Source organism: Streptomyces uncialis (assembly GCF_036250755.1).
Classification (GTDB): Bacteria; Actinomycetota; Actinomycetes; order Streptomycetales; family Streptomycetaceae; genus Streptomyces; species Streptomyces uncialis.
Window position 1 is genome coordinate 5,678,835 of sequence record NZ_CP109583.1, and the last position, 186,166, is coordinate 5,865,000.

Below are 186,166 nucleotides of genomic sequence, written 5' to 3' on the forward strand. Positions count from 1 at the left end.
CGCACTCGCACTCACCACGATCACTGGATGCGGCATGGACGACTCCGGAAAGACCGACGCCCCCGTCCCCTCCGCGGGGACCAGCGGCGTCGAGGACGCCACCCGCGACACCCGGAAGGTCTCCAGCGATCTGCTGGACCTCATCGGGGTGAAGGGCAAGGTCACCGAGCCGGGGCCCCGGGTCGGTGAGTGCGGGGACGGCCAGGACCGGGAGACCCACTTCCAGATGCGGCACCCCTGGAGCCTCACCCCCGCGTCGGGCAAGCAGCTCGACGGGGTCATGGAGCGGCTGCGGGAGCGGCTGCCCGAGCAGGGCTGGAAGATCGTCCAGTACGAGCGGGACACCAGCCGCAACAAGAACCTGAATCTGACCGCCGACCACGACGAGCGGAAGTTCAGTGTGAACGTGGTCCATCTGGCGAGGAACGAGCCGCCCGCGCTCTCCGTCACCGTGGTCTCCGGCTGCTACCGGGTGCCCGAGGGGGAGAATGTCGACCGGTTCTGACCGGAGCGGGCTTCCGGACGGCTCAGGGGCTGGTCAGGGGCCGTCCGTGCGGGTCCGGCGGTGACCCGGTGCGTCCTCGTGCGTAGCCGTCTGTGACCTGGGGTACCCTCTACGGCTCGATTGGCCAGGGCGAGGGCCCGTGTGGCAGACTATCCGGGTTGCTCGGTTGAGTATCGATGCTGCGCGCCTCCCGCCGGGAGGACCGGAAGCGAGTCCCACAGTACTCGTCGCCTTTATCTGCCTTTTCGGGCAGCGCTGGGGCGGACGTACGGGAATCTTTCGGGAAGTGTCAGTGAGGTGCCGGCCAGGCGCCCGGTGGGTGGTTTTCATCCCCGGCCCGCGGTCCGTGACCGCGTGTCTCTCGCAGGGACTCCCTTTTCCAGGGAGATTCATGTTGGTGAGACCGCGACACACCCGACCGCGTGGGTCGGAGAAGAGGACCGCTTCACAGCCCCCCGGGTTCCAGAGCGTTCACTAGAGACAGGACTACCAAGTAGCCATGGCGGGACAGAAGATCCGCATCCGGCTCAAGGCCTACGACCACGAGGTCATCGATTCCTCGGCGAAGAAGATCGTCGAGACGGTGACGCGTACTGGTGCGTCGGTCGCGGGCCCGGTGCCGCTGCCCACTGAGAAGAACGTGTACTGCGTCATCAAGTCGCCGCACAAGTACAAGGATTCTCGCGAGCACTTCGAGATGCGCACGCACAAGCGCCTGATCGACATCCTCGACCCGACGCCCAAGACCGTTGACTCTCTGATGCGACTCGACCTCCCGGCCGGTGTCGACATCGAGATCAAGCTCTGAGGGGTCGGTGTAACGAGATGACCAAGCAGATCAAGGGCATCCTGGGCGAGAAGCTCGGCATGACCCAGGTCTGGGACGAGAACAACCGTGTCGTCCCCGTGACCGTGGTCAAGGCCGGACCCTGCGTTGTCACCCAGGTCCGTAAGAATGACATCGACGGCTACGAGTCGGTCCAGATCGCCTTCGGCGAGATCGACCCGCGCAAGGTGAACAAGCCCCTCAAGGGCCACTTCTCCAAGGCCGACGTCACCCCTCGCCGCCACCTCGTCGAGATCCGTACCGCTGACGCCAGTGAGTACACCCTCGGCCAGGAAGTGACCGCCGAGACCTTCGAGGCCGGCATCAAGGTCGACGTGACCGGCAAGAGCAAGGGCAAGGGCTTCGCCGGTGTCATGAAGCGTCACAACTTCAAGGGCCTCGGCGCCGGACACGGCACCCAGCGCAAGCACCGCTCGCCCGGTTCCATCGGTGGCTGCGCCACCCCCGGCCGGGTCTTCAAGGGCCTGCGCATGGCCGGTCGCATGGGCAACGAGCGGGTCACCACCCAGAACCTGACCGTCCACGCCGTTGACGCGGAGAAGGGTCTGCTGCTCATCAAGGGCGCGGTCCCCGGTCCGAACGGCGGCCTCGTCCTGGTCCGCACAGCGGCCAAGGGGGCCTGAGGTAACGATGAGCACCATTGACATCCTTTCGCCCGCAGGCGACAAGGCCGGGTCCGTCGAACTCCCCGCGGAGATCTTCGACGCCAAGGTCAGCATTCCGCTGATCCACCAGGTCGTTGTCGCCCAGCTGGCCGCTGCCCGCCAGGGCACGCACAAGACCAAGCGACGCGGAGAGGTCCGCGGCGGTGGCCGCAAGCCCTACCGCCAGAAGGGCACCGGCCGCGCCCGTCAGGGCTCGACCCGCGCTCCGCAGTTCGTCGGCGGTGGCGTCGTCCACGGCCCGCAGCCGCGTGACTACTCCCAGCGGACCCCGAAGAAGATGAAGGCCGCCGCCCTGCGCGGTGCCCTCACCGACCGGGCCCGCAACAGCCGTATCCACGTCGTCACCGGCGTGCTTGAGGGCGACAACCCCTCCACGAAGGCCGCGAGGACCCTCTTCGGCAAGATCAGCGAGCGCAAGAACCTGCTCCTGATCGTCGAGCGGGCCGACGAGGCCGCGTGGCTGTCCGCCCGCAACCTGCCCCAGGTGCACATCCTGGAGCCGGGCCAGCTGAACACGTACGACGTGATCCGCTCCGAGGACGTGGTCTTCACGCAGGCCGCCTTCGAGTCCTTCGTGTCTGGCCCCACCACGGCCGATGAGACCGAAGGGAGCGACGCCTGATGGCCACGCGTCACCCGAGCATTGCCTCCAAGGCGGCCAAGGCCGCCAAGGCCGCGCGCCTCGCCAAGGCGAAGCGCCACGCCACGGAGGGCAAGAACACCGTCGAGACCCCGCTGAGCAAGTCCTTCACGGATCCCCGTGACGTGCTCCTCAAGCCGGTCGTCTCGGAGAAGAGCTACGCGCTTCTCGACGAGAACAAGTACACGTTCGTCGTGGACCCGCGTGCCAACAAGACCCAGATCAAGCAGGCCGTCCAGGCGGTCTTCGAGGTCAAGGTCACCGGGGTCAACACGATCAACCGCCAGGGCAAGCGCAAGCGCACCCGCACCGGTTTCGGCAAGCGCGCCGACACCAAGCGCGCCATCGTGACCCTCGCCGAGGGCGACCGTATCGACATCTTCGGCCAGGCCTCCTAACGGAGCGCCTTGGTCCGATATCGGACGAGGACTGAGAAATGGGTATCCGCAAGTACAAGCCGACGACTCCGGGCCGTCGTGGGTCCAGCGTCGCCGACTTCGTCGAGGTCACGCGGTCCACGCCGGAGAAGTCGCTGGTCCGCCCGCTGCACAGCAAGGGCGGCCGTAACAACGCCGGTCGTGTGACCGTTCGCCACCAGGGTGGCGGACACAAGCGCGCCTACCGAGTGATCGACTTCCGTCGGCACGACAAGGACGGCGTGCCGGCGAAGGTCGCGCACATCGAATACGACCCCAACCGCACCGCGCGCATCGCGCTGCTGCACTACGCGGACGGCGAGAAGCGTTACATCCTCGCCCCCCGCAACCTGTCGCAGGGCGACCGCGTCGAGAACGGTCCCGGGGCCGACATCAAGCCGGGCAACAACCTTGCCCTGCGTAACATCCCCGTCGGTACCACGATCCACGCGATCGAGCTCCGTCCGGGCGGCGGCGCCAAGTTCGCCCGCTCCGCCGGTGCCTCCGTGCAGCTGCTGGCGAAGGAGGGCGCGATGGCCCACCTTCGTATGCCTTCCGGTGAGATCCGCCTGGTCGACGTGCGCTGCCGCGCCACCGTCGGCGAGGTCGGCAACGCCGAGCAGTCCAACATCAACTGGGGCAAGGCCGGCCGTAAGCGCTGGCTGGGCGTCCGCCCGACCGTTCGCGGTGTGGCGATGAACCCGGTGGACCACCCGCACGGTGGTGGTGAGGGCAAGACCTCCGGTGGTCGCCACCCGGTCTCCCCGTGGGGTCAGAAGGAAGGCCGTACTCGTTCGCCCAAGAAGGCGTCGAACAAGTACATCGTCCGCCGCCGCAAGACGAACAAGAAGCGCTAGGAGCGGGTTTTCAGATGCCGCGCAGTCTCAAGAAGGGGCCCTTCGTCGACGACCACCTGATCAAGAAGGTGGACGTACAGAACGAAGCCGGCACCAAGAACGTCATCAAGACCTGGTCCCGTCGCTCGATGATCGTCCCGGCCATGCTCGGCCACACGATCGCGGTGCACAACGGCAAGACCCACATCCCGGTGTTCGTCACCGAGTCCATGGTCGGCCACAAGCTCGGCGAGTTCTCGCCGACGCGCACCTTCCGGGGTCACGTGAAGGACGACCGGAAGTCGAAGCGCCGCTAAGCGCGGGGTGCAACGACCTATGACGAACGTGTCAGACACTGAAGGGACAACCATGGAAGCCAGGGCCCAGGCGCGGTACATCCGCGTCACGCCCATGAAGGCCCGCCGCGTGGTGGACCTCATCCGTGGCATGGATGCCACGGAGGCTCAGGCGGTCCTGCGTTTCGCCCCGCAGGCCGCGAGCGTGCCGGTCGGCAAGGTGCTGGACAGCGCCATTGCCAACGCCGCGCACAACTACGACCACACGGACGCCACTTCGCTCGTCGTGAGCGAGGCGTACGTCGATGAGGGCCCGACCCTGAAGCGGTTCCGGCCGCGTGCCCAGGGCCGCGCCTACCGGATCCGTAAGCGGACCAGCCACATCACCGTGGTCGTCAGCAGCAAGGAAGGAACCCGGTAATGGGCCAGAAGGTTAACCCGCATGGGTTCCGGCTCGGTATCACCACGGACTTCAAGTCCCGCTGGTACGCCGACAAGCTGTACAAGGACTACGTCAAGGAAGACGTCGCCATCCGTCGGATGATGACGTCCGGCATGGAGCGCGCCGGTATCTCCAAGGTGGAGATCGAGCGCACCCGTGACCGTGTCCGCGTGGACATCCACACCGCGCGTCCGGGCATCGTGATCGGCCGCCGTGGCGCCGAGGCCGACCGCATCCGCGGTGACCTCGAGAAGCTCACGGGCAAGCAGGTCCAGCTCAACATCCTTGAGGTCAAGAACCCGGAGACGGACGCTCAGCTGGTGGCCCAGGCCGTCGCCGAGCAGCTGTCCTCCCGTGTCTCCTTCCGCCGCGCCATGCGTAAGAGCATGCAGTCGGCGATGAAGGCGGGCGCCAAGGGCATCAAGATCCAGTGCGGTGGCCGTCTCGGCGGCGCCGAGATGTCCCGCTCGGAGTTCTACCGCGAGGGCCGTGTGCCCCTGCACACGCTCCGTGCGAACGTCGACTACGGCTTCTTCGAGGCCAAGACGACCTTCGGCCGTATCGGTGTGAAGGTCTGGATCTACAAGGGCGACGTCAAGAACATCGCCGAGGTCCGCGCCGAGAACGCCGCCGCCCGTGCCGGCAACCGCCCGGCCCGTGGTGGCGCCGACCGCCCGGCCGGCCGTGGTGGCCGCGGTGGCGAGCGGGGCGGCCGTGGCCGTCGGCCGCAGCAGCAGTCCGGTGGGGCTGCCGAGGCTCCCAAGGCCGAGGCTCCCGCCGAGACCGCCGCTCCGGCCGCTGAGAGCACCGGAACGGAGGGCTGACCCATGCTGATCCCCCGTAGGGTCAAGCACCGCAAGCAGCACCACCCCAAGCGGCGTGGTCAGGCCAAGGGCGGCACCACGGTCGCGTTCGGTGAGTACGGCATCCAGGCCCTGACGCCTGCGTACGTCACGAACCGGCAGATCGAGGCCGCTCGTATCGCGATGACCCGTCACATCAAGCGTGGCGGCAAGGTCTGGATCAACATCTACCCGGACCGTCCGCTGACGAAGAAGCCCGCCGAGACCCGCATGGGTTCCGGTAAGGGTTCCCCCGAGTGGTGGGTCGCGAACGTTCACCCCGGTCGGGTGATGTTCGAGCTGTCCTACCCGAACGAGAAGATTGCGCGTGAGGCGCTTACCCGCGCTGCTCACAAGCTTCCGATGAAGTGCCGCATTGTCCGGCGCGAGGCAGGTGAAGCGTGATGTCGGTCGGTACCAAGGCGTCCGAGCTGCGCGAGCTGGGCAACGAGGAGCTCCTCAACAAGCTCCGCGAGGCCAAGGAAGAGCTGTTCAACCTCCGCTTCCAGGCGGCGACGGGCCAGCTGGAGAACCACGGTCGGCTCAAGGCCGTCCGCAAGGACATCGCCCGGATCTACACCCTCATGCGTGAGCGTGAGCTCGGCATCGAGACGGTGGAGAACGCCTGATGAGCGAGAAGAACGTGACTGAAGAGAACGCCGCACGCGGCTTCCGCAAGACCCGCGAGGGCCTTGTCGTCAGCGACAAGATGGACAAGACCGTCGTCGTCGCTGTCGAGGACCGCGTCAAGCACGCGCTGTACGGCAAGGTCATCCGCCGTACCAACAAGCTCAAGGCGCACGACGAGCAGAACGCCGCGGGCGTCGGCGACCGTGTCCTCCTCATGGAGACCCGGCCGCTGTCCGCCACGAAGCGCTGGCGCATCGTCGAAATTCTTGAGAAGGCCAAGTAATCGCTTGAAGGGGTAACCCTTCGAGTCCAGTTCCGCCAGGCTCGGCGAGCTCCGTGAATCGACTTACGGAGCTCGCCGGGAACCGGCAGACAAACAGGAGATAGACGTGATCCAGCAGGAGTCGCGACTGCGCGTCGCCGACAACACGGGGGCGAAGGAGATCCTTTGCATCCGTGTTCTCGGTGGCTCCGGTCGCCGCTACGCGGGCATCGGTGACGTCATCGTCGCCACCGTCAAGGACGCGATCCCCGGTGGCAACGTGAAGAAGGGTGACGTCGTCAAGGCCGTCATCGTTCGCACCGTCAAGGAGCGCCGCCGTCCCGACGGCTCGTACATCCGCTTCGACGAGAACGCCGCCGTCATTCTGAAGAACGACGGCGACCCTCGCGGCACCCGTATCTTCGGCCCGGTCGGCCGTGAGCTGCGCGAGAAGAAGTTCATGAAGATCATCTCCCTCGCGCCGGAGGTGCTGTAAGTATGAAGATCAAGAAGGGCGACCTGGTTCAGGTCATCACCGGTAAGGACAAGGGCAAGCAGGGCAAGGTCATCGCGGCCTTCCCCCGTGAGGACCGTGTTCTCGTCGAGGGTGTCAACCGGGTCAAGAAGCACACCAAGGCCGGTCCCACGGCCCGCGGTTCGCAGGCCGGTGGCATCGTGACCACCGAGGCCCCTGTCCACGTGAGCAATGTTCAGCTCGTGGTGGAGAAGGATGGCCAGAAGGTCGTCACCCGCGTCGGTTACCGCTTCGACGACGAGGGCAACAAGATCCGCGTTGCCAAGCGGACGGGTGAGGACATCTGATGACGACCACCACCATTCCGCGGCTCAAGACGAAGTACCGCGAGGAGATCATCGGCAAGCTGCGTGAGGAGTTCTCGCACGAGAACATCATGCAGGTGCCGGGCCTCGTCAAGATCGTGGTCAACATGGGTGTGGGCGACGCCGCCCGCGACTCCAAGCTGATCGAGGGTGCCATCAAGGACCTCACCACGATCACCGGCCAGAAGCCGGCCGTCACCAAGGCCCGCAAGTCCATCGCGCAGTTCAAGCTGCGTGAGGGCCAGCCCATCGGCGCGCACGTCACGCTGCGCGGCGACCGCATGTGGGAGTTCCTGGACCGCACCCTGTCGCTGGCGCTCCCGCGTATCCGCGACTTCCGCGGCCTGTCCCCCAAGCAGTTCGACGGCCGTGGCAACTACACCTTCGGTCTCACGGAGCAGGTCATGTTCCACGAGATCGACCAGGACAAGATCGACCGCGTCCGGGGTATGGACATCACCGTGGTCACCACGGCGACCAACGACGCTGAGGGCCGTGCGCTCCTTCGTCACCTCGGCTTCCCCTTCAAGGAGGCGTGAGCGAGATGGCGAAGAAGGCTCTCATTGCCAAGGCCGCCCGCAAGCCCAAGTTCGGTGTGCGCGCGTACACCCGCTGCCAGCGCTGTGGTCGTCCGCATTCCGTCTACCGCAAGTTCGGCCTGTGCCGCGTGTGCCTTCGTGAGATGGCCCACCGTGGCGAGCTGCCGGGTGTGACCAAGAGCTCCTGGTAGTTCCTCTCAGGAACCACCGGACGCTCTCGGTAGGCATGGGGCAGGCAGATGCCCCGCTCTCCATGGCTTAGGCTGGGAGGGTTGGGCGTCTGCCGCCCGTACGCATGCGGGTCCCAGTGGCCCGCTGACAACGCTTACTACGCCGTAGGTCCCCGCGCCGCACCCGTCCCGCCCCAGTGTGGGGAGAGGGATGGCGCATACAGGAAACCCCGGCGAGAGAGGCCGAAGGCCAATTCATGACCATGACTGATCCGATCGCAGACATGCTTACCCGTCTGCGGAACGCGAACTCGGCTTACCACGACGACGTGGCCATGCCGCACAGCAAGATCAAGTCGCACATCGCGGAGATCCTCCAGCAGGAGGGCTTCATCACGGGCTGGAAGGTCGAGGACGCCGAGGTCGGCAAGAGCCTCGTCCTGGAGCTGAAGTTCGGCCCCAACCGTGAGCGCTCCATCGCGGGCATCAAGCGGATCTCCAAGCCCGGTCTCCGGGTGTACGCGAAGTCCACCAACCTGCCGAAGGTGCTCGGCGGCCTGGGCGTGGCCATCATCTCCACGTCGCACGGGCTCCTCACCGGCCAGCAGGCAGGCAAGAAGGGCGTAGGTGGGGAAGTCCTCGCCTACGTCTGGTAGTCGGGAACGGAGGAATAGCTAATGTCGCGTATTGGCAAGCTCCCCATCACGGTTCCCGCCGGCGTGGACGTCACCATCGACGGCCGGACGGTCTCGGTTAAGGGTCCCAAGGGCTCCCTTTCCCACACCGTCGTCGCGCCGATCGACATCGCTAAGGGTGAGGACGGCGTTCTGAGCGTCACCCGCCCCAACGACGAGCGTCAGAACAAGGCCCTGCACGGCCTGTCCCGCACGCTGGTGGCGAACATGATCACCGGTGTGACCCAGGGTTACGTGAAGAAGCTCGAAATCAGCGGTGTCGGTTACCGCGTCCATGCGCGGGGCTCCAACCTGGAGTTCGCGCTGGGCTACAGCCACCCGATCATGGTCGAGGCGCCCGAGGGCATCACCTTCAAGGTGGAGTCCCCGACCCGTCTCTCGGTCGAGGGCATCGACAAGCAGAAGGTCGGCGAGGTCGCGGCCAACATCCGCAAGCTTCGCAAGCCCGACCCGTACAAGGCCAAGGGCGTCAAGTACGAGGGCGAAGTCATCCGCCGCAAGGTCGGAAAGGCGGGTAAGTAAGCCATGGCATACGGTACGAAGATCGCCAAGGGTGACGCGTACAAGCGCGCCGCCATCAAGCGCCGCCACATCCGGATCCGCAAGAAGGTCTCCGGTACGGCCGAGCGTCCGCGACTCGTCGTCACGCGTTCGAACCGGCACATCGTGGCCCAGGTCATCGATGACCTCAAGGGCCACACCCTGGCGTCGGCGTCGACCCTGGACACCACCATCCGTGGTGCCGAGGGCGACAAGTCGGCCCAGGCGAAGCAGGTCGGTTCCCTCGTCGCCGAGCGCGCCAAGGCCGCCGGTGTCGAGACCGTCGTGTTCGACCGCGGCGGCAACCAGTACGCCGGGCGCATCGCTGCCCTGGCCGACGCCGCCCGCGAGGCCGGGCTCAAGTTCTAGCCGGCCCTCGTAGCTAGCGGAAACAGAGAGAGGTAATTCCCATGGCTGGACCCCAGCGCCGCGGAGGCGGTGCCGGTGGCGGCGAGCGGCGGGACCGGAAGGGTCGTGACGGTGGCAACGCTGCTGCCGAGAAGACCGCGTACGTTGAGCGCGTCGTCGCGATCAACCGCGTCGCCAAGGTTGTGAAGGGTGGTCGTCGTTTCAGCTTCACCGCGCTGGTCGTGGTGGGCGACGGTGACGGCACCGTAGGTGTCGGTTACGGCAAGGCCAAGGAGGTGCCGGCCGCCATCGCCAAGGGTGTGGAGGAGGCCAAGAAGCACTTCTTCAAGGTCCCCCGTATCCAGGGCACCATCCCCCACCCGATCCAGGGCGAGAAGGCTGCGGGCGTCGTCCTGCTCAAGCCTGCTTCCCCGGGTACGGGTGTGATCGCCGGTGGTCCGGTGCGCGCCGTCCTGGAGTGCGCCGGCGTCCACGACATCCTGTCGAAGTCGCTCGGCTCCGACAACGCGATCAACATCGTGCACGCGACCGTGGCGGCCCTCAAGGGTCTCCAGCGTCCCGAGGAGATCGCGGCCCGCCGCGGTCTGCCCCTTGAGGATGTGGCCCCCGCGGCCCTGCTGCGTGCTCGTGCGGGAGCGGGTGCGTAATGGCTCGCCTCAAGATCACGCAGAAGAAGTCGTACATCGGCAGCAAGCAGAACCACCGTGACACCCTGCGTTCGCTCGGGCTCAAGCGCCTGAACGACGTGGTCGTCAAGGAGGACCGCCCCGAGTTCCGCGGAATGGTTCACACCGTCCGCCACCTCGTGACGGTCGAGGAGGTCGACTGACATGGCGGAGCAGAACCCGCTGAGGGTCCACAACCTCCGTCCCGCCCCCGGCGCCAAGACCGCGAAGACCCGTGTCGGTCGTGGTGAGGCGTCGAAGGGTAAGACGGCCGGTCGTGGTACGAAGGGCACCAAGGCCCGTTACCAGGTTCCGGAGCGCTTCGAGGGTGGCCAGATGCCCCTCCACATGCGTCTCCCGAAGCTCAAGGGCTTCAAGAACCCGTTCAGGACCGAGTACCAGGTCGTCAACCTGGACAAGCTCACCTCCCTCTACCCCGAGGGTGGTGAGGTCACCGTTGCCGACCTGGTCGCCAAGGGTGCCGTTCGCAAGAACAGCCTCGTCAAGGTCCTCGGCCAGGGCGAGATCACCGTGGCGCTGACGGTGACGGTTGACGCCGTCTCCGGCTCCGCCAAGGAGAAGATCGCCGCCGCCGGCGGTACCGTCACCGAGCTCGTCTGAGTCTCGGATGACCTGAACGATCCCACCGGGGATACTCCACAAAAGGGGTATCCCCGGTTGGTCGTTCCTAGGGGAGTGCGGTCGCCGGTAAGGTGGCAAGCGCTGTTGTCTGTCTGATCCTTAGCCATTCGTCGAACCTCAAGACCGTCACCTCTGACGCATGCGCGCGGGGGTCGCAGGAGGCACCGTGCTCAGCGCGTTCTCCCGGGCGTTCAAGACGCCCGACCTGCGCAAGAAGCTGCTCTTCACGCTCGGCATCATCGTGATCTACCGGATCGGCACACATGTCCCGATTCCCGGTGTGAATTATGAGAACGTCCAGTTCTGTGTTGATCAGGCCAAATCGACTTCGGGCCTCTTCGGGCTCGTCAATATGCTCAGCGGCGGCGCGCTGCTCCAGATCACGATCTTCGCGCTCGGCATCATGCCGTACATCACGGCGAGCATCATCCTTCAACTGCTGACCGTGGTCATCCCCCGGCTCGAAGCCCTGAAGAAGGAGGGCCAGTCCGGTACGGCGAAGATCACGCAGTACACCCGTTACCTGACGATCGCGCTCGCCATCCTCCAGGGCACGGGTCTGGTGGCCACCGCCCGCACCGGCACCCTGTTCCAGGGCTGTCAGCGGGCCAACGAGATCGTTCCTGATCCGTCGATCTTCGTGACCATCACCATGGTCATCGTCATGACGACCGGTACGGCCGTCGTCATGTGGCTCGGTGAGCTCATCACCGACCGCGGCATCGGCAACGGTATGTCGATCCTGATGTTCATCTCGATCGCCGCCACCTTCCCGGCCGCCCTGTGGACGATCAAGGAAGAGGGTTCGCTCGCGGACGGGTGGATCGAGTTCGGCACCGTCATCCTGGTCGGCCTCGTCATGGTCGGCCTGGTCGTCTTCGTCGAGCAGGCCCAGCGCCGTATCCCGGTGCAGTACGCGAAGCGGATGATCGGGCGCCGGTCCTACGGCGGTACCTCCACCTACATCCCGCTCAAGGTGAACCAGGCGGGTGTGATCCCCGTCATCTTCGCTTCGTCACTGCTGTACATCCCGGCACTCGTGGCACAGTTCGCCGGCGGGCAGTCGGAGTGGAAGACATGGATCGAACGGAACCTCACCACCGGTGACCACCCGATTTACATGGTCACCTACTTCCTGCTGATCGTCTTCTTCGCCTTCTTCTACGTGGCTATCTCGTTCAACCCCGAGGAAGTCGCGGACAACATGAAGAAGTATGGTGGCTTCATCCCGGGCATCCGGGCTGGCCGACCGACCGCTGAGTACTTGAGCTACGTACTCAACCGGATCACCTGGCCGGGTTCGCTGTACTTGGGGCTGATCGCTCTGGTGCCAACAATGGCGTTGGCAGGCTTCGGTGCAAACGCCAACTTCCCGTTCGGCGGCACCAGCATCCTCATCATCGTCGGCGTGGGCCTTGAGACGGTGAAGCAGATCGAGAGCCAGCTCCAGCAGCGCAATTACGAAGGGTTCCTCCGCTGATGCGAATCGTCCTCGTCGGGCCGCCCGGTGCGGGCAAGGGTACGCAGGCCGCGTTCCTTGCCAAGAACCTCTCGATCCCGCACATCTCCACGGGCGACCTCTTCCGTGCCAACATCAGTCAGGGCACGGAGCTCGGCAAGCAGGCCAAGGCGTTCATGGACGCGGGCAACCTGGTGCCGGACGAAGTAACCATCGGGATGGCCAAGGACCGTATGGAACAGCCGGACGCCGAGCGGGGATTCCTGCTCGACGGTTTCCCCCGGAACGTGTCCCAGGCCGTAGCACTCGACGAGACCCTGAAGGCCGAGTCCATGAAGCTGGACGCGGTCCTGGATCTTGAGGTCCCCGAGGACGAGGTGGTCAAGCGGATCGCCGGCCGCCGTATCTGCCGCAAGGACTCCAGCCACGTCTTCCACGTGACGTACAAGCGACCCGAGAAGGAAGGCGTCTGCGACGTCTGCGGCGGGGAGCTGTACCAGCGGGAGGACGACAGCGAGGCCACCGTGCGCAAGCGGCTGGAGGTCTATCACACGCAGACCGAGCCGATCATCGACTTCTACCGGGAGCAGGGGCTGGTCGTGACCATCTCCGCGCTCGGGAAGGTCGAGGATGTGACGGGGCGGGCGATGGAGGCTCTTCGGAGCCGCGAAGCGGCGTAGTACCTGTCGGTACCCGCCGCCTGTGTTCTGCCTGGGCCTCGGTCCGGTGCACCTGGTTTCCCCCAGTGTGCGTCCGGGCCGGGGCCCGGTTCCGTTTCGCCCCCGCGGTTCGCCCTGTGCGGGGCGGCTCGCGTCCCCTGCGGAGTTCCCCGCGCCCCTTCGGGCCCGGTGGTGCCTTGTGCCGGTTTGTTCGCCGGGTGCGGGTCGCTCGTGGTTTTGCGCAGTTCCCCGCGCCCCTTGATCGTGCCTCTTGCTGTTGTCCGTCGGGTGCGGGGCCCCTTCAGGGGCGCGGGGAACTGCGCCCCCCGTCGTACCCGCACGGGAGCGGGTGCGCTCAGAGGTCGACACCTGGGCACCACGGGCGTACCCGCACGGGGACAAGTGCGCTCAGGGGGCGAGACCTAGGGGCGCGGGGAACTGCGCCCCCCGTTGTACCCGCACGGGAACAAGTGGGTTCAGGGGTCGAGACCCGGGTACCACGGGCTGCCCGCACGGGGACGAGTGGGTTCAGGGGTGGAAGCCCAGGGGCGCGGGGAACTGCGCACCCCCGTCGTACCCGCACGGGAGCGGGTGCGCTCAGGGGTCGGGACCTGGTTACTACGGGCTGCCCGCACGGGGGGCGTGGGGAGCTGTGTGCGCGGGGCGCGTAGCGGGTCCGTATCGTTGGGGGAGACCTCGAACCGTTCAGAAAGGCCCCTGCCGCATGGTGCAGATCAAGACCCCCGACCAGATCGCCAAGATGCGGGCGGCGGGACTGGTCGTCGCAGCCGTGCACGCGGCGACCCGCGCCGCCGCCGTCCCGGGGGCCTCCACCAAGGACCTGGACGACGTGGCCCGCAAGGTCATCGCCGAGCACGGCGCCAAGTCGAACTTCCTCGGCTACGGCGGCTTCCCCGCCACCATCTGCACATCCGTCAACGAGGTCGTCGTCCACGGCATCCCGAGCGAGGACGTCGTGCTGAAGGACGGCGACCTCATCTCCGTGGACGCGGGCGCCATCATCGACGGCTGGCACGGCGACGCCGCGTTCACCGCGTTCGTCGGCTCCGGTCACGCCCCGGAACTGGTCGAGCTCTCCCGGGTGACCGAGGAGTCGATGTGGGCGGGCATCGCCGCGATGCGCAACGGCGCCCGGCTGGTCGACGTGTCCCGCGCCATCGAGACGTACATCCGGCGCCAGCCGCGCTCGGGCGGCGGCAAGTACGGGATCGTCCAGGACTACGGCGGGCACGGCATCGGCACCGAGATGCACATGGAGCCGCATCTGCTGAACTACGTCGAGCGCCGCCGGGGCAAGGGCCCGAAGCTGGTCCCCGGCTTCTGTCTCGCGATCGAGCCGATGGTCTCGCTGGGCACCCCGAAGACCAAGGTCCTGGAGGACGACTGGACCGTCATCACCACCGACGGCACCTGGTCCTCCCACTGGGAGCACTCCGTCGCGCTGACGGAGGAGGGTCCGCTGGTGCTCACGGCCCCCGACTGCGGCCGGGCCAAGCTCGCCGAGTACGGCGTCACGGCCGCTCCCGACCCGCTGGGCTGACCCGCGCGCGGGGCGCGAGCCGCGGGACCCGTCCCGCGCCTGTGGCGCCCCCACGTACCCGCGTGGCGCCGCTTAAGGATCTCCCGGACGGGGCATCATTCCCCGATTCGTCTTTCCTGGGGCGCTGACGTAGACTGACTCGTCGGCTCTCGTGTACCCGCATGTCCGCATGCTCGTACTGAGTCGATCAAGGTAGTCGATTCGAAGGGCGAAGCGTGGCCAAGAAGCAAGGTGCCATCGAGATCGAGGGCACTGTCGTCGAGTCTCTTCCGAACGCCATGTTCAAGGTCGAGCTCCAGAACGGCCACCAGGTCCTGGCACACATCAGCGGCAAGATGCGGATGCACTACATCCGTATTCTCCCTGACGACAGGGTCGTGGTGGAGCTGTCTCCGTACGACCTGACCCGTGGCCGGATCGTCTACCGCTACAAGTAGATCTTGCCCGCACCCCGGCTGCCGGACCGTAAAGGTCCTGGTTCGGGGTGATGGCACTGACCCGGAGAACCTCACCCCATGAAGGTCAAGCCGAGCGTCAAGAAGATCTGCGACAAGTGCAGGGTGATCCGCCGTCACGGCAGGGTCATGGTCATCTGCGACAACCCGCGCCACAAGCAGCGCCAGGGCTGAGCAAGACCGCACCTTCTGCACCCCCGCAGATCTCGCGCGACGCAGCACGATATGTACATACGCAGGGCACGGGCCGGTAACGGTCCGACACCCCCGGTCGGAGGCCGGGGACCCGTGTGCGCCACCCGGTGGGGTCGGCGGACGGGACGGGCCTTGCGGAAGACCTCCGAATACTCAAACTGGAGCCATTGAATGGCACGCGTTTCCGGTGTTGACATCCCGCGTGAAAAGCGTGTGGAGGTCGCCCTCACCTATGTGTTCGGCATCGGCCGGACCCTGTCGCAGCTGACGCTGGCCGAGACCGGTGTTAACCCGAACACCCGCGTTCGTGACCTCTCCGAGGAGGAGCTGGTCAAGATCCGCGAGTACGTGGACAACAACCTCAAGACCGAGGGTGACCTCCGTCGCGAGGTGCAGGCCGACATCCGCCGCAAGGTCGAGATCGGCTGCTACCAGGGTCTGCGCCACCGCCGTGGCCTGCCCGTCCACGGTCAGCGCACCAGCACCAACGCCCGCACCCGCAAGGGCCCGCGTCGCGCCATCGCCGGTAAGAAGAAGCCGGGCAAGAAGTAGTCCGCAGCGGACGCCAGTAAGCGGTCTTCGCTGTAGGACCGACCACCTCCCGTAGGAGATATAGATGCCCCCCAAGGGTCGTCAGGGCGCTGCCAAGAAGGTGCGCCGCAAGGAAAAGAAGAACGTCGCTCATGGCCACGCGCACATCAAGAGCACGTTCAACAACACCATCGTCTCGATCACGGACCCCACGGGCAACGTGATCTCCTGGGCCTCCGCCGGCCACGTCGGCTTCAAGGGCTCGCGCAAGTCGACCCCGTTCGCCGCGCAGATGGCCGCCGAGTCGGCCGCCCGCCGCGCGCAGGAGCACGGCATGCGCAAGGTGGACGTCTTCGTCAAGGGTCCCGGCTCCGGCCGTGAGACCGCGATCCGTTCGCTTCAGGCGACCGGTCTTGAGGTCGGCTCCATCCAGGACGTCACCCCGACTCCGCACAACGGCTGCCGTCCGCCCAAGCGTCGTCGCGTCTGACGTTCGTCCCTCTCGGGCGCGTCGCCCCGCGGCGTGTCCGGTCAGGACAGAACACGGGTTTCCGGGCGGTACGGCCTCTATCGGCCGTACCGCCCGTACCCTTGTCGTACGCAGTAACCGTCGGACGTCAAATAGCGGGCGTCCACGACAGAAGGATCTGATTTCCTCATGCTGATCGCTCAGCGTCCGTCGTTGACCGAAGAGGTCGTCGACGAGTTCCGTTCCCGGTTCGTGATCGAGCCGCTGGAGCCGGGCTTCGGTTACACCCTCGGCAACTCCCTGCGCCGTACGCTCCTGTCGTCGATCCCGGGTGCGGCGGTCACGTCGATCCGCGTCGACGGGGTCCTGCACGAGTTCACCACCGTGCCGGGTGTCAAGGAGGACGTGACCGACCAGATCCTCAACATCAAGCAGCTCGTCGTCTCCTCGGAGCACGACGAGCCCGTCGTGATGTACCTGCGCAAGCAGGGCCCGGGTCTGGTCACCGCCGCCGACATCGCGCCCCCGGCCGGTGTCGAGGTCCACAACCCCGACCTCGTCCTCGCCACGCTCAACGGCAAGGGCAAGCTGGAGATGGAGCTGACCGTCGAGCGCGGCCGCGGCTATGTCTCCGCCGTGCAGAACAAGCAGGTCGGCCAGGAGATCGGCCGTATCCCGGTCGACTCGATCTACTCGCCGGTCCTCAAGGTGACGTACAAGGTCGAGGCGACCCGCGTCGAGCAGCGCACCGACTTCGACAAGCTCATCGTCGACGTCGAGACCAAGCAGGCCATGCGTCCCCGTGACGCCATGGCGTCGGCCGGCAAGACCCTGGTCGAGCTGTTCGGTCTCGCGCGCGAGCTGAACATCGACGCCGAGGGCATCGACATGGGCCCGTCCCCGACGGACGCCGCCCTCGCCGCCGATCTCGCGCTGCCGATCGAGGAGCTGGAGCTCACGGTCCGGTCCTACAACTGCCTCAAGCGTGAGGGCATCCACTCCGTGGGTGAGCTCGTCGCGCGGTCCGAGGCGGACCTGCTGGACATCCGTAACTTCGGCGCCAAGTCCATCGACGAGGTCAAGGCGAAGCTGGCCGGTATGGGCCTCGCGCTCAAGGACAGCCCGCCCGGATTCGACCCGACCGCCGCCGCTGACGCCTTCGGCGCCGACGACGACGCGGACGCCGGGTTCGTGGAGACCGAGCAGTACTAGTCGCCGTCCGGCGGGGTGCCCGGTTCTCCGGGCGCCCCGCCGGTGCGTGACGCCGGGCCGATCCGTCGGCCCGACGGACTTCCGCGGGGCAGCCGCCCCACGGGAACTGTCACCGGTACCTGACACGGCCGGTGCAGCACACAAGGAGAAACACCATGCCGAAGCCCGCCAAGGGTGCCCGTCTGGGCGGCAGCGCCGCGCACGAGAAGCTGCTGCTGGCGAACCTCGCCAAGGCGCTGTTCGAGCACGGCCGTATCACGACCACCGAGGCCAAGGCCCGCCGTCTGCGGCCCTACGCCGAGCGTCTGGTCACCAAGGCGAAGAAGGGCGACCTTCACAACCGCCGTCAGGTGCTCCAGGTCATCACCGACAAGAGCATCGTGCACACGCTCTTCACGGAGATCGGCCCGCGCTACGAGAACCGCCCGGGTGGCTACACCCGTATCACCAAGATCGGCAACCGTCGGGGCGACAACGCGCCCATGGCGGTCATCGAGCTGGTGGAGGCCCTGACCGTGGCGCAGGAGGCCACCGGTGAGGCCGAGGCGGCCACCAAGCGTGCCGTCAAGGAGGACGCCCTGAAGAAGGACGCCCCCGAGACGAAGTCCGACGAGGCCGTCGAGGACGCCAAGCCCGCCGACGCCGAGGGCGAGTCCAAGGACGCCTGACGCTCGCGCGTGCGAGAAAGCGGGTCCGCCCCCTGCGGGGCGGGCCCGCTTTCGGCTGTCATACGTCCGTGACTCTGTGAGCTGGGAGGATGAGGGTGTGAGCGACGAGGTGGAGCCCGGTTTCGTCCGGGTGCGGCTGGACCTGGGCTACGACGGTGCGGACTTCTCCGGCTGGGCCAAGCAGGCCGGGGGCCGGCGGACCGTGCAGGGCGAGATCGAGGACGCGCTGCGGACGGTGACCCGCTCGGGGGACCGCTCGTACGAGCTGACGGTCGCCGGACGGACCGACGCGGGGGTGCACGCGCGCGGCCAGGTCGCGCATGTGGACATCGCCGCCGGGGTGTGGGAGGAGCACCGCGAGAAGCTGCTGAAGCGGCTCGCGGGACGGCTGCCGAAGGATGTCCGGGTATGGCGGGCCGAGGAGGCCCCCGCCGGGTTCAACGCCCGTTTCTCGGCGATCTGGCGGCGGTACGCGTACCGGGTGACCGACCACCCCGGGGGCGTCGACCCGCTGCTGCGCGGACACGTCCTCTGGCACGACTGGCCGCTCGACGTGGACGCGATGAACGAGGCCGCCCGCGGGCTCGTCGGGGAGCACGACTTCGCCGCGTACTGCAAGCGGCGTGAGGGGGCCACCACCATCCGCACCCTCCAAGAACTCTTCCTGACCCGGGGGAGCGACGGGGTCGTCACCGCGACGGTCCGGGCCGACGCGTTCTGCCACAACATGGTGCGTTCGCTGATCGGCGCGCTGCTGTTCGTGGGCGACGGGCACCGGGGCCCCGAGTGGCCCGCGAAGGTGCTGGCCGCGGGGGTCCGGGACTCCGCCGTGCATGTGGTGCGACCGCACGGACTCACCCTGGAGGAGGTCGCGTACCCCGCCGACGAGCTGCTCGCCGAGCGGAGCCGCGCGGCGCGCAACAAGCGGACGCTGCCCGGGGCCGGGTGCTGCTGACCCGCCGGGGACGGTGACGGGGCCGGGCGGGGACGGTACGGGAGCCGGGCCGGGCGGGTCAGAGGGGCTGTTCGGCGGCGGCCGACGCCTGGGCCTCGCCCCGGCGGATGATCTGCTGGAACGCGAACTCGGCGACGTCGTCCCCGGTGCGGTAGACCGTGCTGTCCTTCGCGGTGACGTTCTTGCCGCTGGTCCAGCCGGCGACCGTGAAGTAGGCGTACCGGCCGTAGGAGTTCGCGGTGGTGCGGCACACCACGGTGTTGCAGAAGCCGGAGACCCCGGCGCCGCTGAGGGACAGCAGATTGCCCTTGTCCGCCTGCTCCTTGGCCTTGCGGGCCTTGGCCTCCGTGTCGAAGAGCGCGACGCCGATGGTGACGGCGTTCTTGCCCTTGACGTAGGTCGCCCGCATCATCCGGGTGCAGCCGTTGCCGCTGAGGACCTGGCGCAGATCACCGCGGGCGACGCTCGCGCAGTTCGTGGTGGAGCCCGTCGCCCCCTTCTTGTACACCTCCGTGCCCATCGTCAGCTGGGAGCCGGGGAAGAGGCTCCCGGGGCTGATCGGGGCCTTGTCCTTGGCCGCGCTGGAGATGAAGTCCTTGGGGTCCGGCGGGGGCGGCGGGGTGGTCGCCGCGAAGGAGGGGACCGGCTGGGTCGTGTCGCTCGGCAGGTCCGACGCGGTGGGCAGGGCGGTGGGGGAGGCGTCGTCCTTGTCGCCGTTGTCCGTGCTGACGATCGCCACGGCGACGGCCGCGCCGATCGCCAGGGTGGCGAGGACGCTGCCGCCGATCATCAGCAGGCGTTTGCGGCGGGTGCGGGCCGCGGAGGCTTCCGCGAGCGCGGCCCAGTCCGGGGTGGGACCGCTGTCGGGGCCCTGGCCCGGTCCCTGGTGCCCCGGCTGTCCCTGGTGCCCCGGCTGTCCCTGGTTCCCGGGCTGTCCCTGGTTCCCGGGCTGTCCCTGGTTCCACGGTGTGTGCGATCCCCCGGAACCCCATGGGGGTTCCCCCTGCCCAAAGGTCATGCGGGGCATCCTACTTACTCCTGGCGGGGGCGCCTTGGGGGGTGCCGCCCGGTCCTCACCGGCTCCTCGGGTCCCGCGCGTACCTGTGGTGCTTCGCGGTCCCGGGGTTCCAGTTCCGGACGTGTCCGTTCCGGGTGCGGGCCGCTCGTGGGTGCGTGGCTCCCCGCGTCCCTCCGGGGGGCTCCTCCGGGCGTCCCCCGGGTGGCTCGTGGCGGGGTTCGGGGCGGGGCTCGTGGGTGTGGGGCGTGGGCTTTCACCTGGGGTTTTGCGGGTCGGGGGAGGTCATTTTGACCCGTCCGGGTGGCGGCGGGTATTCTGTTGGTTCGTTATGTGTATTGGCTTGCTCATTCTCACGTGAGGGGCCCTTACACCGGTCCACCGGGCCGATGACCAGCGGCAAGCACTCGGTTGCGTCACCGATGTGCGGCAAGGGCTGTCGTGATCGTCTGGGTGGCCTTGTCAGGACCCATTCACTGAAGAAGCGAAGGCTACGAACCGTGCGTACGTTCAGCCCCAAGCCCGGCGATATCACCCGCCAGTGGCACGTCATCGATGCCCGGGACGTCGTCCTGGGCCGCCTGGCGACTACGGCCGCCACCCTCCTGCGGGGCAAGCACAAGCCGATCTATGCCCCCCACGTCGATGCTGGTGACTTCGTCGTCATCATCAACGCGGACAAGGTGCACCTGTCCGGCAACAAGCGGACCCAGAAGATGGCGTACCGCCACTCCGGGTACCCGGGCGGTCTGCGCTCCGTCCGCTACGACGAGCTGCTGGACAAGAACCCCGAGAAGGCCGTCGAGAAGGCCGTCAAGGGCATGCTCCCCAAGAACACCCTGGGCCGTCAGATGCTGTCCAAGCTGAAGGTCTACTCGGGCGACCAGCACCCCCACGCTGCCCAGCAGCCGGTGCCGTTCGAGATCACCCAGGTCGCGCAGTAGTTCCGGCCACCCCTAAGACTGAACAGAATCTGAGGAGAATCGTGGCCGAGACCACTGTTGAGCAGCCTCTCGACGAGACCGAGGTTGTCGACATCGAGCAGTACACCACCGAGTCCGAGGCGCCCGTCGACGGCGAGTACTCGTCCGAGTCGGACGAGCTGGACGGCCGCTTCGGCGACCCCCAGCCCGCCGCGGGCCTGGGCCGTCGCAAGAACGCGATCGCCCGCGTCCGGATCGTCCCGGGCACCGGCAAGTGGAAGATCAACGGTCGCACCCTTGAGGACTACTTCCCCAACAAGGTGCACCAGCAGGAAGTCAACGAGCCCTTCAAGGTTCTTGAGCTCGACGACCGCTACGACGTCGTCGCCCGTATCTCCGGCGGCGGTGTCTCCGGCCAGGCCGGTGCCCTGCGTCTCGGTGTCGCCCGTGCGCTGAACGAGGCCGACGTCGACAGCAACCGCGGCGCCCTCAAGAAGGCCGGCTTCCTTCGCCGCGACGACCGCGCGGTCGAGCGGAAGAAGGCCGGTCTCAAGAAGGCCCGCAAGGCTCCGCAGTACAGCAAGCGCTAGTCCCTGGCGGACCCGCGCCTCGTACCACCCGTTCGCCCCGGCGGCACGCCCTGTGCTGCCGGGGCGTTCGTCTATCACCGCCCGGGGGCGTATACAGGTGTCCTGAACCGTGGGCCGATATACCTAACGGCATACGTGTGTGCTGATATGGCCGGGTAGTCATATGGGTGTACCCGTGGGTTCGCGGCGGGCGGGCGGAGCGGCGGCTCCAGGCGCTCAAGCTTTGTATGTTCGGATGATTTCCGGCGCCCCTTCGGTGCGGGCGCGAAAGTTCGGAGGACACCAGTGGGACGACTCTTCGGCACGGACGGCGTGCGCGGTGTCGCCAACGCGGATCTGACGGCCGAGCTCGCGCTCGGACTCTCCGTGGCGGCGGCGCATGTGCTCGGCGAGGCGGGCAGTTTCGAGGGCCATCGCCCGGTCGCGGTGGTCGGCAGGGACCCGCGCGCGTCCGGGGAGTTCCTGGAGGCGGCCGTCGTCGCGGGCCTCGCCAGCGCCGGTGTCGATGTGCTGAAGGTCGGGGTGCTGCCCACCCCGGCCGTCGCGTACCTGACCGGCGCGCTCGGCGCGGACCTCGGCGTGATGCTGTCCGCCAGCCACAACGCCATGCCCGACAACGGCGTGAAGTTCTTCGCCCGGGGCGGCCACAAGCTCGCCGACGAGCTGGAGGACCGGATCGAGTCCGTCTACGAGGAGCACCGCACCGGCGCTCCCTGGCAGCGGCCCACCGGTTCCGGCGTCGGCCGCGTCAGGACGTACGACGAGGGCTTCGACCAGTACGTCGCCCATCTCATCGGGGTGCTGCCCAACCGGCTCGACGGGCTGAAGATCGTCCTGGACGAGGCGCACGGCGCCGCCGCCCGGGTCTCGCCGGAGGCGTTCGCGCGGGCCGGGGCCGAGGTCATCACCATCGGTGCCGAGCCCGACGGGCTCAACATCAACGACGGCTGCGGCTCCACCTACCTCGGCCTGCTGAAGGAGGCCGTCGTCCAGCACGGCGCCCACCTCGGCATCGCCCACGACGGCGACGCGGACCGCTGCCTCGCCGTGGACCACACCGGCGCCGAGATCGACGGGGACCAGATCCTCGCCGTCCTCGCGCTGGCGCTGCGTGAGCAGGGCGGGCTGCGTTCCGACACCGTCGTCGCGACCGTGATGTCGAACCTCGGCTTCAAGCTCGCCATGGAGCGGGAGGGGCTGGCGATCATCCAGACGGCGGTGGGCGACCGCTACGTCCTGGAGGAGATGAAGCGGCACGGGTACGCGCTCGGCGGCGAGCAGTCCGGGCACGTCATCATCCTCGACCACGCGACGACCGGTGACGGCACGCTGACCGGGCTGATGCTGGCGGCGCGGGTCGCCAGCTCGGGCCGTACGCTCGCGGATCTCGCCTCCGTGATGGAGCGGCTGCCACAGGTCCTCATCAATGTGCCGGACGTCGACAAGTCCCGGGTCGGGACCTCGGCGGAGCTCGCTTCGGCGGTCGCCGAGGCCGAGCGGGAGCTGGGCAGCACCGGGCGGGTCCTGCTGCGGCCCTCGGGTACGGAGCCGCTGGTGCGGGTGATGGTCGAGGCGGCCGACATCGACCAGGCGCGTGCGGTGGCCGGGCGGCTCGCGGACGCGGTCAAGTCCTCCCTGGGGTGACCTGGGCGGTTCTGCGCGGACCGCCTTCGCTTGCGCTTGCGGGGTCTGTCCGGGTGGGCGTGCTTCGTTCCTGTGTCGTCGCTCGGTGGGTGCGCGGTTCCCCGCGCCCCTTTGGGGCGTTCCTCCCGGTTCGCGTTCGGGTGCGGATGGCTCTTGGTTGCTTGCGCGGTTCCTCGCCTCTGCGCGGACCGCCTTCGCTTGCGCTTGCGGGGTCTGTCCGGGTGGGCGTACTTCGTTCGTGTGCCGTCGCTCGGTGGGTGCGCAGTTCCCCGCGCCCCTTTGGGGGCGTTCCTCCCGGTTCGCGTTCGGGTGCGGATGGCTCTTGGTTGCTCGCGCGGTTCCTCGCCGTCCCTGGGCTCCTCAGGGGGCGCCCGAAGGGGCTCGGGGAACTGCCCAGGTGTGATGACCTGGGGCGCGCCCGGTGATGGCTTCAGCGGCGGGGGGCCGGGGAAGCGGTCGGGAGGTTCCTTCTCTGGTGCGACCAGAAGGCTTTCTGGGCGATCAGGGTGAGGGTGCCGGCCAGGACGATGCCGCCGAGGTTGGCGAGCAGCTGGAGTGTCGAACCCGACCACTGGGCGTAGTCGTTGAAGCTGAACGCCGCCGCCGCGTTGGCCGCCGCCGGTACCGTCGTCACGGAGATCGCCACCCCGATCAGCGCACCGGACTTCGCGGAGGTCAGGGACAGCGTCCCGGCGATCCCCGCGAGGAGCGCCACCACGAACGACATCCAGTCGGGCTGCCAGATGAACGCCGTCGCGGGCCGTGGCGCCTCGATCATGTCGCGGGTGAACAGTCCGAGCGCGTTCATCAGCAGCGCGAAGCCGACGGTCACGGCCATCGCCAGCACGAAGCCCGCGAGCAGCGCCCACAGCGACCGCCACACCAGCCGGGGCGAGCGCTGGACCAGCGCCGTGGAGATCCCGGCGAGCGGACCGAACTCCGGACCGACGGCCATCGCTCCCACGATCAGGATCGCGTTGTCCAGCATCACCCCGCACGCCGCGAGCATCGTGGCGACCGACAGGAACGCCACATAGGTGACGGTGAGCGTCGACTCCTCGTGGGTCACCTCGGAGAGGTGTTCCCACAGGACCGCGTCCGCGGCCTCGCCGGGGGCGTCCTCCTCGGCCTGGTCGGCGCGTTTCGACAGGGACAGTCCGATGTCGTCGACGGCGATCGACCCGCACTCGTCGATCCCGGCCTCGCGCAGCGCCCCGATCAGGTCGTCCCCGGCCTCCCGGGCGACATCGCACAGCACGACATCGCCCCGGGGGTCGAGGGCGGCCCCCTTGAGCACGGCGAGATGGGTGGTGCCGACCGTGGCCTCGATCAGCTCGACCACGCCGTCCGTGCGGTCCGCCGGGGTGATCAGTCGCAGATGCAGCATGCCCCACGATAACCACGCGTCCGTCGGGGCACACCCGTCACAGTTTGCGCAGGCTGAGCCGCTGCACCTTGTGGTCCGGGCCCTTGCGGACGATGAGGGTGGCGCGGCCCCGGGTGGGGGCGACGTTCTCCACCAGGTTCGGCTTGTTGATGGTCCGCCAGGTCGTCCGCGCGTACTCCATGGCCTCCTCCTCGGAGACCTGGGTGTACTTGCGGAAGTACGACGACGGGTCCTGGAACGCGGTCTCCCGCAGCTTCCGGAACCGGCTGAGGTACCAGCGTTCGACGTCCTCCGTGCGGGCGTCCACGTACACGCTGAAGTCGAAGAAGTCGGCGAGCCCGACCCGGGTGCGGCCGTCGCGGCCGGGCAGGGCGGGCTGGAGGACGTTGAGGCCCTCGACGATGAGGATGTCGGGGCGGCGGACGGTGAGCCGTTCCCCGGGCACGATGTCGTAGATCAGATGGGAGTAGACCGGTGCGGTGACCTCGTCCTTGCCCGCCTTGATGTCCGCGACGAACCGGGTCAGCGCCCGGCGGTCGTACGACTCGGGGAAGCCCTTGCGGGACATCAGTCCGCGTGCCTTCAGCTCCCGCATCGGCAGCAGGAAACCGTCGGTGGTGACCCGCTCGACCCGGGGGTGCTCCGGCCAGCGGGCCAGCAGCGCCTGGAGCAGCCGGGCGACCGTCGACTTGCCGACGGCGACCGACCCGGCGACCCCTATGACGAAGGGGGTGCCCGTCTGGGAGCCCTGCTCGCCGAGGAAGGTGTTCAGCGCGCCGCGCAGCCCGTCCGTGGCCCCGACGTACAGGTTCAGCAGCCGGGACAACGGCAGATAGATGTCACGGACCTCGTCCAGGTCGATGACGTCACCGAGTCCGCGCAGCCCCTCGACCTCGGCGGCGCTGAGCGGCAGCGGGGTCTTGTCGCGCAGCGCGCTCCACTCCGCCCGGGTCAGATCGAGGTACGGGGACGCCTCCGGCCGGGACCGGGGGGCGCTGGGCGGCAGGGAGACCGGGGAGATCACCTGTTCATTGTCAGGGCTGGGCGGCGGGGACGGAGCGTGGGCTATCTCACTGGATGCCCTGTGCACCGGTCCGGGCCTGTCCGCTCTCCTGTCCGCCCTGGTCCGTTTCGGGCCGCCGGGCACCGGCTCCCGCTCCGGCTCCGGCTTCGGCTCCGCCTCCGGCTCCGGCTCCGGCTCCGGCTTCGGTGGGGCGTCTTGCTCCGGGCGCGCGGAGCGGGCGGCGGTACGCCGAGCGGGGCGCCACCCCGCGCGTAGGCTGCCCCCTATGTGCGGAATCGTGGGGTATGTGGGGTCTCAGTCGGCGCTCGACGTGGTGCTCTCGGGGCTGCGGCGGCTGGAGTACCGGGGCTACGACTCGGCGGGCGTCGCCCTCCTCGCGGACGGCGGGCTGGCCGCCGCCCGGCGGGCCGGGAAGCTGGTCAATCTGGAGAAGGCCCTGCTGGAGCGGCCCCTGCCCACCGGGTGCACCGGGATCGGGCACACCCGCTGGGCCACCCATGGGGCGCCCACCGACACCAACGCGCATCCGCATCTGGACAACGCGGGCCGGGTCGCCGTCGTCCACAACGGCATCATCGAGAACTTCGCGGCCCTGCGGACGGAACTCGCGGCACGCGGGCACACCCTCGGCTCGGAGACCGACACGGAGGTCGTCGCGCATCTGCTGGCCGAGGAGTACGCGGCGGGCGCGGACCTCGGGGAGGCGCTGCGACGGGTCTGCCGGCGGCTGGAGGGCGCGTTCACGCTGGTCGCGGTGCACGCCGACGAGCCGGACCTGGTGGTGGGCGCGCGGCGCAACTCCCCGCTGGTGGTGGGCGTGGGGGAGGGCGAGGCGTTCCTGGCGTCGGACGTGTCCGCGTTCATCGACCACACCCGGTCCGCGATCGAACTCGGCCAGGACCAGGTGGTGGAGCTCCGCCGGGACGGGGTCACCGTCACCGGCTTCGACGGACGGCCCGCCGAGGTGCGTTCGTACCATGTGGACTGGGACGCGTCGGCCGCCGAGAAGGGCGGCTACCCGTCCTTCATGCTCAAGGAGATCGCCGAGCAGCCCAGGGCGGTCGCGGACACCCTCCTCGGACGGATCGGCCCCGAGGGGACGCTGACCCTGGACGAGATCCGCATCCCGACCCGGGAGCTGCGGGAGATCGACAAGGTCGTCATCGTGGCGTGCGGGACGGCGTTCCACTCGGGTCTGATCGCCAAGTACGCCATCGAGCACTGGACCCGGCTGCCCTGCGAGGTGGAGCTGGCCAGCGAGTTCCGCTACCGGGACCCGATCCTGGACGCCCGCAGCCTCACCGTCGCGATCTCCCAGTCGGGGGAGACCATGGACACCCTGATGGCCCTGCGGCACGCCCGTGAACAGGGTTCCCGGGTGCTGGCGATCTGCAACACCAACGGTTCGACGATCCCCCGTGAGTCCGACGCGGTGCTGTACACCCACGCCGGGCCGGAGATCGCGGTGGCGTCCACCAAGGCGTTCCTGACCCAGCTCGTCGCCTGCTACCTCGTCGCCCTGTATCTGGCGCAGGCGCGCGGCAACAAGGACCCGGAGGGCATCCGTTCGGTGATCCGGGACCTCGCGGGGGTCCCCGGCGCGATCGAACGGGTCCTCGCCGGGATGGAGCCGGTCCGGGAACTGGCCCGGTCCCTCGCGGACCAGGACACGGTGCTGTTCCTGGGACGTCATGTCGGGTACCCGGTGGCGCTCGAAGGGGCGCTGAAACTCAAGGAGCTCGCGTACATGCACGCGGAGGGGTTCGCCGCGGGGGAGCTGAAGCACGGGCCGATCGCGCTGGTGGACCGCGGGCTGCCGGTGGTCGTCGTCGTCCCGTCGCCGCAGGGGGAACCGCTGCTGCACGGGAAGATCGTCTCCAACATCCAGGAGATCCGGGCCCGGGGCGCCCGGACCGTGGTGATCGCGCAGGAGGGCGACACGGAGGTCGTCCCGTACGCGGACCATCTGATCAGCGTCCCCGCGACCCCGGCGCTGCTCCAGCCGCTGGTGACGACGGTCCCGCTCCAGGTCTTCGCCTGCGCGCTGGCCACGGCCCGGGGCAACGAGGTCGACCAGCCGCGCAATCTCGCCAAGTCGGTGACGGTGGAATGAGTCCGTCCGTCCCCTGTCCGGGACGCGGCCGGGCGGGCCGGGCCGATACGGTGACGGGGTGATCATCGGGGTGGGCATCGACGTGGCGGAGATCGACCGGTTCACCGCGTCGCTGGAACGGACGCCGGGGCTGGCGGACCGGCTGTTCGTGTCGGCGGAACTGCTGCTGCCGAGCGGCGAACGGCGCGGCGCGGCCTCGCTGGCGGCACGGTTCGCGGCGAAGGAGGCCCTGGCGAAGGCGCTGGGCGCGCCGCCGGGACTGAACTGGACCGACGCGGAGGTGTTCGTGGAGGACAACGGACGGCCGCGGCTGCGGGTGCGCGGGACGGTCGCCGCGCGGGCCCAGTCGCTGGGGGTGCGCTCCTGGCACCTCTCGCTGAGCCATGACGCGGGGATCGCCTCGGCGGTCGTCATCGCGGAGGGGTGACCCACGGGTCCGGCCCGTCGCCGGAACCCGGTCCGCCCATGCGCGTGGTCGGCGCGGGTGGCGACCGCGCACGCCGTCCGCGAGCAGCCGGTGCCGCTGTCCTTCGCTCTGACGGCCGGTTCCCCGTGGCCGGAACCCTGCCCGCGCCCGCCCGTACCGCCGTGCGGCGCAGTTCCCCGGCCCGCCGCGCGCCCGCTGCGGCAGACTCGGCACCATGCGTAGCGCTCATCATGCGGAGACCGTCCGGCACGCCGAGGCCGAACTGATGGCACGGCTCCCCGAAGGGACGCTGATGCGGCGGGCCGCCGCCGGGCTCGCCGCCGTCTGCGCCGATCTGCTCGGCCGGGTCTACGGGGCCCGGGTCGTCCTGCTCGTCGGCAGCGGCGACAACGGCGGCGACGCGCTGTACGCGGGCGCCCTGCTCGCGCGCCGGGGCGCCGGGGTCAGCGCCGTGCCGCTCGCGCCCGGGCGGACCCACCCGGGCGGACTCGCCGCGCTGACCGGGGCCGGCGGCCGGGTCGCGGACGACCCCTTCGCGGTGCTCGCCACCGCCGACCTCGTCCTCGACGGGATCACCGGGATCGGCGGCCGGGGCGGACTGCGGCCCGACGCGGTGCCGCTGGCCCGCGCGGCCCGCGGCTCGGACGCGGTGATCGTCGCCGTCGATCTGCCCAGCGGGACCGAGGCGGACAGCGGGGAGGTCCGCGGCGAGGCGCTGCGCGCCGACGCGACGGTCACCTTCGGTACGTACAAGCCGGGGCTGCTGATCGACCCCGCGCACACGTACGCGGGCACCGTGCGGCTCGTCGACATCGGCCTCGGCCCGTATCTGCCGGACCCGCCGCCGCTGGAGGCCCTTCAGCACCAGGACGTGGCGCGGCTGCTGCCGGAGCCGTCCGGCGAGAGCGACAAGTACCGGCGCGGGGTGGTCGGGATCGTCGCCGGGTCGGCCCGCTATCCCGGCGCGGCCGTGCTCGCCGTCGCGGGCGCGCTGCGGGGCGGCGCCGGGGCCGTCCGGTACGTGGGGCACGCCGCCGACGCGGTGATCGCCCGCTTCCCGGAGGCCCTGGTCCACTCCGGGCCGCCCGCCCGTGCGGGACAGGTGCAGGCGTGGGTGGTGGGGCCGGGCCTCGGGGACGACCCGGACGTGGTCCGTGAGGTGCTGGAGTCCCGTGTCCCCGTCCTCGTCGACGCGGACGGGCTGCGCCCGCTGGACCCGGCGACGGTACGGGACCGGGGGGCGCCCACGCTGCTCACCCCGCACGCGGGGGAGGCCGCCGCGCTGCTCGGGGTGTCGCGGGGGCGGGTGGAGGCGGCGCGGCTGGCCTCCGTGCGGGAGCTCGCGGCGCGGTTCGGGGCGACCGTGCTGCTCAAGGGGTCCACCACGCTGGTGGCCTCCCCCGACGGGTCGGTGCCCGTGCGGGTGAACCCGATGGGGACGCCGTGGCTCGCCACGGCGGGCAGCGGGGACGTGCTGTCGGGGCTCGCGGGGTCGTTGCTGGCGGCGGGGCTGGGGGCGGCCGACGCGGGGGCCGTGGCGGCCTATCTCCATGGGCTGGCGGGGCGGGATGCCGCGGGGCGGGGGGTGCCGGTCACCTCGTTCGAGGTGGCCGACGCGGTGGGGGGTGCGTGGGGGAGGGTCCGGTCCCCCGGCTGAGGCCCGTCCTCGGTCGCGCGTCCGAGGTCTGTCCGGCGGGACGCGCTTCGTTCCCGTGCGGGTCGCCTTTGCTTGCGCTTCCGAGGTCTGTCCGGGTGGACGCACCTGTTGCCTGTGCCGTCGCTCGTGGGGTGCGCAGTTCCCCGCGCCCCTGGGTGCTGCCCCTTCGGGTTTGTTCGTCGGGTGCGGGCCTGCCCTCGTCTTTTGCGCAGTTCCCCGCGCCCCTTTGGGGCGCATCCGGCCGGTCCTTTGGGTCGGTGCCGGTCGGGATTCTCCGTCCTCGCTCCAACGCGCTCGGTACGACGTCCCTCTTGCCCGACTGAAGAGCATCGGAGTCTGCGGGCAGAGATTCCCGCCCACCCCCTCCCGCAGCCCCGCGACTGCGGGAGGAGGATGGTTCAACCCGCCCCGGGCTGACACCGGCCCGCAGCCTGACCCCACCCGCAGCCGGAGAACAGCCCCAGCCGGGCGCCCCCAAAGGGGCGCGGGGAACTGCGCACCCCCGTCCGGCCCGCACGGGAAACAGGTACGTGCAGGTGTGGAACCTCAGGGGCGCGGGGAACTGCGCGAGCAACCAAGGACCACCCGCACCCGAGCGGGAACCGAAGGGGGCGCGACCGAAGGGGCGCGGGGAACTGCGCACCCCGTCCGACCTGAACGGGAACGAAGTACGTGCAGGTGTGGGACCCCAGGGGCGCGGGGAACTGCGCGAGCGGCCGAGGGTCATCCGCAGCCGGACGGGAACCGAAGGGGGCGCGACCGGAGGGGCGCGGGGAACTGCGCACCCACGAACGCCCCGTACAGGGACAGGTGCGTGCAGGTGTGGAACCCCAGGGGCGCGGGGGAACCGCGCACCCCACGGGCGACGGCACGGGACAAGTGCGTTCAGCACAGGGAACCTCGGAAGCGCGAGCGAAGGCGACCTGCGAGAATCGGCGGCGATGAGCCAGACACCGCCCCCCCTGAGCCGAGTCCGCGCCGAGATCGACCTGGACGCCCTGCGCGCGAACGTCCGCACGCTCCGCGCCCGCGCCCCCCGCTCCGCCCTGATGGCGGTCGTCAAGTCGGACGGCTACGGCCACGGCGCCCTCCCCTGCGCCCGCGCGGCGATCGAGGCGGGCGCGACCTGGATCGGCACGGCCACCCCCCACGAGGCCCTGGCCCTGCGCGCCGCGGGCATCCGCGGCCGGCTGATGTGCTGGCTGTGGACCCCGGGCGACCCCTGGCGCGAGGGCATCGAGGCCGACCTCGACATGTCGGTCAGCGGGATGTGGGCCCTGGCCGAGGTGACCGCCGCCGCCCGGGACGCGGGGCGGCCCGCCCGTATCCAGCTCAAGGCCGACACCGGACTCGGCCGCAACGGCTGCGCGCCCGCCGACTGGCCCGAGCTGGTCGCCGCCGCACTCGCCGCCGAGGCCGCCGGGACCGTCCGGGTCACCGGCCTGTGGTCGCATCTGGCCTGTGCCGACGAGCCGGGCCACGCCTCGATCCCGGCCCAGCTCGACACGTTCCGGCGGCTCGTCGCGTACGCCGAGGGCGAGGGGGTGCGTCCGGAGGTGCGGCACCTCGCGAACTCCCCGGCCGCGCTGACCCTCCCGGAGACCCACTTCGACCTGATCCGTACCGGTATCGCCATGTACGGTCTGTCGCCCGCGCCGGAACTGGGCACCGCCGCCGAACTGGGACTGCGTCCCGTGATGACGCTCAGCGCCTCGGTGGCCCTGGTCAAGGGTGTGCCGGGCGGTCACGGGGTCAGCTACGGCCATCACTACGTCACCCCGGCGGAGACCACCCTCGCGCTGATCCCCGCCGGTTACGGCGACGGCATCCCCCGGCACGCCTCCGGCCGGGGCCCGGTCCTCGTCGGCGGCGAGTGGCGGCGGGCCGCCGGACGGATCGCGATGGACCAGTTCGTGGTGGACCTGGGCGGGCAGAAGATCCAGGAAGGCGCCGAGGCCGTGCTGTTCGGACCGGGGGACCGGGGCGAACCGACCGCCCAGGACTGGGCCGAGGCGGCGGACACCATCGCGTACGAGATCGTGACCCGGATCGGCGCCAGGGTCCCCCGTGTCCACCACGGCGGCACCCGGGCCACGACCGTGCCGACCGCGCCGGGCGCCGCCGCGGTCACGGCAGGGCGCGGCGAGGGGAGTCGTACATGAGTGACAGCGGTGCGCAGGCCGTCACCGACGCGGTGGCCTCGGTCGCCTCGGCCGGTGAGGTCTGGCGCAAGGGCGCCGGTATCGCGGGGGTGGCGATCGGCGTGGTCGCGGCGGGCGCGGCGGCGGGAGTCGCGATCGAGCGGCTGACCGTCGGCCGGGGCATCCGCCGCAGGGCGCGGCTCGCCCTCGACTCGACCGGACCGTACGGAGCGCTGCGCGGCACGCCCGGTACGGCGTCCGCCGACGACGGCACGGAGCTGTACTACGAGGTCGACGAGGTGGGTGAGCCCGACGCGGACCTCGCGCCGCGCCGCAGACGGCTGTTCGGCCGCCGTGACCCCGCCCCCGTCACCGTCGTCTTCAGCCACGGCTACTGCCTCAGCCAGGACTCCTGGCACTTCCAGCGGGCCGCGCTGCGCGGTGTCGTGCGTACCGTCCACTGGGACCAGCGCAGCCATGGCCGCTCCGCGCGCGGAGCGGCCCAGGCGCAGTCCGGCGCCCCGGTCACGATCGACCAGCTCGGCCGGGACCTGAAGGCCGTCATCGACGCGGCGGCGCCCGAGGGCCCGCTCGTCCTCGTCGGGCACTCCATGGGCGGGATGACGATCATGGCCCTGGCCGACCAGTACCCGGAGCTGGTGCGGGAGCGGGTCGCCGGGGTCGCGCTGGTGGGGACGTCGGCGGGACGGCTCGCGGAGGTCAGCTACGGGCTGCCGGTGGCCGGGGTGAACGCGGTGCGGCGGGTGCTGCCCGGGATGCTCAAGGTGCTGGGCCAGCGCGCGGAGCTGGTGGAACGCGGGCGGCGGGCCACCGCGGACCTCTTCGCGGGGATCATCAAGCGGTACTCGTTCGCCTCGCGCGACGTGGACCCCGCGGTCGTCCGGTTCGCGGAGCGGCTCATCGAGAGCACGCCCATCGACGTCGTCGCGGAGTTCTACCCGGCGTTCGCCGAGCACGACAAGAGCGAGGCGCTCGTCCGCTTCGACGGGCTGCCCGTGCTCGTCCTCGCCGGGGACAAGGACCTGATCACCCCCAGCGAGCACAGCGAGGCCGTCGCCGACCGGCTCGGCGACGCGGAACTCGTCCTCGTCCCGGACGGCGGGCACCTGGTGATGCTGGAGCACCCCGAGGTCGTGACCGACCGGCTCGCCGACCTCCTGACCCGCGTGGGAGCCGTCCCGGCAGGTACTACCGTGGACGGTTATGGAGCAACGAGCGGTACCGCGCGACCGGGCGGCTGACCCGGTCGACGCGCGGATCACGGTCACGTCCCCCGAACGCATGCGGGAGCTGGGCGTGCGCCTGGCCGGACTGCTGCGCCCCGGTGATCTGGTGATGCTCACCGGTGAGCTGGGCGCGGGCAAGACGACGCTGACCCGGGGCGTGGGCGAGGGCCTGGGTGTCCGGGGCGCGGTCACGTCCCCCACGTTCGTCATCGCCCGGGTGCATCCGAGTCTGGTCGGCGGCCCCCCGCTCGTGCACGTCGACGCGTACCGCCTGGGCGGCGGGCTGGACGAGATGGAGGACCTGGACCTCGATGTGTCGCTGCCCGAGTCCGTGATCGTCGTGGAGTGGGGCGACGGCAAGGTCGAGGAGCTGTCCGACGACCGGCTGCACATCCTGATCGACCGCGCGGTCGGGGACACCACCGACGAGGTCCGTACGGTCACCCTGCGTGGGTACGGGGACCGGTGGGCCGGGGCCGCGGGGGAGGGCGGGGGGTTCGCCGGACTCGTGGCGCCGTCCGCCGGCTGACATTTTCCGACGCGGTGTCGGGAAGATGTTGCGCCGGGCCGGTCGTCCGTGTTCACATGGGGTGAGACGCAGGTTAGGTGTACCTAACCATTCCTGCCCCCGGAGCACCAGGAGGCGCCCATGCAGGCGAAAGAGCGGGTCGCGCTCACGTCCACGGGGTCCGAGGGGGTGGTGTCGATGAGCGAGCTGCTGGCCGCGGGTGCGGCGGCGAGTGCGGTGTCGACGCCGCCGGTCGTCCCGTCCGCGAGCACCGGGACTCCGTCCCCCGCCCCGTCCCCGGCTCCGTCCGAGGACCACGCGGAAGCCGCATAGCCCTCCGGGTAGGCCCGAGTTCCCTGTGCGGGTCGCCTTCGCTTGCGCGTCCGAGGTCCGTCCGGCTGGACGAACTTGTCCCTGTGCCGTCGCTCGTGGGGTGCGCAGTTCCCCGCGCCCCTAGGTCTCCTGTGCTTGGCCCACGTTCCCCTGCGCGGGTCGGACGGGGGTGCGCAGTTCCCCGCGCCCCTTTGGGGGCGCCCCTTGAGGCTGTCGGTCGGGTGCGGGGCCTTCGCTTGCGGAACCCCCTCCTCGCGCAGTCGCTCGGCTACCGAAGGGGGTGGGCGGGAATCTCTGCCCGCAGACTCCGATGCTCTTCAGTAGGACCAGTGAACGTCGTACCGAGCGCGTTGGAGCGAGGACGGAGAATCCCGACCGGCCCCGACCCGAAGGACCGACCGGACGCGCCCCAAAGGGGCGCGGGGAACTGCGCGAACCCACCGAACGACGGCACAGGAACGAAGTGCGCCCAGCACCGAGTACCCAGGGGCGCGGGGAACTGCGCACCCCACGAGCGACCCGCACAGGAACGAAGTTCGCCCACCCGGACAGACCTCGGAAGCGCAAGCGAAGGCGACCTGCGGGGAACTGCGCGAAACCACCGAACGACGGCACAGGAACGAAGTGCGCCCAGCACCGAGTACCCAGGGGCGCGGGGAACTGCGCACCCCACGAGCGACCCGCACAGGAACGAAGTTCGTCCACCCGGACAGACCTCGGAAGCGCAAGCGAAGGCGACCTGCGGGGAACTGCGCCCCCCACGAGCGACCCGCACAGGGGCAAGTTCGTCCACCCGGACAGACCTCGGACGCGCAAGCGGGGGCGTAAGCCGGGGCAACCCCTAAGGGATGACGACAACCTTCGTGCCGATCACCGCGAAGTCCCACATCGCGTCCCCCTGCGCCCGGGTCGACCGGATACCCCCCGTACGCCGCCGCGGATCAGGCGCCCCCCGGGCGCCGTCCACCGCCGCGCTGAACCCGATGCTCACCCCGTCCGCCACCGCGAACCGCACCACATGCTCGATCCCGACCCCGTCGGACCCCGCCGTGCGCCCGGTGCGTGACGTCACGGTGTACGTACCGGGAACCGGGTCGACCGTGCTGGGCGTCACGGTGTACGTCGTGCGTACCCGGGAGCCGTCGGCCAGCCACACCCGGTCGTCCTCCAGCGCGTAGACCACCCGGGCCCCGCCGCCCGTACCCTCGGGCAGCGCCTTCGGGTCACGCTTGTCCCGCACGGGGACGGCCGCGTCGGCCTGGGACGTGACACCGGGGGAGACGCGTACCGGGGCGCTCGCCGACGCCTGGTACGCGAGGAAGCCGACCGTGACCAGGGCCGCCGCGGTGAGCCCGGCCACGATTCCCGAGCTGCTGCTTGCCACCACGCACACCTCTCGTCCGTCCGCGGAACCGCGCGGCACCCGCCGGACGGTCACCGTCCGTGAGCGCGCGCGTACCCGCCGACCGTAGCAGCATGTGCCCGCTCCACCGGGGCGGCCTTACGCCGGTCGCCGGAGCCGTACGCTGTTTGTGTGCTGTTGCTCGCTCTCGATACCGCCACCCCCGCCGTCACGGCCGCCCTGCACGACGGGGAGACCGTGGTCGCCTCGTACGCCGAGGTCGACGCCCGACGGCACGGGGAGCTGCTGCTGCCCGCCGTCGACCGGGTCCTCGCCGACGCCGGTACGACGCTCCGTTCCGTCACCGCGATCGTCGTCGGCACCGGACCAGGCCCGTACACCGGGCTGCGGGTCGGGCTGATGACCGCCGACACCTTCGGGCTGGCCCTCGGGCTGCCCGTGCACGGACTGTGCACCCTCGACGGACTCGCGTACGCCTCCGGTCTCGACGGCCCCTTCGCCGTCGCGACGGACGCCCGGCGCAAGGAGGTCTACTGGGCGCGGTACGCCGACCCCCGGACCCGGCTCACCGAGCCGTCCGTCGACCGCCCCGCGGACATCGCCGACGAACTGGCCGGACTGCCGGTCGTCGGCGCGGGCCCGCGGCTGTACCCGGACGCCTTCCCCGACGGACGCGGCCCCGAGCACGCCGACGCGGGGGCCCTCGCCTCGCTCGCCGCCGAGCGGCTGCGCGCCGGCGCGGAGCTCGCGCCCCCCCGGCCGCTGTATCTGCGCAGGCCGGACGCGCAGGTCCCCAAGAACTACAAGGTGGTCACCCCCCAGTGACGGCCGTACTGCGCGAGATGCGCTGGTGGGACATCGACGCGGTCCTCGATCTGGAGCGCGCGCTCTTCCCCGACGACGCCTGGTCACGCGGCATGTTCTGGTCCGAGCTGGCGCACTCCCGGGGGCCCGGCGCCACCCGGTGGTACGTCGTCGCCGAGGACGGGGACCGTCTCGTCGGCTACGCGGGACTCGCCGCCGCCGGTGGCGAGGACACCACGGGCGGCCAGGACACCGAGCCGGGCATGGGGGCCGTCGGGGACGTGCAGACGATCGCCGTCTCCCGGGACCACTGGGGCACCGGCCTCGGCGCGCTGCTCCTCGCGGACCTGCTGAAGCACGCGAGCGCGTTCGAGTGCCAGGAGGTGATGCTGGAAGTGCGCGTGGACAACGTCCGCGCCCAGAAGCTCTACGAGCGCTTCGGCTTCGCCCCCATCGGGCGGCGCCGGGGCTACTACCAGCCGGGCAACATCGACGCGCTGGTGATGCGGATGGCGATGAACGGCGACGGACCGCCCTGCGATCCGGTCGCCCCGCTCGAACCGGCCGACCCCGTCGCCCCGCGAGGCGCGGACGCGCGAGGCGAGAACCCGGACGACCCGGGCGCCCCGGCCGGCGGCGACGGCATCCAGCAAGCAGAGCACGGCGGGGAAGGAACCCGGACCCATGGCTGACGAACCTCTCGTCCTCGGCATCGAGACCTCCTGCGACGAGACCGGGGTCGGTATCGTCCGGGGCACCACCCTCCTCGCGGACGCGGTCGCCTCCAGCGTCGACGAGCACGCCCGCTTCGGCGGTGTCGTCCCCGAGGTCGCCTCCCGCGCCCATCTGGAGGCGATGGTCCCCACCATCGAACGCGCCCTCAAGGACGCCGGGGTCGCCGCCTCCGACCTCGACGGGATCTCCGTCACCGCGGGCCCCGGCCTCGCGGGCGCGCTGCTCGTCGGCGTCACGGCCGCCAAGGCGTACGCGTACGCCCTCGGCAAGCCGCTGTACGGCGTCAACCATCTCGCCTCGCACATCTGCGTCGACCAGCTGGAACACGGTCCGCTGCCCGAGCCGACGATGGCCCTGCTGGTCAGCGGCGGCCACTCCTCGCTGCTGCTGTCCTCGGACATCACCTCCGACGTCCGGCCGATGGGCGCGACGATCGACGACGCGGCGGGCGAGGCGTTCGACAAGATCGCCCGGGTGCTGAACCTCGGCTTCCCCGGCGGCCCGGTCATCGACCGCTACGCCCGCGAGGGCGACCCCACCGCCATAGCGTTCCCGCGCGGGCTGACCGGCCCGCGCGACGCGGCGTACGACTTCTCCTTCTCCGGGCTGAAGACCGCGGTCGCCCGCTGGATCGAGGCGAAGCGGGCCGCCGGTGAGGACGTACCGGTGCGGGACGTCGCCGCGTCCTTCCAGGAGGCGGTCGTCGACGTGCTGACCCGCAAGGCCGTCCGGGCCTGCAAGGACCAGGGCGTGGACCATCTGATGATCGGCGGCGGGGTCGCCGCCAACACCCGGCTGCGGGCGCTGGCCGCCGAGCGCTGCGAGGCCGCCGGTATCCGGCTGCGGGTGCCCCGGCCGGGGCTGTGCACGGACAACGGCGCGATGGTCGCCGCCCTCGGCGCCGAGATGGTCGCCCGGGGCCGCGCCGCCTCCGACTGGGACCTGTCGGCGGACTCCTCGCTGCCGGTGACCGACACCCATGTACCGGGCACGGCCGCCGGGTCCGACGGCGAGGACGCCCCGCACGAGCACGGGCACGGGCACTCGCACGGCCATGGGCACAGCCACTCCCACGACCATGTGCACGAGCTGGCGAAGGACAACCTCTACTCATGACCCGTGCGCTGATGTGGGAGGCCGCGGCGGTGTCCGGCCGGGGCGCCGAGCTGCTGGCCTGGGCCCGGAGCCGTGACCTGGCCGGACAGCCGCTGCGGCGCGAGACCTTCACCGCGCCCGGCGACCGGGTCCTCGTCATCACCTGGTGGGCCGCCGGAGCCGACGGGGACGGCCCGCCCGAACTGCCCGACCCGCCCGCCGAGCTGGTGCGCAGGCCCGTGCACCGCTGGGGGTTCGACTCGGTGGACGTCAGCCAGGGGCCGTCGGCCTGATCAGTTTCCGGTGTCCCGCGCGGGCGGACGGGGGCCCAGCAGGCCGTCGATCACCTTCCGGAGCTGGACCGCCAGGTCGTAGGACTCCGACAGCTCGACCCAGCGGTCCGCCAGGGACGTGATCAGCGGGAGCCGCTCCGCGTCCGCCTCGCTGATCAGCGCGTCCGGGAAGTTCCGGACCCGCTGCGGGTCCGCGGCGCGGCGGTCCGCCGCCGCGCGGAAGACCAGTTCCCCGTGGACGCAGTGCCATAGCGTGCGGTACGCGCGCACCGCGTCGTCCGGCGTCAGCCCGCACGCGACCGCCGACTCCAGGGCCTCCTCGACGATCCACAGCGCGCCCTTGTCCGTGAGGTCGCCGAGGCTCAGCACCTCCACCACCCAGGGCATCTGCCGCAGGGTCCGGTACATGTGCAGGGTGACGGCGAGCAGCCGCTCGCGGGGGTCGTCGGGGAGTTCGGGGCGCGGTACCGACTCCGCCATGCCCGCGAGGGTGAGCATCAGCAGCTCGTCCTTGTCCCGGACGTGGTGGTACAGCGCCATCGGGGTCGTCCCCACCTCCCGGGCGACCCGGCGCATCGACAGTCCGTCGACGCCCTCCTCCTGGAGGATGCGTCGCGCCGTGGCGACGATCCGGGCGGGGTCGATCCGGCGCGGCCGGCCGACCGCCTTCCGCGCCGTCCGCGCACCGCTCTTCCCGTCGTCCGCCCGGTCGGGGCCCCCGGCTGCCGGTCCGTCGCCGGGTTCCCCCGTACGAGGGGTCCCGGAACTGTCGTTCGTCACCACGGGGACCATTCTCCCGCTCTCGGCCGCACACGGGTCGTACGCGGTCGTACACAGTTTCTATACGCGTATAGTAATGTGCCGGCATGGTGAACCACTCCTCACGGCACGCCCTGTTCCTGCCTGTGGTGCTGACCGTGCAGTTCCTCGTCGCGCTCGACATGTCCGTCGTGAACATCGCGCTGCCCGGCATCCGGACCGGCCTCGGCTTCGCCCCCGAGGACCTCACCTGGGTCGTCAGCGCCTACGCCCTCGCCTTCGGCGGGCTGCTGATGCTCGGCGGACGGCTCGCCGACGTGGTGGGCAGGCGCCGGGTCCTGATCGCCGGATTCACGCTCTTCGGCGCGGCGAGCCTGGCGGGCGGCCTCGCGTCCGAACCCTGGCAGCTGATCGCCGCCCGCGCGGTGCAGGGCGTCGGCGCCGCCGCGCTCGCCCCCGTCGGACTCACCCTGATCACCGTCATGTACCCGGCGGGGAAGGAACGCTCCGGGGCCCTCGCGATGTGGGGCGCGGCCGGGGCCCTCGGCGGCGCCGTCGGCGTCCTGCTGGGCGGAATGCTCACCGACTGGTTCGGCTGGCGCGCGGTCATGCTCGTCAATGTGCCGGTCGTGCTGCTCGCCGTGTTCGCCGCCCGGATCGCCGTACCGCTCGACGACCGGCACGGCGCCCGGCCCCGGCTGGACACCGCCGGCGCGGTGCTCGTCACCGCCGGGACCACCGCCCTCGTACTCGGACTGGTCCGCGCCGAGAGCCTCGGCTGGTCCTCCGCCACCACCCTGCTCACCCTCGCCGCCGCCGCGCTGCTCCTCACCGCGTTCGCCGCCGTCGAGGCCCGGCACCGCCAGCCCCTGCTGCGGCTGGGGATGCTGCGGCTGCGCCCGGTGCTGTCCGCGAACATGTTCTCGCTGCTGCTGGCGGCGGGTCAGTTCGGCGCGTTCTACTTCGTGTCGCTGTACCTCCAGCAGGTCCTCGGCTACGGGCCGACGGCGACCGGCGCGGCCTTCCTGCCGTTCTGCGTGGGGATCGTCGCGGGCTCGGTGTTCGCCGCGAGGACGATCACCCGGTACGGCGTCCGCGCGCTGACCGTGACCGGTGGACTCCTCGCCGCCGGGGGAATGGCCTGGTGGGCGCTGGTCATGACGCCCGAAAGCGGCTTCTGGCTCGCCGTGCTGCCGCCGTCGCTGCTCGGCAGCGTCGGCATAGGGCTGTGCATGGTCCCGCTCGGCACCGCCGCGACCAGCGGGATCTCCGCCCACGAGGCCGGGATGGCCTCCGGACTGCTCAACACCTCCCGGCAGATCGGCGGCTCGGTGGGCCTCGCGCTGCTCGTGACGGTCGCCACCGCCGCCGGGGCCGACGGGGGCGGCGCCGGAACACCGCTCATGGACGGTTTCCCCGCCGCGTTCTGGACGGCGGCGGCGCTTCTCGCGGTCGGCGCGCTGAGCATGGCCGTGCTCTACCGGGAGCCGGACGCCGGTCCTGGGGCCCCGGGGGCCGCTGAAGCCTCGGGAGCCGTCGGAGGTGCCCGGGTCCCCGGTCGGCCGGTGGACGTGGGCGCGGGCGGGGCTCCGGGGGCGGGTGCGGGCCGTGTAGCGCCTCGCGGCGCGGCCCTGGACGGCCCCGACGACAGCGCCCGCCCCGACCCGGCGGCGGCGCCCTGAGCGCACCCCCGGCGGATCCGCCGAAGAATGTCGCGGGAGGTGTCGATCCGGACGGGTCCCGATCGACACGGGGTCCGGGTGGGCGCGCTTGTTTCTGTGCCGTCGCTCGGTGGTTTCGCGCAGTTCCCCGCGCCCCTTTGGGGCGCGTTCTGCCGGTCCTTCGGGTCGGTACCGGTCGGGATTCTCCGTCCTCGATCCGACACGCTCGGTCGGACGTTCATGTGGTCCTACTGAAGAGCATCGGAGTCTGCGGGCAGAGATTCCCGCCCACCCCCTCCCGCAGCCAGGCGAGTTCGCGAGGAGAGGGGCGCCCCTTCAGGGGCGCGGGGAACTGCGCACCCCCGTCCGACCCGCACGGGAAACAGGTACGTCCAGGTGGGGAACCTCAGAAGCGCAAGCGAAGGCGGCCTGCGGGGAACTGCGCACCCCATGAGCGACCCGCACAGGGACAAGTGCGCCCAGCGCAGGGAACCTCGGGGGCCCGGGCCGGACGGGGCCGGGGCTACTCGGGCCGGGCCGGACGGCCGATCAGCATGGTGGGCGCCCCCGCGACCCTGGTGAGGAAGACCGTCGCCGAGTGGGGCCCCACGGGCTTCACCTTGCGCCGCAACTCCTCCGGCTCCACCGCGGAGCCCCGCTTCTTGACGGTGAGCGTCCCCACCCCCCGCTCCCGCAGCAACGCCTTCAACCGCTTGACGCTGAACGGCAGATGATCGGTGACCTCGTACGCCGTCGCGAACGGCGTCCCGCGCAGTACGTCGGACGTGACGTACGCGATCGTCGCGTCGAGCAGCCCGCCGGAGACCTGCTCCGCGACCGTCGCGACGAGCCGCGCCCGGATCACCGCGGGATCGGGCTCGTACAGATACCGACCCACCGGCCGCACCGCCGGATCGGGCGGCATCCCGTCCAGCGGGCTCCACAGGGACTCCGCCCCGGGCAGCAGCGTCGACCGGCGCGAGTCGGGCGCCCCCGTACCGAACCACAGGACCGCTTCCTTCAGCTCGCCCCGGTCGGAGATCCACTCCGTCTCGACGCCCTCGGGCACCGCCTCGTGCGGCACCCCGGGCGCGATCTTCAGCGCACCGAGCCCGGCGGCCCGCGCGGCGCCCACCGCCCAGGACAGCGGTGGCGAGTACGCCTCCGGGTCGAAGATCCGCCCGCGGCCACCGCGCCGCGCGGGGTCGACGAACACCGCGTCGTACCCGTCCGCGCTGACCTCGGTCACCTCCGCCTGACGGACCTCGATCAGTGTGTCGAGCCCCAGCGCGACCGCGTTGGCGCGGGCCACCGCGCAGGTCAGTGGATCACGGTCGACCGCGAGGACCCGTATCCCGGCGCGGGCCAGCGCGATCGCGTCGCCGCCGATCCCGCAGCACAGGTCCGCCACCGAGCCGATGCCCAGCTCCCGCATCCGTCCGGCCCGGTACTCCGCCACACTCGTGCGGGTCGCCTGCTCGACGCCGTCCGGGGTGAAGAACATCCGTGCCGCGTCCGCGCCGAACTTCACCGCCGCGCGCTGCCGCAGTCTCGCCTGGCCGAGTGCGGCGGACACCAGATCGGCCGGATGCGTACGGCGCAGCCGGGTGGCGACGGCGAGTTCCCGCGCCGGGTCGGTGTCGCGCACCTCGTCCAGCAGGGCCCGGCCCTCCCCGGCGAGGAGGGCGGTGAACCGTGCGACGGCTGCGGAGTCGGGGTCGAGGGTGCTCACCTGGTCCATTGTGGGCCAGTCGGTGGATGGTCCGGTGCCGCTGGCGGTGTCTGCGCGTGGTGCGGGTGAGGCGCTGACAGGATGCGGCCCCATGCGACTAGTAGGACTAAACAGACAAGTTGCGCGAGGTGGCTCCCGTACGCGCGCGCTCGCGCGACTCCTCACCGCCGCACTCGCCCTCGGCGTCACCGCCACCTCCCTGGCCGGCTGCGCGGGCCAGGACCCCACCGCGAAGCCCGCCAAGGCGTCCGCGTCGGCCTCCGGCGGGGCGGAGGGCGCGCCCGGCAAGAAGGCCGAACGGGCGAAGGCCGCCCGCGACGAGGCCGCCACCCGCAAGCGGACCGTCGAGGCCGCCCGGATCGCCACCGCCAAGCGCTGGGGCCTCACCAAGGTGCCGCTCCTCGCGCCCCCGCCCCCCGCGGCCAAGCCGAAGATCCCCACCCGGGACGGCTTCGAGGTCGAGGGCCACGACGAGCTGCCGCCCGTCTTCACGACGATCCCCACCAAGGAGAAGATCGTCTTCCTCACCATCGACGACGGCGACAACAAGGACCCGGCGCTGATCAAGATGCTGGAGGAGCTCAAGGTCCCGTACACCGCGTTCCTCAGCGACTACCTGGTCAAGGAGGACTACGGCTACTTCCGCAAGATGCGCGACGCCGGGGTCACCCTCAACAACCACACCCTGACCCACCCGTACATGCCGGCCCTGTCCTACGAGGCCCAGAAGCGGCAGATCTGCGGGATGCAGGACGTCATCCAGAAGCAGTACGGCACCCGCCCCACCGTCTTCCGGCCGCCCTACGGCAACTACAACCGGACGACCCTGCGGGCCGCCAAGGAGTGCGGGATCACCGCCGTACCGCTGTGGAACGAGGAGGTCTTCGCGGACCGCTGGGAGTACCGCGAGTACGACAAGAGGATCCGGCCCGGGGACATCGTCCTCACCCACTTCCGCGGCAAGAAGGACTGGGACGGCTCCATGCCCGACACCGTCCGCCGCTTCCTGAAGCTCGTCACCGAGCAGGGGTACGCGGTGGCCAAGCTGGAGGACTATCTGTGACCGACGGCGGGCACGCGGGGCGGTCCGGCCGCGGCGGCCGGACCGCGCGGCGGTGGGTGGCGGCGCTGCTCGCCGTCGCCGCGGTCGGTCCGGGGCTCGGCGGCTGCGCGCAGTCCGTCGACCCGATCGAACGGCTCGGCCGCAAGGCCGCGGAGAAGGTGCGGTCGGCGGCGGGGCCGACCGCGGGCGCCGGTACGGAGGCGTACCGGCGCTGGGGGCTGTCCGCGCCGCCCGCCCCCGCGCCCTCCCCGCGCGCCCTCGCCCTGCCGGACGGGGACGGGGGCGGGCCGCCCGTGCTCGACCGGGTGCCCACCCGGGACCCGGTGGTCTTCCTCGTGTTCGGCGACGGCGCGGGGAAGGACCCCCGGTTCGCCGCGCTGGTCGGTGAACTCCGGCTGCCGGTCACGGTGTTCCTCACGGACCGGGTGCTGGGGCCCGGGTACGGGCGGCTGCGGTCCGCCGGGGCGGACGTGGAGAACCACACGCTCGACCATCCGCATCTGCCGGGGCTGCCCGCGGCCGGGCAGCGGGCGGAGATCTGCGGGCAGCGGGACAAACTGAAGGAGCGGTTCGGGGTGCGGTCGTCGATGCTGAGGCCGCCGTACGGCGCGTTCGACGCGGTGACCCTGCGGGTGGCCTCGGAGTGCGGGGTGTCCGTCGTCGTGCGGGGGCGGGGGGTCGGTGGGGGGCCCTTGCGGGCGGGGGACATCGTGGTGGTGGAGCCGGACGCGGGGGGTGTGGCGTCGCCCACGGAGGCGACGGTCGCCCTCCTCCGGGATCTCCACGCCCGGCGGCTCGCCCCGGCCCGCCTCGCGGACTACGTCTGACTCCGCGGGTCGCCTTCGCTTGCGCTTCCGAGGTCTGTCCGGCGGGGCGAACTTGTCCCTGTGCGGGTCGCTCGGTGGGTGCGCAGTTCCTCGCGCCCCTGGGTACTCGGTGCTGGGCGTACTTCGTTCCTGTGCCGTCGCTCGTCGTTTTCGCGCAGTTCCCCGCGCCCCTATCGGGGCGCCATCTGCTGGTTCTTCGGGTCGGGGCCGGTCGGGATTCTCCGTCCTCGATCCGACACGCTCGGTACGACGTTCAGCGGAGCTACTGAAGAGCATCGGAGTCTGCGGGCAGAGATTCCCGCCCACCCCCTCCCGCAGCCGAGCGAGTCCGCGAGGAGGGTGGTTCCGCAGACGACGGACAACATGATGGGGCGCCCCCAAAGGGGCGCGGGGAACTGCGCAAAAACGAGGGCGACCCGCACCCGAAGTGGCGACCGTAATGGGGCACCACCCAGGGGCGCGGGGAACTGCGCACCCACGGACGTACCCGCACCGGGACAAGTTCGTCCACCCGGACAGACCTCAGAGGCGCAAGCGAAGGCGACCCGCACAGGGACGAAGTGGGCTCGGCGTAAGGGGCCTGGGGGTGGCCTGAGGGGGCGCGGACCGGGGCTGACGGGGGGCGCGAACACCTCGGCGCGACACTTTCGCGTACCGCCCGAGAGGGCGGCGCGTTGGCACTCCGCTTGACCGAGTGCTAATCACAGTCATAGTCTCGGTTCTGGCACTCTCCACAGGTGAGTGCCAACAGCGACGGGCAGATCCGGCACCCGCGACGACGGATCGACCTGGTCGCCACCTCAGACAGTTAACCCCGTGAGATCTCCGAAGGGGGAGGTCGGATCGTGACGACCACCAGCTCCAAGGTTGCCATCAAGCCGCTTGAGGACCGCATTGTGGTCCAGCCGCTCGACGCCGAGCAGACCACGGCCTCGGGCCTGGTCATTCCGGACACTGCCAAGGAGAAGCCCCAGGAGGGCGTCGTCCTGGCCGTGGGCCCGGGCCGTGTCGAGGACGGCAAGCGCGTCGAGCTCGACGTCGCCGTCGGCGACGTGGTGCTCTACAGCAAGTACGGCGGCACCGAGGTGAAGTACAACGGCGAGGAGTACCTCGTCCTCTCGGCCCGCGACGTGCTCGCGATCATCGAGAAGTAATTCACTCAGCGCCGACTCCCCAGAGTCATGTGCTTGTGAGCCGCGCCCCTGGCCGCCCGCGATATGCCGCCGGGTTTCCAGGGGCGCGCCTCGTTCACCGCATTACGCAGTTTCTGAGAGGGCTGAACCGCTCCCATGGCGAAGATCCTGAAGTTCGACGAGGACGCCCGTCGCGCCCTTGAGCGCGGCGTCAACAAGCTTGCCGACACCGTCAAGGTGACGATCGGCCCCCGTGGCCGCAACGTCGTCATCGACAAGAAGTTCGGCGCCCCGACCATCACCAACGACGGCGTCACCATCGCCCGTGAGGTGGAGATCGAGGACCCCTACGAGAACCTGGGCGCCCAGCTCGTGAAGGAGGTGGCCACCAAGACCAACGACATCGCTGGTGACGGCACCACCACCGCCACCGTGCTGGCCCAGGCACTGGTCAAGGAGGGTCTGCGCAACGTTGCCGCGGGCGCCTCCCCGGCCGCCCTGAAGAAGGGCATCGACGCCGCCGTCAAGGCCGTCTCCGACGAGCTCCTCGCGACCGCGCGCCCGATCGACGACAAGTCGGACATCGCCGCCGTCGCCGGGCTGTCCGCGCAGGACCCGCAGGTCGGCGATCTCATCGCCGAAGCCATGGACAAGGTCGGCAAGGACGGTGTCATCACCGTCGAGGAGTCGAACACCTTCGGCCTGGAGCTGGACTTCACCGAGGGCATGGCCTTCGACAAGGGCTACCTGTCGCCGTACTTCGTGACGGACCAGGAGCGGATGGAAGCGGTCCTGGAGGACCCCTACATCCTCATCCACCAGGGCAAGATCGGTTCGATCCAGGACCTGCTGCCGCTGCTGGAGAAGGTCATCCAGGCGGGTGGCTCCAAGCCGCTGCTGATCATCGCCGAGGACGTCGAGGGCGAAGCCCTGTCGACCCTGGTCGTGAACAAGATCCGTGGCACGTTCAACGCCGTCGCCGTGAAGGCTCCCGGCTTCGGTGACCGCCGCAAGGCCATGCTCGGCGACATCGCGACCCTCACGGGCGCGCAGGTCATCGCCGAGGAGGTCGGCCTCAAGCTCGACCAGGTCGGTCTGGACGTACTGGGCAGCGCCCGCCGGATCACCGTCACCAAGGACGACACCACCATCGTCGACGGTGGCGGCGAGTCCGCCGAGGTCACCGGCCGGATCGCGCAGATCAAGGCCGAGATCGAGAACACCGACTCCGACTGGGACCGCGAGAAGCTCCAGGAGCGCCTCGCGAAGCTCGCCGGCGGCGTGTGCGTCATCAAGGTCGGCGCCGCCACCGAGGTGGAGCTGAAGGAGAAGAAGCACCGTCTGGAGGACGCCATCTCCGCGACCCGCGCCGCGGTCGAGGAGGGCATCGTCTCCGGTGGTGGCTCCGCGCTGGTCCACGCCGCGAAGGTGCTGGAGGGCAACCTCGGCAAGGAGGGCGACGAGGCCACCGGTGTCGCCGTCGTCCGCAAGGCCGTGGTCGAGCCGCTGCGCTGGATCGCCGAGAACGCCGGTCTTGAGGGCTACGTCATCGTCTCCAAGGTCGCCGACCTGGAGCCGGGTCACGGCTACAACGCGGCCACCGAGGAGTACGTCGACCTGGTCAAGGCCGGGGTCATCGACCCGGTCAAGGTGACGCGCTCCGCGCTGGAGAACGCCGCGTCCATCGCGTCGCTGCTGCTCACGACCGAGACCCTGGTCGTCGAGAAGCCGGCCGAGGACGAGGGTGACTCCGGTCACGGCGGCCACGGGCACTCCCACTAGTCGCTTCCGCGACCTCAGCAGTACCCAGGCCCCGGGCCCGGACCCCCACACCGGGGGCCCGGGCCCGCAGCCGTTCCCCCCGCCCCCAGGTTTTCCCGGGTTGGCGCACTTGTCCCCGTGCGGGCCGTTCGTGGGTGCGCAGTTCCCCGCGCCCCTGGATGCTGCCCCCTTGCGGTCGCATTTCGGGTGCGGGTCCGCCCTCGTCTTTTGCGCAGTTCCCCGCGCCCCTGAAGGGGCACTCCTCTCCTCCCGCAGTCGCTCGGCTACGGGAGGGGGTGGGCGGGAATCTCTGCTCGCAGACTCCGATGCTCTTCAGTAGGGCAACTGGACGTGTTACCGAGCGTGTCGGATCGAGGACGGAGAATCCCGACCGGCACCGACCCGAAGAACCGGCCGGACGCGCCCCAAAGGGGCGCGGGGAACTGCGCGAAAACGACGAGCGACGGCACAGGAACGAAGTTCGTCCAGCCGGACGGACCTGGGAAGCGCAAGCGAAGGCGACCCGCGGGGAACTGCGCGAAAACGACGAGCGACGGCACAGCAACGAAGTTCGTCCAGCCGGACGAACCTGGGAAGCGCAAGCGAAGGCGACCCGCGGGGAACTGCGCGAAAACGACGAGCGACGGCACAGCAACGAAGTACGTCCAGCCGGACGGACCTCAGAAGCGCAAGCGAAGGCGACCCGCTGGACGGACCCGGCTAACGGGGACCGTACGTGCGGCCCGTGCGGGACGTGACCCCGCCCAGCAAGGGGCGGGGCGCCAGCTTCGCGAGGCCCATCAGCGCCTTGTAACGGGGATCCGGGACGGACACGACCTTCCCGTGCGCGAGATCGGACAGCGCCGCCGCGACCACCTTGTCCGCGTCCAGCCACATCCACCTGGGGATGTTGTCCGTCCCCATCCCGGCCCGCTGATGGAACTCGGTGCGTACGAACCCGGGGCACAGCGCCATGAGCCGCACCCCCGACCCCGCGAGATCCTTCGCCGCGCCCTGGGTGAACTGGACCACCCACGCCTTCGACGCCCCGTACGTCCCACGAGGAAGGAACGCGGCGACCGAGGCGACATTGACCACGGCCCCCCGGCCCCGCTCCCGCATCGCCCCGCTCGCCGCGGAGGTCAGCCGGAGCACCGCCTCGCAGTGCACCTTCAGCATGGTCAGCTCATCGGCCATCGGGACGTCCAGATAGCGGCCCTTGTTGCCGAAGCCCGCGTTGTTGACCAGCAGGTCGACCGGCCGCCGCTGGTCCGTGAGCCGCTCTGCGACGCCCTCGATCCCGCTGTCCGTCGAGAGGTCGCCCGTCAGTACCTCGGCCTCGATCCCGTGCCGGTCGTGCAGCTCGGTGGCCTGCTCACGCAACCGCTTCGTATCGCGTGCCACCAGCACCAGGTCATGCCCCTGGGCGGCCAGCCGCCGGGCGAACGCGGCACCGATACCCGCGGTGGAACCTGTGATCAGAGCCGTAGTCATGGGGCAAGGTTAGTGTCCGCCGTGGTCCCCGGCCTCCGGCGCGCGTGCCGTACCGCCCGGCTCGACCACCACGAACTGGCCCATCATGCCCCGGTCCTCATGGCTCAGCAGATGACAGTGGAACATGTACGGGGTGTCCTCGTCGGCGGTCCCGTCGAACCGCAGGACCAGCCGCATCCGTGAACCGCTCGGGATCAGCACGGTGTCCTTGCGGCCCCGCAGCGCGGGCGGCGGAGTGCGCCCGTCCACGTCCAGTACCCGGAACTGCACGTCGTGGACATGGAAGTTGTGCGGCATCCCGTTGTCGTTGCGCACCGTCCAGGTCTCGGTGGTGCCCCGGGTGACGACCTCGTCGATCCGGTCCATGTCCATCGGCTTGTCGTTGATCCCGGTCAGCGCGAGATCGAAGTGGCGCTCCTTCACGGAGTCCGCCGTGTCCGGGAGTTCCGGTGCGGTCAGCCGGTCCGGCAGGGCGGGGGAGGGGCGCAGGGTCCGCGCCGCGCGCAGTTGCAGGATGTCGAAGGAGTCGTGGCCGCCGCCGAACCGCCGCTCCAGGGCTCCCGCGTAGCCGTCGCGCAGCGGGAAGCTCCGCAGCACGGTCCGCTCACCGGGGACCATCCGTACGACGATCTCCGCGCGCTCACCGGGCGACAGCCGTATCCGCCGCTGCTCCACGGGCCGCTCCAGCAGTCCGCCGTCCGTCGCGATCTGGTCGAAGGCGCGGTCGTCGGGGAAGCCGAAGTCGTAGGTGCGGGCGGTGGAGGCGTTGAGCAGCCGCAGCCGGACCCGCTCGTCGGCGACCTCGCGGTACGGGTCGAGGGTGCCGTTGACCATGACGCGGTTGCCGAGGAAACCGACGCCCTGGAATCTGCGGTGGGCGTGGTCGAACCGGTCGCCGTCGAAGCGGACGTCCTGCACGATCACCGGCAGATCGTCCACGCCGTACCGTTTCGGCAGCGGAAGGCGGCCGGACTCCTCGTCGTCCAGCAGGAACATCCCCGCGAGCCCGCGCTGGACATGCTTCTCCGTCGAACCGTGCAGGTGCGGGTGGTACCAGAGGGTGGCCGCGGGCTGTTCGACCGTCCAGTGCGGGGACCAGCGTCCGCCCGCGCGGACCGTCTGGTGCGGGCCGCCGTCCATCTCGGCGGGCAGCCGCATCCCGTGCCAGTGCACGCTGGACGCCTCGGGGAGGGTGTTGCTCACCTCGACCCGTACCTTCTCACCGCGTGCGGCCCGCAGGGTCGGTCCCAGATGGGCGCCGTTGAACCCCCAGGTCGGAGTGGGCCGGCCGGGCCGGAACTCCGTGGTGCCCTGACGCATCCGCAGGTCGAAGACCCGGGTGCCGTCCCGGTCCACCCGGGAGGCCGCGAGCGGCGGTACGGCCATCTCGTCGCGGAAGACGGTGCCGCCCGCGGTACTCACCTCCACGTCGTGCCACAGCCACAGCGCGGTCGCGCCGACGGCCACGACAAGGACGGAGGTGACGACTCCGAGGACGACGAGAACACGGCGGACACGCGGCCATTTGGACATGACCCGAGCGTTCCGGCGGGACGGGGGACCGGACATCGGGGCGGCCCCTGGCCCGGCCCGGACACCGGACCGGGGTGCCGCCGGGGTTCTCCCTGAGCCGTCCCGGACGCCCCCGGGGTTCCGGTGGGCGGTCGGGCGCTCGCCGTGCTGGTCGGCGGGGGTCGGTGGGCGGTCAGCCGCCGGACGGGACGGCTCGGGGTCGCCCCCTACGGCGGTCCGTCCCGGCTGTTCAAAGGGTCGGCGCAGGAATTCGTCCGGCATCCAAGGTTGTCTTATGCCCGCGTTATGCTCGAAGGGTGATCGAAGCCCGTCATCTCCGTGTCCTGCGCGCGGTCGCGACCACCGGTTCCTTCTCGGCGGCGGCCCGCGAGCTGGGCTGCACCCAGCCGGCCGTCAGCCAGCAGATGAAGGCCCTGGAGTCCTCGGCCGGCACCCCGCTGCTGATCCGTACCGGCCGCGAGATGCGGCTCACCCAGGCGGGCGAGGCCCTGGTCCGCCATGCCACGGGCATCCTCGCGGGGCTGACCGCCGCCGAGGAGGAGGTCGCCGCGATCGCCGGGCTGCGCGCGGGCCGGGTGCGGCTGGTGTCGTTCCCGAGCGGCAGCTCGACCCTGGTGCCCACCGCCCTCGCCGCCCTGCGCGCCGCCCATCCGGGCACCCGGGTGTCCCTGGTCGACGCGGAGCCGCCCCGTTCGGTGGAGATGCTGCGCGAGGGCGACTGCGATGTGGCGCTGGCCTTCCACTACGGGGGGTCCGCCGCCGGACCGGGCGGCCCGGACGGGGAGTGGTCCGATCTGGTGGTGCGGCCCCTGCTGGCCGACCGGCTGGTGGGTCTGGTGCCCGAGGGCCATCCGCTCGCCGGTGAGGACACCGTGGGGATCGGGGAGCTGGCCGACGACCCGTGGATCGCGGGCTGTCCCCGCTGCCGCCGCCAGCTGGTGGAGGTCTGCGAGGACGCCGGTTTCACCCCCCGCATCGACTTCGCCACCGACGACTACCCGGCCGTGATCGGCCTCGTCGGGGCGGGTCTGGGGGTGGCGGTGCTGCCGGAGCTGGCGCTGGAGTCGGTACGGCCGGGGGGCGCGCGGACCGTGACGGTGGAGCCCGCCGTACGCCGTCAGATCGTCGCCCTGACCCTGCCGGACCTGGCAAGGGTCCCGGCGGTCGCGGCGACCCTGGACCAGCTGGAGCGGGCCGCGGGCCGCTGAACGGTACGCCGCGGGGAGCCGTTCAGGTGACGGGGAAACGTTCCTTCAGTGGTGGCGTACCGTGCCGTGGCCGGAAGCCGTCGCACTCGCCGGGACCAGCCGGTTGCGGGCCCGTCCCATCAGTTCCTCGCGCTCGTCCTCGGTGAGCCCGCCCCACACCCCGTACGGCTCCCGTACCTGGAGGGCGTGCGCCGCGCACTCGGCGCGTACCGGGCAGCGCATGCAGACCTCCTTGGCGGAGTTCTCGCGCGCGCTCCGTGCCGCACCCCGTTCGCCCTCGGGATGGAAGAAGAGCGAACTGTCGACCCCACGGCATGCCGCGAGGAGCTGCCAGTCCCACAGGTCCGCGTTCGGTCCGGGAAGGCGGGAGAAATCTGCCATGGCTTGTCCCCTTCAGCGTGTACAGCTTGCGACCGTTCCGACGCGGACAGTGCCCACGACGCAAAACTACTGTCGAAGAAGATGAAAATATGACTCTTTGCGAATCTAGCCGCAGACACCGGTGAAAGTGAAGAAAAGCCGCTAAATGGGGCATAGGTCTTGACGAAAGCTTTCTGGTCACGCGCGGTGCCTGGGGAGTGTCCGTGCCCTCACGTAGAGTGCCGAAGGCTGCTGAGTGACCCGTAACTCTTTCGGGTGACCATCGTTGAGAAGGCCGGAGGCGGTTGAGGAAACAAGCGCTCGGGCACATGTCCGGGAGCGTCAACCGCACAGGTGACGATTCGTACCAGCCTGGAGGCTCAAGGTGACGCGCATCAGCTCCGGAGGACGGTCATGACTTCCGTCCTCGTCTGCGACGACTCCCCGCTCGCCCGAGAAGCGCTGCGCCGCGCGGTGGCCACCGTGCCCGGTGTCGAGCGGGTCACGACGGCGGCCAACGGCGAGGAAGTCCTCCGCCGCTGGGGTGCCGACCGTTCAGATCTGATTCTGATGGACGTACGTATGCCCGGACTGGGCGGGGTGGAGACGGTCCGCCGGCTGCTCTCCGCCGACCCCGGCGCCCGGATCATCATGCTCACGGTCGCCGAGGACCTGGACGGGGTCGCGCTCGCGGTCGCGGCCGGGGCCCGCGGCTATCTGCACAAGGACGCCTCGCGCGCCGAACTGCGCGCGACCGTCACCCAGGCGCTCGCCGACCCCACCTGGCGGCTCGCCCCGCGCAGGCTGCGGTCGGCCGAGATGGGCGCGGCGCCCACGCTCACCGCGCGGGAGATCCAGGTGCTGGAGGGCATGAGTCATGGCCGCTCCAACGCCGAGATCGGCCGTGAGCTGTTCCTCTCCGAGGACACGGTGAAGACGCACGCCAGGCGGCTCTTCAAGAAGCTCGGCGCCTCGGACCGCGCGCACGCCGTGGCGCTCGGTTTCCGCTGGGGCCTGGTCCGTTAGGAACGCGGGTGCCGCCCCAGGGGTACGGCGATCCCCGCCCGCCACCGGCGGGCGGGGCGGGCCGCGCCGGGCCGCGCGCGGTGGCCGACGCCCGCCCCCCGGGGATGGCCGGTACGGCACCCGGCTCCGGTTTCCCGGCCGATGCCGCATCCTTGAGGTGTGGAGTTCCTCGGGGACGGACCGACCGAGCGGAAGGGGAGGGAGCGGGACATGAGCGCCGGCGCACCTGCTCATAACGCTTCGGTGCACAAGTACGGACGCGGTGCCACGGACGACGAGACGTCAAGGCACCATGGACCGATGCGCGAAGACGAGACCACGGTGATCGGTGCGCTCGTCCACCGTGCGGTCGACGGTGACGCACAGGCCACGCACGATCTGCTCGCACGGGTGCATCCGCTCGCGCTGCGGTACTGCCGTACGCGGCTGTCCCGGCTGCCCGGGGACGCGCGGCACTTCGTGGAGGACCTCGCGCAGGAGGTCTGTGTCGCGGTGCTGCTCGCGCTGCCGCGCTACAAGGACACCGGCCGGCCGTTCGAGGCGTTCGTCTTCGCGATCGCCGCGCACAAGGTCGCCGATCTCCAGCGGGCCGCGATGCGGCATCCCGGGTCGACGGCCGTGCCGTCCGACGAGATGCCCGAGCGGCCCGACGACTCGCTGGGGCCCGAGGAGCGGGCGCTGCTCAGCAGTGACGCCGAGTGGGCGAAGAAGCTGCTGGCGAATCTTCCCGAGAACCAGCGGGAGCTGCTGCTGCTGCGGATCGCCGTGGGGCTCACGGCGGAGGAGACCGGGCAGATGCTGGGGATGTCGCCGGGAGCGGTGCGGGTCGCGCAGCACCGTGCGCTGAGCCGGCTGCGGGCTCTCGCGGAACAGTAGCCCCGCCCCCGTCTTCCGGTTCCGCCCCGGGTTTCCCGCGCTGGGCGCCCTTCGCTTGCGCTTCCTGGGTCTGTCCGGTGGGTGTACTTCGTTGCTGTGCCGTCGCTCGTGGGGCGCGCAGTTCCCCGCCCCCCTTCGTGGCGCGTTCCGCTGCCTTTCGGGACGTTGCCCTGCCCTGCTGACGAGCGCACGAGCAGGGGTGGACGCGAACATGGAATGAGAGCGGCCCGCTTCCCGTTAGCATGGACATCCCGCACGGACAAGCCCATCTGGGAAGGTGTCATGACTGCCAACGTCGACGGAGTACCCGAGAAATTCGCGACGCTCGGGCTGACCTACGACGATGTGCTGCTTCTGCCGGGCGCCTCGGAGATGGCCCCGGACCAGATCGACACCTCCTCGTACATCTCCCGCAACGTCCGCGTGAACATCCCGCTGCTCTCCGCGGCGATGGACAAGGTCACCGAGTCCCGGATGGCCATCGCGATGGCCCGCCAGGGCGGCGTGGGCGTCCTGCACCGGAACCTGTCGATCGCCGACCAGGCGAACCAGGTCGACCTGGTCAAGCGCTCCGAGTCGGGCATGGTCACCGACCCGATCACCGTGCACCCGGACGCCACGCTCGGCGAGGCCGACGCGATCTGTGCCAAGTTCCGGATCAGCGGTGTCCCCGTCACCGACGGCAACGGCAAGCTGCTCGGCATCGTCACCAACCGTGACATGGCCTTCGAGACGGACCGCGCACGCCAGGTTCGCGAGGTCATGACGCCGATGCCGCTGGTCACCGGCAAGGTCGGCATCTCCGGCACCGACGCCATGGAGCTGCTGCGCCGCCACAAGATCGAGAAGCTGCCGCTCGTGGACGACAGCGGCATCCTCAAGGGCCTCATCACCGTCAAGGACTTCGTCAAGGCCGAGAAGTACCCGAACGCCGCCAAGGACGCCGAGGGCCGGCTGCTCGTCGGCGCGGCCGTCGGGGTCGCCGGGGACGCCTTCGAGCGGGCCCAGGCGCTGGTCGAGGCGGGCGTCGACTTCATCGTGGTGGACACCGCGCACGGCCACTCCAAGCTCGTCGGGGACATGGTCGCCAAGATCAAGTCGAACGGGGGCGGCGTCGATGTCATCGGCGGCAACATCGCCACCCGTGACGGCGCGCAGGCCCTCATCGACGCCGGTGTCGACGGGATCAAGGTCGGCGTCGGCCCCGGTTCCATCTGCACCACCCGGGTCGTCGCGGGTATCGGCGTACCGCAGGTCACCGCGATCTACGAGGCCTCGCTGGCCGCCAAGGCCGCGGGCATCCCCGTCATCGGGGACGGTGGCCTCCAGTACTCCGGCGACATCGCGAAGGCCCTGGTCGCCGGTGCCGACACCGTGATGCTGGGCTCCCTGCTCGCCGGGTGCGAGGAGTCCCCCGGTGAGCTGATGTTCATCAACGGCAAGCAGTTCAAGTCGTACCGGGGCATGGGCTCGCTCGGCGCGATGCAGTCCCGGGGCGACCGGCAGTCCTTCTCCAAGGACCGCTACTTCCAGGAGGGCGTGGCGTCCGACGAGAAGCTGGTGCCCGAGGGCATCGAGGGCCAGGTGCCCTACCGGGGTCCGCTCTCGGCGGTCGTCCACCAGCTCGTCGGCGGACTGCGCCAGTCGATGTTCTACGTCGGCGGCCGGACGGTGCCCCAGCTCCAGGACCGGGGCCGGTTCGTCCGGATCACCTCGGCGGGGCTCAAGGAGAGCCACCCGCACGACATCCAGATGACGGTCGAGGCACCGAACTACAGCCGTCACAAGTAGTTCACGCAGGGTTACCCGCGTTCCCAGGCGCGGCACCGCGCGGGCAGGGCGGCTCCGGAGGACTCCGGAGCCGCCCTTCGCATGCGGGTCGGGGATACTGGGAGGCGCTGAAACGCAGCAGAGGGAAAGGCCACACACGTGACTGAGATCGAGATCGGACGCGGCAAGCGCGGCCGCCGGGCGTACGCCTTCGACGACATCGCCGTCGTCCCGAGCCGTCGCACCCGCGACCCGAAGGAGGTCTCGATCGCCTGGCAGATCGACGCCTACCGCTTCGAGCTGCCGTTCCTGGCCGCCCCCATGGACTCGGTCGTCTCCCCGCAGACCGCCATCCGTATCGGGGAGCTGGGCGGCCTCGGCGTGCTCAACCTCGAAGGGCTCTGGACGCGGTACGAGGACCCGCAGCCGCTGCTCGACGAGATCGCGGAGCTGGAGACGGACACCGCGACGCGGCGCCTCCAGGAGATCTACGAGGAGCCGATCAAGGAAGAGCTGATCGGCCTCCGTATCAAGGAGGTGCGCGACGCCGGTGTGGTCACCGCCGCCGCCCTCTCGCCGCAGCGGACCGCCGAGTTCTCCAAGGCCGTGGTGGATGCCGGTGTCGACATCTTCGTCATCCGGGGCACGACGGTCTCCGCCGAGCATGTGTCGGGTGCCGCCGAACCGCTGAACCTGAAGCAGTTCATCTACGAGCTGGACGTGCCGGTGATCGTCGGCGGCTGCGCCACGTACACCGCCGCGCTGCATCTGATGCGGACCGGGGCGGCGGGTGTGCTCGTCGGCTTCGGCGGGGGCGCCGCGCACACCACGCGCAATGTGCTGGGCATCCAGGTGCCGATGGCGACCGCGGTCGCGGACGTGGCCGCGGCCCGCCGTGACTACATGGACGAGTCCGGCGGCCGGTACGCGCACGTCATCGCGGACGGCGGGGTGGGCTGGTCCGGTGACCTGCCGAAGGCCATCGCCTGCGGTGCGGACGCCGTGATGATGGGTTCGCCGCTGGCCCGTGCGACGGACGCGCCCGGCCGTGGCCTGCACTGGGGCATGGAGGCGGTCCACGAGGACGTGCCGCGCGGCAAGCGGGTCGACCTCGGGGTCGTCGGGACCACGGAGGAGATCCTCACCGGGCCCTCGCACATCCCCGACGGTTCGATGAACTTCTTCGGCGCGCTGCGGCGGGCCATGGCCACCACCGGGTACAGCGAGCTCAAGGAGTTCCAGCGGGTGGAGGTCACGGTGGCGGACGCCCAGCACAAGCGGTGACGGTGCCCTGGAGCTAGGGCGGTTCGGGGGTGCTTCGGTCGGGGTCGGCCGGGGCGCCCCCGTTTTTTGTGGTCCCGGACCCCGGGTTTCCTGTGCTGGGCGGTCTTGTCCCTGTGCGGGTCGTTCGTGGGTGCGCAGTTCCCCGCGCCCCTGGATGCTGCCCCGGTCGGTTGTTCTTCGGGTGCGGGGCCGTCCTCGTGTTTTGCGCAGTTCCCCGCGCCCCTTTGGGGCGCGTTCCTCGCGGTGCCTCTTCGGGTGCGGCCCCGCGCCCCTGGATGCTGCCTTGGTCGGTTGTTCTTCGGGTGCGGGTTCGCCCTCGTGTTTTGCGCAGTTCCCCGCGCCCCTCGGGCGCGCCTCTTGCTGTAGCTGCTCGACTGCGGGGTGTCCGTGGTTGCTCGCGCAGTTCCTCGCGCCCCTTTGGGGCGCCCACCTGGGGCTGTTCTTCGGGGGCGGGGGGTGTCAGAGGCGGTGGGCTGAGCCTGTGGGGGTGGTGCCTCTGGTGTCCAGGAGGAGTTGGGCCTTGACCGCGAGGCCCTGGAGGTCGTACGTGCGGTGGTGCTGGAGGAGCAGCGTCAGGTCGGCGTCGGCGGCGGAGTCGTAGAGGGAGTCGGCCCGGGGGACGGGGCGGTCCAGCACGCTCCACGCGGGGACGTACGGGTCGTGGTAGCTGACGGAGGCGCCGAGTTCCATGAGGCGGGTCGCGATCTCCTGCGCGGGGGAGCCCTGCTGGTCGGGCACGTCCGGCTTGTAGGTGACGCCGAGGAGCAGCACCCGGGCGCCCCGCGCGGACTTCCCGTGCTCGTTGAGCAGGGCGGCGGCGCGCTGGATGACGTAGCGGGGCATCTGGCTGTTGACCTGCTGGGCGAGTTCGACCATACGCAGCGGCCGGACCGCGTACTGGGGGCCCGCGAGGTCCTGGGGCACACCGTGGCCGCCGACGCCGGGTCCGGGGCGGAACGCCTGGAAGCCGAACGGTTTGGTCTCGGCGCAGCGGACGACGTCCCACAGGTCGACGCCGAGGTCATGGCACAGGACGGCCATCTCGTTGACGAGGGCGATGTTGACGTGCCGGAAGTTGGTCTCCAGGAGCTGGACCGTCTCGGCCTCCCGGGTGCCGCGCGCGCGGACGACCTTGTCGGTGAGGCGGCCGTAGAACGCGGCGGCGGACTCGGTGCAGGCGGGGGTGAGTCCGCCGATGACCTTGGGGGTGGCGGTGTAACGGTGGTCGCGGTTGCCGGGGTCGATCCGGCTGGGGGAGTACGCGAGGTGGAAGTCGCGGCCCGCGCGCAGTCCGGAGCCCTCCTCCAGGAGCGGCAGGAGGAAGTCCTCGGTGGTGCCCGGCGGGACGGGTGACTCCAGGATGACGGTGGTGTGCGGGCGCAGCCGGGCGGCGAGGACGCGGGCGGCGTCACCCACCTGGGCGAGATCGGGTGAACCGTCCGCGCCGCGTGGCGCGGGGACGCAGATGACCGCCGTGCGGACCCGGCCGAGGCCCTTGGGGTCGGCGGTGGGGGTGAAGCCGGTGGCGAGCATCCGGCGCAGTTCGGCGGTGGACAGGACGCCGGTGTCCAGGGGCGGGGCGGGGTCGCCCCAGGGGGCGGGGGAGCGGTCGGGGGCGGGCCCGGGGTCATGGCCGAGGGTGGCGATTCCGGCGGCCACCGCCGCCTGGGCGAGCGGCAGGCCGAGGTGGCCGAGGCCGATGACGGCGAGGTCTGCGGGCATGACGGCGAGGCGTCCTTCCCTCTAGCCGGAACGGGAGGGTCGCGCAAGCCCTGTGGACAGAATGGGCGAGCGCAATGTCAGACTAGGCGTAAATATGACCGTTATGCGGTATTGGGTGGCGGTGATTCACCGAGTGTTGTCCACAGGTGGACGAGGGGTGGTGGTGGATCTCGGGCCGCCCGGCGAGAATCGGAACGCGGGGGGAGGATGGGCGGGCGGACACGGGAGAGGTGCGAGCGCCGGGACGGGGCAGACGAGCAGGACAGACGCGGCACGACTGGCAGTACGCGACCGGGCGCGAGCGGCCCGGACAAGGACGGGAGGCAGCGGTGAGGACAGCGACACTGGGCCCGGCGGAGCGCGCCGAGGCACTCGCGGGGATGGCCGAGCGTGAGCTGGACATCCTCGTCGTGGGCGCCGGGGTGGTAGGCGCGGGCACCGCGCTGGACTCCGTCACGAGAGGGCTGTCCACCGGGCTGGTGGAGGCGCGTGACTGGGCGTCGGGCACATCGAGCCGTTCCAGCAAGCTGATCCACGGCGGGCTGCGCTATCTGGAGATGCTGGACTTCGCCCTCGTCCGCGAGGCCCTGAAGGAACGCGGGCTGCTCCTGGAGCGGCTGGCGCCCCATCTGGTGAAGCCGGTCCCGTTCCTCTACCCCTTGCAGCACAAGGGGTGGGAGCGGTGGTACGCGGGATCGGGCGTCGCCCTGTACGACGCCATGTCGATGGCCAGGGGTCATGGCCGGGGCCTGCCGACGCACCGCCATCTGTCCCGCGGCCACGCCCTGCGGGTCGCCCCCTGTCTGAAGAAGGACGCCCTGACCGGCGCCCTCCAGTACTACGACGCCCAGATGGACGACGCCCGCTATGTCGCCACCCTGGTCCGCACCGCGGCGGCGTACGGGGCGAAGGTCGCCAACCGCGCCCGGGTCACCGGCTTTCTGCGCGAGGGGGAGCGGGTCGTCGGCGCCCGGGTCCAGGACGTCGAGGGCGGCGGCGGTGAGTACGAGATCCGCGCCAAGCAGGTCGTCAACGCCACCGGTGTGTGGACCGACGACACCCAGGCGATGGTCGGTGAGCGCGGCCAGTTCCACGTCCGCGCCTCCAAGGGCATCCACCTCGTCGTCCCCAAGGACCGCATCAACTCCAGCACCGGACTGATCCTCCGTACGGAGAAGAGCGTCCTGTTCGTCATCCCCTGGGGCCGGCACTGGATCGTCGGCACCACCGACACCGACTGGGATCTCGACAAGGCCCACCCCGCCGCCTCCAGCGCCGACATCGACTATCTGCTGGAGCATGTGAACTCGGTCCTCGCGGTCCCCCTCACCCGTGATGACGTCCAGGGCGTCTACGCGGGGCTGCGCCCCCTGCTCGCCGGGGAGTCCGACGCCACCAGCAAGCTGTCCCGTGAACACACGGTCGCCCACCCCGTACCCGGCCTCGTCGTCGTCGCGGGCGGCAAGTACACGACGTACCGGGTGATGGCCAAGGACGCGGTGGACGAGGCGGTCCACGCGCTCGACCAGCGGGTCGCCGAATGCGTCACCGAGGACGTGCCGCTGGTCGGGGCCGAGGGCTACCGCGCCCTGTGGAACGCCCGTGCGCGGACCGCCGCGCGGACGGGTCTCCATGTGGTCCGGGTCGAGCATCTGCTCAACCGCTACGGCTCGCTGAGCGAAGAGGTGCTCGCCCTGATCGCCGACGATCCGGGTCTCGCGGCCCCGCTCCAGGGCGCGGACGACTATCTGCGCGCCGAGGTCGTCTACGCGGCCTCCCACGAGGGCGCCCGCCATCTGGACGACGTCCTCACCCGGCGGACCCGGATCTCCATCGAGACCTTCGACCGGGGCACCCGCTGCGCACGGGAGGCCGCCGAGCTGATGGCACCGGTGCTCGGCTGGGACAAGGAGCGGACCGACCGGGAGGTCCAGCACTACGAGAAGCGGGTGGAGGCGGAGCGCGAGTCCCAGCGGCAGCCCGACGACCTCACGGCCGACGCGGCACGCCTCGGCGCGCCCGACATCGTCCCGCTGGGGTAGTCCGGGGCGGGGCCGCCGGTCGGCGGGGCGGGTTCAGGAGGGGCCGGGCGGTTCTGCGGCCGGGGTGGGGCGGGTGCCGGGCGGGCAGAACACGGCCGTCAGCAGTGGCAGCTCCCCGCCCGGCCGGGGCGGTGTGTCGGTGTCCGCGCGGTAGGTGACGGCCCGGGTGCCGTCGGCGGCGACCGCGCTGCGGGCCCAGGTGCCGGGAATCCGGCCGGCGTGGCCCCAGACGGTGACCCCGCACGGCAGTTCCGTGGGAAGGACACCCATGCCGTACACACCTCCGGTGGCCCGGGTGTCCAGCATCGTCCGCAGCTGCGGCGGCGCCAGCAGCGCGCCGCTCAGCAACGCCGTGTGGAAGGCGTTGAGGTCGTCCAGTGTCGACACCAGGTCACCGGACGCGCCCGCCGCCCGGGGGGTGGCCGGGAAGCGGGTGCCCGTCAGCCCCAGCGGGAGGATCAACCGGCGGCGGACCTCCCGCGCGTAGGAGCGGCCGGTCACCCGCTCGACCACCTCGCCGAGGACGACGTAGTTGGTGTTGGAGTAGTGGAACCCGCCTCTCGGGGCGGGCCGCTGTGCCAGCGCGATCGAGAGCGCCCGGGCCACGGACACCCGGCCCGTCCCCCGGGTCCGGGCCGCGAAGTCCCGCAGCCCGGAGGTATGGGTGAGCAGCTGACGGAGGGTGACGGCCCGTCCGTCGTTGCCGTTGCCCCGGATCAGCCCGGGGAGATAGGTGTCCACCGGGGCGTCCAGCGACAGTTCGCGTTCGGCGGCGAGCTGGAGGACGACCGTCGCGACGAAGGTCTTGGTGAGGCTGCCCGCGGGGAAGGGCGCGGCCCGGGTGAGGGCGGGTCCGGTGCGGACGAAGTGGCCGGAGTCACCGGCCGTGGCGAGGGCCGCGACGGTCCGGGCCTTGCCCTCACGGGTCAGGGAGGGGAGGGTGGCTGACAGTGCCGTGACGGTCGGCGCGGTCCACGCCGGAGGCGTGTGCGGCGCGGAACCGGCCGGCACGGGAAACAGCAGGGTCAAGGCCAGCAACAGGGCGAACGGAGCCCGGTACCGTACGGTTGCCGCGCTGAGCCGCCGGAGCGGGGGACGCCGCGACAACGCGGTGCCGGATACGGGCACGACCGTTCCTCCCTTGACCCGGCCATCATCGACGACGGCCGACCCGGGGCGTCGGGCGGTCCCCCGGTGGGGGACAATGAAGGCTCTGTCAGGGCGGGTTGCACGAGGGGACGCATGTCGGACGCGGAGCAGAAGGGCGAGGCCCGGCAGGACCAGAGGGACGCCCGGACCGGGGAGCGGGACGACGAGGAGTCCGGTACGAGGTCGGGCGCCGGTTCCACGGGCGGGGCCGCCCCGGCGGCCCCCCGCAGGCCGGGCGGAGTGATCCTCGGCAAGTCCGGTGCGCGCGGCGGCGATCGGGCCGCCGGGTCCGGAGCGGGGACCGGCGTGCGGGCCGGTCGCTCCGGCGCGGACCAGGACGGTGACGCCGGACGGGACGCCGTGTCGAGCACGAGTGGCGCACCGGGCACGGGCGGTGGACCGGGCACGAGTGGTGGGCCGGGCCAGGCGCCCGATCCCCGTGCCCTGCCCCCGGCCGGCCGGGCCGGGAAGTCCGACCGGGGCGGTGCGGCCTCCGGTCTGTCGGGAAGTCAGTCCGACGGGGGATCAGCGGAACCGCCCGCCGCCGCTCCCTCGCCGTCGGCCCCCGTCGCCCCGGCGACGGCGTCACCCTCCGCGGCGGAGCCGTCCGGCCGTCCCACGGACCGTAAGCCCGCCGTGCCCGCGGACCGTAAGCCCACCGAGCCTGTGGGACGTAGGTCTGCCGAGCCCGCGGACCGGGAACCCGTGGGGCCCGCGGCCCGGAAGTCTGCGGACCGCGAAGCCGCCGGGTCTGCCGACCGCGAGCCCACCGACCGGGAACCCGCGGACCGCAAGCCCGCCGAGCCCGCCGACCGCAAGCCCACTGACCGGGAATCCGCCGACCGTAAGCCCGCCGAACCCGTCGACCGCGAAGCCCCGGACCGGGAACCCGCCGACCGCGGGCCCGCCGGTGTCCCCGCGCCCCGCGGCACGGAGAAGAACCCGGACCCGGACCCCGGCAGGGCCAAGGGCACGGAGGGGAACCGGAACCCGGAACCGGACCCGGCCAAGGGGGCCGGGAAGTCCTCCCTCGGGGACGGCGGCAAGGACGTCGCGCCCGCGCGGAGCGAACCCGTCAAGCGGGAGGAGCCCGCCGCGAAGTCCGGCCGGACCGCGCCCGCCCCCGCCCGGAACCGCGGCGCCACCCCCGCCGCCCCCGAACGTCTGCTCGCCGGGCGCTACCGGCTCGGTGATGTGCTCGGCCGGGGCGGGATGGGCACCGTATGGCGGGCCCAGGACGAGATCCTGGGCCGGACCGTCGCCGTCAAGGAACTCCGCTTCCCCAACAGCATCGACGAGGAGGAGAAGCGCCGTCTCATCACCCGCACCCTGCGGGAGGCGAAGGCGATCGCGCGTATCCGCAACAACAGCGCGGTGACCGTCTACGACGTGGTGGACGAGGACGACCGGCCGTGGATCGTGATGGAGCTGGTGGAGGGCAAGTCCCTCGCCGAGGCCATCCGCGAGGACGGACTGCTGACACCCCGCCGCGCCGCCGAGGTCGGACTCGCGGTGCTCGACGTGCTGCGCGCCGCCCACAGCGAGGGCATCCTGCACCGCGATGTGAAGCCGTCGAACGTGCTCATCGCCGACGACGGCCGGGTCGTGCTCACGGACTTCGGGATCGCCCAGGTCGAGGGCGACCCGTCCATCACCTCGACGGGCATGCTCGTCGGCGCCCCCTCGTACATCTCGCCGGAGCGGGCCCGTGGCCACCGGCCCGGACCGGCGGCCGACCTGTGGTCGCTCGGCGGACTGCTGTACGCGTCCGTGGAGGGCATCCCCCCGTACGACAAGGGCTCCGCGATCGCGACCCTGACCGCCGTGATGACCGAGCCCCTCGACCCGCCGCAGAACGCGGGTCCGCTGGAGGAGGTCATCTACGGGCTGCTGGCCAAGGACCCCGAGCAGCGGCTCGACGACGCCGGGGCGCGTGCGCTGCTGACCCATGTCGTCAGCGCGCCCGAGGGGACCGTCACCGCGGGCAGCGATCCGACGATGGTCGTCGCCATGCCGGTCGTCCCCCAGTCCGTGGGCGACCGCAAGGGCGAGCGGTGGGGCGAACGCAAGAAGCGGTCCGCCCGCAAGGGCGCGGCGGGCGCGGTCGGTGCCGCGGGCGCGGTCGCGCCCGGAGCGGCCCGCCCGGTGCCGCCGCCGCCCCGCCCGGCGCCCGCCGTCGGGTCGTCCGCGTCCGGCGCACCGGCCACGGACCGGCCCGCGCGGCCGGGCGGCGCCGGATCGGCGCATGACGGCTACGGTCCGCCGACGACCGGTCTCCTCGCCGGGTACAACGCAGGGGCGGCCACCGGAGCCCCCGCCGGCCGGTCCGCCGGTACGGGTACGGGTGCGGCCGGAGCGCCGGGCACCCCCGTACCGTCCGCCTCCGCCTCCGGTCCGGTGGACCGGTCGGCGACGGGGTCCGCCGCGCCCAGGGCGGCGCTGACCGATGTGGTGCCGCGCCGCACCCTGATGGTGATCGCCATGGTCGTGGCGATCGCGGTGATCGCGGGGATCGTCGCGCTGGTGATGCGCGAGGACCCCGGGACCGGGGCCAAGACCAGCGACAAGGTCGCGTCCAGCGGCGCCACCACCGGTGACGACGACAAGGACGGCGGCGAGAAGGACGGCGCCGCGCCCGACGGCCCGACCCCCGGCCCGGACGGCGCCACCAAGGACACCGGCGACGGCAAGGACACCGAGGGCACCGGCACGGGCAGCGACCCGGGCAAGGGCACGACGACGGACCCGGCGACCACCCCCGGCAAGGACGGCTCCGGCAAGGACCAGGGCAAGGACGACGGCAAGGACAAGGGCAAGAACGACGGCTCGGGCTCCGGGACCGGGGTGGCGTCCACGTACAAGCACGGCCAGGGCTTCTCCGTGGGACTGCCCGAGGGCTGGTCGTTCCGCTCCACGAGCGCCGCCGGAGCGCGGTTCACCGGCCCCGGCGGCCAGCGGCTGCTGATCGGCTGGACGAGCACCCCGAAGAGCGACGCGGCGGCCGACTGGCGCAACCAGGAAGGCTCCATGCGCCGGGCCCAGTACGAGCGGATACGGATAGAGAGCGTCGGCTTCCGCGGCTGGGAGTCGGCGGACTGGGAGTTCACGTATGTCGAGGGCGGCACCAAGTACCGGGTGACCAACCGCGGCTTCGTGGTCGACTCCAGCCAGGGCTACGCCATCATGTACACCGCCAAGGCGGCCGACTGGAGCGGTGACGAACGCCGGGAGACCTGGCGGACCTTCACCCGCACCTTCCAGCCACGCTCCTGAAAGGCCGTCCGCCGCACCCGCACGGCGCCCCGTACCGCCCGATGCCTGGTCCGGGCCCCGCCCGGTAAGGGCAGCGGGCATCCCGGACGGCACGGAACGGCCCCGCGGACCACCGGAATCCGCCGTTCCGTACGACCGCCGCCATCGAACGTCGTAGGAGATCCGGCATCCGCGCTGGACGCCTGGCCTCCGGCACGTATCGTGAAGGGTCGCGAACCGTACGCGGCGGCAACGCCGACGCACCACGTACGCCGCCGACCGACCGCAGGAACCACCGGGAACACCCGAACAGGGGGAGCGACGTGGACGACTACGCGGGGCGCGTGCTCGCCGACCGCTACCGCCTGCCGCTCGTGGCGCCCGACGAACACGAAGCGGCGTATCTGCGGGCCTTCGACACCTACAGCGGGCAGGAAGTCCTCGTCCGGCAGGTGCCGTTGCCGGAGATCGTCGAGGCCGAGGTGCTCGGCGCGGACGGACTGCCCGAGGGGTTCGCCCTCGACGACAGTGCCCGGGCCACCGCCGCCCGCGCCGCCGACCCGGCCGTGCGCCGCGCGATCGAGGCCGCCCAGGCCGCCGCGCAGGTCCCCGACCACCCCCGGCTCGACCAGGTCTTCGACGTGTTCGCCGAGGGCGGCTCGCTGTGGATCGTCAGCGAACTGGTCCCCGCCCGGCCGCTGTCCGCGCTGCTCGCCGAGGAACCGCTGAGCCCGTACCGCGCGGCCGAGGTCGCCGCCGATGTGCTCACCGGGCTGCGCGCCCTGCACGCGCACGGCTGGGTGCACCGCAACATCACCGCGCGCACGGTGATGATCTGCGAGGACGGCCGGGTCATGCTGACCGGACTCGCGGTCGGGGCGGCCGAGGAGGCCCTGTGCGGGTACGACCCCCGCCCGGACGACGGTCCCGGCGCCGGGACCCCGGACACCCCCCGCGGCCATGTCGGTGACGGCGGCGGCTTCGGCGGGGCGCCCGCCGGTGGCCGCGCCACCGTCGCCGGACCCTGGAACGGCGCGACCGGCCCGGAACCCGGCACCGCGTCCGACCCGTACGGCCGCCCGCCGGGCTCCGCCACCGGCGGTACGTCCACCGGCGGTGGACGTACCTGGGCCGAGGCCACCGGAGCCACCCGGCCCCTCCCGGCCGTCGGCGGCACGGACGCCCCCGGCGCCCCGGACGGCCCCGATCTGGGCCCCCGGTTGTCCGACGGGAGCTCCGACGCCCGGGCCGCCCGCGCCGGGGCCATCGCCGCGTACCGTGCCGGAACCCGCGCCGCCGCCCGCGTCGGCGACGAACAGCGCGATGATGAGCAGCGCGGTGACGAGCAGCGCGGTGACGAGCAGTTCCGCGACGAACTGTTCGGCACGGAACCCGACGGCTGGACCCCGGACCATTCCGGCACCCGGAACCACCCAGGCGCCCCCGACCACTACGGCGCCCCGGACCAGTACGGCGAGCCGGACGCCCCCGGCGTCGGGTACCAGCCGCAGCACGGCCGGATCACCGACCCGTACGGCGTCCAGCGCGACCCCGGACACCAGCCGCAGGGCGACCCCTGGCACGGCGCGCGCCCCCGCGGCACCGGCGCCCCGGAACTGCCGCCCGCCGAACCGCGGTCACCCGCGCCCGACGAGGCCAGGACCAGGCCGCTGCCCGAGTTCCGCACCTCGTTCCGCGACCAGACAGGGCACGGCACCGCCGGGATCACCGGGCCGGGCCGCGTCCCCGTCCAGCCCACCCCCGCCGCCGCACCGGGCGCAACCCCCGAGCGGGCCCCCGCACCCCGGGCCCCCGCGCCGGAGCCCCGCCAGGACGGCTGGGGCGCCCGCCCCGCCGCACCCCGCCGGGGACCCGCGACCGCCCTCACCGCCGAACGCGCCCGCCAGGCCCGGATGGCCGTCGTCGGCCCGGTCACCGAACGCTGGGCACCCGAACAGGCCGGGCCCGTCCACGACAACTGGCAGCTCGCCGCGCCCATCGGGCCCGCGACCGACCTGTGGGCCCTCGGCGCGCTGCTCTTCCGCGCCGTACAAGGGCACGCCCCCTACCCCGAGGACAGCACCGCCGAACTCGTCCAGCTGGTGTGCGCGGAACCCCCGGCCTTCGCCGAGGAGTGCGGCCCGCTGCGGCCCGTCGTCGAGTCGCTGCTGCGCCAGGACCCCACCGAGCGGCCCGACTTCGAGGAGCTGCGCGGCTGGCTGCGCTCCCTGGTCCGCTCCGCGCCCGAACCCGACGCGGGCACCTTCGTCATCGCCGCGCCCCCGCCGGACCCCCGGCGGCTCCCGGTGGTCCGCCGCCGCGGCGAATTGCTGCGCAGGCGGCGCAAGCGGCCCGCGTCCGCGTCCTCCCACCGCCGCCGCAAGCCCGCCCCCGCGAAGCCGAGGAACCTCGGCCGTACGCTGTTGGTGGTGGTCATGCTCGGACTCGCCGGAGCGGTCGCCTACGCCATGGTGTTCATGCCGCAGTCGGGCACCGGTACCAATACCGCCGACAAGCAGCGCACCAGCTCCGTCGGCGGCGACGGCGGTGACGCGCCCCGCGCCACCCCCGGCACGGACGGCCGGCCCGTGAACTCCCCGTCGCCCGACGGCAAGGAAACCGGCACCCCGGACGCCACCAGGAAGCCCGCCGAGAGCCCCGGCGCGGGCGGCCCGGCCGCCCCCGAGGGCTTCACCACGGCCAAGGACGCCGAAGGATTCAGCGTCGCCGTCGCCGACGGCTGGGACCGTCAGCCGAAGAACGCCAGCGGCCAGATCGTCTACTCCGGAGGCAGCTTCCAACTCCTCGTCGTCCCCGGGCGGGACTCCACGGGCGAGTTCGGCGCCGACCCGCTCATCTACATGCGCGAGAGCCAGCGCGAACTCACCCCGTTCCGCGACTCGACCTGGTCCAGCTCCAGCGGGATGCGCCGGATGGAGGTCGGCGGACAGGTCAGCGGCGAGGGCCAGTTCACCTGGACCGACACCGGCGGCGGCGAACTCTACGTACGCAACTACGCCGCGATCATCGACGGGCGTTACCACATCGTCCAGTTGCGCGGACCCGAGGCCGAACGCGACGAGGTCACCCGGCTGTACGAGCAGGCCAAGGCGTCCTACCGCGCGACCGGCTGACCCCCGCGGGTTCCTCGCGCACCCCACCCTCCCCAGCGGTCCGGCCCGAACGGCAGGGCCAAAAGGGCTGTCCCGCAGTCCCCGGCGGGCGCGCGACGACAGCTACGGCACCTCGCTGCGTTGTCGGATCACCCGAATACGCCCAGTACGAGGACGATCCTCCGCCTTGCGATGCACCGCGTCCGACGCCGCACGCGGATCCACCGGGGATCACGGGACAGCCCTTAGTCTGGTGGTCTGTCACCAGATCGCGGGGGAACGTGAATCAGATGCAGGGTGCGCTGCTCGCCGGACGGTACCGGCTCCATGAATCCATAGGCCGCGGCGGAATGGGCCGGGTGTGGCGCGCGCACGACGAAGTGCTCCACCGGGACATCGCCGTCAAGGAACTGACGGCCGCCCATTACGCCGACGAGGGCGAACGGGCCGTGCTGCTCGCCCGGACCCGCGCCGAGGCCCGCGCCGCCGCCCGCATCACCCACCCGGCCGTCGTCACCGTCCATGACGTCTTCGAGCACGACGAACGTCCTTGGATCGTCATGGAACTCGTCGACGGCGGCTCGCTCGCCGGCGCCGTCGCCGAACGGGGCCGCATCGCCCCCGAGGAGGCCGCCCGCACCGGACTGTGGGTGGCCCGCGCGCTGCGCGCCGCGCACACGGCGGGTGTGCTGCACCGCGATGTGAAGCCCGCGAACGTGCTGCTCGCCGGCGATGGCCGGGTACTACTGTCCGACTTCGGGATCGCCCAGGTCGAGGGGGACTCCGGGATGACCCGGACCGGGGAGATCGTCGGCTCCGTCGACTACCTCTCCCCCGAACGCGTCCGGGGCGCCGACCCCGGCCCCGCCGCCGACCTGTGGGCGCTCGGCGCGACCCTGTACACGGCGGTCGAGGGCGTCTCACCCTTCCGCCGCGGCACCGCGCTCGCCACCTTCCAGGCCGTCGTCGACGAGGAACCCGCCGAACCCGCCCACGCCGGACCGCTCACGGCCGTCATCGCCGCGCTGCTCCGCAAGGACCCCGGGGACCGGCCCTCCGCCGAGGAGACCGAACGGCTGCTCGCCGAGGCCGCGGAGGGCCGCGGCCCCACCGTGAGCGGCGCCCCGGCCGGATACACCCCCACCAGCGCGGTCGCCCCGGAGACGCTCGCCGCGCTGCGCGAACCGACGCCGCCGCCCGCGCCGCCGACCCCGGCCGCCGGATTCCCGTCCGCCGTCACCACCACCAGCCCCACCCCGCCCCACGGCTACACACCGCCCGGCCCCCCTCAGCCCCCCACCCCGCCGACCGGCTACGCCCCGCACGGCACCCCGCCCCACGGCTACGCCGCCCACGGCACCCCGCCCACCGGCTACGCCCCGCACGGCACCCCGCCGGGCGGCTACCCCTACCCCTACCCGGTCGCGCCCCGGCCCGCGCGGCCCGGATGGCGGACCGTGACCGCCGTGGCCGTCGCCGTGGTCCTCGCGGGCGGCGGCGGGGCCCTCGCCCTGCGCTACCTCGACTGGAACTCCTCGGGTGACCCGTCCGCCGCGTCGAGCGGCACACCCACCGGCGCCGCCTCACCCTCCGCGTCACCGCCCACCGCCCCCGCCACGGGCGGCACGCCCGCCCCCAGCGCGGACACCGGGACACCCGCCCCCCTCGCCAGCCCCGAGGACACCCCGAAGCCCCGCGAGTCGCAGGACTCCGCCGCGACCCCCGAGCAGGGCTCCGACGCGGTCCCCGACGGCTTTGTACGCGCCAAGGACCCCGTGGGGTTCAGCCTCGCCGTCCCGGAGGGCTGGGAACGCGAGGTCAACGGCAGCCAGATCGACTACACCGCCGACGGGGGAGAGCACTTCATCCGGATCGGGTACGACCCCGCGACCGACTACGACACCCCGTACGCCCACCTCGTCGACCTGGAGAAGCAGCTCAGCAGGCTCCCCGACTACACCCGCCGCGACCTGACGTCCAACACCTTCCGGGACCGGCCCGGCGCGCGCTGGGAGTTCACCTGGACCTCGGAAGGCAAGAGCACCCTCCCCGGTCCGCGCCGCGCGGTCGAGCAGGCGTACGTGACCCGGGACGGCGCCGAATACGTGATCTACATGTCCGGCCCGGCCGCCGACTGGAGCACCACCAGCGCCCAGTTCGAGACGGTGCTCAGGAGCTGGCGCGAGGAGGGATCGTGAACCCGGCCACCCGCCCGCACAGGTGGGGCATGATGGGCGGATGGGCACCGAGGGGGACAGCACGGGCGTCAGTTCCCGTGTGATCGGGGGACGTTACCGGCTGCGCACCCGGCTGGGCCGCGGCGGTATGGGCATCGTGTGGGGCGCGGACGACGAACTGCTCGGCCGCCCCGTCGCCGTCAAGGAACTCCTCTCCGGGGACACCTCGCCCGGCGCCCCCGACCGCTGGCAGCGCGCCCGGACCCTGCGCGAGGCGCGGGCCGTCGCGGGGCTGCGCCACCCCGCGATCGTCGTCGTCCACGATGTCGTCGAGGACGGCGACGGCGCGTACATCGTCATGGAACTGGTCGAGGGCCGCTCACTTGCCGACCGGATCGACGGCTCCGGACCGGTGGACCCGGCGGAGGCGGCCCGGATCGGGGTCGCGCTGCTCGGCGCGCTGTCCGCCGCCCACGAGGCGGGTGTGCTGCACCGGGACATCAAGCCCGACAACGTCCTGCTGGAGGCCCGGACGGGCCGGGTCGTGCTCACGGACTTCGGGGTCGCCCGGGTGCCGGGCGCCCGCACCCTCACCGAGGACGGGCTGTTCGTGGGGTCGCCCGAGTACACCGCGCCCGAGCGGATGTCCGGCTCGTCCGGCGGCCCGGAGGCCGATCTGTGGTCCCTGGGGGTGCTGTTGTGCGCGGCGCTGAGCGGGCGGTCGCTGTTCCGGCGGGAATCCATCAGCGGGACGCTGCACGCGGTGGTGGTCGACGAGATCCGGCCGCCCGCGGAGGCGGGGCCGCTGCTGCCCGTGGTGTCCGGTCTCCTGGAACGCGATCCCGGGCGGCGGCTCGACGCCCAGGAGGCGGAACGCTTACTCCACACATACCTCGCCACGTCACCCCCACCGGGGACAGCGCCCCCGGCTTCGCCCCCGTCCTCTTCCTCTGCGGGGCCCGTCGCTTCCGCGTCGTCGGGCGGCGCGGCAGTACCGGCCGGTTCCACGGCGACCGGTTCCACGGCGACGGGGCCCGTGACGGCCGGTTCCGTCGTCGCCGGGTTGCCGGGCTCGCACGCCCCGCTGGGTGAGGACGCGTCGCTGTCCGGGGCGCGGGCGGCGCGCAAGGCGCCCGTTCCGTCCGGTGGGCCGGGGCAGGGTCCACCGGTCTCCGGCGGCGCCGCACCGAAGGTCGTGGTCACCTCCGTCCGGCCGGTGTGGAGCACCTTCCTGCTGATCATCCTGGCGGCTGTCCTCGCCGGTGCCGGGATGTCCGCCGCGGTGCTGCTGTACGAGCGCGGCCGGGAGCGGGACGACCGGCCCGTGAGCGTGGACCCCGGTGCCCCCGAGGTGTCCGCCCCCGGGAAGCCCTCCACCGCGGTGACGGCCCCCACCCGGCCCGCCGCCTCGACATCCGCCCCGGTGGACCCGTCCCCCGGGAGCGGCGGCCCGCCCCCGTACATGCCACCGCCGAGCCCCACGGCGACCGTCACGGTGACTCGTGCGCCCAGCTCCGCGCCGATGGCCGTGCCCTCCGATCCGTCCCCGGTACGGGTGCCCATCGGCTACCGCCGGGTCGACGCGGACGGCGGGCTGTCGCTGGCCGTCCCCCAGACGTACACCCGCAGGAACGCGGGGCACTGGACGTTCTATGTCTCGCCGGACGGGGCGATCCGCGTCGGTGTCCGGGTCGCCGCGGCGGAGCCCGGTGGGCCGGTGGAGTCGCTGCGGCGGGACCATGGCAGGGGCCGCGACCGCAAGGGGGTGGTGACGCCGACCACGCATCGTGGCCATCCGGCCGGGATCTGGGAGTCGGCGTCGAAGAAGGGCGGGGGGCGGTTCGGTGTCGACCTCGCCTGGCAGACCGACGCGCACCTCTACAACGTGCTGGTGATGGGGCCCGCCGAGCGGGAGGCGGAGGCGCGGACGCAGTTCGACACGGTGCGGGGTTCGACGGCCCAGTGACCTCCGCCGGCCGCCTTCGCTGGCGCTTCCCAGGTCCGTCCGGCCTTCCGCGCTTGTTCCCGTGCGGGTCGCCTTCGCTTGCGCTTCCGAGGTCTGTCCGGCTGAACGCGCTTGTCCCTGTGCCGTCGCTCGTGGGGTGCGCAGTTCCCCGCGCCCCTGAGGTCGCGCCCCCTTCGGTTCCCGTTCGGGTGCGGGTGGTCCTTGGTTGCTCGCGCAGTTCCTCGCGCCCCTGGGGTTCCCCACCTGGACGTACTTGTTCCTGTGCGGGGTCGGACGGGGGTGCGCAGTTCCCCGCGCCCCTTTGGGGGCGGCCCTTCATGTTGTCCGTCGTCTGCGGAACCACCCTCCTCGCGGACTCGCCCGGCTACGTAAGGGGGTGGGCGGGAATCTCTGCTCGCAGACTCCGATGCTCTTCAGTCGAGTCACGGAACGTCGTACCGAGCGTGTCGGATCGAGGACGGAGAATCCCGACCGGCCCCGACCCGAAGAACAAGCAGATGGCGCCCCGATAGGGGCGCGGGGAACTGCGCAAAACCCACGGACGACGGCACAGGAACAAGCGCGTCCAGCACAAGAAACCCAGGGGCGCGAGGAACTGCGCAAACCCACCGAGCGACGGCACAGGAACGGAGGGCGCAAGGCCGGACGGACCTGGGAAGCGCCAGCGAAGGCGGCCCGTACACAAAACCCGGCGGTACGCCTACGCTCGGGTCATGACGGACTCGCGGCACACCGCCACCCCCCATCCCCCCACCACCAACCCCCCCGCCCCCACGCCGGCAGGCGTCCGCGCGGCGGACGACGTGGTCACCCCGGAACTGGTGGCCCAGCTCACCAAGGGAATAGTGGGCACGGGCAGGACCGCGAACCACACCCCGTTCACCGGCCGCGAGCTCGCCGCCCTCCCCGAGTCCACCCCCGACGACGTGGCGACGGCGTTCCAGCGGGCCCGTACCGCCCAGCCGGTCTGGGCGGCGACCCCGGCGAGGACCCGCGCCGCCGTCGCGCTCCGGTTCCACGACCTGCTGCTGGCACGCCAGGCCGAGGTGCTGGACCTGATCCAGCTGGAGACCGGCAAGGCCCGGCTGCACGCCCATGAGGAGGTGCAGGCGGTCGCCATAGCGGCCCGGCACTACGGCCGCAAGGGGCCGTCGTATCTGCGCCCGAAGCGGCACACGGGCGCGGTCCCCGCCCTGACCAAGGTCACCGAACTGCGCCAGCCCCGTGGGGTGGTCGGCCAGATCGCCCCCTGGAACTACCCGCTGGAACTCTCCGTCGGGGACGCCCTGCCCGCGTTCCTCGCGGGCAACGCGCTGGTGATGAAGCCGGACACCGAGACCGCGCTCACCGCCCTGTGGGCACGCGATCTGCTGGTCGAGGCGGGGCTGCCCGCCGAGGTGTTCCAGGTGGTGCTGGGCGACGGCCCGGTCATCGGCCCGGAGATCGTGCGGCACGCCGACTATGTGTCGTTCACCGGCTCGACCCGTACCGGCCGGGAGGTCGCCCAGGGCGCCGCGGCCCGGCTGATCGGCGCCTCGCTGGAGCTGGGCGGCAAGAACGCGATGCTCGTCCTCGCGGACGCGGACATCGAGAAGGCGGCGGCGGGAGCGGTCCGCGCCTGCTTCTCCTCCGCCGGACAGCTCTGTGTGTCGGTGGAGCGGCTGTACGTCCATGAGTCCGTCGCGGACGTCTTCCTCGACCGGTTCGCCGCCCGCACCAGGGCCATGCGGCTGGGCACCGCCCTGGCGTACGGGGCCGACATGGGTTCCCTCGTCGGGCAGCGGCAGCTCGACACCGTCGTACGGCACGTGGACGAGGCCGTCGCCAAGGGCGCGACCGTCCTCGCGGGCGGGGTCGCGCGCCCCGACATCGGCCCGTACTTCTACGAGCCGACCATCCTCGACGGCGTCGAGGCGCCCATGGCGGTGTGCGCGGAGGAGACGTTCGGCCCGGTGGTCTCCGTCTACCGGTTCACCGACGAGGCGGACGCCGTCGCCCGCGCCAACTCCACCGAGTACGGGCTGAACGCCTCGGTGTGGACGAAGGACGGCCGCCGGGGCCGTGCGATCGCCGCCCGGCTGCGGTCCGGCACGGTGAACGTCAACGAGGGCTACGCGTCGGCGTACGGCAGTGTCCAGTCACCGATGGGCGGGATGAAGGACTCGGGGCTCGGGCGGCGGCACGGCTCCGAGGGCATCCTGAAGTACACGGAGGCCCAGACGGTCGCCCAGCAGCGGATCGTCCCCATGGGCCCGTCGTTCGGGATGACCGACGAGCAGTACGCCGTGTTCATGAGCCGGTCCCTGCGGGTGATGAAGGCCCTGCGGCTGCGCTGACCGGCCCCACCTACCGGCACGTACCCACGGAGGCAGCGGTGGCACAGGAGCACGACCAGGACCGGGGGGACGGCCACGCGTACGACTACGACGTGGTCGTCGTCGGGTCGGGGTTCGGGGGAGCCGTCTCCGCGCTGCGGCTCAGCGAGAAGGGGTACCGGGTCGGTGTCCTGGAGGCGGGCCGCCGCTTCACCCGGGACACGCTGCCGCGCGACTCCTGGGACCTGCGCCGCTATCTGTGGGCCCCGGCCCTCGGGCTGTACGGCATCCAGCGCATCCATCTGCTGGGCAAGGTGATGGTCCTCGCCGGGGCGGGCGTCGGCGGCGGCTCCCTCAACTACGCCAACACCCTGTACGTGCCGCCGGACGCGTTCTTCCAGGACCCCCAGTGGCGGGACATCACCGACTGGCGGGCGGAGCTGGCGCCGTACTACGACCAGGCGCGGCGGATGCTCGGCGTACGGCTCAACCCGACGGTGACCCCCTCCGACGTCCATCTGAGGGCCGCGGCCGAGGCGATGGGCGCCGGGGACACCTTCCATATGGCGCCCGTCGGGGTGTTCTTCGGGGACGGCCGGGACGCGGACGGCGCGGCGCGGGCGCGGCCCGGTGACGAGGTCCCCGACCCGTACTTCGGCGGCGCCGGACCCGCGCGCCGCGCCTGCACCGAGTGCGGGGAGTGCATGACCGGCTGCCGGCACGGCGCGAAGAACACCCTGGGCGAGAACTATCTCCATCTCGCGGAGCGGTCCGGCGCGGTGATCCACCCGATGACCACGGCCGTCGCGCTGACCGAGGACGGGCGCGGCGGGTACGCCGTGCGGACGGTCCCCACCGACGCCCGCCGCAAGGGCCCGCCGCGCGTCTTCCGGGCCCGGCGGGTCGTCCTCGCCGCCGGGACGTACGGGACGCAGACCCTGCTGCACCGGATGAAGGCGGACGGGCTGCTGCCGAGGCTGTCCGACCGGCTGGGCACCCTCACCCGCACCAACTCCGAGGCGCTGGTGGGCGCCCGGACCCATGACCGCCGCTACCGCGCCCGGCACGGCCACCCGAGGGCCGACTTCACCCGGGGCGTGGCGATCACCTCGTCCGTCCACCCCGACGCCGACACCCATATCGAACCCGTGCGGTACGGCAAGGGGTCCAACGCGATGGGCTGGCTGACGATCCTCCAGGTCCCCTACCGGCCCCGCCGCCGGGTCCGCGGCTGGCTCGGGAACATGGCCCGACACCCCTGGCTCGCGCTGCGGTCGCTGTCCAACCGGCGGTGGTCGGAGCGGACGATCATCGGGCTGGTGATGCAGTCCCTCGACAACTCCCTGACGACCTCCCTCAAAGCGGGCGGCCCCGGCAGGGGACTGCTCACCGCGCGCCAGGGCCACGGGGCGCCCAACCCCGGGCAGATAGCCGCCGCCACCCGGGCCGCGGAACTGCTCGCCGAGGAGATCAACGGCTTCCCCGGCTCCAACGTGGGCGAGCTGCTGGGGATGCCGCTGACCGCGCACTTCCTCGGCGGCTGCCCGGTCGGTGACTCACCGGCGACGGGCGTCATCGACCCCTACCACCGGCTGTACGGGTATCCCGGGGTGTCCGTCGTGGACGGGGCGGCCGTCTCCGCGAACCTCGGGGTCAACCCCTCGCTGACGATCACCGCCCAGGCGGAGCGGGCGATGTCGCTGTGGCCCAACGCGGGCGACCCCGACCCCCGCCCCGCGCCGGACGCCCCGTACCGCCGGACGGCGCCCGTCGCCCCGCGCCACCCGGCCGTGCCCACCGGCGCGTTCGGCGCCCTGCTGCTCCCCGTCCCACGCGTCCCGCCCAGGCCCGCGCCGTCCTGATCGCGTCCCCCGGGAAATGTGAAGGACCCGCACCCCCCTCCGAGTGCGGGTCCTTCACGTATGGGGGTGGCCGTTACCGGGCCGTGGGGGCCGACTTGCGCTTGCGGGCGATGAACACGGCGGCGCCGCCCGCGATGACGGTGATCCCGCCGAACAGACCGATCATCGGCAGCGCGGACGACGATCCGGTCGCGGCCAGGTTGCCGGTGACCGGCTGCTGGTTGACGACGCCCTGCGGCTTCGTCGCGGGGCCGGGCTTCGGCTTGCCGCCCTCACCGTCGCCGTCGCCGGGTGTGGCCTCGCCCGGGTCCTGCACGGAGCTGCCAGGCGTCAGCACGGTGAAGTACGCGTCGGTGCCGAAGCTCTCGGCGGCGCACTGCCGGCCGTCGACCGTGTCGAGGTAGCCGCCGGAGCCGAACGCGTAGCCGTCACCGGCGGGCGCGTTCTTCTTGATGTCGAGCCGCAGCTTGCTGGTGACGTAGTCCTGCGGCTTCATCGTGTCGACCCCGGTGAAGTAGGCACCGGCCCACTCGGACAGCTCGCCGTTCTCACCGACGTAGGTGTCGCGGACCTCGCGCCACTCCTTGTCCTCCACGTCGAAGAACTGGAGCGACACGTACGGGGAGAGGAACCGCGACGGGTCGTCGACCTCGAAGTTCTCCACCTCGGCGTAGAACGCGACCTCGTTGAGGTCGGCCCTGGAGGTGTTGGTGGTCGTGAGCGTGAACTCGTGCCAGCCCGTACCGGCGACGATCTTCCCCGGGAGACCGGAGAGCTTCGTCTCCAGCGCGGTCTCCTCGTAGTCCTCGTCGATCTCGTCGCACCGGGGGTAGTCGCCGGGGTCCTCGGTCGGCTCGGGCTCGCTCGGCTTCCCGGTCCCGGGCTCGTCGGTCCCTCCGGAGGTCTCCGACTCGCCGGGCTTCCCCGGCCCGGTGGGACCGGTCGGGCTCTGCGAACCGGGGTCGCTGGTGCCGGACGAGGTGTCCGACGGCGCGGGGCTCGTGCTCTGGGAGTCCGAGGGGCCCGGGGAGGCGGAGGTGCTCGCCGAGGACGAGGCCGAGTCGGAGGCGGTCGGGCTCGTGGAGTCCGACGGCTCACCGGTGGGCGGGGTGGACGCCGGGGACGACGCGGGTGCCGACTCGCTCGGGGTGGCCGACGGCGATCCCGTCGCGTGGGCGAGCGGCGCCGACAGCAGGGCGACCGGGCCGATGACGGCCGTGGCGGCTGCGGCGGCCATGGCACGGCGAAGCTTCATGCAGACCTCGAAATTGTCCGGTGTACCGGGGCGACGGCACGGGTGCGGCGGCCGTCCGCGCTACGCGCGTGGCCCTTGGTTCTCCAGGTGTGACACACGGTCCCGGTGAATGGTTGTCCGGATACTCACACAATTCTTATGTGACGTGGATCACTTGAGGAGGCCTGTCCGGCGCCGGACACGACGAAGGGCCCCGCGGGGCGGGGGCCGCGGGGCCCTTCGGGCGGCGGTGACGTCAGGGCAGCGTCAGCACCGCGCGGAGCGGCGCCGAGGGGGGGAGACGGCGCCGTGGGGAAGAACAATGAGGGGGCGGGACGGGATCGTGAGCGGGACGGCGCACCGGAGACGATCGGCCCCGGGCGTCCCCGGAGCCGACCGTTTCACTTGGGTGACCGGGCTGCTGTCCCCTGCCGACCGGTCACGGAAACCGGAGCGAGGTCCCACGACGTCCGGCACGATCCGTACGTCTCACCGCTCCAGCGAAGCCACGCGTGGTTGTCGCCCGCCCCTGGCTGGCACGGACACCGGGACAACGACGCCCGCCGCGCCCCGGTCACGCGCCGTACGGGTGAGAGCGGGCCCGAACTCAGATACGACCCCGGCACAGTTCGAGCAGCGTCATCGCCAGCGAGGTGCCCGGCCTGCCGAGGGCGTCACGGAAGTGCTCCAGGACCTCCATCTCCCGCGAGAGATTCACCCGCCGCCCGCCGGAGGTGATCCGGGCCTCCTGGATCACCGCGGACACCGCCATCCGCTCCTGGACGAGACCGATGATCCGGTCGTCCAGGGCGTCGATCCGTTCCCGGGCGTCCGCGATGGTCCCGGCCGCCTCCTCGGTACGGGCGCCGGTCCGCTCGGTGGCGCTGAGCACGGGGGACGGGCGGCCGGTCGTGCTGGTGCGCTCGGCTTCGGACGTCGTCATGGTGGGGCTCCTCGGTGTCGGTGGTTCGCTGGGCGGGGCAGGGTCTTGCTCGACGGCCAACGGGCGACACGGCCCGGACAGCAGAAACGCCCCGGCCTTGTCGGCCCGGGGCGCCTGGGAGTGCTTGTCAGGTGATCAAGCAGCACGACCATGGCAGCCGGCGGGCCGGTTGCCATAGGTAAAGCGGAAGGTCAGGTGCTTGGTCACCCGGACATTATGCCCCCGGCCCCGTACGCCCGGTCAATCCATGGGCACCGGCCGCCCGGATGCTGAGACGGACCGCCCGGTCACCCTGGGTGCCCGCCCCGGGGCGCCCGACGCGTACCCCGGGGGAAGCGGCTCGCGGCGCCGTTAGAATCGATGGCGGAACCCCTGTGGTACGCGCCGATACCGTCGCCGTACGGCCCCCGTACCCGTAGTCACAGCCGGAAGGCCCCCCGTGCCCTCAGCGACCCCCGCTGCCGCCCCCGACACCGTCCTGGTCGTCGACTTCGGTGCGCAGTACGCCCAGCTCATCGCCCGCCGTGTCCGCGAGGCACGGGTCTACAGCGAGATCGTGCCGAGCTCCATGCCGGTCGAGGAGATGCTCGCCAGGAACCCGGCGGCGATCATCCTCTCCGGCGGCCCGTCCTCGGTGTACGCCGAAGCCGCCCCCACGGTCGACCGTGCCCTGTTCGAAGCCGGTGTCCCGGTCTTCGGCATGTGCTACGGCTTCCAGCTCATGGCGACCACCCTCGGCGGCACCGTCGACAACACCGGCGCCCGCGAGTACGGCCGCACCCCGCTGCACGTCAGCAAGGTCGGCTCCACCCTCTTCGAGGGCACGCCCGCCGAGCAGCCCGTATGGATGTCCCACGGCGACGCGTGCTCCGCCGCGCCCGAGGGCTTCACGGTCACCGCGTCCACCGACGTGGTCCCCGTCGCCGCCTTCGAGAACGACGAGAAGAAGCTGTACGGCGTCCAGTACCACCCGGAGGTCATGCACTCGACGCACGGCCAGCAGGTGCTGGAGCACTTCCTGTACCGGGGCGCGGGCATCAAGCCCTCCTGGACCACGGGCAACGTCATCGAGGAGCAGCTCACCGCGATCCGCGAGCAGGTCGGGGACCGCCGCGCGATCTGCGCGCTCTCCGGCGGGGTCGACTCCGCGGTCGCCGCCGCGCTGGTCCAAAAAGCCATCGGCTCCCGGCTGACCTGCGTGTACGTCGACCACGGCCTGATGCGCAAGGGCGAGACCGAGCAGGTCGAGAAGGACTTCGTCGCCGCGACCGGGGTACAGCTCAAGGTCGTCGACGCCGCCGACCGCTTCCTCGACGCGCTGAAGGGCGTCTCCGACCCCGAGCAGAAGCGCAAGATCATCGGCCGGGAGTTCATCCGGGTCTTCGAGCAGGCCCAGGCGGAGATCATCGCCGAGGCCCCCGGGGACCAGCCCGTCGAGTTCCTCGTCCAGGGCACCCTCTACCCGGACGTCGTGGAGTCCGGCGGCGGCACCGGCACCGCCAACATCAAGTCCCACCACAACGTCGGCGGACTGCCCGAGGACCTTGAGTTCCAGCTGATCGAACCGCTGCGCCAGCTGTTCAAGGACGAGGTCCGGATGGTCGGCTCCGAGCTGGGGCTGCCCGACGAGATCGTCCAGCGCCAGCCGTTCCCCGGCCCCGGCCTCGGTATCCGGATCGTCGGCGAGGTCACCCGCGAACGGCTCGACCTGCTGCGCGACGCCGACGCGATCGCCCGCGAGGAACTGTCCGCCGCCGGACTCGACCGGGATATCTGGCAGTGCCCGGTCGTCCTGCTCGCGGACGTCCGCAGCGTCGGCGTCCAGGGCGACGGCCGCACCTACGGCCACCCGATCGTGCTGCGGCCGGTCTCGTCCGAGGACGCGATGACCGCGGACTGGACACGGATGCCGTACGAGACCCTCGCCCGGATCTCCACCCGCATCACCAACGAGGTCGCCGACGTCAACCGAGTCGTCCTCGACGTCACGAGCAAGCCCCCGGGCACCATCGAGTGGGAGTGACCCGCTGTCCACGCCTGACCCGCTGAGCCCCTGAGAGCGGCCCCCCGACCGGCACATGACCGGTCGGGGGGCCGCTCTTCGTCGTCCGTGGCCGCTCAGGCGTGGTCGTGCTGGAGTCCGGCCAGGAAGACGGTCCAGCTCGGGGCCGATACCGAAGCGGTCGGTCCGGCTTCGCCGCGCTTGCTGTCCCGGAACGCCACCGCGCCGTCCTGCGTGCGTACTTCCACGCAGTTAGCTTCGTGAGTGCTGTGCGTGGATTTGACCCAGCGGTCCATCCTGGTAACTCCTTGCCGTGTCGGCGAGGACCCGGCGAGACGTGTCCTCATCCTGCGCTGTGGACCAGATGCCCTCGAATGCTTCGGTGTACTGCTCCACCTCAGCTTGTTTGTCGTGATAATAGCCGCCGGTGTACGTGTCACCGTAGACAGTGGTGGGCTCCTGAACTCCGCCTAGGGCAGGGGGGAATCGCATGATGACGAACGCACCGGCGAGCGATCCTGGATGTACTGCCGCCGCGAGGGGAATGACCCGGATCGTGATCCTCGGCAGCCCTGCCATGTAGACCAGGTGAGCGAGTTGCACGGCCATCACCCTGCCGTCACCCATGGGGCGTCGTAGCACCGTTTCCGACAGGGCGATCCGCACCACCGGTGGGCGTCGCCCAGTCAGGATCGCCTGCCGAGCCATCCGAAAAGCCACCCGGCCTTCGACCTCATCGGAGGGCAGGTCCGGAAATCGGGTCCGAACCACCGCTCGCACATAGTCGCCTGTCTGGAGCAGCCCTGGCATCACGTCACTCTCGTATGAATCGATGTGGCTCGCAGACGACTCCAAGCCTGCGAACACGTCGAACCGGCCAGGAACGGTGCCGGCAAAGTCCTGCCACCAAGAGGGTGTCTTGGCCTCACGCGCCAGCTCCATCAGCGCACTCGTCACGGCCTCGTCCGCCTCGTACGCGCCGCACATCATCTGAACGTCGAGCGCTCGCACGGGGGACCGGCCCGTCTCGATGCGCCACATCTTCGTCTCGGACCACTCGAACCGCTGGGACGCGGCTCGCAGGGTCACCCCGGCGCGCTCGCGCAGCTGACGGAGGCTTCGCCCGAGCTGTCGCCGGGGCACGGTGGACACACTCTTGCCGCTCATGTCTTCCCCATTCCGCGCCGAGTCTTGCACCACAGGTGACAGGGTCTTGCACCGTGCATGACCAGGCACTTTCGTCTTCCCCTCAGGGGGTCATTTCCCTGCGCAGCCTTGCACGGCTCCCGGCCGCGCGGGCAGTTTTGGGGACGGACAACCCCCGCCGAAATATGGGGTGTTGACCGGGATCACCCACACGAGGAGACACATGGAACCCCCTCACCCTCAGCCCCATCCGCCTCACCCGTCACTCGCGGAGATCCGGGCGGGCGAGCACGGAAACCCGCCCCCGCCCGGCGGCGACTGGGCGGCCGACCTCGCCATCGAGCGGCTGACCGCCGCCACACGGCAGACGGGAATCGAACTGCCCGGGCTGTCCGTGCTGGAGGACGGCGCCCGGCCTCCGCTCGTCTACCTGGGGTGGTGCAACGCCAGGGCCGCCGAGATCATCGCCGAGTCACTGATCATGCGGCAGCTCGTGGGCGCCCCGGGGACGGACACATGAGCCGCGCGCGTCGCCGTCCGCGCTACCGGGTGACCCTGGACGGGACCCTGTGGGGCGGCATCGTCCTGCTGCTGGCGTGGGGGTCCCTGATGGTCGTCGTGGTGCTCGTCGCGACGGAGGGGATGTGAGGCACTGACACAGCGCCGCGCCCGCCCGGGAGCGGCTCCGGGCGGGCACGCCGGGGTCAGGTGCGGCGCCGCCGCCGTACACCGGTCCCCGGTGACCAGAACTCGACCACCAGGTAGCGCTCGTCCTCGATGCTGGTCCGTACGACTTCGGTCACCTCGGTCCGGAACAGGTGGAACGGTCCGGGCGGCGGCCCCGCCTCCGCCGCGTACCGTTGCAGCTCCTCGGGGCCGTGGACCTCCACGGCCCGCCCCGCGACCCGGACGTCACCGCCGCCCATGTCCGTACCGCCCCCCTGATTGGCCTGGAGGGCGAACCGGGGGTCACGGATCAGGTCCCGCGCCTTCATCGACTCCGGCATCATGCCCATCGTCAGCTCCCCCCTTGCGAACTGCACCTCGATCCCGGAGGTGCGGGGCGAGCCGTCCCGGCGCAGGGTCGCGAGCGTGTGATGGGTGAAGGCGGCGAACCGGTTCTGGACGGCGGCGGACAGTTCGGGCGCCTCGGCGGTGAACGCGGCCCAGTTCTGGGACTCGGGGTTGTTCGGCATATGGCCAGTGTTTCCCCGATACCCGACACCTTCTGTCCGGATTCCCCCACCCGGCCGACCGTCCCGCCGTACCGCCGTTCCTGGCTACATTTGCGTTCCGGTTGGAAAACGACCGGGATCATGCGCCGCCACCTCCCGCGACCCGGCCCGCCCGGCCCCGGCAGCACCGTCGCCCACCCGCCGACCGCCCGGAACAAGCCGGACACCTGGGACGATGCGGGCCGGAGCGCCTTCGGGGGCACCGATTCCGTCGTACCGGACGAACCGGCCCGGGGTACGCGCCCGGCGGAAAACGCACCCTCCGGTCAACCCGGACGCGCCCTCGTCGCCGTAACGGGGGGTGCCCGGTCCTGCGCGGTGCGCTCGGGTAGGGCACAATTCCCAGTCATCACAGGGAACTTGCGCAGGCGTCCGGGTCAACACCCGTGCGCCGGGGCGGCGGCGAGCGTACCGGCCCGGGGGCGGGAACGGGCGGGAACACGGAGTGGGCGCGGTGGCACTACCTCAGGCGGCGGGGCGGGAGACGCACGAGGCTGCGTGTGCGCGCGGGGGCTGCCCGCACGGGGCACGGGAGGGGCACCGGCGCGCGGTCGCCGCGTTCCTCACCAAACGGGACGAACTCGCCGCAGGGCAGGGCCTGCCCGCCGCCGTCGCGCACTCGGCCGGGGCCACCCGGCAGTGGGTGTCCGACGAACTCGCCCAGTCCGCCGAGGTGGTGGCCGCCCGGGGGCTGGCCGAGAGCGCGGCCTGGCACACGTCCCTGTGGCCGAGGACCCTCGCCGTGGTGTGGGGCGGCACGGGCGCGGTGCTCGCCGTCCAGGCACTCACCGCGTACGGCGCCGGGTGGAACACCGCGCGGACCGCCGGGCTGGTCGCCACGGTCGCCGTCGCGGCCCTGCTGACCCTCGCCGCGCGGGTGCACCGCGAGCGGGGCGGGGTGCTCGCCCCGCTGATCGGCGAGGACAACCGGCTCTCCACCTCGCGTGCCGTCGCCGGGCTGTGGGTGCTGTTCGTGGTGTACGCGGTACTGGTCCTGGCCGGACAGCTCGCCGGGGCCTCGGGGCCCGCCGCGCGGGACGCCCTCATCGACGGACTCGGGCTGGCCCGCGGGGCCGCCACCCTGACCGTCGTGGCGGTGCTGTGCGCGGTCGCCGTCCTGGTACGCCGGGTGGTCACCGTACGGGTGCTCGGGCAGCGGCTCCAGAAGGTACGCGCGGTGCGGCCACGCGGCGCGGACCTGCTCACCGACGACTCCGGCCGGGGCAGCTTCACGGATGTCCAGTACGTCCTCGTGACCGCAGCCGCGCTGGTCTTCGCGGCGGTCCGGCTGGGACGGCGGCCCGAGCGGCTGCCCGAACTGCCCTGGGCCCTGGCCGTGCTCGTCCTGGTCTCGGCGGTCACGTACCTCGCGGGCAAGTACGCGGAGGGCGGGCGTCCCGTCATCCACTCCGTGGTCCGGGCCCGGGCCGCCGGTGACCTGGACTCACCGATCCGTACGGGCGACGACATCGAGATCCGGGGCGCGGGGTTCGTCCCGCCCGGGGGGCAGGGGGCCCAGGCGCTGACCCGGCTCGTCGTCCGGATCGGCTCCGTCCACGTCCACGTTCCGCTGGTCCCGGTCCCCGGCGGGTTCACCAACCCGTCCGACCACACGCTGACGGTCCCCGTCCCGGTCGAGGTCGAACCCGGCCGCGTGGACGTCCAGGTCATCACCGCGGCCGGCCTCGAAACCAACCGCACGACGATCGAGGTCACGGTGGATTAGTCCCCGGGCCCGTAGGGTTCCCCACCTGGACGTACCTGTTCCCGTGCAGGTCGGACGGGGGTGCGCAGTTCCCCGCGGGTCGCCTTCGCTGGCGCTTCTGGGGTTCCCCACCTGGGCGTACCTGTTCCCGTGCGGGTACGTCCGTGGGTGCGCAGTTCCCCGCGCCCCTAGGTCTCCGGTGCCGGGCGCACTTCGTTCCTGTGCCGTCGCTCGTCGTTTTCGCGCAGTTCCCCGCGCCCCTGGATGCTGCCCCTTCGGGTTTGTTCGTCGGGTGCGGGTCGGCCCTCGTCTTTTGCGCAGTTCCCCGCGCCCCTTTGGGGCGCCCACCTGGGGCTGTCGATCAGGCTGCGGGCTGTCAGCAAGCGGGGCCGGGGTTGAACCCCCCTCCTCGCGGACCCGCCCTGCTGCCGGAGGGGGTGGGCGGGAATCTCTGCCCGCAGACTCCGATGCTCTTCAGTCGGGCAAGGAAACGACTTACCGAGCGCGTTGGAGCGAGGACGGAGAATCCCGACCGGCACCGACCCGAAGAACCGGCCGGATGCGCCCCTAAGGGGCGCGGGGAACTGCGCAAACCCACCGAGCGACGGCACAGGAACGGAGTACGCCCAGCACCGAGTACCCAGGGGCGCGAGGAACCGCGCACCCCACGAGCGACCCGCACAGGAACGAAGTACGCCCCGCCGGACAGACCTACGAAGCGCAAGCGAAGGCGACCCGCAGAGGTCAGTCCCGGGGAGGCACATCCCCCCGAGCGCCCCGGGCACCGTGCGCACCCCGGGCCGACGGACCCAGGGACGACGAGGCACGAGCGACCCGGGCGTGCCGCCACAACACCGTGGACATCCCCACCACCGCCGCCACCCCCAACCCCCCGAGCACGATCGGAACCAGCGTCCACCACGGCAGATCACCGTTCCCCGCGACATCCACCGCGTACAGCACACCCGCGACAGACAACGCCGCCCCGGCGATCAGCTTTCCCGGCTGGAACTCATGACGCAGCACGTGCCACCTCCGCCTGACCCAGACCGATATCGAGGTCCAGTTCGATCGTGCCGGACTTCTTCGGGGTGCCCTTACCGGCCGGCTCGGTCGGCTCGAACGTGTACGTCCGGTCCCGGCCGGGCGCGATGTTCACGTCCTGGCGGTGCTCACCGGGGAGCTGGATGTCCCCGAGACCCACCTTGACCCGCATGACCACCCGCGCGCCGTCCGGCAGGACGACCTTGAGCTGTCCCGCGCCGAGCCGCACCTCGGAGGCGACCGTACGCCCCGCCGCGGGCGCCGCCCCGGTGAGGTCGAGCGTGCCGACGCCGGTGCCCAGCTCGTACTCGGGCCGCAGCTCGGCCGCGCTCGCCGGGGCCCACGTCGGACTCGTCCAGCGGGTGGTGATCGACTCGGGCAGCGCGGTCGACCCGGCGAGCAGCCCCGCCGTGATCATCGCGACGATCACCGAACCCAGCCCCGTACGCCCGACCAGCGCGCTGACCGCGATACCCAGTCCCAGTACGGCGAGCGCCAGCGCGAGGCCCGTCTGAAGGCTGTCGCCCAGCGCCGAGCCGTCCCAGCTCAGGCCCGTCGCGGTGCCACCGGTGACCAGCGCGGCGAGCACCACCCAGCCGCCGATCCAGTGTCCCCCGGCGGCCGTCGGGGAGGACATGCCGTCCCCCTGGCCCTTGCCGGGCCCCGGACCGCGCGGCCCGGGCGGCGGACCGACCGTGCCGCCCAGATCGCGGATCAGCCCCTCGGGCGCCCACAGATACCCCGTGCCGCCGCTCTGCGCGCCGTCCTTCGCGACCGGCTCGCGCCACCACGACGTGGAGTTCGGCGCGGGCGGCGCCTTCGCCTCCGGCGGGGCGTCCGCGACGGCCTGCGCGGCCAGCGGATCGGGATCGACGGTGTCCCGCTGCCGCGACCAGTACCCCGCGCCCGCCAGCAGCAGCGCGAGGACCGCCCCCGACGACAGCAGATTGCCGTTGTTCAGCATCGACAGGAACAGTCCGCAGCCGACCAGCGCGAAGACCACCGCCGCGAGGGCCGGACCGTCGACCCGGCCCGACAGCATCCGGCGCGCCTCGTACTCGTCCTCGCCGTCCATCGGGACGAACAGCCAGGCGAAGCCGTAGAAGACCAGCCCGATACCGCCCGCGACGGACAGCACCGACAGCACGATCCGGAAGATCACCGGGTCCATGTCGCAATGGCGGCCCAGTCCCGCGCAGACCCCGCCGATCATCTTGTGCTCGCGGTCCCTGCGCAGCCTGGCCGGTGGCCCCGGCGGACCGCCCGCGCCGCTGCCCGGGTCGTCGCCCGGGGCCCGGGTGGCGTGCTGCTGCTCTGTCATACGTCCATGGTGACGGGACCACGCCCCGACCGGGAGCCGGGACGACCCTGGTCGAACCCTGAGATCCGCCGGGTCCTCCCCGGGGGCGCCCCGGAGGGCGGGGGCTCAGGGACGTATCCGGGTCGGACCCTGATGACCGTACGGCACGGGCCGTGTGACGATCGGTGCATGCCCGAAGCCATGACCGTGAACGCCGACGAGCCGCGCCTGGTGCGCAAGCTGTACCGCAGCAGCGACGGCCGCTGGCTGGGCGGGGTCGCGCGCGGGCTCGCCGGGCATCTGGGGCTCCCGGTGGTGTGGGTGCGGCTGATCTTCGTGGGGCTGCTGTCCGCCGAGGGGCTCGGCGCGCTGCTGTACGCCGCGTTCTGGTTCTTCGTCCCGCTCGGGGTCGGCGGCCTCGGCGCCGAACGGCGCTCGCCGCTGGTCACCGAGGTGGCGCAGGACGGGAAACGGCGCCTGGTGGCCCGCAAGCCCGACAAGGGCGAGATCGTCGCGCTGATCGCGATGGTCGCCGTCGCGATGGCGTTCCTCGGCAGCGTCAAGCTCGACATCACCGCCAAGGCGTATCTGTGGCCCACCCTGCTCGTCGGCGCGGGGGTCGCCCTGGTGTGGCGGCAGGCGGACAACGCCCGCCGCGCCCGCTGGGTCGAGGCGAGCCGCCGCAGACGCAATCTGACCCTCGCGCGGTCCGCCGCCGGGGTCCTCCTCGTCGGTACCGGGGTCACCGGCATCTTCGTCCTCCAGGGGTCCGCCGAGGACCTCGGCGCCATCCTCCAGGCGTCCCTCGCGGTCCTCGTCGGGATCGCGCTGCTCGCCGGTCCCTATCTCGTCCGGATGACCCAGGACCTGTCCGAGGAGCGCACCATGCGCATCCGCGCCCAGGAACGCGCCGAGGTCGCCGCCCATGTCCACGATTCCGTGCTGCACACCCTGACCCTGATCCAGCGCAACGCGGAGAACGCCGGCGAGGTCCGCCGGCTCGCCCGCGCCCAGGAACGCGATCTGCGGGCCTGGCTCTACAAGCCCGACGGCAACGGCAAGGACGAGGAGGGCGAGGACGGCCCCGCGAACGTCGCCGACGCGGTCCGCCGCCACGCCGCCGAGGTCGAGGACAAGCACGGGGTGCCCATCGAGGTCGTCGTCGTCGGCGACTGCCCGCTGGACGACCGGCTCACGGCGCAGATGCAGGCCGCGAGGGAGGCGATGGTCAACGCGGCCAAGTACGGTGGCGAGGGCGGCGCGGTGCAGGTCTACGCCGAGGTGGAGGGGCCGACGGTGTTCGTGTCGGTACGGGACCGAGGTCCCGGCTTCGACCTCGACGCGGTACCGGCCGACCGGATGGGGGTACGGGAGTCCATCATCGGCCGGATGCAGCGCAACGGCGGCACGGCACGACTGCGCGCCGTCCCGGACGGCGGGACCGAGGTCGAGCTGACCATGGAGAGGGCGGAGAGGACGTCATGAGCGACGTGACCGGAACGAGCGGGACGACGGGGGCCCCTCGCACGGACCCCGGCACCAGCGGGGACGGACGGCGGGTACGGGTCGTGCTCGTGGACGACCACCGGATGTTCCGCACCGGGGTCCAGGCCGAGATCGGACGCACGGAGACCACCGGTGTCGAGGTCGTCGGGGAGGCCGCCGACGTGGACCAGGCGGTCACCGTCATCACCGCGACCCGGCCGGAGGTCGTGCTCCTCGACGTCCATCTGCCGGGCGGCGGCGGTGTCGAGGTGCTGCGCAGGTGCGCCCCGCTGATGTCCGACGCGACCGCGCCGGTGCGGTTCCTCGCGCTGTCCGTGTCGGACGCCGCGGAGGACGTCATCGGCGTGATCCGCGGCGGTGCGCGCGGCTACGTCACCAAGACGATCACCGGTGACGACCTGATCAACTCCGTGTTCCGGGTCCAGGAGGGCGACGCGGTGTTCTCCCCGCGGCTCGCCGGGTTCGTCCTCGACGCGTTCGCGTCGACCGACGCGCCGCCCGTGGACGAGGACATGGACCGGCTGACCCAGCGCGAACGCGAGGTGCTGCGGCTGATCGCGCGGGGGTACGCGTACAAGGAGATCGCGAAGCAGCTGTTCATCTCCGTCAAGACGGTCGAGTCGCATGTGTCGGCGGTGCTGCGCAAGCTCCAGCTGTCGAACCGGCACGAGCTGACCCGCTGGGCCACCGCACGACGGCTCGTCTGACCGCTCGCGGCCCGACCGGGTCAGATGACGCGGGTGGCGCCCGCGAAGGGCATCTGGTCGACGGGGTCGAGCCGGACCGTGGAGCTGGGGTTGGGGGCGTGGATCATCTTGCCGTCCCCGACGTACAGCCCCACATGGCTGATGCCCGAGTAGAAGAACACCAGGTCTCCGGGGCGCAGTTCGTCCCGGCCCACCCGCCGCCCCGCGTCGATCTGCCCGTACGTGGTGCGCGGCAGCGACACCCCGGCCGCCCGGTACGCGGCCTGGGTGAGCCCCGAGCAGTCGAAGGCGTTCGGCCCGGTGGCCCCCCAGACGTACGGGCTCCCGACGGCCCGCCGGGCGAACGCGAGGACCGCCCCGGTCCGGGTACCGGTCGCCTCGGCCCCTCCGGCGGGCGGCTCCGGAGCGGGGGCGGGCGCCGGGGCCATGATCCGCGCGCGCTCCTCGGCCGTGACCCTGGCCAGCAGCCGCCGGGCCTCCTCCAGCTTCCCGGTCACCGTCCGCTTGTGGCGCCGGAGTTCGTCCTGACGGGCCACGAGCCCGGCCCGCTGATCCGCCGCCCGTCCCCGGAGCCTGCCCAGTTCGGCGGCGTCCCGGCGCACCTCCTCGACGGCCTGCGCCTGCCGGTCGCCGACCCGTTCGGCGAGGGCGGTGTCCGCCAGGTACTCGTCCGGCTCGGCCGACAGCGCGAGCCGCACCGCCGGGTCCAGCCCGCCCTCGCGGTACTCGGCCGTCGCGTACGACCCGAGGGCCCGGCGCGCGTCGTTCAGCTTCCCGGTACGGCGGGCGGCCTCGTCCTGGAGCCGCTCGTACGCCTCACCCGCCGCCTTCGTCTTCTCCTTGACCCCGTTGAACCGCTCGGTCGCGACCTCGGCCTCCTGGTACAGCCGGTCGACCTGATCCCTGACCTGCTCGGGGCTCACCTTGGGCGAGGCCTGGGCGGTGCTGTCCAGCGCCCCGGTGGTGGCCGCGGTGGTCGCGGTGGCGGCCCCGGCGAGCGCGAGCGTCAGGGCCCTGCGCAGGGCCGTGCCCCGCTGGGGTCGCTGTCGCGGTTTCCTGCGGTGCGCTGCCACGGCTCGGCGGGCCCTTCCCTCGGGTGCCCCGGCCGGAGGTCCGCCGGGTACTGGGGATGCACGCTAGAGCGTGGAGTGACGGGTCCGTCACCGATTGTACGGAGGTGTTCGTTCGGTACGGCTCCGCCGACCGGATACGACCGTCCGTACGGGGTTCCCGGACGCTTTCCGGTACGGGTGTGACCGATGTGACGTCAGGGGACGACGGCCGCCGTCCGAGGTGCTAAGGGGCCCCGAAAGTTAGGGTCACCTTCCCGGAATCCGCCCGGAAGGCCGCGCATAGAGTCCGCCGTATGGGCGTACTCATTCATGTCTTCGTCGGCCTCCACATCATCGGTATCGCCTCGCTGCTGGGGGGTTTCCTCACCCAGATGAAGGCGATGAGCGCGGGCACGGCCCGGTTCAACCCCGCGATGCTCCACGGCGCGCTGACCATGCTGGTCACCGGCGCGGTCCTGGTCGGCCTCAACCAGGCCGACGGCAACACCGTCGATCACCTCAAGATCGGGGTGAAGATGGCCCTCCTCGTCGTGATCCTCGGGCTCGTCTACGTCAAGCGGGACGAGGAGAAGGCGGAGAAAGCCCCCTTCGCCCTGGTCGGCGCCCTCACCACGGCCAACATCTTCATAGCGGTCCTCTGGACCTGAGCCCCCCGTCCGCGCACGCTTACGAGGTTCCCTGTGCCTGGCGTACTTGTCCCGGTGGGGGTCGCTCGTGGGGTGCGCAGTTCCCCGCGCCCCTGGGGTTCCACACCTGGTCCTACCTGTTCCCGTGCGGGTCGGACGGGGGTGCGCAGTTCCCCGCGCCCCTTTGGGGGCGCCCACCTGGGGCCGCCCTTCGGGTGCGGGACCACCCTCCTCGCGGACTCGCGCTGCTGCGGGAGGGGGTGGGCGGGAATCTCTGCTCGCAGACTCCGATGCTCTTCAGTCGGACCACGGAACGTCTTACCGAGCGTGTCGGATCGAGGACGGAGAATCCCGACCGGCACCGACCCGAAGAACAAACAGATGGCGCCCCAAAGGGGCGCGGGGAACTGCGCGAAACCACCGAGCGACGGCACAGGAACGAAGTACGCCCACCCGGACAGACCCAGAAGCGCAAGCGAAGGCGACCCGCGGGGAACTGCGCGAAACCACCGAGCGACGGCACAGGAAACAAGCGCGCCCAGCCGGACAGACCCAGAAGCGCAAGCGAAGGCGACCCGCGGGGAACCGCAAAAACGACGAGCGACGGCACAGCAACGGAGCACGTCCAGCCGGACAAGACCTGGGAAGCGCAAGCGAAGGCGCCCCGCTGTCAGTGCCGCGTCATAGACTCGGTAAGCGATGAGCAGCCTTTTCGACGAAAGCTACCTCGCGGGACTCCAGCCCCCGCACCCCGCAGGGGACGAGCACCCCCCGCCCCCCGAGGAGCACACCCCGGAGGAGATCCCCGCCGACCTGTTCGGCGGGAGATTCGACGCGCCCCCGCCCAGGGACGCGTACTACCGCGACGGCGCCCCGCGCCCCGTCGTGGACCCCGCGGCCCTCCTGGAGGGGCTGAACGACCAGCAGAGCGCGGCGGTCGTGCACGCCGGCTCCCCGCTGCTCATCGTCGCGGGCGCGGGCTCCGGCAAGACCCGCGTCCTCACGCACCGCATCGCCTACCTCCTCGCCGAGCGCGGCGCCCACCCCGGCCAGATCCTCGCGATCACCTTCACGAACAAGGCCGCGGGCGAGATGAAGGAGCGCGTCGAGCACCTCGTGGGCCCCCGCGCCCACGCGATGTGGGTCATGACCTTCCACAGCGCGTGCGTCCGCATCCTGCGCCGCGAGTCGAAGAAGCTCGGGTTCACCTCGTCGTTCTCGATCTACGACGCCGCCGACTCCAAGCGGCTGATGGCCCTGGTCTGCCGTGACCTGGACCTCGACCCCAAGCGGTTCCCGCCCAAGTCGTTCAGCGCGAAGGTCTCCAACCTGAAGAACGAGCTGATAGACGAGGAGGACTTCGCCGCCCAGGCGACGGAGGGCTTCGAGCGCACCCTGGCTCAGGCGTACGCGATGTACCAGTCGCGGCTGCGCGAGGCGAACGCCCTGGACTTCGACGACCTGATCATGACGACGGTCCATCTGCTGCGCGCCTTCCCGGACGTGGCCCAGCACTACCGCCGCCGCTTCCGGCACGTCCTGGTCGACGAGTACCAGGACACCAACCACGCCCAGTACGCCCTCGTCCGCGAGCTGGTCGGCTCCGCCGACGGCGGGCGCGCCGAGGACGAGCCGCCCGCCGAGCACGAGCTGCCCCCCGCGGAGCTCTGCGTCGTCGGTGACGCGGACCAGTCGATCTACGCCTTCCGCGGCGCGACCATCCGCAACATCCTCCAGTTCGAGGAGGACTACCCGGACGCGAAGACGATCCTGCTGGAGCAGAACTACCGCTCCACGCAGACCATCCTCAGCGCCGCGAACGCCGTCATCGAGCGCAACGCGAGCCGCCGCCCCAAGAACCTGTGGACGAACGCGGGCGCGGGCGCCACGATCACCGGCTACGTCGCCGACACCGAGCACGACGAGGCGCAGTTCGTCGCCGACGAGATCGACCGGCTCACCGACGCGGGCGACGCCAGGGCGGGCGACGTCGCCGTCTTCTACCGGACCAACGCCCAGTCCCGGGTCTTCGAAGAGATCTTCATCCGGGTCGGTCTGCCGTACAAGGTCGTCGGCGGGGTCCGCTTCTACGAGCGCAAGGAGGTCCGGGACGTCCTCGCGTATCTGCGGGTCCTCGCCAACCCGGAGGACTCCGTACCGCTGCGCCGCATCCTGAACGTCCCCAAGCGGGGCATCGGGGACCGTTCCGAGGCGATGATCGACGCCCTCGCGCAGCGCGAGAAGATCAGCTTCCCGCAGGCCCTGCGCCGGGTGGACGAGGCGTACGGCATGGCGGCGCGGTCCGTCAACGCCGTCAAGCGCTTCAACACCCTGATGGAGGAGCTGCACACCGTCGCCGAGTCCGGTGCCGGACCGGCCACGGTCCTGGAAGCCATACTGGAACGCACCGGTTATCTCGCCGAGTTGCAGTCCTCGACGGACCCGCAGGACGAGACCCGGATCGAGAACCTCCAGGAACTCGCCTCGGTCGCCCTGGAGTTCGAGCAGGAACGCGCCGCCGCACCGGGCCCGGACGAGACCCCTGACGCGGCGGGGACGACGGACACCCCTGACGCGGCGGGGACGACGGACACCCCTGACGCGGCGGGGACGACGGACACCCCTGACGCCCCGGGTACGCCGGGCGCGACCCAGGCCGCGGGCGCCCCCGGCGACGTCCCGGAGGACGCCGACGACGCGCCGCCGGCCACCGCGCCGGGCGGCACCCTCGCCGAGTTCCTGGAGAAGGTCGCCCTCGTCGCGGACTCCGACCAGATCCCCGACGAGGACGACGGTTCCGGCGTCATCACCCTGATGACCCTGCACACCGCGAAGGGCCTGGAGTTCCCGGTGGTGTTCCTCAGCGGTATGGAGGACGGCGTCTTCCCCCATATGCGGGCCCTCGGGCAGACCAAGGAGCTGGAGGAGGAGCGGCGGCTTGCGTACGTGGGCATCACCCGCGCGCGGGAGCGGCTGTACCTGACCCGTTCCACGCTACGCAGCGCCTGGGGCCAGCCCTCGTACAACCCGCCGTCACGGTTCCTGGAGGAGATCCCGGAGACCCATCTGCGCTGGAAGCGCAAGGGCGGCGCGGCACCGGCCGTCTCGGGTCCCGCCGCGGGGATCGCGGGTTCGCTGTCGTCGTCGCGCTCCCGGACGTCCGCGTCCGGCGCGTCCGGCTTCGCGACCCGCCGCGCGGGCGAGAAGCCCGTGGTGGCGCTGGCCATCGGTGACCGCGTGACGCACGACCAGTTCGGGCTGGGCACGGTCGTCGGGGTGACGGGCACGGGCCCGAAGGCCGAGGCGACCATCGACTTCGGCGACACCAAGCCGAAGCGGCTGCTGCTGCGCTACGCGCCGGTCGAGAAGCTGTAGCCCTGGGGCCCCGGTCAGGGCCAGGGTGGGGCCCCCGTTCAGGACAAAGGCGGGGCCCCTGCCCGGATGAGGACCAAAGGCCCGGACGGGACGGGGCCGGAGCAGGACGGCGTCCGGACGGGACCGGGGGTCCGGTCAGGTGGGTTCGAGGCCGTGGCTGCGGAGCCAGGCGAGCGGGTCGATCGCGGAGCCGCCGCCGGGGCGCACCTCGAAGTGCAGATGCGCGCCCGTGGAGTTGCCGGAGTCACCGGCGTAGGCGATCACATCGCCTGCCTTCACGGGTCCGTTGAGGATCGAGTACCGCGACAGATGGCAGTACCAGGTCTCCGTGCCGTCCTTGGCCGTCACGATGGCCATGTTCCCGTACGCGGGGTTGATCTGGGTCCGCACGGTGCCGTCGGTCGCGGCCATCACGGGCGCGCCGTACGCGACGGGGAAGTCGATGCCGGTGTGCGAGGACATCCAGTTGATGCCCGCCTGGCCGTAGTAGGCGCTGAGCCCCCGCTGATGCACCGGGAGCGCGAACTTCGGCCGCAGCCGCTCCTTGCGGGCGGCCTCCTCGACGGCCTTCTTGCGGTCGACCTCCTGCTGCGCCTTGAGGTCGATGCGTTCCTGCGTCCGGCTGGCGCGGTCCGCGAAGTCACCGGCGTCGGCGGAGAGCCCGGCGATCTGGGTGTCCAGCTTGCTGTTCGCGACGGACGGCTTCACGGGCGTCACCTCGGGGGCGGCCGTGGCGGTGTCCTGGGTGTCGGAGTCACCGGTCATGCCCACGGACGCGGCGGCGATCCCGGCGACACCCATCACACACGCGGACGGCACCGCGACGGTCAGCAGCGCGGACCGCTTGGCGGGGCGGCGGCGGGACCGGGAGCGCGGGGCGGGCGCGGCGGCGCGGCGGGAGAGGACGACATGCTCGTCGTCGGGGAGGGCGTCGTCGCCCAAGTCGTTGTCCGGTAGCGGGAGTTCAAGGTCCAGCGCGGGGAGTTCACCGGTGTCGTCGGTGACGGTGATCTCGGGGAGGACGCCGGTCGTCCCGGTGCCGGACTCCTCGTACGCGGTTTGGCCGGGGTACTCGGGGTACTCGGTGTGCGACCGCTGTCCGGCGTAGGTGTCGTGCTGGGGGTACTCGGCGGAGTACGGGTCCTGCTCGGCGTAGGGCGTCCGTTCAGGTTCGGCGTACGACTCCTGCTCCGGGTAGCCCGGGGTGTGGTGCGCGGACTCGTCGCCGTCGGTGTTCCACGCGGTGGCGTCGTACGCGCCGGAGTCGAACCGCTGGGCCCCGGTGTCCACGGCGGCGAACCCGCCGGTGTCGTACGCGCCGGTCCCGAACCCGTTCGTCCCGCGGGAGTCGATGGAGAAGCCGTTGGTGTCGAAGCCGCCGGTGTCGAAGGCGCCGGTCCGGAAGCTGCCGGTGTCGAAGCCGCCCGTGTCCAGGTTCTGGGCCTCGAACGACCGGGTGTCGTACGTCGTACCGGTGAACTGCTGGGTCTCCCACTGACCGGTGCCCGTGTCCCCGGCGGGCGGTGACTGCTCCGCGATGCCGCCGGGCTGCTGGTAACCGGAGGTGTCCCAGCCGTCGGTGGTGGCGTAGGCGCCGGTGTCGTACCCGTTGTCCTGCTGGGCGTACGGGTCGGGGGTCAGCGTCCCGTGGGTGCCGGTCGCCCCGACCACCGCCCACTGCCCGGAGTCGTATCCGCCGCTCGACATGTCCCCGAAGAGCGGGTCCGTCTCGAAGCTGCCGGTGGACGTCGTGGCGAACGAGCCGGTGGAGTAGCCGTCGTATCCCGTGTAACCGCTGTGCGTGCCCTGGTCGTACGACACGAAAGGTACTGAAGCCCCGTCCGGGGACGGTGCGGGAGGAGACGCGGTCCCCGCCGGGTGACGGTCGTTCACCAAGCTTCTCTTTCGCCTCGGAAGCAGGAGCTGGGTCTGGGACCTGACGGCGACGCCGCTGAAGGAGCGGGCCCAGTGGGGGGCGGAGCAAGTGCGGCGACTGTACCCGGCGGTATGCGGGCGGGACAATCTTCGGCAGGTTCCCTGTGCGCGGGAAAAGGGCATTCGGCCGTCTTTCGGCGGAGGCTCGACGGAGCTTTGGCCCTGTGTTCGAGTGGCGTTCGAACGGGGTTCGCGGCGGCGGCGCGGGACTTCGTGCGGGTCGCCCCGGGGGCGCGTGGGAGCAGAACCGGTGCTGGAGGGGTGCGCGGGGGGCGCTCGCGGGTTGCCCGGGGCGGGCGAACGGCCTGCGCGCGGGTCACGCCACGGTCAGTCCACCGTCGCGGTTGCCGGAAGCGGGTGTGATCTCGGTTACATCGGCGCCGGGTGTGCTGCCGGGGGAGTCGGCCGCGCCGGAGGCCGCCGTACGGTCCGCTTCCTCATGTTCCTCCCGCTGTCCCGTGCGTCCCTCCTGGCCGTCACCGTCGAGTGCGGCGCGGATACCGGCCGTCACCGCCGGGTGCACGGGCAGGGCGAGATGGCCGATGCCGGTGACCGCGATGTTCCGGGCGCGTAGGTCCGGGTGGTCCAGGCAGGCCGTCTCCAGCGGGGCCATCACCTGGTCCAGATCGCTCCAGAAGCTCACGAAGCGGGTCCGGCAGCCGGGCGCGGGAAGCGCCAGCTCCGCGATCACGTCGGACTCGGGCCGCATCTGCCGTACGACCGGATGGACGTCCATCAGGGGCACCGCCCGCGTCCCCGAGTGCGGTGTGCCGAGCGTGACCAGCGTCCGTATCCGGGCGTCACCGCCGAGACGCTGTACGTAGTACCGGCCGATGAGCCCGCCGAGACTGTGCCCGACGAGGTCCACCCGTGGCTGCCCCGAGCGCTCGCACAACTCCTCGACGTACCGGCCCAGCACCTCGGCCGCCGTCCGGATGTCGCAGGTCAGCGGGGAGTGGTTGAGCGCCTCGACCCGTCTCCCGTGCCGCCCGAGCACCCGGCGCAGCAGCACGAACACGGAACGGTTGTCGACGAAGCCGTGCAGGAGCACCACCGGGGGAGCGGTGTCCGGCCGGGGCGGCTTCGGTGGGGGGCCGTCGTCGTACGACTGCGGGGGCGCGGGGATCGCCGTGGCCGTGGGCGGGTTCGGGGGCGGGTCCGCGGTCGGGGTGGCCGCCGTACCGGCCGCGACGGCCCGGAGGGTGTGCCGCTCCTGGGTGATGCCCGAGGGGTAGAGCAGCAGATGCCCGGCGAGCACCGCGGCCTCCAGCGCGGTCGCCTTGAGCAGTGCGGTCGACGCCCCGGCGATCCGCCTCGGGGCCAGGCCGTCACGGAGGGTGGTCAGCGGCTCGGGCAGCGGCAGCCGCAGCAACGACAGCGGCAGCAGGGACAGCGGCAGGGAACGGCTCAGCGGCAAGGACCGCGCCACGGACAGCGGGAGCGGCAGCGCCGGCAGCGCCGTCAGGAACGACGGCGGCCAGGGCGGTGACAACGGCAGTGACAGACGCACGGGCAGGGTCAGGGGTCCTACCTTGGTCACCTTCATCGGCCGACCTCCCGTCGGCACACCGGGACCACGTCGTCCTCGGGGCGCCCTAGGGCCTCACGCCCGCTCCTCGGCGGGCCCCTGGCGGGGTCGCCCCGGCGCGGGACGCGGTGAACTGTCCCACGATGTGATTTCCCCCTCGGTCGGCTCCGCGAAACTGCCGGGCCGCGGACGCCCGGGATAACGTTCGTTCACTCACCGGGCCGTCGGGCCGGGACACCTGCCCCGATCGGGCACGGGCTCACCGGCGGCCGTGCGGCGGGTCACCGTGGGTACATGCCCCTCGGGCGGGTTCGTCTTGTGCGTACTTGGAGGCAGTGATGGGTGTGGCAGCCGGGCCGATCCGTGTGGTGGTCGCCAAGCCGGGGCTCGACGGTCATGACCGCGGGGCGAAGGTGATCGCGCGGGCCCTGCGGGACGCCGGTATGGAGGTCATCTACACCGGGCTGCACCAGACCCCGGAGCAGGTCGTCGCCACGGCGATCCAGGAGGACGCCGACGCGATCGGGATGTCCATCCTCTCGGGCGCCCACAACACGCTGTTCGCGCGCGTGATCGAGCTGCTCAAGGAACGCGACGCGGAGGACATCAAGGTGTTCGGGGGCGGGATCATCCCCGAGGCGGACATCGCGCCGCTGAAGGAGTTGGGGGTGGCCGAGATCTTCACGCCCGGGGCGACGACCACGGCGATCGTGGACTGGGTCCGGGCGAACGTTCGCGGCCCGGTCGACCGGGCGGAGCCCTCCGGGGCGTGAGGTCCGCCTTTCGCTTGCGCGTTCTGGGTCCGTCCGGCCTGGCGCACTCCGTTGCTGTGCGGGTCGCCTTCGCTTGCGCTTTCGAGGTCTGTCCGGCGGGGCGTACTCCGTTCCTGTGCCGTCGCTCGTGGGGTGCGCAGTTCCTCGCGCCCCTGTGGTTTCTTGTGCTGGGCGTACTTCGTTGCTGTGCCGTCGTCCGTGGGTTTCGCGCAGTTCCCCGCGCCCCTTTGGGGCGCACCCGGCCGGTTCTTCGGGTCGGTGCCGGTCGGGATTCTCCGTCCTCGATCCGACACGCTCGGTACGACGCCCCCTTACCCGACTGAAGAGCATCGGAGTCTGCGAGCAGAGATTCCCGCCCACCCCCTTTCGCAGCAGCGCGACTCCGCGAGGAGGGTGGTTGAACCCCGGCCCCGCTTGCTGACAGCCCGCAGCCTGATCGACAGCCCCAGGCGGGCGCCCCCAAAGGGGCGCGGGGAACTGCGCGAGCAACCAAGGGCCATCCGCAGCCGAACGGGAACCGGAAGGGGCGCGACCTCAGGGGCGCGGGGAACTGCGCAAAAACGAGGGCGGACCCGCACCCGAAGGGCGACCGAAATAGGGCAGCATCCAGGGGCGCGGGGAACTGCGCACCCCACGAGCGACCTGTGCGGGAGAACAAGTACGCCCAGCACAGGAAACCCGGAAGCGCGAGCGAAGGCGACCTGCGGGGAACTGCGCAAAAACGAGGGCAGACCCGCACCCGAAGGGCGACCGAAAGAGGGCAGCATCCAGGGGCGCGGGGAACTGCGCACCCACGAACGACCCGTGCGGGAACAAGTACGCCCCGCCCAGGGAACCCGGGGGCGCAAGCGAAGGCGACCCGCTCAGGGAGTGAGTTCCTGGAGCATCGCCGCGCGCAGCCGCAACGTACCCAGCAACCGCTGGAACGACTCCGCCCAGTACCCCCCGGCCCCGGGCGCCGCATGCTCGGACTCCACCGGCGTCGCCGTGAGCCCCTCCAGCCGCTCGCCCTCCGCAGGATCAAGGCACCGCTCGGCCAGCCCCATCACCCCGCTGAAGCTCCACGGATAACTCCCCGCGTCCCGCGCGATGTTCAGCGCGTCGACGACGGCCCGCCCCAGCCCCGCCGCCCACGGCACCCCGCACCCCCCGAGCAGCTGGAACGCCTCCGACAGCCCGTGCGCCGCGATGAACCCGGCGACCCAGTCGGCCCGTTCCGCAGGTGGCAGCGCGCCCAGCAGCTTCGCCCGTTCCGCCAGGGACACCGCCCCCGGCCCGCCCGCGTCCGGTGACGCGGGCGCCCCGAGCAGCGCCCGCGACCACTCCGCGTCCCGCTGCCGAACCGCCGCCCGGCACCACGCCGCGTGCAGTTCCCCGCGCCAGTCGTCCACGACCGCGAGCGCGACGGCCTCCCGCGCGTCCGCGACACCGAGGCGCCCCGGCCAGACCCTCAATGGCGCGGCCTCCACCAACTGGCCCAGCCACCAGGACCGTTCGCCCCGGCCCGGCGGAGGATTCGGCGTGACCCCGTCCCGTTCCATCGCCGGGTCGCACTCGTGCGGTGCCTCGACCACGACCGTCGGGACCGGCCGCATCCGGTCCAGCGCCACACAGGCCACCGCGCGTGCCGCCATCCGCCCGGCCAGCGCCGACGACGGCAGGGCCGAGAGGAGTTCGGCGGCGGTGGCCCGGACATTGCGGCTGCGGTCGGCCAGCGCGGCCTCCAGGAACTCCTCGTCGTCCGGCCCCAACCCCGTACGGAACGAGTCAAGGAACATCAGCCGGTCCTCCGCCCGCTCCGTCGGCCAGGTCGCCCCCAGCAGGGCCCGGCCGGCCGCCGGGTCATGGACGCGCACCGCGTCCAGCAACGCCGTCCGCTCCGCGAACAGACCCTCCTGCCAGAGCCGGGCCACCGCCCGCTGATCGTCGGGCGCGGGCAGCGCGCCCCCCGCGCCCGGACCCGCCCGCAGCGCGAACCGCCACTCCGGGTTGAGCCCCGCCAGCCACCGGGCACGGGGTCCCGCGTACACCAGGACGGCCGGACGCAGATCGCTGCGGCCACGGGCCGCGTCCAGCAGGGCGGGGAGTTGCTCCGGCGGCGCCGCGTACCCCCGGGAGTTGGCGGCGGCGAGCCACTGCGGAAGGAGTTCCCGCAGGTCGGGCGTGGTGGCCCGGCGGGATGTCCCGCCGGGTGCCCGTGGCTGCTCCCGGAGCAGCGAGGCCAGCCGGGCCGCCGCGGCGGCCGGGGTGGGGGGCCGGGGGTCCGGCGGCGCGGGCACCGGACGTTCCGGCTCCGGTCCGGGCGTCAGCCCCGCACGGCGCCGCACGGTGTGCCTCGCCGCCATGTCCAGCAGCTCCGACGGACCCTCCCCGCCGGACGGCACGGCCCGCCGCCCCGTACCGAGCAACGCGGCGACGACCAGCTCGTCCCACTCACCACTCATCCCGACCCCGCCTTTCCTTCCAGACCCACCGGACAAAACACCTGCGCGGCCTCGTACCGCCGCATTCCGTCGGGCATGTGGGCGCACGGGGGTACGGAGACGTACCCGCACCAGAGGCGCACCCGCGCCACGGACCGCACCCACGACCGCCCGGCCGCCACACTCACCCGGCCCCGGCCGCCCACGGCGAACCGCCCCGGACACCGAAGAGCCGTACCCGACGCCCCGTCACCGGGCAGGGGGAACCGCCCTCACGGCAACCGGGAGCCGAGGCCCGGGACGGCGGCTACCGACGTTCGCTGCTGCTGCTGCTGCTGCTGCTGCTGCCGCCGCTGTCGCTGCCGCTGTCGCTGTCGCGACCGGGCTCCGTACCCGTACCCGCGTGCCCACCGGCCGGACCCGCCGGGCCTCGGACCAGCCCACCGGACCGAGCTCACCCACCAGCCGAACGGACTCACCGGACCCGGCGAACTCACCGGCCCACCAGGCCCACCGAACTCACCAGCCGAACGGAGACTCCCCGAACCCAACAGCTCCCCGGACCCACCCGCCCGCCGCCGTACTCATACGAGGGGGACGAGTCCGCCCTCCGGGGCCCAGACCGCCAAGGGGCGGAAGCCCTCGAAGCCCAGTTCCCCGAAGACCGTGACGTCCGCGCCGCCGGACACCGAGACCAGCCGCCACAGCCCGGGGGACCGCTGGAACGCCGAGGTCAGCGGCAGCGCGCCGCCCCCGGCCGGGCCGAGCAGCGACCAGCCGGCCCCGGAGCCCGCCGGTCTCACCCCCGAGACCGTCACGGGACAGCTCTCCAGCCAGGGATCGGCCGCCACCGCGCCCCCGTACCCCGCGACCGCCTCCGCGACCCCGACCCCCGCCGGCCGGACCGGGCACGGCCCCGGGTCGAGCGCGGCGCCGGTCAGCTCCACCCGGGACTGCCCCGCCCCCGGGTACCACACCGCCTCCGCGTCCACCGTGGAGCCGGCGGGGAACGACACCTCCGGGGCGCGGCCCGCCGCCCCGTACGAGAGCACCAGGCCCGTCCGCCCGGACTCCGTGCCGTGCACCCAGATACGGCGGGTCGTCAGACCGGCGTCCGGGGTGTCGTACGACGCGAGCACCAGCCAGCGGTCCCGCGAGGGCGGGCCCACGGGCGGCGACGGCAGCCCGACCCGGGTGCGTACCGTCGCGGCGAGGGGTGCCGGGAGGGTGTCCCGGTGGAGCCAGCCCCGCGCCAGCAGATGCAGCAGCGCGCACTCCTCCAGCACCCGTACCGGCCACCCCGGCCCCGACCCGGTGAGCGCCCCCAGCTCCCGGGCCCGCGCGGCCAGCCCCGGCGCCTGCGCGTCGACCATCCGCGCCGCCGTCTCCTCCCACACCGCCCGCCCCTCCCGTTCCACCGCGGCGAGACCGCCGCGCATCAGATCCGCGAGCCGCCGCTCCAGCTCCAGCGCCCCCGCCGTCACCCGCTCGGCGCGCCGCTCCGCCCGGCGCCGCGCCGCCTCCGGATCGGCGGGCGCACCCGCCGGTGCCAAGGCGGCGTCCGCGGGCCGCCCGGCCCGGCCGCCCAGCCACCGCCCCGCCCAGTCCGGCGGCGCCCCCGGCGCCACCGGGCCCTGGGGCAGCGACCACAGCGTGAGCAGGCCGAGCGCGTGCTTGCAGGGCACCTTGCGGCTCACACAGTCACAGCTGTACGCCGGGCCCGCCGGGTCCCGCAGATCCACCACCGTCCGGTACGGAGCGGCGCCGCCGCCCTTGCACAGCCCCCACAACGCGGGACCGGCCGCGGCCGGTGCCCCGTCCGAACAGCCCGTGCCCGACCACGGCCCGGCCGTGCCGAGCTCGGCCGCCGCCTCGCGTGACGCCGCGTCAGGCGCCATTGCCAGCACCCGCTCCGACGTCCAGCGCACCCCCTGCTGAGTCATGCCCCGAAGGTAGGCCCTGCCACTGACAACGCGGTCCGACCTGCGCGAACTCCCGCGCCAGGGCCGATTGTCAGTGGTGTGGTGCACCGTGGACACCGGATCAGAACCGGCCCAGCTGGAGGGGGATCGCTCCATGTCCGCGCCCATCACGCCACTCGTCGAACCCGTCGTTCCCGTCCCGTCCACCGCGCCCGCGGCGTCCGCCGAGGTGCTGCGTCCGCACGCGGAGGAGGCCTTCGCCGGGGAACTCGCCGCGCTGGCCGCGCAGGACGACCGCCCGCGCCCCGAGCGCTGGAGGATGTCGCCGTGGGCCGTGGCGACGTACCTGCTCGGCGGAACCCTCCCCGACGGCACCGTCATCACCCCCAAGTACGTGGGCCCGCGCCGGATCGTCGAGGTCGCCGTCACCACCCTCGCCACCGACCGGGCGCTGCTGCTCCTCGGGGTCCCCGGCACGGCGAAGACCTGGGTGTCCGAGCATCTGGCCGCGGCCGTCAGCGGGGACTCGACGCTGCTCGTGCAGGGCACCGCGGGCACCCCGGAGGAAGCCGTCCGCTACGGCTGGAACTACGCGCGGCTGCTCGCCCACGGCCCCAGCCGCGAGGCGCTCGTCCCCAGCCCCGTGATGCGCGCCATGGCCCAGGGCATGACGGCCCGGGTCGAGGAGCTGACGCGGATGCCGGCCGACGTCCAGGACTCCCTGATCACGATCCTCTCGGAGAAGACACTCCCCGTCCCCGAGCTGGGCGAGGAGACCCAGGCCGTCCGGGGGTTCAACCTCATCGCCACGGCCAACGACCGCGACCGCGGGGTGAACGACCTCTCCAGCGCCCTGCGCCGCCGCTTCAACACCGTCGTGCTGCCGCTGCCGGAGAGCGCCGACGCCGAGGTCGGGATCGTCGCGCGCCGGGTCGGCCAGCTCGGCCGCTCGCTCGACCTGCCCGCCGCGCCCGGCGGGATCGAGGAGATCCGCCGGGTCGTCACGGTCTTCCGGGAGCTGCGCGGCGGTGTCACCGCCGACGGCCGTACGAAGGTGAAGTCCCCGAGCGGCACGCTGTCGACCGCCGAGGCGATCTCCGTCGTCACCCAGGGCCTCGCCCTCGCCGCCCACTTCGGGGACGGGGTGCTGCGGCCCGCCGACATCGCCGCGGGCCTCCTCGGCGCCGTCGTCCGCGACCCGGCCGCCGACGGGGTCGTCTGGCAGGAGTACCTGGAGACCGTGGTCCGCGAGCGGGACGGCTGGCAGGACCTCTACCGCGCCTGCCGTGAGGTGGCCGCGTGACCCAGCGGCCCCCGGGACCCCCGGCGCCCGGCCCGGGGCCGTTGCTCCTGGGCGTCAGGCACCACGGTCCGGGCTCCGCCCGGGGGGTGGCGGCGGCGCTCGCTGCGGCCCGCCCGGCCGCCGTGCTCATCGAGGGCCCGCCCGAGGCCGACGCGCTGCTGGCGCTCGCCGCCGATCCGGCGATGCGCCCGCCGGTGGCGCTGCTGGCCCATGTGACGGACGAGCCGGGCCGCTCCGCGTTCTGGCCGCTCGCCGACTTCTCACCGGAGTGGGTCGCCCTGCGCTGGGCCCTGCGGCACGGCGTACCCGTGCGGTTCATCGACCTCCCGGCCGCCCACTCGCTGGCCCGGCCCGTCCCGGCGGAGCCCGAGCACCCGCGCGCGGACACCGAAGGGGACGTACCGGTGCGCACGGATCCGCTGGCGGTGCTCGCGCGGACCGCCGGGTACGACGACGCGGAACGCTGGTGGGAGGACGTCGTCGAGCACCGCCGCGCGGCGGACGCCGACCCGTACGCCCCGTTCGAGGCGCTGGCGGAGGCCATGACGGCCCTGCGGGAGACCGAGGACGAGGCCGCCGGGAGGGAAGGGGACGGGGAGGAGGAGCGGGACCTGACCCGTGAGGCGTACATGCGGTTGGCGGTCCGGGCCGCGCGGCGCGAGTTCGGGGACGGCGTGGCCGTGGTCTGCGGCGCCTGGCACGTACCCGCGTTGCGGCGGCGGGTCACGGTGGCCGCCGACCGTGCCCGGCTGAAGGGCCTGCCGAAGGCCAGGGTGGAGATCACCTGGGTGCCGTGGACGAACCGGCGGCTGGCCCGCGCGGGCGGCTACGGCGCGGGCATCGAGTCCCCCGGCTGGTACGGGCATCTGTTCCGGGCCGCCGACCGCCCCGTCGAGCGCTGGCTGACGAAGGTCGCCGGGCTGCTGCGCGAGGACGGCAGGCTCGTGTCGCCCGCGCATGTCATCGAGGCGGTCCGGCTCGCGGACACCCTCGCCGCGCTGCGCGGCCGTCCGCTGCCCGGCCTCACCGAGACGCAGGACGCGGTCCGCGCGGTGATGTGCGACGGCTCGGAGGTGCCGCTCGCCCTGATACGGGACCGCCTCGTGGTCGGGGACGCGCTGGGCGAGGTACCGGACACGGCCCCCGCCGTGCCGTTGCAGCGGGACCTCACGCGGCTCCAGCGCGGACTGCGGCTCAAGCCGGAGGCGGCGGAGCGGGAGCGGGAGTTCGATCTGCGCAAGGACACCGACAGCGCGCGCAGCGGACTGCTGCACCGGCTGCGGCTGCTCGGCGTGGACTGGGGCGAGCCGTCGCCCGGCCGGATGGGCACGGGCACCTTCCGGGAGAAGTGGACCCTGCGATGGGACCCGGAGCTGTCGGTACGCGTCGCGGAGGCGGGCGTCTGGGGCACCACCGTGCTCGGCGCGGCCACGGCCAAGGCGTCGGCGGACGCCGTGTCGGCGCGGTCGCTCGCGGAGGTCACCGCGCTGGCCGAGCGGTGTCTGCTCGCCGGTCTCGCGGACGCGCTGCCGGTCGTGATGCGCGTCCTCGCGGACCGGGCCGCCCTCGGCACGGACGTCGGACAGCTCGCCCAGGCACTCCCCGCCCTGGTGCGCTCGGTGCGCTACGGCGACGTACGGGGCACGGACACCGCGGCTCTCACGGAGGTCGCGGCGGGTCTCGCGGCGCGGGTCTTCGTGGGCCTGCCGCCCGCGTGCGGCTCGCTGGACGACGAGGCGGCGGCCGTGATGCGCGGCCGTCTGGACGCGGTGCACGGCGCGGTGGGACTGCTCGCCGAGACCCTGGAGACCTCAGCCGAGGGGCGCGGGAAGGACCTGCGGGCCCGCTGGTACGGGGTACTCGGCACCCTCGCCGCGCGGGACACCGTCCCCGGCGGCATCCAGGGGCGGGCCGCGCGGATCCTGCTGGACGACGGGGAACTGCCCGAGGAGCGGGCCGCCCTGCTGATGGGCCTCGCCCTGTCGCCCGGCACCGGGCCCCGCGAGGCGGCGGCCTGGATCGACGGCTTCGTCGGCGGCGGCTCCGGCGGCGGGATGCTCCTCGTCCATGACGAGCGACTGCTGGCACTGGTCGACGGCTGGCTCCGGACGGTGCCGCCCGACGCGTTCACAGATGTGCTGCCGCTGCTGCGGCGCACGTTCTCGGTGTTCGACCCCGGGGTCCGGCGCACCCTCGGCGAACTCGTCGGCAGACCCGGCTCCCCGGGCTCCGCGCCCGGCAGGACCGGCACCCCGCCGACCGGCTTCGGCCCCGGAGCGGACCCGGTCCGCGCGGACGCCGCCCTCCCGGTCCTGGCCCTGCTGCTGGGCGCCCCGGCCCCCGCGACCGGCACCCCCCGACCCGAGGAGGCCCCCGTATGACCCCGCGAGCGACAACCCCGACCGCCCCGGCGGACGACGAGCGGCTGCGGCGCTGGCGGCTGGTCCTCGGCGGCGACGCGGCCGACGGCACGGGCCGGGCCCTGACCGGACGGGACGCCGCGATCGACGCGGCCCTCGGCGCGCTGTACGGGCGCCCCGACGGCGATGGACGCGACCGGTCCGGCGGGCTCGGGGCGTCCGCGCCGTCCGTGGCGCGCTGGCTCGGTGACATCCGGACGTACTTCCCGTCCTCGGTGGTCCAGGTGATGCAGCGGGACGCCATCGACCGGCTCGGGCTGTCCGCGCTGCTCCTCGAACCGGAGATGCTCCAGGCCGTCGAGGCGGACATCCATCTGGTGGGCACCCTGCTGTCGCTGAACGAGGCCATGCCCGAGGCCACCCGGGAGACGGCCCGCGCGGTGGTGCGCAAGGTCGTGGACGACCTGGAGCGGCGGCTCGCGTCCCGGACCCGGGCCGTGATCGGCGGCGCCCTGGACCGGAGCGCCCGGGTGCGGCGGCCCCGCCACCAGGACATCGACTGGAACCGCACCATCGCCGCGAACCTCAAGAACTATCTGCCCGAGCACCGCACCGTCGTGCCGGAGCGGCTCGTCGGGTACGGGCGGGGGGCCCGGGCCGCCGGGAAGGACGTGATCCTCTGCGTCGACCAGTCGGGGTCCATGGCGGCGTCCGTGGTGTACGCCTCGGTGTTCGGGGCGGTGCTGGCGTCGATGCGGGCGGTGTCCACCCGGCTCGTCGTCTTCGACACGGCCGTGGTCGACCTGACCGACGCGCTCGACGATCCGGTGGACGTGCTGTTCGGCACGAAGCTGGGCGGGGGGACGGACATCAACCGGGCCCTCGCGTACTGCCGGGGGCGGATCACCCGGCCGGCCGACACGGTCCTCGTACTGATCTCGGATCTGTACGAGGGGGGCATCCGGGACGGGATGCTGAAGCAGGTCGCGGCGATGCGGGGCGCCGGGGTGCAGGTCGTGGTGCTGCTGGCGCTGTCGGACGAGGGGACGCCCGCGTACGACCGTGAGCACGCGGCGGCACTGGCTGCGCTGGGCGTCCCCGCGTTCGCGTGCACCCCCGACCTCTTCCCCGAGGTCATGGCCGCAGCAATAGAACGCCGCCCCGTCCCCACCCCACCCCCCGCCTGACCGGCGCCTGGGTTCCCCCCGGGGTTCCCCACCTGGCCGTACTCGTCCCTGTACGGGTACGGCCGTGGGTGCGCAGTTCCCCGCAGGTCGCCTTCGCTCACGCCCCCGGGGTTCCCCACCTGGCCGTACTTGTCCCCGTGCGGGCCGTTCGTGGGTGCGCAGTTCCCCGCGCCCCTGGATGCTGCCCCTTCGGGCTTGTTCGTCGGGTGCGGGTGCGCCCTCGTCTTTTGCGCAGTTCCCCGCGCCCCTTCGGGGGCGCCCCCTGCGGTTCCTGTTCGGGTGCGGGCCGGTCCTCGTCTTCGCGCAGTTCCCCGCGCCCCTGAGGTCGCGCCCCTTCCGGTTCCCGTTCGGCTGCGGATAGCCCTTGGTTGCTCGCGCAGTTCACCGCGCCCCTGGATGCTGCCCCCTTGCGGTCGCCCTTCGGGTGCGGGGGCTTTGCTTGCGGAAGCCCCCTCCTCGCGCAGTCGCTCGGCTGCGGGAGGGGGTGGGCGGGAATCTCTGCTCGCAGACTCCGATGCTCTTCAGTAGCTCCGCTGGACGTCGTACCGAGCGTGTCGGATCGAGGACGGAGAATCCCGACCGGCACCGACCCGAAGAACCGACCGAACGCGCCCCAAAGGGGCGCGGGGAACTGCGCGAACCCACCGAGCGACGGCACAGGAACGGAGTACGTCCCGCCGGACAGACCTACGAAGCGCAAGCGAAGGCGACCCGTACCCACCGGGCCGACGGCACGGGACCAGGCCGGGACCAGGGCGGGACCAGGCCGGGACCAGGGCGGGACCAGGCCCGGAACCCCGTGGGCCCGACCGAGGCAGGACCGCCCACGGCCCCCGGGCCCGACGAGCTGTGAGAGTTATCACCGCCCCCACAACCACCCGGATTTAGGGTCCCCCGCCCGGCGGGGATAACCTGCGAGACGGACATGCCGCGTGCCCGGCCACCGTGCGCGCCTCCCTAGTGACAGCGGAGTCACGTTGCCCGTCGCGGCACGCCCACGCAGACAACGAACCGCGAGATCACGATAGGGACGGACGCGCGTGGACCTGTTCGAGTACCAGGCGAGGGACCTCTTCGCCAAGCACGGTGTACCGGTGCTGGCCGGTGAAGTCATCGACACGCCTGAAGCGGCCCGCGCGGCAACGGAGCGTATGGGCGGCAAGTCGGTCGTCAAGGCGCAGGTGAAGGTCGGCGGCCGGGGCAAGGCGGGCGGCGTCAAGCTCGCCGCCACCCCGGACGAGGCCGTCGCCCGCGCGACGGACATCCTCGGGATGGACATCAAGGGCCACACGGTCAACAAGGTGATGATCGCCGAGACCGCGCCCGAGATCGACGAGGAGTACTACGTCTCGTACCTCCTCGACCGCACCAACCGCACCTTCCTCGCGATGGCGTCGGTCCAGGGCGGTATGGACATCGAGGAGGTCGCGGAGAAGACCCCCGAGGCCCTCGCGAAGGTGCCCGTCGACGCCAACCAGGGGGTCACCCTGGAGAAGGCCCGCGAGATCGTCGCCCAGGCGAAGTTCCCGGAGGCCGTCGCCGAGCAGGTCGCCGAGATCCTGGTGACGCTGTGGGACACCTTCAAGGCCGAGGACGCGCTCCTGGTCGAGGTCAACCCGCTGGCCAAGGTCGCCGACGGCCGGGTCATCGCCCTCGACGGCAAGGTCTCCCTCGACGCGAACGCCGAGTTCCGCCAGCCGGAGCACGCCGCGCTGGAGGACAAGGCCGCGGCGGACCCGCTGGAGGCCGCGGCCAAGGCGAAGAACCTCAACTACGTCAAGCTGAACGGCGAGGTCGGCATCATCGGCAACGGCGCGGGGCTCGTCATGAGCACCCTCGACGTCGTCGCGTACGCCGGTGAGAACCACGGGGGCGTCAAGCCCGCGAACTTCCTCGACATCGGCGGCGGTGCCTCCGCCCAGGTCATGGCCAACGGCCTGGAGATCATCCTGGGCGACCCGGACGTCAGGTCCGTCTTCGTCAACGTCTTCGGTGGCATCACCGCGTGCGACGAGGTCGCCAACGGCATCGTGCAGGCCCTTCAGCTCCTGAAGGACAAGGGCGAAGAGGTCACCAAGCCGCTGGTGGTGCGCCTCGACGGCAACAACGCGGAGCTGGGTCGCAAGATCCTGTCGGACGCGAACCACCCGCTCGTGCAGCGCGTGGACACCATGGACGGCGCGGCCGACAAGGCCGCCCAGCTCGCGGCTGCGAAGTAAGGGACGAGGTCACAGACACACCATGGCTATCTTCCTCACCAAGGACAGCAAGGTCATCGTCCAGGGCATGACCGGTGCCACGGGCATGAAGCACACCCGCCTCATGCTCGGCGACGGCACCAACGTCGTCGGCGGGGTGAACCCGCGCAAGGCGGGCACCACGGTCGACTTCGACGGCACCGAGATCCCGGTCTTCGGCTCCGTCCAGGACGCCATCGACAAGACCGGCGCCGACGTCACCGTCATCTTCGTCCCGGAGAAGTTCACCAAGGACGCGGTGGTCGAGGCGATCGACGCCGGGATCCCGCTCGCCGTGGTGATCACCGAGGGCATCGCCGTGCACGACTCGGCGGCGTTCTGGGCCTACGCGGTCGAGAAGGGCAACAAGACCCGGATCATCGGCCCGAACTGCCCCGGCATCATCACCCCGGGCCAGTCGAACGTCGGCATCATCCCCGGTGACATCACCAAGCCGGGCCGGATCGGCCTGGTCTCGAAGTCCGGCACGCTGACGTACCAGATGATGTACGAGCTGCGTGACATCGGCTTCACGACCGCCGTCGGCATCGGTGGCGACCCGATCATCGGGACCACGCACATCGACGCCCTGGCCGCGTTCCAGGACGACCCCGACACCGAGCTGATCGTGATGATCGGCGAGATCGGCGGCGACGCCGAGGAGCGTGCGGCGGACTTCATCAAGGCGAACGTCACGAAGCCGGTCGTCGGCTACGTGGCCGGGTTCACCGCCCCCGAGGGCAAGACGATGGGCCACGCCGGCGCCATCGTCTCCGGCTCCTCCGGGACGGCCCAGGCCAAGAAGGAGGCCCTGGAGGCCGCCGGGGTCAAGGTCGGCAAGACGCCGACCGAGACGGCCACCCTCGCGCGGGAGCTGCTCAAGTAGTCCCCACGCGTCAGCGAACGGCCGGTGGGCCCGCACCCGATCAGGGTGCGGGCCCACCGGCCGTTCGCGCTCCGTCCGGCGCCGGGTCAGCGCAGCTCCGGGTGCGTCCGGTGCGGGCCGGTCCGCGGTGCCTCGCGCAGCAGGTCGCGCAGCGCGAGCCGCTCGTCGGTGAGCGGCCCCGGGCCCATCCGCGGGGGCACGCCCCGTACGGTCTCCGGCGGTGCCTCGGGCGGCTCGTACGCCGTGGGCGCCGTGCGCAGGGTCAGCGCCGTCGCGCCCAGGATCAGGACCGTGAAGGCGATGGCCGTCCGGGTCCAGAACCGGGTCCGCCGCTCGCAGCCGGAGCGGACCTCCGCCACCCGGGGCGGTTGCAGCTTCTCGCCGCGCGCCAGCCGGTCGAGCCCCTGGTGCAGCGCGTCCGGGTCGGCCAGCACCGGGAGCCGCTCGGCCACCGACCGCCGGGCGCGCAGCAGCCGGTACGCCGCCGCCGGGGTGCTCGCCTCCGTCTCCGCCGCGGTCTCCGGCAGATCGAGGCCCACCCCGTCGTACAGCAGCAGGGTGCGCCGGTGCATGGGCGGCAGACTCATCAGGGTGTCCAGCAGCGCGTGGTCCTCGGGACTCGCCGGGGGCGGGTCGGGCCGGCGCAGTGCGGGCCGGAAGCGGTGCCAGGGCGCCATCGCGTACTCGTACGCGGCGGCCCGGACCCAGCCGGCCGGGTCCCGGTCGACCGCGACCTCCGGCCATCGCTGCCATGCCTGGTGGAAGGCCCGTTCCACGGACTCCTGGGCGAGGGTGCGTCTGCCGGTGAGCAGATACGTCTGCCGGACGAGCGCGGGGGCGCTGTGGCCGTACAGCCGGTCGAACGCCTGGTCGGCGCTCAGCCCGGCGGCGCGTTCCGCGGTGAGGAGGGAACCGTCCGCCGCGTGGCGGCGGCCGAACGGGTTCAGGAGGGCGGCGGGCTGCGCGATGGCGTTCAAAGGGGACGTGCCTCCGGGCGGTGGTGCGTGATTGTGGCGGACCTGACCGGCGAGCGGGGGCTTGGTGGAGCGCTGGGCGGACGCCTTGGGCCCGCGGGCGGGGCGCCCGGCGCCGGGGCGGTGACGGGGCGGGGGACCGGCGCTGTCGCCCCGGGCCGGTCCGGGAGGGCCGGGTGCGGGACGGTCCGGCGCGGCCCCGGGCGGCTCGGGTGCGCCGGATGCCTCGGCGGGCGGTGCCGGCTCCCTCGCGATCGCCACGAGGAACGCCGCGTACGCGTCCCGTTTGCGCCCGCGCGGGTCGGTGCGGCCCGTCTCCCACGAACGGACCGTCTCCCGGGTGACGCCCACCCGCGCGGCCACGTCCTCCTGGCTCAGCGACCGCGCCTCCCGCAGCCGCCGGCGCTCCTTCGGGGGCGGCAGGGGGACGGGCTTCCGGCTCACCGCGGACGCCCCGTGCGACGGAACACCGAACGCGGACAGCCGCCCTCCCACCGAGCAGAAAAGTACATAAGCATATTTTGGGCGACACATCCGGTTATCGCCTGTTACGCGGCGAAAGCGCGTGTCGTTGGGAGCATGGCGGGCGTGAACCGGATCATCCCCCGCGCGTCCGCCCCCGCCGTTCCGCCGCCGTCCCCGCGCAACCCATGGCCGCTCGCCCGGGTACGGGAGCGCACGACGGCCCTCGTCACCTCCCTGCTGGGCGGGGCGACGGCCGCCGGACTGGGCATCGGAGCCTGCGCGGTCCTGGTCATGGGCCTGTGGATCAGCTCGCCCTACCCCGACAGCGGACCGGACGGGGCGCTGCGCACCGCCGCCGCGCTGTGGCTGCTCGCCCACGGCGCCGACCTCGTACGCACCGACGGACTGACGGGCGCGGCCGTACCGGTCGGTGTCACCCCGCTGCTGCTGGTCGCGCTGCCCTGCTGGCTGGTCCACCGGGCCGCGCGGGACGCGGTCGGCCCCGGCCCCGGCGCGGTCCCCCTCGCCTGGTCCGGCGTGGTCACCGGCTACCTCGGCATCGTCGCCGGGACCGTCCTGTACGCCGCCGGGGGTGAGCCCCGCCCCTCGGCGGTGTCCGTCGCCGTGCACGTCCCGCCGCTGGTGGCGCTCGCCGCGGCGGTCGGCGTATGGGCCGCGTACGGGCGCCCCCGGCCCTCCTGGCCCCCGGCCCGGCCGTCCTGGGCCCGCCGGGTCGCGCCCCTGCGCGACCGTCCCCGGGACGCGGCCGTACGGGACCGGCTCCGGGTGGCCGTACGGGCCGCCGGGGTCGGCGCGCTGGTCCTCGTGGGCGGTGGGGCGCTGGCCGTCGCGGGCTCCCTGCTGTGGCACGGCGCCGCCGTCCAGGAGTCGTTCCCGCAGCTCACCGGGGGCTGGTCCGGACGGCTCACCGTCCTGCTGCTGTCCCTGGCCCTCGTGCCGAACGCGGCGGTGTGGGGTGCCGCGTACGCCCTCGGCCCCGGCTTCCTGCTGGGCGCCGCCCACCCCGTCACCCCCTTCGTGCCGGGGTACGAGGGTCCCTTGCCGTCGTTCCCGCTGCTCGCGGCGGTGCCCGGTGCCGGGGGCGGCTGGGAGTGGGTGTCCTGGGCGACCCTCGTGGTTCCCGTCGGGGCGGGGGTCGCGGTGGCGTGGTTCGTGGTCCGGGGGGACGGGGAGGTGGTGCCCGGGCGGGGGCGGGCGGCGCTGCGGGCGCTGGAGGCGGCGGTGTGGGCCGGGGGGATGGTGGCGGGGCTCGCGGTGGTGGCCGGGGGGCCGCTCGGTGTCGGGGGGCTGGCCCGTTTCGGTCCCGTCTGGTGGCAGACGGGGGCGGCGGCGGTGGCCTGGACGGCGGTCGTCGCGGTGCCGCTTGCGGCGGCCCTGGCGGGTCGCCTTCGCTCGCGCTTCTGAGGTCTGTCCGGCTGGACGCGCTTGTCCCTGTGCGGGTCGTCCGTGGGTGCGCGGTCCCTCGCGCCCCTGGGTTTCTTGTGCTGGGCGCGATTGTTCCTGTGCCGTCGCTCGTCGTTTTCGCGCAGTTCCCCGCGCCCCTTTGGGGCGCGTCCGGTCGGTTCTTCGGGTCGGTGCCGGTCGGGATTCTCCGTCCTCGATCCGACACGCTCGGTACGACGTACGTGTGGTCCTACTGAAGAGCATCGGAGTCTGCGAGCAGAGATTCCCGCCCACCCCCTCCCGCAGCCGTGCGACTGCGCGAGGAGGGTGCTTCGAACCCCGCCCCCGGTTTGCTGAGAGCCCGCAGCCGGACGACAGCCCCAGCCGGACGCCCCCAAAGGGCCGCGGGGAACCCCAGGGACGCGGGGAACTGCGCGAGCAACCACGGGCTACCCGCAGCCGAACGGGAACCGCAAGGGGCGCGACCCCAGGGGCGCGAGGAACTGCGCAAAACCACCGAGCACCCCAGCTGGATCAAGTGGGCCAGGCACAGGAAACCTAGGGGCGCGGGGAACTGCGCACCCACGGACGACCCGTACGGGAACAAGTACGCCCTGCCGGACAGACCTCAAAAGCGCGAGCAAAGGCGACCTGCACAGGGAACCCCCGAACCCCCCGGCAACGGGAAGGCCCCCGTCGGTCCCGGGAGGGGACGGACGGGGGCCTGGGGCGTTGGGTGGACGGAACTACTCGTCGACGCCGAGGAGGGGGCGGAGGTCCTTCGGGAGGAGGTCCTCGCAGGACTTCTCCGCCGGAACGGTCAACGCGTCCCGCGCGCACACGTAGTAGTCCTGGTACACCAGCTGCGCGGTGAAGGTCGCCGCGACGATCGCGAGCGCGAGCCCACCCGTCACGATCCCGCTGATCGCCGCGGTGGTCTGGGGCCGCTTCCCACCGGAACCGGAAGCGGAGCCGGAGCCGGCGGCCGCAGCGGGCGACTTGCCCGCATCGGAAGCGGAAGCGGAACCGGGGCCGAAGACGGAGGCGGTGGCGGGAGCCGTGCGGCCCCCCGCCTCCGCGTCGCCGGAGCCCCGCGCAGGGACGCCCCGCACGGCGGAGATCCCCCAGTAGACGGCGAGCGCCCCCAGCAGCAGCGCCACATAGGGCCAGCTGAACAGGGCGAAGAAGAAGGCCCACATACCCGTGAGCAACGCGTACCGCGCACGCCGCTGCCCGGGGTCCGCGGGGTCCCACCGCATCCCGGACGGCGGCCCGTCCTGCCCGCCGCCCTGCTGCCCGGGCCGCTCCCCGAAGCGTCCGCCCGACCTGCCGGGCTGCTGGTCGCTCCACTGGTTGCCCCACGGGCCCTGGTCGTCCTTGCCGGAGCCGTCACCGGACCCCTCGGGAGGCCGGGGCCGCCACGGCTTGTCCGGGCTGCCCTCGGGCGGCGGAGCGAACGGGTTGTCCTGGTCGGACCCGGAACCGGACCCGTTACCGCTCGGGCCGGACGGCTCCGTACCCCCGGAGGAGTCCCCACCGTGCGGCGCGGATGCCCCCTTCGGGTCGGTCTGGCCGCGGTCCCGCAGCAGGACGGTGCTCCGCGGGGACCCGGGCGCGGCGGGCCACGGATGCTGCGGCAGGAGTCGGAGGCTCGGTTCCGGCATCAGATGTGCGACTTCCCCTCGGTGGATCACGATTCCGTGCAGCTCGGTGAACGTGCTGGACACGGTGGGCACGGCCGACCCGGACGGATCGCCGCCGATCACGGTGGATCTCAGTGATGGTACGGGCCACACGTACATACGCGACCGTACGGCCCCTGTCATCAGGACACACCACGCCGCTGACCCGGCAACGAACGGCATCCGGCCGGTGTTCCGCCCCGGCGGCACCGATCCCGCCGCCCGCGCTCCCGCACCCGCCGTGACCCCCGTGTCGCGCACCGTTCCCGCCGCAGGCCCGCGCCGTCCCCCGGCACGGGGACATGACCGCCGTACGCGCGTCACGCGCCGTCCCCGCCCCAGGGACCACGGAACCACGGCCGTCCCCGCCGCGGGCACCGCACCCGTCCCCCGCCGCCGGGCCCGCCCGGACGCCGCCGTCCGCCCCCGACCCGTCCCCTGGGCCCCGCCCACATGGCGGTATCGTTGCTGGCGGTCGGCCGCTTCGTAGAGTTCCCCGTATCCGGGGACGCCAGGCTTTCGTGCGAACGTACGAAGACGCGGGCGACGGGCGGTCCACCCCCCGGCTCACACCGCGCCGCACCATCGAACGCCCCCGCGAGAAAGGGCCCACACCGTGGCCGCCAAGCGCCTCGTCGTGCTGGTCTCCGGATCAGGAACGAATCTCCAGGCCCTCATCGACGCCATCGGTTCCGCCGGACCGGAGGCGTACGGCGCGGAGATCGTCGCCGTCGGCGCCGACCGGACCGGGATCGCCGGACTGGACCGCGCCGCCCGCGCCGGGCTGCCCACCTTCGTCTGCCAGGTGCGGGACCACGACTCGCGCGCGCAGTGGGACAAGGCGCTCGCCGAGGCCACCGCCGCGTACGAGCCCGACCTGGTGGTCTCGGCCGGGTTCATGAGGATCGTGGGCAAGGAGTTCCTCGCCCGCTTCGGCGGGCGGACCGTCAACACGCATCCCGCCCTGCTGCCGAGCTTCCCCGGGGCCCACGGCGTCCGTGACGCGCTCGCGTACGGCGCCAAGGTCACCGGCTGCACCGTCCACTTCGTCGACGACGGCGTCGACACCGGACCCGTCATCGCCCAGGGCGCGGTCGAGATCCGGGACGAGGACGACGAAGACGCTCTCCACGAGCGCATCAAGGAAGTCGAGCGCGAACTGCTCGTCAAGGTCGTCTCGCGGCTGGCCCGCGACGGCTTCTCGATCGAGGGACGAAAGGTAGTTATCCCGTGACCGCCGAAGGTACGCAGACCCCCGAGGGGGCGCAGGTGGCCATCCGCCGGGCGCTGATCAGCGTCTACGACAAGACCGGCCTGGAGGACCTCGCGCGCGGGCTGCACGGGACGGGCGTCGAACTGGTCTCCACCGGTTCCACCGCCGCCCGGATCGCCGCCGCCGGGGTCCCCGTCACCCGGGTCGAGGACCTGACGGGCTTCCCCGAGTGCCTGGACGGCCGCGTCAAGACACTGCACCCGAAGGTGCACGCCGGCATCCTCGCCGACCTGCGCCTCGACACCCACCGCGCGCAGCTCGCCGAGCTGGGCGTCGAGCCGTTCCAGCTCGTCGTCGTCAACCTCTACCCGTTCCGGGAGACCGTCGCCTCCGGCGCGAGCCCCGACGAGTGCGTCGAGCAGATCGACATCGGCGGGCCCTCCATGGTCCGCGCCGCCGCCAAGAACCACCCCTCCGTCGCGGTCGTCACCAGCCCCGCCCGCTACGCAGACGTGCTCGCGGCCGTACGCGGCGGCGGCTTCGACCTGACGGCCCGCAAGCGGCTGGCCGCCGAGGCGTTCCAGCACACCGCCGCCTACGACGTGGCCGTCGCGTCCTGGTTCGCGAGCGAGTACGCGCCCGTCGACGACACCGCGTTCCCCGACTTCTTCGGCGCCACCTTCGAGCGCCGCAGCACCCTGCGCTACGGCGAGAACCCGCACCAGGGCGCCGCCCTCTACGCCGACGGCACGGGCGGCCTCGCGGACGCCGAGCAGCTGCACGGCAAGGAGATGTCGTACAACAACTACACGGACACCGACGCCGCGCGCCGGGCCGCGTACGACCACGACGAGCCCTGTGTGGCGATCATCAAGCACGCCAACCCGTGCGGGATCGCGATCGGCGGCACCGTCGCGGAGGCGCACCGCAAGGCCCACGCCTGTGACCCGCTGTCCGCGTTCGGCGGGGTCATCGCCGTCAACCGGCCGGTGACGGAGGAGATGGCCAAGCAGGTCGCCGAGGTCTTCACCGAGGTCATCGTCGCCCCCGAGTACGAGGACGGGGCGCTGGACGTCCTGACCCGCAAGAAGAACATCCGGGTGCTGCGCGCCCACCAGGCGCCGGCCGCGCCCGTCGAGGTCAAGCAGATCGACGGCGGCCGGCTCCTCCAGGTCGCGGACCGGCTCCAGGCCGACGGCGACGACCCCGCGAGCTGGACCCTCGCCACGGGCGACGCGCTCTCCCCGGGCGAGCTGGCCGAGCTGGCGTTCGCGTGGCGGGCCTGCCGCGCCGTCAAGTCGAACGCGATCCTGCTGGCCCGCGACGGGGCCTCCGTCGGCGTCGGCATGGGCCAGGTCAACCGCGTCGACTCCGCGAAGCTCGCCGTCGAGCGGGCGGGCGCCGAGCGCGCGCGGGGGGCGTACGCGGCCTCCGACGCGTTCTTCCCCTTCCCGGACGGGCTGGAGATCCTTACCGCGGCCGGGGTCAAGGCCGTGGTCCAGCCGGGCGGTTCCGTCCGCGACGAGCAGGTCGTGGAGGCCGCGCGCAAGGCCGGGGTCACCATGTACTTCACGGGCACCCGCCACTTCTTCCACTGACCGCATCCGGTGACCGCACCCGGTCACCGGACACGGCGAAGGGCCGCGCATCCCCTGCGGGAGGCGCGGCCCTTCGCCGTGCGGAGCGGCGTCGCGGTCAGTACCGGGGACGGTTGAACCAGGCGGACGCCTGGCTGTTCACCATCGACGCGAGGATGATGCCCGCGATCACCAGGGAGACGATCCCGGCGAAGGTGCCGGAGCCGCCCTGGCCGCCGAGGGTGTTGAAGAGTCCGCCGAGGATCATCAGGGACGCGTACACGATGGTCGTGATGCGGATGCCCGAGCCGCCCTTGGAGAACTTGACGCCCAGGAAGATGGACAGGGCGCCCAGCGCGAGGAACAGGGCGGCGAGCACGAAGCCGAGGCCCGCGAGGACATCGGTCTCCTCACCGGCTCCGACACCGTTCGACACGTCCTGCGCGGCACCGACGGCTATCCCGAAGATCAGACCGGCGAGGATCTGGAAGCCGGACAGGACGAACAGCAGCACCCGGGAGGTCTTCATCAGACCGGGCATCTCCATCGGCATCGCCATGCCGCCCGGGTACGCGCCGGGGTAGACGGGCGGGGCCTGCGGGTAGCCGTAACCGGGCTGGCCCGGCTGCTGCTGGGGCTGCTGCGGCTGTCCGGCCTGGGGGTAGCCGTAACCGGGCTGGTCGGGCTGGCCGGGCTGCTGGGGCTGCTGGGGCTGCGGGGGCTGGCCGTATCCGGACTGCCCGTAGGGATTGTTCGGGTCGCCGAAGCTCATGGCGGTTACTTCCTCCGTCGGTGGTGCTGGGGACGACGCGGCGTTGCACGGAGGAAGGAGTTCTTTACAGATGCGGCCGTACCCCCCGACACTGCCCGCGGCACTGTGCGCCCATGCTTCTTTAGCTGTGGCTTATTTGTCCAGCCCGGAGCCCCGCACTGTTGTGCAAGTGCAACACCGGTCACCAAGGTGTGACAGAGAGCTCGCCGGGGCGTCCGCCGGGTGGCGGGGCAGCGGATTGGAACCCGGCCCGTGCCATCCGCGAAGATGAACCCATGACCGCCCAAATTCTCGATGGCAAGGCCACCGCAGCAGCGATCAAGTCCGAACTGGCCGTCCGCGTGGCGGCCCTCAGGGAGCGGGGCGTCACGCCCGGACTGGGCACGGTCCTGGTCGGTGACGACCCGGGCAGCCAGAAGTACGTTGCCGGAAAGCATCGCGACTGCGCACAGGTCGGGATCGCCTCCCTCCAGCGCGAACTGCCCGCCACCGCCACCCAGGAGGAGATCGAGGCGGTCGTCCGCGAGCTCAACGACGACCCGGCGTGCACCGGCTACATCGTCCAGCTCCCGCTGCCGCGCGGGATCGACGAGAACCGCGTCCTGGAGCTCATGGACCCCGACAAGGACGCGGACGGCCTCCACCCGACGAACCTGGGCCGACTCGTCCTCAACGAACCCGCGCCGCTGCCCTGCACCCCGTACGGCATCGTCCGGCTGCTGCGCGCGCACGGTGTGGAGATCAACGGTGCCGAGGTCGTCGTCGTGGGCCGCGGGGTCACCATCGGCCGCCCGATGCCGCTGCTGCTGACCCGCCGCTCCGAGAACGCCACCGTGACCCAGTGCCACACCGGCACCCGCGACCTCGCCGCGCATCTGCGGCGGGCCGACATCGTCGTGGCGGCGGCGGGTGTGCCGCATCTGATCAAGCCGGAGGACGTGAAGCCGGGCGCCGCGGTCCTGGACGTCGGTGTCTCGCGCGACGAGCACGGCAAGATCGTGGGCGATGTCCACCCCGGTGTCGCCGAGGTCGCGGGCTGGCTGTCGCCGAACCCGGGCGGCGTCGGTCCGATGACCCGCGCCCAGCTCCTGGCCAATGTCGTCGAGGCGGCGGAACGGAACACGAACGGTGCCGGCTGACACCCCCGCCTCCGCCCCCGGCCCGGCTCCCGGCGCCGGTCCCGGCCCCGAGCCGGACGAGAACCCGGCAGCCCCTGAGGCCCCGGCCCCTGAGGTCACGGACCCGGGCACGGGTGCCGACGAGGAAGCCGCCCCCGGTACGGGCACCGATACGGGCACGAGTACGGGTACCGGTACGCGCGCGGACGGCGACTCCGACGACACCGGGGCCGACGGGACCGCAGGGAACACCGACGCCACAGGGACCGCCGAGGCCACAGGCGACACCGAGCCCTCCGGCGAATCAGGGACTCCCGGGACCACCGGAACCCCCGGGGTCACCGAGGGGCCGCCGGTCGCGAAGGTCCGCAACCGCCGGTTCTCCCTCACCCGGGACACCGCGCGGCCCGAGGGCGGCGGCCGGGCGGCCCCGGGCGACGCCCCGGCCCCGGCCCGTCAGTGGCCGATGCTCACCGTGCTCGGCATGGTCGGCGTGGGACTGCTGCTCACCGGGCTCGATGTGTTCCGGGTCGGCACGGTCCTCATCGGGCTCGGGCTGCTGACCGGCGGGCTGCTGCGCTGGGCGCTGCCGTCCGTGGGGATGCTGGCCGTCCGTTCCCGTTTCACGGACATGATCACGTACGGGGTGCTCGGTGGCGCGATCGTGCTGCTGGCGCTGATGACCCAGCCGGACCCGGTGCTGGTGGTGCCGTTCCTGGAGGACACGCTCCACTTCACGATCCAGTAGCCGTCCGGCCCCAGCAGCCGTCCCGTCCCGGTGGCCCACCGGGACCCGACGGGCGGTCACCGGTACGGACGGCCACGGACGGTCACCGGAGTCCGTCGGGGGAGCGCGCGGGCGAGCCCTGACGGGGACTTCCGGACGGCTGGAACGGGCCAGGGGTGGACCGGGCTGTCCTCAACGAGGCGGGGTCGAGTATCTTGATGACGAGATACATAGCCGACCGAGCGACGAGTCCGGACCACCTGCGCGGCGCACAGCGCGCAGCGGACCTCGCCGACCAGCCGAAGCGCGAGAGGGACGTTCCACCTCATGGCCAAGATCAAGGTAGCCAACCCCGTCGTCGAGCTCGACGGCGACGAGATGACCCGCATCATCTGGCAGTTCATCAAGGACAAGCTGATCCTGCCGTACCTCGATGTCGAGCTGAAGTACTTCGACCTGGGCATCGAGCACCGTGACGCCACGGACGACCAGGTCACGGTCGACGCCGCGAACGCCATCAAGGAGTACGGCGTCGGCGTCAAGTGCGCCACGATCACGCCGGACGAGGCGCGGGTCGAGGAGTTCGGCCTGAAGAAGATGTACCGCTCGCCGAACGGCACCATCCGCAACATCCTCGGCGGCGTGATCTTCCGTGAGCCGATCATCATGGAGAACGTGCCCCGGCTGGTCCCGGGCTGGACGAAGCCGGTCGTCGTCGGCCGTCACGCCTTCGGTGACCAGTACCGCGCGACGGACTTCAAGGTCCCCGGCCCCGGCAAGCTCACCATCACCTTCCAGCCCGCGGACGGCTCCGAGCCGATCGAGCGCGAGGTCTACGACTTCCCGGGTTCCGGTGTCGCGCTGTCCATGTACAACCTGGACGACTCGATCCGTGACTTCGCCCGCGCGTCCTTCCGCTACGGCCTGGCCCGGAACTTCCCGGTCTACATGTCGACGAAGAACACGATCCTGAAGGCCTACGACGGCCGCTTCAAGGACCTGTTCCAGGAGATCTTCGACGCGGAGTTCAAGGAGCAGTTCGAGAAGGCCGGGCTCACCTACGAGCACCGCCTGATCGACGACATGGTCGCCGCGGCCCTGAAGTGGGAGGGCGGCTACGTCTGGGCGTGCAAGAACTACGACGGCGACGTCCAGTCCGACATCGTCGCGCAGGGCTTCGGCTCGCTCGGCCTGATGACCTCCGTCCTCATGTCCCCCGACGGCCGGACCGTCGAGGCCGAGGCCGCGCACGGCACGGTGACCCGTCACTACCGCCAGCACCAGCAGGGCAAGGCGACCTCCACCAACCCCATCGCGTCGATCTTCGCGTGGACCCGTGGCCTCGCCCACCGCGGCAAGCTGGACAACACCCCCGAGGTCACCAAGTTCGCGGAGACCCTGGAGCAGGTCTGCATCGAGACCGTCGAGGGCGGTCAGATGACGAAGGACCTGGCGCTGCTGATCTCCAAGGACAGCCCGTGGCTGACCACCGAGCAGTTCCTGGAGGCGCTCGACGCCAACCTCCAGAAGAAGATGGCGTCCGCCTGATCCGGCGCCGGCTTCCGGCCGGGCGGTCCGCCGTCCGGCCACCTGCGGGCCCCGACGCCCGCACCGTGGCCCGCACGCTCCCCGTGAGCGTGCGGGCCACCGCCGTGTCCGGGCGCTTGCGGTGACGGGACGGCCGTCCGCGGCGTGGGACAGCCGTCCGGCGGGGGCGCCCGGCGTACGCGGACGGTCCCCGCGGGCGTACCCCGGCGCGGTACGGTGACCGCCGGTAGGCCACGATGTGGCCTTCCGATGCTTACAGGTGGGTCCAGGTGTGTCCCTGGGGTGTCCGCCGCGTACGGTGCGTCACCGGGACGGTGCCGGGGTGTCCCGGCCCGGTATCAGAACCCGGGGTTCCGTATCGCGGACGCCCCGGGCGGTGGGACACTGGCGCGCAGGCGGCGGACTTCCCGCGCGCAAGGCGCGCGGCGAAGGAAGTCCGAACGCTTCCGTGCGCCCCCTGGGCGGGAACTGGCATCCCGGCTCCGGGCATCCCTGTGGGTACCAGAACGGGATGAGGCACGGGGTCACGCACAGGGACGTACACGTACGTTCGGGGGATAGGGGGACGCAATGCCTCGTTGGAAGGAACTCCCGGAGGAACTGGACCCACAGGTCAAGGAGTTCACCGGACAGCTCCGCAGGCTGGTCGACCGCAGTGGGCTGGGTATCGCCGCGCTGTCGGACCGCACGGGCTACAGCAAGACGTCCTGGGAGCGGTACCTGAACGGCCGGCTGCTCGCGCCGAAGGGCGCGATCGTGGCACTGGCCGAGGTCACCGGCACCAACCCGGTCCATCTGACGACGATGTGGGAGCTGGCGGAACGCGCCTGGAGCCGTTCCGAGATGCGCCACGACATGACGATGGAGGCCATCCGGATCTCCCAGGCGCGGGCCGCGCTCGGGGAGACCGGCGGCACGCCCACGCGGGAGCGCGGCGGCCGGGCCCACAAGGCGCCCGGGGGCCGTCCCGCGGGTGCCGACGCCCCCGCCGGACGGCCGGGCCGTCCCGGCGCGCGGGGCGGCGCGCACGCGGCGCCGGGCGCCCGGCGCCCGGACGGCGCTCCGCGCCCCGGCCCGGACCCGGCCCGTTCCGACGCCTCCGGCAACGACGTCACCTTCGAGAGCGTGCGCTACCAGGGGCACTTCGGCGGAGCCGTGCCGAACGGTCCGGGGACCCGTCCCGGAGCCCGTCCCGGTTCCCACCCGGCCGCCGCCAACGGCGCGATACCTCCCGGGGGACACCGGTCCACGGGGCGCGGTGGCGCGCCCCAGGGCCCCGCCGGGTCCGGGTCCGGCACCAAGCGGCGGACCACGATGTTCCTCGCCGGGGTCGTCGGCACGCTCGCCGTGATCGCGGTGGCCGTCTGGGCGACGGGTCTCGGCGGCGGTGACGGCGGGGCCCAGGCGAAGCCGTCCCCGTCCGCGAAGCCCAGCAAGCCGGTGCTGCCCGCCGGGGTCGAGTGCAGCGGCAAGGACTGCACCGGTCAGGACCCGGAGACCATGGGGTGCGGCGGCGAACTGGCCCGTACGACCACGACCGCCCGGGTCGGTACGGCCACCGTCGAGGTCCGCTACAGCAAGACGTGCGGGGCCGCGTGGGCGCGGATCACGCAGGCCGCGGGCGGGGACCGGATCGACATCGCGGCCCCCGGCGCGGCCAAGCAGGCCAGTACGGTCGAGGCCACGGCGGACACGGACGCGTATACGCCGATGGTGGCGGTCGGGGCGGCGGGCGACGCGAAGGCGTGTGCGACGGTCCGGGCCACGGCCCGCAAATCCTGCACGGAGTAGCTGTCCAGCTCGGCCCGAGGTTCCCCCCTGTGCGGGTCGCCTTTGCTTGCGCTTGTGAGGTCTGTCCGGGTGGGCGCACTTGTTCCCGCACAGGTCGTTCGTGGGGTGCGCAGTTCCCCGCGCCCCTTTGGGGCGCGTCCGGCTTGTTCTTCGGGTCGGTGCCGGTCGGGATTCTCCGTCCTCGATCCGACACGCTCGGTAACACGTCCAGTGGTCCGACTGAAGAGCATCGGAGTCTGCGAGCAGAGATTCCCGCCCACCCCCTCACGTGAGTCCTGCGACTGCGCGAGGAGGGTGCTTGAACCCCGGCCCCGCTTCCTGACAGCCCGCAGTCTGATCGCCAGCCCCAGTTGGGCGCCCCCAAAGGGGCGCGGGGAACTGCGCAAAAACGAGGACGGCCCCGCACCCGAGGAACAACCGCAAGGGGGCAGCACCCAGGGGCGCGAGGAACTGCGCACCCCCGAAGTACCCGCACAGGAAGTACGTCCAGGTGTGGAACCCCAGGGGCGCGGGGAACTGCGCGAAGACGAGGGCGGACCCGCACCCGAGGAACAACCGCAAGGGGGCAGCACCCAGGGGCGCGAGGAACTGCGCACCCCCGAAGTACCCGCACAGGAAGTACGTCCAGGTGTGGAACCCCAGGGGCGCGGGGAACTGCGCGAAGACGAGGGCGGACCCGCACCCGAGGAACAACCGCAAGGGGGCAGCACCCAGGGGCGCGAGGAACTGCGCACCCCCGAAGTACCCGCACAGGTACAGGTACGCCCAGGTATGGAACCCCAGGGGCGCGGGGAACTGCGCAAAAACAAGGACAGCCCGCACCCGAGGAACAACCGCAATAGGGCAGCACCCAGGGGCGCGAGGAACTGCGCACCCACGGAGCGACGGCACGGGGACAAGTACGCCAGGCACAAGTAACCCAGGGGCGCGGGGAACTGCGCACCCCACGAGCGACGGCACAGGAACAAATGCGCCCAGCACAGGGGACCTAGGAAGCGCGAGCGAAGGCGACCCGTTTTCAGCCGAATCCAAGCCGAAGGCACCCGCACGGACACCCGGCCAGGGACGCCGCGAACCCGCCCCGAACCCCACGGGACCCCGGGCGGCATCCCCGGGAAATTCCCCCGCATGGAACCCCCGGACGGGGGCAAGCGGAGAAGTACCCCCACGGGAGTGGCCACACCCCCCGGGCGGCCGTCCGCCCCGTTCTCCCCCCTCCGGGCCGGACGGCCGCCGTGCCTCGCTCCTGTGGGGGTGATGAGCCCCGCGCGAGGAACCCCACCCCGCCGGACGGCCACAGCAGGGATTCAGCCGCCCCACCGCCCCCGCACCCCGTTGTGGGGTGGGCCACAGGGGCCAGCCCATCCGTGACGGCCGGGGCGCGATAGCCTGACCGACGGATCTCTCTTGACGCCAAGAGATCGATCATCCGCACCGATGATCGATCAGACGCGCGCCGCGTGGGGTCCCGCATCCGGGGCAGGGACGCCCCACCGCCAGCCTCATACGGAGAACGCCATGACCCGCACTCCCGTGAACGTCACCGTCACCGGCGCGGCCGGCCAGATCGGTTACGCCCTGCTCTTCCGCATCGCGTCAGGCCAGCTGCTCGGCGCGGACGTGCCGGTCAAGCTGCGGCTCCTGGAGATCACCCCGGCGCTGAAGGCCGCCGAGGGCACCGCGATGGAACTCGACGACTGCGCCTTCCCGCTGCTCCAGGGCATCGACATCAGCGACGACCCCGACGTCGCCTTCGCCGGTGCGAACGTAGCCCTCCTCGTCGGCGCCCGCCCCCGGACCAAGGGCATGGAGCGCGGCGACCTGCTGGAGGCCAACGGCGGCATCTTCAAGCCCCAGGGCAAGGCCATCAACGACCACGCGGCCGACGACATCAAGGTCCTCGTCGTGGGCAACCCGGCCAACACCAACGCGCTGATCGCCCAGGCCGCCGCCCCGGACGTCCCGGCCGAGCGCTTCACCGCGATGACCCGCCTGGACCACAACCGCGCGCTGACGCAGCTCGCGAAGCGCACGGGCACGACCGTCGCGGACATCAAGCGCCTCACCATCTGGGGCAACCACTCCGCGACCCAGTACCCGGACATCTTCCACGCGACGGTCGGCGGCAAGAACGCGGCCGAGGTCGTGAACGACGAGAAGTGGCTGGCGGAGGAGTTCATCCCGACCGTCGCGAAGCGCGGTGCCGCGATCATCGAGGCCCGTGGCGCGTCCTCGGCGGCCTCCGCCGCGAACGCCGCGATCGACCACGTCCACACCTGGGTCAACGGCACCGCCGACGGTGACTGGACGTCCATGGGCATCCCGTCGGACGGCTCGTACGGCGTCCCCGAGGGCCTCATCTCCTCCTTCCCGGTCACCGCGAAGGACGGCGCGTACGAGATCGTCCAGGGCCTCGACATCAACGAGTTCTCCCGCGCCCGCATCGACGCGTCGGTGCAGGAGCTCGCGGAGGAGCGCGAAGCGGTCCGCGCCCTCGGTCTCCTCTGACCCGCGCCCGCACGAACCCCCGCCCCCGGCTGCCACAGGCGCCGGGGGCGGTGTCACGCCCGGGGCGGACCGGCTCACCGGAGCGCGGCCAGCTCCTCCCGGATGAGGTCCCGGGCGGCGTCACCGTAGACGGCGGACCGCTGGAGCAGCGCGAACGCCTTCTCGTAGACGGCCAGGTCCGCCTCGTCGGTGATGTCCAGCCCCGAGGCGATGGTCTCCACATGCACGAGCTTGCCGTCGAAGATCCCGAAGCTGTGCCCCGGGAGCCCGGCCAGCTCGGCCCGTGAGGGGATGATCCCCAGCAGCAGCCCCGCACGTTCGGTGGCCGCCAGCAGATGCGCGAGTTGCCCCCGCATCACCTCCACGCCCCCGAACCTGGCGCGCAGCGCCTGCTCGCCGAGAAGCGTGTGGTACGAGCGTCCGTCGCGCCCGATGAGCGCCGCCCTCGCGGTGCGGGCGGCGACACCGGCCTCGATGTCGTCCGGGACGCCGTGGAAGTTCACGACCCGCTGGAGAACGGCACGGGCGTAGTCGGCGGTCTGGAGGTTTCCCCAGACGAGTTCGGCACAGTAGTGGCGGGAGTCCTTCGTCCGCTGGACCAGCCCGAGGAAGCCGTCCTGCACCGGACCGGTTCCGTTACGCAGCACCGTGGACCAGGCTTCGTGGACGCGGGCTTGAGGAGTCGTCATGCCTCCACCATGCCCATGGCGGCACCGTCCGCGCACATCAAGTCCTCCGGGCTGCGGGCGTATCCGGCGCCCGGCCGACCGGACGCGCCCCCGTTCACCCGTGCGGTACCGGCGCGGACCGTCCCCGCCTCCCGGCCAGGGGCGTGTGCGCCGGGGCGCGCGCGACCGCGAGGCAACTCCGCGCGCTTCCGCAAGGCTCTTGAGGTGTGGTGGACCTGCGCCGACGCTTTCCTCATGAACCCTCAGTACTGCTGTCGATGCGGAGTCCTGACCGAAGATCCCGTCCTGGTCGAGGCGGTGCACAGCGCGAGCGGCCCGGGCCTGGACATCTACGCGTGCCGCGACCACACCTTCCGGGTACCCGCCGCCCTGACCCCGGCGGCGGCACTGGAGTCCGCCTTGCGCGGGAGCCACGGGAACGGGTGACAGGAGCTCGGCGTGGCTCGGCGGGGGTTCCCGTAAGCATCACCATGAAACGGAGGCGCGACAGATGACGCAGACGCCCGCACCGTGGGATACGCAACGAATGGGGCCGTACGCGGCCACCACCACGGTCCCGGAGTACACGCCCGTGATCGACCCCGAAACGCAGATCGCGGTGATCGTGGATGAGCACGGCCGCACGGTTGAGCTCGGCGGCCACGGCACCAGCACGAATGGCCTGACGCCCACCGCGACCACCCCCGGTGACGGGTCCGGCCCAGGTGGCGCGACCGACGCGGACAGCACCGAGTCCTACGATCAGGACCAGAGTTCCGACGATGGATGACGGCAGGTCGGTACTGGTGCTGACCAACACCTACGACGTGACAGCGGACGTGGTGTTGCGGCTCCTCGCCGATCGCCACGTTCCGGTTGTCCGTCTCGACCCCGGCGCCGACCTGCACACGGGTGCTTCGCTGACCGCCACGTACCGCACCGGCGACCAGCGGGGCACCCTGCGCACGGCCAGCCGGGAAGTCGACATCGCACGGGTTAGGTCCGTCTGGGTGCGGAGGCCCTCGCCCTACCAGGGTCCGCCGGGGCTGAACCGCCAGGACCGCCGGTTCGCCGCAGACCAGGCACTGTGGGGCGCGGGAGGCATCCTCGCGTCTCTGCCAGGTGCGCACTACGTCAATCACCCGTGGAACAACCGGGCCGCCGAGTTCAAGCCCGCGCAGCTTTCGACCGCACGACGTTGCGGATTCCTGGTGCCCGACACAGTTGTCACCAACGATCCTGATGAAGCGCGGAAGTTCGCCGTCGGCCAGCCTGGCGGCGTGGTCTACAAACCACTGTGGAACACGCCCTACCGGGTGGACGGCCGGCCGCGCAGCGTGTGGGTACAAGAAGTGCGCGGAGCCGAGATCACCGACGCCGTGTCTGTCTGCCCGCATCTGTTCCAAGCCAAGGTGGACAAGGCGTTCGATGTGAGGGTCACCGCCGTGGGCGACCGGCTGTTCGGAGTCCGGATCGACAGCCCCGATCTCGACTGGCGCCACCGCCAGGACCTGATGAGATGCACGCCGGTCGACGTACCCGAGTCGGCCGTCCGTGCCGTCGCCGCCTACCTCACCGAACTCCGTTTGACCTACGGTGCGTTCGACTTCGCCGTAACCACCGCCGGTGACTGGTACTTCCTTGAGTGCAACGCGAACGGCCAATGGGCGTGGCAACCGGCGGAGACCACCGCGGCGATCGCCCACGCCATCGCCGACCAGCTGGAGAAAGGCCCCGGTACATGAGCACATCGGCTCAGCTTCGCAGCGCCCTCGTGGACAGACTCATCGAGGACGGCAGCCTCTCGGACCCCGGGTGGCGCGGCGCCGCCGGAGCGGTTCCCCGCGAGCTGTTCACGGGGACCTACTTCATGCCGGTGGCGGGCAGCGTCCCGACCAGCTACCGCCCGGTCCGGGAGGGCGAGCCCGGATGGCTGGAGGGGGTCTACTCCGACGCGACGCTGATCACTCAACTCGACGGCCGTATCCGGCCCGACGACGTGACCGAGGGCGCCGTACCCGGCTCCCCTTCGTCGTCGTCCACCCTGCCGTCACTGGTGCTGCGCATGTGGCATCAGCTCGACGCCGAGGACGGGCACCGGGTGCTGGAGATCGGCACCGGAACGGGCTACTCGACCGCGCTCGGCGCGTACCGCCTAGGGGACGCCGGTCTCACCAGCATCGAGTACGACCCGGTGGTCGGCGGGGCCGCGGCCACGGCGCTCAAGGCGGCCGGGTTCGCGCCTCGGCTGATCATCGGTGACGGGCTGCGCGGCGACCCGGACGGCGGTCGGTACGACCGGATCGTCGCCACGTGCTCGGTCCGGTACATCCCGCTCCCGTGGCTGCACCAAGTACGGCCGGGAGGCAAGATCCTGGTCACCCTCTCCGGGTGGAGCTACGCCAACGCCCTCGCGTTGCTCGACGTGACCGGTCCCGGAGAGGCCACGGGCCGGTTCCTGCCCGGATACACCAGCTTCATGATCGCCCGTCCGCACGACCGGCCGCCCCGCCCGGCGCTGGCCCTGCTGCCCGGCGACGAGCGTCCGAGCCGGATCGACCCCGCCCAGCTCGACGACTGGACCGGCGGTTGGGTGGCTCAGCTCGCGGCGCCGTCGGCCGAACGCATGGGTGCGGGAGCGGAACAGATCCTCTGGGACGTGTCCACCGGCTCGCAGGCCCGGACAGCACCCGACCGCGATGGCGGGTGGACCGTCGTGCAGCGTGGTCCCATCCGTCTGTGGGACCAGGTCGAGCGGGCGGTACAGCGCTGGCAGGCCGTCGGCGGACCCCACCAGGAGGCATTCGGCATCACGGTCTCGGCCGCAGGCCAGCGCGTATGGCTCGGCACCGAGGACGGCCCCGGCTGGAACCTGCCGATCTGACCGGAAGCGATCCGGGGCAAGGGCGAAGCGCCGTGCGCCCGTGATCTCCGTTGTCTGACAGCTGTAGCTCGATCGGGCGGATCGCTTCCCGTCCGGCGGCCTGTTCCGCAGTCCGTGCGTAGGACGTGGTGGCATGGGAATCGGCGACCGGCATCAGAAGAAGGATGTTGAGGCGGCACTCAAACGCGCGGAGGGGGCGGGCTTGAAGGTGACGCACGACAAGAACCGGCATCGGTGGGGATGGGTGATCTGCTATCCCTGCAACGAAGCACAGGTGGTGTTCTGCACCCCTCAGAACGCGGGATCAGAGGCGAACAAGATTGACTCCTTCATCAGGAGGCACCGTGGACACGCGTGATTGGTACTTCACCCTGCATCTCCAGGAGAAGCTGACACCGGAACAGGCGGACGAGCTCGACGGGTTCGACCGCTTCTGCGACGGACGCATCAGCCGTGTGGAGAGTCCGGGGCACACGAGGTTCAGTTGCCTCTTCGGGGCCGAGACCCTGACCGAGGCGATCGCGGAGGCGCTGGGACTCTTCGCGGACTTCCCCGGAGTCCTGGTCCGCAGTGTCGAACTGGACGAGATCGCGCTGGACGACAACGGCATGTGGACCCCGGCCGTGATCCCCGCGCCGCCTCCGGTGCAGGCGGCGCAGCCTCCGTCATGAGACCAAGCGTCGTCTCTGAAGCTCGCTGCCTGACCGATTTCACCGAGAGGCACCGGAACAATGCGGTACTGGTACTTCGACCTCGTACTGGACGCCCCCCTCACCGAGGAACAGTCCAACACCCTGGATCACCTCGACCGCTTCAACGACGGGCGGATCGGCCTGGCGGAACGGCCGGGGTACAGCCGGTTCATGTGCTCCTTCAAGGCCACGACACTCACAGAGGCAGTGGCGGAAGCGCTGGGCTTCTTCGCGGACTTCCCCGGTGTCCTGATCCGAAGCGTGCAGATGGACCATTTCGATCTCCGTCACAACGGCTTGGCGACGACTGCCGTGGTCCCCGCCCCGCCCTCGGTGGAGGCAGCACCGTCGGCACCCCGCAGAGCCAGGGGGAGGAGGCTCGGAGCATCGATCGATTCACGCGGAGGTACGAGGAGTGCGTGACTGGCGTTTTACCCTGCATCTTCAGGACCTCTTGACTCCAGAGCAGTTGGACACTCTGTTCGGCTTGGACAGCTTCAGCGATGGACGGACCAACCTGGTCAGAGGACCGGACACGGCCGAGTTCTGGTGCACCTTCAAGGCCGGAACTCTGACTGACGCGATCGCGGAGGCGCTGGGCCTCTTCGCGGACCTGCCCGGAGTCCTGGTCCGCAGTGTCGAACTGGACGAGATCGCGCTGGACGACAACGGCATGTGGACCCCGGCCGTGGTCCCCGCTCCGCCCCCGGTGGAGGCGGCGCCCTAGTTGCCGTGACGCTCGTCGGCTGACTTGCCCGAGCCCCGCCGATCCGGAGGAATGGGGTCGGCGGGGCTCGGGCTGCGCGGTTCTACAGTTCGGTGGACCGGGCGAGTGCGACCAGTCCGGCGAACGCGCGGACGGAGACCGTCAGGACGGGGCCGTCCGCGCGCTTGCTGTCCCGGACGGGGACCACGCCGGTGGTGGTCGCGCGGGCGGGGGCCCACTCGACGCAGTTGCCACCGTTGTTGCTGTACGAAGACTTGATCCAGTTGTGAGGCTCGATATTCACAAGGTGCCCTTTCGTAGCTGGGGCGCTTGCGGTTCTACAGGTCAGCGGACCGGGCGAGGCTGACCAGTCCGGCGAACGCTTCGGTGGACACCGTCAGGACGGGTCCGTTCGTGTGCTTGCTGTCCCGGACGGGGACTATGCCGGTGGTGGCCGCGCGGGCGGGGGCCCACTCGATGCAGTCGCCGCCATTGTTGCTGTAGGAGGATTTGACCCAAAGGGGGGAGAGGGAGTCGGTAGTCACAGGGTGCCCTTTCGTGCCTCATTGATCATGGCCACGGTTATTGCTTGGCAGAGCGATTCGGCCTGTAGTTGATGGTAGGCCGTCAACATGGGCAGTACGGAAGCTGCCTCACGGTCCAAGTGTCCTTGGGTCTGTGACTCGGCGTAGCAGATCACGGACCGGTCGGGAAGAGTCAACAGGTTGACAGGCAGATCGAATGTTCGCCGCTCGCCCATTTCGTACGGCGCCACCTGTAGCAGCGTGTTCGCTTGCTCTGAGAACGCGATCAGATGCGCCAACTGGGCGTCCATGACGTCGGGGCCACCAACGTTCCGTCGGATCACGCTCTCGTCTATGGCCACAAAAATCATGGGCGGCTTGGCCCGTACTAACGCAGCCTGCCGCTCCGCCAGGAACGAGACTCGCTCATGGGCTTGTTCGGGTGTGATGGCACCCCGTCGTACTGCGCTGTCAGCCAACACCCTCGCGTACGCCGGCGTCTGCAACAGCCCGGGAACGATCCCAATGTTGTAGAGCCGGATCTCTACTGCCCGAGCCTCGTACCCCACGTACTCCGGGAAGCCTTCCAACAGCGCTCCGTGCCGGATCTCACGCCACGCACGTTCGAACGTTTCTGCTGACCCAACGGTTCCGAAGGCAACGTCAGCACTCACTGCGAAGCGGCGAGTTGAGGGCTTGCTGGCAGTTTCTACCCCGGAAATGTGTCGGCCGGTGTACCCCATCCGATCCGCAAGCTCGTCCTGGGTCCAGCCGCGTTCCTCTCGTGCGCTGCGCAAACGTGCTCCGAACGCTGCTTCTTTACTGCTCTCGGGGTTCAGTTCCTTCCGGTTTACCAACGTTCCCTCCGCGTTTAGGACGTTGAAGAGTGCCCCATCGTAGGGCCAATCTGATCTCCCCCGGTAGCGAAGGCGCTACGGAGAGGAGTGGTCGATGTCCGACGGGAATGTAACCGCAGACGGCGAATCGCCCCAAAATCCACTTGGGTCAGCTGGTGTTCGACACGTGTAGGCAGGCCCTCGGGGTGGTCATGGACACCGGCGCGGACGCTGTGGACGGGCGCTGTTTCCTTCGTCCGCCCCGGGGTGGCGTCGAGTGGAGTGCCGAACGTGCGGACGTTCGGCCGGCCACGGTGGCGGACCAACTCCGGCCCGCCCTGAGCGAGGTGAACGCGCGGAGCCGAGGGGAACCCGGCGGTCACCGGTCCGCCCGGCTCCACTGAGGTCCGGCAGTCGGACGGACCACCCCTGAACCACCGCTCCGTGTTGCGGCGTCCCCCCGGCGTCGCGGAGGAAAGCACGGAGCGGAACCCCCTCGGACCCGTGCGGTCGGCCCCACAGGTCCGAGGGAAGGGGAGCGGATACGCACCGCTCCCGGCCCCGGTCGTCCCGCCCGCCCGCATGGACGACCGGGGCCCCTGCTCGAACGGCAAGCGGTGAACGAAGTCCCCGGCACCTCGCCGGACCGGCCTTCCGCCACGCGTGCCGCTCCGGGCAGCCCGTACCGCAGACGTGCGGGTGACGGATCGCCCGGCCCTGTCGTGACGACAAGGGGCGGGAGGACGCATACCCGACCGGCCCGAGCCGCAACAGCACTGGAGGGAAAGGGAAATGACCCTGGCCGTCGAACCCGCCGCGGAATGGCTCGCGGGTATCCGGACGCTCGAACTTGAGGTTACCGACCGGCTATCCGAGTGTTCGTGACGTTCGCCGTGACCGTGCCCTAAGTCCTGGCGTACTCGTTGACCGCCTATGTACGCGACGTGGTCAATGTGCGCCAGGAGGCTTGTGTGGATGGGAAGTTGGTCATTGATGATCTACGGGTACAGGAGCTGGAGCTCGCGGACGGCACGTTCGCGTACACGATCCTGTGGCCGGAGGGCGCGACCCACCGGGAAGCGGACGGCTTCCTTCGGACTCGTCAGCCCGGGACGGACCGCACGTACGCCTTCCAGTTGGTGGACCACCTGCGATGGCTGGTGCACGAGGGCCTGACGCTCGCCTCGGTGACGCTCGATGACCTGTACCGGTACATGGGTGCAGTTGGGGCGAAGGTCCCGGGTCCGTACGGACAGCCGTGGCGGACGGGGAAGCGGCCGTACGGACACTCGGCCTTGAAGCTGGCCGCGTCCTGCCTGAAGGGCTTCTACCTGCACGTCTCTGGGCTGGGCATCAACGAGGAGTTGGGCAAGCGGCTGGATCGAAGCCGGCTGCCGACGCGCCAGGACCGCAATCGGGCGCTGCTCGGACATACGCAGAAGCAGCTGCCGAAGAACCCGCTGACTCCGAAGCAGGTACGTCGTCGCCACCCGAAGATGGCCCCCGAGGGCGCGAAGCAGATCCTCATGGAGGCGGTGAACTCCGCGCGAGACCGGATGGTCGTGACGTGGCTGGCGGACGGCGGTTTCCGCATCGGTGAACTGTGCGGCCTGCATCAAGCGGACCTGCATCTTCGGGAGAAGGCGGCCTGCGGCCAGTGCCGCTCTCCGCACGTGCACGTCGTGCACCGGCCCGCGAACCCGAATCGGGCCGCCGCGAAGACGAAGGCAGAGTGGTCCATCGACGAGGGCGTGGTGCGCGATGGGCTGATCCGACGGGTCAGCCCTGCGATGATCCACACCTACTTCGAGTACATGACCTGCGAGTATCCCCGCGACGCCGGGCACGGCATGCTGCTGGTCCAGCAGCATGGCCCACGCCAAGGCCAGCCGTGGAGCACGGACGCCGCACGCGGCATGCTGCGTCGGGCTGGGGACCGGGCCGAGCTCGGCCGAGTCAAGCCCCACGGATTTCGGCACTCGTTCGCCACAGCCGTTCTCGATGCCTCCGGCGGTGACCTGGTGGTCACCCGCGAGGCGGGCGGCTGGGCATCGGCGAGCACGGTCGATGAGATCTACGCACACGCCGACGTCCACGACCCCGACTTCGCCCGGGCCCTGCAGAAGGTCTGGGGTGAGGAGGCGTGACGCATCTTGAACTGGCATCTCGGCAGCCAGATCCGCGCCGGCGCGAGGTTCGAGACCGGCTGGAGCTGTTGACCGCTCTGATCAACGGTCCGGACTGCGATCCGGCCTTCAGCAAGGAGATCATCAGGATCCCGGCTGATCACCCGGTCTACCCGTGGTTCTGCTCGGTGCTCGCCTGCGAACGCCCCCGGCACTCAAGAGCGGATCTATGCCCAGAGCACGGCAAGGAGTGGCGGGTAGCTCGTGAGGAAGGGGCGGACAGAGGCGACTTCGTGCGCACCGCAGAGCCCTTGCAGCCGCGCCCCGCGACGATTGCGTCCGTGGTGTGCCGGATCTGCCGGACGCGCCCCGCATTCAACCGGGAGTTGGCGCTCTGCCAGAGGCACCGCAATCAGTGGGTACGCAGCGCCAACGACATCACCTTCGAGCGGTGGCTGGCCTCGCAGTCTCCCTACGTAAGTTACGGAGAGTGCAAGGTCACGGTCTGCGATGAATTCGCGGAGTCTGCCCTGGGGCTGTGCACCGTCCACGCCGACCGCTATCGCCGCGGGGGCAGCCCGGGTCAGGCGAGACTGCCCGCCGGATCGTTCATCTCCTACGAAAAGGCCGGGCGTGATGTCCCCGTCGAGTACGCCGACCACGCGGTCTTCCTCCGCTGGTGCGCGACGGCCCGAGCCTTGCGGCAATCGGGGCAGGTGAACCTGCGCGGCCTTCGCCCTCTGGCCCGGGCCGAATTCCAATGGAGCCTGCATGCCCACGGATACGTGCGCGGACGGTGGTGGAACCTCGCATGGATTCAAGACCTGGTGGACCTCTGCCGAGAACAGGCCGTCAACTCGCTCCTGGAGGCCGACGTCACGGGGGTGCGTGCGGACCACCGCGCTGTTGTCCACGAGATGGAAACCCACCTGCGTCTGATCTACGTGACTCCGGCGGAGACCAAGGAGGCCGGCTTTATCGAGACGGAGCACTTCGGGCACCGGTTCCCCACGCGCTCCAGCCGCTTCGATCTCACCAGAATCACGCAACGCTGGCTCCGTGACCTCGCGTGGGAGTACCTGGCGGACCGGATGCGCTCCCCTCAATGCCCGCGTACCGGGTTCTTTCTCGACCATGCCCAGCGAGCCTGCGCCGAACTGAGCACCTTCCTGGAACTCGTGGCCACCGGCGGTGGCCACGACCCCGCCCAACTGCAGCCGGACCAGATGCAGCAGTTCGTCGCCGACGTCCGGCGCCGGGAATCAAAGGGTCTGCCCTCCCTCGCCAGGCGCGGAGCTCATGATCGCCCGGTCATCATGTCTGCCTCGGCCCGCCGGGAAGTCTTCAACCACTGCCGCCGAGTGCTCCGCTTCGCCCTCGACTCAGGAGAGGCGGATCTCCTTGGGTTGGATCGGGGCTTCATCACCGCCGTGCCCTACGGGGGAGTCGCACCCAAGCGAAGCCGCCACCCCTTCCCCGACGAGGTGGCACAGGCTGTCGTGGATGAGACGAATCTGGGGCGGCTGGCCGAGGCATACGACCCGCAGGACCGCGGGCTGCGGGATATGTGGGAGACCATCGTCGCAACAGGGCGGCGAGCCAGCGAGGTTATCGAGCTCAAGCTGGAATGCCTCGGCCGATACAACGGGTTGCCCATGCTCTGGCACGACCAGACCAAGGTCGGCAATTATGACGAGGCCATCCGCATCCCCGAGCCGGTCTACGTCATGCTCCAACGCCGCCAGCGCAAGACCCGCGCATGGTTCGCCGAGCGTCACTCCGGCCGCTATCCGGGGGCGGACGAGCGAGCCGCCCTGGCGCTCTTCCCGTCGCCAGTCTGTAACCCCGAGGGACAAACACCCCTGTCCTACACGTGGTTCAACAGCAAGTTCAGACAGTGGATCCAAGACCTCGAACTCGGAAAGTACGTCGCCCACCAGGCCAGACACACCCTGGCCACCCGCCTGCTGCGACACGGAGCCACCCTTTCGCACATCCGCCGCTACCTGGGCCAGGTCTCCGACCGGATGGCCGAGCACTACGCGAAAGTCGCGGTCTCCGAGATCGAAGACGTGCTGCAGCACATCTGGGTCGCCGGCCCCGGGGCACCCAATCCGGGAGAACTCCTCTCCGGCCCGGTCACGCCGCTGGATCGCCGCCAGGCCGAGGCGCTTGCCGTGGACCTCTCCCGACGCAGCACGCCGGCCCAAGGCGGCTTCTGCACCTTCCAGCCCGTAGTCGACGGCGGGGCCTGCCCGTTCAACCTCGACTGCGAGAACTGCGACAAGTTCGTCATGTCCGGCGCCGACCTTCTCTACTGGCGCCGCAAACGCGAGCACTGGGGTTCCGTCGCCGAGCGTGCTCCAGACGACCGCACCGCCGACTACCTGCATGAGCTATTCGCACCGACCGCCAAGGCCATCGACGGGCTGGAGCGGGCCCTGGCCGGACTCGGGTTACTGGAGGACGCCTTGGCGCTCGACCTTCGACGGCCCCAGGACTACTTCGAGCGCCTGTGGAACATCGGCTTCAAGGCCACTGATCTCGCTGCCGCCGCTGACGACACGGCCGAGCACGATGACGAGGGCGACGCCGAGGAGAGGCGGTCGGCATGAGCGCACCGGCCTCCCCGCCGCGCACGGCCGCCGCCCTGGCCGCCCGAGAACGCCGCGTCAAGGACATGCTCCAGCGGATCGAAGCCACCGTCGCCGAGTTGCGGCACCGACACACCGCAGTCACCTTCCAGGCCGTCGCCCGCAAGGCGGGCGTCTCCCGCACCTTCCTCTACGAAAACCCCGAGGCCAGGAGCCTGATCGAGACCGCACGGGAGCGGGGCGAAGGAGCCGGCCGACCAGAGCGGCATCACGGCAGCGAGGCCGAGACGGCCTGGCGTGAACGCGCGCTCAACGCCGAAGACGGGCTCAAGACCGCACACGCGGAGATCAGAAGACAGCGCTCCCGCATGGGCCAGTTGCTCGGTCAGATCCGCGACCTGGAGGCCGGCTGGTCGGACGAGTCGGTGACGCGCCTGGTCGAGCAGAACGCGCAGCTCAAACAGCGGGTTCAGCAACTGTCCCAGGACCAGCGGCAGATGGAGGAGCGACTGCAGGCGGCCCGGACGAACAACAGGTTCCAGGACCGCCGCATCGCCCAACTGGAAGCACAACTGCTGGAACACACCGGCGGCAGCTGAGCGGCCGTGCTCGCCTCGCTAATCGGAGCCGGGCTTCCAGCGCCCGGACGGAGGCCGTCACCGTCCCCGTCCTGGCGCCTGGAGCCACGGCCGGCGTCAGGGCCTGGGCAGCGGCAGGCCGGGCATCTGCGCTTCGGGCACGGCGCTCTGGACGAGGAAGCGCAGGTGGAATGCCTCCTCGGTGGCAACGGTGATCCGCTCCGGACTGTGCCGGGTACTACGGGACTTGTCCGGCAGGCCGGCGGCCCAGTGGGCGGGGTTGCCGAAGACGGGGCGGCGTGGTTCCGCGCGGACATGAAGGAGACCGTGCAGCCCAGCAGCTGGCCTTCGGCGGTGCTGTCGCCCGCGACGGTCAGCAGCACACGGGCGTATCCGTAGAGCCAGCCGGCTGACGTCGTCAGCCGGCCTGGGCTGGTTCCAGAGGCTGGTGCTGACGGGTGGTCTACTCGGTGTGCAGCGCCGAGGCGACGGTCATCCGGGCCGCCGACCGGGCCGGGACCAGGGCACCGAGGACCGCGATCGCCACACCCGCCAGGAGCATCGCGGCCAGCTGCGGCGCGTGCCACACGTCCTTCATATATGCGGGGAAGTCGACCACCCCGACATGGTCCACGACGAGGCGGTGCGCCACGATCCCGAGCGGGATGCCGAGCAGTCCGCCGACCGCGCCCAGCCCGGCGACCGAGGTCACCGTCATCACCACCACCTGCCGGGGTGTCATCCCGATCGACTTGAGCATGCCCAGGTCCCGGCGCCGCTCACGGGTGTTCAGGAGAACGGTGTTGAAGACACCGAGCGACGCGACGAGCGTCAGCAGCACCGTGAACACGGTCGAGAAGGTGATGACGGTGGCGGTGCCGGCGTTGCCGGAGTCCATCACCGACGCGTGCAGGCCCGGGTCGAGCGCCGCGACCGCCTCAGCGTAGGCACGCGCGTCGGCGCCGGAGGCGAGCCGTACCGTGTACTCGGTGGCGTGGGCGTCCGGTGCGAGTTGGGCGAAACTCTCCCAAGTGGCCTCCAAGGCACGGGCGTCACCCTCAATGAGCTGACCCACGACGGTCGCGGTGATCTTCCTACCGTTCAGCTCCAGCGTGACCCGGTCACCGAGCTTCAGCCCGCGCTGGCTCAGGAACGCCGGCCCCGCCACGATCTCGCCCGCCGCGGCCGGCGCCCGGCCCTTGACGATGGTGTGCTCGTACAAGGAATCGTCGCCGCGGTAGAAGTCGGCGAAGACGGGCTGGGTCTGCCCGGTCATGTTCGCCTGGGACAGCGCGCGGGCCCGTACCCCCTCCGCGCCCGGCAGGGACCGCAGCCGTTTCTCGATCTGCGGGTCACTGAGCCGGGGCGGAGTCCGGTCTTTGCCCGACCCCCCGGTCGTCACGTGAATCCTGGCGCCTCCGTCCTCCCGCCCGACATTGGCGTACGCCACCATGGTGCTGGTCAGTCCGGTCGACAGGGTCACCGTGGTGACCCCGAGGACGATGGCCGCCATGGTCAGCAGGGTGCGGCCAGGGCGGGCGAACGGCTGGCCGAGGCCCAGACTGACCGGCCGCGGCAGCCGGGTGGCGCCGAGCAGCCGCTGGACGCGCAGCCCGCGCCCGGCCTGCGGCGCGCCGCCCGCGCTGATCGCCTGTGCGACGGGCAGCCGGTGGGCGCGCAGGGCAGGGACCAGCGCGGCCAGCAGGACGAGGGCGGGCATGCCCACTAGGCAGGCCACGGACACCCACGGACTGATGCCGCCGACCGAGGCCCGGCCCACCTCGATGCCGCTGAACGCGACCTTCAGGATCGGCCCGGCCAGCGCGTTGCCTACCAGAGTGCCCAGCACGCAGCCCACCACCGCCGGTACGGAAAGCATCGTCAGGTAGACGGCGACGACCTGGTTGGGGGTGAAGCCCAGGGCCTTGAGCACCCCGATGTGCCGGTACCCGGAGACGACTGCCCCGCTGACCACGTTGCCGACGATCAGGGTGGAGACGAGCAGGCCGAGGATGCCGAAGAGTGTGATGAACGGGAGGTAGGAGTCGGCCAGCGCGGAGAAGGCCTGCTTGAGGGTGAGGTAGGTCTGAGCGCCGGTCAGCGATTCCTTGGGCAGTCCCGTGGTGGCCCGTGCCAGCGAGGCGCTCAGCTGGGCCTCCGTCGAGGAGTCCGTGAAGCGGTAGAGCATCTGGGCGGAGGTCGGGTGCAGTGCGGCCATCTGCTCGGGCGAGACCCAGGCGCTCCCCGACTTGCTCATGCTGGCGGCGAATCCAACGACGGTCAGCGTCGCTCCGCCGGGGGTTTCCAGCTTGGTGCCGAGCAGCTCGGGGCCTGGGGAGCCCTGGACGGACCAGTTGACGACGATCTCGCCGGGTGCGGTGGCCCAGTGGCCCTCAAGGAGTTCGATCCGGTCCACGGGGCCCGCCGGATCGGCCCGGCCCACCACCGTGAGGGTGCCGCCCGCCATCCAGAGCCAGTCCCTGGGGATGTCGACGACGGCCTGCCCGAACGGCCCGGCCGCAGCCTCCACTCCGGGCTGCCGGGCAGTCCGCGCCAACTGCTCCTGCGAGACCTTGGTGGTGTCGAAGGCCGCCACCGTATGAGCACCGCGCTGTGCGGCGTAGGCCTTGTCGAAGGGGCCCGAGGCGGCGCTCAGCAGCGCCAGCGCGAGCAGGACGGTCGTGGTGGAGCAGAGCACGACGAGCCCGATGACGAAGGTCTGGAGCCGACGGCGCTTCACGGCCGCGCGCGAGGCTCTCCATACGGCGCTCACGCGGTCGCCTCCAGCGTGCTCTCGCGGGCGACCCGGCCGTCGGCCACTTCGATCAGCCGGCTGGCGCAGCGGGTGGCCAGCTGCGGGTCGTGGGTGACGATCAACAGGGTCTGGCCGATCTGGTTGAGGTCGATCAGCAGATCCATCACCTGCTCGCCCGACCGGCTGTCGAGGGCGCCGGTCGGCTCGTCGGCAAGCAACAGGGCCGGGCGGTTCATCAACGCCCGTGCGACGGCGACCCGTTGCCGCTCTCCGCCGCTCAGCGTCGCCGGATAGTTGTTCCGGCGCTTGGCGACACCGAGTTCGTCCAGGAGCTCCAGGGCACGGCGGCGCGCCTGCCGGGCCGAGGTGCCGGTCAGCTGCGCGGCCAGCGCCACATTGTCCAGTACAGGCAGATCGTCGATGAGGTTGAAGAACTGGAAGATCATGCCGACGTTCCGCCGCCGGAACAGCGCCAAGCCGGTCTCGTTCAGTTTCCCGAGGTCATGACCCTGCACCTCGACTGTGCCCGAGGTCGGCCGGTCCAGGCCGGCCACCATGTTGAGCAAGGTGGACTTGCCGCAGCCGGAGGGGCCCATCACGGCAACCGCGTCGCCCGCCCTGATCTCCAGCGACAGGCCGTCCAGGGCCTTCGCGTCGCCGTACTCCTTGTGCACGCCGTCCAGCCGTACCACCACTTGCCGGGCACTGTCGTGATCAGTTGTCATGGCTCGAACCTAGGACGGAGTCCGCGGACGGGGCGTCACTCCCCGGATGTATCCGTCCGGGCACGTCATCCCGGGGATGTACGGAGCTGCATCCGGGGGCTGATGCGGGGCGTGTCGTGCAGCTGCGAAGATGGTCCGGTGTGGGGATCCGGGACGATGTGGCTGGTCATCGCCCTGGCGGCGGCAGTTGGCGCCGCTGGGTGTCTGTGCGTGGCGGTGGTCCGGGCGCGGCGGCTGCACCAGGCGGCCATCGAGGAGCGTGGCTGGCTGCTGGAGCGGGAGCGCGAGAGCGCGGCGCGGACCGCGGTCGACGCCGAGCGGGCCAGGATCGCCACCGAGCTCCACGACATCGTCAGCCACAACGTGAGCCTCATGGTGGTCCAGGCCGGGGCCGCCCGCGAGGTGCTGGCCACGATGCCGGACGAGGCCGCGGCGGCGATGAGCGCCGTCGAGACCGCCGGACGGAACACGATGACCGAGCTGCGGCACCTGCTCGGCCTGCTCGCCCCCGCGCAGAACGGCGACGACGAGCCCTACGGTATGGACCTGTCACCGCAGCCGAGCTTGAGCCGGCTCAGCCCGCTGATCGACCGGATCGCCTTTGCCGGCCTGCCCGTGGAGATGCGCATCTCGGGTGAGCCGCGCCCCCTGCCGACCGGGATCGATGTCACCGCCTACCGGATCATCCAGGAGGCCCTGACCAATGCCCTCAAACACGGGGACGGAGCGAAAGCCGAGGTGACGGTGCGATACGCGGACCACTACCTGCGAGTCGAGGTGCTGAACAGCGGGCCGAGCATCCTGTCGGGCAACCGGCCAGTGCGGAGGGAGCCGGTCCCGGGCCAGGCAGACGGAACGGGACGCGGGCTGCTCGGCCTGCGGGAGCGGGTCGCCGTCTACGGCGGCGACCTTGACGCCCGCCGCCGCCTCGGCGGCGGCTACCGCGTCCGCGCCCGGATCCCGCTGGACCGGCCATGACGACGCGCACCGAATCCGCCCCTCGCGTCGTGATCGCCGACGACCAGGAGCTGGTCCGCACCGGCTTCCGCCTCATCCTGACCGCCCGCGGCATCGACGTGGTGGGCGAAGCCGGCGACGGAGCCGAGGCCGTGGCCGCCGTGCGGAGGCTGCGGCCCGACGTCGTACTGATGGACATCCGGATGCCCGCCATGGACGGCCTGGAAGCCGCCCGCCGCATACTCGCGCAGGCCCCGGACTGCCGAGTGATCATGCTGACCACCTTCGACCTCGACCACTACGTCTACGCCGCCCTCGCCGCCGGAGCCAGCGGATTCCTACTCAAGGACGTCACCCCCGCGCATCTGGCCGCCGCCGTACGCCTGGTCGACACCGGCGACGCCCTACTCGCACCCTCGATCACCCGCCGCCTGGTGGAGCGCTTCGCCCCCAGCGCCTCCAGAACCGGCTCGGATCTCGCAAAGCTGGCCGTCCACCGAGACCTGGCCGCGCTGACGCCGCGCGAGCGCGAGGTACTGACGCTCATGGGCCGAGGTCTTTCCAATTATGAACTGGCGCGGGAACTGACCCTCAGTGAGGCGACAGTGAAGACCCACGTAGCCCGGATCTTCGCCAAGCTGACCCTGCGCGACCGGGCCCAAGCCGTCGTCCTCGCCTACGAGACAGGACTCGTCTCACCGGGCGAGTCTGCTGACACCGCCAACCCCTGCCGATAGCCAGCAATCTGGAGATCAAGCATGGATCAGCCAGTTTGGTGTCACATGAGGTGACGACCTCAGCCCGGCGCTATGTTCGGAAACGGCCGTCTGCGGAACATGATCAACTGTCAATTCCCGAAAGCGCCTGCACAGGTGAGCTAGTGATTCGCTGTCAAGTACAGGGAACTGCGAACGTGCCGGACGGGCCGAACTCGCCTGCATTACAGTCGAGTTGTCCATGATCGTGTACGTGATGGGGGCTTCCGGATGGCAGAGGAACCGGTGGCCGAGCGCGGGGTGCTGGCGCGCCGACCCAACGGACCCGGGCGAAGGAACTCTCCGCCAGGCCGACCATGATCGCGGCCTGAGAGCATCGAGGCGTGGGCAAGCACAGCCGACCCGGACCGTCGAACCAGCCGTCGCGCGCCGTCCCGCGTGTGGACGCCGACAACCCGTTCGCCGCGTACGACAAGCGGCGCCGCCCGCCGATGGACATCTACCGTCGCCACCGGCCGGTGCACGGCGGCGCCGGTCACCTCCGGCCCGACGAGCCGCGCGTCCTGGAGGAGCGGAGCGGGTCCGCGTACGAGCCGGTAGGCACCGCTCCCAACCTCGCGGCCGCCCAGGAATGGGTGAACGAACTCCGGCTCGGCGACGACCCCACAGCGAGATGACCCAGAGCGAAAAGCATCCCGGTCCGCAGCCGGTGCGATGACTCATCGAACGCCAGCCACCGCAGCACCGACCGGACACATGGCGAACATGTCCGGTACGCAAAGATCCTGGTCAAGACAGCTTCTCGCGAGAGGCGGTCGGAAAATTGGAGATCACCGGCACGTGCCAACTGGCCTGCACATACTGTCTGTCCGAGTCGGGTCCCCGGGCCACGCACGGCACGATGACTCCCGCGGACTGGCGGCAGGTCATCACCGACGCCGCCGCACTCGGCATCCCGCGCGTCCAGCTCATCGGCGGTGAACCGACCGTCCACCCGCAGTGGCGCGACTTCACCGAACACGCGCTCGGCCTCGGGCTCGGCGTTCAGGTCTACTCGAACCTGATCCACGTCGCGTGGTCATGGTGGGACACGTTCGAGCGGGACAGGGTGACCCTGGCGACCAGCTACTACGGCGACGGCGAGGCGTGACCATGGAGTGGGAACAGCACGCGGAACGGCTCGCGCACCAGGTGACCGACCCCGACTCGCGGTGGCTCGGTCCCGTGGCAGCCGTTCCCCGGCATGAACTGGTACCCCGGTGGTGGGAACGCGACCGGAGCGGAGGCTGGACCCTGCGCGTGGGCGAGGACGACCCGGACGCATGGCTTTCCGCCGCCTACGCGGACCGGTCCCTGATCACCCGCGTCGGCGCGCTGCACGCTGACCACGCCCAGCCCGACGACCACCCCGAGGGGCGCCCCACTTCGTCGGCGACACTGCCGAGCCTGGTCGTGTCGATGCTGCGGCACGGACGGCTCGGGGACGGGCTCGACCTGCTCGATCTCGGCACCGGCGCGGGCGGACTCACCGCCTACGCCGCCGCACGGCTCGGAAGCGAGCGCGTGACCAGTGTGGACGTGGACCCGTACCTGACGGGCGCGGCGGCGGAACGGCTGGCGCGGCTCGGGCTCCGGCCCCGATTCCTCGCCCTGGACGCCACGGCGGAGATCCCGGGGACGTACGACCGGATCATCGCCACCGTGGGAATGCCCGCCGGCCCGGGACTCCGCCCCGTGCTCGGCGCGCTCCGCGAAGGCGGACGGCTGGCCGCCACCCTTGCCCGGACCACCATGATCCTCACCGGGTGGAAGCAGGCCGGCGGTGATGTGGTCGGGCGGATCGAACGGGACTGGGCCGGGTTCATGCTCACCCGGTCCGGCGACGACTACCCGCCCGAGCTCGCCGAACTGTTCGCCCACGCCCGGGAAGCGGACGGGGACAAGACCAGCACCGGCCGCTATCCCGTGGTGAACGTCGACGAGGCATGGGAGGTCCGGTCCATGCTGGAAGTGACGACACCGGGCGTCGAGACCCGTTACGAGACCAGCGGACGGACCCGCACCGCCTACCTGGCGCACGCCGACGGGTCGTGGGCCCGGGCGTCCGCCGAGTGGACCGGCCCGCCCGAGGTGCGTCAGGGCGGACCGCTCCGGCTGTGGGACACGGTGGAACGCATCCGCACCTGGATGCTCGCCGAGGGCGGACTGCCCCTGTACGGCGCCGACGCGCGGGTGACACCGGACGGAGTGGTCCATCTGTCCCGGGGCCGCTGGCAAGGCACCCTCGGCGCACCGTAAGTCCGCCGCCCCGCCCGCCGTCCGGCGTGTGACCCGGTGACGGGCGGGGCTCCCGCCTCTTCGCGACGGGGTCCGACCGTCTACGTGTCGCCCCCGGCCCCGCGAGCCGTGACGAACGCACCACGCCCGGGAACCCTGTAGACGAGCCCGGCGTCCACCAGGGCGTCGATGGCGCGGCGAATGGTCGGGCGGCTGAGTTTGTACTCACCGGACAGGCGCGTCTCCGCGGTGAGCGCCCGATCGGGCTTCCAGTCGCCGCGTGCGATCCGGGCCCGAAGGATCTCGGCAAGTTGCTCGTACGGCGCATCCGGCGCGTCGCGCTCGATCTGATCGTCTGGCCCGTAGCTCATGCCCAAAACGGTAGCGGTCCGGCCGGACCCGTCACCTTGACAGTCATTGTCAGGCCTTTGCAGCCCTTTACAATCTTGGCTAGTCTCAGAAACACAAGAACCCCCGCGACGGCGGCAACCGTCCGGGGGCATGGCCAACGCTTAAGAGGAGCGTCAACGTGCGCAACCCTATCGCCCGAGCTTTTACGCGGCTGCTGAACGTCCTCCCCTGGACGCCCCGCACCCCCCGCACCCGTCCCGGACGGCACACCGCCAGGTACTTCGCGGATGCGGCCGGGTCCGTCAGGGCCCCGCTGGTCATCTGTGCCGCGCGGACCCCCGTCCCCGTACATGTGCTCGCCCGGAGCGTCCCGTCGCCGTGGGGGCACCGGGTCCCGCCGTATCTGCGGGAGTGGATCGGGGAGCAGGAGGAGCGGGAGCGGCAGTACGAGCGGCGGGTGGCCGCTGCCGCGGCGGCGCTCGGGGTGGACGTGCCGTTCACGTTCGACGGGTCCGACGTGGCGCGGGTCGGGGTGTCCGCGTGACGGACGGCGACCTGTTCCCCCAGGTGCCGCCGGTGTCCGGCGAGCACTGCTGCCTGTGCGGGCGCTGGACCGTCGCCCCGGTGGCCATCGGCTACGGAAGCATGAGCGGAAGCGTCAGCGTCACGCACCATGTGTGCGCCGAGCACGTGCACGCCCGGGGTCCGTGCACCGCCGACCACACCCCGCGCGGCCAGGGCCGATCAGCAGGCGTCGTCCGGCAGGCTCATCGCGACCTCGAAGCTCCCGGCGACCAGGCGGCGCCCGTCGAACACAGGGTCCTCGTCGAGCGTGGCGAGGACGCGGGGGTCCCCCGTGACGGCCGCGGTGCCTCGGTCGCGGACAGCCTTCGACGGCCACTCCGTGATGGTCACGACGGCCGACTCCAGAGCTGACGCGCCCGCCACGCTCGCGAGCCCCCGCAGTTCCCCCGGGCCGTAGGAGAGCCCGTCCGCGTGGAAGTCGTCCTGGCTGACCGGATCGCCCGTCTGCCAGTAGTCGACGATACTGGTCGCCCCGTACTCGCGGTAGATGTCGGCCATCCGCCGCGAGAAGGCCAGGTAGACGGCCTTGCGGTCACTCGGGACGGGAACGATGGTGATGTCGGCGAACGTCATCCGTACCTCTCGCGTAGGGCGCTTCCGGTCGGCGTGCGGTCGGCCGTTCTGAGCGCGGTCAGCTTACCGATCAACGTTCCCACGGGAGTTCGACGAAGCCGCGCGACGCCGACCGGCACCGCCGTCATGTGACCGGACCGGTTGTCGGACAGGACCTGGCGCGGGTGGACGGCGGGACGCCGCGTGCGGGGGAGGGCTCAGGCGTCGGCGGCCCGTTCCCCCGCGCTGCGCTCCACGCAGAACTCGTTGCCCTCGGGGTCCGTGAGTGTGGCCCAGCCCTTGCCGTCCGGCCTGCGGTGGTCCCCGGCCAGGGTCGCGCCGAGGGCCAGGAGGCGGTCCACCTCCTCCTCGCGGGTGAGGTCCTGCGGCTGGAGGTCGAGGTGGACCCGGTTCTTGACGGTCCTGGCGTCCGGGACGGTCACGAACAGCAGGCTCACCCCGGTGGCCTCGACCGTGGCCTCCGGGTCGCCGGGGTGGTCGTCGTCGGCGAGGCGCCCGCCGAGGGCCGCCGCCCAGAAGGTGGCGAGCGTGTACGGATCGGAGGAGTCGATGGTCACATGCCGTACGAGAGAGGTCATCCGGGCACCCTAGGACGGGGTCCGGGGCCCGCGCACCGGGATTTCCGCGCCCTCCGAGGCCTAGTCCACGATCCCGTCGGCGATGCGCCGGGCGCGCAGCTCGCGGATCGCCTCGCGGCGGGCGAGCCGGTGCGTGCGCCGGATCTGGGCCTCCTGGTAGCGCCGCTTGTCCCGCTCGCTCTCGGGTGCCACCGGCGGTACGACCCGCGGCTTCCCGTCCGCGTCGACAGCCGCGAAGACCAGGTACGCCGAACCGACCTGCGTCGCCGCGGTCGACTCGTTCCACCGCTCGGCGAGCACCCGCACCCCGACCTCCATCGAGGTCCGGCCCGTCCAGTTGACCTGCGCCTTCACATGGACGAGGTCCCCGACCCTGACCGGCTCCAGGAACACCATCTCGTCCATGGACGCGGTCACCGCGGGCCCGCCCGAGTGGCGTCCGGCGACGGCGCCCGCGGCGTCGTCGACCAGCTTCATGATCACGCCGCCGTGCACCGTCCCCAGGAGGTTGGTGTCGTTGTGGGTCATGATGTGGCTGAGCGTGGTCCGGGAAGCGGAGGTGGGCTTGCCGGGGATGTCGGGAGTGCCGGGATCGCCGGACTCCGTCACGTGGGCCTGATCTGTCATGTCCTCCACCTTATGGCGTGCCGAAGGACCCGGCTCACACGTGCCCGTCACCCCCCGTCGCACGGGCGCCACCGCGCGACCCGGCGCCGTCCGGATTGCATCAGCTCTGCAACAGCGGCGCCCCGAAAATTCCCGCGCCCTGTCAGGGCGCCGCCGCGACCCGGCACACTATGGCCCATGAACGAGTGGCCCGAGGGGCGGAGCGACCGGGGCGGCAGAGGCCGCAACGGTGACGGATATGGTCGCGGCAGTGGCAGCGCGCAGCCCGAGGGCGCCCGCGCGATGCCGCACGTCCAACGCGGCCGGGGCCCCGGCCCGCGTCCGTCGGCGCCACCGCAGCCGCAGGGCGTCCCGCAGCAGCACGGATACGGCCACCAGGGCGCGCCGGGCGGCCAGGGGCAGCAGCAGGACGGCTACGACAGCGGCTACAACACCGGCCAGGTCTACGGTTCCCAGGGCGGTGGCGGCGGTGGTGGCCGGCGCGGCGGCGGGGACGACGGCCGTCTGGGCGGCGGCGCGGCCCGTCCCGCGCCCGACTGGAAGCGCCGGATCAAGATCGGCTCGATCGCGCTGGCCGTGACGCTGCTCGCGGTCTCCGTCGGTACGTACTTCTGGGCCGACTCCAAGCTCAACCGCGAGGTCGACCTGTCCAAGGTCATCGAACGCCCCCGCGACGGCGACGGCACCAACTACCTGATCGTCGGCTCCGACAGCCGCGAGGGCATGTCCGCCGAGGAGAAGAAGAAGCTCCACACCGGCTCCGCCGGCGGCAAGCGCACCGACTCCATGATGATCCTGCACGTCGGCGACAGCGGGAACGCGATGATCTCGCTGCCCCGCGACTCCGACGTCGAGATCCCCTCCTTCGTCGGCTCCGACTCCGGCAAGACGTTCCAGGGCACCGGCCGCCGCGTCAAGCTCAACGCCGCGTACGCCGAGGACGGCCCCGAACTCCTCGTCCGCACCGTCGAGCACAACACCGGGCTGCGCATCGACCACTACGCGGAGATCGGCTTCGGCGGCTTCGCGAAGATCGTCGACGCGGTCGGCGGCGTCGAGATGAAGCTCGACAAGGGTTTCAAGGACAAGTACTCCGGCGCCGACTTCAAGGCCGGCACCCAGACCCTCGACGGCCAGCAGGCCCTCGCCTTCGTCCGCACCCGCTACGCCCTCGCGGGCAGCGACCTCGACCGGACGAAGAACCAGCAGAAGTTCCTGTCCGCGCTCGCGAGCCAGACCGCGACACCGTCCACGGTCCTCAACCCGTTCAAGCTGTACCCGACGATGGGCGCCGGCCTCGACACCCTCATCGTGGACGAGGACATGGGGCTGTTCGACCTCAGCGAGATGTTCTGGGGCATGAAGGGTGTCACCGGCGGCGAAGGCGTCTCCATGAACATCCCGACCTCGGGCTCCCGAGGCAGCAACCTCGTCTGGGACCGGGCGAAGATCAAGACCCTGGTCGACCAGATGAACAACGGCGACAAGATCACCGTCAAGAGCGGCTGACCCCGTCACCGTACGCGCGTGAGGGGCGGGCACCCGGCCGGGTGCCCGCCCCTCACGTCATATCCCGTCATGTCCCGCCCGGCCCGCCCCGCACGCGCGCGGGAACCGCTACCTGCCTACCCGCCGCACAGCACCTCGTCGCCGGACACCGCGCCGAACTCCCCGGACTCCGCCGGGACCGCCGCCCGGACCCGGGTGACCCCCTCGTACCCGCTCCCCGCGACCACCCGCATCACCGGCCCGCGCCCGCGCTGCTCCCGCAGCTCGCTGCCCGGCAGGGCCGCCGCCAGGGACTTCGCCGACCGGTCCCAGCGCGGGTCGTGGAAGATCAGCGTGCGGGTGACGGTACGGTCCGCCGCGTTCATGGGGACACCCGTCGTACGGAAGCCCGCCCCGCGCAGCGCCGCGTCGACCTTCCCGCCGAGTCCCGCGGCGGCCGTGCCGTTCTCCACCTGGACCCGGATCTGGTCGGGGGCCACCGGCACCTCCACCGCCGCCGGGCGCTTCTTGCGGACGGTCAGCGGCTTGTCGTCCCGCAGCGCCTGGAACAGCCGCTTCGCCTTCCGGTCGTCCCACTTCACCGTGGACCCGAGGCCCTTGACCTGATGGCTCGGATTGCCGACCGGCACCGTCGTGAACTCCGACGACGACGGCGAGAACCCCTTCATCGCCCGCCCCAGGGCCAGCATCTCGTCCGTACCGAAGTCCCGGGACGCCCGTACCGACCCCAGCGAGGCCTGCGCCAGCTCACGGAACCGCACCGGGTTCAGCAGCACCCCCGACGAGGTCGCCTTGGCGATCAGCGCGGCCATGAATGTCTGCTGCCGCTGCATCCGCCCCAGGTCGGCGGCGCCGTCGATATGACGCGACCGCACGTACTGGAGCGCCTGGCCGCCGTTCAGATCATGCGGCCCGGCCGCCAGGTCGAGACCCGTGTACGCGTCCTTCATCGGCTTCTCCGTGCAGATCCGGACCCCGCCGACCACGTCCACCGTCCGCATGAAGCTGGTGAAGTCGACCTCCAGATAGTGATCGATCTTCACCCCCGTCATATGTTCCACGGTCCGCACCGTGAGCTGCGGCCCGCCCTCCGCGTACGCCGCGTTCAGCTTCACCGGGTGCGGGGCGTGCTTGCGGCCCGTCGTCCGGTCGGCATGCCCGGGGATCTCCGCGTACGAGTCCCTCGGCAGGCTCACCACACTGGCCCGGCCCCGGTCCGCCGAGATGTGCACGATCATGATGGTGTCCGTGCAGCGGCAGGGCTCGCCGCCCAGCCGGTACTTCGCCCGCTCGGCCGGGGTGATCCGGTCCCGGCCGTCCGTGCCGACGAGCAGCATCGTCGTGCCGTTCCCGGCGCGCGGCCGGTTCTTCATGTCCTTGAACGGGTCGACCCGTTCGATCCCGCTGTCGATCCCCGTCATCAGCGTGTGCCCGATACCCGCCGCCGCGAGCACCGACACCGACAGGGTCGTCACGATCCGCCGCGCCCAGCGCGGACGCCCGCGTCCCCGGGGCGCCGCGGGCGCGGAACCCCGGCCGTGCGGGGGCCCCGCCGGGCGCCGCGGACGGGAGGACGGACGGGGCGGTGGGGGCACGTGGGGAACACCTTCGCGGTACGGGCGCGGGCTCGACGCTACGGGGCCCGGGGCCGCACCCGCGCGGGAACGGCCGAGGGGCCTGGACGACGGTACGTCCATAGGAAATGCTGCCCGCGTGACCGGCCGGACGGCGCGCGACCGTGTCCCCCGTTCGCGGTAACGTGAGCGGCGATGAACGCGACGCCCGCCCCGAAGCTTCCCCCCGTCTCCGTGATCATGCCGGTCCTCAACGAGGAACGTCATCTGCGCGGTGCCGTCCACGCGATCCTCGCCCAGGAGTACGCGGGCGAGATGGAGGTGGTGATCGCGATCGGCCCGTCCACGGACCGCACCGACGAGATCGCCGCCGAACTGGTCCGCGAGGACCCGCGCGTGCACACCGTGCCGAACCCGACGGGCCGTACCCCCGCCGCGCTGAACGCCGCGATCAAGGCGTCCCGGCATCCGATCGTCGTCCGGGTCGACGGGCACGGGATGCTGTCGCCCGACTACATCGCCACGGCCGTACGGCTGCTGGAGGAGACCGGCGCGCAGAACGTCGGCGGGATCATGCACGCCGAGGGCGAGAACGACTGGGAGCACGCGGTCGCCGCGGCGATGACCTCCCGGATCGGCGTCGGCAACGCGGCGTTCCACACCGGCGGACAGGCCGGGCCCGCCGAGACGGTGTACCTCGGGGTGTTCCGGCGCGAGGCCCTCGAACAACAGGGCGGGTACAACGAGGAGTTCATCCGGGCCCAGGACTGGGAGCTGAACTTCCGTATCCGTGAGGCGGGCGGGCTGATCTGGTTCTCGCCCGAGCTGCGGGTGTCCTACCGGCCCCGGCCCAGTGTCCGCGCGCTGGCCAAGCAGTACAAGGACTACGGGCGTTGGCGGCACGTCGTCGCCCGCTACCACCAGGGCTCCATCAACCCGCGCTACCTCGCGCCGCCGGTCGCGGTCTGCGCGATCGCCGCGGGTCTGGTGCTGGGGGTGGCCGTCACCCCGCTGGCGTTCGTCGTGCCCGGGGGGTACGTCGCGGCGATAGCCGCGGGGTCGCTGCCCGCGGGGCGGGGGATGCCGCTGGGGGCGCGGGTGCGGATTCCTGTGGCGCTGGCGACGATGCACATGTCGTGGGGCTGGGGCTTCCTCACGAGTCCGCGTGCGCTGGCCAAACGGGTCATCGCGAGTCGCCTTCGCTCGCGCCGCTGAGGTTCCTCGGCTGGACGCACTTGTCCCCGCGGGTCGCCTTCGCTCGGGCCTCTGGGGTTCCCCACCTGGGCGTACTTGTTCCCGTGCGGTACTCCGTGGGTGCGCAGTTCCCCGCGCCCCTGGATGCTGCCCCCTTGCGGTCGCTCTTCGGGTGCGGGTCCGCCCTCGTCTTTTGCGCAGTTCCCCGCGCCCCTTTGGGGGCGCCCCGTTCCCGTAGTCCTTCGGGTGCGGAAGCCCCCTCCTCGCGCAGACGCAGGGCTGCGGGAGGGGGTGGGCGGGAATCTCTGCCCGCAGACTCCGATGCTCTTCAGCCGGGTAACGACACGTCGTACCGAGCGTGTCGGATCGAGGACGGAGAATCCCGACCGGCACCGACCCGAAGAACAAGCCGGACGCGCCCCAAAGGGGCGCGGGGAACTGCGCACAACCACCGAGCGACGGCACAGGGACGAAGTGCGTCCAGCCGGACAGACCTGGGAAGCGCAAGCGAAGGCGACCCGCGGGGAACTGCGCGAAAACGACGAGCGACGGCGCAGGGACAACCGCGTCCAGCCGGACAGACCTAGGAAGCGCAAGCGAAGGCGATGCCCCGAGGTCAGTACGTAAACGCGGGGTTGACCTCCATGCAGGCGTCCTCGTCCGCCCCGTTCAGGAGGTCCGCCGACTCCGGCGTCCCCTCGGCCTCGGGCGAACCCGAACCCCCGCCGTACGCCACGCCCTCACGCCAGTCCGCCCCGACGACGAGTGTCACCCCGGAGACATCCGTCGACCGCTTCACCGCGGACAGCGGAATCCCCATCAGCTCGGCCACCCGCCGCGCGTCCCCCTCCAGATCCACACTGGGGTACGAGATCACCGTCCGCGCCTCGGTCACCGCGGCCTGGGTGTCGGCCACGGCCCGGGCCAGCCCCTTGCCCACGAGGAGCTGCGCGACGGTGGACGCCCGCCCCCGGGCCGGCGCGAGCACGTCCGTCCGGGTCCCGTTGACGACCTGTACGGGGATCTCCGCGTCGTCCGCCGCCGCGTCCTCGGACTTCTTCGGCGCCGCGGCCCGCTTCTTCTTGTCCTTGCCGTCGAGCGCGACATCGTCCCGTATCAGCCGGAACAACTGCTCCGCGTCCCCCGGCTTGGGCACCACCCGCGCACCGAGGTAGTCGAACGGCATGGTCGTCATGGTGATCCGGTCCGGCGGCACCTTGCGCAGCTCGTTGCCGAGGTCGTACAGCTTCATCACGGTGTCGAGCCCCCGGTCGACGGTGAGCGAACGGGTCGCGGTCTCCGCGAGACCCCGCAGCTTGCCGGGGTTGCTGAGCGTCGCGTTCTCCCGCATCTCCCGCACCATCGAGCTCATGTACATGTGCTGGGCCTTGGCCCGCCCTATGTCGCTGCCGTCCCCGAACCCGTACCGGGTGCGCAGCCACTGGAGGGCCTGTTCGCCCTTGACGGAGTGGGTGCCCTTGGGGAGCTTGAGGCCGGAGCCCTTGTCGTCGTTCGTGTGGGAGTAGATGTCGCGGTCCACGCACACCGGCACCCCGCCGATCGCGTCGGCCATCGAGACCACCCCCGCGAAGTCGACCTGCACGAAGTGGTTGATGTGGACGTCGGTGAGCTTCTCCCAGGTCGCGACGGTGCAGCCCGCGCCACCGCGGCCCAGCGACTGATTGGTCATCAGCCGCCCGCTGCTCGCCGGGTACACCTTGCCGGTGTCGGGGTCGGTGCACTTGGGGATCTCGATGAGCGTGTCACGGGGCATGCTGACCACCGACATGTTGCTGCGGTCCGCCGAGAGGTGGATCAGCATCTGCACATCGGCCAGCGGGGCCGCGCCGACACTGTCGGTGGAGCCGCCGAGCTTCAGGTTCTCCTTGGTGTTCCGGCTGTCCGAGCCGATGACCAGGATGTTCAGCGGGGTCTGGCCCGCCGCGTTCGGGGTGGGCCTGGGCGCCTTGTGCTCACCGATGTTGAGCTCGCCCTTTTTGATGTTGCCGTTCAGATGGCGGTAGTAGAGGTATCCGGCGCCGGCCGTGCCGAGTATGACGAACGCGAGCACCATCGCCGACCAGCGCAGTATCCGCCGTCTGCGGCGCGGGACACGCCCGCCGGGTCCACCGGACCCGCCGCGTCCGCCGTTGCCGGGTCCCCCGCGTCCGGCGGGGGCCGGTCGGGAGCGCTCCCCCGGACGGGTGCGGTCCTTGGTCCTCGTACGGCCCGGGGGAGTGCGGGTGGCCGCGGTGCGGGTCCGGCCGGGCGGGGTCTCCTCCGCCGCGAGCGCGGCGGCGCTGCCGCCGGTGGTTCCGGAGTCCCGGGCGCCCGCCCGCGCCCCGTCCGTACCGGTGTCCGCCGCCGCGGGGACACCCGTACCGTCGTTCCCGGCGCCGCCGTCCTCCTCGTCCGCGAGGTCCGTGCCGCTCGGGGCGGGCGGGCCGCTACGACGGACGGGTGGCCGGGAATCCTCCCCGCGCATCCCACTTCGCCCCATCAGCAACCCCTCCCAGCACACCGCCGAAGTACTCAAGTTGCCCCGTTAGACGCCCGGGACACGCAAAGGGTTACTCCGAGCAGACCGCCTTGTCCGCTTCGACCTTCTGGATGCCCTCCGGCGCCTTCGTCGGAGCGTTGACCGGTACCCCCGCGCTCTTGAAGTCCTTGCCGAGCGTCAGCACGATCGCGGGCAGGCCCTGCGCGTTCTCCTCGCTCTCGCCCGGCTTCATCGCGGACGCGGGCAGACCCATGACCTCCGCCAGCCTGCGGGCCTGATCGGCCTGGTCAGGGGCGTAGGCGAGCTGGGTCTTGGCGACCTCGGCCGGTGCGTTGCCGAGCTGGGTGGACTTGAGCACGCCCTCATTGTTCTGGAGCCAGGTGAGAGTTTCCTGAGCGGATCCCGCGGGGGCGCCGCCGTTGTAGACGTTCACCCGGACCTCGGCGGGGTCGGACTTCGGCCCTTCGAGGAGTTTCGCCTGGGCGGCCTTCGCCTTCTTCGCGTCGGCCTTCTCCTGCTGCTTGACCTCGGTCAGCGACACATCGTCGCGGATCATCGCGAACAGCGGTTCGGCCTTGACGGGTTCGACGACGACGGTCGTCGGCACCTCCTCGGCCGGGTTGTCCTCGACGGGGAGCGTGGTGAAGGTGATGTTCTTCGGGTTCACCTTCTTCATCTCCAGCCCCACGTCCTTGAGCTTGTTGATGCTGCCGATCCCCGTGTCGACCTCCAGCGCCTTCGTCGCCGCCTCGGCGAGGTCGAGCATCTTGGTCGGGCTGGACAGCGTCGAGTCGGACTTCAGCTTGCGCATCAGCGAACCGAGGAACTGCTGCTGCACCTGGATGCGGTCGAGGTCGCTGCGGTTGCCGAAGCTGTCGCGGGTGCGGACGAACGCGAGCGCCTGCTCGCCCTCGATGGTGTGCTTGCCCGCGGAGAGCTTCAGATGCGACTTGGGGTCGTCGATGTCCTTGGCGACACAGACCTCGACGCCGCCCACCGCGCTCGTCAGCGTCTTCACCGCGTCGAAGTCGGCCAGCATGAAGTGGTCGACCTGCACCCCGGTCAGCTCCGTGACCGTCCGCATCGCGCAGCCCGCGTCCCGGCCGCCCTGGCCGAGGCTGGTGTTGAAACGCACCTGGACCGAACCGGGGACCACCTTGGTGGAGCCGTCCGACTGCTTCGTCGGGCAGTCGGGGATGTCCGTGATGAGGTCCCGGGGGATGCTCATGACCGTCGCGTTCGAGCGGTCCTTGGACACATGCAGCAGCAAGGTCGTGTCGGCGTGACCGGCGCTGTTCTTGTCGCCGTAGCCGCCGTTCCCCTCACCGGTCCGCTTGTCGGTGCCGATCACCAGGATGTTCACGGCCTTGTCCTTGCTGAACCCCTTGGCGCCCGCGCTGCCGACATCGGTGGTCTTGATGTTGCTGTTCAGATGCTCCAGATACAGATACGCGGAGGTGCCCGCGCCGACCAGGACCACGGCGAGCGCGCCACTGCCCCAGATCAGCACCCGCTTGCCCCGGGACTTCTTCGGCGGCCTCTTGCGCGCCGCCTTGCCCCGGCGGCGGTCCGGCGGCTCCGGCGGCGCGGCCCGGCGCCTGCGCTGACCGGGAAGATCACGGGTGCCGGACTCGTCACGGGACGGCGCGGAGGAACGGGAGCGGGACCCCGGCTGCCCGGGGCGCTCGCCCCTGGACGCACGGCGGCCCGCGGGGTCGGAGGGCTGCCGGGGCCCGGGCGCGCGTGCGGCCCCCGGCCGGGGAGCCCGACGCGGGGTCGGCACACTCGACTGCTCCGGGGAACTGTCGAGCCGAAGCTCGTAGTCACCGGTCTCTGGATTCAGTACCCACTGGTCTGCGGGGTCGATGTCGTCCCCCCGCCCATGGCCTTGCGCGTCCACGGTTGTATGCGTCCTCCGTAAGGGCCCAGCGCAGCGCCTTCCCCCCTCGAAGGCACGCAGTGGATCAGTCACTCAGTGCACGACCATGCGACGGCCGCCCGCACCGGGATCGCTCACACTATCCGCCCAGTTGGGCGCACAGCGAGGACGGTGACACATTCCACGTCCATACAACCGGGCAATATGGAGCATTTCTTCGGCCGTTGATCCGGTTCCCGCATGTGTGTTTGCTCCCAGGCTGTCCGGATGTGGCCGTGGCACACTCGCGCTCGCGCGACGGCTGGGACATCTGGGACGGGCGGCGCCACGGGTCGGCCGGGCCCGGCCCCGGACCCGGCCGGCCCCTGAGATCCACCCCGCCGCACCCGTCGGCACTCAGTGCCGTGACCGGCGGGTCGTGGCGGTACGGGACGTGGCCGGTGGGGCGGTGGCGGTCGCGGTGGTGCTGGACGGTACGGGGTCGGCGTGGTCGCGGCGCTACCGGACGGGGCGGCCGGTCGTGGCGGGTCGTGGATGTGCGTGGTCGGGGTGCGGCGCTGCCGGAGGGGCGTGGCGGGTCGTCGTGGTCCGGGCGGTACGGGGTCAGCGGGCCGTGGCCGTCACATGTTCGGTCTCGACGCGTTTCGCCAGCGCGTCGTCGTCGAGATCCCCGGAGTTGCGGCACAGCACCACGGAACCCCCGGCGGCCAGCGGCCCGTACAGTCCCGCCGCGAGCCCGTCCCAGGTGTCGTACCCGAGCAGCGACATCACCCGGGCGCCGGGGCCGACGATCCCGAGCCGCTCCGCGTCCGCCACCGCCCGCGCCACGACCTCCGCGCCGGAGTACTCCGCTCCCGCCACGATCAGCGCCGCCTCGTGCGGGTCGACCGGGGCGAAGGGGGCGAACCGGTCCCCCTGTGAGGGCACCTCGACCGCGTAGTCGGCGAACCCCTCGGGGGCCACCGGGAATCTGCCGCCCAGCGGGCGCAGCGCCAGCGCCACCCGTTCGCCGCCGCACGCGCGGGCCGCGTCCAGCGCGTCCGGACCGGCCACCACGGCGTCGGCGCGGCCCGCCGCGCCGCCGACATCGGCGACCGCTCCCACGGACGAGCAGGCCAGCAGCCATACCGCGGTCTGCCAGTGGGCGGGCAGCAGCAGCGCGACCCGGTCGCCGGGCTCCACGTTCAGCTCGCCCTGGAGCAGGTTCGCGGTCTTGGCCACCCAATTGGCGAAGGTGGCCACCGACAATTCGACCCGTTCCCCGGTCGCGTCGTCGTAGAAGGTCACCAGCGGTCGGGACGGGTCCGCGGCAAGCGCGGATCGCAGCAGGTCGGCGGGGGTGCGATCGGAGGCGTTCACGCGCGACAGGCTACGCGCCCCGGAGGGGGGACGCGCCCGCCCGGGGGAGCGGCCACAGGTCCGGGCGGGGGAACGGGCCGACCCGCGCGGGTGGACAAGCGGTCGCGGGCAGACGGTTCGTCAGTTCTCCGATGGACAGATAAGAGTGCTTATGTCAAAGATGAGGCGTATGCGTGGATTCCTAGCTTCCTCGGTCGGCGTCACCTGCGCGATCGCACTGGCCCTCCCGCTCGCCCTGCCCGCCGCGGCGCGGTCCGCGCCGCACCCGGACCCCGCCCCACCGGACACCCCCGCCGCCCCCGCCGCACCGGCCCGTCCCGCGACCCCGGCCCGCCCTGCCGCCCCTTCTCCTCCCGTACCGCCGGGCGGCACCCAGTCCCTCGCGCTCGCTCCCCGCCCCGCCGACCGGGTGCGGCCGCCCGGCACCCCGGAGCAGGGTCTCGCCCCGCGCGGTGTCCGCCCCTTCTCCCTGGTCGGCGTGGTCTGGGAGGACGCCGCGGCGCAACTCGACGGCCGGGTGCAGGTCCGTACCCGCGCCACCGGCACCGCCGACTGGTCCGGCTGGCAGGACCTCGACGTCCACCAGGGCGACCACGGCGCCGACCCCGGTTCCGACGAGGCCCGTCCCGGCCGCGTCCGGGGCGCCACCGCCCCGCTGTGGGTCGGCGACTCGGACGGGGTGGAGGCCAGGGTCACCGGCCACCCGTCCGACGACCGCACCCACCCCGGCCATACGTCCCCCGGCCGCGACCGCGCCGCCGCGCTGCCCCGGGGCCTGCGCCTGGAACTGGTCGACCCGGGCCCCGAACCAGGGTCCGAGTCCGGGTCCGGCGGCGATTCCGAGTCCGACCCCGCGCCCCGGGCCGGTGCCGCATCCAGGGTCGGTGCCGCGCCCCGGGCCGTGGCCGCCGAGCCCCCCCGCGCCCGCGTGGCCGCCCCCGCCAAGCGCTACATCGGCCCCCGCCCCGGGATCGTCAGCCGGAAGAAATGGGGCGCCGACGAGGGCCTGCGGGACCGGGGCTTCGTGTACACCACGTCCGTCAAGGCGGCCTTCGTCCACCACAGCGCCACCGGCAACAACTACCGCTGCTCCCAGTCGCCTTCGGTCATCCGCGGTATCTACCGCTACCACGTGCGGAGCAGCGGCTGGCGGGACCTCGGCTACAACTTCCTCATCGACAAGTGCGGCACCGTCTACGAAGGGCGGGCCGGGGGAGTGACCAAGGCGGTCCTCGGGGCCCACACCCTCGGCTTCAACGCGAAGACCATGGGCATCGCGGTGCTCGGCTCCTACGGACGGACCAAGGTGCCCTCCGCCGCCGTCAAGGCGATCGCCAAGCTCACGGCCTGGAAGCTGGGGCTGTACGGAGCCAATCCGAGGGGCAAGACATATCTGACGTCGGGCGGTGGCAATCTGTACCGAAAGGGAAAGAAGGTTCGGCTCCATGTGATCTCCGGGCACCGTGACGGCTTCAACACGGCGTGCCCGGGAGCCCGCCTCTACAGCAAGCTCGGCACCGCCCGCAGTACCTCGGCCCGACTGCAAGGACGCTGATCACGCAACCGTCAGGCCCCTGACCGCGTCTGCCGGGCGAGCGGTCCGCACACACCGGCCGGCCGGAGACGAGTCCGGCCGGCCCCGGCAGAAGGCAGGGACGAGACAGGTGACAGAAGCGATTCTCCTGGTCGGTGGCAAGGGCACCAGACTCCGTCCGCTCACGGTCAACACCCCCAAGCCGATGGTCCCCGCGGCCGGGGTGCCGTTCCTGACCCACCAGCTGGCCAGGGCGAGGGCCGCGGGCATCGACCACATCGTGCTCGCCACGTCCTACCTCGCGGAGGTCTTCGAGCCGTACTTCGGCGACGGCTCCGCGCTGGGGCTGCGGCTGGAGTACGTCACCGAACGCGAGCCGCTCGGCACCGGCGGGGCCATCCGCAACGCCGCCTCCCGGCTGGCCGCCGGGCCCGACGACCCGGTCGTCGTCTTCAACGGCGACATCCTCACCGGGCTCGACATCCGCGCGCTGATCGCCGCGCACGGGACGAGCGGCGCGGACATCTCCCTGCACCTCACGAAGGTCGCGGACCCGCGGGCGTACGGGCTCGTGCCCACGGACCCGACGGGCCGGGTGACCGCGTTCCTGGAGAAGCCGCAGACCCCCGAGGAGATCGTCACCGACCAGATCAACGCGGGGGCGTACGTCTTCCGCCGGTCGGTCGTCGACACCATCCCGGCCGGGCGCCCGGTCTCCGTGGAGCGCGAGACGTTTCCCGGCCTGCTGTCGTCCGGCGCCCATCTCCAGGGCATGGTCGACTCGACGTACTGGCTGGACCTCGGCACCCCGGCGGCGTTCGTACGGGGTTCCGCGGACCTGGTCCTCGGGCGGGTGCCGTCCCCGGCGGTGCCCGGCCGCTGCGGGGACCGGCTGGTGCTGCCCACGGCGCAGGTCGCGTCGGACGCGAAGCTGAGCGGCGGGACGGTGATCGGGCACGGGGCGCGGGTGGGCGCGGGGGCGCGGATCACCGGCAGTACGGTGCTGTCCGGGGCGGTCATCGCGCCGGGGACGGTGATCACCGACTCGATGATCGGGGCGCGGGCGCGGATCGGGGCGCGGACGACGCTGCGGGACACGGTGGTGGGGGACGACGCGCGGGTCGGGGCCGACAACGAGTTGCGGGACGGGGCCCGGGTCTGGTGCGGCGCGGCGCTCCCGGCGGGCGCCCTCCGCTTCTCCCCTGACCGGTAGCCCGTAGCGGTTGCCGCTTGCTGTCGCTCCTCGGGTGCGGGCCTGTCCTCGGTCTGTCCGGGTGGGCGTACTTGTCCCTGTGCGGGTCGCTCGGTGGGTGCGCAGTTCCCCGCGCCCCTGGGTTTCCTGTGCTGGGCGTACTTCGTTCCTGTGCCGTCGTTCGTGGGGTGCGCAGTTCCCCGCGCCCCTTTGGGGCGCGTTCTGCCGTCTTTCGGGTCGGTGCCGGTCGGGATTCTCCGTCCTCGATCCGACACGCTCGGTACGACGTCCAGCACAGCCACTGAAGCATCGGAGTCTGCGAGCAGAGATTCCCGCCCACCCCCTCCCGCAGCCATGCGACTGCACGAGGAGGAGGCTGAGACGCCCCCAAAGGGGCGCGGGGAACTGCGCAAAAGACGAGGGCAGACCCGCACCCGAAGAGCGACCGCAATGGGGCACCCCCCAGGGGCGCGGGGAACTGCGCACCCCCGGACGTACCCGCACAGGAAGCAGGTACGTCCAGGTGTGGAACCCCAGAAGCGCCAGCGAAGGCGACCCGCGGGGAACTGCGCGAGCAACCAAGGACCACCCGCACCCGAACGGGAACCGCAAGGGGCGCAACCTAAGGGGCGCGGGGAACTGCGCGAAAACGAGGACGGCCCCGCCCCCGAAGAACAACCGCAATGGGGCAGCATCCAGGGGCGCGAGGAACTGCGCACCCCCGTCCGACCGGCACAGCAACAGGTACGTCCAGGTATGGAACCTCAGGGGCGCGGGGAACTGCGCGAGCAACTAAGGACCACCCGCACCCGAACGGGAACCGCAAGGGGCGCGACCTAAGGGGCGCGGGGAACTGCGCAAAACGAGGACGGCCCCGCACCCGACGGACAACGGACCCGGGGGCAGCATCCAGGGGCGCGGGGAACTGCGCACCCCCGGACGTACCCGCACGGGAACAAGTACGTCCAGGTGTGGAACCCCAGAAGCGCCAGCGAAGGCGACCCGCACAGGAAACCTCGGAAGCGCAAGCGAAGGCGACCCGCCGGACCGGAGGGGTCAGAGGAGGCCGATGTCGGTGCGGGGCATCTTCGGGTGGCGCCGGGCCGGGGCCACCCCGGACAGCAGGATCAGCCGACAGGCCCTGTGCCGCTGCCCGGCGTAAGGCGCCAACAGCTCCAGCATGCCGTCGTCGTCCACGTCCCGGTCCCCCGCGAGGGCGTACCCCACGACCCCGGGAAGGTGCAGGTCCCCGACCGTCACACAGTCCGCCGCCCCATGACTGCGCTGCACGACCTCCGCCGAGGTCCAGGGCCCGACGCCCGCGACGAGCTCCAGCCGGGCCCGCGCGGCCTCGGGCGCCAGCCCGGTGGCCTGCTCCAGCCGCCCGGCCACCCGCACGGCCCGCAGCACGGTCGCGGCCCGCTTGTCGTCGACCCCGGCGCGGTGCCACTCCCAGGACGGCACCAGTACCCAGTCCCGCGCGCGGGGCATCACATGCAGCGACGGCACCCGCCGCCCGTCCGCCGCGGGCCCGGGCGCGACCTCCCCGAACCTGCGGACCAGCCGCCGCCACGCCCGGTACGCCTCGTCGGCGGTGACCTTCTGCTCCAGCACGGACGGGATCAGCGACTCCATGACCAGCCCGGTCCGGGTCAGCCGCAGTCCGGGCCGCCGCCGCCAGGTGTGCGCGACGACCCGGTGCCGGGGCACGAACTCGTCGGGCCGGTCCGCCCCGCCCAGCAGCTCCGGCAGCCGGTCCAGCAGCCACTCACCGCCGGGCCCCCACGCGATGCCCTCGACGTCCCCGCCCCGCGAGGCCACCCGCAGGGTGCCCGGCCCGGCGGGCGTCCGGCAGGCCCGCCACACGGACCCGTCGGGCATCGCGCGGAACGTGGGGTCACCGGGCCCGCGCCGCAGCGGCCCGAGCACGAGTCCCGGATCGACCGGTCCGGGCGGCGCCCACACCCGGGTACGTCCCGTGTCGTCCGCGTTCCGGCGGGGGCCCGACCCGGCGACGGGAGCGGGTACGCCGAGCTGCCCGCCGCGCACGGTCGTGCGCGTCGGTCGCGGTGCGTACCGTCCAGCCATGGGGTCAGATCCGTATCCGGGGGTCAGGGGCCGCGGGCCGGCCGGGAGGGGCCCCGCGCGCGTGGGTACGCCGCGGCGCCCGCCCCTTCACCGTACGTCGATGAACGCGTCGGCCTCCCGCGCGGGCCGTGGCCGGGGCTCCTCGGCGGGGTGCCCCACGGCGACCGCGCCCATGGGGTCCCAGTCGGCGGGCAGCCCGAGGACCTCCCGGACGACCTCGCGGCAGAACATCGTGGACGACACCCACGCGGAGCCCAGCCGCTCACCGGCCAGCGCGACGAGGAGGTTCTGCACCCCGGCGCCCATGGCGACGACGAACATCTCCCGCTCGGCCGCGTCCCGCCGGGCGTGCCCGTAGTGGTGCGCGCCGTCGGTCACCAGGCAGGGCACCACCAGATAGGGCGCGTTGCGCAGGACGTCGCCCCGGCGGACCCGTTTGGCGATGGACTCCTCCGGCTTGCCGTCCGCCCGCAGGTCCGCGATCCAGGCGTCCCGCATGGCGTCGAGCAGCGCGGTACGGGACGCGGCGCTCTCCAGCAGCACGAACCGCCAGGGCGTGGTGTGGTGCGGCGCGGGCGCGGTGACGGCGGCGGCGACCGCGCGGCGTACCGCTCCGGGGTCGACGGGCTCGTCGGTGAACGCGCGGATGGTGCGCCGCTGGGTGACGGCCTCGCGGACCGCCTCGGAGGTCCCCAGCCGGAACATGTCGTCGTACGCGGGACGGATCAGTTCCCGGGCGTCCGGTCCCGGACCGGTGCCGTCGGCGCCGGTCACGGTGTGCGGCAGCCCCCGCACCACGGCGACGGGCAGTCCCGCGGTCTTGCCCTTGACGAGGTCACCGGCGGCGGCGAGTTCGTCGGCGGTGGCGACGACGGTGGCGCTCAGCGGATTGCCGTGGCTGTCGGTGCCGCCCCGCAGATCGTCCAGCACATGGACGCCCGCCGCGCCGATGGCGATGTCGGTGAGGCCGTTGCGCCAGGGGCGCCCGGCGGTGTCGGTGACGAGGACGCCCACGGTGACCCCGAGGAGGTCCCGCAGCCCGTCCCGGACGGCCCGCGCGGACGCGTCGGAGTCCTCGGGCAGCAGCAGCACCGTCCCGGCGGGGGTGTTCGACGCGTCGACCCCGGCGGCGGCCATCACCAGGCCCTGCCGGTTCTCGACGATCCGCAGCGGGCCGCGGCGCGCGATCACGCGTACGGTCTCCGCGTCTATGGCGCTCTCGCGGTCGGCGGCGTCGAGCACCCGGCCCTCCGCCTTGGAGACGATCTTCGAGGTGACCAGGACGACATCGCCGTCGGCCAACGCGGGCTCGGCGGCGGCGATCAGCTTCGCCAGGTCGTCCCCGGCGGTCACCTCGCCGATCCCGGGCACCGCCCAGACCCGGAAGCCGTCCCGCGGCTGTGCGGTGCTCACGCGCGGACCTCTTCCGCCAGTGCCAGCGCCTCGCGCGCCATCCGCGCGGTGGCGTCGATGTCCGTCATCAGCAGGGGGACCGCGCGGCAGCGGATACCGGCGGCCTCCACGCGCGCGACGGAGCCCTCGTCCACGGTGTCGACCAGCCAGCCGTCCAGCAGGCCGGAGCCGTAGTGCTCCGCGACCGCCGCGGCGGTGGTCTCGACGCCGACAGCGGTCAGGACCTTGTCGGCCATCCCGCGCACGGGCGCGTCCCCGACGATGGGGGACAGGCCCACCACGGGGACGCCCGCGTCCGCGATGGCCTCGCGGATGCCGGGCACCGCGAGGATCGTGCCGATGCTGACGACCGGGTTCGACGGCGGGAACAGCACGACGTCGGCGCTCGCCAGCGCGTCGAGCACGCCCGGCGCGGGCTTGGCCCGGTCGGCGCCGACCGGGACGACGGCGTGCGCGTCCACGGAGGCGCGCAGCCGCACCCAGTACTCCTGGAAGTGGACCGCCTTGCGCTCACCCGCGCCGGGCTCGCCCTCGGGGACGGTGATCGCGACATGGGTCTCGATACGGTCGTCCGACATGGGGATGAGCCGTACCCCGGGCTGCCACCGCTCGCACAGGGCCTCGGTGACCGCGCTGAGCGGGTACCCCGCGGACAGCATCTGCGTCCGCACGATGTGGGTGGCGAAGTCCCGGTCGCCGAGCCCGAACCAGCCGGGTCCCACGCCGTACGCCGCCAGCTCCTCCTTGACGTGGAACGTCTCCTGCGAGCGCCCCCAGCCCTGCTCCTCGTCGATGCCGTCGCCCAGGGTGTACATCACCGTGTCGAGGTCGGGACAGACCTTCAGCCCGAAGAGGTGGATGTCGTCCCCGGTGTTGCCGATGACGGTGATGTCCGTGACCCCCGTGCCCTGTACGGCCTTCTTCAGACCGCGCAGGAACCGGGCTCCGCCGATACCGCCTGCCAGAACCACAATGCGCATACGGCCAAGTCTGTCAGGCGGGTACGACAACGCGGGGCCCGGCCGTGGGCGGCTCCGCTCAGGCCCGGGCGGGGGCGTTCAGCGCGGCGCAGCGGGCGGCGTGCATCGGCATCTCGGTGAGCCCGGGGAAGTACACGTGCAGGCTCACCGCCGGTTCGAGCGCGTCGTTGGCGACCTCGTGGACGTAGCCGGGCGCGAAGACCCGCTGTGCGCCCGGCCGCAGGACGCGTTCGGTGTCGCGGGTGCGTTCGGTCAGTTCGCCGTCGAGGACGGTGAGCACGCCGCTGGAGCCGCCGTGGTCGTGCCGTCCGCTGTCCTGGCCGGGTACCCAGGACAGCAGCCACACCTCGTAGCCGGGGCCGGTGCGCAGGCGGTGGTACCAGCGGCTGGTCGCGTCGTAGCGCACCAGGTGCGCCCACGCGGCGCGGTCGGCGGCGATGGTCCGGGCGAGGCCGGCGAACTCGGCCACGGTGGCGGGGTGCTCGCGGGCGGGCTGGAGGAGGTGAGGCACCTCAAGGATGTCGCCCGCGATCTGGAGGTCGCTGTCGCTGTTCATGGATGCGGTGGGTCCTCGGCGAAGAGTGGGGGGCGGGATGTGCGGCGGGGGCGGGGTGTCCGGATCACGGACGGGGGAACGCCCCGGGAAAGGCGTCGCCCGGGTACGGGCGAGGGGAGGGACGGCCGGAGCGCGGTGGGCTCAACAGCCGGAACAGCAACAGCTACAGCGCGAGCGGGCAGCACCGAAGGACCCGGGGCGGGTCACGGAAAGCGCCAAGTTCGCGAGCATGCCCACCAGGCAACCGGCTCACACCTCGGATGTCAACCGCGCCCCCCTCCCGTGGCGGGGTTTCACCTGTTCCGGTCGCTCACCACGTCGGAAGGTTTGTCCACAGCCCCCACGGGATACACGCGGCAACACGGGGTCTGTCCAACGACGTGACGGTCCCGTGATCCGAATGTGATCAGTTTCGCTTCCTCCTTGTCACCGGAACGACACCAATCCGTCGTCCGTCTTTCCCTCATGAGGGACATGGCCCCGAACGGGCGGTTGACGGGTGTCATGGTTTATGCCGATTTGAACACTTACCGTATACCCTTGGTTCCGCAGAGTGAATAAGGGACCCAATAGCAGATCCCGGCTTGACTCGCTCGGATCGGCACACTTGTAATTTCACTCGTGTCGTTTCGACCCGGATAGGTAACGACCACATCACGGGGACGCAAAAACAGACGAGGGGCGCTACATGACCGAGCTGTTCCAGCACCTGCTGGTCGAGGCAGTAGCCGTTGAGGCCGTCGAGGGCGTGGACGAAGAGGAACTCGGCTGGCAGGAGCGCGCGCTGTGCGCCCAGACCGATCCCGAGTCGTTCTTCCCCGAGAAGGGCGGCTCCACACGCGAGGCCAAGAAGGTCTGTCTCGCCTGCGAGGTCCGTTCCGAGTGCCTGGAGTACGCGCTCGCCAACGACGAGCGCTTCGGCATCTGGGGCGGTCTGTCCGAACGCGAGCGCCGCCGCCTCAAGAAGGCGGCGGTCTGACCCGCCACCAGCACCCGCCCGCCACGGCGAGCACCACGCACCACCCTTCACCAGCGCACCACTTCACCAGCGCACCACCGGTCATACCGGTAACACCGCACCACCGGGACGCCGGCACCACGGTGCCACCACGCCCGACCGGCCCACCCGGCGAACCACCCGGCCCGCACCCGGGCGCCCGGAGCCGCCCCGCACGGCCCCCGCCGAGGTCCACGCGGACCCCGGCCGCACCCACAACAGAACAGCCCCACCGCACCCGAGGACGGACGGACACCCTCAGGGGCGAACCCCGTAGCCCGAAGGCCAGGGTTGTCCACAGGCGGCAACCGGCCAGGCGCCCAGCGGTTAGTGTGGTCGCTCGTCCAAGACACCCCACACAGCGCCGAGGCCCAGCGCCCGGGCGATGTGCGTTGTCCACCACGTCCAGCGAACCGGGGCCCGTACCTCGATGTCCGTGCACAGCCATCCGACAGGCCACTACGCCACCACGGCCGCCGCGCACTTCACCGCGCCCGGCGGCACCCCGGCGGCCCACCCGGCGCTGTCAGACCCGACCAGCGCTCCCGAGCACCCGAGGCACATCGTCACCGCGGTCGTCGTCGCCCACGACGGCGCCCGCTGGCTGCCCGACGCCCTCGCCGGACTCCTCGGCCAGGAACGCCCCGTGCAGAACGCCGTCGCCGCCGACACCGGCAGCGCCGACGACTCCGCGCGACTGGTCACCGAAGCCCTCGGCGCCTCCCGCGTCCTGCATCTGGCCCGCCGCACCGGCTTCGGCCAGGCCGTCGACGAAGCCGTCCGCACCGCGCCCGTCCTCACCACGGACGACCTGCCGTACCTCAAGCGCCCCAGCGGCTGGGACCCCGTCAGCCGCACCTGGCGCGACGACGCGTACGACATGCCGGAACTCCCGCACGGCGAGCCCGAACAGTGGCTGTGGCTCCTCCACGACGACTGCGCACCCGAGCCGGACGCCCTCGCCCACCTCCTGCGCGTCGTCGAGAACGAACGCGAACTAGGACACGACGTGGCCGTCGTCGGCCCCAAGCTGCGCGGCTGGTACGACCGCCGCCAGCTCCTGGAGGTCGGCGTCTCCATCGCCAACAGCGGCCGCCGCTGGACCGGCCTGGACCGCCGCGAGCAGGACCAGGGGCAGCACGACCACGTACGCCCCGTGCTGTCCGTCTCCACCGCCGGCATGCTCATCCGCCGCGACGTCTACGAACAGCTCGGCGGCTTCGACCGCCGACTGCCCCTGATGCGCGACGACGTCGACCTCTGCTGGCGCGCCCACAACGCGGGCCACCGCGTCCTGGTCGCCCCCGAGGCCGTCGTCCGGCACGCCGAGGCCGCCTCCCGCGAACGCCGCGCCGTCGACTGCGTCGGCCGTACCGCCACCCCGCCCCACAAGGTCGACAAGGCGGGCGCCGCCTACACCCTCCTCGTCAACTCACGCGGCGCCGCCCTGCCCTGGGTCCTCGTCAGGCTCGTCGTCGGCTCCGTCCTGCGGACCCTCGCCTACCTCGTCGGCAAGGTCCCCGGACAGGCCCTCAACGAGATCACCGGACTCGCCGCGACCCTGCTGCGCCCCGGCCGCGTCCTCGCCGCCCGCCGCACCCGCGGCCGGCCGAAGCCCGACAAGAACGAACTGCGTCCCCTGTTCCCGCCGCCCGGCGCGACCGTCCGCGCCACCGTCGAACAGGTCACCAGCAGCTTCGCCGGCTCCGACGAGGCCGACACCGGCGGCCGGCACGGCGCCGTCGAGACCGGCCCAGGCGACGACGACGCCGAGTTCCTGGAGGTCGAGCAGTTCGCCCGCCTCAAGCGCGTCGGCCGCAAACCCGGCCCCGTCCTCTTCGCGGTCCTGCTGCTGTTCGCCCTCGTCGCCTGCCGCGCCCTGCTCGGCCCCGGCGCCCTCGCGGGCGGCGCGCTGCTGCCCGCGCCCGCCGAGGCGTCCGACCTGTGGGCCCGCTTCACCGACGCCTGGCACCCCGTCAGCACCGGCGGCACCCAGTCCGCCCCGCCCTACCTCGCGCTCGTCGCCATGCTCGCGAGCCTGCTGTTCGGCTCCACCGGACCGGCCGTCACCGTCCTCCTCGTGGGCTCGGTGCCCCTCGCCGGTGTCGCCGCCTACTTCGCGTCCCGGCCGCTCGTCATGTCACGCCTGCTGCGCGCGTGGGGCGCCATCGCCTACGCGTTCCTGCCCGCCGTCACCGGAGCCGTCGCGGGCGGCCGGATCGGCACCGCCGTCCTCGCCGTCCTGCTGCCCCTGATGGCGCGTGCCGCGGTCTCCGCGAGCGGACTCGCCCTCCCGGGCACCTCCACCGCGCGCGGCAGCTGGCGCGCCACCTGGACCCTCGCACTGCTGCTGACCGTCACCACCGCCTTCACCCCGGTCGTCTGGCCCCTCGCCCTGCTCCTGGGCGTCGTCCTGCTCGCCGTCCGCCGCCGCGACCTCGTCGCGTACGGACCGCGCGTCCTGGCCGCCCTCGGCACCCCGGTGCTGGTCCTCGCGCCCTGGTCCCTGACGCTGTTCTCCGACGCGCCCGACGCCTTCTTCCAGGAAGCCGGACTCGACCACCGCGGCGGCCCCGCCGCCACCGCCCTCGACCTGCTCGGCGCCTCCCCGGGCGGCCCCGGCACCGTCGGCGGACTGCTGCTCGGCGGCATCGTCCTCGCCGCGCTGGCCGCCCTGCTGCGCACCGAACGCCGGGTCGCCGTACTCACCGCCTGGACGGTCTCGCTGGCCGCCCTCACCCTCGCCGCGCTCTCCAACGGCTCCGCGTGGGCCGGACCCGCGACCCTCGTCCACGGCATCGCCCTCCTCGCCGCGGCCCTCCTCGGCGCCGACGGCGCCCGGCACCGCGTCGCCGAACAGAGCTTCGGCTGGCGCCAGCCGGTCGCCGCCCTCATCGCCCTCGCCGCCGCCGCGGGCACCGTCCTGTCCGCCGCCGGCTGGATGATCCGCGGCGCCGACGACCCCCTCGCCCGCCGTGACGCCGTCCAGGTCCCCGCCTTCGTCGCCGAGGAGAGCGGCACCCAGGACCAGGCACGCACCCTCGTCCTCGACGGCGAGTCACCCGCGCGCGTGGCCTACACCCTGGTCCGCGGCTCCGGTGTCCGCCTCGGTGACGCCGACGTGGCCGCCGACGGCCCCGCGGGCCCCCGGCTCGACGAGGTCGTCGCGAACCTCGTCGCCGGATCGGGCGCCGACCAGGCCGACGAACTCGGCGGCTTCGCCGTCCGCTACGTCCTCGTCCAGGACGGCACCCCACGCGCGATGAGCCGCGTCCTCGACACCACCCCCGGGCTCACCAGGCTCAGCCAGCAGGACGGCAGCGCCCTGTGGCGCGTCGACCGGCAGGTCGCCCGCGCGGTGATCGTCCCCAGGAGCGGCGACCCCCAGCCGGTCGCCGCCGGACCCGTCGACGTGCGTGCCACGATCCCCGCCGGACCCGAAGGCCGCGTCCTGCGCCTCGCCGACACCGCCGACCCCGGCTGGACCGCCACCCTGGACGGCAAGCCCCTCACCCGCACCACCGTCGACGGCTGGGCCCAGGGCTTCACCCTGCCCGCCACCGGCGGACGCCTCGCCGTCACCTACGAACCCCCGACCACGCACACCGTGTGGAAGTGGACCCAGGGCGCCCTCGCCGTCGTCCTCGTCGTCCTCGCCCTGCCCGGCCGCCGCCGCACCGTCGACGACGACCTGCCCGACGAGGCACAGCCCCCGGCGCCCACCGAGCCGCAGCCCACCGAGGGCCGCCGCGCCCGCCGTCTGCGCGCCCGGCCCGCCGACGGCTCCACCGGCGGCCCCGACGGCACCCCCGGCCCGGACACCCCCGGACACCCGGCCCCCGCGCCCCCGGCCGCCCCCGTCCCCCCGCAGCCCGACCACGGCGGCTGGGACACCCCGGCCACCACCACCGACCCCTACGCCCAGCAGGACCCGGCCGGCTACCCGCACGCCGCCGTCCCCGGCCGGCACACCCCCCAGGACCCCTACCAGGGCGCCTACCCGGACGGCGGCCACGAGCAGTACCAGCAGGACCCCTACCAGGGCACCGCACAGGACGGCGGCTACGCCCCGTACCCGCCCGCCGCGCCCCCCTACGGCGACCCCGGCCACGGCACCCCCCAGGAGCCGCACGGCACCCCGTACCAGGACCCCGGCGGGTACGACGGCGGCCATGCCCCCTACGACCCCGCGTACGGACAGCGTCAGCCCGAGCGGGGCCGGACACACGGCACCGACAGCGAGCACCCCGACGGGAGCCAGCAGTGAACCGCCCCACCCTGTCCCTGATCGCCGTGACGGCCGCGCTCGCCGCCGTCACCGGCCTCGCCATGGTGTCCGCGCCCGACGAGCCGGACGCGGGCCGGGAGACCGCCGCCACCCGCCTGCCCGTGGAACGCTCCAGCGCGCTGTGCCCCGCCCCCAGCAACTCGGAACTCGCCGACACCACGTACACCTCGTACACCCCGCGCTCGACCGGTACGCCCGGCTCCGGCTCGGCACGACTGAGTCCCGCCGCGAAGGAGTCCACCGGCTCCGGCAAGGCCGAACCGGTGGACGCGAAGCCCGTCCTCACACCCAAGAAGCCCGGCACCCCCGTCACCGGCGAGGACTCCGGGGCCGGCACCCCCGCCTGGATCGGCGCCGCCCGGGGCGACCTCGCCCCCGGCTGGACACTCCAGCAGACCACCACCGTCTCCGCGGGCTCCGGACGCGGCGTCCTCGGGGTGCTCTGCTCCGGCCCCGACACCGACTTCTGGCTGCCCGGCGCCAGCACCGCGAAGAACCGCACCGACTACATCCACCTGACCAACCCGGACGACTCCGCGGCCGTCGTCGACATCGAGCTGTACGGCGAGGACGGCGCCCTGGAGTCGTCCCTCGGCGAGGACATCCAGGTACAGCCGCGCGCGAGCGTGCCCGTGCTGCTGTCCACCCTCACCGACCGGCCGCAGCCCGATCTGACGGCCCATGTGACGGTCCGCAGCGGACGCGTCGCCGCCGCGCTCCAGGCCACCGACACCGCCCGCGGCGCCGACTGGCTGCCGCCCGCCGCCGACCCCGCCGCCTCCCTGGTCCTCCCCGGCATCCCCAAGGACGTCACCGAGGCCCGCCTCATCGCCTTCGCCCCCGGCGACGACGCCGACCTCGCGGTCCGCCTCGCCTCCCCGACCGGCCCCATCACCCCCGTCGGCAACGAGACCCTCCACGTCAAGGCCGGGATGACGGCCGCCGTCGACCTCGGGGACATCACCAAGGGCGAGGCGGGGTCCCTGCTGCTCACCCCCACCCGCGGCTCTTCGCCGGTCGTCGCCGCCCTCCAGGTCGTCCGCGGCAAGGGCGCCGACCGGGAGACCGCGTACATCCCCGCGACCCCCGCGATCGGCGACCGCGCGACGGTCCCCGACAACCGCGCCGAGGGCACCTCGCTGTCCCTCGTCGCACCCGGCGCCTCCGCGAAGGTCAGGGTCACCGCGTCGGCGGGCAGCGAGGGCGGCACACCGGCCACCAAGACGTACACCGTCAGGAAGGGCGCCACCCTCCTCGTCGAACCGCCCGCGCCCAAGGGCCTCAAGGGCTCCTACGCGCTCACCGTCGAGACGCTCTCCGGGGGCCCGGTGCACGCCGCGCGCACCCTGGAGATCCCCGACGACGGCATCCCCATGTTCACCGTCCAGACCTTCTCCGACGACCGGGGCACGGTCTCCGTCCCGAAGACGGAGGAAGACCTGTCGGTCCTCCAGGAGTGAGCGCACACGGAGTGAGGGCACACGGAGTGACGGCCCCCGCCCGGTGACCGGCCCACCGGGCGGTCGGCCACCGGTCCGCCGGGGCCGGACGGTCGAGGTCGGTCGGGGTGGGTCCGCCGAGCCGGTCAGTCGTCGTCGTAGTGCGGGTCGACGGCCTCCGGCGTGAGCCCGAGCAGCTCCGCGACCTGCTCCACCACGACCTCGTGCACCAGCGCCGCCCGCTCGTCGCGCCCCTTGCTGCGGATCTCCACCGGCCGCCGGTAGATCACCACCCGCGCGCGGCGCCCCTCCTTCGCCGTGACCACACCGCCCAGCGGTACGGGCTCCTCGTCCGCCGCGCCGTCCGGGGGGTCCAGCCGGGGCACCTCCAGGACCAGGAAGTCGATGTCGGACAGCTGCGGCCAGCGCCGCTCCAGCCGCTCCACCGAGTCCTGCACGAGATCCGTGAACAGTTCCGCCCGGCTGGCCGCCAGCGGCACCTGCGGTGGGGCCACCGGACCGCGCATGCCCCTGCCGTGGCGGTCGCGGCGGCGCGGGCCGCGGGGCGCTGGCGTGGGGGGCACGGGGTTGTCCATCACCGAGGAAGCGTAGTCCCCCGGCGCCCTCCGGGGCCTCCGTCACCGCCGGTGTCCGGACCGGCCCCGTCCACGGGCACCCGCCGCCCGCCTGTCACCGCCCGCGTACCGCCCTCGTACCGCCCGCGCGGAGGCTTGCGCGCACAGGTGTACGCCATGTCACTTGTTGACTATTCAAGCCAAGATTCTGATCAATGATGATCATGTCGCGAGCCGTCGATCATGTGGCACAACAGGGAAATTCCCCCCAGAGGTGGCCGCTCCCGACCCCTCGTGACCTTCCGACCAGGGGGCGGCCAGGGGGACATCCCAGGTCGGGGGGCCAATACCGGAAAGCCGGGGCGTCAGGTTCACGCCACGACACGGTGGAGTGACGTGCGGAGGCGTCGTCGCGGCCCGCTCAAGAGTGCGGTACCGTCCAACATCGTGAGCCCTGTACGTCGCTGTTCGCGCACCGCTTGCGGCCGTCCCGCCGTCGCGACGCTGACGTACGTCTACGCCGACTCGACCGCGGTCCTCGGCCCGCTCGCCACCTACGCCGAACCCCACTGTTACGACTTGTGCGCCGAGCACTCCGAGCGGCTCACGGCGCCCCGTGGGTGGGAGGTCGTCCGCCTCGCGGAGGCCAGTGGGCCGGCGCGGCCCAGTGGGGACGATCTCGAAGCGCTCGCCAATGCCGTGCGTGAGGCGGCGCGGCCGCAGGAGCGGGCGGCGGAGGCGGGGGGCACCGGTTCCCGTACCCCCGGCTACCCCGTGGAGTCGGGCCGCCGCGGCCACCTGCGGGTCCTCCGCTCCCCGGACAACTGACACTTCGTCGTCGCGCGGCGCCTGGGTCCCTTGTGCTGGGCGTACTTCGTTCCTGTGCCGTCGCTCGTGGGTTTCGCGGTTCCCTGCGGGTCGCCTTCGCTTGCGCTTCCCAGGTCTGTCCTGCTGGACGCACTTCGTTCCTGTGCCGTCGTTCGGTGGTTTCGCGCAGTTCCCCGCGCCCCTTTGGGGCGCGTCCGGTCGGTTCTTCGGGTCGGTGCCGGTCGGGATTCTCCGTCCTCGCTCCAACGCGCTCGGTACGACGTCCGGTGACCCGACTGGAGAGCATCGGAGTCTGCGGGCAGAGATTCCCGCCCACCCCCTTACGTGAGTCCTGCGACTGCGCGAGAAGGGTGGTTGAACCCCGGCCTCGGTCGACGCCGGCCCGCAGCCTGACCCCACCCGCAGCCTGAGAACAGCCCCAGCCTGAGAACAGCCCCAGCCGGGCGCCCCCAAAGGGGCGCGAGGAACTGCGCACCCACCGAGCGACGGCACGGGAACAAGTACGTCCAGCCGGACAGACCCAGGGGCGCGGGGAACTGCGCGAGCAACCAAGGACCACCCGCACCCGAACGGGAACCGCAAGAGGCGCCCCCAAAGGGGCGCGGGGAACTGCGCACCCACCGAACGACGGCCCAGGAACAAGTACGCCCAGCCGGACAGACCCAGGGGCGCGGGGAACTGCGCGAGCAACCAAGGACCACCCGCACCCGAACGGGAACCGCAAGAGGCGCCCCCAAAGGGGCGCGGGGAACTGCGCACCCACCGAACGACGGCACAGGAACAAGTTCGCTCAGCCGGACAGACCCAGGGGCGCGGGGAACTGCGCACCACACGAGCGACGGCGCGGGAACAAGTACGTCCAGCACAGGAAACCTCGGAAGCGCAAGCGAAGGCGACCTGCGGGGAACTGCGCACCCACGAACGACCCGCACGGGAACAAGTACGCCCAGCGCAGGGGACCTCGGGCGCGCAAGCGAGGGCGAGGGGCGACCGGGAAGGGACCGAAAACCCGGTGGCGCAAGCGAAGGCGCCTGGTGGGGGAATCGAAGACGGGTACTTTGGGGGCCCAAGAAGACCTCCAGGAGGGTTGGCCGTGGCTGTAGATCTGTCGCAGATCGTGAAGGCGTACGACGTCCGCGGGGTGGTCCCCGACCAGTGGGACGAATCGCTCGCCGAACTGTTCGGCGCGGCCTTCGCAGAGGTGACCGGCGCCGAGGCGATCGTGACCGGGCACGACATGCGGCCCTCGTCCCCGGGCCTGTCCCGCGCCTTCGCCCGCGGCGCCGCGGCCCGCGGCGTGGACGTCACCGAGATCGGCCTCTGCTCCACCGACCAGCTCTACTACGCGTCAGGCGACTTCGACCTGCCCGGCGCGATGTTCACCGCGTCGCACAACCCGGCCCAGTACAACGGCATCAAGATGTGCCGCGCCGGAGCCGCCCCGGTCGGCCAGGACACCGGCCTGGCCGACATCCGCGCCCTCGTCGAGCGCTGGTCGGCGGCCGGGGGCAGCGTCCCCGAGCCCGCCGGGACCGCGGGGACCATCACTCAGCGTGACACGTTGAACGACTATGCGGCGTACCTGCGTTCCCTGGTCGACCTCGCCACGATCCGCCCCCTCAAGGTCGTGGTCGACGCGGGCAACGGCATGGGCGGTCACACCGTGCCCACCGTCTTCGAGGGCCTGCCCCTCGACCTGGTGCCGATGTACTTCGAGCTGGACGGCACCTTCCCCAACCACGAGGCCAACCCCCTTGACCCGAAGAACATCGTGGATCTCCAGGCCCGCGTCCGCGAGGAGCGCGCCGATCTGGGCATCGCCTTCGACGGTGACGCCGACCGCTGTTTCGTCGTCGACGAGAACGGCGACCCGGTCTCCCCGTCCGCGATCACCGCGCTGGTCGCCTCCCGCGAGCTGGCCAAGCACGGCGGCAAGGGCGTCGTCATCCACAACCTGATCACCTCGTGGTCCGTCCCCGAGGTCGTCCGGGAGAACGGCGGCACCCCCGTCCGTACCCGCGTCGGTCACTCCTTCATCAAGCAGGAGATGGCCACCACCGGGGCGATCTTCGGCGGCGAGCACTCCGCGCACTACTACTTCCGTGACTTCTGGAACGCCGACACGGGCATGCTCGCCGCGCTCCATGTCCTCGCCGCCCTCGGCGGGCAGGACGGCACGCTGTCCGCGCTGGTCGCCCAGTACGACCGCTACGCGGGCTCCGGCGAGATCAACTCCACCGTGGACGACCAGACCGCCCGGCTCGCCGCCGTGAAGTCGGCGTACCAGGGCCGCGAGGGCGTCACCATCGACGAACTCGACGGCCTGACGGTCAGCGCCGCCGACTGGTGGTTCAACGTCCGTCCCTCCAACACCGAACCCCTGCTCCGGCTCAACGCAGAGGCCCGCGAGCAGCCCACGATGGCCAAGGTCCGCGACGAGGTCCTGGAGATCATCCGCGGCTGAGCCGACGAACGCGGGCCCCCGCACCGGACGTACGGCACCGGGCGCCCCGCTCACCTCGCCCCACCCCGCCGGGTACCGGAAGGCCACCACTTCCGGTACCCGGCGGTCCCTGTTCCGCAGTGCGGTACCCGCCGCACCCGCGGTCCGCCCGTCGCCGCCGATCCCGCCCGGCCGAGGGCAAGGGCGAGGACACCGCGCGGGTATCGGGAAACCGCCGCGATCGGGACCCCGCACGTCCCGCGACGGCCGGGGCACAGCGGTACGCTGACCAGGCCGCGGACCCGACCCCCCGCGCCCGCCACCGGAAGGAACCACCGACATGCCGCTCGAAGCCGGTCTCCTGGAGATCCTGGCCTGCCCGGCCTGCCACGCCCCCCTGGAGGAGACGGAGGCGGAGCTGATCTGCACCGGCGGGGACTGCGGCCTGGCCTACCCCGTCCGCGACGGCATCCCCGTACTCCTCGTCGACGAGGCCCGCCGCCCCGCGTAAGGGCACCCGGCGCGGTACCGGACCCGGCCCGCCCGAGGTCCGGCGACGGCAGGTGGCGACGGCACGGCACACCCCGACCGGCGCCGACGGCGACGCCCGTACCACCGGGCGCCTCCCACCCGGGGCCCACTCCGGCGACCGTCCGGCCGCCGACAGGCGATCCCCGCCACCGCACCCCGGCCGCCCGCCGGTCCCGCGCACCCACCGCCCGCCACCGGGACCACCCGCCGCACGGACCCCGGCCCAGCGCCGACCCGTACCGGACCGGCTCCGGACCGGCGCAGGACCGGTACCCACGCCGACCGGTACCGGACCGGCTCAGGACGGCACCACGCCGATCGGTACCGGACCCGGCCAAGGAACGGCACCACGCCCCCGCCCGGCCCACCGCCACGCCGCCCACCGCACCGCACGCCACGGCACCCGGGCCGCCGCACCCACACCCGGCACCCGACCGTCCCGCACCACCCCAACCCCGCACCCGCACCGCAGCAGCACCCCGCCAGCCCCGCACCCGCACCGCACCCGCCCCTCGGGGCCCCGCCCGTACCACCGCTCAGCGAACACAACCGCACAGCGAATCGGAGGCCGCTCCCATGCTCGACGAATCGCTGCTGGACGAGCCCGAGGCACTCGCCACGGCCGACCGGCGCGGACTGCTCCGGGGCGCCGCCGAGGCCGGTGCCCGCGTCCGCACCGCCGCCCGGCACGCAGCCGAGGCAGGCGTCAGCGCGCTCACCCCGGACGGCCGCCCCCGCGCCGTCCTCATGGCCGGCCCCGGCGCCGCCGCTACCTGCGCCGCCGACATCCTCGGCACCCTCGCGGGCGCCGCGTGCCCCGTCGTCCCGCTCCGGCCCACCGGGGTCGCCCCCGTCGCCGGAGCCCTGCGCTGGACCCTGCCCGGCTGGGCCGGACCCGTCGACCTGCTGCTGATCGCGACCCCGGACGGCACCGAACCCGGACTCGCGCAGCTCGCCGAACAGGCGTACCGGCGGGGCTGCACGGTCGTCGCCGTCGCCCCCGCCCGGACCCCGGTCGCCGAAGCCGTCGGCGCGGCGCACGGGCTGAGCCTGCCGATGGCCACCGCCCCCTACGAACAGGACGAACCCGAAGCGGCGTCCGCGCCCGGCGCCCTGTGGGCCCTGCTCACCCCGCTGCTGCTGCTCCTCGACCGCACCGGACTCATCGACGCGCCCGCCGCCACCCTCGAACTGGTCGCGGACCGCCTCGACCGCACCGCCGAACGCTGCGGCCCCGCCGTCGCCACCTACACCAACGCGGCCAAGACCCTCGCCTCCGAACTCGCGGAGTCCCTGCCGCTGATCTGGACCGAGGGCCCCGCCGCCGGACCCGTCGGCCGCCGCTTCGCCGCCGCCATCGGCGAACTCGCCGGCCGCCCCGCCCTCCCCGCGGAACTCCCCGAGGCCCTGCCCGCGCACGGCGCCCTCCTCGTCGGCGGACTCGCCGCGGGCGCGAACCCCGACGACTTCTTCCGCGACCGCGTCGAGGAGGCCCAGGCCCTGCGCGCCCGGGTCGTCCTGCTGCGCGACCGCCCCACCGGCGGCCTCAGCGCCGCCCCCGCCGCCCGGGAACTCGCCCTCGGCCACGACACCGCCCTCAGCGAACTCGAACCCGACCCCGGTACGGGCGACCCCGGCGGCCCACTGGAGAACCTCGCCGAACTGATCGCCGTCACGGATTTCGCCGCCGTTTACCTGGCGCTCGCTTCGAGGGCCTGACCTTGACCCCGGGGCCCCGCCCCGGGCCCGCCCCGCGCCGCCGCACCATGCCGGCGGTCCGCATGGAACCCGCGCGCGGGGCACCCACCGCCGTACCCGTACGAAGAAGGAGATCGCCATGGACCGCCTCGACAACACCATCCGCCCCTACGCCTGGGGCTCCGTCACCGCCATCCCGCGACTCCTCGGTACGGAACCCACCGGCGAACCACAGGCCGAGATGTGGATGGGCGCCCACCCCGGCGCCCCCTCCCGCACCGCGCGCGGCACCCTCGCCGACGTCATCGACGCCGACCCCCGGGGCACCCTCGGCACCCCCGCCGTGGAGCGGTTCGGACCCCGGCTGCCGTTCCTCCTCAAGATCCTCGCCGCGGGCGCCCCGGTCTCCCTCCAGGTCCACCCCGACCTGCCCCAGGCCCAGCGGGGACACGCCCGCGAGGACCGGCTCCGCATCCCCCTCGACGCCCCGCACCGCACCTACAAGGACGCCAACCACAAACCCGAGCTGATCTGCGCGCTCACCCCCTTCGAGGGCCTGTGCGGCTTCCGCGAACCCACCGCCACCGCCGATCTGCTGACCCGCCTCGGCGTGGACTCCCTCAAGCCGTACGCCGACATGCTGCGCGCCCACCCGCCCGAGGCCGCCCTGCGCGAGGCCCTCACCGCGTTCCTCACCGCCGACCGCGCCGAGATCGCGGCCACGGTCGCCGAGGCGGCCCAGGCCTGCGACCGCCTCGCCCGCTACGAGGACCCCGCCACCGGCAACCCCACCGGCAGCGCGACCGGCGGCACGTCCGGCACCCCCGCCCCGGGCCCCGCCTCCGCCTACGCCGCCTACGCGTCCCTCGCCCACCACTACCCCGGCGACCCGGGCGTACTGGCCGCGATGCTCCTGCACCACGTACGGCTCCAGCCCGGCGAAGCGCTGTTCCTCGGCGCGGGCGTCCCGCACACCTACCTCCAGGGCCTCGGCGTCGAGATCATGGCCAACTCCGACAACGTCCTGCGCTGCGGCCTCACCCCCAAGCACATCGACGTCCCCGAACTCCTGCGCGTCGTCCGCTTCGAGGCCGCCGACCCCGGCATCCTGCGCCCCGAGGCGTCCCCCGACGGCGAAGAGGTCTACGACACCCCCATCGACGAGTTCCGGCTCTCCCGCCTCGTCCACCCCGAGGGCGCCGTCCCCGCCACCCTCACCGCCGACACCCCGCAGATCGTCATGTGCACCGCCGGCACCGTCACCCTGCACGGCGAAGGACCCGACGAGACCCTCCCCCCCGGCGCGTCCGTCTTCGTCCCGGCCGGTGAGAAGACCCGGCTGACCGGCGCCGGAACCGTCTTCCGCGCCACCGTGGTGATCTGACCGCGCCCCCCGCCACGCCCACGGCACCCCCCGCCACACCGACCCGTACGGCCACGAACGAGTGATCGGCACGACGCGGGGGGTACGCAACCCGCGTCCGTACCCGTACGATCCCGCCTCTGTGCACGACTCCACCGCAACCCGTACCACCCGCAACACCGGCACCGTCACCCTCAGTACACACACGGGTACCGGCACCCGACAGGCGTCGGCCCCAGAGCGCCGCACCAGGCGAAGGGACACCACGTACACATGAGTGCGTCAGGCGGAACCAAGGCGATCGTGGCGGCCCTCGTCGCCAACCTCGCGATCGCGGTCGCGAAATTCGTCGCGTTCCTCTTCAGCGGCTCCTCGTCCATGCTCGCCGAGAGCGTCCACTCCATGGCCGACTCCGGCAACCAGGGCCTGCTCCTCCTCGGCGGACGCAAGGCCAAACGCGAGGCCACCCCGCAACACCCCTTCGGCTACGGCCGCGAGCGCTACATCTACGCCTTCCTCGTCTCCATCGTGCTCTTCTCCGTCGGCGGCATGTTCGCCATCTACGAGGGCTACGAGAAGATCAAGCACCCCCACGCCATCGAGAACTGGTACTGGCCCGTCGGCGTCCTCGTCTTCGCGATCATCGCCGAGACCATCTCCTTCCGCACCGCCATCCAGGAGTCCAACGCCGTCCGCGGCTCCCTCTCCTGGAAGGAGTTCGTCCGCCGCGCCAAGGCCCCCGAACTCCCCGTCGTCCTCCTGGAGGACCTCGGCGCACTCGTCGGCCTCTTCCTCGCCCTCGCGGGCGTCTCCCTCGCCCTCGCCACCGGCGACGGCCTCTGGGACGGCATCGGCACCCTCTGCATCGGCGTCCTGCTGATCCTCATCGCCCTCGTCCTCGCCGCCGAGACCAAATCCCTCCTCCTCGGCGAAGCCGCCGGCACCGACGACATCAAGAAGATCGAGACCGCCCTCGTCGACGGCGTCACCGTCACCCGCCTCATCCACATGCGGACCCTCCACCTCGGCCCCGAGGAACTCCTCGTCGCCGCCAAGATCGGCGTCCAGCACGACAACACCGCCGCCCAGGTCGCCGCCGCCATCGACGCCGCCGAGACCCGCGTACGCGACGCCTGCCCCATCGCCCGCGTCATCTACCTCGAACCCGACGTCTACAGCGACACCGAAGCGGCCAAGGGAGCCGACCCCGAAGCCACCCCCGGCGGCCCCCTCGCCCCACCCGCCGCCCCCTGACACCGCGCCCCGCCCGACCCGCCACCACAACGGCCGGAACCGGACCGTCCGCACCACGCCCCCTGGGGCCCGGCCACCCACCGGTGTTAGATTCGTCAGCAGAGCCAGACGTCGCTGCTGATGGCGGTCGGGCGGCCCGCACGCCGGGCCCACCGAGGGAGAGAGGGCCTCCGACGGACTGCGCTGCGCACCACGACCGGGCATTCCTGTGCCCGCCCGCCACCGCGCAGACCAGCCGACCCCACCTCGACCCATCACGAGGAGCAGCTCCCTATGACCACTGTCGACAACCGACAGGACTTCAAGGTCGCCGATCTCTCCCTCGCCGCCTTCGGGCGCAAGGAGATCACCCTGGCCGAGCACGAGATGCCCGGCCTCATGGCGATCCGCCGCGAATACGCCGAGCGCCGGCCGCTCGCCGGCGCCCGCGTCACCGGCTCCCTGCACATGACCGTGCAGACCGCCGTCCTCATCGAGACCCTCGTCGCCCTCGGCGCCGAGGTCCGCTGGGCCTCCTGCAACATCTTCTCCACCCAGGACCACGCCGCCGCCGCGATCGCCGTCGGCCCCGACGGCACCCCCGAGGACCCGCGCGGCGTCCCCGTCTTCGCCTGGAAGGGCGAGACGCTCCAGGAGTACTGGTGGTGCACCGAGCAGGCCCTGACCTGGCCGAACAGCCCCACCGGCGGCCCCAACATGATCCTCGACGACGGCGGCGACGCCACCGTCCTCGTCCACAAGGGCGTCGAGTACGAGCGCGACGGCAAGGTCCCCGCCCTCGACACCGCCGAGTCCGACGAGCACCGCGTCACCCTCGAACTCCTCACCCGCACCCTCGCCGAGAGCCCCCAGAAGTGGACGCGGCTCGCCTCCGAGATCCGCGGCGTCACCGAGGAGACCACCACCGGCGTCCACCGCCTGTACGAGATGCACCGCGACGGCAGCCTGATGTTCCCGGCGATCAACGTCAACGACGCCGTCACCAAGTCGAAGTTCGACAACAAGTACGGCTGCCGCCACTCCCTGATCGACGGCATCAACCGCGCCACCGACGTCCTCATCGGCGGCAAGACCGTCGTCGTCTGCGGCTACGGCGACGTCGGCAAGGGCTCCGCCGAATCGCTCCGCGGCCAGGGCGCCCGCGTGATCATCACCGAGATCGACCCGATCTGCGCGCTCCAGGCGGCGATGGACGGCTACCAGGTCACGACGCTCGACGACGTCATCGACAAGGCCGACATCTTCATCACCACCACCGGCAACAAGGACATCATCATGGCCGCCGACATGGCCAAGATGAAGCACCAGGCGATCGTCGGCAACATCGGCCACTTCGACAACGAGATCGACATGGCCGGCCTCGCCAAGATCCCCGGCATCGTCAAGGACGAGGTCAAGCCCCAGGTCCACACCTGGACGTTCCCCGACGGCAAGGTCCTCATCGTGCTCTCCGAGGGCCGCCTGCTGAACCTCGGCAACGCCACCGGACACCCGTCGTTCGTCATGTCCAACTCGTTCGCGGACCAGACCCTGGCCCAGATCGAGCTGTTCACCAAGCCCGACGAGTACCCCACCGACGTCTACACCCTGCCCAAGCACCTGGACGAGAAGGTCGCCCGGCTCCACCTCGACGCACTCGGCGTGAAGCTCACGACCCTGCGCCCCGAGCAGGCCGCCTACATCGGCGTCGACGTCGCCGGCCCCTACAAGCCGGACCACTACCGCTACTGATCCGCCCCCGCGGAACCAGCAGCACACCGGCAGGACCAAGGCAGGCCCCCGCACCCCCGTGCCGGGGGCCTGCCCCTTGCCCACCGGCCCCGACCACCCGGACCGGCACACCCGCCACACGGCCACCGCGCCCCACCGGAACAGCGGCACACCCCGCGACCGGAGATCAGAACGACCGAGGACCCCGATGCCCCGCGGCCACTACTCGCTCCACGACCCGCACGACCACACCCCCCTCGGCGAAGAACACTTCCACTGCGCCCCCGGCCCCTCCGGCTGGCGCTACGTCTCCCAACGCGTCGACCCCACCGGCGACCACTCCGGCTCCGTCGACCTCGCACTCGACGAACTCGGCCGCCCCATCCGCCTCGAACTCAACGCCGCGAGCTGGCAGGTACGCGGCGCCGCCATCGACGGCGTCACCTGGGTACGCACCGACCCCACCGGAACCCACGCCACCGAAGGCAACGTCCCCGCCCACGCCTTCACCGGCACATCCCCCGCCTTCCTGATCGCCACCGCCCGACTGCTGCGCCTCACCCCGGACACCACCGCCACCCGGGTACGCCTGGTCGCCTTCACCGACCCGGTCCTCGCACCCCGCACCGTCGACCAGTCCTGGGCCCTGGTGAACAGACAAACACACACCACTGACAACGCCCCCCTGACCGTGGACGAGTACCAGGTCACCGCCCTGGACACCGGCGAACAGCACAGCGTCCACCTCAGCGGCGACGTCGTCCTCTCCGCCCCCGGCATCGAGCTGGAGAACCTGGAGACCCCGCCGTCCGTCTTCGACTGACCGGCCGCCCCCTCACGAACCGGACCACGACCACAGGACCACGGGCACGGCACCACGGGCACGGGAGAGATCACCGGTACGGCATCACGAAGGCGGCGCGAACCCCGTGGCCCGACGCCCCTCGCCCCCCGGCTCCCGCACCGCACCGGAACCGGCGGAACCCCCCGGAGCGGCGGCAGCGCCCGCACCCGGCCCGCCCGGCACCCCGGACGCGGGCCCCGGCGCCCCAGGCGGCACGAACCCCCCGGGCGCCACGAAAGCCCCGGCCCCGCCGGCCCCACCGACCGACGGCTCACCGCCGCCGGGATACCCGGCCCCACCGGGACGGCCAGGCCCACCGGGATACGCGGGCCCGCCCGGATACCCGGACCCCGCGTACCCAGGTCCCGGATACCCGGCAACCGCCCCCGCCCCCCACCCGGCGGCCCCGCCGCCCCCGGCGAACGCACGGCGCGCGTCACGCGTCTGCCGCTCGTGCACCACGGCCGCCAGGAACGCGGCCGGCGGCACCCCCGGCGGCACGTCCGCCCCCGTCCGCCCGGCCAGCTCGCCCGCGAGCCGCCGCGCCATCGCCGACCCGACCTGCGGATCGAGCTGGGACATCCGCGTCAGGTACTGCCGCACCGCCAGCCACAGCTCGTCCGGCACCCCCGACAGATCCAGCCCCGAGAACCGCCCGGCGAGCCACGGAGGCGGCGCGGGAACGAACCCACCGCGCCCACCCGGCACCCGTTCCCGTACGACGAGGGTCCCCCCGAACACATCCCCGAGCCTGCGCCCCCGCTCGGACACCAGCGACGCGATGCTCGCCACCGTCCCGAACGTCAGCAGGATCTCGATCATCCCCATCCCGCCGCGCACCAGCGCGTGCCGGAACCGGATCGGCCCGCCGTCGTCCCGCACCACCCGCAGCCCGCACGCCAGCTTCCCCAGCGAACGCCCGTGGGTCAGGGTCTCGACGGCTATGGGTATCCCCACCAGCACCAGCAGGAACGTCGCCACGGTGATCGCCGCCAGGGCCGCCTCGTCCAGCGAGGCGGTGGCCGCTATCAGGCCCGTCATCACCAGGAAGTAGACCGCGAACGCCGCGGCAAGGTCGATCACCACGGCCAGGGCGCGGCTCGGCAGCTTCGCGGGCCGCAGCTCCAGCGCCACCGCTTCGCCCGTCACCAGATCACTCACGATCGTCATCCCTCCTCCGCCCTGGCCTGCCCCGGGCACAGCCAGTCTGCCAAGCTGAAACGCGTCGCCGCAGTACGGACGAGCCCGAGGAGCAGCCGAACCGATGGACCTCGACGTCTTCGTGTCCGCCCACCGGGCGGAATGGGACCGCCTGGACGCCCTGCTCCGCAGACAGCGCCAGCTCAGCGGCGCCGAGGCCGACGAACTCGTCGCCCTCTACCAGCGCACCGCCACCCATCTCTCCCAGATCCGCTCCACCGCCCCCGACCCGCAGCTGATCGGCCGCCTCACCCAGCTCGTGGCCCGCGCGCGCAGTGCCGTCACCGGCACCCGGAGGGCGTCCTGGCGGGACGTGACCCGCTTCCTCACCCACGGATTCCCGGCCGCCGTCTACCGCAGCCGTCGCTGGTGGGTCCCCACCGCCGTGCTCTCCACCCTGGTCGCGGTGCTCCTGGGCTGGTGGATCGGCACCCATCCGGAGGTCCAGGCGGGTATCGGCGCCCCGGCGGAACTGCGTGAGCTGACCCGCCCCGGCGGTGAGTACGAGACGTACTACTCCAGCAACCCGGCGGCGTCCTTCGCGGCCCAGGTCTGGACGAACAACGCCCAGGCAGCGGCGCTCTGTCTGATCCTGGGGGCCTTCCTGTGCCTGCCGGTGATCTGGATCCTCTTCCAGAACATGCTCAACATCGGCGTCGGTATCGGTCTGATGTCCTCGGCCGACCGGCTCGACGTGTTCCTCGGCCTGATCCTTCCGCACGGCCTCCTGGAACTGACCGCGGTGTTCGTCGCGGCCGGCACGGGACTGCGCCTGGGCTGGACGGTCATCGACCCGGGCCCACGCACCCGCCGCGCCGCCCTCGCGGAGGAGGGCCGTGCCGCCCTGG

163 protein-coding genes and 1 pseudogene (2 of these 164 only partly in view) are annotated in these 186,166 nt (G+C 72.0%); 118 read left to right on the forward strand and 46 right to left on the reverse strand.

Annotated elements, in window-relative coordinates; genetic code table 11:
• The 32 genes from OG711_RS23690 to truA form a co-directional block, all read left to right on the forward strand.
• Window positions 1-505 carry the 3' portion of a hypothetical protein gene (locus OG711_RS23690; RefSeq protein WP_329560293.1) on the forward strand. The gene continues 296 nt to the left of window position 1, outside the view, so the window shows 505 of its 801 coding nt (coding positions 297-801); the start codon falls outside the window, past its left edge; the stop codon is at window positions 503-505.
• A 499-nt stretch (window positions 506-1,004) separates the two neighbouring features.
• On the forward strand, window positions 1,005-1,313 hold the full coding sequence (gene rpsJ / locus OG711_RS23695) for a 30S ribosomal protein S10 (RefSeq protein ID WP_003948644.1): 309 nt from the start codon (window positions 1,005-1,007) through the stop codon (window positions 1,311-1,313).
• A gap of 17 nt (window positions 1,314-1,330) precedes the next feature.
• Window positions 1,331-1,975 (forward strand): 50S ribosomal protein L3, encoded by a 645-nt coding sequence (gene rplC, locus OG711_RS23700; protein WP_073792878.1) that lies wholly within the window; start codon window positions 1,331-1,333, stop codon window positions 1,973-1,975.
• 7 nt (window positions 1,976-1,982) lie between these two features.
• Window positions 1,983-2,639, forward strand: coding sequence for a 50S ribosomal protein L4 (gene rplD / locus OG711_RS23705; RefSeq protein WP_073792877.1), 657 nt, complete (start codon window positions 1,983-1,985; stop codon window positions 2,637-2,639).
• Window positions 2,639-3,055 (forward strand): 50S ribosomal protein L23, encoded by a 417-nt coding sequence (gene rplW / locus OG711_RS23710; protein ID WP_073792876.1) that lies wholly within the window; start codon window positions 2,639-2,641, stop codon window positions 3,053-3,055. Before rplD ends, rplW begins: the two co-directional genes overlap by 1 nt.
• A gap of 38 nt (window positions 3,056-3,093) precedes the next feature.
• Window positions 3,094-3,930: a 50S ribosomal protein L2 gene (rplB, locus tag OG711_RS23715; RefSeq protein ID WP_073792875.1), complete on the forward strand. Its 837-nt coding sequence runs from the start codon at window positions 3,094-3,096 to the stop codon at window positions 3,928-3,930.
• Between the two features lie 14 nt (window positions 3,931-3,944).
• The gene (gene rpsS, locus OG711_RS23720; protein WP_003948639.1) at window positions 3,945-4,226 is read left to right on the forward strand and encodes a 30S ribosomal protein S19; all 282 of its coding nucleotides are present in this window, start codon (window positions 3,945-3,947) and stop codon (window positions 4,224-4,226) included.
• A 52-nt stretch (window positions 4,227-4,278) separates the two neighbouring features.
• The gene (gene rplV / locus OG711_RS23725) at window positions 4,279-4,626 is read left to right on the forward strand and encodes a 50S ribosomal protein L22 (RefSeq protein WP_073792874.1); all 348 of its coding nucleotides are present in this window, start codon (window positions 4,279-4,281) and stop codon (window positions 4,624-4,626) included.
• Window positions 4,626-5,471: a 30S ribosomal protein S3 gene (gene rpsC / locus OG711_RS23730; RefSeq protein ID WP_073792873.1), complete on the forward strand. Its 846-nt coding sequence runs from the start codon at window positions 4,626-4,628 to the stop codon at window positions 5,469-5,471. Before rplV ends, rpsC begins: the two co-directional genes overlap by 1 nt.
• Window positions 5,472-5,474: 3 nt before the next feature.
• Entirely contained in the window at window positions 5,475-5,894 is a 420-nt protein-coding gene (gene rplP, locus OG711_RS23735) for a 50S ribosomal protein L16 (RefSeq protein ID WP_033319640.1), read from the forward strand.
• Window positions 5,894-6,118, forward strand: coding sequence for a 50S ribosomal protein L29 (rpmC, locus tag OG711_RS23740; RefSeq protein ID WP_073792872.1), 225 nt, complete (start codon window positions 5,894-5,896; stop codon window positions 6,116-6,118). Before rplP ends, rpmC begins: the two co-directional genes overlap by 1 nt.
• Window positions 6,118-6,402, forward strand: coding sequence for a 30S ribosomal protein S17 (rpsQ, locus tag OG711_RS23745; RefSeq protein ID WP_073792871.1), 285 nt, complete (start codon window positions 6,118-6,120; stop codon window positions 6,400-6,402). Before rpmC ends, rpsQ begins: the two co-directional genes overlap by 1 nt.
• Window positions 6,403-6,508: 106 nt before the next feature.
• On the forward strand, window positions 6,509-6,877 hold the full coding sequence (gene rplN, locus OG711_RS23750; protein WP_003998823.1) for a 50S ribosomal protein L14: 369 nt from the start codon (window positions 6,509-6,511) through the stop codon (window positions 6,875-6,877).
• Window positions 6,878-6,879: 2 nt separating this feature from the next.
• Window positions 6,880-7,203 carry a 50S ribosomal protein L24 gene (gene rplX, locus OG711_RS23755; protein WP_073792870.1) on the forward strand — a complete coding sequence of 108 codons (324 nt, stop codon included), beginning with the start codon at window positions 6,880-6,882 and terminating at the stop codon, window positions 7,201-7,203.
• Window positions 7,203-7,760 carry a 50S ribosomal protein L5 gene (gene rplE, locus OG711_RS23760; protein WP_073792869.1) on the forward strand — a complete coding sequence of 186 codons (558 nt, stop codon included), beginning with the start codon at window positions 7,203-7,205 and terminating at the stop codon, window positions 7,758-7,760. The genes rplX and rplE overlap by 1 nt, the downstream gene beginning before the upstream one ends.
• Window positions 7,761-7,765: 5 nt before the next feature.
• Window positions 7,766-7,951 (forward strand): type Z 30S ribosomal protein S14, encoded by a 186-nt coding sequence (locus OG711_RS23765; RefSeq protein WP_003956452.1) that lies wholly within the window; start codon window positions 7,766-7,768, stop codon window positions 7,949-7,951.
• Between the two features lie 236 nt (window positions 7,952-8,187).
• Window positions 8,188-8,586: a 30S ribosomal protein S8 gene (gene rpsH, locus OG711_RS23770; protein WP_073792868.1), complete on the forward strand. Its 399-nt coding sequence runs from the start codon at window positions 8,188-8,190 to the stop codon at window positions 8,584-8,586.
• A gap of 21 nt (window positions 8,587-8,607) precedes the next feature.
• Entirely contained in the window at window positions 8,608-9,147 is a 540-nt protein-coding gene (gene rplF, locus OG711_RS23775; RefSeq protein ID WP_073792867.1) for a 50S ribosomal protein L6, read from the forward strand.
• A gap of 3 nt (window positions 9,148-9,150) precedes the next feature.
• Entirely contained in the window at window positions 9,151-9,534 is a 384-nt protein-coding gene (rplR, locus tag OG711_RS23780) for a 50S ribosomal protein L18 (RefSeq protein WP_073792866.1), read from the forward strand.
• A 41-nt stretch (window positions 9,535-9,575) separates the two neighbouring features.
• The gene (gene rpsE / locus OG711_RS23785; protein WP_055564834.1) at window positions 9,576-10,181 is read left to right on the forward strand and encodes a 30S ribosomal protein S5; all 606 of its coding nucleotides are present in this window, start codon (window positions 9,576-9,578) and stop codon (window positions 10,179-10,181) included.
• A complete protein-coding gene (gene rpmD / locus OG711_RS23790) occupies window positions 10,181-10,363 on the forward strand; it encodes a 50S ribosomal protein L30 (protein WP_073792865.1) in 183 nt (60 codons plus the stop codon). Before rpsE ends, rpmD begins: the two co-directional genes overlap by 1 nt.
• Before the next feature lies 1 nt (window position 10,364).
• Window positions 10,365-10,820, forward strand: a complete 456-nt coding sequence (gene rplO / locus OG711_RS23795) for a 50S ribosomal protein L15 (RefSeq protein ID WP_073792864.1) — start codon at window positions 10,365-10,367, stop codon at window positions 10,818-10,820.
• Window positions 10,821-11,007: 187 nt separating this feature from the next.
• A complete protein-coding gene (gene secY, locus OG711_RS23800; protein WP_073792863.1) occupies window positions 11,008-12,321 on the forward strand; it encodes a preprotein translocase subunit SecY in 1,314 nt (437 codons plus the stop codon).
• On the forward strand, window positions 12,321-12,980 hold the full coding sequence (locus OG711_RS23805) for an adenylate kinase (protein ID WP_073792862.1): 660 nt from the start codon (window positions 12,321-12,323) through the stop codon (window positions 12,978-12,980). The genes secY and OG711_RS23805 overlap by 1 nt, the downstream gene beginning before the upstream one ends.
• Window positions 12,981-13,683: 703 nt before the next feature.
• Window positions 13,684-14,520 (forward strand): type I methionyl aminopeptidase, encoded by an 837-nt coding sequence (gene map, locus OG711_RS23810; protein ID WP_329560304.1) that lies wholly within the window; start codon window positions 13,684-13,686, stop codon window positions 14,518-14,520.
• A gap of 215 nt (window positions 14,521-14,735) precedes the next feature.
• Entirely contained in the window at window positions 14,736-14,957 is a 222-nt protein-coding gene (gene infA / locus OG711_RS23815) for a translation initiation factor IF-1 (protein ID WP_003948620.1), read from the forward strand.
• A gap of 78 nt (window positions 14,958-15,035) precedes the next feature.
• Entirely contained in the window at window positions 15,036-15,149 is a 114-nt protein-coding gene (gene rpmJ, locus OG711_RS23820; RefSeq protein WP_003974245.1) for a 50S ribosomal protein L36, read from the forward strand.
• 192 nt (window positions 15,150-15,341) lie between these two features.
• Complete coding sequence (gene rpsM / locus OG711_RS23825; RefSeq protein ID WP_073792860.1) at window positions 15,342-15,722, forward strand: 30S ribosomal protein S13; 381 nt, start codon at window positions 15,342-15,344, stop codon at window positions 15,720-15,722.
• A gap of 64 nt (window positions 15,723-15,786) precedes the next feature.
• Window positions 15,787-16,191, forward strand: coding sequence for a 30S ribosomal protein S11 (rpsK, locus tag OG711_RS23830; RefSeq protein WP_003948617.1), 405 nt, complete (start codon window positions 15,787-15,789; stop codon window positions 16,189-16,191).
• Window positions 16,192-16,359: 168 nt separating this feature from the next.
• Window positions 16,360-17,382 carry a DNA-directed RNA polymerase subunit alpha gene (locus OG711_RS23835; protein WP_073792859.1) on the forward strand — a complete coding sequence of 341 codons (1,023 nt, stop codon included), beginning with the start codon at window positions 16,360-16,362 and terminating at the stop codon, window positions 17,380-17,382.
• 155 nt (window positions 17,383-17,537) lie between these two features.
• Window positions 17,538-18,050: a 50S ribosomal protein L17 gene (rplQ, locus tag OG711_RS23840; RefSeq protein ID WP_073792858.1), complete on the forward strand. Its 513-nt coding sequence runs from the start codon at window positions 17,538-17,540 to the stop codon at window positions 18,048-18,050.
• 97 nt (window positions 18,051-18,147) lie between these two features.
• Window positions 18,148-19,005 carry a tRNA pseudouridine(38-40) synthase TruA gene (gene truA, locus OG711_RS23845; RefSeq protein WP_073792857.1) on the forward strand — a complete coding sequence of 286 codons (858 nt, stop codon included), beginning with the start codon at window positions 18,148-18,150 and terminating at the stop codon, window positions 19,003-19,005.
• A 58-nt stretch (window positions 19,006-19,063) separates the two neighbouring features.
• On the opposite strand, the gene OG711_RS23850 is transcribed toward truA, so the two are convergent.
• On the reverse strand, window positions 19,064-20,023 hold the full coding sequence (locus OG711_RS23850) for a collagen-like protein (RefSeq protein WP_329560308.1): 960 nt from the start codon (window positions 20,021-20,023) through the stop codon (window positions 19,064-19,066).
• A gap of 497 nt (window positions 20,024-20,520) precedes the next feature.
• On the opposite strand from OG711_RS23850, the gene rplM reads away from it, so the two are divergent.
• The 3 genes from rplM (at window position 20,521) to glmM (ending at window position 23,177) form a co-directional block, all read left to right on the forward strand.
• A complete protein-coding gene (rplM, locus tag OG711_RS23855) occupies window positions 20,521-20,964 on the forward strand; it encodes a 50S ribosomal protein L13 (protein ID WP_073792856.1) in 444 nt (147 codons plus the stop codon).
• A gap of 41 nt (window positions 20,965-21,005) precedes the next feature.
• A complete protein-coding gene (rpsI, locus tag OG711_RS23860; RefSeq protein WP_073792855.1) occupies window positions 21,006-21,533 on the forward strand; it encodes a 30S ribosomal protein S9 in 528 nt (175 codons plus the stop codon).
• Window positions 21,534-21,818: 285 nt separating this feature from the next.
• On the forward strand, window positions 21,819-23,177 hold the full coding sequence (glmM, locus tag OG711_RS23865; protein ID WP_073792854.1) for a phosphoglucosamine mutase: 1,359 nt from the start codon (window positions 21,819-21,821) through the stop codon (window positions 23,175-23,177).
• A gap of 430 nt (window positions 23,178-23,607) precedes the next feature.
• On the opposite strand, the gene OG711_RS23870 is transcribed toward glmM, so the two are convergent.
• A complete protein-coding gene (locus tag OG711_RS23870) occupies window positions 23,608-24,564 on the reverse strand; it encodes a DUF389 domain-containing protein (RefSeq protein ID WP_266516411.1) in 957 nt (318 codons plus the stop codon).
• 37 nt (window positions 24,565-24,601) lie between these two features.
• Window positions 24,602-25,588 carry a type I pantothenate kinase gene (gene coaA, locus OG711_RS23875; protein WP_073792852.1) on the reverse strand — a complete coding sequence of 329 codons (987 nt, stop codon included), beginning with the start codon at window positions 25,586-25,588 and terminating at the stop codon, window positions 24,602-24,604.
• Window positions 25,589-25,853: 265 nt separating this feature from the next.
• Between coaA and glmS the strand changes: the two genes are divergently transcribed.
• The 7 genes from glmS to OG711_RS23910 all read left to right on the forward strand — a co-directional run bounded on the left by glmS (window position 25,854) and on the right by OG711_RS23910 (window position 34,014).
• A complete protein-coding gene (gene glmS, locus OG711_RS23880) occupies window positions 25,854-27,701 on the forward strand; it encodes a glutamine--fructose-6-phosphate transaminase (isomerizing) (RefSeq protein WP_329560312.1) in 1,848 nt (615 codons plus the stop codon).
• A 58-nt stretch (window positions 27,702-27,759) separates the two neighbouring features.
• Window positions 27,760-28,128: a holo-ACP synthase gene (locus OG711_RS23885; protein WP_073792850.1), complete on the forward strand. Its 369-nt coding sequence runs from the start codon at window positions 27,760-27,762 to the stop codon at window positions 28,126-28,128.
• 214 nt (window positions 28,129-28,342) lie between these two features.
• Window positions 28,343-29,785, forward strand: coding sequence for an NAD(P)H-hydrate dehydratase (locus tag OG711_RS23890; RefSeq protein WP_266516402.1), 1,443 nt, complete (start codon window positions 28,343-28,345; stop codon window positions 29,783-29,785).
• 941 nt (window positions 29,786-30,726) lie between these two features.
• Window positions 30,727-31,947, forward strand: a complete 1,221-nt coding sequence (gene alr / locus OG711_RS23895) for an alanine racemase (RefSeq protein WP_266516399.1) — start codon at window positions 30,727-30,729, stop codon at window positions 31,945-31,947.
• Window positions 31,944-33,188 (forward strand): alpha/beta fold hydrolase, encoded by a 1,245-nt coding sequence (locus tag OG711_RS23900; protein ID WP_329560318.1) that lies wholly within the window; start codon window positions 31,944-31,946, stop codon window positions 33,186-33,188. The genes alr and OG711_RS23900 overlap by 4 nt, the downstream gene beginning before the upstream one ends.
• Complete coding sequence (tsaE, locus tag OG711_RS23905) at window positions 33,151-33,702, forward strand: tRNA (adenosine(37)-N6)-threonylcarbamoyltransferase complex ATPase subunit type 1 TsaE (protein ID WP_073792846.1); 552 nt, start codon at window positions 33,151-33,153, stop codon at window positions 33,700-33,702. The genes OG711_RS23900 and tsaE overlap by 38 nt, the downstream gene beginning before the upstream one ends.
• 120 nt (window positions 33,703-33,822) lie before the next feature.
• A complete protein-coding gene (locus tag OG711_RS23910) occupies window positions 33,823-34,014 on the forward strand; it encodes a hypothetical protein (RefSeq protein ID WP_329560321.1) in 192 nt (63 codons plus the stop codon).
• An 841-nt stretch (window positions 34,015-34,855) separates the two neighbouring features.
• On the opposite strand, the gene OG711_RS23915 is transcribed toward OG711_RS23910, so the two are convergent.
• Window positions 34,856-35,398 carry a hypothetical protein gene (locus OG711_RS23915; RefSeq protein ID WP_329560322.1) on the reverse strand — a complete coding sequence of 181 codons (543 nt, stop codon included), beginning with the start codon at window positions 35,396-35,398 and terminating at the stop codon, window positions 34,856-34,858.
• Window positions 35,399-35,548: 150 nt separating this feature from the next.
• Here OG711_RS23915 and tsaB point away from each other — a divergent pair, with 150 nt between their 5' ends.
• The 4 genes from tsaB to OG711_RS23935 are packed head-to-tail and all read left to right on the forward strand — an operon-like array spanning window position 35,549 to window position 38,304.
• On the forward strand, window positions 35,549-36,202 hold the full coding sequence (gene tsaB / locus OG711_RS23920; protein ID WP_329560324.1) for a tRNA (adenosine(37)-N6)-threonylcarbamoyltransferase complex dimerization subunit type 1 TsaB: 654 nt from the start codon (window positions 35,549-35,551) through the stop codon (window positions 36,200-36,202).
• Window positions 36,203-36,219: 17 nt separating this feature from the next.
• Complete coding sequence (gene rimI, locus OG711_RS23925) at window positions 36,220-36,873, forward strand: ribosomal protein S18-alanine N-acetyltransferase (protein ID WP_266518295.1); 654 nt, start codon at window positions 36,220-36,222, stop codon at window positions 36,871-36,873.
• Complete coding sequence (gene tsaD, locus OG711_RS23930) at window positions 36,866-38,032, forward strand: tRNA (adenosine(37)-N6)-threonylcarbamoyltransferase complex transferase subunit TsaD (protein WP_073792841.1); 1,167 nt, start codon at window positions 36,866-36,868, stop codon at window positions 38,030-38,032. The genes rimI and tsaD overlap by 8 nt, the downstream gene beginning before the upstream one ends.
• On the forward strand, window positions 38,029-38,304 hold the full coding sequence (locus tag OG711_RS23935) for a hypothetical protein (protein WP_073792840.1): 276 nt from the start codon (window positions 38,029-38,031) through the stop codon (window positions 38,302-38,304). Before tsaD ends, OG711_RS23935 begins: the two co-directional genes overlap by 4 nt.
• Here the strand turns inward: OG711_RS23935 and OG711_RS23940 are convergent, their stop codons facing one another.
• The gene (locus tag OG711_RS23940) at window positions 38,305-39,084 is read right to left on the reverse strand and encodes a TetR/AcrR family transcriptional regulator (protein ID WP_245876942.1); all 780 of its coding nucleotides are present in this window, start codon (window positions 39,082-39,084) and stop codon (window positions 38,305-38,307) included.
• Between the two features lie 86 nt (window positions 39,085-39,170).
• Here OG711_RS23940 and OG711_RS23945 point away from each other — a divergent pair, with 86 nt between their 5' ends.
• Window positions 39,171-40,745 carry an MFS transporter gene (locus tag OG711_RS23945; RefSeq protein ID WP_329560329.1) on the forward strand — a complete coding sequence of 525 codons (1,575 nt, stop codon included), beginning with the start codon at window positions 39,171-39,173 and terminating at the stop codon, window positions 40,743-40,745.
• Window positions 40,746-41,247: 502 nt separating this feature from the next.
• Here OG711_RS23945 and OG711_RS23950 read toward each other — a convergent pair.
• Complete coding sequence (locus tag OG711_RS23950) at window positions 41,248-42,465, reverse strand: THUMP-like domain-containing protein (protein WP_329560331.1); 1,218 nt, start codon at window positions 42,463-42,465, stop codon at window positions 41,248-41,250.
• A gap of 82 nt (window positions 42,466-42,547) precedes the next feature.
• Between OG711_RS23950 and OG711_RS23955 the strand changes: the two genes are divergently transcribed.
• The 4 genes from OG711_RS23955 (at window position 42,548) to groL (ending at window position 47,261) form a co-directional block, all read left to right on the forward strand.
• On the forward strand, window positions 42,548-43,519 hold the full coding sequence (locus OG711_RS23955; protein WP_079184959.1) for a polysaccharide deacetylase family protein: 972 nt from the start codon (window positions 42,548-42,550) through the stop codon (window positions 43,517-43,519).
• A complete protein-coding gene (locus OG711_RS23960; protein WP_405674022.1) occupies window positions 43,516-44,346 on the forward strand; it encodes a polysaccharide deacetylase family protein in 831 nt (276 codons plus the stop codon). Before OG711_RS23955 ends, OG711_RS23960 begins: the two co-directional genes overlap by 4 nt.
• 845 nt (window positions 44,347-45,191) lie before the next feature.
• Window positions 45,192-45,500 (forward strand): co-chaperone GroES, encoded by a 309-nt coding sequence (gene groES, locus OG711_RS23965; protein ID WP_073792836.1) that lies wholly within the window; start codon window positions 45,192-45,194, stop codon window positions 45,498-45,500.
• A 135-nt stretch (window positions 45,501-45,635) separates the two neighbouring features.
• Window positions 45,636-47,261, forward strand: a complete 1,626-nt coding sequence (gene groL, locus OG711_RS23970; RefSeq protein WP_073792835.1) for a chaperonin GroEL — start codon at window positions 45,636-45,638, stop codon at window positions 47,259-47,261.
• A gap of 699 nt (window positions 47,262-47,960) precedes the next feature.
• Here the strand turns inward: groL and OG711_RS23975 are convergent.
• On the reverse strand, window positions 47,961-48,734 hold the full coding sequence (locus OG711_RS23975) for an SDR family NAD(P)-dependent oxidoreductase (RefSeq protein ID WP_329560335.1): 774 nt from the start codon (window positions 48,732-48,734) through the stop codon (window positions 47,961-47,963).
• 9 nt (window positions 48,735-48,743) lie between these two features.
• Window positions 48,744-50,267 carry a multicopper oxidase family protein gene (locus tag OG711_RS23980; RefSeq protein WP_329560336.1) on the reverse strand — a complete coding sequence of 508 codons (1,524 nt, stop codon included), beginning with the start codon at window positions 50,265-50,267 and terminating at the stop codon, window positions 48,744-48,746.
• 296 nt (window positions 50,268-50,563) lie between these two features.
• Between OG711_RS23980 and OG711_RS23985 the strand changes: the two genes are divergently transcribed.
• Window positions 50,564-51,475 carry a LysR family transcriptional regulator gene (locus tag OG711_RS23985; protein WP_099280155.1) on the forward strand — a complete coding sequence of 304 codons (912 nt, stop codon included), beginning with the start codon at window positions 50,564-50,566 and terminating at the stop codon, window positions 51,473-51,475.
• Between the two features lie 45 nt (window positions 51,476-51,520).
• On the opposite strand, the gene OG711_RS23990 is transcribed toward OG711_RS23985, so the two are convergent.
• Window positions 51,521-51,856: a WhiB family transcriptional regulator gene (locus OG711_RS23990; protein ID WP_073792831.1), complete on the reverse strand. Its 336-nt coding sequence runs from the start codon at window positions 51,854-51,856 to the stop codon at window positions 51,521-51,523.
• 393 nt (window positions 51,857-52,249) lie between these two features.
• Here OG711_RS23990 and OG711_RS23995 point away from each other — a divergent pair, with 393 nt between their 5' ends.
• The 4 genes from OG711_RS23995 (at window position 52,250) to OG711_RS24010 (ending at window position 56,791) form a co-directional block, all read left to right on the forward strand.
• Complete coding sequence (locus OG711_RS23995) at window positions 52,250-52,861, forward strand: response regulator transcription factor (RefSeq protein WP_003948568.1); 612 nt, start codon at window positions 52,250-52,252, stop codon at window positions 52,859-52,861.
• Window positions 52,862-53,161: 300 nt separating this feature from the next.
• Window positions 53,162-53,737, forward strand: a complete 576-nt coding sequence (locus tag OG711_RS24000) for a sigma-70 family RNA polymerase sigma factor (protein ID WP_073792830.1) — start codon at window positions 53,162-53,164, stop codon at window positions 53,735-53,737.
• Window positions 53,738-54,019: 282 nt separating this feature from the next.
• Entirely contained in the window at window positions 54,020-55,528 is a 1,509-nt protein-coding gene (guaB, locus tag OG711_RS24005; RefSeq protein WP_073792829.1) for an IMP dehydrogenase, read from the forward strand.
• Between the two features lie 138 nt (window positions 55,529-55,666).
• The gene (locus OG711_RS24010; RefSeq protein WP_073792828.1) at window positions 55,667-56,791 is read left to right on the forward strand and encodes a GuaB3 family IMP dehydrogenase-related protein; all 1,125 of its coding nucleotides are present in this window, start codon (window positions 55,667-55,669) and stop codon (window positions 56,789-56,791) included.
• A gap of 459 nt (window positions 56,792-57,250) precedes the next feature.
• Here OG711_RS24010 and OG711_RS24015 read toward each other — a convergent pair whose 3' ends face one another.
• Window positions 57,251-58,513: a nucleotide sugar dehydrogenase gene (locus tag OG711_RS24015; RefSeq protein WP_073792827.1), complete on the reverse strand. Its 1,263-nt coding sequence runs from the start codon at window positions 58,511-58,513 to the stop codon at window positions 57,251-57,253.
• A gap of 329 nt (window positions 58,514-58,842) precedes the next feature.
• Between OG711_RS24015 and OG711_RS24020 the strand changes: the two genes are divergently transcribed.
• On the forward strand, window positions 58,843-60,555 hold the full coding sequence (locus tag OG711_RS24020) for a glycerol-3-phosphate dehydrogenase/oxidase (RefSeq protein ID WP_073792826.1): 1,713 nt from the start codon (window positions 58,843-58,845) through the stop codon (window positions 60,553-60,555).
• 33 nt (window positions 60,556-60,588) lie between these two features.
• Here the strand turns inward: OG711_RS24020 and OG711_RS24025 are convergent, their stop codons facing one another.
• On the reverse strand, window positions 60,589-61,683 hold the full coding sequence (locus tag OG711_RS24025; protein ID WP_329560340.1) for a serine hydrolase domain-containing protein: 1,095 nt from the start codon (window positions 61,681-61,683) through the stop codon (window positions 60,589-60,591).
• 1,233 nt (window positions 61,684-62,916) lie between these two features.
• On the opposite strand from OG711_RS24025, the gene OG711_RS24030 reads away from it, so the two are divergent.
• From OG711_RS24030 to OG711_RS24055, 6 genes are all read left to right on the forward strand, one after another.
• The gene (locus OG711_RS24030; protein ID WP_456341301.1) at window positions 62,917-64,977 is read left to right on the forward strand and encodes a serine/threonine-protein kinase; all 2,061 of its coding nucleotides are present in this window, start codon (window positions 62,917-62,919) and stop codon (window positions 64,975-64,977) included.
• A 302-nt stretch (window positions 64,978-65,279) separates the two neighbouring features.
• Window positions 65,280-68,090, forward strand: coding sequence for a protein kinase domain-containing protein (locus OG711_RS24035; protein ID WP_329560342.1), 2,811 nt, complete (start codon window positions 65,280-65,282; stop codon window positions 68,088-68,090).
• A gap of 269 nt (window positions 68,091-68,359) precedes the next feature.
• Entirely contained in the window at window positions 68,360-70,267 is a 1,908-nt protein-coding gene (locus OG711_RS24040; RefSeq protein ID WP_329563990.1) for a protein kinase domain-containing protein, read from the forward strand.
• 40 nt (window positions 70,268-70,307) lie between these two features.
• Window positions 70,308-72,212 (forward strand): serine/threonine-protein kinase, encoded by a 1,905-nt coding sequence (locus OG711_RS24045; protein WP_329560344.1) that lies wholly within the window; start codon window positions 70,308-70,310, stop codon window positions 72,210-72,212.
• A gap of 713 nt (window positions 72,213-72,925) precedes the next feature.
• The gene (locus OG711_RS24050; RefSeq protein ID WP_329560346.1) at window positions 72,926-74,548 is read left to right on the forward strand and encodes a succinic semialdehyde dehydrogenase; all 1,623 of its coding nucleotides are present in this window, start codon (window positions 72,926-72,928) and stop codon (window positions 74,546-74,548) included.
• A 38-nt stretch (window positions 74,549-74,586) separates the two neighbouring features.
• The gene (locus tag OG711_RS24055; protein WP_329560348.1) at window positions 74,587-76,389 is read left to right on the forward strand and encodes a GMC family oxidoreductase; all 1,803 of its coding nucleotides are present in this window, start codon (window positions 74,587-74,589) and stop codon (window positions 76,387-76,389) included.
• Window positions 76,390-76,462: 73 nt separating this feature from the next.
• Here OG711_RS24055 and OG711_RS24060 read toward each other — a convergent pair whose 3' ends face one another.
• Together OG711_RS24060 and OG711_RS24065 are read right to left on the reverse strand one after the other, a co-directional pair.
• Entirely contained in the window at window positions 76,463-77,644 is a 1,182-nt protein-coding gene (locus tag OG711_RS24060) for a hypothetical protein (protein ID WP_329560350.1), read from the reverse strand.
• Between the two features lie 586 nt (window positions 77,645-78,230).
• On the reverse strand, window positions 78,231-78,566 hold the full coding sequence (locus OG711_RS24065) for a chorismate mutase (RefSeq protein ID WP_073792819.1): 336 nt from the start codon (window positions 78,564-78,566) through the stop codon (window positions 78,231-78,233).
• 439 nt (window positions 78,567-79,005) lie between these two features.
• On the opposite strand from OG711_RS24065, the gene guaA reads away from it, so the two are divergent.
• Complete coding sequence (gene guaA, locus OG711_RS24070; protein WP_073792818.1) at window positions 79,006-80,589, forward strand: glutamine-hydrolyzing GMP synthase; 1,584 nt, start codon at window positions 79,006-79,008, stop codon at window positions 80,587-80,589.
• A gap of 95 nt (window positions 80,590-80,684) precedes the next feature.
• Here the strand turns inward: guaA and OG711_RS24075 are convergent, their stop codons facing one another.
• Window positions 80,685-80,816, reverse strand: a complete 132-nt coding sequence (locus OG711_RS24075; protein ID WP_329560353.1) for a DUF397 domain-containing protein — start codon at window positions 80,814-80,816, stop codon at window positions 80,685-80,687.
• 4 nt (window positions 80,817-80,820) lie between these two features.
• Window positions 80,821-81,735, reverse strand: coding sequence for a helix-turn-helix domain-containing protein (locus tag OG711_RS24080; protein WP_073792816.1), 915 nt, complete (start codon window positions 81,733-81,735; stop codon window positions 80,821-80,823).
• Between the two features lie 202 nt (window positions 81,736-81,937).
• Between OG711_RS24080 and OG711_RS24085 the strand changes: the two genes are divergently transcribed.
• On the forward strand, window positions 81,938-82,234 hold the full coding sequence (locus OG711_RS24085) for a hypothetical protein (protein WP_073792815.1): 297 nt from the start codon (window positions 81,938-81,940) through the stop codon (window positions 82,232-82,234).
• On the forward strand, window positions 82,231-82,362 hold the full coding sequence (locus OG711_RS24090; RefSeq protein WP_329560356.1) for a hypothetical protein: 132 nt from the start codon (window positions 82,231-82,233) through the stop codon (window positions 82,360-82,362). The genes OG711_RS24085 and OG711_RS24090 overlap by 4 nt, the downstream gene beginning before the upstream one ends.
• Before the next feature lie 56 nt (window positions 82,363-82,418).
• On the opposite strand, the gene OG711_RS24095 is transcribed toward OG711_RS24090, so the two are convergent.
• Window positions 82,419-82,910, reverse strand: a complete 492-nt coding sequence (locus OG711_RS24095; RefSeq protein ID WP_266516332.1) for a pyridoxamine 5'-phosphate oxidase family protein — start codon at window positions 82,908-82,910, stop codon at window positions 82,419-82,421.
• A 493-nt stretch (window positions 82,911-83,403) separates the two neighbouring features.
• On the opposite strand from OG711_RS24095, the gene OG711_RS24100 reads away from it, so the two are divergent.
• On the forward strand, window positions 83,404-84,675 hold the full coding sequence (locus OG711_RS24100; RefSeq protein ID WP_329560358.1) for a hypothetical protein: 1,272 nt from the start codon (window positions 83,404-83,406) through the stop codon (window positions 84,673-84,675).
• Between the two features lie 723 nt (window positions 84,676-85,398).
• Here OG711_RS24100 and OG711_RS24105 read toward each other — a convergent pair.
• Together OG711_RS24105 and OG711_RS24110 are read right to left on the reverse strand one after the other, a co-directional pair.
• Window positions 85,399-85,680: a hypothetical protein gene (locus OG711_RS24105; RefSeq protein WP_073792813.1), complete on the reverse strand. Its 282-nt coding sequence runs from the start codon at window positions 85,678-85,680 to the stop codon at window positions 85,399-85,401.
• Window positions 85,667-87,019: a PspC domain-containing protein gene (locus OG711_RS24110; RefSeq protein ID WP_329560360.1), complete on the reverse strand. Its 1,353-nt coding sequence runs from the start codon at window positions 87,017-87,019 to the stop codon at window positions 85,667-85,669. The genes OG711_RS24105 and OG711_RS24110 overlap by 14 nt, the downstream gene beginning before the upstream one ends.
• A gap of 168 nt (window positions 87,020-87,187) precedes the next feature.
• Here OG711_RS24110 and OG711_RS24115 point away from each other — a divergent pair, with 168 nt between their 5' ends.
• Together OG711_RS24115 and OG711_RS24120 are read left to right on the forward strand one after the other, a co-directional pair.
• Window positions 87,188-88,483 carry an ATP-binding protein gene (locus OG711_RS24115; protein WP_266516323.1) on the forward strand — a complete coding sequence of 432 codons (1,296 nt, stop codon included), beginning with the start codon at window positions 87,188-87,190 and terminating at the stop codon, window positions 88,481-88,483.
• Entirely contained in the window at window positions 88,480-89,211 is a 732-nt protein-coding gene (locus tag OG711_RS24120; RefSeq protein WP_073792810.1) for a LuxR C-terminal-related transcriptional regulator, read from the forward strand. The genes OG711_RS24115 and OG711_RS24120 overlap by 4 nt, the downstream gene beginning before the upstream one ends.
• Window positions 89,212-89,231: 20 nt before the next feature.
• Here the strand turns inward: OG711_RS24120 and OG711_RS24125 are convergent, their stop codons facing one another.
• Window positions 89,232-90,284, reverse strand: a complete 1,053-nt coding sequence (locus OG711_RS24125) for a C40 family peptidase (protein WP_329560363.1) — start codon at window positions 90,282-90,284, stop codon at window positions 89,232-89,234.
• A gap of 293 nt (window positions 90,285-90,577) precedes the next feature.
• Between OG711_RS24125 and OG711_RS24130 the strand changes: the two genes are divergently transcribed.
• Together OG711_RS24130 and OG711_RS24135 are read left to right on the forward strand one after the other, a co-directional pair.
• Complete coding sequence (locus OG711_RS24130) at window positions 90,578-90,931, forward strand: hypothetical protein (protein WP_266516317.1); 354 nt, start codon at window positions 90,578-90,580, stop codon at window positions 90,929-90,931.
• A gap of 678 nt (window positions 90,932-91,609) precedes the next feature.
• Window positions 91,610-94,285, forward strand: a complete 2,676-nt coding sequence (locus OG711_RS24135; protein WP_329560365.1) for a UvrD-helicase domain-containing protein — start codon at window positions 91,610-91,612, stop codon at window positions 94,283-94,285.
• A gap of 135 nt (window positions 94,286-94,420) precedes the next feature.
• Here OG711_RS24135 and OG711_RS24140 read toward each other — a convergent pair whose 3' ends face one another.
• Window positions 94,421-96,343: a M23 family metallopeptidase gene (locus OG711_RS24140; RefSeq protein WP_456341294.1), complete on the reverse strand. Its 1,923-nt coding sequence runs from the start codon at window positions 96,341-96,343 to the stop codon at window positions 94,421-94,423.
• A 193-nt stretch (window positions 96,344-96,536) separates the two neighbouring features.
• Window positions 96,537-97,613, reverse strand: a complete 1,077-nt coding sequence (locus OG711_RS24145; RefSeq protein WP_329563992.1) for an esterase/lipase family protein — start codon at window positions 97,611-97,613, stop codon at window positions 96,537-96,539.
• Window positions 97,614-98,086: 473 nt separating this feature from the next.
• Here OG711_RS24145 and OG711_RS24150 point away from each other — a divergent pair, with 473 nt between their 5' ends.
• Window positions 98,087-98,521 (forward strand): cobalamin B12-binding domain-containing protein, encoded by a 435-nt coding sequence (locus tag OG711_RS24150; protein ID WP_073792804.1) that lies wholly within the window; start codon window positions 98,087-98,089, stop codon window positions 98,519-98,521.
• An 863-nt stretch (window positions 98,522-99,384) separates the two neighbouring features.
• Here OG711_RS24150 and OG711_RS24155 read toward each other — a convergent pair.
• Window positions 99,385-100,965 (reverse strand): DUF5691 domain-containing protein, encoded by a 1,581-nt coding sequence (locus tag OG711_RS24155; RefSeq protein WP_329560372.1) that lies wholly within the window; start codon window positions 100,963-100,965, stop codon window positions 99,385-99,387.
• Between the two features lie 563 nt (window positions 100,966-101,528).
• A complete protein-coding gene (locus OG711_RS24160; protein ID WP_329560374.1) occupies window positions 101,529-102,887 on the reverse strand; it encodes an SWIM zinc finger family protein in 1,359 nt (452 codons plus the stop codon).
• A 145-nt stretch (window positions 102,888-103,032) separates the two neighbouring features.
• Here OG711_RS24160 and OG711_RS24165 point away from each other — a divergent pair, with 145 nt between their 5' ends.
• The 5 genes from OG711_RS24165 to sucD all read left to right on the forward strand — a co-directional run bounded on the left by OG711_RS24165 (window position 103,033) and on the right by sucD (window position 110,839).
• Window positions 103,033-104,169 (forward strand): ATP-binding protein, encoded by a 1,137-nt coding sequence (locus tag OG711_RS24165; RefSeq protein ID WP_073793069.1) that lies wholly within the window; start codon window positions 103,033-103,035, stop codon window positions 104,167-104,169.
• Entirely contained in the window at window positions 104,166-106,550 is a 2,385-nt protein-coding gene (locus tag OG711_RS24170) for a DUF5682 family protein (protein ID WP_329560376.1), read from the forward strand. Before OG711_RS24165 ends, OG711_RS24170 begins: the two co-directional genes overlap by 4 nt.
• A complete protein-coding gene (locus tag OG711_RS24175) occupies window positions 106,547-107,716 on the forward strand; it encodes a VWA domain-containing protein (RefSeq protein ID WP_073792800.1) in 1,170 nt (389 codons plus the stop codon). The genes OG711_RS24170 and OG711_RS24175 overlap by 4 nt, the downstream gene beginning before the upstream one ends.
• 1,040 nt (window positions 107,717-108,756) lie before the next feature.
• Window positions 108,757-109,935 (forward strand): ADP-forming succinate--CoA ligase subunit beta, encoded by a 1,179-nt coding sequence (gene sucC, locus OG711_RS24180; RefSeq protein ID WP_073792799.1) that lies wholly within the window; start codon window positions 108,757-108,759, stop codon window positions 109,933-109,935.
• A 22-nt stretch (window positions 109,936-109,957) separates the two neighbouring features.
• Window positions 109,958-110,839, forward strand: coding sequence for a succinate--CoA ligase subunit alpha (gene sucD / locus OG711_RS24185; protein ID WP_073792798.1), 882 nt, complete (start codon window positions 109,958-109,960; stop codon window positions 110,837-110,839).
• An 86-nt stretch (window positions 110,840-110,925) separates the two neighbouring features.
• On the opposite strand, the gene OG711_RS24190 is transcribed toward sucD, so the two are convergent.
• On the reverse strand, window positions 110,926-112,257 hold the full coding sequence (locus tag OG711_RS24190; RefSeq protein WP_329560379.1) for a helix-turn-helix domain-containing protein: 1,332 nt from the start codon (window positions 112,255-112,257) through the stop codon (window positions 110,926-110,928).
• 144 nt (window positions 112,258-112,401) lie between these two features.
• Between OG711_RS24190 and OG711_RS24195 the strand changes: the two genes are divergently transcribed.
• On the forward strand, window positions 112,402-113,703 hold the full coding sequence (locus OG711_RS24195) for a cell division protein PerM (protein ID WP_329560381.1): 1,302 nt from the start codon (window positions 112,402-112,404) through the stop codon (window positions 113,701-113,703).
• A gap of 725 nt (window positions 113,704-114,428) precedes the next feature.
• Here the strand turns inward: OG711_RS24195 and OG711_RS24200 are convergent.
• On the reverse strand, window positions 114,429-115,346 hold the full coding sequence (locus OG711_RS24200; RefSeq protein WP_329563994.1) for a hypothetical protein: 918 nt from the start codon (window positions 115,344-115,346) through the stop codon (window positions 114,429-114,431).
• A 634-nt stretch (window positions 115,347-115,980) separates the two neighbouring features.
• Here OG711_RS24200 and purN point away from each other — a divergent pair.
• Window positions 115,981-116,598 (forward strand): phosphoribosylglycinamide formyltransferase, encoded by a 618-nt coding sequence (gene purN / locus OG711_RS24205; protein WP_073792796.1) that lies wholly within the window; start codon window positions 115,981-115,983, stop codon window positions 116,596-116,598.
• Complete coding sequence (gene purH, locus OG711_RS24210) at window positions 116,595-118,175, forward strand: bifunctional phosphoribosylaminoimidazolecarboxamide formyltransferase/IMP cyclohydrolase (protein ID WP_329560384.1); 1,581 nt, start codon at window positions 116,595-116,597, stop codon at window positions 118,173-118,175. The genes purN and purH overlap by 4 nt, the downstream gene beginning before the upstream one ends.
• Window positions 118,176-118,272: 97 nt before the next feature.
• Here purH and OG711_RS24215 read toward each other — a convergent pair whose 3' ends face one another.
• Window positions 118,273-118,926, reverse strand: a complete 654-nt coding sequence (locus OG711_RS24215) for a hypothetical protein (protein WP_329560386.1) — start codon at window positions 118,924-118,926, stop codon at window positions 118,273-118,275.
• 275 nt (window positions 118,927-119,201) lie between these two features.
• On the opposite strand from OG711_RS24215, the gene OG711_RS24220 reads away from it, so the two are divergent.
• The 5 genes from OG711_RS24220 to OG711_RS24240 all read left to right on the forward strand — a co-directional run bounded on the left by OG711_RS24220 (window position 119,202) and on the right by OG711_RS24240 (window position 126,618).
• A complete protein-coding gene (locus tag OG711_RS24220) occupies window positions 119,202-120,065 on the forward strand; it encodes a bifunctional methylenetetrahydrofolate dehydrogenase/methenyltetrahydrofolate cyclohydrolase (RefSeq protein ID WP_073792793.1) in 864 nt (287 codons plus the stop codon).
• Window positions 120,055-120,792 carry a DUF3017 domain-containing protein gene (locus OG711_RS24225; protein WP_329560389.1) on the forward strand — a complete coding sequence of 246 codons (738 nt, stop codon included), beginning with the start codon at window positions 120,055-120,057 and terminating at the stop codon, window positions 120,790-120,792. The genes OG711_RS24220 and OG711_RS24225 overlap by 11 nt, the downstream gene beginning before the upstream one ends.
• 306 nt (window positions 120,793-121,098) lie before the next feature.
• Window positions 121,099-122,319, forward strand: coding sequence for an NADP-dependent isocitrate dehydrogenase (locus OG711_RS24230; protein ID WP_073792792.1), 1,221 nt, complete (start codon window positions 121,099-121,101; stop codon window positions 122,317-122,319).
• 570 nt (window positions 122,320-122,889) lie between these two features.
• Window positions 122,890-124,110 carry an XRE family transcriptional regulator gene (locus OG711_RS24235; protein ID WP_329560391.1) on the forward strand — a complete coding sequence of 407 codons (1,221 nt, stop codon included), beginning with the start codon at window positions 122,890-122,892 and terminating at the stop codon, window positions 124,108-124,110.
• A gap of 1,518 nt (window positions 124,111-125,628) precedes the next feature.
• Complete coding sequence (locus OG711_RS24240; protein WP_329560393.1) at window positions 125,629-126,618, forward strand: malate dehydrogenase; 990 nt, start codon at window positions 125,629-125,631, stop codon at window positions 126,616-126,618.
• A gap of 74 nt (window positions 126,619-126,692) precedes the next feature.
• Here the strand turns inward: OG711_RS24240 and OG711_RS24245 are convergent, their stop codons facing one another.
• On the reverse strand, window positions 126,693-127,307 hold the full coding sequence (locus OG711_RS24245; RefSeq protein ID WP_073792790.1) for a DUF5753 domain-containing protein: 615 nt from the start codon (window positions 127,305-127,307) through the stop codon (window positions 126,693-126,695).
• A 234-nt stretch (window positions 127,308-127,541) separates the two neighbouring features.
• On the opposite strand from OG711_RS24245, the gene OG711_RS24250 reads away from it, so the two are divergent.
• From OG711_RS24250 to OG711_RS24285, 8 genes and pseudogenes are all read left to right on the forward strand, one after another.
• On the forward strand, window positions 127,542-127,733 hold the full coding sequence (locus OG711_RS24250; protein ID WP_143201288.1) for a hypothetical protein: 192 nt from the start codon (window positions 127,542-127,544) through the stop codon (window positions 127,731-127,733).
• Window positions 127,734-127,797: 64 nt separating this feature from the next.
• Window positions 127,798-128,076 carry a putative ATP-grasp-modified RiPP gene (gene tgmA, locus OG711_RS24255; protein WP_329560396.1) on the forward strand — a complete coding sequence of 93 codons (279 nt, stop codon included), beginning with the start codon at window positions 127,798-127,800 and terminating at the stop codon, window positions 128,074-128,076.
• The gene (tgmB, locus tag OG711_RS24260; RefSeq protein WP_329560398.1) at window positions 128,069-129,031 is read left to right on the forward strand and encodes an ATP-grasp ribosomal peptide maturase; all 963 of its coding nucleotides are present in this window, start codon (window positions 128,069-128,071) and stop codon (window positions 129,029-129,031) included. Before tgmA ends, tgmB begins: the two co-directional genes overlap by 8 nt.
• On the forward strand, window positions 129,028-130,170 hold the full coding sequence (gene tgmC, locus OG711_RS24265; protein WP_329560400.1) for an ATP-grasp peptide maturase system methyltransferase: 1,143 nt from the start codon (window positions 129,028-129,030) through the stop codon (window positions 130,168-130,170). The genes tgmB and tgmC overlap by 4 nt, the downstream gene beginning before the upstream one ends.
• Before the next feature lie 133 nt (window positions 130,171-130,303).
• Window positions 130,304-130,528, forward strand: coding sequence for a hypothetical protein (locus OG711_RS24270; RefSeq protein WP_329560402.1), 225 nt, complete (start codon window positions 130,304-130,306; stop codon window positions 130,526-130,528).
• Window positions 130,515-130,841: a hypothetical protein gene (locus OG711_RS24275; protein ID WP_329560404.1), complete on the forward strand. Its 327-nt coding sequence runs from the start codon at window positions 130,515-130,517 to the stop codon at window positions 130,839-130,841. The genes OG711_RS24270 and OG711_RS24275 overlap by 14 nt, the downstream gene beginning before the upstream one ends.
• Before the next feature lie 60 nt (window positions 130,842-130,901).
• A pseudogene (locus OG711_RS24280) lies at window positions 130,902-131,216 on the forward strand (hypothetical protein); the annotation flags it as partial.
• A gap of 61 nt (window positions 131,217-131,277) precedes the next feature.
• Complete coding sequence (locus OG711_RS24285) at window positions 131,278-131,589, forward strand: hypothetical protein (protein WP_329560406.1); 312 nt, start codon at window positions 131,278-131,280, stop codon at window positions 131,587-131,589.
• An 82-nt stretch (window positions 131,590-131,671) separates the two neighbouring features.
• Here the strand turns inward: OG711_RS24285 and OG711_RS24290 are convergent, their stop codons facing one another.
• From OG711_RS24290 to OG711_RS24300, 3 genes are read right to left on the reverse strand one after another with little or no spacing between them, the layout of a single operon-like run.
• Window positions 131,672-131,872, reverse strand: a complete 201-nt coding sequence (locus OG711_RS24290; RefSeq protein WP_329560408.1) for a DUF397 domain-containing protein — start codon at window positions 131,870-131,872, stop codon at window positions 131,672-131,674.
• A 34-nt stretch (window positions 131,873-131,906) separates the two neighbouring features.
• A complete protein-coding gene (locus tag OG711_RS24295) occupies window positions 131,907-132,113 on the reverse strand; it encodes a DUF397 domain-containing protein (protein WP_329560410.1) in 207 nt (68 codons plus the stop codon).
• Window positions 132,110-132,949 carry a helix-turn-helix domain-containing protein gene (locus OG711_RS24300; protein ID WP_329560412.1) on the reverse strand — a complete coding sequence of 280 codons (840 nt, stop codon included), beginning with the start codon at window positions 132,947-132,949 and terminating at the stop codon, window positions 132,110-132,112. The genes OG711_RS24295 and OG711_RS24300 overlap by 4 nt, the downstream gene beginning before the upstream one ends.
• A gap of 902 nt (window positions 132,950-133,851) precedes the next feature.
• On the opposite strand from OG711_RS24300, the gene OG711_RS24305 reads away from it, so the two are divergent.
• Genes OG711_RS24305 through OG711_RS24315 form a run of 3 tightly spaced genes read left to right on the forward strand, consistent with a single transcriptional unit; the run spans window position 133,852 to window position 138,247 of the window.
• Complete coding sequence (locus tag OG711_RS24305; RefSeq protein ID WP_245876936.1) at window positions 133,852-135,075, forward strand: tyrosine-type recombinase/integrase; 1,224 nt, start codon at window positions 133,852-133,854, stop codon at window positions 135,073-135,075.
• Window positions 135,072-137,669, forward strand: a complete 2,598-nt coding sequence (locus OG711_RS24310; protein WP_245876935.1) for a tyrosine-type recombinase/integrase — start codon at window positions 135,072-135,074, stop codon at window positions 137,667-137,669. Before OG711_RS24305 ends, OG711_RS24310 begins: the two co-directional genes overlap by 4 nt.
• Window positions 137,666-138,247 (forward strand): DUF6262 family protein, encoded by a 582-nt coding sequence (locus tag OG711_RS24315; protein WP_073792779.1) that lies wholly within the window; start codon window positions 137,666-137,668, stop codon window positions 138,245-138,247. Before OG711_RS24310 ends, OG711_RS24315 begins: the two co-directional genes overlap by 4 nt.
• A 442-nt stretch (window positions 138,248-138,689) precedes the next feature.
• Here OG711_RS24315 and OG711_RS24325 read toward each other — a convergent pair whose 3' ends face one another.
• Complete coding sequence (locus OG711_RS24325; RefSeq protein WP_073792778.1) at window positions 138,690-140,999, reverse strand: FtsX-like permease family protein; 2,310 nt, start codon at window positions 140,997-140,999, stop codon at window positions 138,690-138,692.
• Window positions 140,996-141,706, reverse strand: a complete 711-nt coding sequence (locus OG711_RS24330; RefSeq protein WP_073792777.1) for an ABC transporter ATP-binding protein — start codon at window positions 141,704-141,706, stop codon at window positions 140,996-140,998. Before OG711_RS24330 ends, OG711_RS24325 begins: the two co-directional genes overlap by 4 nt.
• Window positions 141,707-141,862: 156 nt before the next feature.
• On the opposite strand from OG711_RS24330, the gene OG711_RS24335 reads away from it, so the two are divergent.
• From OG711_RS24335 to OG711_RS24355, 5 genes are all read left to right on the forward strand, one after another.
• The gene (locus OG711_RS24335; RefSeq protein WP_073792776.1) at window positions 141,863-142,684 is read left to right on the forward strand and encodes a sensor histidine kinase; all 822 of its coding nucleotides are present in this window, start codon (window positions 141,863-141,865) and stop codon (window positions 142,682-142,684) included.
• Window positions 142,681-143,400 carry a response regulator gene (locus OG711_RS24340; protein ID WP_073792775.1) on the forward strand — a complete coding sequence of 240 codons (720 nt, stop codon included), beginning with the start codon at window positions 142,681-142,683 and terminating at the stop codon, window positions 143,398-143,400. Before OG711_RS24335 ends, OG711_RS24340 begins: the two co-directional genes overlap by 4 nt.
• Before the next feature lie 362 nt (window positions 143,401-143,762).
• Window positions 143,763-144,056 (forward strand): DUF6087 family protein, encoded by a 294-nt coding sequence (locus tag OG711_RS24345; RefSeq protein ID WP_073792774.1) that lies wholly within the window; start codon window positions 143,763-143,765, stop codon window positions 144,054-144,056.
• Between the two features lie 146 nt (window positions 144,057-144,202).
• Entirely contained in the window at window positions 144,203-144,529 is a 327-nt protein-coding gene (locus OG711_RS24350) for a radical SAM protein (protein ID WP_329560419.1), read from the forward strand.
• A gap of 2 nt (window positions 144,530-144,531) precedes the next feature.
• Window positions 144,532-145,677, forward strand: a complete 1,146-nt coding sequence (locus OG711_RS24355; protein WP_329560421.1) for a methyltransferase domain-containing protein — start codon at window positions 144,532-144,534, stop codon at window positions 145,675-145,677.
• A gap of 80 nt (window positions 145,678-145,757) precedes the next feature.
• Here OG711_RS24355 and OG711_RS24360 read toward each other — a convergent pair whose 3' ends face one another.
• Window positions 145,758-146,027: a GntR family transcriptional regulator gene (locus OG711_RS24360; protein ID WP_073792772.1), complete on the reverse strand. Its 270-nt coding sequence runs from the start codon at window positions 146,025-146,027 to the stop codon at window positions 145,758-145,760.
• 158 nt (window positions 146,028-146,185) lie between these two features.
• Here OG711_RS24360 and OG711_RS24365 point away from each other — a divergent pair, with 158 nt between their 5' ends.
• On the forward strand, window positions 146,186-146,551 hold the full coding sequence (locus tag OG711_RS24365) for a hypothetical protein (RefSeq protein WP_073792771.1): 366 nt from the start codon (window positions 146,186-146,188) through the stop codon (window positions 146,549-146,551).
• A 200-nt stretch (window positions 146,552-146,751) separates the two neighbouring features.
• Here OG711_RS24365 and OG711_RS24370 read toward each other — a convergent pair whose 3' ends face one another.
• The 3 genes from OG711_RS24370 to OG711_RS24380 all read right to left on the reverse strand — a co-directional run bounded on the left by OG711_RS24370 (window position 146,752) and on the right by OG711_RS24380 (window position 148,370).
• The gene (locus OG711_RS24370; RefSeq protein ID WP_329560424.1) at window positions 146,752-147,165 is read right to left on the reverse strand and encodes a DUF1428 domain-containing protein; all 414 of its coding nucleotides are present in this window, start codon (window positions 147,163-147,165) and stop codon (window positions 146,752-146,754) included.
• A gap of 197 nt (window positions 147,166-147,362) precedes the next feature.
• A complete protein-coding gene (locus tag OG711_RS24375; RefSeq protein ID WP_329560426.1) occupies window positions 147,363-147,743 on the reverse strand; it encodes a VOC family protein in 381 nt (126 codons plus the stop codon).
• 60 nt (window positions 147,744-147,803) lie between these two features.
• The gene (locus OG711_RS24380; protein ID WP_073792768.1) at window positions 147,804-148,370 is read right to left on the reverse strand and encodes an acyl-CoA thioesterase; all 567 of its coding nucleotides are present in this window, start codon (window positions 148,368-148,370) and stop codon (window positions 147,804-147,806) included.
• Between the two features lie 177 nt (window positions 148,371-148,547).
• On the opposite strand from OG711_RS24380, the gene OG711_RS24385 reads away from it, so the two are divergent.
• On the forward strand, window positions 148,548-149,879 hold the full coding sequence (locus tag OG711_RS24385; protein ID WP_073792767.1) for an LCP family protein: 1,332 nt from the start codon (window positions 148,548-148,550) through the stop codon (window positions 149,877-149,879).
• Window positions 149,880-149,995: 116 nt separating this feature from the next.
• On the opposite strand, the gene OG711_RS24390 is transcribed toward OG711_RS24385, so the two are convergent.
• Entirely contained in the window at window positions 149,996-151,474 is a 1,479-nt protein-coding gene (locus OG711_RS24390; protein ID WP_329560429.1) for an LCP family protein, read from the reverse strand.
• Between the two features lie 174 nt (window positions 151,475-151,648).
• Here OG711_RS24390 and OG711_RS24395 point away from each other — a divergent pair, with 174 nt between their 5' ends.
• Window positions 151,649-152,668, forward strand: a complete 1,020-nt coding sequence (locus OG711_RS24395) for a glycosyltransferase family 2 protein (protein WP_073792765.1) — start codon at window positions 151,649-151,651, stop codon at window positions 152,666-152,668.
• A 595-nt stretch (window positions 152,669-153,263) separates the two neighbouring features.
• On the opposite strand, the gene OG711_RS24400 is transcribed toward OG711_RS24395, so the two are convergent.
• The 3 genes from OG711_RS24400 to OG711_RS24410 all read right to left on the reverse strand — a co-directional run bounded on the left by OG711_RS24400 (window position 153,264) and on the right by OG711_RS24410 (window position 158,385).
• Window positions 153,264-155,132 carry an LCP family protein gene (locus OG711_RS24400; protein WP_329560431.1) on the reverse strand — a complete coding sequence of 623 codons (1,869 nt, stop codon included), beginning with the start codon at window positions 155,130-155,132 and terminating at the stop codon, window positions 153,264-153,266.
• Window positions 155,133-155,217: 85 nt separating this feature from the next.
• Window positions 155,218-157,047, reverse strand: coding sequence for an LCP family glycopolymer transferase (locus OG711_RS24405; protein WP_329560433.1), 1,830 nt, complete (start codon window positions 157,045-157,047; stop codon window positions 155,218-155,220).
• Between the two features lie 582 nt (window positions 157,048-157,629).
• Window positions 157,630-158,385, reverse strand: a complete 756-nt coding sequence (locus OG711_RS24410) for a TIGR03089 family protein (RefSeq protein WP_329560434.1) — start codon at window positions 158,383-158,385, stop codon at window positions 157,630-157,632.
• 169 nt (window positions 158,386-158,554) lie between these two features.
• On the opposite strand from OG711_RS24410, the gene OG711_RS24415 reads away from it, so the two are divergent.
• Window positions 158,555-159,940 (forward strand): peptidoglycan recognition protein family protein, encoded by a 1,386-nt coding sequence (locus OG711_RS24415; protein WP_329560436.1) that lies wholly within the window; start codon window positions 158,555-158,557, stop codon window positions 159,938-159,940.
• Between the two features lie 109 nt (window positions 159,941-160,049).
• Window positions 160,050-161,132, forward strand: coding sequence for a mannose-1-phosphate guanylyltransferase (gene manB / locus OG711_RS24420; RefSeq protein WP_329560438.1), 1,083 nt, complete (start codon window positions 160,050-160,052; stop codon window positions 161,130-161,132).
• A gap of 1,035 nt (window positions 161,133-162,167) precedes the next feature.
• Here manB and OG711_RS24425 read toward each other — a convergent pair.
• The 4 genes from OG711_RS24425 to OG711_RS24440 form a co-directional block, all read right to left on the reverse strand.
• On the reverse strand, window positions 162,168-163,199 hold the full coding sequence (locus OG711_RS24425; protein ID WP_266516215.1) for a DNA-3-methyladenine glycosylase family protein: 1,032 nt from the start codon (window positions 163,197-163,199) through the stop codon (window positions 162,168-162,170).
• An 87-nt stretch (window positions 163,200-163,286) separates the two neighbouring features.
• Window positions 163,287-164,612 (reverse strand): coenzyme F420-0:L-glutamate ligase, encoded by a 1,326-nt coding sequence (locus tag OG711_RS24430; protein ID WP_266516212.1) that lies wholly within the window; start codon window positions 164,610-164,612, stop codon window positions 163,287-163,289.
• On the reverse strand, window positions 164,609-165,592 hold the full coding sequence (gene cofD / locus OG711_RS24435; protein ID WP_073792758.1) for a 2-phospho-L-lactate transferase: 984 nt from the start codon (window positions 165,590-165,592) through the stop codon (window positions 164,609-164,611). The genes OG711_RS24430 and cofD overlap by 4 nt, the downstream gene beginning before the upstream one ends.
• Window positions 165,593-165,650: 58 nt before the next feature.
• The gene (locus OG711_RS24440; RefSeq protein WP_099280094.1) at window positions 165,651-166,148 is read right to left on the reverse strand and encodes a cysteine dioxygenase; all 498 of its coding nucleotides are present in this window, start codon (window positions 166,146-166,148) and stop codon (window positions 165,651-165,653) included.
• A 688-nt stretch (window positions 166,149-166,836) separates the two neighbouring features.
• Between OG711_RS24440 and OG711_RS24445 the strand changes: the two genes are divergently transcribed.
• The 3 genes from OG711_RS24445 (at window position 166,837) to OG711_RS24455 (ending at window position 172,893) form a co-directional block, all read left to right on the forward strand.
• Window positions 166,837-167,127, forward strand: a complete 291-nt coding sequence (locus OG711_RS24445; RefSeq protein ID WP_073792756.1) for a WhiB family transcriptional regulator — start codon at window positions 166,837-166,839, stop codon at window positions 167,125-167,127.
• Between the two features lie 448 nt (window positions 167,128-167,575).
• Entirely contained in the window at window positions 167,576-171,412 is a 3,837-nt protein-coding gene (locus OG711_RS24450; RefSeq protein ID WP_329560442.1) for a glycosyltransferase family 2 protein, read from the forward strand.
• Window positions 171,409-172,893 carry a DUF5719 family protein gene (locus OG711_RS24455; RefSeq protein ID WP_329560445.1) on the forward strand — a complete coding sequence of 495 codons (1,485 nt, stop codon included), beginning with the start codon at window positions 171,409-171,411 and terminating at the stop codon, window positions 172,891-172,893. The genes OG711_RS24450 and OG711_RS24455 overlap by 4 nt, the downstream gene beginning before the upstream one ends.
• Window positions 172,894-173,018: 125 nt before the next feature.
• Here the strand turns inward: OG711_RS24455 and OG711_RS24460 are convergent, their stop codons facing one another.
• Complete coding sequence (locus OG711_RS24460) at window positions 173,019-173,468, reverse strand: metallopeptidase family protein (RefSeq protein ID WP_073792754.1); 450 nt, start codon at window positions 173,466-173,468, stop codon at window positions 173,019-173,021.
• A gap of 375 nt (window positions 173,469-173,843) precedes the next feature.
• Between OG711_RS24460 and OG711_RS24465 the strand changes: the two genes are divergently transcribed.
• The 8 genes from OG711_RS24465 to OG711_RS24500 all read left to right on the forward strand — a co-directional run bounded on the left by OG711_RS24465 (window position 173,844) and on the right by OG711_RS24500 (window position 184,097).
• Entirely contained in the window at window positions 173,844-174,275 is a 432-nt protein-coding gene (locus tag OG711_RS24465) for a DUF3499 domain-containing protein (RefSeq protein ID WP_073792753.1), read from the forward strand.
• 1,093 nt (window positions 174,276-175,368) lie between these two features.
• Window positions 175,369-176,739, forward strand: coding sequence for a phosphomannomutase/phosphoglucomutase (locus OG711_RS24470; RefSeq protein ID WP_266516201.1), 1,371 nt, complete (start codon window positions 175,369-175,371; stop codon window positions 176,737-176,739).
• Window positions 176,740-177,058: 319 nt separating this feature from the next.
• Window positions 177,059-177,229, forward strand: a complete 171-nt coding sequence (locus tag OG711_RS24475) for a Trm112 family protein (RefSeq protein WP_073792751.1) — start codon at window positions 177,059-177,061, stop codon at window positions 177,227-177,229.
• 596 nt (window positions 177,230-177,825) lie between these two features.
• Window positions 177,826-178,968: an SIS domain-containing protein gene (locus tag OG711_RS24480; protein WP_073792750.1), complete on the forward strand. Its 1,143-nt coding sequence runs from the start codon at window positions 177,826-177,828 to the stop codon at window positions 178,966-178,968.
• A 118-nt stretch (window positions 178,969-179,086) separates the two neighbouring features.
• A complete protein-coding gene (gene manA, locus OG711_RS24485) occupies window positions 179,087-180,331 on the forward strand; it encodes a mannose-6-phosphate isomerase, class I (RefSeq protein ID WP_329560451.1) in 1,245 nt (414 codons plus the stop codon).
• Between the two features lie 252 nt (window positions 180,332-180,583).
• The gene (locus OG711_RS24490) at window positions 180,584-181,564 is read left to right on the forward strand and encodes a cation diffusion facilitator family transporter (RefSeq protein ID WP_266516194.1); all 981 of its coding nucleotides are present in this window, start codon (window positions 180,584-180,586) and stop codon (window positions 181,562-181,564) included.
• 273 nt (window positions 181,565-181,837) lie between these two features.
• Window positions 181,838-183,295 carry an adenosylhomocysteinase gene (gene ahcY / locus OG711_RS24495; RefSeq protein WP_266516192.1) on the forward strand — a complete coding sequence of 486 codons (1,458 nt, stop codon included), beginning with the start codon at window positions 181,838-181,840 and terminating at the stop codon, window positions 183,293-183,295.
• A gap of 187 nt (window positions 183,296-183,482) precedes the next feature.
• Entirely contained in the window at window positions 183,483-184,097 is a 615-nt protein-coding gene (locus OG711_RS24500) for a hypothetical protein (RefSeq protein WP_329560455.1), read from the forward strand.
• 84 nt (window positions 184,098-184,181) lie between these two features.
• Here the strand turns inward: OG711_RS24500 and OG711_RS24505 are convergent, their stop codons facing one another.
• The gene (locus OG711_RS24505) at window positions 184,182-185,279 is read right to left on the reverse strand and encodes an RDD family protein (RefSeq protein ID WP_329563997.1); all 1,098 of its coding nucleotides are present in this window, start codon (window positions 185,277-185,279) and stop codon (window positions 184,182-184,184) included.
• A 103-nt stretch (window positions 185,280-185,382) separates the two neighbouring features.
• Here OG711_RS24505 and OG711_RS24510 point away from each other — a divergent pair, with 103 nt between their 5' ends.
• On the forward strand, window positions 185,383-186,166 hold the 5' portion of the coding sequence (locus OG711_RS24510; protein ID WP_329560457.1) for a stage II sporulation protein M. The gene runs 224 nt beyond the window's last position; the window shows 784 of its 1,008 coding nt (coding positions 1-784); its start codon is at window positions 185,383-185,385; the stop codon falls past the right edge of the window.

What these genes read in the sequence shown, in the direction of transcription:
- rpsJ (WP_003948644.1), top strand. Translation starts at nt 1,005, where the DNA reads ATGGCGGGACAGAAGATCCGCATCCGGCTCAAGGCCTACGACCACGAG.
- rplC (WP_073792878.1), top strand. Translation starts at nt 1,331, where the DNA reads ATGACCAAGCAGATCAAGGGCATCCTGGGCGAGAAGCTCGGCATGACC.
- rplD (WP_073792877.1), top strand. Translation starts at nt 1,983, where the DNA reads ATGAGCACCATTGACATCCTTTCGCCCGCAGGCGACAAGGCCGGGTCC.
- rplW (WP_073792876.1), top strand. Translation starts at nt 2,639, where the DNA reads ATGGCCACGCGTCACCCGAGCATTGCCTCCAAGGCGGCCAAGGCCGCC.
- rplB (WP_073792875.1), top strand. Translation starts at nt 3,094, where the DNA reads ATGGGTATCCGCAAGTACAAGCCGACGACTCCGGGCCGTCGTGGGTCC.
- rpsS (WP_003948639.1), top strand. Translation starts at nt 3,945, where the DNA reads ATGCCGCGCAGTCTCAAGAAGGGGCCCTTCGTCGACGACCACCTGATC.
- rplV (WP_073792874.1), top strand. Translation starts at nt 4,279, where the DNA reads ATGGAAGCCAGGGCCCAGGCGCGGTACATCCGCGTCACGCCCATGAAG.
- rpsC (WP_073792873.1), top strand. Translation starts at nt 4,626, where the DNA reads ATGGGCCAGAAGGTTAACCCGCATGGGTTCCGGCTCGGTATCACCACG.
- rplP (WP_033319640.1), top strand. Translation starts at nt 5,475, where the DNA reads ATGCTGATCCCCCGTAGGGTCAAGCACCGCAAGCAGCACCACCCCAAG.
- rpmC (WP_073792872.1), top strand. Translation starts at nt 5,894, where the DNA reads ATGTCGGTCGGTACCAAGGCGTCCGAGCTGCGCGAGCTGGGCAACGAG.
- rpsQ (WP_073792871.1), top strand. Translation starts at nt 6,118, where the DNA reads ATGAGCGAGAAGAACGTGACTGAAGAGAACGCCGCACGCGGCTTCCGC.
- rplX (WP_073792870.1), top strand. Translation starts at nt 6,880, where the DNA reads ATGAAGATCAAGAAGGGCGACCTGGTTCAGGTCATCACCGGTAAGGAC.
- rplE (WP_073792869.1), top strand. Translation starts at nt 7,203, where the DNA reads ATGACGACCACCACCATTCCGCGGCTCAAGACGAAGTACCGCGAGGAG.
- OG711_RS23765 (WP_003956452.1), top strand. Translation starts at nt 7,766, where the DNA reads ATGGCGAAGAAGGCTCTCATTGCCAAGGCCGCCCGCAAGCCCAAGTTC.
- rpsH (WP_073792868.1), top strand. Translation starts at nt 8,188, where the DNA reads ATGACCATGACTGATCCGATCGCAGACATGCTTACCCGTCTGCGGAAC.
- rplF (WP_073792867.1), top strand. Translation starts at nt 8,608, where the DNA reads ATGTCGCGTATTGGCAAGCTCCCCATCACGGTTCCCGCCGGCGTGGAC.
- rplR (WP_073792866.1), top strand. Translation starts at nt 9,151, where the DNA reads ATGGCATACGGTACGAAGATCGCCAAGGGTGACGCGTACAAGCGCGCC.
- rpsE (WP_055564834.1), top strand. Translation starts at nt 9,576, where the DNA reads ATGGCTGGACCCCAGCGCCGCGGAGGCGGTGCCGGTGGCGGCGAGCGG.
- rpmD (WP_073792865.1), top strand. Translation starts at nt 10,181, where the DNA reads ATGGCTCGCCTCAAGATCACGCAGAAGAAGTCGTACATCGGCAGCAAG.
- rplO (WP_073792864.1), top strand. Translation starts at nt 10,365, where the DNA reads ATGGCGGAGCAGAACCCGCTGAGGGTCCACAACCTCCGTCCCGCCCCC.
- OG711_RS23805 (WP_073792862.1), top strand. Translation starts at nt 12,321, where the DNA reads ATGCGAATCGTCCTCGTCGGGCCGCCCGGTGCGGGCAAGGGTACGCAG.
- map (WP_329560304.1), top strand. Translation starts at nt 13,684, where the DNA reads ATGGTGCAGATCAAGACCCCCGACCAGATCGCCAAGATGCGGGCGGCG.
- rpmJ (WP_003974245.1), top strand. Translation starts at nt 15,036, where the DNA reads ATGAAGGTCAAGCCGAGCGTCAAGAAGATCTGCGACAAGTGCAGGGTG.
- rpsM (WP_073792860.1), top strand. Translation starts at nt 15,342, where the DNA reads ATGGCACGCGTTTCCGGTGTTGACATCCCGCGTGAAAAGCGTGTGGAG.
- rpsK (WP_003948617.1), top strand. Translation starts at nt 15,787, where the DNA reads ATGCCCCCCAAGGGTCGTCAGGGCGCTGCCAAGAAGGTGCGCCGCAAG.
- OG711_RS23835 (WP_073792859.1), top strand. Translation starts at nt 16,360, where the DNA reads ATGCTGATCGCTCAGCGTCCGTCGTTGACCGAAGAGGTCGTCGACGAG.
- rplQ (WP_073792858.1), top strand. Translation starts at nt 17,538, where the DNA reads ATGCCGAAGCCCGCCAAGGGTGCCCGTCTGGGCGGCAGCGCCGCGCAC.
- OG711_RS23850 (WP_329560308.1), bottom strand. Translation starts at nt 20,023, where the DNA reads ATGACCTTTGGGCAGGGGGAACCCCCATGGGGTTCCGGGGGATCGCAC.
- OG711_RS23870 (WP_266516411.1), bottom strand. Translation starts at nt 24,564, where the DNA reads ATGCTGCATCTGCGACTGATCACCCCGGCGGACCGCACGGACGGCGTG.
- glmS (WP_329560312.1), top strand. Translation starts at nt 25,854, where the DNA reads ATGTGCGGAATCGTGGGGTATGTGGGGTCTCAGTCGGCGCTCGACGTG.
- OG711_RS23890 (WP_266516402.1), top strand. Translation starts at nt 28,343, where the DNA reads ATGCGTAGCGCTCATCATGCGGAGACCGTCCGGCACGCCGAGGCCGAA.
- alr (WP_266516399.1), top strand. Translation starts at nt 30,727, where the DNA reads ATGAGCCAGACACCGCCCCCCCTGAGCCGAGTCCGCGCCGAGATCGAC.
- OG711_RS23900 (WP_329560318.1), top strand. Translation starts at nt 31,944, where the DNA reads ATGAGTGACAGCGGTGCGCAGGCCGTCACCGACGCGGTGGCCTCGGTC.
- tsaE (WP_073792846.1), top strand. Translation starts at nt 33,151, where the DNA reads ATGGAGCAACGAGCGGTACCGCGCGACCGGGCGGCTGACCCGGTCGAC.
- OG711_RS23910 (WP_329560321.1), top strand. Translation starts at nt 33,823, where the DNA reads ATGCAGGCGAAAGAGCGGGTCGCGCTCACGTCCACGGGGTCCGAGGGG.
- rimI (WP_266518295.1), top strand. Translation starts at nt 36,220, where the DNA reads ATGCGCTGGTGGGACATCGACGCGGTCCTCGATCTGGAGCGCGCGCTC.
- tsaD (WP_073792841.1), top strand. Translation starts at nt 36,866, where the DNA reads ATGGCTGACGAACCTCTCGTCCTCGGCATCGAGACCTCCTGCGACGAG.
- OG711_RS23935 (WP_073792840.1), top strand. Translation starts at nt 38,029, where the DNA reads ATGACCCGTGCGCTGATGTGGGAGGCCGCGGCGGTGTCCGGCCGGGGC.
- OG711_RS23945 (WP_329560329.1), top strand. Translation starts at nt 39,171, where the DNA reads ATGGTGAACCACTCCTCACGGCACGCCCTGTTCCTGCCTGTGGTGCTG.
- OG711_RS23950 (WP_329560331.1), bottom strand. Translation starts at nt 42,465, where the DNA reads ATGGACCAGGTGAGCACCCTCGACCCCGACTCCGCAGCCGTCGCACGG.
- OG711_RS23955 (WP_079184959.1), top strand. Translation starts at nt 42,548, where the DNA reads ATGCGACTAGTAGGACTAAACAGACAAGTTGCGCGAGGTGGCTCCCGT.
- groL (WP_073792835.1), top strand. Translation starts at nt 45,636, where the DNA reads ATGGCGAAGATCCTGAAGTTCGACGAGGACGCCCGTCGCGCCCTTGAG.
- OG711_RS23975 (WP_329560335.1), bottom strand. Translation starts at nt 48,734, where the DNA reads ATGACTACGGCTCTGATCACAGGTTCCACCGCGGGTATCGGTGCCGCG.
- OG711_RS23980 (WP_329560336.1), bottom strand. Translation starts at nt 50,267, where the DNA reads ATGTCCAAATGGCCGCGTGTCCGCCGTGTTCTCGTCGTCCTCGGAGTC.
- OG711_RS23990 (WP_073792831.1), bottom strand. Translation starts at nt 51,856, where the DNA reads ATGGCAGATTTCTCCCGCCTTCCCGGACCGAACGCGGACCTGTGGGAC.
- OG711_RS23995 (WP_003948568.1), top strand. Translation starts at nt 52,250, where the DNA reads ATGACTTCCGTCCTCGTCTGCGACGACTCCCCGCTCGCCCGAGAAGCG.
- OG711_RS24000 (WP_073792830.1), top strand. Translation starts at nt 53,162, where the DNA reads ATGCGCGAAGACGAGACCACGGTGATCGGTGCGCTCGTCCACCGTGCG.
- guaB (WP_073792829.1), top strand. Translation starts at nt 54,020, where the DNA reads ATGACTGCCAACGTCGACGGAGTACCCGAGAAATTCGCGACGCTCGGG.
- OG711_RS24015 (WP_073792827.1), bottom strand. Translation starts at nt 58,513, where the DNA reads ATGCCCGCAGACCTCGCCGTCATCGGCCTCGGCCACCTCGGCCTGCCG.
- OG711_RS24030 (WP_456341301.1), top strand. Translation starts at nt 62,917, where the DNA reads ATGGGCACCGTATGGCGGGCCCAGGACGAGATCCTGGGCCGGACCGTC.
- OG711_RS24040 (WP_329563990.1), top strand. Translation starts at nt 68,360, where the DNA reads ATGCAGGGTGCGCTGCTCGCCGGACGGTACCGGCTCCATGAATCCATA.
- OG711_RS24045 (WP_329560344.1), top strand. Translation starts at nt 70,308, where the DNA reads ATGGGCACCGAGGGGGACAGCACGGGCGTCAGTTCCCGTGTGATCGGG.
- OG711_RS24050 (WP_329560346.1), top strand. Translation starts at nt 72,926, where the DNA reads ATGACGGACTCGCGGCACACCGCCACCCCCCATCCCCCCACCACCAAC.
- OG711_RS24060 (WP_329560350.1), bottom strand. Translation starts at nt 77,644, where the DNA reads ATGAAGCTTCGCCGTGCCATGGCCGCCGCAGCCGCCACGGCCGTCATC.
- OG711_RS24065 (WP_073792819.1), bottom strand. Translation starts at nt 78,566, where the DNA reads ATGACGACGTCCGAAGCCGAGCGCACCAGCACGACCGGCCGCCCGTCC.
- OG711_RS24080 (WP_073792816.1), bottom strand. Translation starts at nt 81,735, where the DNA reads ATGAGCGGCAAGAGTGTGTCCACCGTGCCCCGGCGACAGCTCGGGCGA.
- OG711_RS24085 (WP_073792815.1), top strand. Translation starts at nt 81,938, where the DNA reads ATGGAACCCCCTCACCCTCAGCCCCATCCGCCTCACCCGTCACTCGCG.
- OG711_RS24090 (WP_329560356.1), top strand. Translation starts at nt 82,231, where the DNA reads ATGAGCCGCGCGCGTCGCCGTCCGCGCTACCGGGTGACCCTGGACGGG.
- OG711_RS24095 (WP_266516332.1), bottom strand. Translation starts at nt 82,910, where the DNA reads ATGCCGAACAACCCCGAGTCCCAGAACTGGGCCGCGTTCACCGCCGAG.
- OG711_RS24110 (WP_329560360.1), bottom strand. Translation starts at nt 87,019, where the DNA reads ATGACAGAGCAGCAGCACGCCACCCGGGCCCCGGGCGACGACCCGGGC.
- OG711_RS24115 (WP_266516323.1), top strand. Translation starts at nt 87,188, where the DNA reads ATGCCCGAAGCCATGACCGTGAACGCCGACGAGCCGCGCCTGGTGCGC.
- OG711_RS24120 (WP_073792810.1), top strand. Translation starts at nt 88,480, where the DNA reads ATGAGCGACGTGACCGGAACGAGCGGGACGACGGGGGCCCCTCGCACG.
- OG711_RS24130 (WP_266516317.1), top strand. Translation starts at nt 90,578, where the DNA reads ATGGGCGTACTCATTCATGTCTTCGTCGGCCTCCACATCATCGGTATC.
- OG711_RS24135 (WP_329560365.1), top strand. Translation starts at nt 91,610, where the DNA reads ATGAGCAGCCTTTTCGACGAAAGCTACCTCGCGGGACTCCAGCCCCCG.
- OG711_RS24140 (WP_456341294.1), bottom strand. Translation starts at nt 96,343, where the DNA reads ATGCCCTTTTCCCGCGCACAGGGAACCTGCCGAAGATTGTCCCGCCCG.
- OG711_RS24150 (WP_073792804.1), top strand. Translation starts at nt 98,087, where the DNA reads ATGGGTGTGGCAGCCGGGCCGATCCGTGTGGTGGTCGCCAAGCCGGGG.
- OG711_RS24155 (WP_329560372.1), bottom strand. Translation starts at nt 100,965, where the DNA reads ATGAGTGGTGAGTGGGACGAGCTGGTCGTCGCCGCGTTGCTCGGTACG.
- OG711_RS24160 (WP_329560374.1), bottom strand. Translation starts at nt 102,887, where the DNA reads ATGACTCAGCAGGGGGTGCGCTGGACGTCGGAGCGGGTGCTGGCAATG.
- OG711_RS24175 (WP_073792800.1), top strand. Translation starts at nt 106,547, where the DNA reads ATGACCCCGCGAGCGACAACCCCGACCGCCCCGGCGGACGACGAGCGG.
- sucD (WP_073792798.1), top strand. Translation starts at nt 109,958, where the DNA reads ATGGCTATCTTCCTCACCAAGGACAGCAAGGTCATCGTCCAGGGCATG.
- OG711_RS24200 (WP_329563994.1), bottom strand. Translation starts at nt 115,346, where the DNA reads ATGCCGGAACCGAGCCTCCGACTCCTGCCGCAGCATCCGTGGCCCGCC.
- OG711_RS24215 (WP_329560386.1), bottom strand. Translation starts at nt 118,926, where the DNA reads ATGAGCTTCGGCGACCCGAACAATCCCTACGGGCAGTCCGGATACGGC.
- OG711_RS24220 (WP_073792793.1), top strand. Translation starts at nt 119,202, where the DNA reads ATGACCGCCCAAATTCTCGATGGCAAGGCCACCGCAGCAGCGATCAAG.
- OG711_RS24230 (WP_073792792.1), top strand. Translation starts at nt 121,099, where the DNA reads ATGGCCAAGATCAAGGTAGCCAACCCCGTCGTCGAGCTCGACGGCGAC.
- OG711_RS24235 (WP_329560391.1), top strand. Translation starts at nt 122,890, where the DNA reads ATGCCTCGTTGGAAGGAACTCCCGGAGGAACTGGACCCACAGGTCAAG.
- OG711_RS24240 (WP_329560393.1), top strand. Translation starts at nt 125,629, where the DNA reads ATGACCCGCACTCCCGTGAACGTCACCGTCACCGGCGCGGCCGGCCAG.
- OG711_RS24245 (WP_073792790.1), bottom strand. Translation starts at nt 127,307, where the DNA reads ATGACGACTCCTCAAGCCCGCGTCCACGAAGCCTGGTCCACGGTGCTG.
- OG711_RS24250 (WP_143201288.1), top strand. Translation starts at nt 127,542, where the DNA reads ATGAACCCTCAGTACTGCTGTCGATGCGGAGTCCTGACCGAAGATCCC.
- tgmA (WP_329560396.1), top strand. Translation starts at nt 127,798, where the DNA reads ATGACGCAGACGCCCGCACCGTGGGATACGCAACGAATGGGGCCGTAC.
- tgmB (WP_329560398.1), top strand. Translation starts at nt 128,069, where the DNA reads ATGGATGACGGCAGGTCGGTACTGGTGCTGACCAACACCTACGACGTG.
- tgmC (WP_329560400.1), top strand. Translation starts at nt 129,028, where the DNA reads ATGAGCACATCGGCTCAGCTTCGCAGCGCCCTCGTGGACAGACTCATC.
- OG711_RS24270 (WP_329560402.1), top strand. Translation starts at nt 130,304, where the DNA reads ATGGGAATCGGCGACCGGCATCAGAAGAAGGATGTTGAGGCGGCACTC.
- OG711_RS24315 (WP_073792779.1), top strand. Translation starts at nt 137,666, where the DNA reads ATGAGCGCACCGGCCTCCCCGCCGCGCACGGCCGCCGCCCTGGCCGCC.
- OG711_RS24330 (WP_073792777.1), bottom strand. Translation starts at nt 141,706, where the DNA reads ATGACAACTGATCACGACAGTGCCCGGCAAGTGGTGGTACGGCTGGAC.
- OG711_RS24335 (WP_073792776.1), top strand. Translation starts at nt 141,863, where the DNA reads ATGTGGCTGGTCATCGCCCTGGCGGCGGCAGTTGGCGCCGCTGGGTGT.
- OG711_RS24340 (WP_073792775.1), top strand. Translation starts at nt 142,681, where the DNA reads ATGACGACGCGCACCGAATCCGCCCCTCGCGTCGTGATCGCCGACGAC.
- OG711_RS24355 (WP_329560421.1), top strand. Translation starts at nt 144,532, where the DNA reads ATGGAGTGGGAACAGCACGCGGAACGGCTCGCGCACCAGGTGACCGAC.
- OG711_RS24360 (WP_073792772.1), bottom strand. Translation starts at nt 146,027, where the DNA reads ATGAGCTACGGGCCAGACGATCAGATCGAGCGCGACGCGCCGGATGCG.
- OG711_RS24370 (WP_329560424.1), bottom strand. Translation starts at nt 147,165, where the DNA reads ATGACGTTCGCCGACATCACCATCGTTCCCGTCCCGAGTGACCGCAAG.
- OG711_RS24375 (WP_329560426.1), bottom strand. Translation starts at nt 147,743, where the DNA reads ATGACCTCTCTCGTACGGCATGTGACCATCGACTCCTCCGATCCGTAC.
- OG711_RS24380 (WP_073792768.1), bottom strand. Translation starts at nt 148,370, where the DNA reads ATGACAGATCAGGCCCACGTGACGGAGTCCGGCGATCCCGGCACTCCC.
- OG711_RS24385 (WP_073792767.1), top strand. Translation starts at nt 148,548, where the DNA reads ATGAACGAGTGGCCCGAGGGGCGGAGCGACCGGGGCGGCAGAGGCCGC.
- OG711_RS24395 (WP_073792765.1), top strand. Translation starts at nt 151,649, where the DNA reads ATGAACGCGACGCCCGCCCCGAAGCTTCCCCCCGTCTCCGTGATCATG.
- OG711_RS24400 (WP_329560431.1), bottom strand. Translation starts at nt 155,132, where the DNA reads ATGCGCGGGGAGGATTCCCGGCCACCCGTCCGTCGTAGCGGCCCGCCC.
- OG711_RS24415 (WP_329560436.1), top strand. Translation starts at nt 158,555, where the DNA reads ATGCGTGGATTCCTAGCTTCCTCGGTCGGCGTCACCTGCGCGATCGCA.
- OG711_RS24425 (WP_266516215.1), bottom strand. Translation starts at nt 163,199, where the DNA reads ATGGCTGGACGGTACGCACCGCGACCGACGCGCACGACCGTGCGCGGC.
- cofD (WP_073792758.1), bottom strand. Translation starts at nt 165,592, where the DNA reads ATGCGCATTGTGGTTCTGGCAGGCGGTATCGGCGGAGCCCGGTTCCTG.
- OG711_RS24440 (WP_099280094.1), bottom strand. Translation starts at nt 166,148, where the DNA reads ATGAACAGCGACAGCGACCTCCAGATCGCGGGCGACATCCTTGAGGTG.
- OG711_RS24445 (WP_073792756.1), top strand. Translation starts at nt 166,837, where the DNA reads ATGACCGAGCTGTTCCAGCACCTGCTGGTCGAGGCAGTAGCCGTTGAG.
- OG711_RS24450 (WP_329560442.1), top strand. Translation starts at nt 167,576, where the DNA reads ATGTCCGTGCACAGCCATCCGACAGGCCACTACGCCACCACGGCCGCC.
- OG711_RS24460 (WP_073792754.1), bottom strand. Translation starts at nt 173,468, where the DNA reads ATGGACAACCCCGTGCCCCCCACGCCAGCGCCCCGCGGCCCGCGCCGC.
- OG711_RS24475 (WP_073792751.1), top strand. Translation starts at nt 177,059, where the DNA reads ATGCCGCTCGAAGCCGGTCTCCTGGAGATCCTGGCCTGCCCGGCCTGC.
- OG711_RS24480 (WP_073792750.1), top strand. Translation starts at nt 177,826, where the DNA reads ATGCTCGACGAATCGCTGCTGGACGAGCCCGAGGCACTCGCCACGGCC.
- manA (WP_329560451.1), top strand. Translation starts at nt 179,087, where the DNA reads ATGGACCGCCTCGACAACACCATCCGCCCCTACGCCTGGGGCTCCGTC.
- OG711_RS24490 (WP_266516194.1), top strand. Translation starts at nt 180,584, where the DNA reads ATGAGTGCGTCAGGCGGAACCAAGGCGATCGTGGCGGCCCTCGTCGCC.
- ahcY (WP_266516192.1), top strand. Translation starts at nt 181,838, where the DNA reads ATGACCACTGTCGACAACCGACAGGACTTCAAGGTCGCCGATCTCTCC.
- OG711_RS24500 (WP_329560455.1), top strand. Translation starts at nt 183,483, where the DNA reads ATGCCCCGCGGCCACTACTCGCTCCACGACCCGCACGACCACACCCCC.